Origin of the sequence: uncultured Mailhella sp. (assembly GCF_963931295.1) — a bacterium.
In the GTDB taxonomy this organism is placed as follows: domain Bacteria; phylum Desulfobacterota; class Desulfovibrionia; order Desulfovibrionales; family Desulfovibrionaceae; genus Mailhella.
On sequence record NZ_OZ007001.1, the window covers coordinates 746,225 to 976,910 of the forward strand.

The following is a 230,686-nucleotide window of genomic DNA, read 5'->3' on the forward strand; positions in this document are numbered from 1 at the left end:
ACAAGGCCGTGCCCTATGGTCTGGTGGTGGACGTCATGGGCCGCATCAAGGCCGCGGGCATCGAGAAGCTGGGCGTGGTCGCCATGCCCTCCACGGAAAGCGCTGCCCCTGCGCAGTCCGGCAGCGCCCAGCAGCGCCGCCGCTAGACGGCAATACATACTCCCATGCGAATAAGCAGTCTTTTTATATCCATACTGCTCCATCTGACAGTGCTGGCCTTCATACTGTACGTGCCGCTGCGTCCCCCGCTGGACATCTCGCGGCCCGTGTATCAGGTCAGCCTCGTGATGGGCGCTCCGGGCGGCGAAAAACTGCCCTCTCCCGTGCTGGGGGCGCGTCCCCCCGTTACCGGCAAACAGGTGGCTTCCACGGAAGCGGCCGCCCAGCCCAAGGCCGAGCCCGCCCCCGCGCCGAAGCCTGAAGAAGCTCCCATAGCCAAGCCCGAACCAAAACCCGAGCCGAAACCGGAACCCAAGCCCGAACCGCAGAAAGATCCGGTACAGATTCCGCAGCAGCAGAAAAAACCCGAACCCAAGCCTGAGCCCAAGCCGGAACCCAAACCCGAGCCGAAGATCGAGAAAAAACCTGATCCCAAGGCGGAAAAGAAACCCGCGCCCAAGCCCGAAAAGAAAACCGAATCCAAGCCGCAGAGCTCCAAGACGCAGAGCAAATCGCAAAGCAAGTCGCAGAACAAGAGCGACAGCGGCAAGGACGCCCTGGCCGACGCTCTGGCCGACGCCCGCAAGCAGGCCCGTTCCAACACCAGCGGCAAGGGCGGCGGAACCTCCGCGTCGCGCGCGCTGGCCGATCTGGAAAAGCAGGTCGGCAGAACCGGCGTGGGCGGTGGCGGCGGCGAAGGCGACGGCCCCGGTGGCGGCGGCATTTACGACGTGTACGTGGCCCAGGTCATTCTGGCCGTGCAGCCCAACTGGAGCATGCCCACCTACTCGCGCAACAACATGGTAGTGCAGGTGCGCATCAAGCTCGACAAGCAGGGCAACGTTCTCGACTGCCACATCGAACGTTCCTCCGGCAGACCCGAGTTCGACGCCTCCGCCGTCAACGCCATCATACGCACCAAAACCCTGCCCCCGCCGCCCACTCCGGCGCAGCAGGATCTCGTCATCAGCTTCAACTCTCTGCAGATGATGGGCCGCTGAGGCCCGAACACTCTTTTTTGCAACAGCCGGCTCCGATGTCCTTCATCGGGGCCGGCTCTGGAGTTTTTATGAACATTCGTCACGCTCTGCCCCGTCTCGCGTTCCGCCGCGCGGCGTCCGTCCCTTCCCGCGAGGCCCGCGTCCCGGCCGGGAAAACGGCCCTTCTTGCGGCCTCTGCGCTCATCCTTCTTGCCGCGCCCTCCACGGCTCCGGCCTTCAGCGCCGCAGCCGACAGCATCGGCGGCTACAGCACCCAGGTGCTCAGTCAGATTCTGCGCGTCTGGCGTCAGCCCGAGGGCGCCCGCGGCACGGCCGTGATGGAACTTCGCATCGATCCCTCGGGTCACGTGACCGACTGCGCGATCCTCCAGGCTTCCGCGAGCCCTGGCGCCGACGCCTCCGTATGCACGGCCGCGCACAACGCCGCGCCCTACCCCTTCCCGCCCTTCAACGCGGAAGCCCGCGTGTCGCTGGCCATGGCCTACGGCCCCGGCGACGGCTCCGCAAGCAACGCTCCCGCGCCGAGCTACGCCGAAATGCTGCGTCAGGCCATAGCTCCGCACATTATTATGCCTCACGGCCTTTCCGGCTCCTGGACAACTGTGGTACAACTGGACGTCTGGGCCGACGGAACCGTGCGCGACTGCCGGATAAGCCGTCCGTCCGGCAACGCCGAGGTCGACGCCGCCGTCATGGCCGCCGTGCGCACTCCCGGCGTCATTCCCGTGCCTCCGGAGCACGCGGAACAGAGAGTCACCCTTTCGTTCACCCTCAGCGCCAGCCGATAGCCGGCCGCCTTTTCGAGGAAGTCCATGCGCAGTTCACGTCTGATCATTACTCTTGCCGTCGCGCTTGCGCTCGGCCTGTCGCTCATGAACGTCGGTTCCGCCGTTCCGCAGGCGACGGCCGCCCAGGCGGACAACGCCAAGCAGGCCGCCAAGAACGCCGACGACAAACAGCCCGACGCCAAGGAGGAGGCCGAGGCCGCAGCCAAGGCCAAGGCCGAAAGCGAGGCCAAGGCCGCGGAAGAAGCCAAGAAGGCGGAAGCGGAACGGGCCGCCGAAGCGGCCAAGAGCGTGCAGGAAGCCTGGGACGCGCTGCTTGCCACGCACAACGCCCAGCTTGCGGGCATCATCGAGCATACGCAGACCCTCAAGGACGGTCTTTCCGCCCTCTCCTCCGATACGAGTCAGAGCATCTCCCTGCTGGAACAGGAATTCCAGAAGCTCGACGCGCTCTCCCAGGCCACGGGAAGCATGCCTTCCGATCTCACCGTGCTCGTGGAACGCTTCCACCGCATCAAGGAGCGCACGCAGGCGCTCATACTGCCGCTCCAGAACACGCAGGCCGAACTCGAAAAGGAAAAGCAGGCGCTCGCGCTCCTCGACAAGTCGCTTTCCGGACAGGGAACCGAGGTGAGCGGCAAGCTCTCGAGCCGCCTCAAGGAAGCCAACAAGAACATTTCCAATCTTCAGACGCGCTACGACCGCATCATCGCTCCGGCGCTCGACCTCATTCAGGAAGTGCAGACGCGCATCGACGAGGTCATGAAGAACATGCCCACGCTCTGGAACAATTACTATTTCCAGTCGTCCGGGCATTTCTACGACGTGGTGGCCTGGGGCAGAGACATCCGCAACCTCGGCTCCCTCGAGGATCTCTTCTCCCTGCGCCTGACCACGGAACTGCCGAGCAGCATGGACGCCTTCTTCTCCATGCTCACGCGCATCGCGACCTCCCTGCTCTTCTGCCTGCTCTTCGGCCTCGCCCTGCGCCATACCGCGCGCAGAAGACTGCCGGAACAGATGCAGGCCGGCGTGGACAGGGTCATGCGCAACAGCGCCATCTGGATAGCCGTCGGTCTGTCCATCCACATCTCGGCCTGGGACGACGGCAAGCTTTACCAGATCGTGGCCACGCTCGGCACCATGTGCCTGTGCTGGGGCCAGATGCTCCTGGCCTGGGACCTCTACGAGTTCGAAAACCCGAACCGCCCGCGTCTCTCCCCGCTGTGGCCCATGTTCCCGCCCCTGCTCATAGGCATGGTGCTGCTCAACTTCGATCCCTTCCCGCTGTTCATCTGCGTGGCGTGGGTCATCGTGCAGGCCGTCGACCTCTGGAAGACCCGCTCCCTGCCTCTGCCGCCGCAGCCCCTGCCGCGCACCATCATGCGGCTCTACACCGTCCAGCTGTGGATCACGCTCATCATAAGCCTGGTCGGCTTCTCCCGCCTGTCCATCCTCATAAGCATGTGCTTCACCTCCATCACGGTGACCATCATGCTCTGCGTGTCCCTCTTCAAGGTGGAACATCTCATAGAGTCGCACCTGCCCAAGGAAGGCACCATAGCCGTCATGGCCAGTCTTGCCATGGCCCTCATCATGCCCGTGGTGCTGCTCATCTCCGTCATGGCCGCCGTGCTCTGGATCATGGCCTATCCCGGCGGCTGGTTCCTTCTGCAGCACATGGCCACCCTCGGCTTCAACATCGGCGACGTGTCGCTGAACGCCATGCAGATCCTCAGCATCTTCATCGCGTTCTACCTCACCCGCGCCATGCTCGCCGTGGGCAACACCTTCATGGCCGGCATGCAGGCGCAGATATCCCGCATATCCGTCTCGCTGCTCGCCCCCATGCAGGTCATCTACAAGTGCCTGCTCTGGGCGCTCTTCGGCCTCTACGCGCTCAAGGCTCTGGGATTCAACCTCTCCAGCCTCTCCATGATCGCCGGCGGTCTCTCCGTGGGCATCGGTATCGGTCTCCAGAACATGGTCCAGAACTTCACGAGCGGTCTTTCCGTCATCTTCGGTCAGACCATCCGCGAAGGCGACGTGGTGCAGGTCGGCACCATCACCGGCGTAGTCAAAAAAATCAACATCCGCTCCACCATGGTGGAAACCTACGACAACGCCATCATCTTCATTCCCAACTCCAGCTTCCTGAACAGCTCCTTCACCAACTGGACACACAACAACCGCCGCGTGCGCAAGGAAATCGCCGTGGGCGTAGCCTACGGCTCCGACGTAAAGCACTGCCTCGACATGATGCTCAAAATCGCCCGCGAGCATCCCAAGGTGCTGTTCTATCCCGAACCCACGTCCTACTTCGTCAACTTCGGCGCGAGTTCCCTGGACCTCATTCTTCGATTCTGGGTGCGCGAGTACAACGACGCCATGGCCATTACGTCCGACATCCGCCTGAAGATCAACGAAGTCTTCGCCGCGGAAGGCATCGAAATCTCCTTCCCGCAGCTGGACGTCCACATGCGCAGCGACGATGCTTCCCAGGCTCCCGCCCCTGCCGCAGCTGCGACCGAAGCCGAAGCCAAAGCCGACAAGGACAAGGCGGACGAGGAAAAGAAGGAAACCGTTTAAACGCCTGGCGGGAAAAACGCCTGAACAAGACTGCCTTTCCCCGAACCACCGCAAAGGCTTTTAACCTGCATCGCCCGGAAGAACCCCATCGGCTCTTCCGGGCGATGCATTTAAACGACGTTTTTCCCCGCAGGACACGGCGCAGAACCACGCCCCGCGCCGTCAGCGTCAACGATTTCTCATCAGGCCAGATCGTGACGCATCATGCGGAACTCGGCCATCTTTTCGTATTTCGTGCCCGGACGGCCGTAGTTGCAGTACGGATAAATGGATATGCCGCCGCGCGGGGTGAATATGCCCGTCACCTCAATGTAGCGCGGATCCATGAGCTTCACGAGGTCCTTCATGATGACGTTCACGCAGTCCTCATGAAAGTCCCCGTGATTGCGGAAGCTGAACAGATACAGCTTCAGGCTCTTGCTCTCCACCATCTTCACGTCGGGAATGTACTCGATGCGTATTTCCGCGAAATCCGGCTGACCGGTGATGGGGCAGAGACTGGTGAACTCCGGACAGTTGAAGCGCACCCAGTAATCGTGTTCGGGATGTCTGTTTTCAAAGGTTTCCAGCACTTCGGGCGCGTAGTCCTGCCGGTAGCGCGTGGGAGAGCCCAGAAGCGTAAGATGATCTTCGCTGCGGTCATGCATGGCGCTGTTCTCCTGCGGAGAGCGACTCCGCCTTTCTTTTCTTTTCCAGATAGCGCTCCAGCCCCTGCCTGCGCAGAATGCAGGAAGGGCACTGTCCGCAGCCGTCGCCCGCTATGCCGTTGTAGCAGGTCACGGTGCGCGTGCGCACAAGCTCGAAAACGCCGAGCCTGTCGGCCAGTTCCCAGGTCTGCGCCTTGTCGAGCCACATGAGCGGCGTGTGAATCACGAACTCTTCGGCCATGGCCAGATTCAGCGTGACGTTCATGGAGCGGATGAACGTGTCGCGGCAGTCGGGATAGCCGGAAAAATCCGTCTGGGACACGCCGGTGACGATATCTCTTATGCCCTGTTCCCGCGCGCACACGGCGGCCACGCCGAGAAAGAACATGTTGCGCCCCGGAACAAACGTGTTGGGCCAGCCGTCCTGCGGCTTTTCCCTGTCCATGGTCATGGAGGCGTCCGTCAGGGAACTGCGCCCTATGCGGGAAATGAAGCTCACATCCTGCACGTCCAGAGGAATCTTCGCCTCCTCCGCAATGGCGCGGGCAGCGTCCAGTTCATGCCGGTGCTTCTGCCCGTAAAAGAAGCTCAGGGCGCGCACGTTTTCAAAACGTTCGCGGGCCCAGAAGAGGCAGGTGGTGGAGTCCTGCCCGCCGCTGAAAACAACCAGTGCTCCGGACACGACTATACCTCCCGGATCTTCAGAATGTTGTAGGAAATGTTTTCGTCGAACACGTCGGTTTCCTCCACGCGCTTGACGTAGTTCACCACGCGTATGGTCACGGGCAGCACGACGATTTCATACAGAGTTTTGAGAGCGGTCTGGGCGAGCATCATGGGAATCATGGCCGAGAGAGGCAGCACGCCCGCAAAGGCGCAGGGGAAGAAAATGAGGGAATCCACGCCTTCGCCAACCAGCGTGGAAAGAATGGCGCGGGCCGAAAAATGACGTCCGCCGGAAGCCACCTTCATGCGGCTCATGACGTAGGCGTTGAGGAAGGAGCCCGCCAGAAAGGCGAGGAAGCTCGCCGCGGCGATGCGCGGAGCCAGGCCGAACAGATAATTGAAGTGCGCCTCTCCGTCCCAGAACGGCGCGGACGGCAGAAAGACGGCGATCTGACCGAGGGCGGCCACAAGAAAATTCATGGCGAAGCCCGTCCAGATGATGAAGCGGGCCCTGCGGAAGCCCCACACTTCGGCGATGCAGTCGTTGATGATGTAGGAAACGGGAAAGATGATGACGGCCGCAGGCAGGGCAAGCGAGCCCAGCATGAAGATTTTGGCGGCCAGCAGATTGGAAATGATGAGGCAGGTGCAGAAGACGATGCCGAGCAACATGAACGTTGCCGAAAAGGAATGTTGTTTCATAGCTTGTTTTTTACGTGGTTTTCAAGCACACGGCGCTTGTTTTTTACGTGGTTCTCAAGCACACGGCTCAGGGTGGACATTCAGGACCGGAAACGAAAAACGGACGCAGACCTCCTTTGTCAATGGAATTGATTGCCTGCGAGACTATGCCTCAAAGCCCGCCGCAAGGCAAATGCTTTCCCCCGGGGAGCGCGGCGGCCTTTCCCAGGAACAAACGCCTTGCAACAGAAAAATTCATTGTAAATACGGCGCGCTGCTTCTTTCCGGCAAGACGCATCGACAAAACATCTCTTCTTTTTTCTACAAAAGAGTCATATCAGAGCGACGCCGTTTCCTCGCGGCCCCGGCTTGACAGATGAATTCTTTCATGGAAAAGATGTCTGGCATTATGATTTTTTCCGATTTTGTAAAAGAACGGATCCCCGGCGTGCCGGACATTGCACGGAGCAGCGCGAGCCGGACGCCCATCTTCCGCTCATTCCGCCGTTGTCTCACAACGGCCCTCGTATCTGGGAGGAGATTTCATGAAAAAACGCATCAGTCTGCCCGTGCAGATGGCCATAGGCATGGTCCTCGGCGTGGCCGCCGGCCTCGCCGCCCCCTCCATGGGCTTTGATCCCGCCTGGTTCAAGCCCATAGGTCAGCTCTTCATCAACCTCATCCGCATGGTCGTCGTGCCGCTGGTGCTCGCCACCATCGTCGCCGGCGCCGCCAGCGTGGGCGACATCAGCAAGCTCGGCCGTCTGGCGTCCAAGACGCTCATCTATTATTTCTGCACCACCGCCGTGGCCGTGTTCATCGGCCTTGTGTTCGCCAATCTTCTGAATCCCGGCGAAGGGCTCAATCTTTCCACCGAAGGCCTCAAGGCCCAGGCCGTGCAGGCCCCCAGAATGGTGGACGTCTTCCTCGACATCGTGCCGCTCAACCCCATCGACTCCATGAGCAAGGGCAACATGCTGCAGGTCATTTTCTTCGCCATGATCTTCGGCTTCGGTCTGAGCGCCGTGGGCGAACGCGGCAAAACCGTGCTTTCCTTCTTTGAAGGCTGCGCCGAAGTCATGATCAAGGTGACCAACATGGTCATGGTCTATGCTCCCTTCGGCGTGTTCGGCCTCATCGCCTTCACCGTGGCCAGTCACGGCGTGGCCGTGCTGCTGCCGCTCATAAAGGTTATCGGCGTCATGTACGTGGCGTGCGTGTGCCACGTCTTCGTGTGCTATCTGCCCCTCGTGAAGGCCTGCGGACTCAGCATTCCGCTCTTCTTCAAAATGCTGGCCGCGCCCATGATCATTTCCTTCACCACCTGCTCCAGCGCCGCCGCCCTCTCCACCAACCTCATTCAGGTGCAGAAGCTCGGCGCGTCCAAGCCCGTGGCATCCTTCTCCATCCCGCTCGGCAACACCATCAACATGGACGGCACCGCCGTGTACATGGGCGTGGTGGCCATCTTCGTGGCCGAGCTCTACGGCATTCCCATGCCCTTCGACAAGCAGTTTGAAGTCATTCTCGTGGGCGTGCTGGCCTCCATCGGCACCGTGGGCGTGCCCGGCGCAGGCCTGCTCATGAGCTCCATCGTGTTCACCCAGGTGGGCATTCCGCTGGAAGGCATCGCCATCATCGCCGGCATCGACCGCGTGATGGACATGGCCCGCACCTCCGTCAACGTGCTCGGCGACGCCACCGGCGCCATCGTGGTCTCCCGCTGGGAAGGCGAATTCAGCCCCGAAGCCGGAGCCCGCTTCGCCGAAGAAGAAGGCGACTGATCCAGCAATTTTCCGCATCCGTACAGCATCCGGCAGAGACGCCCTGACCAAAAGCCGTTCTCTGCCGGATGCTTTATTTTTCCGCCAAAAGCCTTCCCAAAACCGGTCGGAGCCGATCGTCGCGAACATCGCTCCGCGAAAAACAGGACACTGCCGCCTCTCAACATTCGAGACGGCACGCCGGACAAAGACAGAGAATAAAAACAAGGCGGTCCGCCATGACGCTTCCGGAGCATATCCTTTATGTCGCCATTCTGCTTGTGGGACTCGCCGTCGTCTATCGTCTTTTCACCATTCCCATCAGACTCGGAACAACCAGAGGACTTTCCCCCAGGGCCATGCGGCGCATACGAATCTTCACATGGGGAGGACTGCTGACGGGCGTCCTGTGGCTTATCGCTCTTGTTCTCGCGCTGACCGGAGAATCCGACGCCGGAGAAGACACACGCCCGTAGCGCCGCCTTCCCCGAGTGCTCATGCAGCAGACATGTTTTTCCTCTGATCCATGCACAGCCAAACGAGCCCCGACCGCTCAGTTTTTCCCCGACAGCCTCCTTCCGCGCCTCTTTCCAGGCGGGCGGACGCCTCCTTCCGCCGATTGCGGGCGCTTGCGTCTTGCCATCCTTTTTTCTTGCCGGTACAACCGGAACCGGAGGAAACCATCATGATAGCCAAGGCCCGCGCCGACCAGCTCGTTTTTGAACAGGGACTCGCCGAAAGCAAGGAACAGGCCCGCCGCCTCATCATGGCGGGCAAGGTGGCCCTTGCGCCGGACGAAGCGCATCCCGAACGAAACCCGGAACTCGTGCAGAAACCGGGGCATCCCTACAAGATAACGACCCGCTTCCAGCTCGTGGGCGTGGAACGTTTCGTCAGCCGCGGCGCGTACAAGCTGCTCACCGCGCTGGAGCATTATCACATCGACGTCACGGGCTTTGTCTGTCTCGACGCGGGAGCCTCCACCGGCGGCTTTACCGACTGCCTGCTGCAGTACGGCGCAAGCCGCGTCTATGCCGTGGACGTGGGACACGCCCAGCTTCACGAACGCCTGCGGGCCGATCCGCGCGTGATTTCCCGCGAAGGGGTCAACCTGCGCACGGCTCCGGCGGAAACCGTGCCCGAGCCCGTGGACATGATCGTGGCCGACGTGTCGTTCATTTCGCTCACCATGGTGCTGCCGCACTGCCTGCGCTGGCTGAAGAGCGGCGGCATTGCCGTGGGACTCATCAAGCCGCAGTTTGAGGTGGGGCCTGGGCAGACCGTGAAGGGCGTGGTGCGCGATGAGGCCGTACGCCAGGACGCCGTGGACAAAGTGCTCGCCTTCATGCAGAATGAAGGATTGGAATGTCTCGGCGTCACGCCTGCAGCCATCAAGGGCCCCAAGGGAAATCAGGAATTTCTTGCCTACTGGCGCAAGACGGACGCCCCGGCACAGTAGCGACAGCTCAAGAGAGGAAATCATGATCGACCTTTCCACGCTGAATCCGAAGCGCATTCTGGTCTGTCAGCAGCGGCAGATCGGCGATGTTCTGCTGGCCTCGCCCGTGTTCGAGGTGCTGAAAAAACGCTTTCCGCAGGCCGAGCTGCACCTTTTCACCGAAAAGAAATGCGAACCGCTGCTGCGGCACAATCCTTTCATCGACGCCTTTCATCTCATCGACAAGAGCGGCGGATTTTTCCGTCAGCTGGCCTTCTACCGCCGCGTGGCAGCCTGCCGCTTCGATGTGGTCATTGATCTGCAGCAGCTTCCGCGCTGCCGCATGATGACGCTTCTGAGCGGCGCGCCCGTGCGTCTGTCCTTTCCGGCGTCGTTTCTTTCCCGGCTGCGCTACAACTGTCTGGTGAGACCGCAGGAAGGCTACGCCTCCCAGACCAAGGTTTCGCTGCTTGCGCCGTTCGGCATACGCTGGAGCGGCGAAGGGCCGCGCATCTATCTGACGAGCGAAGAGCGCGAGCAGGCAAAGAATCTGCTTGCCGCATGCGGTCTGCGGCCGGAACACACGCTCATTGCCGTGGACTCCACCCACCGCCGCGCCTCCAAGCGCTGGCCTGCGGAACGCTTTGCCGCCCTCATGCGCCTTCTGGCCGGAGAAAACGACGCCTTCCGCTTTCTGTTTCTGCGCGGCCCCGGCGAAGAAGAGGACATCGAACATCTGCGCGCCCTGGCGCTGGAATTCGGTCTGACCCCGGAAAAAATGCTGACTCCCGAACCGATTCCCGACATCCGCGTTTCGGCCGCCTGTCTTGCGCAGGCCCGTCTGCTCATAGGCAACTGTTCCTCGCCGCGTCACATGGCCGTGGCGCTCGGCGTGCCCAGCCTCGTCATTCCCGGGGCCTCGGGCACGGCGTGGAAATATCCCTCGCCCCTGCACCGGGAACTGCGGCCCGACCTGCCCTGTCAGCCCTGTTCCAAAACCGAATGCGACGACCCGCAATGTCTGCTGCGCGTCACGCCGGAGGAAGCGCTTTCCTCCGCGCTCGCGCTTCTTGATGATGCCGCGCATCAGCGCTGAAGACAGACGACATTGGACGCGCGTCGGCTCCTGAAATCGGCATGAACGCCGCCCGGTCCTTGCCTCGCGCTGATGCGCCGATCATACGTCAAAAAAGATGGATGCTCCCCAAAAGGAACATCCGTCTTATCGTACTTGCTGGTCAATTACCGTGCGGCGTTCTGCCCGGAGCCGGCCGAAGCCCCGGTTTCGGCTGTGGTTGCCGGGCTCTGCGCAGCCGCCGGAGCGGCAGTCGGAGCTTCCGCCGGATTCGCAGTCTTTTTTGTCGCAGCCGGAGACGTTGACGCCGAGGGAGCGGCAGAGGCTGCGGCAGGCGCCGTGTCGGACACGGCCGCAGAGGTGGCGGCAGACGCAGCGGACGGAGCGGCAGCGGGAGATGTTTCCGACGAAACAGGTGCTGCGGACGGAGCGGGAGTTTTCCCGGCGGCGGGCTTTTCCTGATGCGCGGCAGGTGCAGCGGTCGGCTCTGTCGCCGCAGGCTGCGCGGAATCCGCAGAACTTTGCGGCGAAGCGGTCGACGATTCAGCCCTTCCGGACGCCGACAACGGTTCGGCGGGAGCCTTCTGCGCGGCGGACGCGTTGCCGCTTCCCGACGTGGAATCGTTCTGCCCGGAGCCGGCCGGAGCCCCGGTTTCGGCTGTGGTTGCCGGGCTCTGCGCAGCCGCCGGAGCGGCAGTCGGAGCTTCCGCCGGATTCGCAGTCTTTTTTGTCGCAGCCGGAGACGTTGACGCCGAGGGAGCGGCAGAGGCTGCGGCAGACGCCGTGTCGGACACGGCCGCAGAGGTGGCGGCAGGCGCAGCAGACGGAGCGGGAGTTTTCCCGGCGGCGGGCTTTTTCTGCTGCGCGGCAGGGGCAGCGGTCGGCTCTGTCGCCGCAGGCTGCGCGGAATCCGCAGAACTTTGCGGCGAAGCGGTCGACGATTCAGCCCTTCCGGACGCCGACAACGGTTCGGCGGGAGCCTTCTGCGCGGCGGACGCAGGCGCGTTCCGGTTCAAACGGCCGGACACTTCGGGAAACGACGGCTTTCCGGCAGGCGACGAGGATTTCCCTGTGGCGGAAGAGGCAGAAGAAGGCGCATCGCTGCTCTTCCCGGCTTCGGCGGCCGCCTTGCGGGCGGAAGCAGATCCGACGGCGATCGCAGGGTTCGCCGCTTCCGGCGCGGCCGAAGGCGTGGTCGACGCGGGCGAGGCTGCATTTTCCGTTCCTGGTCCGGCGCTCTTCCCGGCTTCGGACGAAGCCGGGGCGCTCATGTCGCTTTCGCGATGATGAAGAATGTCGTCCGCGCGGCGGCTCATCTGTTCGGCCATGCGGCGGCACACGTCCGCGGCGGCCTGCATGGACTCCACGGAGCATCGACGGCGGCTCAGCCATTCCCCAAGAAACAGCAGCTCGGCCGAAGACAGCGCCTGCCCCTCGGCCTTGCGGCGGATGGCGTACACCATGTCGTTTCTGGCGCGCTCCTGCCTGTCGGCGTACATGCCCGCCACACGGGTGCTTTCGGCCATGCGGCGGCTCTGTATGGCGATTTCATCCCTGTCGCCGTGCTCGCGGGCCAGGGAAAGCGCCATGTAGGCCCGGGCAAAGCTCTCGTTGGCCTCGCTTTCATGTCCGGCTTCGCGGAGAATGGCCGCGGAAAGCGCAGGCAGATCGACCGCGGACGAAGCCTCCAGAGAAACGGCAAGACGACAGAACTTTTCGGCGTACACCTCGAACATGTCCGCCACCTGCGCGTCGGTCAGCGGAGTTCTCCGCGATGCACGGGCGGAGCGTTCCATTTCCTCAATAAAGGCAGGAGAATACATGCGATAAAGCGCTTCCAGCATGCCGGGCGTGAACACGTAGTTCAGAATACTGGAACGGCTTTTCAGCGGATCGCGCTCCACGCTGCGCAGCGTGCCGGAATTGCTGTACCTCGCATTCGCCTGCACCAGCGTGACCGCACTGCGGCCCCCGCGTCCCTCATGATGCGAAGGAATGTACTTCGACGCCAGCCATCCCGCCATGTCGCTCACGAAGCGGGGCGTCACCACGGAATCCCGATGTTCGGCCGCAGGCGCGGGAGCCTGATCCGTCACCTTGCCGGACGCGCTGTCGCCGTCGGGCGCGGCTGCGCCGTTCAAGGTCATGGCGCGGTCCACTCTGGCCAGAAGTTCGGCCTGCGGATCCACAGGCGCGGGGCGTCCCTCGGTCGTCAGCGCGGCTCCCACCTGCCGGGGCGAGTTTTCTTCTCCGGCGGCAGAAGAGACTTCGGCGGGCGTTCCGGCATCGCCGGTCTTTTCCGTCGTTTCTCCGGTCAGATGCCGAACCGCATTTCTGGCGGATTCCACCGTCGATTCCACCTTCTCCGGCAGAAAATACCATGCGGCGCCGCCAAGACAGCACAGAACCAGAACACACGCAGCCAGCTTGCGGAACGAACGGGATGATGAAGCCATGGGAGAGGCACTCCGTCTTGTCCGGAAGGCGCCCGGACAGCTGAGGATATTGCAAATTTACACACGACTCATTTTAGCGTATTCCTCTGTTCCTGTGAAGTGCGCCCCGCGCCTCCCCGACATCAGAAACATCGCCATCCTTCACGAGGTTTTTCCATGAAATGCCGCCGCTGCCATGCACGCGCCGTAGTCTCTCTTCCCAGCCACAACACCGCCTTCTGCCCCGACTGCTTTCTGGACTTCTTTTCCAAACAGGTGGACAGAGGCATTCGGGAACAGGGACTCATGACCAAAGACGACCGCGTGCTCGTGGCGCTTTCCGGCGGCAAGGACTCGCTCGCCCTCATGCTTGAACTCGGCCGTCAGGGCTACAACGTCACTGCTATGCACATCGATCTCGGCATTCCGGGCTCCTCGCCCGCGGCGCGCGGCGTGGTGGAGCGCTTCTGCAAAACATACGACTTTCCGCTCATCATCCGCGAAATGGCCGCCGAGGGCCTCGCCATTCCCGACGTGAAGGCCGCGCTGCGCCGTCCCGTGTGTTCCGCCTGCGGCAAGATCAAGCGCTACTACTTCAATCAGACCGCGCGCGAAGGCGGCTTCAACGTGCTGGCCACCGGCCACAATCTCGACGACGAAGTGGCAAGACTCACCAGCAACACCCTGCGCTGGGACCGCGCCTATCTCAGCGATCAGGGGCCGCTGCTCAGGGATTCCGACGGATTCACCCGGAAGGTCAAGCCGTTCTGGCGTCTCACCGAATTTGAAACGGCCAACTACGCCTTTCTCATGGGCATAGAAAACCATTACGCGCCCTGCCCCTACAGCGAAGGCGCGAGCTTCTCCACGCTGAAGAGCCTGTGGATAGACCTGGAAGAAAAAATGCCCGGCCGGAAAATGGATTTCTATCACGGCTTTCTGGAACGCGGGAAGCCTGCATTCCAGAGTCAGGAAGAGGAACACGGGCAGACGCTCGCGCCCTGCGCCCGCTGCGGCTATCCCACCTCCACCGAAGTGTGCGGCGTGTGCCGCATCCGCGAGGCGCTGGCCGCCAGGGATTAGCACGTCAGCACGCCTCGTCGGCACGCTTTTTGCCGAGGTCTGCGCCGCCGATATCTCCGGCCCGGGCCTCGGCGTTTATCCCGCGCCGCGCCCTTCCCCGAACGTCGCCTTCCTCTGCTCGCCGCCCCGGCTCCCCTGCGCTCCGCCCGCCGCATCGCCAAAATTCTTCTCTCTCCGCCCCGCCGGGCCTGCAAGAATACGACAGTCCGCGCAAGAAAAGGAAACTTGTCTTTTCCTGCAAAACGTCTATTATTTCTTACTAAGAAGAAAGGAAAATCCTGTCGCGCGCCGTGGCCCGCAAAAGACCGGCCTCCCGCCTTTCGCGCCCGCGCGCAGACGGACGAAACATCGAGGCGTCCGCCGTCTTCAAACGCATCTCAGGCATCCGTCCTTTCTTCCCTGAGGGCGCCGCGTCCGGCGTCTCCGACGCCACGCCCTCCCCGCCGGATCGGATGCTCCCGATTCAGGCGCGCCGCGCCTTGCTCACGGCGCATCCTGCCGACGGAACGTTCAAGCGAAAACCGCTCTAAGGAGACTTTCCATGAAGCGCAGGCTTCTTGTCGCCCTGATGGTCCTCAGTCTTTCCGGATGCGCCTACGACCCCTACGGGCCGGACGTGGCCGGCAGCGTGGCCGTAGGATCCGGCGGCGTGTATGGCGGCAGCGTCAGCGTCGGCACTGGCGGATACGCCGCGCCGGGCTACTACGGCACGTCGCTGATCTTCCCCGTGCTGCCTCCGCCCGTCATCGTTTCCCCGCCTCCGCCGAGACCCCACGGCGTGCTTCCTCCGCCCCCGCCGCACAGACCTCCGGCTCCGGGCATCGTTTCTCCCGGGCACAGGCCTCCGCCTCCCGGAATAAGACCCCCGGGTACAAGACCGCCAGGACTGCACCCCGGCGCGCCCGGTCCCAGACCACCCGTCGTCGGTCCGGGAAGACCGGGCCCCAGACCGCCCATGGTGCGCCCCGGAACTCCGGGAACACGCCCGCCCGTCATGCGGCCGGGCGCAGGCAGACCTCCCAGGCCCCAGATGACGCGCCCCGGCGCGCCCGGCGTGCGCCCGCCCATGGCCAGACCCGGCGCAGGGCGTCGTCCGCCCGCCATCCGTCCGGCAGGCGGCGGGGCGCGTCCCCCGATCATGCGTCCTTCCGGCGGCGTCTCCCGGCCCATGCCGGCAAGACCGACCGGCGCTCGTCCGGGCATGGGCTTTCCGAGAGGGCCTCGCCGCTGATTTCCCGGCCTTTCCGCGGCGCGCCGGCAACGCCGCCCGATAAAAAAATGTCCGTGGTCCCATTCCGGGATCACGGACATTTTTTGCGCCCTTCGCGCAGCAAATTCATGAACATCTCAACCCCGCCGATTCCGCGGCGTGTCGCACGGCATGTTGCCCGGGCAGCGCGGATTTCTTTCTCGCGGCGACCGCCATTCCGTGCCGCCTTCGCGGGCACGCAAGACTTTTCAGAAGTACGACGGACGTTTCCGCCCCGCGCGCCTTGCCGCAGGCAAGAGCCTCGCTACTTGTGGAAAAAGAACTTCATGCACCAGCAGAACACCGGCACCAGCAGAATGACCACGTACAGACGCGTCATCTGAAACGCCATGATCTTGGGCAGGTTTTCATTGGCGTCGGCCAGACCGATGACCGCGTTGAGGCCGCCCGGCGACGTGGCCAGAATGGAGCCGATGACGTCGATATCCGTCATATGACGCACCACAAAGGCCGCGCCGAGTCCGGCCGCGAGCAGAATGCAGGTGCTGAGTATCATGACGGGAATCTGATCCTTCATGCTGGCCAGCATGTCCAGCGAGAGCATGGAGCCCACGCATATGCCTATGCCGAGCTGCGCCGCGTTGTAGAACAGGGACGGCATCTGAATGTCGGCCAGCCCCAGCAGCTTCACGGCCATGCTTCCTACGACGGCGCCGAGCATGCAGCCGCCGGGAATGTGGAAGAACTTGAAAATGCAGCCTACCGTCGCTCCGGAAACAACCAGCATAATGATCTGATGATTCATGACATCCCTCGCCGTTTTTCTCTGCCCGGTATAGCTTGAACCTCCGCGCTTTGTAAACGTTGTTCCCTCCATCGCCGAAGCAGAAGAATCAGACGATTTTTTTCTGCAATATTCTGTTTTTTCCCGGATATCGACTCCTTATTTCAACGCTCGACGGCCGATACCGGCCTTGCTCCTGCACTTGTGAAAAACGTAATGAATCGTATAAAAAAATATTCAACAGTTCTCTTCCAAAGCAAAAGCCGTTCTACAGACGAAAAACGCCGCACGAAGAAAACGCCTTCCGCGCCTTCTCAAAAACATGCAGGAAATTTTTCTCCGGGCGAGGCGTTTTCACAAAATCATGGCCGCCCTGCAGAAAGGCGCAGGGTCCGACTGCCGCGTTGTCCCCCTGTTGCGCAGAAAAGCTCCGTCTCTGCGGAACATACGGACTTTTGCCAATGCTCGCTTCTGCAAAAATGCGGCCGCCCCCGCGCTTTCCCTTCGCCGTGTTCTGCCGCCTCCTCCCCGAGCCGGAAGCCGGCTTCGCCACCCGTCACTCACCCCCCCGCTCAGCGCCCCGCCTTTTTCCGAAGCGGGCAAGCTTCTCCGGAGCCTGCGCCGCGCCATTTCCGGAGCGCACAGGGGCTTCCGAGCCCGACGGCGCAAAAAAACAGCGTCTGCCCGCCTCCGCGCTCCCTTTTCAGGGCCGTTTGCGCCCGCAACATTTCGGCTCTTTACGAAGATTGCTTTTTTACCTACATATACCCGATAGTCTGAATATAAGGTTGACGACAGCCTGAAGATAGACCGTTTCCGGCGACCATTTACACCGCACCACCAAGGAGGCTTTGCCCTATGCCGCAGCTGATTTACGGAGTCTGGGACAATGTCGTGTACGACAACCGCGGAACCGCGGCTCCCACCGCTCCCGAAGACCTGCCGCTGGAACTTTTCGATCAGTTCAACGAGGGAAATCCCACGGAAATTTTCCTCAGCAACCGGGGGTTCCTGGTGTTTTCCCGCACGGCCAGCCTTGTCTGGGCGCTGTGGAAACACCATCAGCGCCTTGCCGCCGAATCCTGCGGCAAGTGCTCCCCCTGCCGTGCAGGCTCGCCCATTCTCGCTCAGGAGCTGGCAAAAGCCTGCCGCGGCGAACTCGTGCAGTGGGAGGAAGTGCGCGACATCACCGAACAGATGCACGAAACCGCGCTGTGCGGCGTGGGCCGCACCGGAACCACGCCCCTGCTCGACGCCCTCACCCATTTTCCCGACGAACTCCGTCCCTTCCCCCTTCACAGCGACGCGGGCTTCTATTCCGTGACCACGAGTCCGTGCATCGAAGCCTGTCCGAGTCACGTGAACGTGCCCCGCTACATCGACTACCTGCAGGACGGACACAACGATCTTGCCGCCGGCGTGGTGCTCAATCACTATCCGCTTGCCGGAAGCTGCGGCCGCGTGTGCGTGCGCTACTGCGAAAAGGCCTGCCGCCGCGGTCAGGTGGACGCCCCCGTGGACATCAAGAATCTCAAGCGCTTCGCCGCCGATGAAACCATCGTGCCCGGCATTCTGAAGCCCGAACCCTGCCCCACCACCAAGAACAAGCGCGTGGCGGTCATCGGCGCGGGGCCCGTGGGCGTGACGTGCGCCTATCAGCTTCTGGAAACGGGCTACCCCGTGGACATCTACGAAGCCCACGACAAGGCCGGCGGCATGGTGCGCTACGGCATTCCCTTCTACCGCCTGCCCAAGAACGTGCTCATGCAGGAAAACGAACTCGTCAAGGACATGGGCGGCATGTTCTTCTTCAATCAGAAGCTCGGCCGCGACTTCCACATCGACGATCTGTTCCGCCGCGGCTACAAGGCCGTGTTCATCGCCACGGGCTGCCCGCTCGGCGGCTACCTCGGCATGGAAGGCGAAGACACCAGCCTGCCCGCCTATGAAAACGGCATCGACTTTCTGGAAAAGGTGCACGACGCCCTCGAAAGCGGCGAAACCCCGACCCTCGACGGCGACGTGGTGGTCGTGGGCGGCGGCAACGTGGCCATGGACTGCTGCCGCTCCGCCGTGCGCATGACCCGCGGCAAGGTGCATCTCGTGTACCGCCGCACCGAATCCGACGCTCCGGCCGATCGCGAGGAAATCGTGGAAGCCGGCCGCGAAGGCGTGGAATTCCATTTTCTTTCCGGTCAGCAGTCGCTGGTGGTGGAAAACGGCAAAATCACGGGCCTGCGCTGCGTGAAGATGCAGCAGACCGAACCCGACGAAAGCGGCCGCCGCGGCGTCAAGCCCATTCCCGGTTCGGAATTCGTCATTCCCTGCGACTACGTCATTGCGGCCATCGGTCAGAAAAGCGATCCGGCCATGCTCACCGAGGCCGACGGCATCGCCCTCGACCGCAAGAACTGCATCATCGTGGACGCCTATCAGGCCACCTCGCGCCCCGGCGTGTTCGCGGGCGGCGACGGCACCACCGGTCCCCGCACCAAGGGCCCGAGCGTGCTCATCCACGGCATGGCGCAGGGGTCCATCGGCGCGCAGGCCATCGCCAGCTATCTGGAATACGACCGTCCGCCATTCCTCGCCCGCGAGCGCATCAGTCACATCATCCAGCAGGCGGGTCTGCTCGGCGACGATCCCGTCTGCGGTCAGGAAAAGAAGCCCCGCGTGAAGCTCAACGAGCTCCCCCCGGCCGAACGCGCACACAACTTCAAGGAAGTGGAACTCGGCATGTCGCAGGAGGAAGCCTGGCAGGAAGCCAGACGCTGCATGCGCTGCTATCGCATTCTGTCCGTGGTTACCCGCTCCCCCATCCCCGGCTTCAAGGCCTAACCGTTTATGAGAGAATCCGCCATGAACGCATCCATCAACGGACGTGACTACACTTTCGAGTCGGGAGAAACCATCCTTGAGGTGGCCCGGCGCAACAACATATTCATTCCCACCCTCTGCCATTTCCAGCCGCTCGATCACAAGCCCGGCACCTGCCGCGTGTGCCTTGTGGAGGCAACCGACAAAAACGGCCGCACCGAAATGGTCACCTCCTGCAACACTCCCATGGAAGAGGGCATGCGCGTGAACACCAGATCCGCCCGCGTGCGCAACATGCAGCGCCTGCAGGTGGAACTCGTGTTTGCCGATCACGATCAGGACTGCGCGGCCTGCGCCCGTCACGGCGACTGCGAGCTTCAGAATCTCGCCGAATACGTGGGTCTTTCCACCAACCGCTTCGCCCCGCGCCTTGCGCACGACCGCCCCTTCGACAACACCATGCACGGCATGGTGCGCGACATGACCAAGTGCATACGCTGCCTGCGCTGCGTGGAAGTGTGCCGCAAGGTGCAGGGCGTGGCCGCCCTCACCGTGGACGGCACCGGCATAGGCGCGCACATAGGCGTGGGCATGGCGCCCAGTCAGAACACCTCCGCCTGCATCCAGTGCGGCCAGTGCACCCTCGTGTGCCCCACGGGCGCGCTCGCCGAACGCGATGAAAACGACGAAGTGCTCGACTACCTCGCCAATCCCGAACTCACCACGGTGTTCGCCTTCGCGCCTTCGGTGCGCGTGGTGGTCGGCGAGGAATTCGGCCTCGCCCCCGGCGAAAACGTGGAAGGACGCCTCGTGGCCGCCCTGCGCCGCCTCGGCGCGGACATCGTCATCGACACCGACTTCGCCGCCGACGTCGTCATCATGGAAGAAGGCACGGAACTGCTCGGCCGCATCAGAAACGGAGGCAGGCTCCCCATGTTCACCTCCTGCTGCCCCGGCTGGGTGAACTATGCCGAAAAGCACTGTCCGGACATTCTGCCCTACGTGTCCACCACGCGTTCCCCGCAGGCCGTGTCGAGTTCGCTGGTCAAGAGCTACCTTTCCGAAAAGATGGGCGTTCCCGCGCGCAGAATACGCAACGTGTCCATCATGCCCTGCACGGCCAAAAAGGACGAGGCCGCCCGCGCCCAGCTCTACACCAGCAATCAGCCCGACACCGACGTGGTCATCACCGTGCGTGAACTCATCCAGCTGCTGCGCCGCAACGGCATCGATCTTGCCAAACTTGACCCCGAACCCTTCGACAACCCCTACATGAGCGATTCCACCGGCGCGGCCGTCATTTTCGGCACCACCGGCGGCGTGATGGAAGCCGCCGTGCGCACCGTGTACGCCGTGCTCAATCACAAGGAACTGCCCGGCGTGGACGTGGCTCCCGTGCGCGGCATGAAGGGCCTGCGCGAGGCCGACGTGGACCTCGGCAAGGAACACGGCGTCATCAAGGTGGCCGTGGCACACGGCCTTGCCAACGCGCGCATGCTCGTCGATCAGGCTCTTGCCGGCGAGTCGCCCTACACCTTCATTGAAGTCATGGCCTGCCCCGGCGGCTGCGTGGCCGGCGGCGGCACCTGCCGCGTGAAGAAGAACTATCATCCGCACTCCCGCGAACGTCAGCAGGGCCTGTACGCCATCGACAGCCACAAGCCCCGCCGGCAGTCGCACAACAATCCGCAGGTCGTCAAGCTCTATGAGGAATATCTCGGCGAGCCCAATTCCCACAAGGCGCACGAACTGCTGCACACACACTACACCGACCGCAGCAAGGTGCAGACGGAAAGCATTTCCGCCACCAAGAAAAAGCTGACGCTCACCGATCAGTCGGCCTAGCGGTCGCCGCATCCCGAACTCCCGGGAAAGCGAAAAGGCTCTTTCCCTGACAGAAAAAAGGGCGTCGGAGAAACATTTCTCCGCGCCCTTTTTCCTTTCACAAGGTTCAGGCTCATTCCGCCAGGCCGGATACGCCGTGCGGAACGCCTTCCATGCGGCCCTAGAGAGAATTGCCGGTATCGTAGCCCTGTGTCGTCGCGTCGAGCACGCGCCCCACCTTCAGCGCATCGCCGACGATTCTGACCTGAAAACCTGCGCCCGCAAGCTCTTCCGCAAGACCGTTGCAGGGCCTGGACCCCGTGGCTATGACCACGGTATCGGCCGCGTATTCATGCATCAGACTGTTCTTGTCCAGAGCCCTTACGCCTTCAGACGTGATTTCAAGCACCCGCATCTGCGTAAGGAGTTCGACCCTGCGGAATTCCAGCATGCGCAAAAGCTTGGTGCGCGGCCCGATGGCCTCTTCCGGCGCAATTTCGTCCCTCATTTCCAGAACCGTGACATGCCGCATCATCTGAGCCAGAAAATGCGCCGTTTCCACGCCCACCTGACCGCCGCCTATGACGACGCAGTTTCTGCCGGGAAACACCCGTCCCAAAAGCACGTCCAGCGCCGTCACCACAGCCGGTCCGTCCACGCCGGGAATGGGCGGAACCGCAGGAACCGCCCCCGTGGCCAGCACCACGACATCCGGAGCTTCCTGCTTCATGAGATCCACACTGGCCTCGGTGCGATACCGTATGTCGATGCCGAGCTTCGCGCACTGCGTCTTCTGCCAGGCAATGAAATCCGCAAGCTCGCCCTTGTAGGGAGGAATGGCCGCGGCATAAAACTGGCCGCCTGCCCGGTCGCTTTTTTCATAAACGGTCACGTCGTGTCCGGCCTCCTTTGCGGTCATGGCCGCGTAGAGACCCGCAGGACCCGCGCCGACTACGGCCACCTTGCGGGGAAGCTCCGCCTTCTTTACGCCGCCCTCGTATTCCCGACCGAGCGTGGGATTGAGAGCGCAGCGTATGGGCCTGTCGCCGAAGAGCGTGCCTATGCAGCCGTCGTTGCAGGCGATGCAGCGGCGTATGTCCTCGAACCGTCCTTCCATGGCCTTGCGGGGAAGATGCGGATCGGCAAGAGAAGCCCGTCCCATGGCCACGAAATCCGCCTTGCCCTGACGAAGCAGACTGTCTGCAAGAAACGGATCGTTGATGCGCGAAACCGTGGTCACGGGAATACGGGCGACGGACTTCACTTCCTTCGCCCAGTCCGAAGTCCACGCATGCGGCACCGAGGCCGGCGCGATGTTGTCGTCCACGGACAGATAGTTGCCCACGGAAACATGAATCATGTCCAGTCCCGCCGCTTCCAGCAGGGGAACCAGCGCCTTGATGTCCTCCAGTTCCAGTCCGCCTTCCACGCACTCCCGCCCGGAAACGCGCATGTCGATGATGAAGTCCTCTCCGCAGGCCTTCCTTACGGCGCGAATGATCTCCAGAGCAAAACGCGCCCGGTTCAGAAAGCTTCCGCCGTATTCGTCCGTGCGCTTGTTGGTGTACGGAGAAAGAAATTCACATACCAGGTAGCCGTGAGCCCCGTGAATCTGCACGCCGTCGAAACCGCACTTCTTTGCCCGCAGCGCCGTTTCGGCATAACGGTTCACCAGATCATGAATCTCGTCCACGGTCAGTTCCCTGGGCACATCCGTGCCGAAGGGACAGGCTATGGGAGAAGGGGCCACCGGCGCCTGACCGATGACTGCCCTGTTCGTCTGCCTGCCGCAGTGATAGATCTGCGCCAGAATCACGGCGCCGTAGGCATGCACGCGGGCGGGCAGCTCGGCATGACTTTCCATCTGTTCGTCGTTCCACAGACCGGCCACATGGCTGAATCCGCGCCCCTTCGGATCTATGCCGTAATCCTCGGTTATGATGAGTCCCCAGCCACCCTTCGCCTTTTCCTCATGATAGGCTATGTAACGCTCCGTGGCCTTTCCGTCGCCGGTGCAGAAGTCCGTCACCATGGGCGGCACGACAAGTCTGTTCCTGATGGTCTTGCCCCTGATGGTCATGGGCCTGAAAATTGCGTCGAGCATCTTTGTTTCCTTGTGTCGATCGTTGAACGTTGCAGGCGTGCGGCTCCATGCGCCGCCGAAACATCTCAGCGGCGCGCTCGTCCTCTATTCCTTGATGGCAGCCCTGATTTCTTCGGCAAGCTTCTTCATGTTGTCGGGAAGAGTGTCATACATGGCCCTGCTCTTATCCATCCAGCGCTGCTTTTCCTCAGCGGAGAGGCGATACACCTTGCCGCCGTAGTCTTCGACAATGCTTCTCAGCGTTTCCGCATTCTGCTTTTCATATTCGGCAGTCAGTATGGAATGATAGGCCTGCACGCTTTCCTCCACTATGGCTCTGTCTTCTTCGGGCAGCTTGTCGAGCCACTTCTGATTGGTCAGCATGACCCAGCAGCAGGGAACATGATCGGAAAGCGTCACGTTCTTGGCCACGTCGATGAAATGCCAGGCAATGATGCTGGGATATTCGGTGTCCGTTCCGGCAATGACGCCCTGCTGAAGACCGGTGATGATTTCCGTCGGCGCCATGGGAGTGGGACTCAGACCAAGGGACTGCACGGCCGCCATGTGCCATCTGGAAGCCGTCGTGCGGATCTTGAGCCCCTTTGCATCTTCAAGCGTGGCGATGGGCACGGTGGAGCATATGGCACGGTAGGAGCTCAGCCAGAAATCCAGCACCTTGAGCCCGCGACTTTCTATCTTGCCGAACAGGCGCTGCCCCACGGGACTTTTGAAGACCTTGTCGATATCCTTGCTTTCAGGCAGAAGATACGGCAGATCGAACACGCCGAGTTCGGGATTGAACTGGGAGAAGTTGGCCAGACTTTCCGTGGCAAAATGAAGCGTGCCGAACTGTATGCCCTGAATGACCGTGTCGGCATTCCCCAGAGAGCCGCCGGTAAAGACATCCACGCGGTATTTTCCGTGACTCTTTTCCTCAAGCGTCTTTTTGAAGCCTTCGCGGAACGCCACCACGGACGGATCGCCTTCCGGCTGAAGAATGGAGGCCTTGAGAACGACGGGACCGGCTTCTGCCGAAACGGCCCCCGCCAGAGGAAGCATGGCTGCCAGACATACGACGGAGAAAATTTTCTTCATGGTTTCCATAACGTACCTCCTTGTAACGATCAGATGAGGGCCAAAGCCAGCCAGGGCACATACGCCACCACGAAGGCGGATATGATCATGGCGAACACAAAGGGCAGAATTTCCCGCGCCAGGGTGATCACGGGCACGTCGCTTATGCTGCTGCCCACGAAAAGGTTGGTTCCCATTGGCGGCGTGAGCAGTCCTATGCAGGTGCAGATGATCATGACCACGCCGAAATGGACGGGATTCAGACCATAGCTCGTCACCACGGGCACAAGCAGAGGCGTAAGAATAAGAATGATGGCCGTCGCTTCGAGAAAGGTTCCTATGAACAGGAAAAACACGATCATGATGGCCAGAAAGACCTGCGGATTCGTGGTCAGTCCCCTCATGCCGGCAATGAGGCTTTCCTGAATGTTGAGGTAGAGCATGAGAATGCCGAGAGCATTGGCCGTGATGAGGATGAGAAAGAACATGCCCAGCGTGTTGAGAGTCCTGCACAGGATGGCCCTGCATTTTCCCAGCGTCAGGGAACGGGAGAAAAGCTCGACGATGAACGCATAGAACACGGCCAGCACGCCGGCTTCCGTAGGAGTGACGAAGCCGCCGTAAATGCCGCCGAGAACGATGATCGGCACGCCGAGGGGAGCTGCGGCTCGCTTGAGCGCCTGAAGCCGTTCCGCCCAGCTTGCGCGGGGCAGAATCTCGCCGTAGTGCTTGCGGCGGATGATGATATCGGCGGCAACCATCAGACTGCCCGCCACGACAAAGCCCGGAAGAATGCCCGCAAGGAACATGTCCGACACGGACACTCCCCCAAAAGAGCCGTACAGAATGAAGGCGATGGACGGCGGAATGATGTTGGCCAGACAGCCGCTCGCGCAGTTGATGGCCGTGGAGAACTTGCGGGGATAATGGTCCTTTTCCATGGCGGGAATCATCATTCCGCCCACGGCCGCCACGGCCGCGGCCGCGGAGCCGCAAAGCGCGCCGTAGAAAAGAGACGTGATGATGGAAATATGCGCCATGCCTCCGCGAAGATGTCCGCATGTGGCGCGGCAGAGCCCGAGCAGCTTGTCGGCCAGAGTGCCCTGGGCCATGATTTCCGCCGACAGCAGAAAGAAGGGCACGGCCATGATGGGAAACGAATCGAAATTGTTGAAAAGCCTCTGCGTAAAGAGGATGAAGGGCATGTCTCCCGCCCAAAGTCCGGCAAGCACGCCGAATCCTATGGCCACGCCCAGAGGCACGCTCAGAAACACGAGTCCAAGAGAAACCACTGCCGTAATGACGACCGGATCCATGACTATCCCCTTTGCTGTCCGGCGGCACCGGCATGATGATTGAAGAGAAGATTCCAGAGATTCCTCACCGCCTGTATGAGGGTGAGCGCGCAGCCCAGGGGAATGCCTGTCCACACTATCCATACGGGCAGGGGAATGGAAACGGCCATCTGCTCCATGTCGCGCACCTTGACGGCAAGATCGCAGCTGAGAAAGATGCAGACGGCGAAAAAGACGATGTTCAGCAGCATGCACATCACATCGACATACCGGCCTGCGGATTTGCTTATGAATGTCTGGAGCAGCGTAATTCTGAGGTGCTGGTCGCCTTTCATGCACATGCTTATGGCAAAATAGGTCGCCCAGATGAAGGAAAAGCGGGCAACTTCCTCGGGCCAGGCCAGAGCGTTGTGAAAGGCATACCGGAAAACTATCTGGACAAGGATGACCACACACATGACGCACAGGAAAAACATTCCCACATAGTCCGTCACGTCATCCACAAGGTTCAGTAACGATTTTTTCATTCTGTCTTCTCCGATGAGATGGGCTTGTTGCGGAAACCGTCTTCACGGGGACTCGGGCGGGGCCGGATGACCGGCCCCGCCGGACAGAACTACTTGAAGTCGTTGAAGTCCAGACGAAGCGCCCGGGCTATGTTGTCGCACATGATCTGGGAGAGAAGTTCCTGCTTCACGCCCATCTTGTACCAGAGTTCAAGGGCGTCCTTCATGGGAATGAAGGGATAGGAGGTGCCGAACACGAACTGACGGGAAATCAGACAGTTCGCCGCTTCAATGTAGCGGGAACAGAACGGAGTGTTGCAAAGATACATGTCCGCGCTGAGATACAGATTCGGACGACGATACGCACAGAATATGGTGGCGTCGACATAGGGAGCTCCGGCATGAATGTCGATGACCGTCAGCCTGGGAAAATCGGCAAGCATCTTGTCCAGCCGTTCCGGACTGTTGTAGGAGATGTCCGGTCCGATGACGCCCCCCTGCTGCAGAAAGACGGGAATTTCCTTTTCCTGCAGAAAATCATACAGAGGATACACGCGCTTGTCGTCGTAATACATGGGAATGGCGCCGTTGGTCGGCTCCAGATTGACCGCACGGATGGGACCGTTGACCACGTACTTGTCGATCATGGCCATGGACTTTTCCATTTCGCAGGGATTCACGGCGATGGCGCCGTAAATGCGCTTGGGATTCTCCGTCTGAACGCGAACCACCTCTTCAGGGGATACGATGGGATCAGGACCGCTGCCCCAGCGGGCGGGCGCGCAGGCGATGTCGATGCCGGCTTCATCCATTTCCTGCCAGTACAGCTCCATGGATTCCTGCTTGACGGATTCCGCCTTCGGCACGCCGAAGCCCTTGTGCATCTCCCGCGTGAAGTCGGCAAGATTGATGGTGGAGGCAAGGTATTCCTTGGTGGCAGGACGATTTCGAGCGTCAATGATCATGAAAACTCTCCTGAGGATAAAGGTTGGAATACTTCCGTCCCGAAAGGGAGACGGGCCATGAGAAATAAATAATTAAAGCCTGTGGGCGCGTCTAATTTTTCTTTTTTTTCGTTTGATAAATTTTTTTTATTTCAGCGCGGCAATCGTTATAAAAAAATTAATGCAGTCAATATGTTGCATATAACAATGACGTCTGTGCGACGTTTGATGCACGTCCGAAAAACTTTTCAGGCCGTCCACAGAAAACACCTCTTCTTTCCTCTTCTGAAAAAAACGAGTATGAAGAATAAAAAAAACATGTTGCAGACATTATTCCGACAAATGGAAAAATGCTGCACAGATTTGTGATTTAATTGACAATAAACACGCTTCCGAACGCATATTGCAGAGAAGGCTCATGGACATTCGACTGATCAATTCGTTTCTGGTGCTGTCGGAAATGCTGCACTTCGGACGAGCGGCGAAATTTCTTAATATGACGCAGCCGGCTCTCAGCAATCAGATAGCCCTTCTTGAACGGGATCTCGGCGGCCCCCTCTTCGACAGAAGCGGCAGACAGATAGAACTGACCGAAGCGGGCAGAATATTTCAGAAGGAAGCTCGAAAGCTTCTCTCCGACGCCGAAGATCTGCGCTTTCGCCTGCAAAGTCTTCTCAACGGCAAGGAAGGCGTGCTTTCCGTAGGATACGGCGACGTTACGGAAATAAAACGTCTGGCACGCGCCTTCCTGAGAATGCAGACGGACTTCCCCAACATCCGCCTGAGGGTGCAGGAACTCATTCCCGGAGAAACCGTGGAAGGCGTGCAGAGCGGAAAGCTGGACATAGCCATCATCACCGGCACTGCGGACTCCCTTTTTCCGCCGGATCTGACGGGCGTTCCCATCATGACCGGGCCCGTCAAGCTGGCCATCCCCTCCCACCATCCGCTGGCCTCGGCAAAACGCATAACGCCGAACGCACTGCGCCGCTGCAACTTCATCATGCGCAGCAAGGACGAAACCGATGAAACCGCCGACATGAAACTGGCGCTGGACCAGTGGTGGGACAATTATTTCGGCGATAAAAAGCCCAACATCATCTTCTGGGTACGCCGCCGTTCCACGGCCTTCTGGCTGGTGGGCGCGGGTCTTGGCATATCTCTGCTGCCTCATCCGTGCGAACTCATCCCTGCCATCGCTCCAGACCTGTACACGGCCGTGACCAATGTCACGTTCCGTACGCTGCCGGAGCTCGACATTCAGTCCTGCACCTATATCGTCATGCGCAAAAACCGCTGCAACGCGGCGTTGAACAATTTCATGCAGTGCGTGCAGAAAACGTTCAATACCCGCGAAAACTGAGGAAGCGCCGCCGCCCATGTCGGGCAGCCCCGGCTCTGCCCGCCGTCTGCGCATGAACATGAAAAGGGCCGCCCTTTCCGGGGCGGCCCTTCCTCTTTACCGCGCTGCGTTTCCGCAGCTGGCCGAAAACGCAAGCTTTTCCTGCCCAAAAGCGCCGCAGCTAGCGGGCAAGATTCTGCAACGCGTCTCCGGCTATTCTGTACACCGTCCAGTCCTTCATAGGCTCCGCGCCAAGGGAAAGATAAAAGTCGATGCTCGGCCTGTTCCAGTCGAGGCACCACCATTCCAGACGGCCGCAGCCGCGTTCCACGGCCAGGGCGGCGAGCTTCTCCAAAAGCGCCTTTCCGCAGCCTCTGCCGCGGCATTCCGGCCGGACGTACAGATCTTCCAGATAGATGCCCGCCCTGCCGAGAAACGTGGAAAAATTATGGAAGAACAGGGCAAAGCCGACTTCCCTGCCGTTTTCAAGGGCAAAGAGGACTTCCGCCTTCTTCCGGTCAAAAATCCATTCTTCCAAAGTCGCCTCATCCGCGACAACTTCGTGCCGCAGATGTTCATACTCTGCCAGTTCCCTGATGAACTGCAAAATAAGAGCGATATCCTTTCGTTCCGCAAATCTGAAACCAAATTCCGTCATGCATCTCCTCCCTGCCCGTGCGGGGCAGATTCTGTTCTAACGCAATTTTTCCGCCGGGGACACCTCTCAGCCCGATGCCTCCGTGCGCCGCGCCTGCATATCTCCGCCGCGCCGTGACAGTTCAGATTCCCCAAGGCCGCCGTCGCCTTCCTCCGGTTCCGTCCGCCTTCCTTTCTTCTCGCCGTGCTCCGACCGGCCGCATCCTTTCGTTCCTCGCCGCCGTGCTCAAGCTCTCCTTCGGCAAGAGCTCTCCCCCGCGGCTCCCCTTTCCCCGCCTCCCGTCTCTTCGCCCTGCCTTTTCCTTCCCCGCCTCTCTCGCGCATTCCCTTGGCTCCGCCCGCCTTCTGCTCCCTGCGCCTCTTCCTTTTTCCCTCTCCCTTATCCCCTCGCCCCTGCCTCGCACGCTCCTGATTCGTGCCCCGGCCGACGGACGCGCTCCGTCTTTGCCCAGCTTCCGGAACGCTTCCGTTCCAGGCCTGCATTCCAGGCTCACATTCCTGTTCCACTCGTGAAAAAATACGCTTTTCCGGCGAAATCATAAACTTTTTTTCCGGCATTCGCCCGCCTCCCCTTGACCTCGTTCCGCCGCCGTGCTACCTTTTTTCTGAATTAAAAAACAGCGAAGGCTGTTTTCCCAAAGCGCATAGAGATCCGGCATGACTTGGTTGAAGAAACCGGGAGAGATCACCCTCACTGGGTGGAGCCGAAGGGGCCGCAAGAACTCTCAGGCAAAAGGACCGGTTTTGGACAAACTCTGGAAAGCAGGCATGCACCCATGAGGCAATCCGCGCGGCGGAGAATCTTTCAGGTTGGTAACAGAGGCACAGAGGACGAAGCAATTCGTCTGCTGTGCCTCTTTTTTTATTTTCTTTTTTCGCAGGAGAAGGTTCCATGGAACTCAAAACCCCACTTTACGACGTACACGTCGCGGAAGGCGGAAAGATCGTCCCCTTTGCGGGCTATCTTCTGCCCGTGCAGTACCCGACAGGCGTCATCAAGGAACACATGGCCGTGCGTCAGGCGGCCGGCCTGTTCGACGTCTCCCACATGGGAGAAGTGCTCTTCACCGGCCCCACGGCCCTGAAAACCCTGAACCACCTGCTCACCAACGACTTCACCAGCATGCCCGTGGGCAAGGTGCGCTACAGCGTCATGTGCAATGACAAGGGCGGCGTCATCGACGACCTCGTCGTGTACAAGTTCTCCGACGAAGAATATCTCGTCGTGGTCAACGCCGCCAACCGGCACAAGGACTACGCCCACATGGCCGCCAATCTTCTGCCCGGCACCAGGGCCGAAGACATTTCCGACTCCGTGGCCCAGCTCGCCCTTCAGGGCCCTGCCGCGCCCGCCATCCTCAAGAAGCTGGTTCCCGAGGACAAACTGCCGCAGAAGTACTACACCGCCGTGCGCGACGTGGACATCGCCGGCATGAAGTGCATGGTGTCCCGCACGGGCTACACCGGCGAGCTCGGCTACGAAATCTACACCGCGCCCGAAAACGCCGTGAAGCTCTGGAAGACCCTGCGCGAGGCCGGCGGGGAATTCGGCCTCATTCCCTGCGGACTCGGCGCGCGCGACACCCTGCGCCTTGAAGCCGCCATGCCCCTGTACGGCCACGAAATGGACGAAACCATTTCGCCCCTCGAAGCCGGTCTCGACTTCGGCGTGAAGCTGAACAAGGAAGAATTCATCGGCAAGGACGCCCTCGTGGCCGCAGGCGCGCCCGCCCGCGTGCGCGTGGGCCTCGAAGTCACCGGCCGCGGCATTGCCCGCGAGCATCAGCCCGTGTTCATCGGCGACACGCAGATCGGCATGACCACCTCCGGCACCCACTGCCCCGCCGTGGGCAAGGCTCTCGCCATGGCCCTCGTGGACGTCGCCCACAGCGCCCCCGGCACCGAAGTCGAGGTGGACGTGCGCGGCCGCAGGGTCAGTGCGGTCATCGTGCCCCTGCCCTTCTATCACCGCTAGCCGGCAGGCCTTTCTCTCCCCGCAGAGCCGCCGAAAAAGCGCGGCCTGCGCAACCTTCTTCGTTGAACCTTCTATCGTCTCTTTGGAGGATGCCATGTCTCACATTCCCGCCGAACTCAGATACTCCGCGTCTCATGAATGGATCAAGAACGAAGACGGTCTTTCCGTCATCGGCCTCACCGACTTCGCCCAGAGCTCCCTCGGCGACATCGTGTTCATCGATCTGCCCCAGGAAGGCGACGCCGTCACCGTGGGCGACTCCTTTGCCGACGTGGAATCCGTGAAGGCCGTGTCCGGCGTGTTCAGCCCTGTGACCGGCACCGTGGCCGCCGTGAACAGCGAACTCATCGACAACCCCGCCCTGCTCAACGAAAAGCCCTACGAAGCCTGGCTCATCAAGGTTTCCGACGTGACCGCCGTCGGCGATCTGCTGGACGCCGCCGCCTACGAGGCCGTGTGCAAGAACGAGGAGGCCTAGGCATGGGCAGCTACATTCCCGCCACGTCGGAAGAACGCCAGGCCATGCTCGCAAGCCTCGGCCTGCATTCCACCGACGAACTTTTCGCCTCCGTCCCGCCGGAAGTGCGCCTGCACTCGCTGAACCTGCCCGACGGCCTGAGCGAGATGGAAGTCTCGCGCAAGGTGCGCGACATGGCGGATAAAAATGTCCGCTTCCGCAGCATCTTCCGGGGCGCGGGCGCGTATCGCCACTACATTCCCGCCGTCGTGAAAACCGTGACCTCCCGCGAGGAATTCGTCACGGCCTACACGCCCTATCAGGCGGAAATCAGTCAGGGCGTGCTCCAGTCCATCTTTGAATACCAGACCCAGATCTGCGAACTCACCGGCATGGACGTGTCCAACGCCTCGGTCTACGACGGCGCCGTCGCCGCGGCCGAAGCCGTGCTCATGTGCCTGGATCGCCGCAGACACGGCGTCGTGCTCGCCGGCGCCGTCGATCCGCAGACCATCGCCGCCGTGCAGACCTACTGCGAAAGCCGCAGCGTGCCCGTCACCGTGCTGCCCGTGAAGAACGGCGCCACCGATCCCGCCGATCTCGCCGCCGCCCTTTCCGAAAGCACGGCCTGCGCCCTCGTGCAGAGCCCCAACTACTTCGGCGTGCTCGAAGACATGGACGCCCTTGTCGCCGCCACCCACAACGCCGGCGCAAAAATGGTCATGAGCGCGAATCCCATTTCCCTCGGCATCCTGAAAACGCCCGGCGAATACGGCGCGGACATCACCGTGGGCGAAGGACAGCCCCTCGGCATGCCCCTCGGATTCGGCGGCCCGTACCTCGGATTCATGGCCTGCCGCAAGGAACTCATGCGGCACCTTCCCGGCCGCATCGTGGGCGAAACCGTGGATCACGAAGGCCGCCGCTGCTTCGTGCTCACCCTCCAGGCCCGCGAACAGCACATCCGCCGCGAAAAGGCCTCATCCAACATCTGCTCCAACGAAGCGCTCTGCGCCATGACCGCCTCGGTGTACCTCGCGGCCATGGGTCCGAAGGGCCTCGCCCGCGTGGCCGAAAACTGCGCCGCCCATGCGCACTATCTGGCTGCAAAGCTGGCCGAAATTCCCGGCTTCTCCCTGCGCTGCGAAGGCAGGGAATTCTTCCACGAATTTCTCACGAACTGCCCCGTGGATCCGGAAGTGCTCTGCGCCAGGCTCGCCGAAAAGGGCATTCTCGGCGGCCTGCCCGTGGACGGCGGCCTGCTCTGGTGCTGCACCGAACTTTGCAGCAAAAACGACATGGATGAACTCGTCACCGCCATCCGGGAGGTGTGCGCATAATGAAACTCCTCTTTGAAAGAAGCCGTCCCGGCCGCTGCGAAACCCTCATTCCCGCCTGCGACGTGCCCGCAGTCGAATTTTCTTCGTCCGCGCTGCGCGCCTCGGCTCCCCGTCTGCCCGAAATCTCGGAAATCGACCTCGGCAGACACTACACCGAGCTCGCTTCCCAGACCCACGGCGTGAACAAGGGCTTCTATCCCCTGGGCTCCTGCACCATGAAGTACAATCCCCGGGTGAACGAGGAAATGGCCTCGCTCCCCGGCTTTACGGACATCCATCCGCTCCAGCCCGCCGACACCGCCCAGGGCTGCCTTGAGGTGCTCTATAAGACCGAACGCCTGCTCTGCGAAATCACCGGCATGGACGGCATGACCTTCCAGCCCGCCGCGGGCGCGCACGGCGAATACACCGGTCTGCTGCTCATCCGCCGCTATCATCAGTCGAGAAACGACGCGGCCCGCACCAAGATCATCGTGCCCGACTCCGCTCACGGAACCAATCCCGCCTCGGCCACCATGGCGGGCTTCACCGTGGTTTCCGTACCCTCCAACGCCGAGGGCGGCGTGGACCTCGAAGCCCTCAGAAAGGCCGTCGGCCCCGATACCGCAGGCCTCATGCTCACCAATCCCAACACGGTGGGCCTCTTCGATCCCAACATTCTCGAAATCACGCGCATCGTGCATGAGGCGGGCGGCCTCTGCTACTACGACGGCGCCAACCTCAACGCCGTCATGGGTCACGCCCGTCCCGGCGACATGGGCTTCGACTGCGTTCACCTCAACCTGCACAAAACCTTCTCCACCCCGCACGGCGGCGGCGGTCCCGGCAGCGGCCCCGTGGGCTGCAAGGCCTTCCTCGAGGCCTTCCTGCCCACCCCCCGCGTGCGCGAAGAAAACGGCCGCTACAGCTTCTTCACCCCCGAACACAGCATGGGCCGCGTGCGCAGCTTCTACGGCAACTTCCTTGTCGTGGTGCGCGCCCTGACCTACATCCTCACGCTGGGCAGGGAAGGCATTCCCGAAGCCTCGGCCATGGCCGTGCTCAACGCCAACTACCTCATGAAGAAGCTCGCCGGCCACTACGACATGGCCTACGACACCCTCTGCATGCACGAATTCGTCATGACGCTCGAAAAGCTGAAGAACGAAACCGGCATCTCCGCCATGGACGTCGCCAAATCGCTGCTCGATTACGGCATCCATCCGCCGACCATGTACTTCCCCCTCATCGTCCACGAGGCCCTCATGGTCGAACCTACCGAAACCGAAAGTCCCGAAACCCTCGACAACGCGGCCGACGCCCTCCTCGCCATCCTTGAGAAGGCCAAAACCGACCCCGACTACCTCCACGCCGCGCCTCACCACTGCCCCATCGGCCGCCCCGACGAAGTCCGCGCCGCACGCACCCCCGTGCTCCGCTACAACTTTGAATAAAAGGCAGGAAAGACAGAAAAAGACAGGAAAGGCATGCGGGGGGAATAATTCCCCCCGCGCCCCCTTGTTTCCGCCTCCCGGCTTCGCCGGTTCGGCGGGACAAGTGACGGGATGTCATAATGATGAAAATCACTGATTTTCGTCCGCCTCTCCCGGTCCGTCCAAGCATGTTACCGTCAACTATCCAATAAAAAAAGCTGCTTATTACTGTAAAGCGCCATCTGTACCAAAACAGACGGCGCTTTTTTTTGTGATCTTGCAGAATGCCGCTTTCCCTCCGCGCTGCTTCATATCATAATGATATTCTTCTTTATAAAAAAAACTGACATTTCCTAATGAAATAATTTATTCTTTTCTTTTGTATAAAAATTAAAAAATATTCTTTAATTAAAATTCTTATCATCTGTATTTTTAATCAACTTATGTGAAAGATCTATTTCAAAATTAAATCATAACTTATTAAAAAATAACAATTTTTATCATAAATGAAACTGAAATCAGCAAATTTAAGAAATAAAAAATTTTTCTGGAATTAATGATATTTACAAAAATGTAAAATAGATACGTTAAAAAAATATTTTTTTGACGATTTATTCTTACATTATGTTATTGCTATATAGTATGCATCTTCCAAATGCCTCTGACGTTCATCTCCGTGCATAAAGGCGCATACTATAAAAAGGTACAGTCAATTCTGGAGGTTATTGACATGTTGACCAAAGGGGCAATCGGCAATCTCATCAATCGGTACAAAGCGGTCCTCAAGAAGTGTCACCTTATGAACACCTTCGGCTCTCTGGCCGTGGCGTCCATGCTCGTCATGGGCGGTGCCGGAATGGCAGGAGCTGAGCAGATTCCCAATAAGGATTTGAAAGGGGAGTCCATATCGGGAGATACACTTGTCGTCAGCAAGCCAGCCACCCCTTATTCTAATACAAACAGGGAGTACGCCAACGTTGCCATTCGTGTTTCCGAAGGGAAAAATAGTATTAGTGCAACGGAATCGCTGACATTCGAGAGTGCCAATAAAACCACCAATGATCCTAACCAGACCACGGGCACAAACTATAATGCCGTGGTGGTAACCAACGGATCATCGTTGAATATTACGACTCCGAAACTTTTTATCGGTACGGAAGCACAGGGTGGAGACCGAGGAATTCGGCTGACCGGCACAGGAAACAAGCTTAATATATTGGCAGATCGCATCATTTCCTATACCGGCGACGAGTTTGTTCATGTTCGTGGCGGTGACGGGACTTCTGTTGCCAATATCGGAACGGCAGAGAATCCGATTAAATATTTTGAAGCCCATACCGGCTGGGGCAAGGGAGATTACGGCGTTGCCATTCTCCAAGCCAACGAGGGGAACACCATCAATTTCTTTGCCGATGAAGCGCATTTCGACGGGCCGAACAGTCCTTCGGGAGGCGTTTTTGGTTCCGGTTCAAAGGGCACCATTAATATCAACACGAAAAAGCTTGATATAGATGGAAATATATGCGGAACATATGGCATGCAGAAAGATGATGCATATGCTAACGATGTGTTTACATTGAATGTAAACACTGACGATCTTAACATGAAAGGTGATATTAATGTTGGCACTTCTGGTGAAGGTTATAATACCGGAGCAAGAAGCACAGACGTCAACATCTATGCCAAAAATGCGGATATAGAAGGTAATATTTCCGGCTGGAAGCGGGGTGACATATCTCTTCAGGTTTCCGAAAATCTTAATGTTCAGGGCACCATTCAGGCTCTGCCCATCAATCCGGATGCCAGCACCGCCGATAAGGGTAAGGAAGCGTCCATAAACATCAATGCCGGAAACCTTGTCGTTGAATCCGAGACGAACGCTGTCAGTGCAGAAAAGGGACAAATTTCTCTGATTGCTGACAATATGTCTTTGAGCGCCGTTGACACGGGCATCCTTTCTCAGGAAGGCGCGACTGTTTCCCTCTCTGGCAATGCCTCCATCAGTGCCGCGAACGCCATGAGCGGCAACGGTTCCATTGTCAACAACGGCAATCTTTCTGTTGCAGAAGGAACGGTGTCCGGCTTTACCGGTACTTATACCCAGACTGCAGGAGCAACGTCTCTGGGGGCAGACAGTGGATTTTTTGGAGGTGACGTCGTTATTGAAAAGGGTGCTCTTTCCGTTGACATGGCGGATCGAGGCGGCATCTCCATGCAGGAAAACGAAGCCATGCTGGCGCTCGGTAAAAGCGTGACCGTCGCCGACGGCAAAAAGCTTGTTGTGGGTGATGCAGGCAATTCTTCCTCGGCTGTGGCCTTCGGAAATAATTCGCTGCTGGTCGTGGACGGCAAGGCTGCCGGCACCGGCGCCATGATTACCGGCACCGGCGCCATTTCCGTGGCGGACGGTTCCCAGCTGTACATTGCCGACGCTCAGGCCGGTAAAGCCTACACCATCACCGACGGACTCTCCTCGGCCGAGGGCGAATACTGGGATTCCGCCAACCTGCTGGCCGGACGTCTCATCAAGGCCGACATATCGACGAACAATGACGGCGACATCGTTGTTGAAACGAAAGCTCAGGACGCCGCCAAGGTGCTGCCCGGCATCATTCCCGTGGCCGCCCTCGACACCATGGTCAGCAACAACCGGAACAACACCGACTCCTCTTCCATGGGCATCCGCTTCCTGAGCCGCGCCATGGACAACGTGCAGTACATGCCGAATGACGCCACCGCCACCGCCATGGTGAACGAAGTCTCCCGCGCGGCCGTGACCGCGGGCGTGCAGAACACCGCTCTGCGCCTTGCCGACGCCGGGGTGGATCAGCTCATTCATCACCTGTCGCTGAGCTTCTTCGGCAAGGAAAACAACATTCATAAGGACGGCGTGGACATCTGGGCCACTCCCATGTACGGCAACACCTACACCCACGGCATGGTGGCTTCCGGCGCGGCCGTGCGCGGCAACTACGGCGGCGTCACCCTCGGCGCGGATGCCAAGGTCGGCGAAATTCTCGGCGGCAAGGTGCGCGTGGGCGCGGCCGTCAACGGCGGCGGAGGCAAATCCGAAACCCGCGGCACGGCCACCTCTACCGACAACGAATACAACTTCGGCGGCGTGAACCTTTACGCCGGGTGGAACCTCGACAGCCTGAACGTGATGGCCAGCGTGGGCTACGCCATGGCCAACCACGACGTGAAGATGAACCTGCCCGCCTCCATGGGCATGGGTCAGGCCAAGGCCGACGTGGACACCAACGCCTTCATCGCCGACCTGCGCGCCGAATACCAGATCAACACCAGCGTTGCGGACATCCTGCCTCATGCGGGCGTTCGCTACACCGCCCTCAACACCGAAAGCCACGATCTGAAGGTAAACGGCTCCACGCTGAATTCCGTGGCGTCCGACACGCAGCACATCGTGCAGTTCCCCATCGGCGTGACCGTGTCCAAGGATATCGACGTCTCCGGCTGGAACGTGAAGCCGCTGGCCGACGTGTCCGTCATTCCCGCCGCCGGTGAAAAGAAAAATACTACCAAGGTGTCCTATGCAGGCATAGGCGCGCTCGACAGCGTGAATACCCGCATCATGGATTCCACGAGCTGGGCCGGAACCGTCGGCGTGCAGGCCGAAAAGGGCAACTTCGCCCTCGGCCTCAACTACGGCGTGCAGGCTTCCACCCACGAAACCGACCAGAGCGTCAGCGTCGGCATAAGCTGGAAGTTCTAAAGGCAGGAAAGACAGAAAAAGACAGAAAAGGCATGCGGGGGAGACAATCTCCCCCGCACCCCCATGTTTCCGCCTCCCGGCTTCGCCTGTTCGGCGGGACAAAGGGGACGGCATGATGTCATGAAACCGGGCTCCGCGCTTTTGCGCAAAGCCTCGTTTCCCGCGCACTCACAATAATGGAGCGACTTCCGTCCCATCAACATCCGCGCAGTCTCATGCTCTGGAACGAACGCTCCAGAAAAAATGCCTTCCCGCGCTTTTCCTTCTCAACAACCATTCAGAAAACGGACCGGAGTTCTCCGGTCCGTTTCATTTATGCGTCCGAAGCGCTTCAAACATCTTGTATCCCTTCCTTACTCACCGTGATTCCGGCAAAGACCGGAATCACGGTCGGCCGCCGCAGGCGCGTCCTTTCGGACGCGCCTGCACTGCGTTTGCAGCCAAAACCGCACCAGCCAAAGCCTCCTGACTGCGAACCGCCCCGCATCTCCCCCCAGTGAGCCCACCATACCCACGGCTCCCGCGCGCCCGCCGCAGCGGCAACGCCGCAAGGCGGAATCAGGGGGGACCGGGGGAAATTATTTCCCCCGGCGGTGTCCGGGGCGGAGCCCCGCTGCTCTGATCCCGTCCACTCCATCCCGGGGCAGCGCCCCGATGCTCCGGCCTGATCCCCTTCCTCTCCTCTCTTCTCCCGCCTTTCGAGGCGGAGGCGAAGACTTGCGAAAAGGGGCGAAAACGGCTAGGCTAATCCTTTATTTCTCCTTCCACCCCAACGAAGCGAACGCGATGAGCAGCAGTCAGCCGGTCGAAACCGGAAGCCCTTGCACGAAGAAGTCCGCCCAGAATCGTCGCCGGATCACGACGTCCTGCGTCGAGGCCGGACGCTTTTCGGCGCGCTGCGGACAGGAAGCAGACATCGACGCGTCCGTCGTTCTTTTCTGTGCGCCTGAAGAGGCGACCGTACACCGTCCGGCCAGGGCAAAGCACGCCCGCATCCGCCTTCGGCAGGGGAGAACCATACCCCGCATACCGACGAAGGGCAGCCTTTCCGCAGAGGACAGAGCTGCCCTTTTCCATTCTTTTTGCAGAGATGCGTTTCTTGCGCATGGCTGCTCCGCCGTTTTCCCCTTCAAGGATGCAGGGGAGGAAGGCAGACTTCTTTCCGGCACGGCAGGCGCGCAGAAGCGTCCGCCGTGCGCCGCCGGGGTCGCCTTCTGCATCCGGACAAGGACGGAAACGGCATTTTTTCCGACCCCATGACCCTTTCCACACTGTTTTTCGCATAAGGAGCCGAAAAAATATGGGAGGATTCTTCGGAGCCATCTCCAAGCAGGACTGCGTGCTGGACATCTTCTTCGGCGTGGACTACCACTCGCACCTCGGCACACGCCGCGGCGGCATGGCCATCTACGACCGGAAGCTGGGTTTTCAGCGGCAGATACACGACATTGAAAACACCCCCTTCCGAACCAAGTTTGAAAACAATCTCGCCGAATTCCACGGCTGCGCAGGCATAGGCTGCATCAGCGACATTGATCCGCAGCCGCTTCTCGTGCGCTCGCATCTCGGTTTGTACGCCATATCCACGGTCGGCATCATCAACAACACCGAGCGTCTGGTGCGCGACTACTTTTCCAGCCGGGGCCATCAGTTCATGGTCACGGACGCCGGCAAGGTGAATCCCACGGAACTCGTGGCCGCGCTCATCAACATGGAAGGCGATCTCGTGTCGGGCATCCGGCACGCGCAGGACGTTATTGAAGGCTCCATGACCATTCTGCTGCTCACGGAAGACTCCATCATCACCGCCAGAGACAGAATGGGACGCCTGCCCGTGCACATCGGCAAAAGCGATCTGGGCCACAGCGTGTCGTTTGAATCCTTCGCCTACCACAAGCTCGGCTACGAAGACGCCTACGAACTCGGTCCGAGCGAAATCGTGCGCATCACGGCCGACGGCTACGAAACGCTTTCCCCGGCCGCCAAAACCATGAAGATCTGCGCCTTCCTCTGGACCTACTACGGCTATCCGAACTCCAACTACGAAGGCGTCAACGTGGAGCTCATGCGCTACCGCAACGGCGAAATCATGGCCCGCGACGAAATGGCCCGCGGCACGCTGCCGCTGGTCGATCACGTGGCCGGCGTGCCCGATTCCGGCACGCCCCACGCCATAGGCTACGCCAACCGCTGCAAGCTGCCCTTTGCCCGGCCCTTCGTCAAATACACCCCCACCTGGCCGCGCTCCTTCATGCCCGCCAATCAGGCCGTGCGCAATCAGGTGGCCAAGATGAAGCAGATTCCCGTGCCGGAACTCATTCAGGGCAAGAAGCTCCTCTTTGTGGACGACTCCATCGTGCGCGGCACGCAGCTGCGCGAAACCGTCGACTTTCTTTTTGAATCCGGCGCAGGCGAAGTACACATGCGCTCCGCCTGCCCGCCCATCATGTACAGCTGCAAGTACCTCAACTTCTCCCGCGGCAATTCCGACATGGATCTGCTCGCAAGGCGCATCGTGCAGGAACTCGAAGGCGACGAAGGTCATCGTCATCTCGACGAGTACGCCGACGCCTCCACCGCGAGGGGCAAGAGTCTGCTTGCCGCCATCTGCCGCAAGATGGGCTTCGATTCTCTGGGCTATCAATCGCTGAACGGCCTGCTTGAGGCCATAGGCATCGACAAGGACAAAATCTGCACCTACTGCTGGAACGGCAAAGGATAACCACCATGAACAATTCCCATTCCGCATCCTACGCCGCCGCGGGCGTCAACATTGAGGCCGGCTACGAAGGCGTTCGCCTCATGAAGCGCCATGTCGAGCGCACCCTGATTCCCGGCGTGGTCTCCGACCTCGGAGGCTTCGGCGGCCTGTTTGAACCTGACACCAAAGGCATGTCCCGTCCGGTGCTCGTGTCCGGCACCGACGGCGTGGGCACCAAGCAGCGCATCGCCCAGCTCATGGACAAGCACGACACCGTGGGCATCGACTGCGTGGCCATGTGCGTGAACGACATCGTCTGCTGCGGCGCCAAGCCTCTGTTCTTCCTCGACTACATCGCCATCGGCAAAAACGATCCGGAAAAGGTGGCCACCCTCGTTTCCGGCGTGGCCGAAGGCTGCGTGCAGGCCGGCTGCGCCCTCATCGGCGGCGAAACCGCCGAGCACCCCGGCACCATGGCCCCCAACGACTACGATCTCGCGGGCTTCTCCGTGGGCATGGTGGACAGAGACAAGGTCATCAGTCAGGCTTCCATGCGCGAGGGCGACGTCATTCTCGCGCTGCCTTCCTCCGGCCTGCATTCCAACGGCTATTCTCTCGTGCGCAAGGTGTTCGACGTGGAGCACGCAGACCTCGGCAAGTACTGCGAAGAACTCGGTTCCACGCTCGGCGAAGCCCTGCTCACGCCCACGGTCATCTACGTGAAGCCCGTGCTCGCGGCCATTGCCGCGGCCGAAGTTCACGGCATAAGCCACATCACGGGCGGCGGCTTCTACGAAAACATTCCCCGCTGCGTACCCGACGGCCTCACCGCCCGCGTGGAAAAAGCCGCCGTGAAGACTCCGGCCATTTTCTCCCTGCTGCAGCGCACGGGCAATATTCCCGAACGCGACATGTTCAACACCTACAACATGGGCGTGGGCATGACTATGATCGTGTCCCGCGACACGGCCGACAAGGCCCTCGAAGCCCTCAGGAGCCACGGCTGCAACGCCTACGTTCTCGGCGACGTCGTTTCCGGCGAAGACAAGGTCGCTCTCGCCTGATTCTGCCGCGCCGCCCCGCGCGGCGCACGCTTCATGCACAATGCGGCGGAAATTCCGCTGCAAAGGATATTACGAATGGTAAGACGCATTTATGTAGAGAAAAAGCCCGCCCTCCGACACGAGGCCGGAGCGATTCTCGGAGAACTCCGCACCCTGCTCGGCATCTCTTCCCTGACCGGTCTGCGGCTCGTCAACCGCTACGACGTGGAAGGTCTGGACGAAGACGTGTTTCAGCGCGCGGTGAAAACCGTGTTTTCCGAACCGCAGGTGGACGACGCCGGCGAAACCCTGCCCGAAGGCGACTACACCGCCTTTGCCGTGGAATACCTGCCCGGTCAGTTCGATCAGCGGGCCGATTCCGCGAGTCAGTGCATCCAGCTCATGACCCGGGGCGAACGCCCCGCCGTGCGCACGGCGCGCGTGTTCCTGCTCTCCGGCGATCTCTCCGAAGCCGACGTGGAAAAGATCAAGCGCTACCTCATCAACCCCGTGGAAGCGCGCGAAGCCGGCCTTGATCCCGTGGAAACCCTGCGCGTGGAATACGAAGTGCCCACCAGCGTGAGCACCGTGGAAGGCTTCACCACGCTCGACGAAGCCGGTCTTTCCGCCCTGCTCGATCAGCTCGGCCTCGCCATGGACCTCGATGACCTCAAGTTCCTGCAGGCCCATTTCCGCGACGAGGAAAAGCGCGATCCCACCATCACCGAAGTGCGCGTGGTGGACACCTACTGGTCCGATCACTGCCGCCACACCACCTTCTCCACCCACATCGACGGCGTGGAAATTCTGGACGAAAAAACGCTGGCCGCCTATGAGCGCTACCTTGCCGCCCGCAGGGAAGTGTACGGCGAAGAAAAGGCGGCCCTGCGTCCGCAGACCCTCATGGACATGGCCACCATCGCCGCCAAGACCCTGAAAAAGCGCGGCCTGCTCGGCAACATGGATCAGAGCGAGGAAATCAACGCCTGCTCCATCCACGTGACCGCCACCGTGGACGGCGAAGAGCAGGACTGGCTGCTCATGTTCAAGAACGAAACCCACAACCATCCCACCGAAATCGAACCCTTCGGCGGCGCGGCCACCTGCATAGGCGGCTGCATCCGCGATCCGCTCTCCGGCCGCGCCTACGTCTATCAGGCCATGCGCGTCACCGGCTGCGGCGATCCGCGCACGCCCGTTTCCGAAACCATTCCCGGCAAGCTCCCCCAGCGCAAGCTCGCCCAGACGGCCGCCTCGGGCTATTCCTCCTACGGCAACCAGATAGGTCTTGCCACGGGCATGGTTTCCGAAGTCTACCATCAGGGCTACGTGGCCAAGCATCTGGAAGTGGGCGCCGTGGTGGCCGCGGCTCCGGCCGTCAACGTGGTGCGCAAGCGTCCCGAACCCGGCGACGTGGTCATTCTGCTCGGCGGACGCACCGGCCGCGACGGCATCGGCGGGGCCACCGGCTCCTCCAAGAGCCACAACCGCAAGTCCCTCGTCACCATGGCCTCGGAAGTGCAGAAGGGCAACGCGCCCGAAGAACGCAAAATCCAGCGCCTGTTCAGAAACGGCGACGTCACCCGCCTCGTCAAGCGCTGCAACGACTTCGGCGCGGGCGGCGTTTCCGTGGCCATAGGCGAACTCGCCCCCGGCCTTGAAATCCGTCTCGACGCCGTGCGCAAGAAGTACGAAGGCCTCGACGGCACCGAACTCGCCATTTCCGAATCGCAGGAACGCATGGCCTGCGTGGTGGCCGCCAAGGACGCCCCCGCCTTCATCGAAGCCGCGGAAAAGGAAAATCTCGAAGCCTATCAGGTGGCCGTGGTCACGGAATCTCCGCGCATGGTCATGAACTGGCAGGGCAAAACCATCGTCGATCTTTCCCGCGCCTTCCTCGACACCAACGGCGCATCCAAGCACACCCGCGTGCGCGTGGAATCCAAGGACCGCTCCGCCCTCGACGCCCCCGCAGCCTCCAGCCTGCGGGAAACGGCCTCCAGCCTCAAATGCGCCTCGCGCCGCGGCCTTGCCGAACGCTTCGACTCCACCATCGGCGCAGGTTCCGTGCTCATGCCCTTCGGCGGCGTGCGTCAGCGCACGCCCGCGCAGGTCATGGCCGCGCTGCTGCCCGTGCTGCCCGGACACGAAACCAGAGATTGCTCCGTCATGGCCTGGGGCTTCGACGCCGATCAGATGAGCGTCGATCCCTACGAAGGCGCGTACCGTTCCGTGGTCACGTCCGTCGCCCGCCTCGTCGCCGCAGGCTGCGACTACCGCAAGGCCTATCTCACCCTGCAGGAATACTTTGAAAAGCTCCGCGACGAGCCGGAACGCTGGGGCAAGCCCTTTGCCGCGCTCCTCGGCGCGCTCGACGCGCAGCTCGATCTCAACGTGGCGGCCATAGGCGGCAAGGACTCCATGTCCGGCTCCTTCCTCGACATGGACGTGCCCCCCACCCTCATTTCCTTTGCCGTAGCTCCGGCCAAAACCGACGACGTGCTCTCGCCCGAATTCAAGGAGGCCGGACACCCCGTCTGCCTGCTCGCGCCCGCCTCGGCAGACGCCGAAGGCTTCAAGGCCTGCTGGGACGCCTTTGCCGCCCTGCACGCCGCAGGCAGGGTGAAGGCCGCCTGGGCCGTGGAAAACAGCGTGGCCGAAGCGATCATGAACATGTCGTTCGGCAACGGCATCGGCTTTGAGTCCTGCGCCGACATCGACTGGCATCGTCCCATGCCCGGAGCCATCGTGGCCGAACTGACCGAAGAGAGCGGCCTGCGCCTCGGCGTCACCACGGAAAAGGCCGTGATCAGCCTCGGCTCGGACAGCGCCTCCATCGAGGAACTGCTCGCCCTGAACGAAGGCGTGCTGGAAGACATCTACCCGAACCGCACCGCGAAGGACGAAGCCTCCGTGCCGCTCATCACCTCGGACAGGCAGCCCGCGGCCAGACCCCGCACGGGCTCGGCCAGACCGCGCGTGGTCATTCCCGTGTTCCCCGGCACCAACTGCGAATACGACAGCGCCCGCGCCGTCATGCGCGCCGGTCTCGAACCGGAAATCATCGTGCTGCGCAACCAGTCCGCGGCCGAGGTTTCGGAATCGGCCGCGCGCTTTGCCCGCGCCGTGCGCGAAAGCCAGATCATCTTCGTGCCCGGCGGCTTCTCCGGCGGCGACGAACCCGAAGGTTCCGGCAAGTTCATCACGGCCTTCTTCCGCAATCCCGAAGTGACCGACGCCACCATGGATCTGCTCAAGCAGCGCGACGGCCTCATGCTCGGCATCTGCAACGGCTTCCAGGCGCTCATCAAGCTCGGCCTCGTGCCCTTCGGCGAAATCATCGACACCGACGCTTCCTGCCCCACCCTCACCTTCAACGTCATCGGACGCCATCAGTCGAAAATCGTGCGCACGCGCGTCTCTTCGCGGCTCTCCCCCTGGCTGAAGAACGTGAACACGGGCGACATCGTCTCGGTGCCCGTGTCACACGGCGAAGGCCGCTTCCTGTGCGAACCTGCGCTGCTTGAAAAGCTCAGGGCAAACGGACAGATCGCCACCCAGTACGTGGATCTCGACGGCCATCCCACCATGGACGTGGACTTCAACCCCAACGGCTCCGTCTGGGCCGTGGAAGGCATCACTTCCCCGGACGGACGCGTGCTCGGCAAGATGGGACACTCCGAACGCACGGGCGCTACCCTTTACAAGAACGTGCCCGGCAACTACGATCTCCATCTCTTCGAGTCTGCCAGGGACTACTTCAGCCTCTAGAAACAGCGCCGGGGCGGAAAGGCTTCCGCTCCGGCTCTCCGACCGACCGGCGGCAGGACAGGTGCCGCCCGTTCTCTGATTTTCGGAACCTGTCCGCCGAACGCACGGCGTCTGCCCACTCCGACTGTCCGACACGCCGCCTGCCTCGTCCGCCCGCCCGGCGGCCCCGACAGAACGGCAGCCCCGCCTCCCCCGACGAATTCCACGCCGCAGAGGAAGCGAAGCAGGGCAAAAGCAAGGCGCAAGGGAAACGGCAAAACGATGCGACGAGCGATGATGCGCGACGCTGAACGCTTCCCCTCGCCCCGCAAAAGGACGAGACTGCGCATTACAGGCCGCGAAACACGCGCCGCAAGCCCTCCGGCAGCCGCCGCGCCCGAGCCGCAGCCGTCGGACAAACCGTCATCAGACAAAGAAAAGCCCCGTCATCCAAAGATGCCGGGGCTTTTTCCTGACGTTTTGCAAAGCGCGGTCAATTGCCGAGCATAAACCGCGCACGCCTACTTGCCGAGCAGACTCCGCGCATAGGCGTGAATGCCGTTGGCAAGCCCCTGCGCCAGTCGCTGCCTGTGCTTGCTGCTCTTCAGGCGCGAGGCTTCCTTCGTGTTGGTGGAATATCCCAGTTCCACCAGCACGCTGGGCATGGAGGAACCCACCAGCACGAAAAACGGCGCGCCCTTCACTCCGCCGTCGCGGGTGGAGACTCCGTTTCTTTTCAGGTAGCTCAGCGTGTTTTTCTGTATGCGGTCCGCCAGACGACGCGATTCCGTGGTGCGCGCGCCGGTCAGAATTTCCGTGAGTATCTTGTCCATGTCGCCGAGACGCCCGCTGTCGGCGTTTTCCACCGTGGCCAGACGACTCACCGAACTGCTGCGGGCAAAATCCAGAATGTAGGTCTCAAGGCCGCTGATGCCGGTATTTTCCGACGCGTTCACGTGAATGGAAATGAAAAGATCGCCCTTGTTTCTGCGGCTGAAATCCACGCGTTCCGACAGCGACACCCACTTGTTGCCCGTGCGGGTGAGATGCACCTTGTAGCCGAGCTTCTCCAGAATGGTCTTCAGGCGCCTCGCCACGTCGAGATTGACGTCCTGCTCCACCACGCCGTTGTGCATTGCGCCGGGATCGCGCCCGCCGTGCCCCGGATCAATGATGATGGTGCGCACGGAAAGACCGAGCTGGGCGGCAAGCCTGTGCGCGCCTGCGCCGCTGGGCGGTCGGCTGACCGTGGTCGTTTCCCTGGCGCTTTCCTTTTGACCTGCGGGCGCTCGGGCGTTCTTGCCGCTCTTGTCCATCTCCTCGCGGTACACGGCGGCTATCTTGGCGTGATCGGCGCGAAAATAGCGCCGCGCAATGTGTTCCAGATGCACCCGGGCCTTTTTCTGATCGTTCAAAAGCTCGTTGTACACCACGGCCGCACGAAAAAGCGCGTCGTCGGCGAGCGCGCTTGACGGAAACTTCTTTGCCGACTGCTCGTACACGGAAGCCGCCTTGCGGGCGTCCACCGCGGACTTCGTTACTCTGGCCTTTTCCTCAAGGGCCACGCCGCTGCGAAAAAGCGCGGCAACGCGCAGATTCCATTGAGGATTATTGTCATAGACCTTGCGGAATTCATCGGCGCAGGCCTGCCAGGAATTCGCTCCGGGACTGCCCTTCTGAAGACGGGCAAGCTGAGCCTTGGCCCTTTCATAATCGGGCGGATTGGCGGCCAGAGCCCCGGCGGACAGGCAGAAAAACAGACAGCAGGCCAGGCAGACGAGAAAAAAGAGGCGGCGTTTCTGGGACATGAAGTAAATACCGAAATTTTTTTCCATTGTTCAGCACACCTGTTCCTCTGTCAATGGAAAAACGTCATTTGTAACAAAAAGCCCGGCGCACAGGCGATTTCAGGAATGAAAAGCCGAAAGAGACCGCGACGCGTCAAAGCAAACGCCCTCCGCCTGATGAACAAAACGCCCCCGTTCGAAAGATCAGACCGTCCGACGGGCCTTGTCGTGCCGGCACGCCGACATCCCGAGATCCGCACGACATAACAATGTCCCCCTCGCCTAACGCCCCGCATTCCCCGTCCGACAGCGTTCCACGAAGGCTTTTGCCGTGCTTTGCCCGCGCTCCCTTGTTTCGGGTCTGTCCCGCAGCGGCTGCCACGCCGCTCTCCGCTTGGTCCTCCACGGCGACAGGCAGAGCGCCGAACGCAACGCGCCGCCCGAAGGCCTGTGCCGCAAACGCAGCTCCTTGCCCGGCAGAGCGCGAACGAAGCACACAACATCTTCCCGGAAGGAATCCCTTTACCTCTCACATGAAAATCTTCTGAAAATTTTCCACATGCAGTTTTTTGACTTGACAGAGTCCGGCTTCTTTTATAAAAGACGTCTGTTCGCAACACGCGGGAGTAACTCAGTGGTAGAGTGCAACCTTGCCAAGGTTGAAGTCGCGGGTTCAAATCCCGTCTCCCGCTCCAGCAAGTCATCATGAAGGCCCGTTTTCTACGGGCCTTTTCTTTTTGCATTCCTCTTTTCTATTCTGCTCCGTCTTCACAACAGCCGACGCCTTTCCCTGTTGCAGAACAAGATTCGCCGTTTTTGCGCTTCCGTTGCCCGAATCCGACCCTTCGCACCAGAAAACCTGCTTCGGGCCTGCCGTTTCCGTGACGGCTGCTCTCAGCCCGCCTGTAAATCCTTCACCGCGCCCGTGCGCCCCGCGACGCTGCGTCGATGCCGACGCTCCCGCGCGCCTGAATACGGCTCTTCCGCATCATTTTCCGGGGAGACATGTACACGACGAAGCCTGACTGTCCAAAAGGCGCTCCGCAGCTGCCGTCATCCCAAACGCGACCCAAACCGACAACGCCTCCTCCGCGCCGCCGTTCCCCCGTCCGAAAGCAATAAAAAACGCGGGAAAAGGCTTCAGGACTCCTTTCCCCGCGATTAAAAAACATACGGCGGATGCAGGATCCGCCGTATGGAAGTTTCAGCCTGTGTCAGGCGATTATTTGTTGTCCAGCGACACGGTGATGAAGAAAGTATCGCCGCGACGGTTGATCTGGAGCATGACGGCGCCGCGTTCCTTGCCTTCCTTGCGCACGATGGACACCAGTTCCTTGGCGCTGGTCACGGGCTGGAGGTTGGCGGAAAGGATGACGTCGCCGGTGCGCACGCCGGCTTCAGCCGCGGGGCCGTCGCCCTTCACGCCCACCACGAGCAGGCCCTTCACGTCGCCGGAGAGCTGGAGCGCCCGGGCGTCTTCAGGGGTAAGCGGCTTGATGCTCACGCCGAGATCGCCGCCCTCGCTCTGCTGACCGGAGCTCTGCGTGGTCGTGCTGTGAGACGAACGTTCGCCGAGCTTCACGGTGGTCTTCACTTCCTTGCCGTTGCGCATCACCACGATGTCCACCTTGGTGTCGGGCTTGAGTCCGGCCACGCTGCGGGTCAGGGCGGAGGCGCTGTCGATGCTGGTGTCGCCCACCTTGACGATCACGTCGCCCGCACGCAGACCGGCCTTGTCGGCGGGTTCGTTGTCGAGCACGGAGCCGATGAGCGCGCCGCCCGCGCTCTTGAGGCCAAGAGCCTTGGCGGTGTTTTCATCCACGTCCTGAATGGTCACGCCGAGCCAGCCGCGGCTCACCTTCTTGCCTTCGCGCAGATCGTTGATGACCTTGGAGGCCAGACTGCTGGGAATGGCGAAGCCTATGCCCTGACCGTTGGCGGAAATGGCGGTGTTGATGCCGATGACTTCACCGGCCATGTTGATGAGCGGGCCGCCGCTGTTGCCGGGGTTGATGGAGGCGTCGGTCTGGAGGAAGTTGTCGAAGGGACCGGCGTGGATGTCGCGGCCCTTGGCGCTCAGAATGCCGGCCGTCACGGTGTTGCTCAGGCCGAAGGGGTTGCCGATGGCCACCACCCAGTCGCCCACTTCCATGGCGTCGGAATCGCCGAAGCGGAGCACGGGCAGGGGCGTCTTGCTTTCCACCTTGAGCAGGGCAAGGTCGGTTTCGGAGTCGGTGCCCACGATCTTCGCGGGCAGGCCGTCGGACTTGTCGCCGTTGAGCTTGACGGTAATCTTGTCGGCGTCTTCCACCACATGGTTGTTGGTGACGATGTAGCCGTCGGCGGAAATGATGAAGCCGGAGCCGAGCGCGGAGCTCTTCTGCTTGGGCGCGGGCTGGCCGGGACGCATGCCGAAGGGGCCGCCGAACTGTTCAAAGAACTGATCCATGCCGGGGAAATTGAACATGCCCATGACGGGGCTTTCCACTTCCCTCTCGGTGCTGATGTTCACCACTGCCGGACCGGCGTTTTTCGCCAGCGGCACGAAATTGGGCAGCATGGGAGCCGCCGTGGCCGAAGAGGCCAGAAACATGAAACCCGTTACGGCGAGAGCCGTTTTTTTAAGGATGCCGTTCATGGGAACTCCTTGTAAATTCTTCGTTCAGGCGAAAGAAGGACTCTTGAATTCCTTGTATCCCGCAAGAGCCGTTCATGCCATTGTAATTACGGGAGCAAAGGCTTACTGCGCGCCCCCCGTTCCGCCCGCTCCTCCGCCGCACGAGGAACAGTTGCCGTGGCAGGGGCTGTTGCGATTGAGTCTTTTGTCGTTCATCCAGGCCGGTCTCGGCCCTATCTTGAAGGGGAAGGCTCCCGTTTTCAGAGGGCTGGGGGCCGAAACAAGACGGGCCGTGTTCTGCGACCCGCACTTCGGGCAGCTGATGACGTCATCGTCGTCAAAAGCCAGCTCTTCAAACGTGTGCCGGCAATCTTTGCATTCAAAATCATACAGCGGCATGGCAATACTCCTCGCGAGAAAAAATGGAAGGCTTATCCTTCTCTCTGCTGCTAAATAAGCACCCTACACCAGCTGGCAAGGGTAAGGCAAAAGGTCAAAAGCGCGTCTCAGCGGGGGTCGGAAACATTCAGTAAGAAATTTCCATGAATAAAAACAGCGTATTGCGCGGTTTCTTATCAGTTTTTCCGCGCTCTCGACGTGGTTTTGTTCAATTCTTGCATAGTGTTACAGCAAAAGAACAAACGACGTATCCGCGCCCTCAACGACCCGGAGCGAGATGAAACCAGACGCCCGAGCCGGAAAGTTCCGCCTTCACGCCGCCGCCGAAGGAAAATCGACGCGGAAAATGTCTCCGCTCCCACGCAGCTTCCAGCGATTCCAGCGTGTCGGCCCGCGCTTCTCCCCCAAGTTTGCGCAGGGCCTCGGCCATGGCGCGCAGTCTGCCCGATTCGCCGAGCGCGGCAAGCGAAGCGTCGGAGAGAAACAGGCCGTCGTCCCGCTCTTCCAGCGCCAGAGCCCCGGTGACCGCCCAGTCGCGCTCGTCCCGGCGGGCGGCTCTCCAGAGGCGACGCACGCTTTCGTAAAACGAAGGATTCTCCGACAGCAGCAGCGGAACCACGTCATGACGCATGCGGTTGCGCTTCCATGCGCGGCTTCGATTGGAGACGTCTTCCTGCCACGTCAGTCCGACCCGCCGCAGCAGTCCTTCAAGCTGCGCCTTCTCCAGCATGAGCAGCGGGCGCAGCACATGCCGCCCCGGCTCGTCCACAAGGCCCTTCATGCCCCCCAGCCCGGGCCACAGCGCCCCGCGGGACAAACGCATGAGCACGTCTTCCGCCAGATCTCCCACATGATGCGCCGTGAGCACCCAGCGAGAGCCCGTCGCCGCGCGGCAGGCTTCCAGAAATTCGTAGCGGGCCCGGCGTCCGGCCTCCTCCACGCCGCAGTGCTGCGCCAGAGCCAGAGCGCCCACATTCTCGCGCTTCACAAAAAACGGCACGCCGAACCGACGGCAAAGCTCCCCCGCCGCCTGCGCCTCCGCCGCGCTCTCCGCCCGGAGACCGTGATCAAGATGCGCCGCAAACAGCGATACGCCGAGCATGCCGCGCAGCGCGCAGAACACCGTGAGCAGCGCCGTGGAGTCCGCCCCGCCGGACAGCGCCACCACCAGCCTCCTGCCCCGGATGTCCGCGCCGAGTTCCTTCTCCACAAAACGCGCCGCCCCGAGCGCCAGACGCGCATCGCACGCCTCCAGATCCTTCAGAGAAAACAATGCACGCGCCGTCATGAAAGAACTCCTTGGGAGATAAAAGAGGCGGGGGAAAACCTTTTGAGAAAGGGCCCTTCCCCCGAGCCTCGTCCTCCTTCCTAAAACTTTTAATGGAGGGGGTAAATTCTTTAAATGGGGAGGGAACGGTTGGGGAAACCCGGTTTCGCCGCAGGCTCGTTTCGTCGGCAGGAAGAACGACAGGAGGAAAACCCCGTGCGCAAAACGCGGAGAACGGCGGTTCAGGCTCCAGTCGGCCGGCTGAAAAACGCCGCGCGCAAAACTTGGATAACAGGGTTCCCGAATCCAGCCTGCGGGCTTGCTCCCCCCCGTGCGCGAAACGCCGGACAGCAGCGTTCAGCGCAAACGCGTCAGGCGTCCGACCCGAGGCTCCGGCAGCGGGTTGTGCGTCTTGAGATAGTTCTCCACCACGTCCGCCACCAGCGGATCGGGCGCGGAAACCGCTCTGCCCTGCTTCAGCATGGCGTAGCCGTCGCCGCCGTCCGCAAGAAAATCAGCAAGCGCCGTCACGTAGCGGCCTTCGGGTTCAAGAGGCGTTGCGCGGCCCTGAGCATCCAGCACTTCCGCCTTCCGCACGCGCCGCCCCGCAGGAAGACTGCCGTCCACTTCATAACGCAGTCCGGCCGTCTGCAGAAGCTGCGGCCCCCGCGCGTTCTCGCCGGACACCCCGTGCTCCAGCGCCGCCAGAAGCTGCGCGCCCGAATATTCGCGCAGCAGCACCGCATTGCCGAACGGATGCACCGAAAGCACGTCGCCCCGCGTAATCATTCCCGCAGGAAGCGCCGCCCGCAGCGCTCCGCCGTTGCACAGCGCCGCCACCGCCCCGTGCGGACGCCCGTATTCCAGCATGGCGTCCGCCGTGACCATGCCGCTGAGGCAGTCTCCTTCTCGGCAGAGATCCATGCCGTCGGGCAGAGACAGGCGCTGACTGCCCACGACCTCGGAACGCAGCGCGGTCAGCGTGGCGGAGTAGCGGTCAATGAGCCGTTGCACCGCCGGATCCACCGGCATGTCGGAAGAAAGCTCCACGGCGGAACCGCTCCAGGAGCAGGGAACGCCGCTCCTGTCGAAGCGCACGGTCAGCTCGCCGAGATACTTCGCGCCGCGTCCGGCCGTCACCACCAGCACGGGCGCGCCGTTCGGCGCGCGCTCCACCACGGGATACGGCCCGTCGGACGGCGACGGACCGAGATAGCTGTGCGTGTGCCCGCCCACGATCACGTCCACGCCGTTCACCGAACGGGCGAGTCGCCGGTCTTCGGGCAGGCCGAGATGCGTGATGGCCACAATGTGCTTCACGCCCTGCGCCTCCAGCGCCTTCACTTCGCGCTCCAGCGTGTCCCGGGCCTGCGAAAACGCGGTGTGCCCGCAGGCCGCGGACAACGTTTTCACCTCGTCGTTGGCAAGCCCAACAATGCCCACCTTCTCGCCGCGCACCATTTTCACCAGATGCGCCAAGGTTCCGCTTCCCTGAAGAGGACACCCCTTCTCCGGCGTCAGATTGGCGGCCAGCACCGGCACGGGCGTCTGCTTCAGGAAGCGGGAAAGTTCTGCACAGCCCTCGTCGAACTCATGATTGCCAAGCGTCATGGCGTCCCACGGCACGACGCAGTCCATCTCCGCAATCATGGGCCACTTGTTCACGCTGTAAAAAAGCGTGCCCTGAAACTGATCGCCGGCGTCGAGCGCAATCACGTTGTCCCGGTTCCGGCGCGCCGCCTTCATGGCCGCAGCCGCGCGCCCGAGTCCGCCCGTGCTGTTCCGGCCGTCCAGACTGGCGTTGCCGCGGCTGTCCATGCCAGCAAGAAACGAATGCGTGTCGTTGGTATGCAGAACAACAAGCTCCAGTCCGTCACCTTGCCCATCCGGCGTTTCGCCCCGCGGCGCGCACGCCGTGAACAACCATGCCGCAAACAGCGCAGCCGCCACCGACAGCGTTCTTTTCTCCATCATGATTCTCACTAATTATTTCTTCTGAAACCGTGTTGCCGCCCTGCGGAACGCTTCTTCCTGCAACCGGCGCGCAACCGCGTGTCCGCGGCCGGAAATATCCCTTGTCCGGGACACGGCAGCCGCGCACGGCACAGCCGTCAAGCAAAGCCCTGACGCCCAAAAACGCGCCGGAACAGCGTTCCGACGCGTTTTTTTCATGTCTCGAAGTCCGAGCGGGTCAGGCGTCGACTATTTGGCGCGCGCCTTGCGCACGGGCGTGCCGTCGAGCCTCCAGATGCCGAAGCCCGTGAGGGCGCACAGCAGGGAGAAGATGGGCACAAACCAGTTGAGGAAGGCGTAGGGCACGAAGTCGTAGGCGCTCACGCCGAGCACGCCGGCGATGTAGAAGGCGTGGACGCTCCACGGAACCAGCGGGCAACCGATGGTGCCGGCGTCTTCGCAGGTGCGGGAGAGCACGAGCGGACTGATGTCGGCCTTTTTGAAGGAATCGAGGAACGCACGGCCGGGCACGATGACGGCCAGCATCTGGCTGCCGGTGCCGAAGTTGATGAGGTAGGCCGCCGCGAGAGCGGAAGCCACGAGACGCACGGCGGACTTGGCGCCCTTGAGAATGGCTTCGAGCAGCACTTCGAGCACGCGGGAGCGCTCCAGAACGCCGCCGAAGGCCATGCCGGAGCAGAGCAGCAGCACCGTGGGCATGATGCTCATGAGGCCGCCGCGGGAGAGCAGCGGATCGAGCTGTGTGATGCCGGTCTTGGACACGTAGCCGGACGTGAGCATGGTGGCGAGCTTGTTGAAGGGCACGCCCTCAAACACGGCAATGACCATGGCGACAAGCAGGCAGATCAGCATGACCGGCAGCACCGGATAGCGGCGATAGGCCAGCACGATCATGAGCACGGGAGGCAGGAAGGCCACGGGGCCGAGGCTGAAGTTGGCCTCAAGGCCGGTAAGGATGGCGTTCAGACTCTCCAGGGACGCGCCCTGCTGTGCGGCCACGGAACTGCCCAGAAAGGTATAGGCGACGCCCGCCACGATGAAGGCGGGAACGGTGGTCCAGAGCATGGACATGACGTGCGAGAACAGCGGCACTTCACACACCGACGCCGTGATGTTAGTGGAGTCGGACACGGGAGACATCTTGTCGCCGAGGTACGCGCCGGAAACGATGGCGCCCACGGTCATGTAGGCGGGATAGCCGAGAGCCTGTCCCACGCCGAGCAGCGCGACGCCGATGGTGCCCATGGTGCCGAAGGACGTGCCCGTGGCCACGGACGCCACGGAGCACAGCACCATGGCGGAAAGCAGGAAGTGCTCGGGAGCGATGAGTTTAAGACCCCAGTAAATGATGGCGGGAATGGTGCCCGAAGCCAGCCACGCGGCGATGATCATGCCCACCATGGCCAGAATGGCGATGGCGATCTGAATGCGGCCGAGAGCCTCGAACATGCCGTCCTGAAGATCCTCCCAGGTGTAGCCCGTTTTCAGAGCCATGACCGCGGCAAGGGCCACCGCGCCGAGCAGCGGCAGCACGGGAGGTCTCACGCCGACCACCAGCGTGCCGTACAGAATCATGGCCACGGGCAGCACGAGCGAAAGCGTGGCCCACAAAATCGACGGTTTCTTTCCTTGCGTCTCCATAGAGACTCCTTGTTGAGGATAAACGTTCCAACCCGCCCCGGGCGGGCTTATTCCGCAACCGCCCGAACGTCCGCTCCAAAAGCATGCGGCCGTCGCGCGGCATTTTGCCGCTACAGTTCCAGTCTGGTCTGTCTGCCTTCCTTCATGTCCAGCAGCGTCTGTATGCCGCAGTCCACCATGCTCGTGATGGACTCCTCGGTATAGAAGGCCATGTGCTGAGTCAGCACCACGTTGGGGAACTGACGCAGATACACCATGTCCTTGTTCTTCAAGATGTCGGTCTTGCGGTCGGCATGATAGATGCCCTGCTCGTGCTCGAACACGTCCATGGCCAGCGAGCCGATTTTTTCCGTTTCAATGCCCTCGGTGATGGCGTCGATGTCCATGAGTTCGCCGCGCGCCGTGTTGATGAGCACAACGCCGTCCTTCATGCGGGAGAGGCTCTCCCGGTTCACCATGTGACGGGTCGCGGGCGTGAAGGGAACGTGAAACGTGATGATGTCGCTTTCCCGATAGAGCGTGTCCAGATCGACGAATTCGGCCAGGGACTTCAAATCCTCGCACGGCGTGAGATTGTAGGCCAGAATGCGGCATCCGAACCCGGCAAGATCGCGTATCACGGCGGCTCCGATGTGGCCCGTGCCCACCACGCCCACGGTCTGCCTGCGCATGCTGCGTCCCATGAGACCGAACAAGGAATAGTCGTTCACGTTCTGCCGCCACATGGCGGGCTTGTAGCAGCGCAGCACGAGAAGCATGAGCATGATGGTGAAATCCGCCACGGCGTCGGGCGGATACGAGGCGTGCGCCACCCGTATGCCGAGCTCGCGGGCAGCGTCCAGATCAATGTGATCCACGCCGATGGTGCGGGTGGACACATACCGCACGCCCCTATTCTTCAGCGCTTCCAGCAGGGGGCGGTCCAGACGGCTGCGCCCGAGCACGGACACGCCTTCGGCTCCTTCAGCCTCGGCGACGGTCGCCAGGGACAGATTGGCCTCCACAAGACGCAGGGAAACAGGCAGCGTGCGGGAAAGAAGTTCCAGTTCCTGTCTTTCGTCATGACTGACTTCAAAGACAACAATGTTCATGAGCAGATCTCCAAAGAGAAACGTGTACGGAAAAACGGCCTACAGGAAGGCGGCCGCCAGACCATAGAGAATAACGCTGACAAACAGCGAAGGCAGCATGTTCAGAGTTTTGCAGTCCTTGATGCGGAGCATGGACACGCCGGACACAAGAATAAGTATGCCGCCCACCACCGAGACTTCCGTGAGAAGATCGCGGGGCACGAAGGAGCCGAGCCAGAGTCCGAGCAGATAGAGCCCGCCCTGCCAGCAGAAGAGCACGGGCGCGGCAAAGGCTATGCCGAGTCCGTAGGTGGACGCCAGCACCATGGACGTGACGAAGTCCAGCGTGGCGTTGGTGAAGAGGAAGGTGTGATTGCCGTGAACGGCGCTTTCGATGGGGCCGAGTATGGAAAGCGTGCCGATGCAGAAAAGCAGAATGGCGGTGGCCAGCCCGCGTCCGAGATCGGAACTGCCCATGCGGCGGGCCAGATTCTGGAACTTGCCGTCCCAGTCCCACACGGCGCCGAGAAAACTGCCGAGCGCCATGCTCAGAATGAACAGCACCGGATACCGGCTGTTGGGCATGTTGGACACCACGGCGTTGATCCCTATGGCCACGGCGGAAAAGCCCATGGCGTCGAAGAGGGCCTGCTGATATTTTTCCTTGATCCCCTTGCGCAGCACGCTGCCTATCACGCTGCCGCAAAGGATGGCCGCAGTATTGACTATGGTGCCTAACATATTACCTCCATCAACATGTCAGTCATCCATACCATAAATCACGCCGTCAGGTAAGCCCTTTTCAGCCCCCTCCCCTGCCCGGTCCGACGTTGCCAAGATCCGCCACTTCCTATACAAGAACAGTCGACGCATACTTCCAATGCATCATGGAGAAACAACATGCGCAAACTTCTATTGTCCTGCCTGCTGATCGCCGCTGCGCTCGTGCTCGGCCCCGTCTGCCAGGCTCAAGCCGGAGGAAAAAACATGGTCACCCTCAAGACCAACAAAGGCGACATCGTCCTTGAACTCGACGCCGAAAAGGCCCCCAACACCACCAAGAACTTTCTTGAATATGTGAAGTCCGGCTTCTATGACGGCACCATCTTCCACCGCGTCATTCCCGGATTCATGATCCAGGGCGGCGGCTTCGACAAGAACATGGTTCAGAAGCCCACCCGCGAACCCATTGAAAACGAAGCCAACAACGGCCTGAAGAACGACACCTACACCATCGCCATGGCCCGCACGCAGGCTCCCCATTCCGCCACGGCCCAGTTCTTCATCAACGTGGCCGACAACAAGTTCCTCAACTTCACCGCTCCCACCATGCAGGGCTGGGGCTACGCCGTGTTCGGCAAGGTGGTGAAGGGGCAGGACGTGGTCGACGCCATCGCCAAGGTTCCCACCACCTCGCACTATCCCCATCAGGACGTGCCGGTGGAACCCGTGATCATTGAAAAGGCCGTCATCGACTAAGATCTTTTCCTGCTCATCTTCCGGGCAGACATAAAAAACGCCTCTTCCGAACGCATCGGAGGAGGCGTTTTTGCGCTCCGCGCCTGCCCGAACACGCCGAGCCCCGGCGAGGACTCAACGTCGAACACTGCTTCCGGAAGGCCCTCCCGGAAGTCACGCAGACGAAAAACAGGCAACGAACATCCCCGCGGAAACGAGGCGGGAAAGAGCCCTTCCCGCGCAGAAGCGAAACCGGCGGAAGTCGCTCCGGCGCAGCCCCAGCCCAAACACGTTCCGCACAGTCCTGACGCAGGAAACTCGCAGTCCCGCCCAAAGCCGCAGGCCCGTCCCAAACAAGCCCGCCGCCCCCAAACGGCAGACGCCGACCTTCTCCGGGCTCCGCCGCAAAAAAACGCCCGCGCAGACCTGGGGAAAGGGTTGTTGCCGATTCACCCCGTCCCTCTTCCCTTCGTCCGGCCGAAAAAAAGGAGCCGAAGCCTCGCTCCGACTCCCGACGCGCGTCCTGCACGCCTGTTCAATGTTGATCAGCGTCGCTGCTGCGAGTCCCGGCACGCTCGTCGACGTCAGGCGACGTTTCCAGCCCGGCCGAGCGCAGCAGCGAACGGAAGAACACTCCCGCCGCTTCGCCGCCCCGTTCGGCATACCACGCGGGCGGATGCGGCAGAAGCAGCATGGCCGCCATCAGCGCCAGGGCCAGCACCGCAAGCGCCTGCACGAGCACGGCAAGCGCCATGAACAGGATGCCCAGCGCCAGAGCTCCGCACCATGCGGCGGCAAGCATCCGCCCCACCCGACGCACACCTTCGCGCCACATCACGGCCGCTGCCACAGCGCCCTGCGATGCGCGGCCAGATGCTGAAGACTCGCCGCGGCAAATATCGTTCCGGCCACGCGGTGCATGCCGCCCATGCCCGCAACCGCGCCCACGAGCGAAGCCAGAAGCGAGACGAAAAGCACCTTGTCCACCATGCGCGTGGCCCGGCGACTCAGCAGCCTGTCCACGCAGCGGGCCGACGATGCGCTCTTCTCCTCCGCATCCGGCAGCAGGGCCGCCGCCTGTTCGGCCAGCTCCATCAGCTTGTCCCGGGACAGCGTCTCCGGGTCGTAGAAAATCAGCAGCGATCCGGTCACCGGATTCACGCTTGCCTTCGTCACGCCTTCCACACCCGCCACGACGGCGGCCGCCATGTCGGCCGTGGCGGCATGCTTCAGCGCAGGATGACGCAGACGCACGCGCCCTTCAACGGCGCTCACAACGCAATCGGAAACGGAAATCATGTCATTCCCCCTTGGGCAGCGCCGGACGCATGGCGTTCAGCGACACGCCCAGCGTGGTCAGATTATGAAGCACCGCCGACGCTCCCGGCTGAAGCAGTCCGGACAGTCCTCCGAACAGAAACGCGGTATTCAGCACCATGGTGGTCAGGAAGTTGAAGTGAATGCGTTTCATCGCGCCCCGGCCGAGCTCAAGCGCCGTGACGAGTTCTCTGAGCGATCCGCCCATGAGCACCACGTCGGCCACCTCGCGGGCCAGATCCGAGCCGTCGCGCAAAGTCACGCCCACGTCGGCCGAAGACAGCGCCGGAGAATCGTTGATGCCGTCGCCGATCATGAGCACCACGCGTCCCCCGCTTCTGAGCTCCTGCACGACGCGGGCCTTGTCTTCCGGCAGCACCTGCGCTCGAAATTCCGTGATGCCGAGCCTGCCGGCCACGGCGGAAGCCGTGCGGACGTCGTCGCCCGTGAGCATGAGCACGTGCTTCACGCCCATGCAGCGAAGCTTTTCCACCAGCGCCGCGCTCTCCGGACGGAGCGGATCCTCCATGGCGATGAGTCCCGCAAGACGCCCGTCCAGGGCAAGGTAGAGCAGCGAATATCCCTCGCGGGAAAGTTCCTCCACCACGGCGTCCATGGAAGAGACGTCCACGCCTTCGTCCTGCGAAAGGTAGTGACGGCTGCCGAGCAGCACGCGCTTGCCCCGCCACTGCGAAGCAATGCCGTGCGCCACCACGTATTCCACCTCGGTGTGCTCCTCCTCGTGGCGCAGATTCCTCCGCTCGGCGCCGTGCACCACCGCTCGCGCCACCGGATGCGGAAAATGTTCCTCAAGACAGGCCGAAAGCCGGAGCACGAAGTCCTCGTCATAGCCTTCCGCCGGAATGACCCGGGCCACCTCCGGCCGCGACTGCGTGAGCGTGCCCGTCTTGTCGAACACCACGGTGTCCACAGAAGAGAGCGCTTCAAGAAAACGTCCGCCCTTGACCATGACCCTGTGCTTCACGCCTTCGTCCATGGCCGCCAGAATGGCGAGCGGCGTAGCCAGACGCAGCGCGCAGGAATAATCCACGAGCAGCACGGACGAGGCGCGCGTGAGGCTTCGCGTACACAGCCACACCAGCGCGGCCAGACCGAACGTGAAGGGCACGGCCTTGTCCGCCAGCTTCTCAAAGCGCCCCTGAATGCCCGCCTTCATCTGCTCGGACTGCTCGATGAAACGCACGATCTGCTGCATGCGGGTGTCCTTGCCCAGGCTCGTGGGCCGGACGTGAATTTCGCCCGCCTCCACCACGGTTCCCGCATAGACCGACGCTCCGCGGGACCGCAGAACGCCCATCGGCTCGCCCGTCATGGAGGACTCGTTCACCGACGCACTTCCGCCTTCCACCACGCCGTCCACAGGCACGGCAGAACCCGCGCGCACCACCACAAGATCGCTTTCCCGAAGCTCCCCGAAGGGAATGAGCTCTTCCGCGCCGTTTCTCTTCACCCATACCCTGTCCGCCTGAAGCGCCAGGTGCGAGGCCAGATTTTCCAGCGACTTCTTCTGCGTGTAGCGCTCCAGAGCGTCGCCGAAGCCGAGCAGCAGCGTGAGAAGCCCCACGGTGCTGAAGTCGCGGCGAAGCAGGGAAACGGCTATGGCCGCGCCGTCGAGGGCGTCCACGTCGAGCCTTCCGTGCGCCAGCGAGGACAGGCAGCGGCGAAGAAACGGCAGCGCCCGGGAAAAGGCCGAAACCATGTTCACGGCCACGGGCAGCAGCGGCCGCAGGCAAAGATAATGGAAAAAAGGAAACAGACTGGGCTTCTCTCCGCGCGCAGGCGCAGGCGCGGGGACGCGCCTCTCCTGCTCTCTGCCCGCGCCGAAGAGCAGTGCGGAAGCCCGGTCGAACACGCTTTCATCGCTGTAGAGCAGAAGCACGCTTCCGGTGCGCGGATTGACGCGCACGCCCTCCACGCCTTCAAGAGCATCCAGCCTGTCGGCCAGCGTCTCGGCCGTGCGCATGCCGAACGGCGCGTCGCTGCGAAGACGCGCCCTCCCCGGAATGCGATGGATCAGCATAAAATTCATGGCATCTCCCGAATACGCCGGCAAGGCGCATGCCGCCGGTCAAAAAAGAACCCGGCCCGCAAAAGAGCGTCCGGGTCGAAAAGCCGCCAGCGCGGCCCGCCGAAACTATGCTTCTTCGCTGCGGGCCTTGCGCTGCTCGGAAACCGCCTGCGCTTCGGCCACCACGTCCTCCACGTTTTCGCGCACGGTCTCGGCGCGGGCCATCACGGCGTCGCGCAGATCAAGTCCGCGACTCACAAGCTCGGCGGCAAAGGGCTTGAGATCCAGCTTGCCGCGGCTCACCGCCACCGCGCCGATGGCTCCAAGAGCCGCGCCGCCCAGAAAGAACAGACCATACTTGAGATTCTCGTTCATACCGAATCCTCCTCGAATGCAGGACAACCCTGCGCTTTTTCCTGAATGCGCCCCGACGCCGTCGGCCATCCCTCGCAACCGTTCCACCGGCAAAGGGCGATGACGGAACTATATTGAAATGGATTTTCACTGTCAATATTATAGAAAAAGAATTTCATTATCATTCACAGAAAAACTTCCTTCGAGAGCAGGAAAAAAGAACCTTTCTGCGCAGTTCCCTGCCCGAAACCTCCTTCTCTGCGCGCCGCAGAACGACGCTGCCGAGCCTCTGCGCCCACAACAGCGCCCCCTGAAAAGCTGCCCGCACTGCAGCCGGAGCGCCGCAAAAAATCAGACGACGCATGTCCGGACGAACCGCTCCGCAAAGCTGCACAGGCTTCTACATCCCTCCCGCGCTTGCGGAGCGCAACCTGCCGTTGTCCAGAACAAGCGTGGAATCTCCGTGCCCTCCCGCGCTTGCGGAGCGCAACCTGCCGGTCGTGCCTTGCCGCCCCATCCCTTCGCCTGCCTACGGCTTCGCTGACGCAAAACGCCCTCGTCCGGCTTCATCTATCCGGCCAGCTCAAGCAGCTGTGTCTGCCCCGCCGTCCGCAACGATTCGCCCGCGCCTGCCGCCGGACGTTGCTCATGCTCCCGTCCGCCGCTCCACACGCGCCGCGCCGCCAGTGCTCGACGGACGCGCCTCGCTTTAGTAGTCCCCCTGAGCTCTCTCCCCGACTTTTCCCGCGCTGCGCTTCCACGGCCGGCTTCTGCCCGCCGCCCCACCTGAACGCCGCCCCTCATCGCCAGCTCCGCCGCTTTTTTCCATGCGCCTTTCGACACACATCGATTGCCCAAGTCCTCTTTGCCAGGCGACACACGTACCTGCACGGCTCCTTCGCCCGATTGCTTCCCTTCACCTGCCCGTCCAGCACGATCTTTCCCTCTTCTCACGAGAGCTTTTCGGACGGTTCCGCCGCTCGCCTCCGGCGAAAAATTTTTCCGCATCCCCCTCGCTCCGCTCTCCTGCGCCCCAGGGCTTTTCGCACCCTTTGCGGCACGGCAGGCATGTGCAACGCCATCAAACATTCCGAAAACGCTTTCGACTTTACAGCACAGCGTTTTCATGCGATGGATAATAGAAAAACCTTTTTCTGGAGAACATATGACGAGAAAATATCCGCATCTGAGTTCCCCCATCACCCTCGGCAGAGTCACCTTCCGCAACCGCATGTTTGCCGCGCCCACCGGCGCCACCGACATCACCTGGGACTGCTGCGCCGGACCGGGGAGCCGCGCCTTCTACGAAAACAGGGCAAAAGGCGGCAGCGCCAACGTCACCGTGAGCGAGCTTGTCGTACATCCGGCTACGGACGCCTCCCACATGCTGCATCTTGAACTGCAGACTCCGGGCTCTCTGGCGAGCTTCACCATGATGGCCGACGCCATACGTCGTCACGGCGCGATTCCCAGCGTGGAACTCTCCCATTCCGGCCAGTACGCGGGCACCTATCTCGTGGACAAGGAAAAAAAGGCGTCGCTCTCTCAGTACGGTCCCTGCGACGGCGTGCGCCCCGACGGCCGCCCGGTCAAGGCCCTCGCCAAAGAACAGATTGCCGACATCGTGGCCTCCTACGGAGAAAAAGCCGCCCTTGCCAAGCGCGCCGGCTTTGAAATGGTCATGATCCACGCCGGGCACGGATGGCTCATCAATCAGTTTCTCTCCCCCTATTTCAACAAGCGCGACGACGAATACGGCGGCAGTCTGGAAGGTCGCGCCCGCCTTCTGCTCGAAGTGGTGGCCAGCGTGCGCGCCGCCGTCGGTCCCGGCTTCCCCATTGAAGTGCGCATGAGCGGCTCCGAACTCTTCGAGGGCGGCTACACGCTGGAAGACGGCGTGGAAATCGCCAAACTGCTCGACGGCAAGGTCGATCTCATTCACGTGTCGGCGGGCTCCTATCAGTTCGGCTTCTTCGACACGCATCCGCCCATGTTCTCCGAACACGGCTGCAACGTGTATCTCGCCGCCGAAATCAAGAAACACGTGTCCACGCCCGTGGCCACCATCGGCGCGCTGAACGATCCCGCCCAGATGGAGGACATCATTGCCTCCGGCAAGGCCGACGTGGTGGAAATGGCCCGCGCCCTCATCGCCGACCCCGAACTGCCTTCCAAGGTCATGGAAGGCCGCGACGACGAAATAGTACGCTGCCTGCGCTGTTTCGTGTGCATGGCCGAACGTCCCACCACGGGCACGCGCCGCTGCACGGTGAATCCGCAGATAGGCCGCGAGCAGGATCCGCCCGCGCTGCCCGCCCGCCGCGCGAAGAAGGTGCTGGTGGCCGGCGGCGGCTGCGGCGGCATGAAGGCCGCCATTGCCGCGGCTCAGCGCGGCCATCACGTCATTCTGTGTGAAAAGGAAGCCGAGCTCGGCGGCATTCTCAAGAGCGAACAGGCCATTCCCTTCAAGCACGAAATGTATCAGCTCGGCCTCACGCTCGCCCGTCAGATGGAAATCGAAGGCGTGGAAGTGCGCCTGAACACCACGGTCACGGCCGACTACGTGGAAAAGGAAGGCGCGGACGCGCTCATCATCGCCATCGGCTCCGAACCCATCATTCCTCCGCTGCCCGGCATGGACGGCAAGAACGTCATCGTGGTGAACGACTACTACCTGCGCAAACATGAATGCGCAAACTCCGTGGTCGTGCTCGGCGGCGGTCTTGCGGGCTGCGAATGCGCCATTCATCTGGCGCAGGAAGGCAAGAAGGTCACGCTGGTGGAAATGCGGCCCGAAGTGGCGCCCGACGCCAACATCCGGCATCGCCCCATCCTGCTGCGCAAACTGAAGGAACTTGTGGACGTGCGCACCGGATGCACCGGCCTTGCCGTGAAGGAAAACGGCCTGCTCGTGCGCGACGCCGAAGGCAGGGAAACGCTGCTTCCCGCCGAAACGGTCATCTGCGCCGTGGGTCAGCGCTCCCGCAAGTACGCCGATCTCGTTGACGCCGCGCCCGTCGTGCGCGTCATCGGCGACGCCGTGCGCCCCTCCACCATCACCACCGCCGTGTATCAGGGCTATCACGCCGGACTTGACGTATAAGAAACGCCGCCGGACTCCGGCGCGCGTCCCGGCCGGGCCGGAAAAATTCTCACCCGGCCTTGGCATGCCGGGCGCACGTGAACACGCCAAAGACCAAAGGCCGTCGGATGAACTCCGACGGCCTTTTTTGGCGCGCTTTGCCCGCAGTCAGAGCCGCGCTCCGGGCGCGCTCCCCGCTGCGGTCGATGAAAGGGCAGGCTTCGCTCGCCCCGAGTCTTTCGGCGGCTACGAAATCTGCATGCTCCCCGCCGAAGCGCTCGGAGCCGTACGCACAAAACGCCCGAGCAGCATGGCCGCCACGGCAAGCGCCATGCCCGCGTAGCCGAACATTTCCTGTCCGCTCACGGCGCAGGCCAGACCGCCCGCTCCGCCCATCATCATGGACGCCAGCGCCGCCCGCGGATGCACGGCTCCCCGCTTCATGAGCATGGCCGCAAACACGGGAACCGCCACGCCGCACACATACATGTCGTTGGCCATGAGCAGAAGATCGAGAATGCCGTGCCCCTGCGCGGAAAGCAGCAGCCCTCCCGCGCCGAAAAGCAACGTGACCAGACGACAGAGCTTCACGTCGCGGCGGCCGAGAAGATCGTTGCACAGCACCGTGGAAGCCGTCACGAGGCAGGAGTCCGCCGACGAGAGCACGGCGGAAAGCAGCGCCACCATGAGACACATGCCCGCCCACGACGGCAGAAGACGCATGGCCGCGGCAAGCACGTTGTCGGGAGCCGTTCCCGCAGGCACAACGTTCCGGCAGAGCACGCCGAGCGCCACAATCGCCGCCGAGGCGGCCAGCAGCATGAACACGGCAAGCCAGCATCCGCGCAGGGCGCTCGCGCCGCTTCGCGCGCTCAGAATGCGCCCGAACAGCATGGGGCACACAAGATAGCTGCCGCCCATGATGATCATGAAATACGAGAATCTTTCCAACGTGAAGTCATCATTGACGATTTCCAGCCGCAGCGATTCCAGCGGCGCGGGATTGTGCCCCCAGAGCCAGAACAGCGCCGCCAGAATGCCCGCGAGCAGCAGCACGCACTGCGGACCGTCGCTGCGGATGACGGAGGCCTGCCCGCCGAGGCAGGAATAGGCCACGATCACCGCCGCGCCGACCACGAGGGCCCATTCCGGCGGCATGCCCGTGAGCGCTGCGGCGAGCTTGCCCATGGCCGTGAACTGCGCCGCCAGAATGGCCAGCCACGCCGGCATGATGATGAGGGAAGAGAGCGTGCGCGCCTGCGGACTGATCCAGGCGGCCACGATTTCCGGCATGGTGTACGCTTCCGACTCGCGCACCTTGCGGGCAATGAAAAGCGTGAGCAGCGCCAGGCCGCAGGCCCCGGAACCCAGCCACCAGAAGGCGGGCGCGCCCACCTGCCAGGCGAGCCCCGCCATGCCTATGGTGGCGGAACCGCCGATGCAGGACGCCGCCAGAGAAAAGCCCGTGCGCCACGCGCCCGAGGAGCGGCTGTTGACGAAAAACGCGGACGAGCCGCGCGAATGACGGGCGTCCAGCACGCCGAGCGCGAGCAGCAGCGCGGAGTAAAGGCAGAATATCAGCACGAATACGGTCTCCCGTTGTTGTCCAAAGCGGGCGAGCCCCCGTGAGATGCGGCGGACAAGACCGCGTCGCAGACGGCTCCGGAGAGCAGATGAAGTTCCTCGTCGGAAACGACGAACGGAGGCATGACGTACACGGTGCGCCCGAACGGACGTATCCACACACCCCGCGACACGAAATACTTCTGCCAGGCCTCCACATCCACGGCCTGTTCCATTTCCACCACGCCGACGGCTCCGAGCACGCGCACGTCGCACACGCCGGGCGCGTTGCGGCACGGGGCAAGTCCCTGTTCCAGCGCCTGCTGAATGTGCAGAACCCGCTCCCGCCAGGGAGAAGCACACAGCTCGTCGAGGCTGGCGCAGGCCGCAGCGCAGGCCAGCGGATTGCCCATGAACGTGGGCCCGTGCATGAACACTCCGCCCCCGTGCGCCGCGTCGGCGCCGGAAATGCCCCCGGCCACGCGCCTTGTGGCCGCCACGGCGGAAAGCGTCATCATGCCGCCGGTCAGCGCCTTGCCCACGCACATGACGTCGGGCGACACGCCCGCATGATCGCAGGCGAACATGCGCCCCGTGCGGCCGAAGCCCGTGGCTATTTCGTCGGCAATCAGCAGCACGTCGAGCTCGTCGCAGAGCGCGCGCAGATCCCGCAGGTACGATGGATGATAGAACCACATGCCCCCGGCTCCCTGCACCACGGGCTCGACCACCACGGCGGCCGTTTCCCCGGCATGCTCCCGCAGCATGCGCTCCATGGGCGCAAAGCTCGCAGGATCATAGGGAGCGTCGAAACGGCACGTCGGCCGCTCCACGAAAAGCTGCTGCGCAAGTACGCCGGAAAAGAGCGAATGCATGCCCGTTACCGGATCGCACAGCGACATGGCCCCCAGCGTATCGCCGTGATACGCGCCCCGCAGAGCCACGAAACGGCTCTTTTTCTCTCGTCCGACCGAACACCAGTACTGCACGGCCATCTTCATGGCCACTTCCACGGCCACGGAGCCGGAATCGGCAAAAAAGATGTGCTCCAGCCCTGTCGGAAGCAGCGACAGCAAGCGTCTGCCGAGCTCCACCGCCGGTTCGTGCGTGAGTCCCCCGAACATGACGTGCGAAAGTCCGGCCGCCTGTCTCTGCACGGCGCGCACCAGACGCCTGTTGCCGTAGCCGTGCACCCGGCACCACCACGACGACATGCCGTCCACCAGACTCGCGCCGCCTTGCAGAAAAAGCCTCGCGCCCGACGCGCCCGTCACTTCGAGCACCGGCAGAGGATGCATGGCCGACGTGTACGGATGCCACAAATGCGCCCGATCAAAGGCGAGCAGCTCCTCATGACGGCGCACGTCGTCCGGCTCTTCAGCGAGACTCCGGGCGGCCCCGGCAAGCCTGTCGGCCAGCGCGTCCCAGAACCGCTCATCCTGCGGGGAAACGTCCGCCAGATAGGGAACGTCCGCGAGAAGCGGAACGCCGCGTCTTTTTCCTTCCCGAGCGAGGCTCTCCACGTTGTCGCTTAGAATGAGCGCCTCGGCCTCCGCGCCCGTGCCCGCGTCCGCCTGATCGGGCGGCGCGGTGCGGCAGAGCACCATGCCCGCCGCCGTGAGACCGGCCTGTTCCAGCGCGTCCAGCGTGAGCACGGCGTGATTGAGACATCCCAGCCGGTTGGCCACCACCAAAAGCACCGGAAAGCGCAGTTCCAGCATGAGATCGAGCATGCTTTCCTCTTCGTTCAGAGGAACGTGCAGTCCTCCCGCCCCCTCGAACAGCGTCACGCCTTCCGCGCCGACAAGCTTCCGGCACTCGGCGGCCAATGACGCCGCGCTCAGCGTTTCCCCCTCCAGTCGCGCGGCAAGGTGCGGAGAACAGGGAACCCGGAACAGAGAAATGGCCCTGCCCTCCCCTCCGGCCCGTTTCCAGACCGCAACATCCGGAGCTTCCAGGCCGTCCGGACCCTCGACGCAGCCGGTCTGCACGGGCTTCACGGCCCGCGCCGGAACGCCCGCCCGGGCAAAGGCCCGAAGCAGTCCCGCCGTGATCGTGGTCTTGCCCGCGTCGGTATCCGTGCCCGTGACGAAAAACGCGCTCACGACTTCACTCCCAGCGTGCGCATCATGGAAAGATCGGCCTCAAAGGCCGCGCCCGACGTGGTGAGATAATCGCCGATCATCATGCCGTTCGCGCCGGCCGCGTACAGCCAGCTCTGCCACGCGCCGAGCACGTGACCGCGGCCCCCGGCAATGAGCAGATCCTTGTCGGGATTCATGACGCGGAAAAGCGCAATGGCGCGCAGCGCCTCCTCAGGCGCAAGACGCGGCATGTGTTCGAGCCTCGTGCCCGCAATGGCGTTCAGAAAGTTCAGCGGAATGGAATTCACGTCCAGTTCCGCGAGCGTGCAGGCGAGCTCCACCCGCTGTTCCAGGCTCTCGCCGAGCCCGATGATGCCCCCGGAACACACTTCCAGCCCCGCCTCCCGGGCGACGCGCAGACTCTGCACGTCTTCCGCGTAGGCGTGCGTGGTACAGATGTTCGGAAAATAGCTCTCCGCCGTTTCCAGATTGTGATGATAGCGCGTGACGCCCGCCTCGCGATAGCACGCGGCGCGCTCCTTCGTGAGCATGCCGAGCGAGCCGCACACGCTCATGCCCGTTTCCCGGACAATGCGCTCCACCGCGCGGCACAGGGGCTCCACGTCGGCCTCGCCGAGCATGGTGCCGCTCACCACGATGCCGAAACGCATGCTTCCGTGCGCGGCGGCCTCCGCCGCCTTGCGCAAAAGCGTCTCCTCGTCCATAAAAGGATAGACAGGAGCGCCCGTTTCATGATGTGCTGACTGTGCGCAGAATGCGCAGTTTTCCGGGCAACGGCCGGATTTGGCGTTGATGATGCCGCAGTTGAAGAACGACGGAGCGCGCGCGGCGCGCACCACCCCGGCCACGGACAGCATGTCCGTGGTGCAGGAGGCGGGAAGATGAATGAATTCCTCCGCTTCGCGGCGGGACAGCAGGGGACCTTTCCCGTCCCCGGCAAGACGATGAAGGATGGCGGAAAGAAGAGTATGCATAATTTTTTCCTGATAACGATAAGGGAAGTCCTCTTCTTTTATCCGCATGCCGTTTAATGTCAACTTAAATAAAATATTTTTTAGTTGACAATCGATGTTTCACCACGGGAGAAAGCCATGACGCGAGATGAAATTCCCATGCGTGACCGCATTCTGGACAGTCTTGTGCAGAACGGACAGGAACACTGGATTTCCGGAGAGGCGCTTTCACGATCTCTCGGCATCAGCCGGGCCGCGGTGAGCAAGCATGTGATGGGGTTGCGCGAGGAAGGGCACATCATAGAATCGGTGCCGCGACGGGGCTACCGGCTCATTTCCCGGGCGGATCCGTGGGCGGGCCACGACGCGCGCGAAGAGCTCAATACCAGCGTGCTGGGAAGAAAAGACTGGCTGTGGCTCAAGGAAACGGACTCCACCAATCAGGTGGCCGCGCTGGAAGCCATGAACGGCGCGGAAGAAGGCGTGGTCGTGGTGGCGCGACGCCAGAACGAGGGAAGAGGCAGCAACGGTCACCGCTGGCTGAACCTGCCGGGCAGCCTGACGTTTTCCGTCATCACCAAGCCGCACATTTCCCCGGAAAAGCTGGGTCTGCTGCCCCGGCTGGTCATGGAGGCCGTGGCGCGGGCGGTGAAAAAAAGCTGCGGGCTCGACCTGGAGCAGCGTCCGCCCAACGATCTTTTCTTCAACAATCGCAAGGTGGTGGGCATACTGGTGGAAAGCATGTTTCACAACACCGATCTGCAGTGGGCCGTGGTGGGCATAGGCGTGAACGTCAACGTACCGGCGGAAGCCATTCCGAAGGAACTTGCAGGCATCGCCTCATCTCTGTACGCGGAAACCGGCACGGCCTTCAGCGTGGCGAATCTGCTCAGGCATCTTCTGGAAGAGCTGGAAAATCTGCTCAGGCCGTGAACGCGGGCGGCGGAGAAACGCCTTGCTCCGCGGTGTTGCCGCGTCTCGCTCCGACGCCAGCACATTTTCCGCCCTGCGCGTTCTCTGTTTCGCTCGGTCTCAGCTCCGTGCAGCGTCAGCCAGCGGGCCCCAGCTCCATGCAATCACGGCCCTGCGCATTTGCCGACCTGACAAGTTTCATTTTCGCACAGGCCCAGATCTGCGCATTGGCCAAGCTGTGCATGGTCCGCGCCGCGCAAGGCTCAGCTTCGAGCCTTCGCCGTGCCGAATGCTCTCCGTCCCGCCCTCTCCTGCCGCATCGCCGCTCCTTCCAGCACAAAAGGCCGTCTTCCTTTCGGAAAACGGCCTTTTTCTATGCGTCGCGAAGAGCATTTCTCCCCGCGAATTGTTGCAGGATGCGCCTACTTCTTCGAGGCGGCGTCGGCAAGGGCGGCCACGGCGGGCAGGGTCTTGCCTTCGAGCACTTCGAGGAACGCGCCGCCGCCGGTGGACAGATAGCCCATCTTGGAGGCCACGCCGAAGGATTCCACAGCGGCCACGGTATCGCCGCCGCACACCAGGGTGTAGGCCTTGGAGTCGGCAAGGATGTCGGCAAGAGCGCGACTGCCCTTGTCGAAGGGCACGGTTTCAAACGCGCCCACGGGGCCGTTCCACACGATGGTGCGGGCGTCGGCAAGAATCTTGGCGTAGGCCTTCACGGTCTCTTCGCCGATGTCGAAGGCGCAGTCTTCGGCGGAAAGTTCGGAAACCTTCTTGGTCACGGCTTCGGAAGCGCGTTCAAAGCTCGGAGCCACCACCACGTCGGTGGGCAGGGGCAGCAGCACGTTGCGTTCCTTCGCCATGTCGATGAGGCGCTTGGCTTCGGGAATGAGATCCTTTTCCACGAGGGAGGAGCCCATATTGTACCCAGCGGCCTCCAGGAAGGTGTTGGCGATGCCGCCGCCCACGATGAGGCCGTCCACATGCTTGAGCAGGTTTTCGAGCACGGTGAGCTTGGTGGACACCTTGGAACCGCCAATGATGGCGAAGAGCGGACGTTCAGGGGTGTCGAGCAGCTTGGTGGCGGCTTCCATTTCGGCGAACATGAGCGGTCCTGCCACGGCCACGGCGGCCTTGCGCAGCGCGCCTTCGGTGGAGGCCTGCGCACGATGGGCCGCGCCGAACGCGTCCATCACGTAGATGTCGCCCATGGCGGCGTACTTGGCGGCCAGCTCTTCGCTGTTCTTCTTTTCGCCCTTGAAGAAGCGCACGTTCTCGCACAGCACCACCTGACCGGGCTTGCATTCCACGCCCTTCAGCGGTTCGGCGCAGAATTCCACGGGCATGCCGAGCAGCTTGCCCATGTGAGCGGCCACGGGACGCAGAGAGAACTGTTCTTCAAACACGCCCTCGGTGGGGCGGCCCAGATGCGCAAGCAGAATGACGCCCGCGCCCGCGTCCAGGGCCTTCTTGATGGTGGGCAGCACGGCGCGGATGCGCTTGTCGCTGGTGATGACGCCGTCATGGATGGGAACATTCACGTCCACGCGCATGACAACGCGCTTGCCCTTCATGTCCACATCGTTCATGGTCAGTGCTTTCATCGGTTTTCTCCTTTCCTTACAGCAGTTCAAGAGCCTGCTGCACAATGTTTTCTACCGTAAAGCCAAACTTCGGGAACAGCTTTCCCGCCGGAGCGGAAGCTCCGAATGTTCCCATACCGACGACGCGGCCGTCAAGTCCCACATACTTCCACCACCATGCGGCGGTCTGCGCTTCCACGGCCACGCGCACGCGCACGGAAGACGGAAGCACGGATTCACGATAGGCGGCGTCCTGACGATCGAACACCTCGCAGGAAGGCATGGAAACCACGCGCACGCGGCGGCCTTCCGCCGAAAGCTTTTCCGCGGCCTGCACGGCGAGCTGCACTTCGGAACCCGTGGCAATGTAAATGAGTTCCGGTTCGCCTTCGCAGTCTCTGAGCACGTAGCCGCCGCGACGGATGTCGGCCACCTGCGCTTCGGTGCGCTTCTGCTGAGGGAGCGCCTGACGGCTCATGACGAGGCACACGGGGCCGTCCTGATATTCCACGGCCTGCGTCCAGGCCACGGCGGCCTCGGTGCTGTCGCAGGGACGCCAGACCTGCACGCCGGGCGTCATGCGCAGAGCGGCGATCTGTTCCACGGGCTGATGGGTGGGGCCGTCTTCGCCCACGCCGATGGAATCGTGCGTGAGCACCCAGATGACGCGCTGCTTCATGATGGCCGCCGAGCGGATGATGCTCTTGGCGTAGTCGGAAAACACGAAGAAGGTGCCCGCGTAGGGAATGAAGCCGCCGTGCAGCTTGAGGCCGTTCATGACGGCGCCCATGCCGAACTCGCGCACGCCGTAGCGGATGTAGTTGCCGGAATAATCGGAAACGTCGAGCGTTTTTGCGCCCTTGAACTCCGTGCCCACGGAGCCGCTGAGGTCGGCCGAGCCGCCCACGAGTTCCGGCAGCGCGGGAGCGATGACGTTGAGCACGTTCTTGCCCGCCGCGCGGGTGGCGACGTCCTTGGTTTCGGCCATGGCGGCCTCCACGGCCTTGCGGGCCGCCTCGGGCCATGCGGCGGGAAGCTTTCCGGCCATGCGGCGGCGGAACTCGGCGGCGAGTTCGGGATAGGCGGCGGCGTAGGCGGCGAACATGTCTTCCCAGGCCTTCTGCGCGGCGGCGCCCTTTTCACGGGCGTCCCAGGCGGCGCGGATGTCGTCCGGCACGGTGAAGGGTTCGGACGTCCAGCCCATGGCGGCGCGGGCGGCGGCGGCTTCTTCCGCGCCGAGCGGCGAGCCGTGGCAGGAAGCCGTGCCGGCCTTGGTGGGCGCAAAGCGGCCGATCACCGTCTTGCAGCAGATGAGCGAAGGCTTGTCCGTCACGGCCATGGCCTGACGGATGGCCATGTCGAGAGCCTCGGAATCATGACCGTCGATGCCGCGCACCACGTGCCAGCCCATGGCTTCAAAGCGGGCGGGAGTGTCGTCGGTAAACCATCCTTCCACGTTGCCGTCGATGGAAATGCTGTTGTCGTCGTAGAGCGCGATGAGACGGCCGAGCTTCCAGGTGCCCGCAAGCGAGCACGCTTCCTGCGACAGGCCTTCCATGAGGCAGCCGTCGCCGAGGAACACCCAGGTGTAGTGATCCATGACGGGGAAGCCTTCGCGGTTGAAGGTGTGGGCCATCATGCGTTCGGCAAGAGCCATGCCCACGGCGGTGGCGATGCCCTGACCGAGCGGGCCGGTGGTCATTTCCACGCCGGGGGTCACGCCGAATTCGGGATGTCCGGGCGTTTTCGCGTCGAGCTGACGGAAGTTGCGGATGTCGTCCATGGAAAGATCGTATCCGGTGAGATGCAGCAGCGCATAGAGCAGCATGGAGGCGTGACCGTTGGAAAGCACGAAGCGGTCGCGGTTGGGCCAGGCGGGGTCGGCAGGATTATGCTTCAGAAAGCCGCGCCACAGGGCTTCGGCCATGTCGGCCATGCCCATGGGAGCGCCGGGATGACCGGATTTGGCTTTCTCGATGGCGTCGATGGAAAGGGCGCGGATGGCATTGGCAAGTTCTGCACGAGTAGGCATAAAGGCTGTCTCCTTGGAGGTATTGCAGGAAAACTCAGCGCGCGGCGTCCGTGAAGGCGGCAAGGCGTTCGCTGAAGGGAGGATGTCCGAAAAACGCGGAACCGGAAACCAGCACATCTGCGCCGGCTTCAACAAGGGCTCCGGTATTGTCGAGATTCACGCCGCCGTCCACCTGAATGAGGCAGTCGGCGCGGCCGGCGGCGTTGAGCTTCGCCCGCAGTTCCGCAACCTTGCGGAGCGTGGCGGGCAGAAATTTCTGTCCCCCGAAGCCGGGGTTCACGCTCATCACGAGCACCATGTCCACATCGTCGAGCACGTAGTCGAGCGCGCTGAGCGGCGTGGCGGGATTCAGCGCCGCCCCGGCCTTCATGCCGAGACGCCGGATTTCCGCAAGCGTGCGCTGAAGATGCGCGGTGGCCTCCACGTGCGCCACGAGCATGTCCGCGCCCGCGTCCCGGAACTCGCTCAGATAGCGTTCCGGCCGCTCGATCATGAGATGAACGTCAAAAAAAAGACCCGACGCCGGGCGCAGGCCTTTTATGACGTGTTGTCCGAATGTGATATTGGGCACGAACTGCCCGTCCATCACGTCCCAGTGTACCCACTTCACCCCGGCAGATTCCAGATTCCTGAGGGTTTCTGCCAGATTTCCGCAGTCGGCGGAAAGAAGCGAGGGCGAGAGTATCATGAATGGTTCTCCTTGGGAGGGTTGTTGGTAAGCAGAGCGCGTATTTCCACAAGCTCCTTCAGCGCCTCGGTCAGCAGCTTTCTTGCGTCGTCGTCCTTTTCGGCGGGCCGCCCGGCGAGGGCCTGCGCAAGTTCCGGCATGGCCTCGCCCGCCAGCACGCGGCGCGCGCCTTCTATGGTCATGCCCTGTTCATGGAGCAGCGAACGTATTTTGCGCAGAAGCTCCATGTCGCCTTCCGAGTACAGGCGCTGTCCTTTGGGCGTCCGCACAGGCTGGAGAGCGGGGAATTCCCCTTCCCAGAACCGAAGCACGCTGGTCTGAAGGTTCAGCGCACGGGCGGCTTCGCCTATGCGGTACACCCTGCCGGACTGCGGCTTTTTCCTGTGCATGTTGCTGTCCTTGGTCTGCGATCTGAAAAAATGGCACTGCAAGTAATTCTGATCGATCACGGGGCTCTCCACGATAAAAAGAGAAACGGCTTGCCGACCGATGTCCGTGTCCACCCCGATAGTCGCCCTTTCCCGAAAAAATTTCCAGAAAAAAATCAGCGAGGCAGCGCCACTTTCACGACTTCGCCCTTCAGCATGGCACGCAACTGAGTCAATATGATGTCAGCCGGACATTTTTTCCGCGTCTTTTGCCTTGCAGGACAACGTTTCGCCGCCCCGCCGCCGGCAGGACGCGGCGCGTCGAAACGCCGCTTTCCGCCACGAGCTCCGGCATCATCGCGCCTGAGCGCAGGGAACCTCTGCAAGAGCATGACCTTTCGTCAGCTTCGCCGTCGCAGGAGACGAAGCAAAGAAGCGGCACGCTGTCCGCAAAGCCGGGCCGGGCATCGACGCCCGAACGGCCCGCGTTCGGCGCTCCGGCAAAAGAAGCGTTCCCCGCCGCCCGCAGGAACGGCGAAGCGCGCCGCATCCGGCAAAGGCTACTCTCCCCCGTCGAGGGAAAGCGCGGCTCTTCTGGCCTCAAGCTCGGAAATCTTCGATTCCAGCTCGCCGAGCGCCTCGAGTTCCTTTTCCGAACGCTCCTGAAGGGAATGGAATTCCTTGAGAAGCTCCGACGCCTTGACGCCGTCGGCGTACACGTCCGGATCGGCGAGCAGTCCTTCCACTTCCTCCTGACGGGTCAGCAGGGCCTCCAGCGCCTTTTCCTGTTCGGCGTAGCGGGCCTGGAGCGGCTTGAGCTGCTTGTAGAGCGCGTTTCGCTGTTCGGCCTGCTCGCGCTTGAGCTTTTTGAGATCCTCGCGGGAAAGGTTGGTGCCGGGAACCGGCCTCACCGCCGCGCCGGACGACGCGGAACGCGCGGCAGGCGCGGATTCCTGCTTTGCGGCGGCGGTGCGCGCCGCGCGACGGGCCGCGTCGTACTGCGCAAAGCCTTCCTTGTACACGGTGATGCCCTTCTCATCCACGGCCCATATTTCGTCCACGGCTTCGGAGAGCAGATGCCTGTCGTGCGCAACCACAAGCAGCGTTCCGTCAAAGGCTTCCAGAGCTTCCACCAGGGCGTCGCGGCTTTCGAGGTCCAGATGGTTGGTCGGTTCGTCGAGCACGAGGAAATTGCAGCGGCGCAGGAACAGGAGCGCCAGCACGAGCCTGCTGCGCTCGCCGCCGGAAAGCGAATCTATGGAGCGGTCGAAGTAGCCCTGTCCAAGCATGAACAGGCCGAGCACGCTCATGAGTTCCTCTTCCGAGGTGTGCGGGTCGGACAGACGACGCATTTCGCCGAGCACCGTGCCGCCGAGATCCAGCGTTTCGGCCTGCTGCTGGCTGTAGTAGCCCATGCGCGTGGAAGAGCCCATGGTGAACGTGCCGCCCGTGCGGGCCAGCCGGCCCGCAATGATCTTGAGCAGCGTGGACTTGCCGCAGCCGTTGTGTCCCACAAGGCCCACGCGCTGACCGCGGAACAGCGAAAAGGTGAGCGGCGGCCACAGCGTGGTGCCGTCGGGAAAATGGAAGGCCAGATCCGCCACGGAGAGCACCACCTTTTCGGAAGGCGCGGCCTCCGGCCACTTGAACGACAGTTCCCGCCGCTTGGGTTCGGGCTTGTACTGTTCAAGTTCCTTTTCCAGCTTCCTGGCCTGCTTCTGACGGGAGCCCGCCTGACGCGCCTTGGTGGCCTTGGCCTTGAAGCGGCGGATAAAGTCCATCTTGTGCTCAAGCTCGTCGGCTATCTGCTTGGCCTCGCGTTCGCGCTGCTCCTCAATTTCCGCCTGAAGCTCCAGAAACTTGGTGTAGTTGCACTTGCGGAACACGGGCTTGGAAAGCCCGAGGTACAACACGTGCGTGCCCACATGGTCCATGAACACGCGGTCGTGCGCCACGAACACCAGAATTCCCTTGAAGTCCATGAGAAATTCTTCCAGCCATTCCACGGCCTCAAGGTCGAGATGGTTGGTCGGTTCGTCGAGAAAGAGCACGTCCGCGCCCGCAGTGAGCACGCGCGCAAGCTTGGCGCGCTCGCGCCAGCCGCCCGAAAGCTGCCGGATGGGAAGGATCCATTTTTCCTTGGAAAAGCCGAGGCCCGAAAGCACGGTCTGCGCGCGCTGCTCGGGATTGTAGCCGTAGCGCGTTTCAAGGTCGTGCTGACGCGCCATGAGACGGTTCATGGCCGCCTCGTCGCCGGAGCTCTGCGCCTTTTCCCATTCCTGCCAGAAGTCGCCCCAGTCGGGCAGCGCGGCCTGCACCCATTCCAGGAGCGGCACGTCCAGCGTTTTTTCGTCCAGTATCTGCTCCACGTATCCCACGCGGCATCCGTGCGGAATGATCACCCGGCCGCCGTCCGGCGCGTCCACGCCCGCCAGCATGCGCAGAAGCGTGGATTTGCCCGTTCCGTTGGGGCCGCATACGCAAAGACGCATGCCGTCCACGATATCCAGGGAAAAATCATGGAAAATGTCGCGGCCGCCGTATGACTTGGAAAGATTCTGAATGGTAATGTTCATGACAATGCGTTCGGGGACGTTCCCCGTGTTGTGGTGACAAGTTGACGCGACGCCGTGCTCTCCTGGCGGACGGCACAGGCGAAACGACGCCCGAACTTCCGAAAGCTCCGCCCCCTTCCGGCTCCGGACAAGGATGAGCACCCGGCTCCGACACGGCGTCGGCGCGCGGCAGAGACGCAGGCCGGGCGAAGCGGCGCGTCCGCCGTTTCAGCGTTCGCGGCTAGATTTCGTAGTCCACGCTGTCCGGATCCTCGCCGCGGGCCTCGGCAAGCCGGGCCTGACGGGCGGCTTCCTGCTTGCGTTCGCGGGTCCCCAGCGGAATGCGGGCGTCCCAGTCGGCGCTGCGTTCCTGCATGCGCGTGAACACAAGAAACGCGGTGTGCGCGCTCATGCGGTCGGCGGGGCGCAGACGTCCGGGCACGACCTTCCACGGACGCACCAGAATTTCACACACTTCGGTTTCTTCAAAGGGTTCGATTTCCAGCGCCTTGATGAGTTCCGCCACCTGCTCAATGGTGGGCAGCAAAAAGGCGATGGGCGCGCCGGGCACAAGAGCCTCGCGCGCGGCGTCGAGGTATTCCCACGGGGTGCGCACGTCGAGAAAGAGCGCGTCGCCCTTCTGACCGTTCAGCACGTCGGGATCGTTCACGCCGAAGCCGTCGGCAATGTCGCGCAGGTGGAAGGTGACGTTGTCGCCCACGCCCGCCCATACCAGATTGCGCTTGGCGAGCTTGTGGAATTCCTCGCGCGCCTCGAAGCTGTGAACGTGGCCGTTGGGGCCGGAAAACCACGACAGCGCCAGCGTGAAGCCTCCCGAACCGGAACCGGCCTCGAGAATGGTGCGGCCGTTGCCTACGCCGAGCTTGAAGCAGATGAGTCCCATGTCCTTGGGATACATGATCTGCGTCTGCCGCTTGATGCCCATGACCAGGTCGTAGAGCTGCGGCTTTTCAAGGCGGAAGGGAACGCCCATGGCCGTGCGCACTTCCATGCCGAATTCGGAGGCCGCCAGGTCGGCCGCGCGCATGACGCCGTCCTGCGTGTGCAGGTCGTGCCCTTCCTCGATGCGGTAGATGTGACGCTTGCCGCGGGGAGAAGCCAGAATGACGAGATCGCCGTACTGAGGCATAATGTTTCCTGTTACATGAGGTTGTTTAAAAAATAATCGTACATGCGCCGCAGAAAGAGCGCCATGCCCACGAGCCCCGCCTGATCGGGCTCCCGGCCCGCGCGGCGGAACATGTCCCGCGCGGTGGGGGTGAAGTCCTCCCTGCCCTGCCCGGGCAGAAAGCGGGCAACGTCGCGCACGAGCACCATGAAGGCGTCGGCGTCCTTCACCCGGGGCCAGAACTCGGCGAGACCGCGTTCATAGGCCTCATCGCAGCTGTCGGGCGCGGCTCTTTTCAGGGCCAGACGCCAAATGCCCAGGCACAGCGCCGTGAACACGGGCCGCATGGCCTTCCTTGCGGAAAAGGCGAAGCGGCCCGTGCCGAGAATGTTGAGAAAGGCGGCAAAATCCGCATCGGCAAGCAGCGCCTCAAAGGTGTTCACCAGCGCTTCGGGCGTGGCCCTGCCCGCCTGCGGATCTACCACCGTGCCAGGTATGCGCACGGCTCTCTACTCCGTATCGCCCGCCTGCGAAGAAGGTTCGGCACTCTGTTCGCCCTGCTGCGCGCCCTCTTCCGAGCCGCGGCGGCGGGAACGGCGGCGGGGGCGACGTCTGCGGCCTTCGCCTTCCGGCGCGGAAGCGGTTTCGACGCCTTCTGCCGGAGCCTTGTCCTCAGAAACGGCAGTCTGCTCCGCAGAAGCGGAAGTCTGTTCCGCGGCGGGAGCGTCGGCAGCATTCGAGTCGCCGGACTTTCTGCGTCTGCGACGGCGCGAACGGGACTTTTCCCCCTCTTCAGACGCCTCTTCGGCCTTGTCCCTGCCGCGGTTTCTGCGGGAGGAACGGCGATCGTTCTCGCGCTCGGCGCGGGGTCTCGGCAGAGTCTGTTCCATGCCGAGGCTGCGCTGATAATCGGCGTCCATGAGCAGGGCCAGAAGCAGCAGCTGATCTTCGTCGTCGCTCTGCGCCATTTCCTTCACCAGGGAAAGATAACGGCGGGCGCGTTCCAGCTGGAGTCCGGTGCAGGCTCTGCGGCGCGCGTCGAGCAGCGCGGTTTCCCGGCGTCCGGCGGCGACGGCCACTTCTTCGTCCGTGGGATTGGCCAGAGGCTCCATGTCGATGCGGTAGAACGACGCGATGCGCTGAAGCTCCATCTTTTCCATGATGTCCACAAGGGAGATCACCGTGCCGGCGGCTCCGGCGCGGCCCGTGCGGCCCGCGCGGTGAATGTAGGACTCGCGGTCTTCCGGCGGCTCGTAGAGGAACACGTGGGAGAGCGCGGGAATGTCGATGCCGCGGGCGGCCACGTCGGTGGCCACGAGCAGACGCACCTTGCCCTCGCGCAGGCGTTCGAGCACTTCCTCGCGCCTGTTCTGGGAAAGATCGGCGGAGAGCTCGTCGGCGTTGTAGCCGAAGCCCTTGAGCACGGCGGTCACATAATGCACGTTGGACTTCGTGTTGCAGAAAATGATGGCCGAGGTGGGATTCTCGGTTTCCATGAGGCGCACCAGGGTGCGGTCCTTGTCCATGCGGCCGCACTCCACGTAGCGATGCTGAATGGCGGCCACATGCACCTGTCCCTGCGAGAGGCTGAGCATCTGCGGATCGCGCAGGAATTCTCCGGCGAGATTCAAGACGTGCTGGGGATAGGTGGCGGAAAAAAGCGTGGACAAAATGGCGTGCGAAGGCAGATAGCGCTGAATCTCCTTCATGTCGGGGTAGAACCCGATGGAGAGCATGCGATCCGCTTCGTCGAAGATGAGAGCGCGCAGAGCGTCCAGCGAAAGGGTGCGGCGCAGAAGATGATCGAGCACGCGGCCGGGCGTGCCCACAATGACCTGAACGCCGGTGCGCAGGGCCTCGAGCTGACGGACGTAGCCCACGCCGCCGTAGAGCGCGGCGACGGAAAGACCCGCGTCTTCAAAAAGGGTGCGGGCCTCGTGTTCCACCTGACTGGCCAGTTCGCGCGTGGGCGCGAGAATGAGGGCCTGCGGCTTTTTCTCTTCGGGATCAAGCAGGGAAATGAGCGGCAGAAGATAGGCGCCCGTTTTGCCGCTGCCCGTGCGGGACTGCACCATGAGGTCGCGTCCGGCCATGAGATAGGGCAGCGCATGCGCCTGCACGGGCATGAGGCGCGTCCAGCCTGCGCGGGCGCAGGCGCGCTGCATGGCTTCGGGCAGCTCTTCCAGCGCGCAGGGCGGCAGGGAATGTTCGGGAGCGGTTATGTGAAGCTCCTCGTCGTTGGCTATGGTATCCGACATTTGCGAATCCTGATAAAAGAATAAAATGATATGACTGTCTTGAGAAAACGGAACATCATAGCCGATTCTGCTCCGGTTGCCAAGAGCGGCCACGCTCCCCCGGATGCGGCGCTGTTCCCGGGCGTTGCGGCGCAAAAGCCCCCGTGGATTTACCGAAACGACCTGCCCCCAGACGGCATTCATGGTGCGGAAGGCACCTGCGAAGCGCATGGCTTGCGGGCGAAAGTCATCCAACCCGCGGCGCGGGAGCCTCGACGGCGCGTCCCGCAGCGTTCACCGTGCAGAGTTTCGTGCAGCGACGCCCCGAAGCAGCGGACGATTGCCGGGCTGACAGCGCGAAATTCCTCCGTGACGCTTCGCCGTGACCGGGCGACTGCCGGAATACCCATGGCCATTCCGCCCGGACGCTTCGGGAGCGCTTCAATGATGACCAGCAAATATGGTTCCCGCGCGCAGGGGCAGCCGGACACGGCACGAGAGGCGACGGCTTCTGTCCGATCCGGAAAAGGCAGGCTCGACGACGCCCCGCATCCCGCAGGGCGCAGAAAAGCCCGGTCGCCAGCGACGCCGGGCCTTTCAAACATGCCTCCGCCTTGCGGACGGCAAAAATGCGCGCTGCCGCGCCCGCGGCAGCAAAGCGACGGCAGGCCTTCGCCTGCGCCGCGCTACAGCTTGTTCTGCGAGATGACCTGCTTGGCGCGGGTGGCCTCGGGAGCCTTGGGGAACTTGCGCACGAGTTCGTTCAGGCGCTGCTTGGCCGCGGCCTTCTTGTTGAGCTGCAGGAAGGACATGCCCTGCTTCAGATAGGAAGCCGGAGCCTTCACGCTGTTGGGATAGCCGGAAATCACGTTTTCATAGGCCAGGGCGGCCTCGGCGTAGTTCTTCAGCTGATACTGACTTTCGCCCTGCCAGAACCAGGCGTTGGAAACCAGCTTGTTCTTGGGGTAGGTTTTGGTGAAGTCGCTGAAGGAACGCAGCGCCGCCTGATAATTGCGGGAGTTGAACGACTTCATGCCGTTGTCGTACAGTGCCTGCGCCATGTCCACATTCTGCTGCTGCGGAGCGGCGGGAGCGGCCTGCGCCACGGGGGCAGCCGGGGCGGCGGCAGGAGCCGCCTGCATGCCGGGAACCATGCCGGGCGTCGCGCCGTCGGCTCCGGGAACACCGGGCTGCGCGTTGGGATCGCCGCCGAGCTGCAGATCCAGCGCCATCTGGCTTTCCAGAAGGTGCAGGGCGCGATCATGCGCGGCGAGGGTGTCGGCCATCTTCTGCGCGCCGCCGGCGCGCTGCAGGGCGTAGTTGAGCGTATCGATCTGACCGCGCAGTTCCGAGACTTCCTGACGCAGTTCCATGAGCTGCGACCAGCTGTCGGCCTGATTGGTCTGACTGCTGCTCACCTGACGGTTGATCTGATTGACCTGGGCCTGAAGGGCGTTATGCTCGCTGCTCGTCACGCACGCCGTCAGCATCAGAGGCAGGGACAACAGGGCAAGATTGCGGCCCCATTTCATAAGTTCCATGACCTTTTCTCCTGATTCATGAGGACGCGGGCCAGGCCCGCCCCCGTTGCATACGAACTCCGCCGGCAAATGACGCTCCTGCACGCCGCGTCCTGACGACGCCGCCGGTCGGGGCCCTGTCTTACTATTGTCAAATATTCACGGCTTCCGAACGTCGTCGGGGCAGCCGAAGGACCAGTCGTCGCCCGCTCTCACGGCTCCCGAAGGACGCGGACGCGCATCCGCTTTCTCTGCCGCCTTCGCCGCAGCGTCCGCCACAGGCGCTTCGGCAGAAGCTTCGGCAGTGTTTGCGGCGTCCGCGGTCAACGCTTCGCTCTTTGCCGTCGCTTCGCCCCCTGCGGCCTCAGCGCGCTCAATGGCGGCTTCTCCGGCAGGCGCAAGAGCTCCGGAGCCCGCAGCACCCGCAAGGGCCGCGCTTTCTCCCGCCGCCCCGGCAGATTCCGCCAATGTCCCGCTCAGCGCCGCCGAGTCTTCGGCCTTCGCCTTTTCCCCGGCCGCCCGGGCCCGCTCCGCCTCCATTCTGGCGCGGATGTCCACCTTTTCCTTGCTGGCGCGCTTTCTGCCCACAAAATAGTAGGCCACGCCCGCAAGGCAGGGCACGAATACGCAGGCCATCATCCAGCGGTACTTTTCCTTCGTGGTGGGAAAGTCGTGGTACATGGCGTGCTTGAGCGCCCACATGTTCGGCAGCGCAGGAACGATGAGCATGAGCAGCTGCTCGCTGCTGAGGTCTGAAATGAGCACGGCTATTTTCCCCCGTCGTCTTCGCGCCCCTGCCGGAACAGCACCACGCCGGCAAGCAGCACGCCGAGGCAGATGGCGATGTCCGCCACGTTGAAGGCGGGCCAGTGCCATTCTCCCCAGTACACGTCCAGAAAGTCGGTCACGGCTCGGCATCTCACCCTGTCGATGAGATTGCCCGCAGCGCCGCCGAGAATGCTCCCCAGCCCGAAGAACAGCGTGCGGCTGTAGGCGGACGTGCGCGCAATATGCACGATGACGACCGTCACGAGCAACGCCGCTCCCAGAAAGAGCCAGAACTGCCAGCTCGTTTCCTCGCTGTTCAGAAAGCCGAAGGCCGCGCCGCGGTTGAGCACGTGGACGATGTTGAAGCATCCGTCAATGACGGAAAAACCCTGTCCCACGGCAAGGCCTGCCGTTATGGCCGCCTTGGTGAGCTGGTCCAGCACAAGCCAGACCAGCGCCACCGAAAAGACGACGATATGGCGGTTCACCGCCCCTTTCACTCTTTGGCTCCGGCTTCTCTGGCCTCAAGTTCCTTCATGACCGCAGCGCAGCGCGGGCACAGCGTGGGATGTTCAGGATCGGAACCGAGTTCCTCGGAGTACATCCAGCAGCGTTCGCACTTCTCGCCGCCGGCCTTCTTCACGCGCACGGCAAGACCGGGGCACTCGTCGAGCTGCGCGGCGGCCAGGGCGTCCACGGGAGCGTCCTTGAAGGGAGCCACGTCCAGCTGCGACACGATGCACACCGAACGCATGTCGGCGCCGCTGTCGGCAATGGCGGCACGCAGCTTGTCGTCCACGTACAGGGTGACGTGAGTGTCGAGCGCATGGCCGATCACGCCTTCCTTGCGCAGAGGCTCGATGGCGCGGGTGACGCCGGCGCGGATGTCCATGACCATTTCCCACGCGCCGCGCTCGTCGTCGGACAGACGGAACTTCGCCGCGTCCACGGGAGGCATGGCGAACACGGTGACCACGGCTTTGCCTTCGGCGTCCACGGGCTTCAGGGCCTCGGGAATGTAGCGGAACGCCTCTTCCGCCGTGAAGCTCATGATGGGCGCCATGTCGCGCAGCATGATGAGCAGCATCTGATACAGCGCGCTCTGGGCGGAACGACGCTCGGCGCTGTCGGGCAGCGAGGAGTAGAGGCGATCCTTGAGCACGTCGAGGTAGAAGGCCGAAAGCTCGGTGGCGCACAGGCCGTGCAGGCCCTGGAACACCTTGTGGAATTCGTATTCCTGATACGCGGTTTCGGCGCTTTCGTGGAAGGCGGCCACCAGGCTCAGGGCGTAGCGGTCGAGGGGCTTCATGTCCGCGAAGGGCACGAGCGTTTCGGGGGTGAGGTCGTGAATGCTGCCGAGAATGTAGCGGCAGGTGTTGCGGATGCGGCGATAGGCGTCCACAAGGCGTTTCATGATCTCTTCGGAATAGCGGATGTCTTCGCGGTAGTCCACGGAAGCGACCCACAGACGCAGCAGTTCCGCGCCGTACTTGTCGATGACTTCCTGCGGGGCCACCACGTTGCCTATGGACTTGGACATCTTGCGGCCGTTGCCGTCCACCACGTAGCCGTGAGTGAGCACGGCCTTGTAGGGCGGAATGTCGCGCGTGCCTTCGGCCACCAGCAGGGAGCTGTGGAACCAGCCGCGGTGCTGATCGGAGCCTTCCAGATACAGATCGGCGGGCACGCGGCCTTCCGGACGCTTTTCCATGACCGCGGCGAAGCTGGTGCCGGAATCGAACCACACGTCGAGGATGTCGTCTTCCTTTTCCCAGTGACGGCCGCCGCAGTGCGGGCAGACCAGATCCTTGGGCGCGATTTCATCCACGTCGTGCTCGTACCAGTAGTCGCAGCCCGTAGGATGCGTGGCGAAGCGCGAAGCGATGTCGCGCATCCAGGCAGGATCGTTCCACACCTCGCCGCAGTCCTTGCAGATGAGGGCGAGAATGGGCACGCCCCACATGCGCTGACGCGAAATGCACCAGTCGGGACGCGATTCCACCATGTTGTAGATGCGGCCCTGGCCCCAGGAAGGAATCCACTTCACCTTGTTCTTGATGGCGTCGAGGGCCTTGCCGCGCAGATTGTTGGGCTCCATGCCGATGAACCACTGCGTGGTGGCGCGGAAAATGACGGGATTCTTGCAGCGCCAGCAGCAGGGATAGGAATGGGTGATGTCCTGACGGGCCAGCAGATGACCGAGTTCCTCGACCTTGGCGATGACCGCGGGGTTGGCGTCGAAGACCTGCATGCCGGCGAAGAATTCCACGGAAGGCAGGAAGCGGCCTTCGTCGTCGAGGGGGGAGTACACGTCGAGGCCGTATTTCATGCCTACTTCGTAGTCCTCGCGGCCGTGACCGGGAGCGGTGTGAACGCAGCCCGTGCCGGCGTCGAGGGTGACGTGCTCGCCGTTGATGACGAGCGAAGGACGGTCGATGAAGGGATGACGGGCCTCAAGACGATCCAGCTTGTCGCCGGTGGTCTCGCCGATCACGGTGTAGTCGGTCCAGCCGAAGGTCTTCGCGCAGCCTTCCAGAAGTTCGGACGCGAGAATGTACTGGCTTCCGCCGGTTTCCACCAGGGAATAGCGGAATTCAGGATGCACGCACACGGCAAGGTTGCTCGGCAGCGTCCAGGGGGTGGTGGTCCAGATCACGATGTAGGCGCGGGACACGTCGGCGTTCGGGAAGACGTCCTTCAGCCTGGGATCGGGCAGCGGGAAGCGCACGTAGATGGAGGGCGAAGAAAGGTCGCGGTATTCCACTTCGGCTTCGGCGAGGGCGGTCTTGCAGTGGCAGCACCAGTAGATGGGCTTCTTGCTGCGCACCACGCCGCCGCGTTCCACGAAGGTGGCCAGTTCCGCGGCGGTCACGGCCTCGTAGGCCGGATCCATGGACATATAGGGATGTTCCCAGTCGCCCAGCACGCCGAGGCGCTTGAATTCCTTGCGCTGAATATCGAGGAACTTCTGTGCGTACTGGCGGCAGCGCTTGCGGATGACGTGCGCGGGCAGATCCTTCTTCTTGTCGCCGAGTTCAAGTTCCACGTTGTGTTCGATGGGCAGACCGTGGCAGTCCCAGCCGGGAATGTAGCCGGTCTTCCAGCCCATGAGGTTGCGGGACTTGATGATCATGTCCTTGAGGATCTTGTTCAGCGCCGTGCCGAGATGAATGTGGCCGTTGGCGTAGGGCGGGCCGTCGTGCAGCACGAATTCGCCGCGCGAGCCGGAAGCGTCCTGCATGCGCTGGAACACATTGTTTTCTTCCCAGAACTTCAGCATCTCCGGTTCCTTCTGAACCAGATTCGCCTTCATGGGGAAACCGGTGACGGGCAGATTCAGCGTTTTCTTATATTCAGCCATGAGGCTTTTCCTCCGGGCGCGGAACGCGCCATGGTATTCCTTGCGGGGCACAAGTACAGAGACCGCCCCGAAAGCAGTCAGAAAAAGGTATGTTTTCCCGCGTCGGGCCCAAATGTCAAGCCCAATTTCCCCGCGCGCCGACCTCCGGCCTGAGAAGGGCGGAAAGCGTCATTTTCACGAAGCCCAGGTTTCCCGCCCGCCGCGTCCGCGCCCCGGAAAATATTATTCCGATTTTTTGCCGCGCATGGTAACTGCCCTCCGTATCTCAAGAAAAAACGCGCAAGGAGCGACGCCATGCATCTCGGGAAAAAAGGACAGCTTGTTCTGCGTATTCTGCATCTTGCGGCCGTCTCGTGCTGGTTCGGCAGCGTATTGTGCGTGCTGCTGCTCATGCACGAAGCCCCGCTCTCCGGTTCGGACGACGATCTGTTCGGCATGCTCCGTGCCTCGGCCGTCATCAATCAGTACGTTCTCGTGCCCGCGGGCGCGTTCGGCACATTCTTCACGGGGCTGACCTTCTCGCTCTGCACCAGCCGGGGTTTCGTGAAATATCCCTGGGTGGCCTGCAAGTGGTTCATCGCCGCGAGCCTGCTTGTTGTCGGCACGCTGTTTCTCATTCCGTGGGCCGGGCAGGAACTCGACGACGTCTGCCGAAACGGTCTTGCGGCCTACATAAGGCCCGACGTCATGGCCCGGCACGTCCGGCGCGAGCTGTACTGCGCGCTCTACGCCGCCCTGCTCGGCCTCGCTCTCGCGCTCGCCGTGCTGAAACCGGGAGAACGTCAGGGGTAGGCGCGGCGCAGCACGGCCCGCAGCAGCCAGGAGAGCGAGCACAGCGTGAACTCCCGCTGCGGAACGTCGTTCTCCCTGCCGGCAATCCAGGCGTCGTTTCCCTTCACGTTCAGAAGAAAGGGCACGCGCCTGCCGTTCGGCGTCATATCAGAAGGATAGGACACGTCGCTGCCGTGATCCCCCCAGAGCGCCAGCAGCGCGCCTTCGGGCAGTCTGGCGTAGAAGTCGGCCAGACACTCGTCCACGTAGCGAAGCGACGATATGTAGCGGAAAAACAGGCCACGTCCCGGCCCGAACAGCGGCTGCGGCTCCATGAAGGGAATGTGGCTGCTCATGGTCACCACGAACACCGCCCTGCCCCCTCCTTCCTCCAGATACCGCGCCGCCGCGTCCAGCACATGCTCGTCCGCCACCTGCTCCATGGCCAGACGGCTTGTCGGGTATCCTTTATCCGTCAGCTCTTCCTTGAAAAACGTCCTGTCGAATCCCATGAGCCGGTACGCCTCGCGAAGATTGAACAGATTGCCTTCCAGACCGTGGAACACCGCCGGACGCATGGCCGCCGCCTCGCGGATCACGCTGTCGGGATACTCGCGGATGTAGGAGTAATACATGACGTTCTGATCCGCCACGCGGCCGTTCAGAAGTTCATAGTCGGAATTGGCCGACCCCACCTTGTGCGGCGCAAAGGCCCTGAGCAGCAGCGACGACGACAGAAGCGAATGCAGAAAAGGCATGACCCGCTCGCCGTTGACGATCAGAAACGGCGCGGCGTAGTCGAGGCTTTCCACCTGAATGAGCGCCGCGCGGTCGAACGGAGGCGGCAGCGGACAGCCGCACCAGGCATCGACGCTCTCCGGATGCCGCTCCAGAAAGCGGACGTTGGGATCCGGGCACCTTTTTTCGGCGTAGATGAGACTGGTATCCTTGTAAACGCCGCCCATCCACTCTCCCGCCCAGGTGGCCAGATAGCCGAGGCTGCGCACGGACTCCTTCGCGCCTTCCTGACTGCGGCGGTCGACGGCCGTCCGATGCGGCCCCTCTCCGGTCCAGAGCGAAAGGATGCCCGACCGGCCGTGCTCCCAGAACACCGTGACCGACACCAGCATGAGACAGATCACGGCCGCCACGCCCCGCAGGTTCCACAAGCGCGGCATGACGGGCGCGGCGGAAAGACGGACGAGAAGGAGCTTGACGGCCAGAACGAGGGCGAGAAGCAGAAGAAGGTCTGGCTTGACGAACACGAACGCGGAGCCCCCGAGATAGGACAGCCCCTGCATGGAATGATAGATGGTGGAAAGCGTGAGCGTATTGTAGAAGAAGCTGCCGTAGTGCAGCACCACGGCGCTGATCGCCGTCTGTCCCACGAGAAAGAGCGCAAAGGCCCTGCGGGAAAGAAGGGCCAGCGCAAGCGGCGAAAGAACGTCGATGCAAAGCAGCGGAACATTGATCATGCTCCGCACGCTCTCCCACGTCAGCGCGTGATGAATGGAGTACGTCTGCACGAAAAAGGACTCCGCGGCGCTCGCCGCAACGGCAAGAAGCAGCAGACAGAGCGCCGGGCCTCCATGATTCACGGGCGATACAAGATTGCGCATGACTCCTCCCACGGAGCCTTCATCATCGGCCCGCGGGAAGATCAGGTCAACCACTTAGAATAAAAAAGAAAGATTACTCATCGCGACGAATTCCGACGCTGTGCGCGGGCTTTTTGCCTTGTCATGCGGACATTCCGCCCGACTTTCTCAACAAAAGCCCGCTCCCCCGCGTCCTTCGCTTCTTGACGCTGCGCCCGGCGCTTCGTATCGTGCATAAGAAGACAAGGAGGTTCTCCATGGAGAGGCTCATCGTTCTCGGCACGGGAGCGGCCAACGCGCTGCGCTACTACAACACCTGTTTCATGCTTCAGGGGCCGCAGGGCGGTCTGCTGGTGGACGGCGGGGGCGGCAACGGCATTCTCGTTCAGCTGGAGAAAGCCGGAATCTCCCTTCTCGACATCAAGGATATCTTCGTCACGCACGAACACATCGATCACACTCTCGGGGTCATCTGGCTCGTGCGCATGACTGCCTCCCTCTTTCTTCGGGAAAAGCGCAGCGACATTCTGCGCATCCACTGTCACAGCCGCCTTTCGGAAAAGCTGCGCGCCATCTGTCAGTTCACGCTCAGCGAAAAGCAGTTTTCCACGGTGGGAACCAGCATCCGCTTCGTGCCCGTGAAGGACGGCGAACAGCGCTCCATCGCCGGGCACACCGTCACGTTTTTCAACACGCACTCGCGCAAGGCCGAGCAGTTCGGCTTCCACATGGAAGGACCGGACGGACAGCGCATCGTCTGCACCGGCGACGAACCCTGTCAGCCCGCGTGCGGCCACTATCTGGAAAGCGCGGACTGGCTCCTTCACGAAGCCTTCTGCCTCGACGCCGATTCGCGCGTTTTCCGGCCGCACATCATCGGTCACGGCACCGTGCGCGAAGCCGCCCTGCTCGCGGGCAAACACCATGTGCGCAATCTTGTGCTGTGGCACACCGAAGACCGCACGCCGCCTTCACTGCGCAAGGAACGCTATACGGAGGAAGCGCGTCAGGCCTTCCGGGGCGGCGTGTACGTGCCCGACGATCTGGACGTCATCGCTCTGAAAAAGTAGCTCGGCCGTGAATCGAAGCACCGACGCCTCGCAGACGCAGAGTCCCCGCACAGGAGAGGATACGAACCGCAAAAGCGCTCCGGCCGAGCGCGGAGCGAAGCGCAAAACGCCGGGCACGGTCATGCGCAGGTCGCCGTCCGGCCATGGACGCAGCTCCCTGCAACGCTGCTCAGGGCGACGTCGCTCAAAACGCCCCTGAGCGAGACGCAAAAACGCTCCGGCAAAAGGCCACCGTCCCCGGCGAAAATGCTCTTGCACCGCGTCAATCCCTGCGCCACACAATCAAGCACAAAAGGAAAAGGGGGCCCGAAAGCCCCCTTTTTTTGCGGCCGCACAAGGCCGGTCGTCGGCCGAACGCCGACGCGGCCATGCCCCATCCCTCGGCGGCTGCGGCCGCAGGAGCGGAACGGCGCACTCGTCCGACGCGGACGGTATCCCTCGCGCCTTTCCGCGCCCCATGAAGCGATGATCGGCGCTTTTCCCTTTCCCGGACGCCGCGCTCAGGCGGGCGAAGCCGAAACGCGGCTTTCCGCGGGCCGGGCTCCGCATGCCCCGCGCCATTTTCCCCCGCAGAGTCTTCCGGAAAAGCGCCGGATCCTGATTTTCGCGCCCGGTGATCGGCTAAGCCGAGCGCAGCAGTTCTCCGGCCGTTCTGCGGCAGGCGAACCAGGCGGGCAGAAACGCCGCCAGGCAGCCGCATCCGGCCGCGGCCAGCGCCGCAAGAGCATCCCCCGCCGTCAGCGTCACGGTCAGCGCCACGCCGGTTTCCGCCTGAATCCACGAACTCGCCGCCGAAGCCATCAGGCAGCCGAGCCCCAGACCGAGCGCGCTTCCTGCAAGGAGCACGCCCGACACCATGAGCCAGACGCTCACCGCAAGAAAGCCGTGCGACGCGCCGAGCGCCCGCAGAAGCGCCAGCGCCCGCACGCGCATGGCCACGGCGAAAAATCCCGAAACCAGCGCCGCCGCCAGCGCCGCGGCCTGAGCGCCCGAGGCAAGCAGCATCATGACGTCGTGCATCTGCTCCATCGTGCCGAAAAGACGCGTCAGCACTTCGCCGGTGAACACGGACTGCGATTCCGGACCGTTCAGCGCTCCCCGCAGACGGTAGGCGTCGGCCACGGTGACGGGCTTCACCACCACCACGGAACAGCGCCCCGACCCCGTTCCGGCGTCGTGCATGTTCCAGAGCGCTTCGATGGGAACCACCACGGCCCTGTCCCACGGCGTGCCCGTGGCGGGCATGCGCCCCACCACGCGGAAGGAATGATCGTGAGCGCTCCTGCCGCCTTCGTCCAGCGCGGCTTCGGCCACGCTGCCGTGACTCGGCGAAAAAACGTCGCCTTCCTTGAGCGGAACGCCCGCGCCCACCACGGCTTCGTCGCCCGTGAGAAACATGCGGCCGGAAGCCAGCGGACGCTTGCCGCCCAGCGTGACGAGCTCCGACGACGTGCCCGCCAGCGGATAATCGCGCCAGCGGTCGCCGAAAGCCAGCGGCGCGGCCCAGCGGACTCCGCCGTGCGCCTTCACGGCCTCAAGAGTGCCGAGGGGCAGCAGCGGAAGCGGCTCGGGCCGGAGATACACCGCTCCCAGCACCAGATCCACGGCGCTGCCCTTCGCGCCCACGAGCAGATCAAAGGCGTCGGCCGCCTGCGCCATGCCGGAACGGATGGAGCGCTCCATCATGGAAACCGCGGGACTCAGGCTTCCCGCAAAGGCCAGCACCAGAGCCAGCGCCAGCGCGCCGCCCCAGGAACGGCGAAACTCGCCGCGCAGAAAAAGAAAAGGATTCATACGTCACCTTGCAAGCGTTTGTCACTCCGCCCGCCCGAAACGCGGACAATGCGGACGGCCTTCCGGCAAAAGCCCGGAACCCCGACTCGCAGAAATCAGACTCCGCCGGGAACACCGGCTCATTTCGATTTCAGATCGTCTTCCAGACCAAAGAGCAGACGCCCCCGTTCCAGACGGTAGCGCCTGTCCATTCTGCCGTGGAGCACCTGTTCGTGGGTCACGACAAGCAGCGTGCAGCCTTCCGAGCGGGCGAGATCCACAAGTTCGTCGGTGACGAGCTGCGCGTTGCTGCGGTCGAGGCTGGCCGTAGGTTCGTCGGCAAGCAGCACCGACGGGCGGAACAGTACGGCCCGGGCCATGGCCACGCGCTGCTGCTCGCCCCGGGAAAACACGCCCGTGGAAACGTCCGTGCGGCGGATGCCGAGCCTCCTGAGCAGATCCCGCGCTCTGTCGCGCACGTCTTCCGGAATGGAAAAATTTCGGAACGTGGCCGGCAACAGCACGTTTTCCATGGCTGAAAGCTGCGGAAAAAGTTGAAAATCCTGAAAGATCATGCCCACGTGACGGCCCCGCCAGGCATCGCGCCGCCCTTCGGGCATGGTGGTGAGGTCGTCGTCGCCCCAGCGCAGCTCGCAGCCCTGGCAGGGATCGGGCAGCACCAGACCGCACAGAAGATTGAGCAGCGACGTCTTGCCCGAGCCGGAATCGCCGTAAATGCCCGCCAGCGTGCCGCCGGGCAGAAAAAGTTCCGGAATGTCCAGCACGCGCCGCACTCCGGATCCATCCTGAACGCTGTAGCGGATGTTCCGCAGATGAAGATCGTTTTCCATGCTGCCTCACAGCTTGTGGAAGGTGGCGTTGCGCAGCCTGAGCTGACTCACAAAGCCGGTGTGCTCGTCCGTCCAGGAGCCTACTTCCAGATCGCCTTCCACCTCGATGACGGTGTTGTTCTGCACGAAGCGCTGCTTTTCGGAGAGGTACACCACCAGAATGTTGTCCGGCCAGTCGGAGTCGGACTGGCAGAACGGACACAGCGCCACAGGCTCGCGGGTAAGCACGAAAAAGTCGGCGTCCGCCTTCAGCGGCGGAGCCATGAATCCGCGGATGACGACGTGCTTGCCTTCAAACGCCAGCACCTTGTCGGAAAAACGCAGTCCCAGCGCGCCGCCTCCGCTGTACAGCTCGTCGAAGCTCAGGCGGTTTTCCTCTTCCGCCCGCGCCGTCTGCACGCAAAGCACAAGACAAAGCAGCACGGTCAGCCAAATTTTCATATCCATGTCCGTTGTGCAAAAGGTTCGGATTCGTTCGGAAGCTTCCGAGTTCCGCAGAGGCTTCCGAATCCTCTATGTCTGCGCGCCGGGAACATCGTGGTTCCCCTCCCGGGGCGCTCGGCATTCTTTGCGTCCGGGGCCGCCCCGCCCGCTTCGGCCGCGCGTCGAAAACCGAAGCGAATTCCAGGAAAGGCGCCCCGAACATTCGGAGCGCCCTGTTGTCGCGGAAGGAAGACACATGCCTTCCCTCCCCATCCGTCATCAGCGGCCGAGGGCCATGGCTTCGGCCATGATGCGGAAGATTTCCGTGCTGTTCATGAAGCCGTGAATCTGATCGGCGTTCGGGCCTCTCGCGCCCACCACGAGGTCGTCGATGGCGTGGACGCCCGTGGATTCGGTGCGGGGCAGATTGCCGGGCACGAACTGTGCTCCGGGAATGTCCTTGTAGGCGGCGTTCGCGATGTAGTGACCGTTTTCATCCTTCACCGCGGGAACGAAGGGGCCGTCCAGCTTGGGACGATAGGTTTCGTAATGATCGGGGTAGTTGCCGATGAAGGCGGCAAGGCGCTTGGACACGTTCACGTCGTCGGGATAGCCGTCGCCGTTTTCGTCCTTGTAGTTCGGGTAGCCGGCCGCGCCGTAAATGCCCACCTTGTCGCGCATGAGCTCGCCGGGCAGATTGTCGTCCACGGTGCCGATGATGCTGAGCGCGTGGGTGTGGTCGCCGGTGACGATGAGCAGAGTGTCGGGATTGGCGTCGCAGAAGGCCTGCGCCTGCGCCACCACCTTGTCGAACATGATGGTGTCGTAAATGGCGCGTTCCCAGTCGAGAGGATGCGTGTACTTGTCCACGAGACCGGCTTCGAGCATGAGGAAGAAGCCGTTGGGATTCTTGGAAAGCACCTTGAGCGCGGCGTTCATGGAATCGGTGAGGTCGGGCTGATCCGGGAACTTGGACACCGTGCCCTTCTTCAGCTGCTTGCGGTCGAGCGCGCCGTCGAGGTTGCCGGTGTGGAACAGACCGAGCAGACGATCGGGGTTCTTGTCCATGACGCTCATAAGTTCCGTGCGCGTGGTGGCCAGCGTGTAGCCTGCCTTGCGGAAGTCTTCCACGTAGTCCTTTTCGTCCTTGCGCTTGGAACCGGGCACCGTGCGCGGCAGGAAATAGGCGGAACCGCCCCCGATGAGCACCTCAGGACGAATGCCCGCAAACATGCCTACAATGGCGGCCTTTTCCGAACGCTTGCGCGTGTGGGAAACCACGGCGGCAGGCGTGGCGTCTTCGATTTCGGCGTCGGAAACAATGCCTATGGATTTGTTCGTCTTGCGGCGGAGCAGCTCGGCAATGGTTTCCTGACGGGGATCGTCAAAAGGATCCTTGGTGCGGTCGGCGTACACGCCGATGGCGTTCACGCTGGACTTGTGACCGGTCATGTAGGCGGAAGCGGTGTTGGCGGAGTCGGCGGCAATGGAGTCAACGCTGCAGGTGCCGAGCATGCCGGTGTAGGGCAGCGTGTCCATGGAAAGATAGCCGTTGTACATGCCGTTGGTCACGCCCTTGGAAAGCAGACGAGCGCCGGTGCGATGCCCCATGCTGAGGCCGTCCGCAATGAGAAGAATGACGTTCTTGGCCTTGGCCTTTTCCGGCGTGCCGTACACGTCCCACCTGGCGCTCGCTTCTTCCTTGCCGTCCTTCGCGGAAACGGCATACTTGCCGGGAGCCAGAGAAACGTTGCGAAGAATGATGGCAGAGCCCTTGCCTTCCTCGTTCTTGATGAATTCCGGCTTGGCACCGAAGACGTCGGCAACGCTCTTGCCGTTGATGCGCACGTCGATGTCGGACTGGCTGAGTTCACGGTCGAATTCCACCTTGAAGTCAAACTTCGAGGTCCCCAGGAAACGCGCCGTGTCCACAGGATAAATGGACGGCGCAGCCTGAGCAGTTGCGGTCAGAAGCGCCATGCCGAGACACAGCGGCATCATCACGGTAGCTTTCATAACTTCCTCCAGTGTTGTTTTCAGCTGCCGCCACTATGAGCAACAACCGTAACTCCCCTGTGAAGTCATGATAAATTGTTCGTGAAGAAACACTACGCGAACATGAAGAAAGGAAAGAGAAAGAGAGAATTGTACCGGGGGAAGGAGGGACACCTTTTGAAAAAGGTTGTCCCTCCTTCCCCCGGGGGCCCCCATCCTCCCTTCCAAAACTTTTTATTTCGGTGAATGCGGAAACGGGCTGTCCCGCAGCGTGGTGCCCAGCCGGGAAAATCCCCCTTGCCGGGTGCCGCTCTGCTCATCCTGCGGGAGAGCTTTTCGAGAGGGGTCACTGCGGGGAGGCAAGGCACTTTTTCAAAACATTTTTCTGAAAGTCTTTCCTGAAAACGCTCTCAAAACGGTTCTTCCGATACCCTTCCCCGAGAATCTTCCCCGAAAGGCGTCCCCCAAACACTTTTCCGATGCACTTTTTCTGAGAAGATGTCTCGAAATACGTTCCAAGACGCTTTCCCGATGCGCTTCCTGAAGCGCGGCCCCCGAGAGAATTTCCCAGCACGGTTTTGCGAATGTCTCTCCCGATGCCCTGCCCTAAACACTTTTTCTGAAAGCCTTTCCGGGGGAATATTCTCGCTCCCCTTTCGAAGCGCGGCGAGTCCGCGCCGCCTCAGACACTTTTCTCAAGAGGCTTTCCGGGAGCACATTTCACGGGACACTGTTCCGCGACGCCCCTTCCCAAAGACGCGTTTCGGAAAGCCTTTCCCGGGGCGCTTTCCCAAAACTTTCCCCGAGCGGCTTCCCTCCCGCTTTTCTCAAAACACGTTTCCGCGCCCCTCCCAAGGACGCGAAAAGGGGATGCCCCTTTCGGGACATCCCCTTTTGTTATTCTGTATCAGCATGGCGACCGGACGCCCCGGCCTTCCTCGGCGTTGCCGCCTTCCGGAACAGCCTGCGGAGCCTCTCGCGTTTCCCGAAAGAAACGCTCGGCGCGATGCCCGGCGTCAGCGCCTTGCGACGCGAATGCGGGCGATGGCGCGGGTGAGCGCAAGCTCGGCCCGGTGCACGTCCGTATCGGGCTTGGGATCGGACAGACGCTGTTCGGCGCGGGCCTTGGCCTGTTCCGCCCTGTCCACGTCGATGTCGGAGGCCAGTTCGGCGGCTTCCGCCAGAATGGTCACCTTGTTGTCGGCGATCTGGGCGAATCCTCCGGATACGAAGACCCATTTCGTCGTGCCGCCCTGACGATAGTACAGGTCGCCGATCTTCAGCGCGGAAAGCATGGCCGCATGGGAAGGCAGGAGGCCGAACTGACCGTCCACGCCGCTCGCGCCCACATATTCCACGTCCGCCTGAAGCACAACCTTGTCGGGCGTGACGATATCGAGACGAAGACCTTCCATGGCGGTCTCCTCTTATGCCTGCTGACGCTTGTTGTACTTTTCAATGGCCATGTCGATGCTGCCCACGTTGAACACGTCGGTCTCGGAGAGATAGTCGTATTCGCCTTCAAGCAGACCCTTGAAGCCCTTGATGGTGTCTTCCAGTTTCACATACACGCCGGGAATGCCGGAGAACACTTCTGCCACATGGAAAGGCTGCGACAGGAAGCGCTGAATGCGGCGGGCGCGGGCCACGGTCATCTTGTCCTCGTCGGAAAGTTCGTCCATGCCGAGGATGGCGATGATGTCCTGAAGGTCCTTGTACTTCTGCAGCACCTGCTGAACGCGGCGGGCCACGGAATAGTGTTCTTCGCCGACCACGTTCGGATCAAGGATGCGCGAGGTGGAGTCAAGCGGGTCCACGGCCGGGTAAATGCCCAGTTCGGCGATGGAACGGTTGAGCACCAGCGTGCCGTCGAGGTGAGCGAAGGTAGTGGCGGGAGCCGGGTCGGTAAGGTCGTCGGCGGGAACGTACACGGCCTGCACGGAGGTGATGGAGCCTGCGGAGGTGGAGGTGATGCGTTCCTGGAGACCGCCGAGGTCGGTGCCGAGGGTGGGCTGATAGCCCACGGCCGAAGGCATGCGGCCGAGCAGTGCGGACACTTCGGAGCCGGCCTGCGTGAAGCGGAAGATGTTGTCGATGAAGAGCAGCACGTCCTGATGTTCTTCGTCGCGGAAGTACTCGGCGCAGGCAAGGGCGGTGAGGGCCACGCGGGCACGGGCTCCCGGGGGTTCGTTCATCTGGCCGTAAACAAGCACGGCGCGTTCCAGAACTCCGGCTTCCTTGAGTTCGCCGTAGAGGTCGTTGCCCTCACGGGTACGTTCGCCAACACCCGCAAACACGGAGTTGCCGCCGTGCTGCTTGGCGATGTTGTTGATCATTTCCATGAGGATAACGGTCTTGCCCACGCCGGCGCCGCCGAACAGACCGATCTTGCCGCCCTTGGGGAACGGAATGAGCAGGTCCACGACCTTGATGCCGGTTTCCAGCAGTTCCACCTTGGTGTTCAGTTCGGTGAACGCCGGGGCGGGACGATGGATGGGGAAGTACTTGTCCGTTTCGATCGGGCCGAGACCGTCCACGGGACGACCGACCACGTTCAGGATGCGGCCGATGGCAGCCTTGCCCACAGGGGTCATGATGGGCTTGCCGGTATCGACCACTTCCATGCCGCGAACCAGACCGTCGGTGCTGTCCATGGCGATGGTGCGCACCACGTTGTTGCCCAGGTGCTGGGCGACTTCGCAGACGAGGTCCGTGGCGTTGGGGTTGTTGATATTATTGATCTCAAGCGCGTTGAGGATGTTCGGCAGCTGTCCCTCGGGGAAAGCTACGTCCACAACAGCGCCGATGACCTGCACAATATGGCCTTTGTTTGCTGTCATGCCCTAATGCTCCTACTGGCTTTGCTGCGCATTTGCGCCGCCAACGATGTCGATAAGTTCGTTGGTGATGGCAGCCTGACGGGTCTTGTTGTAAAGAAGCGTCAGAGAATTGGTCAGTTCGTCGCAGTTGCGCGTGGCGTTGTCCATGGCGGCCATGCGCGCTGCGTTCTCGCTGGCGGAGTTGTCGAGAAGTCCGCGGTAGATCTGAACGTTCACATAGCGGGGCAGCAGTTCCGCCAGCAGAACCCCGACTTCGGGTTCGTACAGGCATTCGGCCGCCGGCTTGTTGCCGTCCTCTTCCCTGGCGGCTGCGGTCACGGGCAGAAGCTCCATCTTCGTGGGAATCTGGCGCGTCATGCCCGCAAACTCGCTGTACACGAGGTACACTTCATCGGCCTCGCCGCTTTCATAAAGCTGCGACACCTTTCCGCCCAGACGGGCCGCCAGGCGGAAATCGAAGGAACCCATGACGTCTCCGTACGATTCGATGATCTCGTAGGAGGTCTTGCGCACCGCGTCGCGGCCCTTCCGGCCCACGCAGATGAACCGGACGCTCAGCCCCTCCTCGGTCTTGGCGCGGGCCAGATCGAGAGCGGTAGATATCAGATTGACGTTGAAGCCCCCGCACAGGCCGCGATCGGAGGAAAGAAGCACGACCACCGCCGACTTCACCTCCTTGTGGACCTGAAGCAGCGGATGAGCCGCTTCTTCCGTTCTGGCGGCAAGATCGCCCAGCATCTCGCCGAACTTTTCCGCGTAGGGGCGGAACCGTTCGATGCGGTTCTGAGCGCCGCGCAGCTTCGCCGAGGCGACCATGCCCATGGCCCTCGTGATCTGCTTGGTCTTGCCGACGCCAGCTATCTGGAGTTTTACATCTTTCAACGAAGGCATGAGTTACCCCCGCGCCTTGAAGGATACCTTGAACTCTTTGATGGCCGCGGAAAGACGGGCTTCCAGATCGTCGTCCAGCTTCTTGCGATCGCGGATATCGGCGAGGATATCGGGCTTTTCGGTGCGAAGCATTTCCAGCATGCCGCCTTCAAACGGCAGCACGTCTTTCACCTCGATGTCGTCCAGGAAGCCGCGGGAAGCAGCAAAGATGGAGGCCACCTGCTCTTCCGTGGGCATGGGATGATACTGAGGCTGCTTGAGCAGCTCCGTCATGCGGGCGCCGCGATCGAGAATGGCCTTGGTGTCCTTGTCCAGATCGGAACCGAACTGGGCGAAGGCGGCCATTTCGCGGTAGTGGGCGAGGTCCAGACGCAGCGAGCCTGCCACCTGCTTCATGGCCTTGATCTGGGCGGCGCCGCCCACGCGGGACACGGAGATGCCCACGTTGATGGCGGGACGGATGCCGGCGTTGAACAGGTTCGTTTCCAGGAACACCTGACCGTCGGTGATGGAGATCACGTTGGTGGGGATGTAGGCGGAAACGTCGCCGGCCTGCGTTTCGATGACGGGCAGAGCCGTCAGAGAACCGGCGCCCAGCTCGTCGCTGAGCTTGGCCGCGCGTTCGAGCAGGCGGGAGTGCAGGTAGAACACGTCGCCGGGGAAGGCTTCACGTCCCGGAGGACGACGGAGCAGCAGGGACATCTGGCGATAGGCCACGGCCTGCTTGGAAAGGTCGTCGTAAATAATGAGCGCGTGTTCGCCGTTGTCGCGGTAGAATTCGGCCATGGTGCAGCCGGAATACGGCGCGATGTACTGCAGAGGCGCGGATTCCGAAGCCGAGGCGGACACGATGGTGGTGTATTCCATGGCGCCGTGCTGGCGGAGGGTTTCCGCCACCAGAGCCACGGTGGACTTCTTCTGACCGATGGCCACGTAGAAGCAGTGAACGCCGGTGCCCTTCTGGGCAAGGATGGCGTCCACGCAGATGGCGGTCTTGCCCACCTGACGGTCGCCGATGATGAGTTCGCGCTGACCGCGGCCGATGGGCGTGATGGCGTCGATGGCCTTGATGCCCGTCACCATGGGTTCATGAACGCTCTTGCGCTGCATGATGCCGGGAGCTTTAAGTTCCACGGGACGGATTTCCGTGCTTTCCACGGGTCCCAGACCGTCGATGGGCTGACCCAGCGGGTTCAGCACGCGTCCGGCGACGGCGGGTCCCACCGGCACAGAGAAGATGCGGCCGGTACGCTTGACCGGATCGCCTTCCTTGATGCCGGTGTCGTCGCCGAGCAGGGCGACGCCGACGTTGTCTTCTTCGAGGTTGAGCACCATGCCCATGAGTCCGCCGGGAAACTCCAGCAGCTCCATCGACATGGCATTCCGCACGCCGTACACGCGGGCGATGCCGTCGCCCACGTACATGACGGTGCCGGTCTCGCTCATTTCCACATGCTGGTCGTAGTTGCGGATCTGCTCCTCGATGATCTTTCCGATCTCTTCAGCCTTGATGTGCATGGCCTACTCACCCCTCTTGATGGATTCCCTGAGGTTGTCGAGCTGCGCGCGCAGGCTTGCGTCGTACACCTTGTCTCCCACGCGGAAGACGATGCCTCCGATGATGGAGGGATCGATGACGTATTCAAGCTCAAGCTTGCGCTCTGTCTGCGATTCCAACTTGTTCTTGATGCTGTCCTTGCGCGCGTCGTCCAGCTCCACGGCCGTGGTCACGACCCCGCGGGAGATGCCGCGGGCCTCGTCGAGCATGGCCGAAAAATCCGCCGCGATGGCGGGAATGAGCGGCAGCCGGTCCTTGTCGGCCAGCAGCGCGCAAAAACGTTGTTCCACGGCGCCGCCGCCCGCCACATCCAGCAGGGACAGCACCACTTTCTTCTTCTCCTCCGTGGAGAGGACGGGATTGCGAAAAGCCTCGGCCAGTTGAGGAGTCTTTTCCACAGCCTCGCCCAGAGCACTCAGAGACGCTCCATAGCGTTCCAATTCCGCCATGCCCGCCTCTTTTCCGATGGAAAAGAGCGCCGAGGCATAACGCCGGGACACGACATTGCCAATCACTGCAGCACCACCTTGGTCAACGATTTGTCGATCAGTTTCTGATGCGTCGTGGCATCCAGCCTGTCGCGAAGGCTCTTTTCCACCTCCGCAACGATGGTGTCGGCCATACGTTCGCGAATGGCTTCAAGCTCGGCCTTGCCTTCCTGCTCCGCGCCCTTCTTCGCCTGCTCCACAATGTGGGCGGCCTGGGCCTCGGCCTCGGACACGATGGCGGCCTTGATGCGTTCCGCCTGCGCGCGGCCTTCTTCCAGAAGCTTTGCGCATTCCGCTTCCACGTCGGCTATCTGACGCTCGACCTCGGCAAGCCGGGCCTCGGCCTCCTGCTTGCGTTTGGCCAGATCGTCCATTTCCTGAACGATTTCCTCACGGCGACCCGTGAAAAACTTTTTGATGAGCTTGCCTGCCGCGTACCAGATGATGCCGACAAAGATGGCGGCATTGATCACGCGCAGCAGAAAGTCTCCCCACGGCAGGGAATGCCCGTCGCTCGCGGACGCAACCTGGCAGGAAATCAGGACCAGAGCGCAGGCCGTCACTATACCATAGATTCTTTGCACGCCGTTCTCCTTGCTGCGATGATGCTATCCGAGCATGGCCTTGAGAGCCACCTGAACAAAATCGCCCACCCTGCCGTCGAGCTCGCGCCTGGCTTCCGCGCTCTCCGTGCGGACGCGCTCGGCGGCGGCTCTGTGGATGGCGCGGGCCTCGTCGCCCGCCTCGTTCAAACGGGCCTGAGCGGTTTGTTCCGCGGCAGCCTTCATGCTCTTGCGCACAGCCGCCACTTCCGCGCGGGCCTTTTCGATGCGGGCGTTGTAACCTTCCATCTTGAGCCCGGCCTCGCCTTCCAGGGAGGCGGCGGCTCCTCTCAGTTCATCGTTCTGCGAGTTGCGGCGGGCAATGACACCGCGCACCGGGCGCACGATAAGGTAATTGATGATCGCCAGGGCGATCAAAAAGTTCACCAACTGAATCAGGAGGGTTATGTCGATGTTGATCATTCCGAGAACCTCCAACCGAAGCTGTAAAAAGGGGCCACTCTACCATTGCATTCTAAGCCCCCAAAGTTCTGCGCTCCTGAATTATTGGGAGTAGAATCATTTTTTTTAGCTACCCCGTTTTCCGCACTTTGTCAAAGCCGATACACTTTTTTTTCAAGAAATAAACAGGTTCCGCCACGTCTTTTGCACAAAAAGTTACAAAATATGCGAACAGGTCATATCATACCGGAAAGCCTCTTTCTTTTGTCTTTGAAGGAGACGCGCGTCTTCCGAAACACGAACAAAAGCCGTTTGCATTTCAGAATCCTCCCGTATTTCGCCCCGGGAAAAAATAAATAAAATTCTGATCGATCTTTTTTTCACGATACTGAAATACCCTCTGTTTTTCGTTGATATACCTTGTTATTGCAGGAAAAGTCGTCGAAAACGCCTGTATTTTTTCCTCAGTCGGGAAAAAACTCGCGCAGCCGGGCAATTGTCACAAAACTGACACAATTCTCTCCGGGGTCACGCCTCATTCCGGCAAAGATCCTTGCCGAAAAGGCCGATGCACGGTGCTGTGGGCACGAAGCGAAGCGGCGGCAAAGCCCGCGGCGGGGCCGCAGACCTGTGGCTTTTGCGTGGAGCCACTGACCTGCCCCACTCGATTGCACGAAGTTATGCGGAAAAATTCGGAAGCCGCGGTTGCGCCTCCGCCGGCAGCAGGCCCTGCCATGCACGCATCCCGACGCACGTCTGCACCGCTGCTTTCCGCCCCCTCCCCCAAAACAGAAACAGCACCGAGCTCCCGGCCAAGCGCGGAGCGCAAAAAAATACCCGTATCAGAGATGAAGACGGACAACCGCCCAGCCCCTGATCCGCCGCTGCCATTTCCCCAAAGAGCAATGATGCACCGATGGACCTCACGACGGAATCGTCGGGAATTCCCTGAAGAACAACGATGCAGGAAGCGATCTCCTGATGAAAAAGCCCTGCACGGCGGCCCTCTTCGTCGGGCAACCGGCGGCGCAGTGTCAAGATTGTTTTTTTCTCACACGTGAGGGGAGATGGAACAGAGTTTTGAAGAGGCCGTGAGCTTTTCGTTTTTCCCCGTGCGGCGGAGCGGCCCTTCCCTCTTCCCCCGGCCCACGCTTGCGCATGTTCCCTGCCCTGCTTGACGGAACGAGTCGATGAAGGAAGCCCCGGAAGCCTTGATTGCGCTTTTCGGCGGTGTACAGCCCCGAACAGGCGCGCATCCCGAACCACTTCTGTTCTTTGATTTTTGCAGAAACCTCTACGCAAGGCAGGAGCAGCAGAATACCGAGCTTTTCCGGGCACACCTTCGAACAGGCAAGGTGCAGCCGTTCTGAACGCGCGACTCATCGCCGCCTGAAAGCCCCGCTCCTGCAACTAGCTCTTGAACACGAAACGGCGCATGGAAATGCTGAGCACGATGCCCACAAGGGCGCAGTTCACCACCAGCGCCGTGCCGCCGTAGCTGATGAACGGCAGCGGCATGCCCACCACGGGCATGAGCCCCACCACCATGCCGATGTTCACGATGATCTGCCAGAAGAAGTAGAAGAATATGCCCGCGGCCAGCGTGCTGCCGAAGCGGTCCTTGGCGTCGCGCACCGTGCTGTACATGGCCATGAGGAACAGGCAGAACAGCGTGACCAGCGTCATGCAGCCCGCGAACCCCCATTCCTCGCCGAACACGGCAATGGCGAAGTCGGTGTGCTTTTCCGGCAGGAAGCGCAGCTGACTCTGCGTGCCCGCCAGAAACCCCTTGCCGAACATCTCGCCCGAACCGATGGCTATCTGCGACTGAATGATGTGATATCCCGCACCGCGGGGATCGCGCGTGGGGTCGAGGAACGTCAGAATGCGCTCCTGCTGATAGTCGTGCAGCACGAACCAGCCGAGCGGCATGAGCAGCGGAATGACCACGAGACACACGCGCAGCACCTTCCACTTCACGCCGTGAAAGAGCACCATGCCGCCGAGCAGCACCAGCACGGTGAGCCCGGAGCCGAGGTCGGGCTGCTTGGCGATGAACAGAAAGGGAACCACGCCGATGGCGAGCACCTGCCCGAGTCTTTTCCAGCCCAGCGACTCCCCGTCGCGGCAGAGGGCCTTGGCGCCCATCATGAGCACGGCGAACTTGGCCAGCTCGCTCGGCTGCAGGTTCATGACGCCGAGATCTATCCAGCGCTTGGCGCCGTACACGGTTTTGCCCACGATGGGCACCAGCATGAGCAGAATGAGTACAATGACGTAGCACGGCACCGCCAGTCGTTCGATGCGCCGGTAGTCGATGAGCATGCACGTCACCATGACGCAAAGTCCGATCAGCCCCCACACGAGCTGACGCTGATAAAAGGGCGAAAGCACGAAACCGCCTTCGATGCGGGAGCCGCTCGCGGAATACAGGTTCACCATGCCCACGGCGAACAGCAGGATGGTGATGAAGACAAGCCCCCAGTTTATCTGGAAGAACATTCTTCTGTCGGGCATCTGCATGGAGAACCTCGGCGAAAAACGCCGGGAACATTCCCGGCGCTGAGAAAAAAGATGAGGGCGCATGAGGCGGCACTGACGCGTTTTCGCGTCGGCCGCGTTTCTCCGGTCCGCGCCCGGCAGACCGGAGAAATCGCAAGAACGTTATTTGCCCGCGGCCATTTCCTGATCGCGTTTCAGGGCTTCGAGCACGGCGTCGGTCACGTGACCGGGCACGGCGCAGCGTTCCATGTGGTTCACGCCGCGGATCGTGGTGCCGGAGGGCGAGCACACCTTCACGCGCAGATCGGCAAAGCTTTCGCCGCTCTCCAGGGCAAGGCGGGCCGTGCCTTCCACCATGGCGGCGATGAGCTCGCGGGAGACGCCGGCCTTGAGGCCCATGGTGATGCCCGCATTGAGCAGTCCTTCCATGAACAGCAGCACGAAGGCCGGACCGCAGCCCACCAGCGAGGAGAACGCCGGAAACTGCGCTTCGGGCAGCACCACGGCAATGCCCATGAGCCGGAACATGGTCAGCAGCTCGTCGGCCGCGGCCTTGTCCAGCTTGGGATCGTCGAAACAGAGGGCGAACACGCCCTTCCCCACGACCACGGGCAGATTGGGCATGCAGCGCACTACGGGGCAGCGGTTTTCCACGCCCAGGCGCAGCTTTTCCTGCGAGAAGGCGGCCGCAAGCGACACCACCACCTTGGATTCGTCCAGCGCGGGGCGGATTTCTTCCAGCATGGCTTCCATCTGATAGGGCTTCACCGCAAGAATGACGATGTCGGAACGCTGCGCAAGTTCCAGCGGCGTTTCCACGAAGGTCACGCGGCCTTCGGGGCCTATGCCTTCCACCTTGGCGCGGGTGTGATCGTGGCCGAGCAGTTCAAAGTCGTGCGGGACAAGTCCCTTGAGCACGCCTCCGCCCATGTTGCCGCAGCCTATGCAACCGATTCTCTTCATGGCTCAGCCCACGATTTCCGTCCGGCTGAAGAAGAAGGCGATTTCCCGAGCGGCGGTTTCGGGAGCGTCGGAGCCGTGAACGGCGTTGGCCTGAACGCTCTGGGCGTAGAGCTTGCGGATGGTGCCTTCCGCCGCGGCGGCGGGATTGGTGGCTCCCATGAGCGCGCGATAGGAGGCGATGGCGTCTTCCCCTTCCAGCACCGAGCAGACCACGGGGCCGGAAATCATGTATTCCACGAGATCCGCGTAGAAGGGACGTTCCTTGTGTACTTCGTAAAAGGCTTCCGCCTGAGCGCGGGTGAGCCGGATCATCTTCATGGCCACGATGCGCAGGCCGCTCTTCTGGATCATGGCCAGAATCTCGCCCTGCAGATTGCGGGACACGGCGTCGGGCTTGATGATGGAAAGGGTTTGCTGAAGCATGAATTCCTCCGTCCTGACGTTGCGGGGCGGATGCACGACCGCCCCCGGGGAAAAAACGGGCACGCGGCCCTTTCGGAGCGCCGCGCCGGGCGGTCGCGCCGATACGTCCGCGGGCCGGAGCGCAGACCCGTCGAACGAAACATGTCATGCGCGCCCGACATGGCGGCAGGCGCGCATTGCTTCCCCGGGAACGCGGTCAAAAGCCCTTCCCCTGTTCCGGCCGAAGCGGCCCGGGGCAGAAAAAGCCTCCGCCTTCCCGCGCGGAAAGACGGAGGCGAAACGCTAATTTTTGAGAGTCTTCAGCACCGGCAGCGTCTTCACGAACTGAAGAGCCAGACGAAGCTGATTGTCTCTTGCGAGCATGGCGCTCATGTCTTCGGCGTCGCCCGTCTTTTCCTCATCCTTGCGGGGTCCCGCCTTTTCGTCCTTCTGTTCCAGATGGCCGCGCAGATCCTTTTCGCGCAGGAGCAGCGCGGGTTCTGCGGCGTCCTCGCGGGGAGCCTCCCAGGCCACCTCGAAGTCGGGCGTAATGCCCTCGGCCTGAATGGACTTGCCCGAAGGCGTGTAATAGCGGGCCACGGTGAGCTTGAGACCCGCGCCGTCGGCCAGCGGAATGAGATTCTGCACCGAGCCCTTGCCGAACGTGCGCTCGCCGAGAATAAGGGCCCGCTTCTGATCGCGCAGCGCGCCGGCCACGATTTCGGAAGCCGAGGCGGAACCGGAATTCACCAGCACCACGAGCGGACAATCCACGTCGTCGGGCTGGGCGTGCGCCTTGAAGGTGCGCTCGGAAGACGGATCGCGGCCGCGCATGGACACGATGACGCCGTCCTTGAGAAACTGATCGGCCACCTCGACGCTCTGATCGAGAAGTCCGCCGGGGTTGTTGCGCAGATCGAGCACCACGCCCTTGAGCGCGCCCCTGGCTCTGGCCTTGGACACGGCTTCGGCAAGTTCCTGCGCGGTGTGTCCGCTGAAGCGCGTGAGACGAATCCACCAGTAGCCGGGCTCAAGCTCGCGCGACTTCACGCTGATGAGCGGAATGGCGTCGCGCTTGATCTTCATGGTCACGGGGCGGGAGCTGTTCTTGTGCAGCACCTGCAGTTCCACCGTAGTGCCGCGCTTGCCGCGCATTTTGGAAACTACTTCGGTGAGCGACATTTCCATGGTGTACTGACCGTCCACGGCAATGATGGCATCGCCCGCGCGCAGACCGGCCTTGTAGCCGGGCGTGTCCTCGATGGGGCTCACCACCATGACCTGACCGTTCTCCATGGTGATTTCCACGCCCACGCCGAAGAATTCGCCGCTGGTGTTCTCCTGCATTTCCTGAAATTCCTTTTCCGACATGAGCGTGGAATGAGGATCCAGGTTCTGCAGCATGCCCTTGAGCGCGCCGTCGAGCAGTTCCTTCTGAGAAACATCATTAACATAGTACTGCTCCACCATGTCCAGAATCTGGCTGAAGCGGCGCAGGGAATCGTAGTCGTTTTCCGCGCTGACGGCCTTCATCACGCCGCCGCCGGACAAAAATGTGACAAGGGCGAGCGCCGCCGTGGTCAGCACGCGAATCTTTTGCATGGGAGCCTCCGATTGGGATGGAACATGCGGAACACGATAGAGCCGATCCCACCAAAACGCAACGTATTTCCTTTCCGTCAGACCGGGCGGCGGACAAAGCTGCTCCAGTTTTCCTTTATTTTTCCGCAAAGGCGCGCGCCCGCGCTCCGCCCCAACATTTCATTTGACGAGCGGGAGAGAGAAACGTACCCCTTAAAGGAAAGGGAGATTGCACATGAGCCCCATTACCGACCTTCCCGCCTGGCTGGAGAGCTTCCGGCCGGACGACGACCTGTACGCCGACGCCTACGAAGGCACGCCCGCCCATCTTCGGGCCCTGCTCAAGACGGCCATCGCCTTTGCCTTCCACCGCTGGAAGCCGGATCAGGGCGAACGTTCCGTGACCGTGGAAAGTCCGCGCGCGGGCTTTGCCCGTACCGAGCGCTCGCGTCCGGCCTCGTGGGTTCTGGCCGTGGCGGCGGAAGGCTTCGCCTCGCCGGCGCGTCTTCTTGCCGCGCTCGTTCCGGCAATCATCGCGGGCGTTGACCGCATCATCGTCGTTTCGCCCGCGCCCTTTGCTCCGGCCGTGGCCACGGCGCTGGAACTTTCCGGCATCGAGGACTCCTTCGTGCTCGACGACGACTGCGCCGCCGATCTCTACGAAGATCTGCGCGCAGCTTCGCCCGACGGCCGCGTGGCGATGTTTCCGGGAAGCGGCCCGCTCACCTCGGGACAGAAGGATCTGCTGCACCGCGCCGCGGCCGACGGACTGCGCGTGTTCCGCGACGCTCCCGCGCCGCGCATTCTCGCCCTCGGCGCCGAGGAAGGCCCGCTGCCGGAAGAGATCAGAAAACGGCTTCTCTGGCTGCATCCCGACGCCGAACTCATCGACGCTCCAGCGCCGGAACTTCGCGCCGTGTTCACGCAGGGCGACGTTCCTTCAGGCTGCGCCGCGCCCCTCGTCGCGGGGCCGGGCATGGAAGCCTGCTGGCCCGGGCCCTCTCCCGAATTTTTCCGAACCCGCACCCTTTCCGCCTTTCTTGTCCAGGAGAACCAGTCATGAGGCAGGACACCATGAAAAACCTGCGCAACATCGGCATCATCGCCCACATCGACGCAGGCAAGACCACGCTCAGCGAACGCATTCTGTTTTACACGCGCAAGATTCACCGCATGGGCGAAGTGCATGACGGCACGGCCACCATGGACTTCATGCCCGAAGAGCAGGAACGCGGCATCACCATTGCGGCGGCCGCCTCCACCTGTCACTGGAAGGACTGGACCCTGAACCTCATCGACACTCCAGGACACGTGGACTTCACCATTGAAGTGGAACGTTCGCTGCGCGTGCTCGACGGCGCGGTGGGCGTATTCTGCGCGGTGGGCGGCGTGGAGCCGCAGTCGGAAACGGTGTGGCGGCAGTCGGAGTCGTTCGGCGTGCCCAAGATCGCCTTCGTGAACAAGATGGACCGCGTGGGCGCAAACTTTGCCGCCGTGCTCGACGCGCTGCACGCGAGGCTCGGGGCGAATCCCGCGCCCGTGACCGTGCCGCTCGGCGAAGGCCCGGACTTCTACGCCGTGGCCGACGTGATCGCCATGAAGAAGCTCGTGTTCGACGAAGACTCGCAGGGGCAGAACATGGAAGTGCTGCCGCTTGAGGAAAGCGAAAAGGAAGAGGCGCTTCTGTGGCGGGACAAGCTGCTGGAAACGCTGGGCGAGAACGACGACGCGTTCATGGAGCTCTACCTTGAGGAGCGCTTTTCCGAAGACGACATTCATGCGGCGCTCAAGCGGTCGACGCTTGCGCGCAAGGTGACGCCCGTGCTGGCGGGCTCGGCGCTGAAGAACGCGGGCGTGCAGCCTCTGCTCGACGCCGTGGGCCGCTACCTGCCCTCGCCGCTGGACGTGCCCGCCCCGCACGGCACCACCGTTGACGGCAAGGAGGAAAAGGTGCTCGACGTGAGCCCCGACGCGCCCTTCTGCGGACTGGTGTTCAAGGTGCTCATGGAAGGCGGCCGCAAGACTGCGCTCGTGCGCGTGTATTCGGGCCGCCTGAAGGACGGCGACGTGGTGCGCAACACGGCCCTGAACAAGGAAGAGCGCGTGTCGCGCATGTTCCGCATGGACGCCGATCAGCAGGAACAGCTTGCCGAGGCCTCGTCGGGCGACATCATTGCCGTGCTCGGCCTGCGCTCCGCCCGCACGGGCGACACCATGGCCGCTCCGGGTCTCGACATTCTGCTGGAGAATCTGGAAGAGGTGAAGCCCGTCATTTCCATGGCGCTCGAACCGCGCAACGCCGACGAAGGCAAAACGCTGGACGAAGCGCTCGCCCGCTACTGCGCGGAAGATCCCACGCTCGGCGTGACGCAGGACGAAGGCTCGGGCGACCGCATCATTTCGGGCATGGGCGAACTGCATCTCGACGTGGTGATGGAGCGCATGCGCCGCGAATACGGCATCAGCCCGCGCGCCGGACAGCCGCAGGTGGTGGCGCGCGAAACCGTGCGCGCCGAAGGCGAGGGCCGCGGCCTGTTCGATCGCGAACTCGGCACGGTGCATCACATAGGCGAAGTCGTGCTCACCATGTCCCCGGCCGGACGCGACAAGGGCAATTCTCTCTCACTTGCCGAGAACGTCGCGCATCCCGCCGACCCGAAGGACGCCATTCCCAAGATTCTCGTCGATGAAGTGCTTCAGGGCATTTCCGACAGCCTGCTCTCCGGCCCCCAGACCGGCTATCCGGTGCAGGACGTCAACATCGTCGTGACCTTCATCCGCAAGGAAGGAGCCACCGCGGCGGGCTGCCGCATGGCCGCCGCCATGGCCGTGCGCGACGCCATGGAAAAAGCCCGTCCCACGGTGCTCGAACCCATCATGAGCGTGGAAATCGTGGCGCCGGAAGAGGCGCTCGGCGCGTCCATCAGCCTGTTCCAGAACTGCGGCGGCAAGGTCGAGGAACTCGGCGAGCGGGGCGGCATGCGCTATCTCTCGGGCATGGCTCCCATGCGCAAGCTCTTCGGCTTCTCCACCGCGCTGCGCTCCGCAACCCAGGGCCGCGCCGGATTCACGCTGCGCTTCAAGCATTACGACTCCATGTAGGAGCAAGTCCCGGGCCGCCGCGAAAACCGCGCTTCTTCCGGCGGCCCGAGGCGGCGCGGAGCCCGGGGCGTCGGCCGCTCCGCAAAAACGCTTCTTCCGAAGGTCCGCCGCAAGCGTCGGCGAGCCCTTTTGAGAAGCAGCCATGATGCTTCGTCCGGAAAACAGCCGCGGAATGAAAACAATCCTCAAAGACGCGCAGCAAACGACAGCGCACCCCGGCCGGAACGACGTTCCTCCGAAGCGTTGAGACGGAACATCGGCATTCCGCCCGCACGCGAGGTCGCAGCGTCCGCGTTCTGTTCACGGGCCCGTTCCGCAAAGAGCGGCCCCGCCCGGAAAGTCTTTGAAAAACCTCAGCGGCGCTTCGCCCGGGAAACGGCCCCGGAACGGGAACGCTCATGGGGTGTCCGCACCAAGGCTGCGACGCCGCCCGCTCTTCTACGGCAAAGGGGCAGACAGGCGTCCGAATCGTCCGCTTCCGGCAAGGCGTCCTTCCCCGGCTGCGTTCCGGGGCTTGACCGTCCGCTCTTTTGCAGCATACTCTCGGCCCCGCGTCCGGTTCGGACGCCTTTTGTCAACCTTTCACGCAGGACAACATGAGCGACATCAATCTCTTCACCGCAGCCAGAGCCAAAAAAAGCCTCGGGCAGCACTTTCTGCGCGACGAACGCGTGGTTCAGCGCATCGTGGATCTGCTGCGCCCGGAAGAGGGCGATCAGATCATGGAAATCGGTCCCGGCCCCGGCGCGCTCACCGCGCTGCTGCGTCCCCTGCCGTGGAGCAGGCTTCTGCTGCTGGAAAAGGACGATCACTACGCCGCCGAACACGCGGCAAGGCCTCTGCCCGGTCTTGAGGTCGTGGCGGGCGACGCCCTGACCTATCCGTGGGAATCGCTGGAAGGCCCGTGGAAAATCGCGGGAAATCTCCCCTACAACGTGGCTTCGCCGCTCATGTGGGACATCGTCAGCCGCGCGCCCCGCCTCGCCCGCGCCGTGTTCATGGTGCAGAAGGAAGTCGGCGACCGGCTCACCGCCAAGCCCGGTTCCAGGGACTACGGCGCGCTCAGCGTGTGGATTCAGAGCTTTGTCGCCGCGCGCAAAGGCTTCGTCATCGGCCCTGCGGCCTTTTCCCCGCCGCCCAAGGTCGATTCCGCCGTGGTCGTCTTCGAGCCCCTGCCGGAAGAACGCAGGCCCCGCCATCCCGAAGCGCTTTCCCGTCTCATCAAGCTGTGCTTCCAGCAGCGGAGAAAACAGCTTCAGGGCATACTGCGCCGCGCCCTGCCGCAGTCCTTCGTGCTCGAAGCGCTCGCAGGTCTCGGCATCGATCCCGCCCAGCGGCCGGAAACGCTCTCCGTCCCGCAGTTCCAGGCGTTGGCGGACGCGCTTTTTTCAGGAAAAAATCACGCCTGAGCGCCCCGTCTCTCTTGACGATGGGCAGGAAACGTGTACCAAAAAGAAAACCGCATCCCTCATTTTCCTCTCACCTCTGCCGCACGGCAGAAAGGAGCAATCATGACCAAGGCCGAACTCATCGCCAAGATCGCCGAACAGGCCTCCATCAGCAAGAGCAGCGCGGAACAGTCCCTGAACGCCCTGCTCGAAGCCATTCAGGAAGCGCTCGCTTCCGACGGCAAGCTCTCCCTTCCGGGCTTCGGCTCGCTTGTTGTGGAAGAACGCAAGGAACGCAAGGGCCACAATCCCCGCACCGGCGAAACCATCACCATTCCCGCCGGCAAGGTCGTGAAATTCAGGGCTGGCATTAATCTGAAAAAGCAGATACAGTAGTAGGACGGTCCGTATCCCGGCCCTCGGGATATCCGGCCGCCAGCCGCTCAAGGAGTCTTCATGCTTATTCATGGTGAAAATGGACATGGCCCCTTCCCCTGGGATCTGCCTCTGTGGCAGCCCGACTACGCCATCTTTTTCGGCGTGCTCTACTCGGTAATCCTCATTCTCGCCATCGGCATCACGCTGGCCTTCGCCCGCGCAATCAGAGATGCCAGAAACGGCGAGCACAAGGGGCACTAAACCGGCTCTTCATCGAAGAGCGCGCCCGTGCGGCAGCCTTCCCCTCAGGGATGATATTCCGCAATCTGCGGCGCTCTCTTCGGTCTGCCCTTTGCGGAACATCCCGCCCTGCGGCAGAAAAAACCGGCATCTCTGGAAAGAGCCGCGGCGCCTTGCCCTCCTCTTCCGGAAAGAGTACGCGTCAAAAAAGCTCTCCGCGGGGAGGTTCCGAGGCAGGTGCAGCGTTAATTTTTTACTTTTTTTGCAGGTTTCCCCGGAGTGAGGCACCCCGGGGGCTTGCTTTTTGTCGCAAACTGTTTTAGTTTACATCTCTCCCTGCGCTGAGGAGACCTGTCTGCGGCATGCCCCGCAGACCTGTTTCCCGCAAGGGACACATTTCCGTTTTTCCTTTCGGTTCACTCCCTGAGCTGGCGGATCGGACGGAACAAGAGATTCGCTGAAAAGGGGGTGATTTCTGTGCCCGGAGTTTTTCTCAACGAAGACGATTACAATTTCGACATTGCCCTGCGTCGCTTCAAGAAGCAGGTGGAAAAGGCCGGCGTTCTTTCTGAAATGAAGAAGCGTCAGCATTACGAAAAGCCCAGCGTCATGCGCAAGAAGAAGAAGGCCGCTGCCCGCAAGCGCCTCATGAAGAAGATGCGCAAGGTGAACATGGGTTAATCTTCGACGACAACGGTTCGCATGGGTTCTGAACCGTATGCAAGCCGGTACGGAGCCGGAAATTGGACCTTTCAGCAGGCTGATTTCCGGCTCTTTTGCCATTTCATGACGGTGCGGCCGCAAGGCTTCGCCGTCGTCCTTCTTTCCGCGAAGTTCCCTTCGCGACGGATGAAGATGACTGCTATGAGTATCGCTGAACAGATAGACAAGGACTATATCCAGGCCTACAAGGCCAAGGATCAGGTTAAGCTCGGCACGCTGCGCCTGCTGAAAACCGCGGCCAAGAACCGTCAGGTCGAGCTCATGCGTCCCCTTGAGGACGACGACTACATGGACGTGCTTCTGCGCGAGGTCAAGCAGCGTCAGGATTCCATCGAGCAGTACAACGCCGCCGGTCGCGCCGATCTGGCCGACAAGGAAGCCGCCGAAGCCGCCGTGCTTCAGTCCTACCTGCCCGCGCAGCTCTCCGACGAGGAGCTCGCCGAAGTGGTGGAAAAAACCGTGGCTCCGCTGCTTGAAGGCGGCATGAAGAACATGGGCCGCGCCATCAGCGCCATCATGGCCGAATACAAGGGCCGTGTGGACGGCAAGGCCGTGAGCGCCGCCGTGAAGGCCCGTCTCCAGCAGGCCCGCTGATCGTATGGACGACAGGACTCTTCACGCTCTCGAATTTCCCCGCGTGCTTGAACGACTTTCCGACTTCTGCCTCTCCGAGGCGGGAAAGGAAGCCGCTCTTCTCCTGCGCCCCATGAACGACGCGCAGGCCGTGCGCGACGCCCAGCTTCGCTACGACGAGACGCGCTCCTGGCTGGCCGAAGGGGATTTTTCTCCGGTGTCGTTTCCCGACATTTCCGGCCTTCTCGCGCACGTGCGCACGCATGCCGATCCCATGCTCGACATGGACGGCCTGTGGGCCCTCAAGGAAACCCTCGGGCTCGCGCGCCGCGCCGCCGAAAGCATTCACGCGGGAGCGTCCAGACGCCCCCTGCTCGACGCCCTCGCCTGCGAGCTCCCCATGCCAGAACTTTCCCTTTCCGCGCTGATGCGCTGCGTGAGCGACGACGGCTACCTTAAAGATGAAAGCTCTCCCGGACTTCTGCTCGTGCGCGGAGAGCTGCGCGGCATCCATCAGAACTGCCTGCGCCGCGTCAAGGAGTTCGCCGAAAAGTACAACATCGGCCGCTACCTTCAGGACGACTACATGACCCTCTCGTCCGACCGCTACGTGCTGCCGCTCAAGGCCAACTTCAAGGGACGCATTCAGGGCATCATTCACGACTATTCCAACACAGGCGAAACGCTCTATTTCGAGCCCATGTTCCTGGTGGAGCAGAACAACCGCCTTCAGGAACTCAAACAGCAGGAACGCGAGGAAGAGCGCAAGGTCATGCGCATGATCGCCGACCTGCTTGTTCAGGAAATGCCGCAGGTCGAAGCCGCGTGGAAGCTGCTCGTGGAAATCGATCTCGGTCAGGCCAAGTGCGCCCTCGGCGCGGCCCTCAGCGGCCGCTGCGTGCCGCTGGAGGAAAACGCCCTGCTCAGTCTCCCGGGCGCAAGGCATCCGCTGCTCGTGCTTGAGGCCGTCCGTCACGCCGCAGACAAGAATTATGCCGGTCCGCGCCGCATCGAGCCCGCCGACCTCATGCTTCGCGAAGGCGACCGCGTGCTCGTCATCAGCGGCGGCAACGCCGGCGGCAAGACCGTGGCGCTCAAGACCCTCGGACTCATCACGCTCATGACCCTCGCAGGTCTGCCGGTTCCCGTGGACGGCGGAGCCACCCTCCCCTACTGGAACCGCGTCCATGCCTTCATCGGCGACGAGCAGAGTCTCGACGATCACGTGTCCACCTTCACCGGTCAGATTCATCATCTCGCCTCCATCTGGGAAAGCCTCGACGGCCATTCCCTGGTGCTGCTCGACGAATTCGGTTCCGGCACCGACCCCTCGCAGGGCGCGGCCCTTGCGCAGGCCGTGCTCGACGGCATGCTCGAAAAGGGCGCCTACACCGTGACGGCCACGCACTTTCCCGCGCTCAAGAGCTACGCGCTCACCCACGACGGCGTGCGCGCGGCCTCCGTGCTGTTCGATCCGTCCACCAAGAAGCCGCTCTTCCACCTGGCCTACGATCAGGTGGGCGCCAGCCAGGCCCTCGACGTGGCCCGCGAACACGGTCTGCCCGAATCCGTGCTCAAGCGCGCGGAGCACTATCTGCTCATGGACGGCGACGACGCAAGCGCCGTCATGGACAGGCTCAACGAGCTCGCCCGGCAGCGGGAAGAGGAACTCGCCCGCCTCAGGGACGAGGAGCGCCGCATGCGCGACAAGCGCGAGTCTCTCCAGCAGAAGCTGGAAAAGGAACGTCAGAGACTCGACGAGGAAGTGCGCAAGATGTCGCAGGAGCTCATGCGCGACTACAAGAGCGGCAAGGCCACGGCCAAGCAGGCCCAGAAGGAGATGTCGAAGCTCCGGGCCGATCTCGCCCGTTCCGCGCGCGACATGGAGGAGGAAAAGCCTGCGGCCGATCCTTCCGCCTTCACCGTGGGCGGCGAAGTGCTGCACCGCATGTGGAACCGCAAGGCCGTGCTGCGCGAACTCGACGAGAAGAACGGCAAGGGCAAGATAGACCTGAACGGCGTGACCATGTGGGCCCCGCTTTCCGATCTTCAGCCCGCCTCCGGCGCGCCTTCCGCGCCCAGGGGAACCGTGACCGCCAGAGTTTCGAGACCAGTTTCCTTTCTGCGTCTTGACTTGAGGGGGAAACGTGCTGATTTAGCTTTAGCGGAACTCGAACAGTTTCTCGACCGCTCCCTGCTTTCCGGCGTGGAAGGCGTGGAAATCGTTCACGGACGCGGAACCGGCGCGCTGCGCAAGGCCGTGCATGAACTTCTGCGCACCTTCCCCGGCGTGGCTTCCTACCACACCGCGCCCGAAGATCAGGGCGGCGACGGCATGACTCAGGTTCTGTTCCGCTAAGACACGGGCTTATCGTCATGAAAAACAATGATGTGATACAGGCAATCAAGTCGCGCCTCAGCCTCGCCGACATGGCAAGGCGATACGTGGAGCTGCATCCCGCAGGCTCCCGTCTTGTCGCGCCCTGCCCGTTCCATCAGGAGACCAAGCCCTCCTTCTCCATCAACGAGGAACAGGGAACCTTCTACTGCTTCGGCTGCCAGGCCTCCGGCGACATCTTCGACTTCTACGGACGCCTCAACGGCCTCGACTTCAAGGAAACCCTCGCCGCCCTCGCCGAAGAGGCGGGCGTGCGCCTCGACTCCTATCGCGCCGATCCCAAAGCCCGGGAACAGCGCTCCCAGAAGCGCGACATGCTCAAGATGCACGAACTCGCCGCCTCGCATTTTCACAGCAATCTGTCCTCGCCGACCGCCGCGGCCTGCCGCGACTACATCGGCGAGCGGGGCATCTCGCCCGAGCTCGTGGAAAAGTTCGGCCTCGGCTGGAGCATGGATTCGTGGCAGGATCTCGGCGACACGCTGCGCCGCGCGGGATTCAATCTGAGCACCGCCGCGGAATGCGGCCTGCAGTCCAAGAGTCAGGGCGGACGCACCTTCGACCGCTTCCGCAACCGGCTCATGTTCCCCATCCGCAACCTTTCCGGACAGGCCATAGCCTTCGGCGGGCGCATTCTTCCCGCGCTCGCCAGAGACGACGACGCCAAGTACATCAACAGCAGCGATTCGCCCATCTACAAGAAGGGCGAGCATCTGTTCGGCCTCTTTCAGGCCCGGCCCTCCATTGCCGTGAAGAAGAGCGTCATTCTCACCGAGGGCTACATGGACGTCATCACCCTGCACCAGTACGGCTACACGCAGGCCGTGGGCGTGCTCGGCACGGCGCTCACCCCGGATCAGATCAAGCGGCTTTCCGGCTTCAGCTCAAGCCTCGAACTCATGTTCGACGGCGACAACGCCGGACGCAAGGCGGCCTTCCGCTCCTGCGAAATGCTGCTCTCGCGCGGACTTTCGTGCAAAGTAGTTCTGTTCCCCGACGACAACGACATCGACAGCATGCTTCACAGCTTCGGCGCGGACGCCGTGGAGGATCTGCGCGCCCACGCCCAGGACGGGCTTGAATTCTGCATTTCCGTGCTGCGCGGCATGGCCCCGCGCGACGCCGTGGAATGGGCGAGGCACTTTCTCTCGCAGGTGGACATGCCGGAACTTTTTCACCGCTTTGCGGCAGACCTTGCCGCCGGACTCGGCCTCTCCGAAGCCGATCTTCGCGGAGGCGTTCTGGAACGACGCAGCGCCGCCGCGCCCCGCGCGCAGGAGCGGCGCAGCACGGCGCCCCGCTCCATCAGCCGCGACAGGGAAATCATGACGTTCGCGGTGCGCTATCCGCACAGGCTGCCCGATCTTCAGGCCGCCGGCGCCGATCTTGCCCTGCGGGAACCCTGGGCGCTCAAGCTCTGGGACAAGCTGGCCGCCGCCTGCTCCGAGCAGGCCTTTGACGACCTGGATCCGAAGGAAAAAACCTTCTGGATCCGATGCCGGGGCCAGGAAGCCCCCCCGCTCAACGACGAGGAAGGCGAACTGAACGCCATTCGACAAATGCTTATCAACTTGCAGAAGACATCACACATGGCTTCCGTGGTGGCGGCCCTTCGCCAGGGAACGGCCAGCCAGGAAACACAACGGGAATACATGCGCGCGCTTCTTGAAGCGCGAGGGAGGCGTAGTGACCAATAATCTTAAAGAAATCCAGCAGGTCAAGGCTCTTATCGCCAAGGGCAAGTCTGCGGGCTACCTCACGTTCGAGGAAGTCAGCAAATCTGTCCCCGCGGAGATGAGCACGCCCGAAAACTTCGAGGAAATCATTGCGATGTTCGATCAGATGGACATCGCCATTGTCGATTCCGAAAAGGAAGGCAAGTCCATAGTCGTCAACCACGCCGACGCGGAAAACGATCCCGTGGACATCGTGTTCGACGAGACCGACGACGGCGCGCTGGAATTTCCCCTCGATCTTTCCGCCGACGATTCCGGCGACTTCGCCGCCCGCAACACCGATCCCGTGCGCATGTACCTGCGCGAAATGGGCGCGGTGCCGCTGCTCGACCGCGACGGAGAAGTCGTCATCGCCAAGAAGATCGAAACCGGCGAAGAAGACGTGCTCTACGCCCTGGTGGAAGTGCCCGTGGCCGTGGAAGAACTCATCAACGTGGGCGAAGACCTCAAGCAGAACCGCATCAAGCTCAAGGACGTGGTCAAGACCATCGAGGAAGACGATCCCACCGAAGACGAAATGAATCAGCGTCAGCGCGTCATCCTGCTTCTCGACGAGATCAAGGCCATCTACAAGAAGAAGCACAAGATCTATCAGAAGCTCGACGCCTGCTGCACGCTGGAGCGCCGCGTGGCCTCCACGCAGAAGGAAATTCTCCAGTACAAGGAGGAAGTGGTTTCCCGTCTGCGCGAAATCAAGCTGGAAAAAACCCTCATCGACCGCATCGTGGAAACCGTGGAGGACTACGTGCGCCAGATGAAGAACTATCAGCGCGAACTCGACGCCTACGCGGCCACCACCGGCAAGACGCAGGAAGAACTGCAGGCCCTCTTTGAAGCTCTCGACAACCGCACCCGCTCCATGCAGGACGTGGCCGCGGAACTCGACATGAGCGTGGACAAGATGTTTTCCTACAAGGAACTCATCATGGGCAAGATCGAAAGCCTTCAGCGCCTGCGCGAAAAGTGCTGCCACAACGTGGAAGACCTCGAAGAAGTGCTGTGGCGCATCCGTCGCGGCATGTCCGCCTCCATGCGCGCCAAGCAGGAACTCATCCGTTCCAACCTGCGCCTCGTGGTGAGCATCGCCAAGAAGTACACCAACCGCGGACTCCAGTTCCTCGATCTCATTCAGGAAGGCAACATCGGCCTCATGAAGGCCGTGGACAAGTTCGAGTATCAGCGCGGCTACAAGTTCTCCACCTACGCCACCTGGTGGATCCGGCAGGCCATCACCCGCGCCATCGCCGATCAGGCCCGCACCATCCGCATTCCCGTCCACATGATAGAAACCATCAACAAGCTCATCCGCACCTCGCGCTATCTGGTGCAGGAGCTCGGCCGCGATCCCACTCCCGAGGAAATCGCCGAACGCATGGACTATCCCGTGGACAAGGTCAAGAAGGTGCTCAAAATCGCCAAGGAACCCATCTCCCTCGAAACCCCCATCGGCGACGAAGAGGATTCCAGCCTCGGCGATTTCATCGAGGACAAGAAGGCCGTGGCCCCCGCCGAGGAAGTGGTGAACACCAAGCTCTCCGAACAGATCGCCTCCGTGCTCGCCGACCTCACTCCCCGCGAGGAACAGGTGCTGCGCAAGCGTTTCGGCATCGGCGAAAAGTCCGACCACACCCTTGAGGAAGTGGGCAAGCTCTTCAACGTCACCCGCGAACGCATACGTCAGATCGAAGCCAAGGCCCTGCGCAAGCTCCGCCATCCGGTGAGAAGCCAGACCCTGCGCTCCTTCTACGAAAACTGATCCGTCAGCGGAAGTCGCTTCGCTTTGCCCCTTTCCGGCGGCGCGAGGCGGCTTCCGCTTTTTCGTCATGAGGCCGCCTCCGGTGATCCGGCAGCGCGGCCTCACGCGTACCGGAGCGGCAAACGCGCTTCGCAGCGCCCTGCCCGCAGAGGAATCGGCCTCGCCTTCCGAACACGGCGGACCCGTGCGCCGCAAACGTTCCTCCCTCGGCAACGTTCCCCCGCGGTGCCGCAGCCTCCGCAGCCGACTGTCCGGCAAGGCCGATTCCGACTCTGCCGGATCATGGAGCGGCGCCAGCGCTCAGGACTGATCGCCCGAACGCCAAAAATCGCCCCGGACGCGTTTTTCTCCATCCGCCGCAGCAAAGGCGGGCCCTGTTCAACCTCCAGATTTCTTATCACCATGACACATTATTCCTGCATCGTCGTCGGGGCCGGACACGCCGGCTGTGAAGCGGCCATGGCGCTCGCCCGTCTGGGCCACAACGTGCTCGTCGTCACCAGCAACGTGGACCGCATCGGTCATCTTTCCTGCAATCCCGCCATCGGCGGCCTGGCCAAGGGGCATCTGGTGCGCGAAATCGACGCCCTCGGCGGCTGCATGGGCAAATGGGCCGACGAAGCCGGCATTCAGTTCCGCATTCTGAACGCCAGCAAGGGCCCGGCCGTGCGCGCCCGCCGCGCCCAGATAGACCGCGAATCCTATCTTGCCGCGGTCAAGCGCGACATGTTCGCGCAGGAAGGCCTCACCATCTGGCAGGACATGGTTACCGACATTCTTGCGGAAAACGGCAAAGTCGTCGGCGTGCGCACCCGGCTCGGCAAGGAATTTCTCGCCGATCACGTGCTGCTCACCACGGGCACCTTCCTGTGCGGCCTCGTCCACGTGGGCCTCGTGCATTACAGCGCCGGCCGCTTCGGCGACTCCGCCGCCATGAGCCTTTCCGATTCCCTGCGCTCGCTCGGCCTCACCCTCGGCCGTCTCAAGACCGGCACCACACCGCGCCTTCTGGCAAGCTCCATCGACTTCGACGCCATGGAAGCCCAGTACGGCGACAATCCGCCGCAGGGCTTCAGCTTCAGCGGCCCCGGCCCGGTGCTGCCGCAGGTGCCCTGCTTCATCACCTGGACCAACGAACACACCCACGACATCATCCGCTCCGGCATGGACCGCTCGCCTCTCTTCACCGGCGTCATCACCGGCGTGGGCGCGCGCTACTGCCCTTCCGTGGAGGACAAGGTGGCCCGCTTCCCCGAACGCGAACGCCATCACGTCTTCATCGAACCCGAAGGTCTGAACCGCGAAGAATATTACGCCAACGGCATTTCCACCAGCCTGCCACTGGACATTCAGGAAAAGATGGTCAACTCCATCCGCGGTCTGGAACACGCCAAAATCGTGCGTCCGGGCTACGCCATCGAGTACGACTACGTGAATCCCGTGCAGCTGCGTCCCACCTTTGAAACCCGCAAGGTGGACGGCCTGTGGCTCGCCGGTCAGATCAACGGCACCTCCGGCTACGAGGAAGCCGCCGCGCAGGGCCTGTGGGCCGCGCTCAACATGGACGCCAAAATCAGAGGCCGCGAACCTTTCCTGCCCGCCAGAAGCGAAGCCTACATGGCCGTGCTGGCCGACGAACTGGTCACCAAGGGCACCAACGAGCCGTTCCGCATGTTCACCTCGCGCGCGGAATACCGCCTTCTGCTGCGCGAAGACAACGCCGACGCCCGCCTCACCCCGCGCGGCCGCGACATCGGCCTTGTGGGCGACGAGCAGTGGCGCGTCTTCCGCGACAGGCAGCAGAGCCTGCACGCGCTCATGGACAAGCTGACCTCCGTGCGCCTCACCCCCGACGCCGCCACGCAGGCCGCCTTTGCCGAACTCGGCGAGCCCTGCCCCACGCAGGCCGTCACGCTGGCCGATCTCGGCCGCCGTCCGCAGCTTCCGCTGCGCCGCCTTTCCGTGTTCCTGCCGGAACTGGACAGCGCCCCCGACGACGTGCTTCAGGAAACGGAAATCATTCTGCGCTACTCCGGCTATCTGGAACTTCAGGACGAACTCGTGCGCCGAGCGGCGCGTCAGGAAGCCATACGCCTGCCCGAAGACATGGACTACACAGGCATTTCCGGACTGTCGCGGGAAATTCAGGAAAAGCTGAACGCCATTCGTCCCCTCACGCTGGGGCAGGCCGGACGCATTTCCGGCGTCACGCCCGCAGCGCTCGCCTGTCTGGAAATCGAGCTGAAAAAGCGCGGTCTTCTCCGGACGGACAACCAGCGCTGACGCGCCCTGCGCAGCGCAGGCTTTTGGGGCGGGAGAATCCGCCTTTTCAGAGCTGTTCACGGTCTTCGTGGACAGCTCTTTGTTTCTTCCCTCACGGCGCGCCTCTGAGGCGCAGACAGGCTTCTTCGGCGGGCCGCCCGCGTCTTCCTTCAGAAGCGTCGTAAAAGGAGCTTGAAGCATTCAGTTCCGGAGGATGCGCCACGCTGCCGCGCAGTTCCGGCAGAATCCCGTGAACGGCAAAAACACCTTTCCTGAAAGACGCTCTTCCCTCCGCTTCCGCAAAGAGGCCATAGCTCAGCGCTGTTGTTCATCGGCTGCACCAGACCTGCCCGGCGCGCCCGCTTCTATCGGGTCAGAGGCCGCGGCACCCGACGCTCAAAAGCCCGCTGCCGAAAGGTCTGCCGTGCAACGCCGCGGCAAGTTTTGCATAAAAACAATAAAAATAAGTAATATCAGTATATTAAATATTACACTCGCACTTTTTTCAAAAAAAATCGCGAAGAGGGCAAATTTTCTGTTGACAGAAGGGGGCATTTTCCATAAACACATACCTGCGCATGGGCAGTTAGCTCAGTTGGTAGAGCATCGCCTTCACACGGCGGGGGTCACAGGTTCAAGTCCTGTACTGCCCACCATGCGAAAAGTGGAGCGGTAGTTCAGTTGGTTAGAACGCCGGCCTGTCACGCCGGAGGTCGTGGGTTCAAGTCCCATCCGCTTCGCCACTTTTGTTTAAAAGGGTTTTTGCCCACTCCATATTTGGAGCGGTAGTTCAGTTGGTTAGAACGCCGGCCTGTCACGCCGGAGGTCGTGGGTTCAAGTCCCATCCGCTTCGCCATTCAAGGTCCTGCAAACATGTGTTGCGGGGCTTTTTTTTTACCCTGCGGGGAACGGCTCCGTGCGTGGACGGCGACTGCCGTTGCGGACGGCCTGATTGCAAGGCTGCGCCCGCCAGGGGCCGCCCCACGTTTGGGGAGAAAGGCCGACGACAAGCGCGGAGTGCCGCTTCGAGGCGGTCAAGAACGTCCTTAGCGAAGCACGACGCTCAAGCCCCGAAGCGCTCGCGACGCCCTCCCCGGGAGAGCACGACGCACGCTCCTGCACTGAGCGCAGTCCGTTGTTTCAGCCAACGCGGCGTATCGGTTTCGGAAGCACTGTGCGCACGCGTGCGCCTGCGCGGAGCGCGGCCCCTGTTTCTGCCGGGCCTCGTCCTTATTTCCGAGCCGGACTCGGCGCAGCGATTTCGGACGCTCAACACGCGCACGTCTCACGAAATGAATCGCACGCCCTGTTTTTCCGTGCCGTCCGCCTCCCTTGATGAAACACAGAGCAAAAGCATCTGCGCCGCGTGCAGCGCACGTCTTCTGCGCCGGGCATTCTTCTCGGCCTTCCCCGGTCACCGTTCCAGAGACAACGACGGTCCGAACTTTCGGACCGTCGTTTTTGCCCGCATCTTCATCCCCGTTCCGCGGCAATCCGGGGCGACGACTCAGCGCTTCTCGAACGGTCCGGAAAAACCGCAGACGGCCACCTTCCTGTACAGCGTCTGCGCGAATGCGAAGTTCGCGCGCCGTGCGGGTCATGTTGCCCAGCTTCGGCAACGCGCCTCGCGGATGCTCTCCGGCATGCGTCGGGGGAGAGGCGTCAACGACTCTGCCCGCCCGCGCCAATTTTCCCCTCCGGCATCGGGAAAAGCCGCCCGCAGTCTGCGGCGCTCTCCGCGGGATCGAGCCCGACACGCAGAAGAGGAACCCCGCCCCTCACTCCCCCCCTTCCTCCGCGCCTTCTTTGCCCGTCGTCTTGAAGCCTCATCGCCACATTCTTCGCGCTGCGCGTCTTGACATTTATTTAGTAATCACTAAAAATTTATACAGACAAAAGCTTCAACCTTCACGGAGTCTTCTCATGACGTTCACGGAACCAGCCATGCGCCCGCCGCAGGAAGCCCGTTCCCTGCTCCTGCGCGCCACCCAGGGCTGCACCTACAATAAATGTCACTTCTGCTACGTGTCGCGCGGCTATCCTTTCATGGCGGTCACGGAGAATGATCTCGAACACGAGATTTTTTCCCTGCGGCCCATGTTCTCCGACCACACGCCCGTGTACATGACCGGCTCCAATCCTTTCGCCCTGCCCACGGAAAAGCTGCGGGCGTACCTGCGCGTGCTGCGCAGGCTCGTGCCTCACTTCCAGCGCGTGAGCATGCAGAGCCGCATTGCCGACATCGGACACAAGAGCGACGAAGAGCTGCGCGAACTGCGCGACATGGGCCTCACGCATCTCTACATCGGCACGGAAAACGGCGACGACAGCGTGCTTGCGCTCATGAACAAGGGGCAGACCGCCGCCGAAATCGTGGAGCAGCTGCTGCGCCTCGACGAGGCCGGTCTTACCTACACCACTTTCTACATTCTCGGCATGGGCGGCAAGGGAAAGGGCCGCTCCAGCGGCAGCGCCACGGCCGCCATGTTCAATCAGGTGCATCCGCAGCTCATCACCACCACGGGCATGACGGTTTTTCCCCACACGCCCCTCGCGGACATGGCCGCGCGCGGGGAATTCATCGAGGCTTCGGAGCGCGAAAAACTCGAGGAGCTGCAGACCTTTCTTTCCGAACTGACCATAGACGTCTTTTACGACGGCGTGCATTACCTGAACCCGCTCAACTACCGCTTTTCCAACAAGGACGCCGAAGCCAGGCGGCGCGTGCTGGAAGACATCGACGACGTGCTGCGCTCCTGCTCGGATGAAGAGCTGGAAGCCATGGTCAGCCGCCGCTTCAAAACCTCCCTGTAAACGGAACCTGCCATGAGCGACACGAATTCTTCCCCCAACGGCAAAAAGATCCTTTCGCGGCGCAACCTCTTCTTCGGCGCGGGAGCCGCCCTGCTTGCGGCGGCGGGTCATGCGCTGTACCGGCACGTGTCCTCCACCTCGTCCGTGAAGGTGGAATCCTTCTCCACGCCCGCCTCGGGCAAGAAAAAGAACATTCTGGTCATTACCGGAAGCGCAAGGCAGGGCGGCAACAGCGACGTGCTGGCGGAAGCCTTCGTCAAGGGCGCGCGCGAAGCCGGGCACGACGTGAACGTGTTTGCCGCGGGGCGGGAACGCATGAGCGCGTGCCTGCACTGCGAAGGCTGCTGGAGCACCGGACGCCCCTGCGTTTTGGAAGACAACTTTGAAAAGCTCTGGCCGCTGCTGGAAAAGGCGGACATGCTGGTGTTCTGCAGTCCGCTCTACTGGTACAACTTCAGCGGTCACATCAAGTGCGTCATGGACAGGCTCTATCCCTATTCCAAAAAACAGAAGCTGCGCGACATGCCGGTTCGGGAGGCCATGCTGCTCATGTGCGGCGAAAGCCTGTTTCTGCGGTCCTTTGCCGGACCGGCGGAAGCCTATCGGCAGATGCTCGGCTTCAAAGGCTGGAAAGACAGAGGCCGTCTGTTCGTCACCGGCGTGAACGACGCGGGCGACATGGCGGGGCACAAGGCGCTCGCCACGGCCGAAGCCATGGGGAAAAACGCCTGATTCCCGCCTCGTTCACCCCGACTTTCAACAGAAAACCCATGCAAGGAGCAGACATGAAACCCATTCCTCTTCTCGATGTGGCAAAGGTGACCTCGCCCAATCCGGTAACGCTCATCTGTTCCCGCAACGCAGAGGGCGTGACCAATCTCGCGGCGGTGTCCTGGTGGACTTATCTCAGCATTGAACCGGCCGTCATCGGCTTCGCCATGATGAAGCCCTCCTACACCGGAGAAACCGTGAGAGCCAACAAAAACGTGGTGCTGACCATTCCGGGCGAAGCGCTGGCCAAACAGGTCATGCAGTGCGGCTGCTCCACCGGCAGAACGAAAAGCAAGGCCCGGGACTTCGGCATCGAACTCAAGAGCCTGCCCGACTGCGACATTCAGATTCCCGTTCACAGCGCGGCGGCCATTCAGTGCCGTCTGCGGGAATTCGTCGATGTGGGCGATCACTACTTCTACATCTGCAACGTGGAAAACGTGTACGCCGACGATCAGGAACGTCCGCTCTTCGCCTGGAACGGCTACTCGAAAATCGCCCCGCTCCAGAAGTAGCCGCGCGCCCTTGCGCCGCATCTTCCGCAACGGCGTTCAAGCTGCAAAGCGCTCCTCGCCGCGGCCGGTCGGCGCACAGGAGAACAACAAGGCGGACTCCCCATCCACAAAACGAAGGGAGTCCGCCTTGTTCGTTTTCCGGCGCGGCGCAGCTTTCCGCCTTCTCAGGCTCTCTCGCGCAGCTCGGCAAGAAGCAGATCCGCGGCTCTCGAAAAGAGCTGATTCTTTTTCCACACGACGTCCACATAAGATTTCAGCGTCGGCGTCAGCGGACGAAAGCACAGCGCCGAATCTCCCGCCGTGTTCACAATTCCGTCGAGGCAAATAACGTATCCCGTGCCAGCCTCCGCCATCATCGCGGCGTTGAACAGCAGATTGTACGTGCCGACGATGGAAAGCTTGTCCGCAGGAACGCGCAGCCAGCTCAAGAGCTGTCCTCCGGCCAGCGCCTGACGGGAACAGATGAGCGGCAGATTCCACAAATCCTCCGCGCGCACGGCGTCGTGCGAGGCCAGAGGGCTGTCCCGGCGCATGAGCACTCCCCACCGGTCGGCAAGCGGCAGCCGCAGATAATGATATTTCGTCACGTCGTGCGGCTCGATGAACACGCCGAAATCCAGCAGGCCCTTGTCCAGACGTTCCGCCACGTCGGCCGCATTGCCGCTGTAAAGATGATACCGTACTCCGGGATGCCGCGCCATAAGTTCGCGCACGGCCGCAGCCAGCGTCCGAAAGGCCTGCGTTTCCCCCGCGCCGATGTGCAGCACGCCCGACACTTCCTCTTCGGCGGCGGTCACTTCCTCCCGCGTCTGCTGCACGAGATCCATGATCTGCCCGGCGCGCTTGCAGAGCAGCATGCCCTGACGCGTCAGCGTCACCTTCCGGCTGCCGCGCTCCAAAAGCTTCACGCCCATTTCCTCTTCGAGTTCCATGATCTGCCGGGAAAGGCTCGGCTGCGTGATGTTCAACGATCTGGCCGCGCCGGAAATGCTCTGCTCCCGCGCCACGGCGAGAAAGGAGCGCAACGTACGGAATTCCATGCTGTTACCCTCGTTTTCAGCCGAACATAATCCATGCATAAAAAACTATGTCAACGTATTCGCTATAACTATTTGCTATTGCTTCTCCAGCGTTTTATCATGAAAGCAAACGCCGGACGACCGTTCGGAAAACGCGCGCCGCCGTCCGAGGCGTTGCCGGACAACACAGGCAGTTTCTCCTCCGACGCGGACTATGCGCAGGCGTCCGCCGCCGGACGGGAAAAAACGACGCGCCGCCCGGCAGGCAAGGCCGACGCGTTGCGGCGTCGCTTTCAGGGAGAAAACCATGGCCATGACACGAAGAGATTTTTTGAAAGGCGGCATCATGACGGCGGGCGTCTGCACCGGCTCATCCCTTCTGCCCGGACGTGCCGCGTCCGGGCGGGAAATATCGCCCTTTCCCGCGCACGCCCCCTGCGGCACGGGCGTCGGCGTGTTTCCCGGGCGCGTGGTCTGGACGCGCGATCCTTCCGCCGTCCGCTGGGACGGGCAGGGCTACTGGTGGCAGCCGGAACATTTTTCCGAATCCGCCGTGCTCGCCATGGTGCGTTCGGGCATCGCCGCGCTGGCCGGAACGTCCGACGCCGTTGCCGGATGGCAGACCCTGTTCCGGCATCACAACGAATCGCGGGGAAGAAGCGGCGGCTGCGCTCCGGGGCAGCGGCTTGCCGTCAAGGCCAACATGAACGGAGCCGGAGCCTATTCGGACGACCCGCACGGCAGAACCCACGAAAGCTACACAAGCCCCGTGCTGCTCAGGGCGCTGCTGCTGTCCCTGATCGAAGACGCCGGCGTTGCGCCGCAGGACATAACGGTGTACGACGCAGGGCGCGTCATTCCCGAGTACATGCGACGGATGTGTTCCTCCGGCCCTCTGACGGGCGTGCTCTTCCGGCATCGCGATCCGAACGGCCCGCTGGACGCCCTGCCGGACAGGCACTGTCCCGTGCGCTGGTCCCGGGATATTGCCGGAGCGGTCAACTATCTGCCCGCGTGCGTCACGGAAACGACATACCTCATCAATCTGGCCAGCCTGAAAGGGCACTGCTACGGCATGACGCTGTGCGGAAAAAATCATTTCGGCAGCATCCTCAACGCCGACCGCATGCGCGCGCCGCAGGCCGCGGGACTCCATGCTCTGGTGTCGTCGAGCCGCATGGGCGACTACGCCGTGCTTGCGGATCTGACGGCGAATCGTCATCTCGGCGGCAAAACCGTGCTCTGCATGCTCGACGGTCTGATCACCGCCCCGGGAGAAAGCGTGAACATCACGCGGGAAAAGGCGCTCTGGCGGCAGCCGCCGTTCAACGGAAACTTCTGTTCCAGCCTGTTTTTCTCTCAGGATCCCGTAGCGATAGATTCCGTGGGCGCGGATTTTCTGGTCAACGAACCCGTCATGCGCGAGCACAACGCCCTTCTTCGGCACTATCGCGGCATGGAAAACTATCTGCACGAAGCCGCGCTCATCGCTTCGCCGCCTTCCGGCACGATCTACCGCGACGGCTTCGGCGGCGTCGTGAGCAATCTCGGCGTTCACGAACACTGGAACAATCCGGAAGAAAAACTGTACAGCCGCAATCTGGGCGGCAAGGAAGGCATCGAGCTCGTCCGCGCATGACAGAGCGACGGAGCGGCCTTCCCAACGACAACGGAGAACATCATGAAGATACTGGGCATCAACGGAAGCTCAAGAAAAGACGGCAACACGGCCCTGCTCATGCGGGAAGTGTTCAAAGGACTGGAAGACGCAGGCATGGAAACGAGCCTGATTCAGCTGGCCGATCACACCATCGAACCCTGCCGCGCCTGCTTTTCCTGCGCGAAGACGGGCTCCTGCGTGTTCGGTCAGGACGACTTCAACGAACTTTTCGACCTCATGACGAAGGCCGACGGCATTCTTCTCGGCTCGCCGGTCTATTCGGCCGATGTTTCCGCCAGAATGAAGGCCTTTCTTGAGCGCGCGGCCGTGGTGGCCGACATGCGCCCCGGCCTGCTCAGGCACAAGGCGGGCGCGGCCGTGGCCGCAGTGCGGCGCGGCGGAGCACTTGCGGCGGTGGACGCCATGAATCACTTTTTTCTCAATCATGAAATGTTCGTGGTCGGCTCCACCTACTGGAACATGGCCTACGGGCAAATGCCCGGCGACGTGCTGAGCGATGCGGAAGGCCTCGACAACATGAGAAATCTCGGCCGAAACATGGCCTTTCTTCTGCAGCGTCTGGCCTGACGGCACACTCCCTTGTGCGGACTTGCCGGAAGGCCTCCGCACAAGCGCCGGGCGCGGCGAGAGCGGCGGCGGCTTTCCCAGCCTCTCCCGCGACGGGAAGAGGACGGACCGGCAGCCGCGCGTCCGGCCTGCTCGACGACATGCGGCGTCCGTGCCCCCTTCCTTTCCCCGACTGACAATATCAGGCAAGTTTTTGCCACAAATGCATCTTCATCCTCCTGCGGGCGTCGTCTATTCTGATCATCAGAATAGAATATTTCCCGAATCCGGCTTCCGGGAAGGACAGCTTTCCCGTCGGCCGTCGCGCCCCGGAGTCAACGATGAACATGCCCGCAACCGTTCTCACGGATCTTGTGCTCCTTCTGCTGTTTCTTCTGCTCATGGCCGCTCCCCATACCGGCGGCGCGGTTCATGAGTGGCTGGGCGTGCTGCTGACCTTCACGCTTCTTCTGCATGCATGGCTCAACCGCGTCTGGTACAAATCGCTGCTCAAGGGCCGGTACAACGTCACGAGGGCCGTTCGGCTCGCGCTGAACGCCCTGCTTCTTCTGACGCTGCTCGGCACGCTGGCAAGCGCCGTGCCCATTTCCCGAGCGGTGTTCGCCTTTCTCGGACTCAAGGGCGGGCTCTCCGCAAGAACCATCCACGTCTTCTGCGCCCACTGGTGCTTCCTTCTCGCAGCCGTCCATCTCGGCGTTTACGGCAGGCGATTCTGCGCCCCGTTTGCGCGCTTTTCTGCCGCGCCTCGTCCGCTCGGCTATCGGCTGACCTCCTCCGGCCTAAGCGTCGCCCTTGCCTTGTACGGCCTGCACGCCTTTTTTCAGAGAGAACTGACCTTTCCGCTGACCATGCAGAGTTCCTTCATGCTGTGGAGCGAAAACGCCGCTCTCTTTCTTCTGGACTACGGCGCGGTCTTTTTCCTGTTCGCCTGGACAAGCTTCCGCCTGGCCACGCTGTCGCGCACATGGCGTTCCCACGCCTCGCTCTTTCTCCGCGCCGGGGAAAGACGCCCCTCGCCTTTCGATCAGCCCCCAAAGCGCTCATAGCTTCCTGCCGAATCGCCGCTCTCTGCCCGCCAGTGCTGCAAGGGGCCCCGCATCATCTCGCCGCCGCGTGATCCCCCCCCAAGGCGTCTGCCTTCCATCATGATGCCAGAGCCTCACAGCCATGCCTCCCCCCTCGCAAACTCGCGAAGCGGCGAACTTGCCCTTTGCTGACGATGCATGGCATCTATTGCCTTGAAAAAATATTAACGTATGACGCATGGAAAATATCGCCCATTTCTTCACCAAACTCATGCACAACATCGAAAAAATCTTCCCTTTTCCCCCTGTTGTTGTCCATAAAGACAGAAAAACATCTCTGCCATCAGAGAAAATACATATGTTCATGCGCCACAAGAGGAATGCATTGACAGGCACATGAAAAATTATCATGGATTAAGGAAACACCGCCGAGGATGCCATGCTTACTTTTCTTTTTCCTCCTGATGCGCCGGATGCGTCGTTTCGGCCTCTTTTCAACGAGATGGCGCAGTTCTTCCAGAAGGACATGCCTCTGTCCGAGGGCATGGCGGAACTTCACCGGATATTGAAGAAATACTTTCCCGTTGAATACATTCTGGTCACGGCAGCCACGGAGCGACAGGGGGAAGAGCGCATGTTCCTGTTTCCCGAAATCACGGGCATGCGCAAAGTGGCTCTGAACAGCACGCCCGAACAGCTGCTGGCCCTGAGTCACGGGCCCGAGCGGGTGGTGCGTCTCGGCGATCAGGACGATCACGGCATCACCCTCGGCGTGATTCACAGACTCTTTCCCGAACGCAGGTTTTCCGCGCTCATCATCCGGGCGGTGATGGCGCAACGCCTGATTGTTTCTCTCTCGCTCATCGTTCTTGAGCACCGCGGAGAGAACGTGTTTCACGCAGGGCACGTGAACGCCGCCTTTGCGCTTCTCGACGATCTCATGCGGTATTTCGGACGTCATGTTTCTTTGAAAGCCGCGGGGAAAAAGCGGGAGGAGCCGGGGCGGTATCTTCCGCTGGTGCAGCTTCCGGGCATGCATCAGGTGTGCGAAATGATATGGCAGGTCTCCCGTCAGGACTGCCCCGTGCTGCTTCTCGGAGAAACCGGCACCGGCAAGGAAGCCGTGGCGGAAACCCTGTACCGCTCTTCCGGACGCCTGGATGCGCCCTTCATCAAGATGAACTGCGGCAGCCTGCCGGAATCGCTCATGGAAAGCGAACTTTTCGGCCATGAAAAGGGAGCGTTTACCGGCGCGGTCGCTTCCCGCAAGGGCTTTTTCGAGCGCGCGCACAGGGGCATGCTGCTGCTTGACGAAGTGGGCGAACTTTCGCTTCCGGCGCAGACCAGGCTTCTGCGCGTGCTTCAGGAAGGCGTGCTGGAGCGCGTGGGCGGCGACGAGGAGCGGCGCATCGACGTGCGCATCATTGCCGCCACGCACAGAAATCTCGACAAGATGGTGCAAAGCGGCAGCTTCCGCTCCGATCTGTACTTCCGCCTCAGCGTGTTTCCCATTGCCATTCCTCCGCTGCGTCGTCGTCCGGAAGACATTCCCGTGCTGATACGGTTTTTCATCGCCCGAAAATGTTCCGAATACTGCGTGCAGAACCTGCCCGAGCCCTCCCCGGAAAACATGAGGGACCTGCTGGCCTACCCGTGGCCCGGCAATCTGCGGGAGCTCAGCAACGCCGTGGAACGTGCCGTCATTCTCTGGATGGGCGACATGCGCCGTCCGCTGGTGATTTCTCCGACGGCCCGGTTCATGCCGCAGGAGCAGGCCTCGGCTCCTGTTGCCGTTTCCTGGGGCGCACCCTCCGTTTCCGAACGATTTGAAACACTCAACGAAGCCGTGACGCGACACATCCTCCGGGCGCTGGAGCGCTCCGGCGGAAAGATCAGCGGCAGGGGCGGAGCCGCCGAGCTGCTCGACGTGCATCCCAACACCCTGCGCGCCCGCATGCAGAAACTGGGCATCCGTTACGATTCACAAAATATGGTGAAACATTGACACGGCATTTAGTGAAAAATACACGAAATATCGTTAAATAATCTTTTATCTCATTGATATTCCTAAATATTTAAAAATGGCATGCTTTTTGCTTTTATTCCGGTAAAAGCAAATTCCCGGCCATACCGCCGGCTATACAGGAGTATGCCATGATCCGTGCCTATCCCCATCTTTTTGAACCTCTTCAGGTTGGAAAGATCCGCTTCAGAAACCGCATCTGGACCGCGCCCACGGCGCAGGCCATGCACTTCATCACGCCCGAAGGCTACATCCGTCCCGAGTCCATCGCGCATTTCCGCAACAGAGCTCTCGGCGGCGCGGCCTGCGTGACGCTCGGCGAAGCGGCCGTTGATCAGGATCGCGGGCGTTCTCACTTCCACAACGTGAACCTGCAGGACATCAACAACCTGCCCTATCTCACCCAGATGACCGACGCCATTCATCAGGCCGGCGCCATCGCCTCCATTGAAATCGAGCACGGCGGCAAATATGCCTTCCCCACGGTCAACGGAGGCAGAAACCCCATTGCTCCTTCCGGCTGCGTGCTCCCCAACGGTCAGGTCGTGGATGAAATCACCGAAGAGCAGATGGACGAGGTGGCCGATCACTTTGCCGAAACCTGCCACTACCTGCAAAACGCCGGCTTCAAGATGTGCCTCGTGCACGGCGCGCATCAGTGGCTGCTCGGCGAATTCCTCTCCCCCGCGGAAAACCACCGCAAGGACAAGTGGGGCGGCAGCCTGGAAAACCGCGCCCGCTTCCCCATCATGGTGCTGGACAGAATCCGCAAGCGCGTGGGCCCCGACTTCCTGCTGGAATACCGCATTTCCGGCACCGAAGGTCAGCCCGGCGGACTGGAAATCGATGAAGCGTGCGAGTTCATCAAGATGATCGAAGACAAGATCGATCTCGTCCACTTCTCCCGCGGCAACCGCGGCGTGCTGCGCAGCCGTCCCGAAATGTTCCCCTCCGAATTCATGCCCAAGTGCCCCAACGAATACATGGGCGTGGCGGCGAAAAAGCACGGCATCAAGATCCCCGTCATCATCGTGGGCAGCATCACCGATCCTGAAGACGCCGAACGCATGATCGCCGAAGGTCACTGCGACGCCGTGGCCATGGCCCGCACCGTCATTGCCGATCCCGAATGGGCCAACAAGGCCCGCCTCGGCAAGCGCGAAGAAATCCGTCCCTGCATCAAGTGCTTCAACTGCCTCGATGAAAAGAACGCCCGCGTCTTCGGCGGCGGCATCACCGGCTTCACCAGAGACGTGGTGAAGCGCTACGCCTGCTCCGTGAACCCCCGCATCGGCATTGAAACCGACATCATTCCTCCGGCCACCGAAAAGAAGGTCGTGTCCATCATCGGCGGCGGCCCCGCCGGCATGCAGGCCGCCATCACCGCGGCCGAACGCGGTCACGAAGTGCGCCTCTATGAAAAGAGCGATCACCTCGGCGGTCAGATTTCCTTTGCCGACTACGTGTCCTTCAAGTATCCGCTCATGGAATTCAAGAACTGGCTCATCCATCGCGTGGGTCAGCTCGGCATCAAGGTGTTCCTGAACACGGAAGCCACCCCCGAACTCATCGAAGCCGCCTACCCCGACGTGGTCATCGCCTGCACGGGTTCCGTGCCCGCCCTGCCCAAAATTCCGGGCATCGACGGCAAGAACGTGATGCTGGCCACGCAGGCCTTCGTGAATCGCGACGCCGTGGGGCAGAAGGTGGTCATCGTGGGCGCGGGCGACACCGGCTGCGAATGCGCTCTGCACCTTGCCGAAGCCGGCCGCGACGTCACCATGGTGGAAATGGATGAATTCATCGCCCGCCGCACGGGCTACACGCAGCGCATCGTGCTGGTGGAAAAAATCGACACCAACGAGCACGTCTCCTATCTGACCAAGGCCTGCTGCAAGAAAATCACCGACAAGGGCGTGGAAGTGGAAACGCCCGACGGCGTCCGCTTCCTGGAAGCCGACACCGTGGTCATCGCCCTCGGCACCCGCGCGCTTCAGGATCAGGCCGAAGCCTTCCGCGACTGCGCTCCCACCTTCTGGCTTGCCGGCGACTGCGCCGAAGGCCCGAAGAACGTCCGTCACGCCATCCGCAACGGCTACGACGCCGCCTGCCGTCTGTAATTCCCGGAACGTCTGATAAAAAAGCCTGTTCCGCTGGCCGCTCCCACCGGCGGAACAGGCTTCCTTGCAGGCAGACACAACATTGTGGCCTTCTCCTCCATATCCTTATGACGAAGGAGTGAATTATGTCGTCAGGCGCTCAGGCAGGCACAGGATCCGAAGAAAAAAAACGGCTTCTGAAACTTCTTTTCTGCCTCATCTTTCCGCTGATATGCTTTGCCATTCCGGACAGCACGGGCATCACTTCCACCATAAAACTCTTCCTGTACATCACCTTTGCTGCAATTCTCATGTTTGCAGTGGATGTTACAAGTAATTTCATTGTATCCATATTCCTTATCTTTGCTTATGCCGCAAGCGGTCTTGTTCCTTTAAGTACAATTTTGGGTTCGTGGAAAAGCGACATTCCCTGGATCACGCTGGCGGCGCTTCTCATCGTCACCATCGTACAGAGAACAACGCTCCTGCAGCGCATGACGTATCACACCGTCATTCGTGTCGGCGGCAGCTACATGGGAATCATTTTCGCCGTCACCATCATTTCCGTTCTGGCGCGCATTTTCCTCACCGGCACCATGGCTTCCGTCAGCGTCATGATGGTGGCCTTCGGCCTCTGCACCGCGCTTCATCTCGGCAAGAGCCGGGCGTCGGCGGGCATCATGCTCATGGCGGTCACCGCCTACCGCGATGCCAACTTCTTCGTCTATTCTCCCGACTTCATCGCGCTTTTGTACAGCGAATCCGCAAAAGTCGCGCCCATTTCCACGAGTTATCCCGAATTTTTCATGAACAACTGGGTCTTTGTTTTCGAGATCCTGCTCTTTGCCCTGGTCATAGGAAAGTTCATGGCTCCTAAGGAGCCCATCGAGGGAAAGGCGGCCATGAGAAAAAATCTTGAAGCCCTTCCCCCCATGACCAGAGACGAAAAGTATATCTGCATCATACTTTCGGCGCTCGTCATCTTTCTGCTCACCTATCAGATCCATCACATTCCCATGGTGTACGGGTTTATTTTCACCGCCATCATATTCTATCTTCCCTATGTCAACATAGGAACAAACAACGACATCAAAAACATCAATTATTCCTCCATATTCTTCATCGTCGCGTGTCTCGGCATCGGAACCGTGGCGCAGTCCATCAACGTTGCCTCTTCCCTGTCCGTCATCATTTCTCCGTGGCTGAACGGCGTTTCTGAAAAAATATTCATGAGCATCGTGTATGCCATCGCCGTGTTCGCCAACTTCTTCATGACGCCGCTTGCGGAAATTGCAACCTTCGGCGCTCCCATCGCCCAGATTTGTCAGTCGCTCGGATTCAACCTCAACACCATGATATCCTCCTTCTTCCATGGAACGCAGCAGCTGCTGTTCCCCTACGAAACCGCGGTGTACCTTGTGGCGTTTTCCATGGGAGTCATGAAGCTGAACGACTTCACGCTCATTATGGGAATCAAACTGATTCTCAACACTCTGTTCCTCGTTACTGTTGGTTTTGCCTACTGGACTTTCATCGGAATTCTTTAAATGCACCAAATAGGAGGCAGTATGATCTTTCCCACCGTCAAAGTTGCCGCCGTGCAGGCCGCGCCCGTCTTTCTCAATCTGAAGGCGTCCGTGGAAAAAGCCTGCGCGCTCATCGACGAGGCCGGTCGCAACGGAGCCGAGCTCATCGACTTTCCCGAAGCGTTTCTGCCCGGCTACCCCTGGTGGATCTGGATGGGCGCCCCGTCGTTCGGCCACAAGTTCCTCATGAAGCTGCATCAGAATGCGCTCACCTACGGCAGCCCGGAAATGCGTCAGATAAGCGAAGCGGCCAGACGCAACAACATTTTCGTGTGCATTTCCGCCACGGAAGGCGACGGAACCACCCTGTACCTCACGCAGTTCTGGTTCGACAACAAGGGCAATCTCATGGGCAAGCACCGCAAGATGTCGCCTCCCGGATGCGAAAAGATCATCTGGGCCTGCGGCAACGGCAGCACCATGCAGGTTTTCGACACCAAGATCGGCAAGATCGGCGGACTGCAGTGCGGCGAGCATCTGAATCCCATGAATCTTTCCTGCCTGCTCGGTCAGGGCGAACAGATTCACTGCGCAGGCTGGCCGCCCATGCACACGCCCCGCGAAGGCCAGATGCCGCTGTTCTCTCCCTACGACATGTCGCGCACGGCCACCCGCTATGCGGCCATGGGCCTGAGAGCCTTTGCCCTGTACTCCACGCAGATGATGGCGCAGGACGTCATCGACATGCTCTGCGACGGCACGGGACATCCTGAATATATCGAATGCCTGCCCAACGGCGTGGATGGAACGCTCGGCGGCGGACGGGCGGCCGTGTTCAACGTGGCGGGCGACTGCATCAGCAATTCGCTCCCGCACGACGTGGAAGGCTGCGTCTATGCCGAATGCGACCTCATGGAAACGCTGGGACGCAGACTCGTCATGGATCCGCTGGACAAGGACGCAAGACCCTTTGCCCTGCGCATGACCCTGGACAGAACGGACTACAAGGCCATGAACTTTGAGGGCATGCAGCCTGACAACTCCGTTTCTTACGAAAATATTCAGAACTTATAATCCATCAGAGCCGGAGAATGAGAGGGAGGGGAACTCTTTTCCGGCTCGTTTTGTATCCGGGAGACGACGAAATGAAAGAAAATCTCCATGAACTTCTCAAAAACTGGGGACTCGAAGGCAGAACGATTCAGGAAGCCAAAGACACCGGAGCGGCCATTGCCACGGGAGTCTGGCATCTCGGACCGGACTACAGCCTGAAGACCGGGGGAAATTTTGAAGGTCTCCGGCATCACATTCATATTTCCCGCGTGCTGGCCGATCAGGGAATCACGGCCTCCTGCCCTCTTCCCACGCTGGACGGCAAGGACTTTCTTAGCTGCGGCGATCATTATTTTGTGATTACGGAACGCGTTACGGACAACTTCCTCAGCACGAAGCAGACGCCGCAGGGCAAGGAACCCTTTTATCTGGAACGCTATGCGCGCGAGGTACGCAGCTTCGACGCCGCGCTGCACGGCGGAAACAGGGATTTTGCCGAAGTCATGGCCTGGGCCGACAAGGAAAGCGCCCGCACGGCAAAGGCGTTCGGCATGCCGTGGAACGGCATTCCCAAAGACTGCGCGGAACGTTTTTCCGCCCTTTCCACGGAGCCTTCGGAATTTTTCGTCTGCGCGACCAAGGTGGAGGCGTCGCCCAGCGCTGTGGCGGACGCTCTCGACGCCCTGTCGCGTCCCCGCGGCCTCATGGCCATGCTTGCGGTGTTCGTGGCCTGGACGGCGGGCCAGACTTCCCTTTCTGCGCTCATTCGCGGCAATCTCAGCCTTGCAGCGGCTCTTTCGCACGGACTCTGCGCCCGTGCCGACGCCTGATGCCGACCGTGGAGTGTTCTTATGTCTGAATCTTCCGGTCGCGTGACCAACATCAAATGGGCTGTTAATTTTCTTCTTCCTCTTTCTCTGCTTCTGCTTCCCGAAAGCGAGGCGTTCACCTGGAACATCAAGGTGTTTCTGGCCATCACGCTGTGGGGCGTCATGGGCTACGCCATGGAGCTGACCGACAATCTGGTCGTTTCGCTCATCATGATGTTCATGTACGGCCTGTCGGGCATAGTGCCGCTGAAGGCCGTGCTCGGGCCGTGGACGGCCGATCCCGCATGGATGACGCTCGGCGCGCTCATCATCGTTTCCATCGTGCAGAAGACCACCATTCTCAAGCGCATGGCCTACTACGCGGCCATTCACACCAACGGCAGCTATATGAAGCTGGTGCTTGCCATGGCCACGCTGGCTCTTGTCGCCAGAGTGTTCCTCCAAGGAACCATGGCGTGCATTGCCGTCATCGTGGTGGCCTACGGCATCTGCGAGGCCCTCAACCTCGGCAGAAGCCGCGCTTCGGCGGGCCTCATGGTGGCCACGGTCATCTTCTACATGGATGCCAACTACTTCATCTACTCTCCCGATTTCATTTCCATTCTCTACAGCGCCGCCGCACCCGTGGCGAACATTGTTCCCTCCTATCCCCGGTTCTTCGCGGACAACGCGGTGTTTCTTGTGGGCAACTATCTGGTAGTCGCGGCCATCGGCCGCTACTGCCGCCCGTCGTCTCCGCTGAGCGGCAGGGAAAAGTTTGAAGAAGCCCTCGCCTCCCTCGGACGCCTCAGCGTGAAGGAATGGAAAATCATCGTCGTTCTGGTCGCGCTGGTCGTCTTTCTCTTCACGCATCAGTATCACCACATCAACATGGTGTACGGCTTCATCTTTGCGCCCATGATTCTCTACCTGCCCGGCGTCAACGTGGGAACGCAGCAGGATCTGAAGGACGTGCAGTTCTCGGTGCTGTTCTTCATCATCGCCTGCATGGGCATAGGTTCGGCGGGCAGCGCGGTGGGCTTCGGCCAGTACGTGTCGGTGAGCATCGTGCCCATGCTGCAGAACGTGAGTCAGACCACGTTCCTCTGCGCCACCTATCTTTCCGGCGTGCTTCTGAACTTCCTCATGACGCCGCTTGCCGTGCTGGCCTCCTTCGGCCTGCCGTTCGCCCAGATTTGTCAGGACCTGAACTTCAATCTGGAGCCCATGTTCTACATTTTCTATCAGGGCACGGCGCAGCTATGGTTCCCGTATGAAACGGCCGTGTATCTTGTGGCCTTTTCTCTCGGGCTCATCCGCGTGAAGGATTTTGTGTCCATCATGACCATCAAGTTCGTCATCAACGTGGCGTTCCTCGCCACCGCGGGCATGGCCTGGTGGGCCGTGATGGGCATTTTGTAGGAGAATGCGTTATGGCTGTTGTATCGTTTTTCGGACTCGGCAGCATGGGTCTGCCCATGGCGATCAATCTTCTGAACGCCGGTCATGAGGTGCGCGTCATGGTGCATCGCAGCGCCGCCGGACCGGAAGAGGCCGCGAGGCACGGAGCCGTCATGAAGTCTTCCGTGAAAGACATGGTTTCGGGGGCGGATTTCGTCGTCAGCGTGGTTCCCGACGACAGGGCCGTGCTCGATATTTATGAAAGCGAGGAATTCCGGCAGTCCGTGAAGCGCGGATGCCTCGTGCTGGAGATGAGTTCCTGCACGCCCGGAGCCGTGCGCAGGGTTGAAGAACTGTGCCGCCCTCTGGGCGTGCGCGTGCTGGATGCGCCCATTACCGGAGCCAGGCCGAAGGCCGTGGCAGGAACGCTGGTGGTTCTCGGCGCGGGAAAGGATGAGGATTTCGACGACGCATCTCCCGTGCTTTCCGCCATGACGGAAAAGGTGTTCCGGCTGGGAGCCGTGGGCACGGGCAAGACCATCAAGGCCATGACCAATCTGCTGGGGGCCGTGAATCTGGCGGCCGTCGGGGAATTCTATCGTTTTGCACGGGCGCTCGGGCTGGACATGCAGACCCTTGCGGAAGTGACGAAGGAAAGCGCCGGAGGCTCCACGCAGTTTTCCCGCAATTTCGGACGCATGGTGCAGGGAGACTACGCGCCGCTCTTTACCCTCGGCCTCATGCTCAAGGACATGGAAATAGCCATGAAATGCGCTTCGGAACATCCCGAACTGCACATGCCGCTAGCCGAATGCGCCACGGCGCTGTTCCGCAGCGCCTCGAACTATGCCGACGAGGACTGCAGCAGCATTGCCCGCGTCGATGCCCTGAAGGAATAACAACGCCGAGGCGCTTTGCGCCGCCTGCCGCCCGTCTCCGTCTTATTCAGAGACGACGCAAGGAATAGCGAATACCAAAGATCTCCTGCCGCAAGCACACTGGATGCTGCGACAGGAGATCTTTTTTCGTCTTCGGAAGCGCACGACGGACGCCGGGCGCGGGGCTGAACGTGACGAGCCGGAGTGAAGTTTCTTAGACGCCGTGACTCCGCGGCCTGCCACACCACACAGAAAAGTGTTTTCTTCAGCGGCATCTCATGCTCCATCAGCGGGGGATGTCGGACAATACTGCCATCCCCCTTAGGAGATTAACAAAAAAAACGCCTTGCGATTACTCACAAGGCGTTGATTTCATTTGGCGTCCCCAGGCGGATATTTTTATAAGTAGTAGTCAATTGGAATTATTGAAGATAGATGTTTTCAGTTAGAAAAATACCCACAAATCTACCCACTTTCCAAAAATATTTGGCGAACGAGGTTGGACTGCCTTAGCAGAATCGCCGGTCTTGTTTTTTACCAAAACATCTTCGTTGGTTACTCACAAGTCAGACGCTTCTTAATGGCTTCTCTGCTAGCAAGCTGTTTATCTCGGCTTCGATATTAGCCATAGCTTCCATAAGTTCCTCAAAGGCTGGATACTTTCCATAAATCATGGCGCGCATAACTTGGTAGTCTTTCCAAAGCCGTTCCAGATTATGCGCAGAAGGGGGCAGTTTTAATGTTCTAGGCTAAGCTTCAGAGTATCCTGCCCACGAATTATAATAAAACTTGTTTTTAAATTCGCTTACCTGCTTGAGAAGGTCTAGCGATGAAAAAATAGTATCTCGGTATGGAGAATTATAAAGACAGTACAAATCGTAGTAATGTCGAGCATATCGCATAGGCATGGGAGAGTTTTCTGGCCTGTTTGCCAATGATAGGTGTTATCGTTTTTCCTCTAGTGGTGTCCATACTGCCAGCGCGACGAATTCAAGTCGTATTTCCGGCAGAATACTATCAACAGTAAACGCTTTTGGGTAGCGAAATATGACGGTTTGCTCACAGTCTTTATTATCGATATCCTCAGCAATAGATAGGCAATTTTGGCAACCGATAAGTTTGCCCAGATCCCCATTCATCCGAGTTAAAAAGTCCATCTTAAGAAGTTTCGCCGTGAGCTGATTTACTTCCTTATTAAATAGGCTCTGCTTGGTACGACTACGTTCGTTCCAAGGCTCAGTAAGCTCATAACCTAGCAGCGCCAGTCAAGGATAAGATCTATATCTTCGGAGAAACGCTTAATGGCATGGTAAGCTTTGGACAGACTCGTACCACCTTTGAAAGCGAAATGTTCTCCCCATGGGCTTTTATGAAAGAGGTAGTCCAGCATAAAACAAACCCAAAAGTCTTTTTCAATGATAGCCTCGTGTAGGCCCACATTTGCCGCTGTATTGGATATGATAATACTCCGTTCTTTTTGTGACAAAAATCAAGCCAACCTATCAATTTAAAATAATCTTTAGAAATTATTAAAATTTTCCCAAAACATAGTCTACGCTTGTCGAACTTTATTTTGTCAGACCACGGAGAGCTATTAATTCAATGTCTTTTCTTTTATATGAAACTCAATTTTTCTACTTTTGCAAAACTCTATAACTTTATTGGCTTCAATATTATAAAAATCCTTATTTTTTTTGAATGAAGTTACTGTCTTGCTATAATTTGTTTTTCCAAAAATAATTTTATCGACAAATGAAATTTTCTCCAAAATATCATACAGGTTTTGCTGTATAATATTTGGTGTTGGATATGGTTCAATACTTACCCATGTTTTGTATCCTTTATCATGCAATTTCTTTAGCGCTGAAAGACGATCTTCATATGTAGCAGTCCACGGTTCCATTTCTTTTCTATAATCTTCATCAAGTGATACTAAAGTTATTCCATACTCATTTCTTGACGAAAAAGACGCTAGATCTATTGGTAATATCCCTTTTGTGAGTACTGTACATTTTACATTATAGCTATTTAATAGATTTATTGACTCAAGACTCATGGATACTATCTCGTCATAGCCGACCATAAACGGATCGGTGGTAAAACATAGATGTACAGACTTTATAGATTTTTTTAATCGAGGGATTTCGTTCTCAAGAATTTCAAGAGTGTTTGAAACAAGATAAGGCTTGAGCCATTCTTCATAGCTTTTAACCTGGCCAAAGCGTTTTTTAAGCATGAAAGCATAGCAGGGATATTTGCATCCATGAGCACAACCAAGAACATGATTCATTGTATAATCTCCATACTCAACACCTGTCATGTAAAGCATGGATTTTCTTTGTATGTACCCTTTCACCTTTTTCATTGAATCACTCTCTTCAGGATAGCTTCTTGTCCTTTCTTTTCTTCCCAAAATTTAGACGGCTTTCCAGTTTTCGTTATAGAAGGTGTGCGCCTAATTTCAAGATATTCTTGTGTCTGCAGTTCTGTCAAAATGGAATAAATATTCTTAAGATTGCACAATATACCTGTTTTACTAATAAATCCTGCTATAAATTTTGTTATATTAATTTCGATTTCGATACACTCCAAATAAGATTTAATTGCTTTTATGAGGTCCTCTTTAGAAATCCACGCACCATCACTTTTGGGAACAATACCAGAATTTCCTTCAAGAAGAGAACCTTGGCTCTCTTTCTGAATATGCGTATAAATTTCATCCGTTCTTTTGAGCATATTTTGAGCCATGAGAAAACAAGCATCTTCATGATTGCTAACATGAACCATGCGGTATTTGGGCTGTTGACCGGCCTTCATGCGAATAGGCAAGTCCAGCACATACTCAAAGTTTGTGCTCAACCTTTTCTTATACTCAGAGGACAGCCTCTTTTCCGCCTGATAACCCGTAATCTTTCTATCTCTATAGTCCTTTGCAATAGCTTTCCAATAATCGCCGCCAGCGATTCTCGTCAGCAACGCTTCTGATTCTTTTGTGGCGTCTATTTTTGTCGGATCATATTCCACGATAAGATCGTCGATATCACGGAAAGCTTCGTCCCCACTCCAATCAACATTCAAAACTCTACAGGCTGCTCTAAAAAAACCAAAGGAATTGAAGTTAACAAGCATCTCGAAACTGGCAAAATTATAAGAGGAAAATTGACTGAATAAGCCAGCATCCAATGCTTTAATGCCATAAGGATCAATATAAAGAAAAATATTATACCCTGCTTTATCACGAAGCAGGTCTAAAATCTTCTCTTCATATTTTCCAGAAACAATTTGAATATATCCATCCTTTCTATAAAAATTAGTATTCTTTTGTAATTCTTCTCCATATCTCAAATCAATAAAACACATATCGATTTTTTTAAAATTATTACTAACTAACGAAGTTTGTAGGCTCGCTTCTCTAGTCTTCAAAGCAATAAGTGGGCTTCCATCATTCCCATCGTTGAATTTACCTTTACCTGCGAAGCAATCGATATAGAAAACTGGCTTTCTGGTCATCAATATTTTCTGAAAATAAGGTCTAAGATAGCACGCCAAGAGGCTATCTTTCACTTCCGACCAAATTTTCTTTTTGTCAAAGAAATCGTTATTGTTCTTTGCCATACGACATCCAATTTTGAGAGTCTTTTATATCAAAGAAGCTTGCTTCATACGAGTCCGTCTTCGACCGAACTGCGGAGCTTCCCGCATCTCTTCCGGTACATCGGGGAGTTCAGACGCTATGAAGAGAGGACCTTCAAGAATCTCTTCGAGAAGAGCTTTCTGTTCTGGATAGCTTGCCAATGTAGCTTCCAAAATCCATAGCAGATTCAGTAACTCCTTGGTATATTCCAAGGTCCAGCTTTCCGGTCGAATATCGTCCAGCGGCGAAGATTTTTTATTTGTACCCTTAGTACGATACTTGAGCCAAGATGAGACAACTTTGAGTCCCGACACCTCGAAATTAAAAACTTCAGGCCTTACAGGGGCAAACTTTCCTTCGCCAACGCATAGAGTATTCATGCTTTCATCATAACTAAAATCATCAGGAAACTTATCGAGTGAAACAGATGCAACACATTTTGCCAAACCTACAGCAATCTTTCCGCGAGATTGACCTTGGGGTATCATGCGTTCTCCATAACTATGCAGCCATATTAATTTTCGACCAATCTCAACAGCACGAGAAAAAAGAATTGCATCCTTTGTAAGAGGAACACGGATCTCCTTGCTTTCAAGTTCATCATGAAAAGTTTCGGTAAAACCGTTATGTGCTAAAACGGCATACACATATGCTGAAAAATCTTCTGCTGTCACATTTATATTATATTGCTCTATAAGAATATCTATCAACCCTCCGACAATATTGGCCTGTGTAGCAGATGCATCACGATACATAGGAATAATATCTTTGGATCCTCGATTACAAAAATAATTAAGATCAGGAATAAATGCAGAAAATGTAAGTGCAGGACCAAAACTAATTGCTCGTGGAAACTGTGTAGCAAAATAAAATTGATTTGGTCCAAAAGTCTTCCATAATGCTGGACTATGTCTATCAAGACAACGTGCATCTGCAATGATATACTCTCTGTCAAACGAACGATATCCGTATGGAACAATCTTTTCGTATGTAAGAGCTCCAGGTTTTGCTATCGGATCGAGCGTTTCAGAGGTAAAAAGTCCTTTGGGACTGGCATCAATATTACATCCTCCTGTAGAAGGGGGCGAATCTTTGAATTGTCTTCTGCGCTCTTCAATGTCTTCCGTTTGGAAAATGGTATTCCAACGCTTTTCCAGCAAATTTTTATCAGAGCCTATAACCCATGTCCGGCCAGCTTTGACTCCCGACTGCTGCCATGGAAAAAGATCTTGGAGAAGAGGATAAGTAAAATATTCCCCCTGTCCATCAGGAACCATTTTAGACTGCCAGTCTGTAGGACAGTCATCCCATGCCAGAGAATCAAAAGCTGTAATACGTTCCAAGGTATTCAGCTTTTCATTTTTCGTACCTGTGATTCGGGCATAGTGAACGGAGGCTGGTGAGTTGGCATCTGTACGGCCATAGCGAACAGCCAACGTAATGCACACCGGAGTCTGAATGTTGAACACATTTTCTTCAGTTCTTGCTCCGCGTCCTTCTCCCCCCAAGTCGATGATCCATATTTCATCGCATTGCCGGCGCATCTGCTCTCTCATCCCTAAGAAAGCCGCTCCTTCTAGAAACGACGAGGCAGTTATGAAGGAGACAATGCCGGGAGCATCCTGATCTCCCTGTTCAAAGACTTTCCACATAGCCCAACGCCAGAAATACACATACAGGTTGTACAAGTTCTTAAGCTGTCCTCCCTGTCCGGCATCTCTCACAGGCTTGGCAAAATCTTCCAGAAGGGCATTTTCAGGATCATATAGGCCATCTTCGTCTTCATTTCCCCAACGTATCCATCCCCCTGTTTCCTTTCGATTCGCCCCATTGAACGCAGCATGTCGATCGTAGGGAGGATTTCCGAGACAAATCAGGATTGGCTTGGCCTTTTTTATTTCCAAGGCCTTTTGATGCTGTTCAGAAAGCTCTCGGGAAAGCAGAGAGGGGAACTGAGGAGTCACATCTGGCGACTCCAGCGTGTCAGTCAGAAAAATATTAGGCCCTCTATTGGCCATGGAGGCACCATAGTTTTCCAATGCACGACTGAGTCTCAACTGGGCAACTGAATATGGGCCAACTTGAAGCTCAAATCCATGGAGCAGATCTTTCAGCATATTAGCACCCGTTGAGGTTGCTCCTGCTCCCATGGTTGAAGCTATTTCTTCAAGAGTCTGAGATACTATGCCCAACAGAAAAGTTCCGGTGCCTACGGCTGGATCAAGCGTTCTGACTCTAGAATCTGCGAACCCCTCTAGCATATTCATTCGTTCTTTCAAAACGCTTTCTGTCAGGCGAATCATCGCCCGCACAACTTCCACCGGAGTATAGTAGGAGCCAGAATCTTTTCGCAGCTGAGGATCATATTCCGCAAGAAAATCTTCGTAGAAATAAAGCCACGGGTCTCTACCGGAATTTCTCCATCCCGTACGAGGAATAGCATCTATAGTACGCTGTAGCAGCCCAAGAGAAAAAGGAAGCTCGTCTTCATTAAGGTTGTCGGTAAAAACTTTGAGAGCTTTGGAAAGAAGTGCGTGCCCACTATTTAAACTCGTCACCGCCGAGCGCAGATCAAGAACATTTCCGTCTTCTGCATTGGCAAGCAGAAGCGCAAAGGTGACAGTCTGCGCATAAGCATCGGCGAAGCGCTCCTGGCTTTGACCAGGGAACAACGTGGTCTGCCATTCTCGGTAGAGATAGTGGAAGGCAGAGTTTTCATCTTCAAGAGATTCCGCGACCTCTAAACGAAGAAGACGGCAAATCGGAGCCAGCAGTTTGGCAAGCTCTTGCGCGTCGTTAGGAACTATAGGATTCCATGTAAGAAAACTACGGAGTATAGGCTCCAAGGCTACGGCGTTATTAAGTGTTACAGCACGAGCACCTTCGGCCTTAATGTTACCGCTCATGCGAACAATAGAAGATGTTCTTTCGCCTCTCTGAAAAAGACCCCATTCATTACCATCAGTGTAAAGTATGCACGGAAGAGTTTTAAATCGCTCCCACTGGGATTTGTCGTGTCCCTGATAGGTGGTGGGGTCAGCGCCTTTGCCAACTCGTTTAACTTCTACATAACCACAGAGAGAGCCATTGGAGTGAATCGCATAGTCGGGTTTGCCTATATTCTTTACGCGCACCTCTCCCATAGGGACAACCTTCATCCCAAAAACATTTCCAGCCGTCTGGATAAACTTTTCAAACGGAGCGCGAAGCTGCTCCTCAGGCTCTCCTGACGTTCCAACTAAGTTCAGCTTGGTAGAAACTTCATCTGCAAAAGTAGAAAGCGCAACGAAAAGTTCATTCGGCATGGAGGATACCTCTTTGTTTACCGTTTGAGCTTAGAAAGAAAACGATAAAAAGTCGAGGATGCAACCCCAGACTAGCGACCAAAAAATGAGCACTGTTTTGAACTTATAATCTATATTTTGGAAAATGGAGGACAATGGATTTTAGCCCAAATAACAGTGTAACGAAGCTGTACGGAAGCACGGAAAGAATCTGTCTTTTAAATAACACGAGGCAATAACACTCCACCGTTTTAACTAAGGGAAACTAATTTCGACTCGACCTGACAGTAGCCTCTTGCAAAGAAAACTCCGTTTTGATGGACGTACAAAAAAACATCAACCGGGCACCATGACCAACGAAGTTCGGATGGAAAGTTTCAACCAAAACGTCATCAAACACAAGACCGGGCTTCTCAATCTTGCCGCCGAGTTGGGCAACATCTCCAAAGCCTGTTGTATCATGGAGGATAGGGATACTTTTTACAGGTAGCAGGCTGCCCGTGATGCAGGCGGGGAGGAAGCGCTCTTTGAGGTCAGCCACAGAAAGCCACACCTGAAAAACCGGGTGGAAGAAGCGGCAGACCAGGCCGTTGTGGAATTTGCCACAGTCTTTTCGCCTCATGAACAACTTAGAGCCAGAACGAGTTGCGTAAAAGTGACATCTTTGCTTCGCCGTCCGTGGTACGGTCCATCTGGCTGCGACATAATCTTGCATCATGAAGCAAGGCCTGACGTCGCTGGAAAAGATGTCCACTAAGTAGGGGCTGGTGCAGCCTGAAGCGCAGGTACAGATCTAGAGCGTAAAGAGCGGGATGACGAGGCATCGGGAGAGCTTGAAAGCCATCATCCCGGCTATCTCGACAGCTAGGACACGTTTTATGTCGGTACGACTAAAGGCGTGGGACGCATTTATCAGTAAACCTTCGTGGACAACTACTCGAAGTGGGCGACAACCAAACTCTATACCACAAAAAAAACCTTACCGAAGCCGACCTCCTGAACGACCGGCTATTGCCCTTCTTTGCCTCTCAACAAATAAGGGTTATCCGTATCCTGTCAGGCATGTCCAGCTGAACAAATTCACCGTTGCATCTATCTGATTCGTGGATGATGGCGCAGAAGAAGCGGACGTCACCGTTTTTTCAAGATGGGACGGGGGGTCTCTCTTCTTTTCCTTCCGCTGTCTGAACTCACTTAGGTATTTGGTCAGAGTTTGGGGCTTTACCATAATGCCTTTTTCGTACAGCCGTTCGACGAGCTCCTGTACCCCAAAACCGCGCTTTCTTATACGCTCCAGCGTCGAGACCAGAACGAAGACGTCTTCTTTTACGAACATAGTTCTACTCCCCTCCAGAGTGACGGAAGCAAGGTTGAGAGTGGCGAAATCCTGTCTGATCTCCTTCACTGAGTGGAGGTGATAGCCATGATGGTCTTCCTGTGTTTGCCGGGGCTATGCCCCGGATTGGCGGTTTGCCTTTCCGGTCGAGCGGGAGATCGCCCACGCTTCACGAAGTGAAGCATAGTGGGCTATATCTTCGGCCTGTGCGAAGATTTTCCGATTGCGCCTTAGCGCCTCCCGCGAGCTGTCATTGCCTGCCGACGCTCTTCGTCACGCGCTTTCTGTTCCCATCGCTGCTGCCGTTTCTCTTCTTTGGGCTGGTGCTGTTCGGCACGTCTGCGCTCCACACACTGCAAAATGCAGCGGCCTTATTTCCCCCTGAAGCAAAAATTTCCGAACTCCATGATTCTCTTCATTTTCTTCAACTGAGATTCCTGTGCCTCTTTTTCCTCATGACTTTGTTTTCTGTGAGGCTTGTATTCCGAAGCGTGTCTGTTTCTTGCGCAGCTAGTTCACTTTCCGTTGCAGGCCTGCTTTCTCTGTCTGGACATGATGCTTGACGACAAACGCCTTTTCAGCTCTTCAAGAATAAAGGAGAATTTCGTCCAGTGCGGACGGACAATTAAAGAGTGAGCTTTCGGCAAGGAAGTCCCGCCCGCAGAACTTTTCCACCTCCCCCGCCTGCTGCAACTATGGTTTGTGATCTGACGGGTTGATGCCTCTGGACACCATGCGATTCGCGTCTTCTCGGCGCTCTTCGGCATCCTTAAGTACTACGGCAGGATATTCCCCGAAACTGGGCAATTTGCTCTGTCCGTCAAAGCGGTAGGCCATTCCCCAGAGGTTGATTTCTGTGGTGGGAATAAAGAGAGACAGGTCGTCGCCAAAATACCCGCGGGGCCTGATGTCGGATTTCAGACTAGGGACAGGGTATCGGCAAGAGGCCTGGCACGCCCTCGTTGGACGAGAATATGTCATAGGAAAAAATATTTTTTTCCGTGCGATGTCATGCCACATTTCTACCTGCGGACATATCCATAACATGTTTGGATGCAAGCGGACGACTCTGGACTTCGAGAACCCGTACAGCAAAGTCAGGACCGCCCTTCAAAGGTTGGTTTAATTTGGTTTTAAAAAAAAACGCCTTGCGATCACTCACAAGGCGTTGATTTCATTTGGCGTCCCCAGGCGGATTTGAACCGCCGTTGACGGCGTGAAAGGCCGCTGTCCTGGGCCGGCTAGACGATGGGGACACGGTGTTTACCGTGGCTGGGCTACAAGGACTCGAACCTTGATTATCGGAGCCAGAATCCGACGTCCTGCCAATTGAACGATAGCCCATCGGTGAGAAAGAGAACTACCAGAATCGCCGGAGAAGTCAAGCGATTCTTTCCGGAAATTTTAATTTTTTTTGTTTTTGTTGCTAACCGAGCCGTCTATGCGAGGAAAAACGTATGATAATCAAATGACATATCCACCATACGGCAATAACGGACACCAGCCCGATGAGCCATCCGACCACCACATCGAACGGATAGTTCTTGCCCACGTACACCTGCGAGAAGCCCACGCAGAACGGCAGAAGGTACACCCAGGGGTTGGAACGGTAGAACAGCAGGGAAAGCACCACGGCCACAGCCATGCAGGCCGCAGACGGCGAGGAAGGCATGGAGCCGCCGAGACCGGCGGTTTCAGTGGTGTTTTCGTCTATGACCAGCCACTGATCGGTTGCCGCGTCATAATAATTGGTGTCCATGAGCACCTGACAGGGACGCTCCCTGTCGATGGAAGACTTCAGCGCGCTGGTGGTAAGGTCGGTCACGCCCACGGAGAGGCCCATGAGCAGCACCAGCATGAGCACGCGCCCCACCGGCTCCAGAGAGCTGCGCCAGCAGTGCACGGCGTAGGCGATCACGCACACGAGCGCGCCCACCCACATGAGCCACACCTGAGAAAACAGGGGCATGAAGAAATTGAACACCGCATTATGAGCCGACACGTTGATGAGTTCAAACAGCGACTGATCGATAATCTGAAACATGGGAGCCTCTTGTATTCAGCAATAGTTCCTCAAAGTCACGGAAAGCCTGCCGGCAGCCGATACGCCGCAGGCGTTGGCGGGACGGTCCCGCAAAGTTCTGCCTACTCTATGCCGCCCCCGGCGTTTCCGTCAATCGTGTCGGCAGAGAGACGGTTCTGTTCCCACTGCCAGCGGGCGAGACCGTTGAATATGTTCTTGCGCCGCACCTTGCTGCCCGTGCACATGGCGTCGAGCACGTCCATCATGTCGGCGCGGCGCGTCTTGCCCGCCGACGGGCAGGGGTTAGAAAACACCGGCAGTTCCCACTGCCTCGCCGCGCGCACGATTTCCGCCTTGGAGAGCAGCATGAGCGGGCGGATGACCTGAAGCGCGCCGCCGAAAAACGGCTCGTTCATGCTCATGCCCGCCACCTTGCCGGTCTGCACCAGATTCATGAGGAAATTGGTCACCAGATCGTCGTTGTTGTGCCCGAAGGCCAGATGAGTGAGGTGATACTCGCGGCACAGGGCGAAGAGGCGCTTTCTGCGCAGCCTTGCGCAGTAGAAGCATGCGGAATTGCGCAGATTCTCGTCGGAGTGGCCGCGGGGGCCGTAATCCGTGACTTCGAGATGCCCGGCAATGCCCTCCCTGGCCAGCCATTCGGCAAGCGGCGCGTGATTGGTCGGATCAAAGCCGGGATTGAGATGCAGCGCCATAATTTCAAAAGGAAAAGGCACGATGCGCTGCCTGATCTGCAGCACCTTGAGCAGCACGAAACTGTCCACGCCGCCCGATACGGCCACGCCCACGCGCGCGCCCGGATGCAGCATGCCCGTGGACTGCATGGCCTTGCCTGCGGCCTTCACGCACACCTGCTGCGCGTAACTGAGCTTGCTTATACGGCTCACCCCTGATCTCCTGTGCCGGGCTTCCTGCCCGCCTGTCTTGTGTTGCCGCGCGAACAACGCCGCGCAAACCTCGCCCGCAAAGATGCGACAGACATCGCCTGCGGCCGCCCTCATGACGCGCGGGCGGCCCTTCCCTGCGGAAAGAGCCGCCTCGACGCTCATAAACGCGACGCCTTTGCGCGTCGCCCTATATTTTTACTGAAGCATGTCCTTGTCGTCGTCCCACACGGCGCTCAGCAGCGTGCGCACGCCGAATCCCGTTTCGCCCTTGGCGTTGATCGGACTCTCTCCGTTGTCCGCGGCGGCCATGTCGATGTGCGCCCAGCACACTCCTTCACGCACGAACTGCTGAAGAAACACGGCGGCGTTTATGACTCCGCCTTCGCGACGGCCGGAATTCGCCATGTCGGCGCAGGAACTCTTGAGGCCCTCAAGTCCCATGGCCGTCCAGAGGGGCAGACGCCAGTTGCGTTCGCCAAGCGCCATGCCGGCCTTGTGCAGCAGATCGGCCAGATCGTCGTCCGAAGCGAAGAGTCCGGCCGAGTCGGGGCCGAGCGCCACGGCGCAGGCTCCGGTGAGCGTGGCGATATCCACCAGACGGAAGGGCTCGTATTTTTCCTGCGCCCAGGCCAGGGCGTCGGCGAGCACCAGTCGGCCTTCGGCGTCGGTGTTCACGATTTCCACGGACTTGCCGTTTTTGGCGATCACGATGTCGCCGGGGCGGGTGGCGTGGCCGCCGGGCATGTTCTCCGCGCAGGCCATGATGCCCACCACGGGACGCTTCGGCTCCAGCGAAGGCGCAAGCTGACCGAGCGCCTCCATGACGCCGAGCACCGCCGCCGCGCCGGACATGTCGCCCTTCATTTCCTCCATGCCCTTGGCGGGCTTGAGGCTGATGCCGCCGGAATCAAAGCAGAGGCCCTTGCCCACGAGCACCACGGGCTTCTGCCCTTCCGAACCGCGGGGCGCATATTCCACCACCACCATGCGGGGCTCCTCGGACGAACCGCGGGCCACGGCCAGATAGGCGTTCATGCCTTCGGCGGCAAGTGCGTCGGGACCGAGCACGAGCGCCTTCATGCCGTACTTCGACGCCACGGCTTCGGCCTTCTGCGCAAAGGCCGAGGGCGTCATGACATTGGCCGGATCGTTGGCCGCGTCGCGCGCAAGCATGATGCCCCGCGCTTCCGCCTCGGCCATTCTCGCCTGAGCGCGCACGTCGTTCTCCACGTATTCGCCTTCCAGCATCAGGGCCAGCCAGCGGGGATCGGCGTGCGGGCTCTTCTCGCTCTTCCAGCGATCGTAGCGGTACAGCGCAAGATACGCGGCAATCACGGCCTCGCGCACCAGCGCATCGAAGCTCACGCCCAGCTTTTCGGCCACGCGGGCCAGCGACGCGCCGTCAAGCCCCACGGTGGCGAGATCATAGTCGCGGCAGCGGCGAACAGCCTTGCCCACCGCATAGCGGAACGCGGTCATGTCCGCCTTGCCGGCCTTGCCGAGTCCCACGCCCAGCACGCGGGAAATCTCCATGGCCTGCGGTCCGTAGAACATGACGGACTCATCCCTGCCGCCGTGAAAATCGCGCCACGCGGGCGCAATGCTGAGCCAGACAGCACTCTGAGCAAGCGCAGAGCAGGCTTCTTCCACGCCTTCGCCTTCAAAAACAAACGTGACGACCACATCCGCCTTCCACTGGGAAGGACCGCCGGTCTGAAAACGAATATCCATAAGTCACCTCAAACATCACTGTCGTTTCTTTTACGGGCGCGCCGCAACGCGGCTGCCACTGCACGCGCGGCCCGGGCCGCCTTTTCACCGAGGCATCGCACCCCGCCGACGGAAGCCGACGCACGCTGCATCCGAACTTCCGAAACATCACGAAACATCGTCAAAACGCCCCGCGCTCCGGGCCTGCGAGGCAAAACATGCCTTCCGCAGGGGCCGCCGCCGGGGCGCGAAACATCATCTGCGTTTTGCGCCCGTCTCCAGTCCCACGGCGCGGCGCAGCGCCGACACCTCGGCCTCAGAGAGCGGACGCACTCTTCCCGGAGCCAGACTTCCCAGCTGCAGCGGCCCTTCCTGCACTCTTTTCAGGCGCAGCACGGTAAAATCCACATCGCGGCACATGCGGCGAATCTGCCGGTTCAGGCCCTGATGCAGCACCATTTCCAAAAGCACGCCCCGCAGCGACGAAGGCAGCACCCGCACCTCCACGGGCGCGAGCCTGTCGCCTTCGGCAAGCGTCATGCCGCGGCGCATGAGAGAAAGCGCCGCCGACACCGAAGCCTCGCCCCGTTCCGGACGCACAAGCACATGGTACACCTTGGAAAGATGCCAGCGCGGATGGGTCAGACGGTGCGCCAGTTCTCCGTCGTCGGTAAGCAGAAGCAGCCCTTCCGAAAAAAAGTCGAGACGCCCCACGGGAAACAGCCGCCGACGCCGCCACGGCTCGGGCACGAGATCGAGCACGGTTTCGCGTCCTTCCGGATCGCTCGCCGTGGACACGATGCGCACGGGCTTGTTGAGCATGAGCCAGCAGGGCTGCCGACTCTCCTCCTTCAGCCTCACGGGACGCCCGTCCACCGACACCTCGTCGCCGGGCTGCACCCGCACGCCGGGGCTTTCCGCCACAATGCCGTTCACGCGAACTCTTCCGGCAAACACAAGCTCGTCGGCACTGCGGCGCGAGCACACTCCCGCATCCGCGAGCGCCTTGTTCAGTCTGATGCCTTCCGCCACTCTCTCCTCCTGCGGGGCTCCGCCCCGAAAAAAGTCGTCTTTCTCCACTGGCACATCGGGATAATGTGGGCTATCATACCATCCGTCAAGACCATTCGCCGCAGCGGATACCTTTTTCCTTTTAATAAAGAAACAAGGCCAGAACCGAACTCATGCATCTGCCCCCAGCCCTTACTTCCGCGCTGTTCTCCCATCTGTACACCGCCATCTGCGCCACCCTCCGCATTCGTGAGGAAAACCGCGCGGAAGTGGACGCCGTTCACGCCAGAGGAGAACGACTCATCTTCTGCCTCTGGCACGACGAGCTGTTTTCCCTCATTCCCATGGCGCGCCAGCTTCGCGTGGTGTCCATCGTCAGCCCCAGCAGCGACGGCGACATGCTTGCCCGCATTCTTGCCTCCAACAACGTGGGCGCCGTGCGCGGCTCCAGCACCCGCGGCGGCGTGCGCGCGCTGCTCAGCCTCGCCCGCATGATGAAGCACGAACAGGTTCACGCCTGCATTACCGTGGACGGCCCTGCCGGTCCGCGCCACAAGAGCAAGGAAGGCCCGCTTTTTCTGGCCAACCGCACCAATGCGCGCATCATGCCGGTGCGCATTTACGTCAAACACGCCCTGCGCTGCCCCACCTGGGACAAATTTCAGATTCCGCTGCCCTTTTCCCGCGTGATCATACGTTTCGGCCGCGCATGGGGAGAAGGCACAAAGGAAGTGCCGGACCTCGAACACACCACGCTGGCGCGCGCCAGAGAACGTCTGGACAAGGAGCTGCAACAGCTGGCCGTGGGGCTCATTCCGGGAGTCACGGCATGACGGGCGGCGAGCGTCTGCGTTTTCACCTGCTCTGCGGAGCGGGACATGTGCTGCGTCTTTTCGGCTTTCCCGGCACGGCCGTGCTCGGCAATCTCACGGGCCGCCTCATCTGGCGCTTTCTGCCTTCGCGCCGCAATCTTGCCGTAAACAACATCATGAAGCATCTCGGCATGTCCCGGGAGAAGGCGGAAGAAACGGCCAAAGCCAGCTTCTGCCACACCGGCCGCGCCTTTCTGGAAATTCTTCTCACCGGCAAGTTCGGCATGAATTCGCCGAGACTGCGCATAGCCTCGCCCGAGCTCATGCAGAAACTGCGCGAATGCGACCGCCCCATTGTGGCGGCCACTGCGCATTTCGGCTCCTGGGAACTGCTCGCCTCCATGCTCGGACAGCTCTATGCGCCGCCGAGACCGCGCATGGTGGTGGTGCGCCGATATCACGACGAAGCCGTGCAGGCCTTCATCGCCTCCTGCCGCGAGGCCACCGGGGCCGACATGATAGGTCACCGCAACGCGGCCATGAGCGTCATCCGCGCGCTGCACAAGAAGGGCATCGTTGCCTTTCTCGTGGATCACAACACCTCGTCTTCAGAAGCGGAATTTCTGCCCTTTCTCAACGAAACCGCGGCGGTGAACATGGGCCCTGCGCTGCTGGCCGTGCGGGCCAAGGCGCTGGTATGGCCCGTGGTGCTCGTGAGGGAAAAGGATCATTACGTCTTTCATCTCAAGGAGCCGCTCGACACCGCCACACTGGAAGGCAGCCGCGACGAACAGGTGAAGGCCGCCGCACTGTTCTACACTCAGGCCATCGAAAGCTTCATACGCGAACGACCGGAGCAGTGGTTCTGGATGCACGACCGCTGGAAGACCAAGGAAAAACCATCCGCCGCTTCTCACGACTCCGCGGCCGGACAGGGATAATCGAACGGCGTTCCGAAAACGGAACGCCGTTTTTCATGCCCTGCGCCGCCGGAAACAAACAGCGCCCTCGTTCTCGCCCTGCTCACATCAAAAACCGACCCCCCTCGACGCTGCCTGCTTTGCTGCAAAACTCAATCACGCTCCGCCCGCATTCTGCTGCGCAGAAAAAGCTCAAGCACCATGCCTGTCCTGCGGGCAGCCTTTCGCGCCCGCAAGTCGTTCCGGTTGTCGCGGCCCGGGGCCTCACCAGCCGCCGCCGAGCGCCACGCAGACCTGCGCCACGGCGGAAAGCTGCGCCGCGCGGCCTGCGGCAAGCTGCATCTGCGACGCGTACAGCGTGCGTTCCGCTTCCAGCACGTCGAGGTAGGGAGAATACCCGGACTCGTAGCGCACTCTGGCCAGCTCTGCGGCCTTTTCCATGCGCGCGGCGGCGTCGGCAAGGCTTTTCACGCTGTCCGCCGAGCCCTTCTGCGCGGCAAGCGCGGAACGAATGTCGCTGAACGCCTGCTGCACGGAAAGCTCGTAGGCCGCGGCCGCGGCCCGAACGGCGGCCTCCGCCTGACGCACGCCGCTCACGGTGCGGCCGAACGTGAATATCGGCAGCGACACGCCGCCGCCGAAATTCCATGTGCCCGCCGTGCCGGAAAACAGCCTGTCCAGCTCCGTGCTCGACGTGCCAAGACTGCCCGTCAGGCTGATGGACGGAAAAAACGCGGCCCGCGCCTCGCCCACCTGAAAATGCGCGGCGCGAAGCGAGGCTTCGGCGGAACGGATGTCCGGCCTGCGGGTCAGAAGTTCCGAAGGCAGCCCCACGGGAAGCTGTGGCGCGGCGGGAAGCGCAGCGAGCGGCGTTCCCCTCTTCGCCCTGCCGGAAAAAATTTCCTCCGGCGTTGCGCCGGTGAGCAGCAGAAGCGCGCCCTCGGCCTGTTCCAGACGGGTTTTCGCCTGCGCCAGACTGTCCTTCAAAGAATCCACCTGCGTACGCACGTTGAGGATGTCGAGCTCGCTGATGGCTCCTGCGGCGTACTGCTTTTCGTAAAGCGCGGCGGAACTCTCCCGAACCTTCAGCGTGCGCTCGGTCAGATCCCGCTGCTCGCGGTAGTTCAGCATGTCGAAATAGGCCGAACACACCTGCCCCGCCAGCGAAAGTTCCATGGCCTGCGCCGCGTCTTCCGCCGAGAGCAGATTCTCCCGCGCCGCGTCCGCCGCGTTGCGGTACCGGCCCCAGATGTCGAGCTCCCACGCGGCCTGCACCGCGCCGCTCCACAGAGAATCCACGCGCGAGGGCGCAGAAACGCTCCTTGCGCCCTGCCCGTCCAGAGCGTCTACGCGGTTCTCCAAGGCGCCGAGCTCGCGCACAAGACCGTAGGAAGCCGACGTGTCCAGACTCGCCCTGGCCCGCTCTCCGCTCCCCTGCGCCGAAATCTGCGGAAAAAGCCCGGCCCGGGCCAGTCCGAGCGCGGCACGGGCGCTGTCCACCCGGGCCAGACTCTGTTCCAGATTCCTGTTCTGCGCGAGCGCCCGCGACACAAGATCATTCAGCGCCTCGTCGTTGAAGCGCCGCCACCACTCCCGGGAAAGCTCGCCCGGCCGGGGTTTCGACTCGTCCCGCTCCCAGGAGGACGGCAGATCCTGCTCCGGCCGATGATAGTCCGGCGCAAAGGAACATCCTGAAAAGAACAACGCCGCCATCAGCAGCGAAAGCATGATCCGCATGACGTTTCCTCCCTGGCGGGCGGGGTTCGCCCGTGAATCGTTCCTCAACATGGGGGACGCAACCTGCGCCGCCATCCCCGCTCTTAGACCGAATCGGCCGCCGAAGCCGACGTTTTCGGCGCGCCTCACCGGGCCTCCGATTTGAACATGCCGGAAATCTTTTCCGAAATGCGCATGACCAGCACGAAGAAATAGGGCACGAGCAGCGGAGCCAGCACCGTGGCCGCCAGCATGCCGCACACCACGCTCACGCCGATGGACACGCGGCTTGCCGCGCCCGCGCCGGAACTGAAAGCCAGAGGCAGACAGCCCAGGATGAAGGCGATGGACGTCATGATGATGGGCCGGAACCGGAGCCTTGCGGCCTCCACGGCGGCCTCTTCCAGGTCGCGCCCCTGATCGTGCAGCTCCACCGCGAACTCGATAATGAGAATGGCGTTCTTGCAGGCCAGGCCGAGCAGCGTGATGATGGCCACCTGCGTGTAGATGTCGTTGCTGAGTCCCACGAGCCAGTTGCCAAGAATGGCGCCGAAGACCGCAAAGGGCACGGCCGAAATCACGGCGAGCGGCAGCGTCCAGCGTTCATACTGCGCGGCAAGAATGAGAAAGATCATGAGCAGGCTCAGGCCGAGCACGCCGAAATCCGTGCCGCCGGTTTCCACTTCCTGATACGTCACGCCCGACCAGGCGTAGGAATAGCCCTGCGGGAGCGAGGCCGCCGCCTTTTCCAGCGCCGCGATGGCCTGCCCGGAGCTTGCGCCCGCCGCGGGATTGCCCGTGATCTTGGCGGACAGAAGTCCGTTGAAGTGCGAAACCGTGGACGGCCCGCTGCTGGTCTGCACCGTCACAAGCGAGGTGAGCGGAATCTGACTGCCGTCCGACGCGGTCACGTAGAGCGAACGCATGCTGTCCGGCAGGCTGCGGTACGGGGCGTCGGCCTGCATCATGACCTTGAAGGTGCGGCCCGACAGGTTGAAGTCGTTGATGTAGGTGGAGCCGAGGGTTGCGCCGAGCATGTTGTACACCTGCCCGCAGTCCGCGCCGGACATGACGGCCTTTTCCCTGTCCAGATGCACGAAAAGACGCGGCGAATCCACGCTGAAGGCGCTGTTCACGCCCGCAAGTTCCGGCATCTTCGAGGCTTCCGCGGCAAAGCGGTCGGCCACGGCGGCAAGCTGCGCCGGCGTGCCCGAGGTGGTTTGAATTTCCATGTCGAAACCGCCGGTATTGCTCATGCCCATGATGGGAGGCGGATTGAAGGGCAGCACCAGGCCGCGGCTCTCGCGCAGACCGAGCGCGTAGATTTCGCGCAGCGTGTCGGCCACGCCGAGGCCCGGCTTTTCTCGCTCGTCCCAGGGCTTCAGCTGAATGAACAGCGTGCCTGCGCTCGCATCCAGCGTGCTGTTCACCAGATCGTAGCCGGACAGACTCAAAACGTGCGCCACGGCAGGCAGCTTCCGCACGGCCTCGCTCACGCTGGTAACGAGCTCGCGCGTTTTGGGCAGCGCCGACCCTTCGGGCAGGGAAATGGTACACATGAGCGAGCCCTGATCCTCTTCCGGCACCAGCGTGGTGGGCACCCGCGTGAACAGCCACGCCGTGCCGAGGCAGAGCGCCACAAGAATGCCGCAGGAAATCAGCCCGTGCCGCAGAAAGAACAGCACAAGATGCGAGAATCCCTCGGTGACGGCGTCAAAGAAGCGGTTGAACCAGCGAAACGGAGCCCACGGCTCCCGACGTTCCTTTTTCAGAAGCTGGAGGCACAGCGCGGGCGTGAGCGTGAGGGCCACCACGCCGGAAATCACCACGGCAATGGCGATGGTCACGGCAAACTGCCGGTACATGACGCCCGCCAGACCGCCGAGAAAGCCCACGGGAATGAACACCGAACAGAGCACGAACACGATGGCGACCACGGCCGATGTCACTTCGTTCATGGCCACGGCCGTGGCTCCCGCCACGTCGAGCCCCTCGGTACGCAGCACGCGCTCCACGTTTTCCAGCACCACGATGGCGTCGTCCACCACCATGCCGATGGCCAGAACCAGCGCAAAGAGCGTGAGCGTGTTGATGGAAAAATCCAGAAGATACACGCCCGCAAACGTGCCCACCAGCGCGATGGGCACGGCCAAACAGGGAATGAGCGTGGCCCGCCAGTCCTGCAGAAAAAGATACACCACGGCAAACACGAGCAGCATGGCTTCCAGCAGCGTGCGCACCACCTCTTCCACGGAGAGGCGCACGAAAATGGTGGTGTCGTAGGGAACCACGTAGCCGAGCCCCTCGGGAAAATACCGGGACTGCTCCTCCATGTAGGCGGCCACGCGTTCGGCGGTGTTCAACGCGTTGCTGCCCGGCGCCAGGAATATGGCCAGCGGAATGGCGGTGGCTCCGTCGATGGCGCAGGCAAAGTTGTAGCTTTCCGCGCCGAGCTCCACGCGGCCCACGTCGCGCAGGCGCAGCACGCCGCCTTCCGGCGAGGCGCGGAGTATGATGTCGCCGAACTGCTCCGCCGTCACAAGACGCCCCTCGCCCTGAATCTGCCACGTCATGGTCAGCGCGTCGGAGCCGGGCTGACTGCCCACGCTGCCCAGCGAATACTGCGCGTTCTGATCGCTCACGGCCTGCGAAATGTCGCTCGTGCTCACGCCGAGCTCCGCCATGCGCGGCGGATCTAGCCAGATGCGCATGGCGTGATCGCGGCTGCCTATGATCTGCGCCTGTCCCACGCCGGGCACGCGCTTGAGCCCGTCGAGCAGGTTCACGAGCGCGTAGTTGCTGAGATAGGTGGCGTCGTACATGCCGCCCTTGGAATACAGCGCCACGATTTCCAGAATGGCGGGAGAAAAGGTGTCCACGGTGACGCCGTACTGCCTCACGATTTCCGGCAGCATGGGCGTGGCCGCCTGCACGCGGTTGTTCACGTTCACCTGCGCCACGTCGGGATCCGTGCCCACGGCGAAGGTGACGGAAATCTGCATCGAGCCGCTGGAAGAGCTCACCGAGCTCATGTAGATCATGTCGGACACGCCGTTGATCTGCTCCTCGATGGGCGTGGCCACGGTCTGGGCGATGACCTCGGGACTTGCGCCGGGATACTGCGCGTTCACCGTGATGGTGGGCGGAATGAGATCGGGATACTGCGCCACGGGCAGCGCCCGTATGGACAGAAGTCCGGCCAGCACGATGAACACGGAAAGCACCATGGAAAGCACGGGCCTGCGCAGGAAAAAGCCCGCGCGGGAAGAAACCGGCGCGGCTCCGGACACGGGCGAAGAAGCGGAAACCTTGCTTTTGTTCTGCGAATCGTCACTCATGGCCTGCCTCCCTAACGGGAGCGGGAGCGTCTTCCACGCCGCCTCCCGTGACGGCGGGCTGCGAGGAATCCGGCGTGTCGAGCGGATCGGGTTCCGGGCGCTGGATCATGAGCTCGGCATGCACGGCGCTGCCCGGCGTCACCTTGTTCTGTCCCTGCACCACAATGCGCTGCCCGGGTTTGAGCCCCTCTTCCAGAAGAAAGAAACTGCCGAAGGCCGGGCCCAGCGTCACGGGAGCAAGCGAGGCTCTGTCGGCCTCGTCCAGCACATAGACGGCCGTGCCCTTTTCCGTCTGCATGAGCGCCTCCTGCGGAATCATGAGCGCGCCGACAAGTCGTGCCCCGCCCACGCGCACAAGCACGAACTGCCCGGGCAGAAGCTTGCCTTCGGGATTGGGAAAACGGGCCTTCGCGCGCACCGCGCTCGTGGAGGAGTCCACCTGCGTGTCGAGAAAGATCACCGAACCCTGCCGGTCGTAGGATACGCCTTCCAGAAGACGCAGATCCGCGCTCGACCCCTCGCCGTAGCTCACCGCCCTGCCCTGCGATTCCATGTCGCGCATGGAAAAAAGTTCCACGCTCGGCACGGAGAATTCCACATCCATGGGATCGCTCTGATTGAGGTAGGTCAGCGTGCTGTCCGTGCCCACCAGATTGCCCGTGCGGGTGACTTCGCGGCTCGTGTAGCCGGAAAAGGGCGCCGTCACGCGGCAGTAGCCGAGGCGGATGCGCGCGTCGTTCACCGCGGCCTGCGCCGATTCGCGCCGGCCCTGCGCGCCGCGCCAGGCGGCGTAGGCGCTGTCGCGCTCCTGACGGCTCACGGCGTTGGAGGCGTAGAGCTTCTGCACGCGGTCGTATTCCTTGCGGGCGTTGTCGAGCGTGCTTGCGGCGTCGGCGAGCTGTCCTTCCGCCTGAAGCAGCGCGGCCCGGTAGGGAGCTTCGTCTATCTCGAAAAGCACGGTTCCCTGCTTCACGAACGCGCCTTCCTGAAACAGCCGCTTCTCAAGAATGCCCGACACCTGCGGCTTCACCGCGGCGGAACGGCTGCCCGTGGTCTGTCCCATGAATGTGGCGTAGAGTGGCACGTCCATGCGTTCGAGTTTCACCGCCTTCACGAGCGGCGGCGGAAGGCTCGCCCCGGCGGACGACTTTTTTCCGTCCTCATCGCAGGCGACAAGAGAAAGACACAGCAGCGCAGCGCCGCAGGCTCGCAGGATATTCATGAGCTCTCCTCCTGACTGTGAACGTTCCGCCCGGCGCTTCCGCAGGAATCGACCTTTTCGGCGCGATCGGAAGGGGAAATCTGAACGCGCATTGACAAAAGTCCGGACGAACGTAGATTATGGCAATCTCCTTTCTCTTAATACGGCGATGAAAAGCACGCCATGAGGTTCTGTATGAGTCCTTTTATTCTTCGCGGTTTCCTTATCGGCAGTTCCGTCGGCATCTTTGCCGTGCTCCTCGGATTCGTGAACACGGCGGAAGGCATCGTGTTCGGCTCCACCATGGGACTGCTTGCCGGACTCACCTCCGGAAAGCTTTATGAAAAAAGAATGCATGACAAACGGAATCAGAAGAAATAACGCGCGCAGCCCTCAGCCGGACGCCGGACTTTTGCGGCGTCCGCGCAAAAGGCACGCCGCATGCACAGCACTCCCCGCATTTTCTGCAACGAAGCGGGGGCGCTTTGCATCCTGCGCCCCTGTTCAGACACGACAAAAGGGCGACGGAGTGAAACTCCGTCGCCCTTTCCTGTTTTTTCATGACTTGCCGCCCATCGCCGCGGCTCAAATATTTCCCCTCAGCACAAGCGAGGGAACGAAAGACTCTTTTCGGAACCTCAGCGCACGGGAGAAGCCTTGAGCGAATGCTTCAGGGCCTTGTCTATCTTCACGTCCACGAACTGCCCGGGACGCCCTTCGCCCTGCGGCATGCTCACGTTCACCATGTCGCCCCAGGGATCGCGGCCCTGCCATTCGTTGCCGCCCTCTTCCTGCCGATGGCTCGGTCCTTCGAGCAGCACGTCGGTCTCAAGTCCCACGCGGGTGCGCAGCCACGCTTCGGCGCGCTCGTTCTGAAGGCTCTGGAGCCGGTCAAGTCTCTCAAGCTGCACTTCGTGCGGAATCTTGAACGGCATGGCCGATGCGCGCGTGCCCGGCCTGTCGGAATAGCAGAAGGAAAAGCTCGACATGAAGCCGCAGCTGTCTATGGCCTTCAGCGTGTCTTCAAATTCCTCCTCCGTTTCGGAAGGGAAGCCCACGATGAGATCCGTGGAAAGCGCAATGTCGGGTCTTGCCTTTCGCAGCGCCTCCACCACGGAAAGATAGCGCTCCATGTCGTAGCCGCGGCCCATCTTTTTCAGCATGGAGTCGGAACCGGACTGAAGCGGCAGATGCAGCCTCGGGCAAAGCTGCGGAAGTTCGGCGAACATGTCGATGGTTTCCTGAGAAAAATCGCGAGGATGCGCCGACACGAAACGAATGCGCCGCAGTCCCGGAATGGCCGCCACCTGACGCAGCAGCTCGGGGAAGCTGGTGCCGTCGCCGCTCTTGTCGTTGCCGAACACGTTGACGTTCTGACCGAGCAGCGTGATGTCGCCTGCGCCGCGCGCCACCCAGGCGCGGCATTCGTCGATCACGGCCTTCGTGGAGCGCGACTTGCGGGGGCCGCGCGTGTAAGGCACGATGCAGTAGGCGCAGAAGTTGTCGCAGCCCTGCATGATGTTCACGTAGGCCACGGGCGTGACGCCGTCCTGTTCAGGGCGGCCCGCCGCGTCCACCAGGCAGGGATCACGATCGGGAAACACGTCGGTGAAGTCAAGGAAGGAAAGTTTCAGCCTGGGCTCGTTCAGCAGACGCACGAAGGCTCCGGGCACGGAGGCCACGCCGTCGCTGCCCGCCACCAGACGCACCTGCGGGTGACGACGCATGAGCTCTTCGCCGAGCTGCTGGGCCACGCATCCGGCCACGCCCACCACGGCGCGCGGATTGGCCCGCTGCACGCGGCCGAGCGCGCTGTACACCTTCTGTTCCGGCTTCTCGCGCACGGAGCAGGTGTTGAGAAACACCACGTCGGCCTCTTCCAGCGGCTTTTCCTCAAAGCCGAGCCGCATGAGCGCGCGCTCCACCCACTGGGAATCGTTGACGTTCATCTGACAGCCGAACGTAATGCAGTGAAATCCGGGCTTGCCCATCCTTGTCTCCTGAAAAACCGCTCCGGAAGGAACGTTCGCTTTTCGGACGGCGCTCCTTCCGACTCAGCCGTCCTCATTGATTCCAAACTCAGATCCCGGCCCGACATTTCGGCCGCCCGCGTTGCCGCGCCCTGAGAGAGCGCCTCTTTACGCCCGGCCGCAGGCCGCCGCGCCGACGTTAGAATCCGCACGCGCCCGAGCAGCATGCGGTGCTTAGCCCGGCCCGGGCCAAGGCGGAACATCCGCCCTTCGCCGCCCACAAGGCAGGCAAAACGCACGCGCCTTCGCTACATGCCGAAGAAACGCCGGGCATTGTCGCCCGCAAGCGTCCAGAGTTCCGCCGCGCTCATGCCGAGCTCTCCGGCCAGACGTTCCGCCGTAAACACGCAAAGCGCCGGTTCATTGGTCTTGCCGCGCCACGGCACGGGCGCCAGATAGGGACAGTCCGTTTCCAGCATGAGCCGCTCCGGCAGCACGGCGTGCAGCGCCTCGCGCACCTCGCCGTTGGCCTTGAATGTGGACGCCCCGCCGAAGGCGATGTGCCATCCGCGATCCATGATCTGCTTCGCCCTCGCCGCGTCGCCGCCGAAACAGTGCCAGAGCAGCGGCCTGCCCGGCATGTCCTCTTCGTCGAGAATGGCGAACATCTTGTCCCACGCGTCGCGGGCATGAATGACCACGGGCTTGTCCAGTTCCTTCGCCAGCCGAAGCTGTCTGCGGAACCACGGCTCCTGAAGCGCGGACGGAGAATAGCCTTCCTCGTAATGATAATCCAGCCCTATTTCCCCGATGGCCCGCACCAGCGGATCGTTTTTCACCGCATCGACAAGGTGTTCCCATTCCTCCTCGTCGGCGGTGAGCACGTCTTCGGGATGCAGGCCGCGCACAAAGCAGATGTCCGGGGCCTTCGTCAGCGCGGCCGCGGCATCGAGAATCGCGCTGCGGTTCGCCGCGTAGCGCTCGTGCTGAAGAAACATGTGAACAATGAGCGACACGCCGGAAGAGGCGGCGCGTTCCAGCATGCCGGAAAGATCGGGCAGCAGTCGCTCGTCGTCGAGATGCGCGTGACTGTCCGCGCCGGTGAAGGGCAGGCCGAGACTCTGCGGCAGCGGCCTGTTCTTGGGTGAAGACATGGCTTATTCCTGTGTCCGGGCCGCGAGTTTGCGCTCCACGTCGCGCCACACGGCTTCGGGGTCGATGTTCTTCATGCAGGCAAAGTGCCCCTTCGGACACGTCTTGTGTCCGTGCAGTCCGCAGGGACGGCAGGAAAGCTCCGTCTCAATGACGGTGCTCTCCCCTCCGCGCGGCGCAAAGCCGAGCGCCTGCACCGTGGGGCCGAACAGCGCCGTCACCGGCGTGTGCTGCGCCCAGGCAAGATGCATGGGGCCGGAATCGTTGGTCACGTAGTCGTCCAGACGGCCCAGCACGGCGGCCAGAGAAAGCAGCGACGTTCTGCCCGAAAGGTCGAGAAACCGGGGCTCGTCCCCGCGAACGCCCGCAAGACTCCGCACCTTCGCGGCGGTTTCCTCTTCGCCGGGGCCCGCCAGAAGCACGACGTTCACGTTCTGCTCCAGCGCCCGGCGCAGGATAAAGGCAAAGCCTTCCGGAGTCCAGCGCTTGGTAGGCCACACCGAACCGGGATGCAGACCTATGGTTTTGCCCTCGGGCAGCGGCGAAAGCAGCGCCCCTGCCTCTTCCACGGCGCGGGGCGGCAGCGAAAGCTCGGGCCAGCGCAACGTTTCGTCGTTCAGCACTGCGCGGGGCACGTCCAGAGCTTCCGCGAGAAGCAGCAGACGTTCTATTTCCTGAAGTTCATGGAAACGGCGGCCGATGCGGCGCGTAAAGACGAAGCGCGAAAGCGCGGCCTCGGCATAGCCCACGCGCACCGGCGCGCGGCTGGCCCACGCCATGTACGAACTGCGAAGGCTGAGATGCGCGTCCACCCAGATGTCGTAGGCGCGCCCCGCAATGCCGCGTCCCTCGCGAAACATTGCGGCCAGGCCCTTGTCCTTTCCGCGCTTGTCGCAGGAGAACACGCGGGAAATCTCGGGCTGAGCCTCGTACAGGGAGGCCAGTCCGCCGCGCACGTAGAAATCCAGCTCCGCGTCGGGCCAGGCGGCCTTGAGCACGCGGATGAGCGGCAACGTAAGAACGGAATCTCCGAGAAACGCGGTGTTCCAGACGGCGATGCGCATGACGACCTCAGCAGATGCGGGGCAGCTGCGCCCCTTCCAGCATGGAAAGAAGTCTTGAGCCGCCCATAAAGGTGCGCAGTTCCACGCGGGGCTTTTCCGCAGCCGTAATGCTGCCGATGATCGCGGCCTCGGCGCCGAATTCGCACGACTTCATCACCTCGAGCGCCGCCTGCGCCTTTTCCCCGGGCAGAATGCAGATGAGCTTGCCCTCATTGGCAAGATAGAGCGGGTCCAGACCAAGCACGTCGCAGCCTGCGCGCACGCTGTCATGCACGGGCACGGCGCTCTCCTCCACCACGCAGCCCACGCCGGACTGCTCGGCTATTTCGTTGAGCGTGGTGGCAAGGCCGCCGCGCGTGGGATCGCGCAGCACGTGAATGTCGCCCACTTCCGTGATGAGCCGCTCCACCATGCGGTTCAGTGGCGCGCTGTCGCTCGCTGCGTCCCCGGCAAAGGAAAGGCCGTCGCGTCTTGCCATGACGGTCAGCCCATGATCGCCCATGGAACCGCTCACGAGCACGGCGTCGCCGGGGCGGGCCGCATGTCCGGAAGGCGCAGGCGAGGCGATCACTTCCCCCACGCCCGCCGTAGTGATGAACATCTTGTCGCACGCGCCCCTGGGAACCACCTTGGTGTCGCCGGTCACGATGTCCACGCCAGCCTTTTTCGCGGCGCGGGCCATGTCTTCCACCACGCGCTCAAGCACGTCGAGCTCCAGCCCTTCCTCTATGATGAAGGCGCAGGAAAGATACCGGGGACGCGCGCCCAGCATGGACACGTCGTTCACCGTACCGTGTACCGCCAGAGAGCCGATGCTGCCGCCCGGGAAAAACAGCGGCGTCACGGTGTAGCCGTCGGTGCTCATGGCCACGGGCCCCTTCAGATCAAGCAGGGCCGCATCGTCCATGCGGCGCAGAATGCCGTTGTCAAAATGCCGGAGAAAAACATCGGCGATAAGCCGCTGCGACGCTCTGCCGCCGCTTCCGCTGTCGAGAAGAATCTTCATGGCTGGCCCTTGGAAAAACAAAGAAAATTCAGGCCCGAAAGGCCCGGACCTTCCGCCCCGAACGCGCGGCGGAAAGTCACATGCAGGGCGCAACCCTAGCACAAATCCGGGCAAAGGGAAACGCCCGGGCCCCCGCCCTTCTCGGGAGGGAGTCCGGGCGTCGCACGAACCTGGAGCAATGTCGAACAAACGGAGCGGCCTTTCCGCGGCGCTCCGAATGGGGCGGGATGTCGAAGAGCGACGTTCCTTACAGACGCGAAGCGTACACGGCCGCGATCTGCTCTTCCGAGAGCGGCACGTAGTTGTTGCGCAGAAGTCTCTGCTGCGTGGCAAGCACGCTGGAGGCAAATGCGGGAACGTCGGTTTCCGTCATGCCGTATTCACGCAGACGCTTCAGCGGAAGAATGGCCGACAGCAGATCGCCGAGCCTGTCGAACGCTTCGTCCTTTCCGCAGTCGAGCAGCGACGCCAGAAACGCTTCCAGCTCCGCAAGACGACCATCGTTCCTGACGGCTCGGTAGGCCTTCAGCACCGCCACGAACACCGAATAGTTGGACTCGCCGTGCGGCACGTGATAGGTGCCGCCGAGCGGATAGCTCAGCGCATGCACGGCGGCGCATCCTGCCGTGCCGAAGGCCAGTCCCGCAAAGTTGCTGGCAATGAGAAAGTCCTTCATGAGCGACTCGCGGGCCTGCGGGCCGTCGCGGCGGATGACCTGATAGCCGCGCAGAATCATTTCCATGGCCTTCACGCTGAAAATGTGGGTGTAGGGCGTGGCGCGGGGTGAAAGCGCCGACTCCACGGCATGCACCAGCGCGTCGATGGAACTTGTGGCAAATACGCCGTAAGGCAGACTGGAAAGCAGCTCGGGCACAAGCACGGCCTTCGAGGCGAACATGGCGGGAGACACCAGGCCCATCTTGGTTCCCAGCGTCGTTCTGTTGAGAATGGAAATATTGGTCACTTCGCTGCCCGTTCCGCAGGTCGTGGGCAGAATGATCAGCTCGCGCCGCGCGGAAAGATTGGCCATGTCGCGGTACAGATCGTCCACACGGGCGCCTTCCGGAGCCACGGCCAGCACCTTGGCGATGTCGATGATGGTGCCCCCGCCCACGGCAATGACGCGGCGGCAGCTCTTGCCTTCTATGCTCTCAAGAATGGCGTTCACCATGACGTCGGAAGGTTCGCCCGCTCCGAACGCCTCCTGATACACGACCGACGCCGGCAGATTCATGGAGCCGAAAAAGGGCTCGTAGATGTACTTGTTGGTCAGGATGATATCGTCGGCCGAAATGCGGAACTGTTCCGCGAATTCACGGCAGGTGTCGAAGTAATGAAGTTCCGGTTTGAACTGTAGCTGCAGCATGATTTCCTCCTGCGTTGATATGCAAACCATGCCCCGTGTTCTGCACGTTCCGTGCCATATAAAAATTTATTTTATTTTTCAGCGTATTAGTATAAGCAAGCCCCGATTTCTTCTCCCTCATTTGCATATTCGCAAAACAGAACCGCCGACGCCCGGGCAGCCGGAAGGGCGAGCTTGCAAAAGGATCAGTGAATTTCCACGGACAGCCCCTCTTCCTGAAAGATGTCCACAATGGCTTCCAGTCTTTCCTGCGGCAAAGCCAGCTGTCCGTAGCTGAAAGGCAGCCCCATCTGGGCGTACTTGTCCTGACAGATCGGGGAAAAAACCTCAAGAATGTGAAAGAACGAGCCGGTGCGCTTCACGATGCGGGCGATGTTGCGCATGGTGGTGTCGTCGTCGTTGAAGTCGGGAACAATCAGGGTGCGGCTGTTGATTTCCAGCTGCGGAAATTCCGCCACGATGCGCTCGAAGTTGCAGAGAATGCGGGAATTGTCCACGCCTGTTCCCCGGCGGTGGGCCAGAGGATCGCTGTGCTGAATGCTGAAAAACAGCAGGTCCGTTTCCCGCAGGGCGGCGATGGTGTGCGGGGCATCGAGATCGAAAAATCCGCAGGTTTCCATGGCGGTGTGCAGTCCCTCGGCATGCGCAAGGCGCATGAGCGCGGCCGCTTCCTGCGGATGCATCATGGGCTCGCCCCCGGAAAGCGTAATGCCGCCCCCGTTCATGACGTAGTCCTTGTCCTTGAGCACGTCCTCCATGATTTCCTCCGGGCTCATGAGGCGGCTGCTCATGAACAGCGCTCCGGACGGGCAGCGGGAAACGCATTCTCCGCAGTTGACGCAGCGGTCGCGGGCCACGCGTATGGCGTTCTTGCTGCTGTAGATGGCGGAACTCGAACAGGAATCCAGGCAGTGACCACACAGGGACTGACCTATGCACTTTTCCGTATTGCAAACGAGCACGGGGCGGTTCAGGCGGCATTCCGGGTTGCAGCACCAGAAGCAGCGCAGCGGGCATCCGGCAAAGAAAATCGTGGTGCGCAGTCCGTGTCCCGGACAGGGGGAAAAATGCTGGATTCCGCTGACGAGGCAGCGCAAGGATTCATGGGACATATTTTTTCTCCTGCGCAGCATGTTTCTGCACCAGATGATATTTGACGAGCTTGCGCCAGAGCGTGGAAAAATGAACGTCGAGCGCTTCCGAAACCGCCTGGATGGACCCGTAACGCTCCATGGCCCGCTCAAGATAGCTCTTTTCAAAGGCGGCCAGGGCATCCTTGAGCGAGAGCCTGCCATCCTCCAGCTCCGGCAGCTCCGTAAGCCGGGCCGACGAGCCGGCGGGCTGCGTGATGTCCGGCAGAGACACATGTTCCACCCGCGCCTGCTCCGTCAGCTGGTATTCCTGCTGCAGCCTGGCGGGCAGATCGTGCAGCCCCAGCGTATCGCCTTCGCTCATCACGAGCAGCCATTCCATGATGTTGATGAGCTCCCGCATGTTGCCCCGGAACGGATACCGCAAAAGCCAGTGCAAAAGCTCGGGAGACATTTTCTTGGAGGCGCTGTTCTGCGTATTGTACTGCTCGATGAGCTGATCGATCATGGCCCGCACGTCTTCCGGCCGTTCGCGCAGGGGCGGAATGACGAGAGGAATGACGTTGAGCCGGTAAAACAGATCCCGCCGGAAATTCCCCTTTTCCACCTCCTCGGCCAGATTCTTGTTGGTGGCGGCAAGAATGCGGATGTCCACCGACGTCCTCTTTGTGCCGCCCACACGGATGAAAGATTTTTTTTCAAATACTTCCAGGAGCTTTGACTGAAGACTGTATTGCAACTCGCCGATTTCGTCCAGAAAAAGCATGCCCTTGTCCGCTGTTTCGATAAGGCCCATCTTGCCGTGGGCGCTTGCGCCGGTGAACGCGCCTTTCTCGTAGCCGAAGAGTTCGCTTTCCAGAAGCTGTTCGGGAATGGCTCCGCAGTTGATGACCACGAAGGGGCGGGAACTGCGGCTGCTGTTGTTGTGGATGAGCGAGGCAAGCATGGTCTTGCCCACGCCGGATTCTCCGGTGATAAGCACGCACGAGCTGGTCTTGCTCACCTTGAGCGCCTGCTGCACCACCTGATTCATGACGGAGCTGTGGATGGTAAAGCCCGAGGCGTTGCACAGTCTCTGCAGTTCGGCCGAAGGCAGGCTGGGCTTGGGCGCGGCGGAAACCGACGTCTTCGTTTCCGGCTCCGCGGGGGAGGGAGCCGGATGCTTGAGCTGGAGCATCACGCGGAACAGATTGCCCGAATCGTCGAACGAAGGCGTGGCGCAGCCCTGAAAGACCTGTCCCGTGGGAAGCGCGACCGGCATGGTCACGCGCTTTCTGGACTCGCTCGCCTGCTTGAAGAGCGAAACCAGATTGCGGGGAGAGCGCTGAATATCCTCGATGTGCCGGCCCACCAGCCCCTGACGGCCCAGCAGGATGAGTTTTTCATAGGCGGAGTTGACGTGACGCACCTCGCCGCGGCGGTTCAGCGAGAGAAAGACGTCCTCGAACTGATCGACCACGGTTTCAAATTCGCGCACGATGTTCTGATACTCGGGAAACTCATGCACCACGGCGTTGAAATTGTTGATGTCCTGCATCATGGTGATGACGCCAGCCGTTCCGCCGTTGTGCCTGACGGGCATGCGGCTCACCAGCACGGTGGCCATGGGCAGGCGCAGCAGGGAGCAGACCTGCGGAATGCCCGTGGCCAGCACTTTTTTCACTTCCACCCAGTCGTGCGGACTGAAATCCGCGAGAGGAAATCCCGCTCTGGGAATGCTGCTGCCCTGATGCAGCAGCTGCGCCGCCTGATTGACGTGATAAAGAACGCCTTCGGCGTCAACAAGCAGCACGCCCACGGAAAGAGCCTCGGTAAAGGTCCGTATTTCCTCAAGGGGAAGGAAGGACAGCGAGGATACGGGGAGCTTTTCTTCTCTGATGGATTTCGTCATGGCAACGCCGCCTGCTATCGGGCGCTCTGGAGCGGACATTTGTAGGTGAACGCCGCTGAGGGGAAGGAGTATCCCTGAGCGTTGAAGCTCGGAATATTGAGAAACAAACTATTGTACTCATAAGGGGAGTTGCGCAACAACGTCAATTCTGCAGGGCTTAGAACCTGAAAGCGCAAAAACCAGTGCGACTGCCTGCACCATGTCTGAATCACGGAAGCGAGCGTGTCGAGCCCGGTGGAACCGCACACCTGGCCGGGCAGCAGCGTGGCAAACATGACCCGCGCGCCCAGAGACGGAATGTCTGGATTCTGCGCCGCCACCTCCGAACTCAGCGCCACGGTCGGCCCCATGCTGCTCACAATGTGGGACGGCGTCACGCCGAAGGAGAAATTAGTGCCCGCGAAACGGCCGTCGGCCGTGGCCCCGGAAACCCGTCCCATGGCAATGTGCGCCTTCACTGGCACATAGAATATTTCTCCGCGGCCGCCGTAGCTGTTCACCTCGCTGCGGGCGCGGACAAGAAGAAAGCGGTCAATCTTCCGTCCAATTTCGTCCACCCAGTCAATGCCGTTGCCGTATTTCGGACAGTTCAGGCAAAGCTGGCGCACGTCTTCGTATCCTTCGAAATTGGCGGCCAGCATTTCCAGCATGCGCGGGAGGGAAAAAAGCCTTTTCTCAAACACCAGCGTGCGGAGAGCGGCCAGCGAGTCCACCACCGTGGCAAAACCTATCACGCCGAGAAATCCGCCGATGCTGCGGCCTTCCGGCACCACGCCCACGGACATGTCCACCCCGTGCTTCATGCACAGGTCGTGCAGGCTGGAAAGCAGCGGCGAGGCCATGTGCAGCGGACGCAGCCGCTCAAGAATGGCCTGCTGCTGAAAGGCCAGATCGAGAATGTGCAGAAGCTGCGCGCGGAACCGCTTCATGAGCTCGTCGAAGCTGCGTATGTCGGCGGCGGAGCCCGTGGCAAGTCCCGTGCGACGATTCGGACTCGGCGAACAGAATCCGTCGTTCAGGGCCATTTCGAGCACGGCGGGCAGATTCAGCCAGGCGGCCCCGACGAAATAGGTGTCCCGATTGATGAGTCTCGCCTCGGAGTAGCCGCTGCCGCAGTAGTCGCGCGCCTCTTCCGCCGTGGCTCCGTTGGCCTGCTGTCTGGCGATGATGGTTTCGTCGTTGAACAGCACCGGACTGCTGCCCTTCTTCTGCGTGGCCCGGCACACTTCGCGGATGAAGTCCGGCGGCGTGTTCTTGTGAATGCGCACCCCGAGATACGGATAGTCGAGGGGAAATTCCGACGCCGAGCGCAGAATGAGAAACGAAAGTTCGTTGGTGGCGTCTCCGCCGCCGGCGAGCTGTCCGCCCAGCGTGGTCAGCTCCCAGTGCGCGAGATCCTCGTAGAGCTTGGCGCCCGTGGGCGACGGCTTGAGGCGCACGAACTGAGCGATGTGACACCACAGATCGTCGAGATACTCCCGCGCCTTCTGTTCCGTAAGCATGCCGGAACCGACGTCCTGCCGGTACAGAGGCCAGAGATACTGATCCATGCGGCCGTTGCTCACGTTACCGCCGAACTCCGCCTCCATGCGGGAAACCATCTGCGTAAACCACTGAGACTGAAGCGCGTCGATGAAGGTTTCGGCCGGCTCCCACGGCACGCGGCGGCAGCGTTCGGCCAGCTCCAGACGGTTCTTCTGCTGATCTTCCGTATTCGCGGCCAGGGCCTGTTCCTCGGCCAGCACGGCAAAGCGTTCGGCAAACAGCCGTATGCCCCGGCAGATTTCCATGACCGCCGTGTAGAAATCGCGCTGCGAATCCGAGGCACACTGCGCCCTCAGGCGTTCGGCGTCCTCGGCAATGCCCCGGAATCCGCGACGGATGACCTTGCCGTAATCCAGAGCCCACTGCAGGGAATGGCGCACCGTGGCCGTTTCCTGAACGATGAAGGCCGGATGCGCGGGGTCGTCGTCAACGTACAGCAGATTTCTGAGCTCTTCGGGCAGCTCGGCGTAGAAATGCTCCTGATAGGTGCGGCCGTGCCAGTACGGCATCACCTTGTCGCGCACGAGATCCATGTCGCCTTCGGAAAGGAAGAAGTCTTCCGGCGCAAAGTTTTTGCCTTCCACAAAGGCGTTGTCGAGCTCGGGATAAAAAATGCCGTAGCGGCCGGGACCGAAGGAACCGGCCAGCAGCTCGTCGGAGGACAGATCCACCGGAACATGCTCGAGCACGTGGGTGAGCGCGCGGGCCCAGCGCAGCGGCAGGGGCTGTCCTTCCGTGCTCTGCATGGATTCGGTGAAGTACAGCGCCCTGTCCATGAGCAGACGGGGCCGGAAAGAGGAGATGCGGCTGATGCGCCTGCGCAGATGAGAAGGCCGCCTGTACGACGCGGTATTCTGTCCCTGATCCATAACTCCCCCGAGGTAGAAAATTATAGCGAAGACACGCAGTTTTGCAAAGCGGCAAACGCTTCCTTGGAAAGCTGAACGTCACCCATGGGATAGGGGCGTCCGAGCGAGGCGTACTTGGAGCGCCCCATGCTGTGATAGGGCAACAGCTCGTATTCCGCGCCCAGAGAGCGGGCCAGCTCGGCCGTAGCCTTCAGATTGTCTTCGGAATCGTTGACGCCGGGAATGACGGGCGTGCGTATTCTCAGCGAAAGATGAGGAAATTCCCGTCGAAGCGCCTGGAGATTGGAAAGAATGAGCCGGTTGGAAACGCCGGTGACGCGCCGATGCACGTCATCGTCCAGATGCTTGACGTCCATGAGCAGGTGACCGATGAGCGGCATGGCCGAAAGGAACACGTCCTCGGGCGCGTAGCCGCTGGTTTCCATGGCCACGTCGATTCTTCTCCGCCTGGCTTCCGCGCACAGGTCGTGCAGAAACTCGGGCTGCATGAGCGGCTCACCGCCGCTGACGGTCAGGCCGCCGCCGGACCGGGTGTAGAACAGCGCGTCCTGCTCCACGACCTTCATTACTTCGGCCACGGTGTAGGGCCTGCCGTAGAACACCAGCGCCTTGTCCGGACAGACTTTGGCGCAGTCCGGACACTCGCCGTGGCACAGATCGCGCCGTATTTCCAGCCTGCGTTCCTCGTTCAGACTGAGCACTCCGCGGGAACAGCGTGCCACGCAGCGGCCGCAGCCGAAGCATTTTTCGGGATTGTATCCGTGTTCCGGCAAAGGCGACTGAGATTCCGGATTGCAGCACCACCGGCAGCGCAAAGGACAGCCCTTGAAAAACACCAGGGTGCGGATGCCCGGGCCGTCATGGATGGAAAACTTCTGAATGTTGAAAACCGTTCCAAGCGTGGGGCTCATGACGTCTCCTGAAAAAAATACGGCCCGGAACTTCCGCTCCGGGCCGGTCGGAAAGGAAGGCTACATCTTGTCGTGTTCCGTTCTGGCGATCAGATCGTTCTGCAGATCGCGGGACAGTTCGGTGAAGTAGGCGCTGTAGCCGGCAATGCGGACGATGAGCCCCTTGTACAGCTCGGGATGCTGCTGCGCCTGAATGAGCGTCTCACGATTGATGACGTTGAACTGCACGTGCCACAGACGAAGGTCGCAGAACACGCGGATGAAATCCACGAGCTTGCGGGTGCCGCTTTCGCCTTCAAGGCACTTGGGCGAGAACTTCACGTTGAGAAGACGCGCGGCGCGCTGGCTCATGTTGTAGTTCTTGGTGTTGAAGTTGGAACGCAGAACGGCGGTGGGACCGTTGATGTCCGCGCCGTGCGAGGCGGAAGAGCCGTCGGAGAGCGGCGTCCAGGCCTTGCGTCCGTTGGGAGTGGCGGAAACCACGCGTCCGAACGGCACGTGCGAAGTGAAGGGAACCATGCGGAAATCGCAGCGGATGCCCAGTCTGGACGCATACTTGGCGCTGAATTCCTGAGCAAGGCGATCTATTTCCAGACCAATGCTGTCGGCGTACTCGTCGTCGTTGCCGTACTTGGGCGCGTTGGCCAGAATGGCCTGCACGTCTTCCTTGCCCACGAAGTCGCAGGCGAGCGCGTCCAGCACTTCCTGCATGGAAAGCGTACCGTCCTCGTACACTACCTTCTTGATGGCGGCGAGGGAGTCGATGGCCGTGCTGTAGCCGAGGCATTCAAAGTAGCCGAGGTTCAGGCCGCCCTCGTACTGATGATCCTGATGCAGATCCACGCAGTCGCGCATGGCGAGCACGTGCAGGGAGTCGGAAATGGGCGTGGCAAAATGTTCCGCGCGGGTCTTGATGATGTGGTACTGCTGCAGGAACGCGTGACGGATGATGAACATCTGCTGCTTCACATACGCGTTCCAGAACTTTTCCCAGGTGTCGAAGGTGAGCACGTCGCCGGTTTCCAGGGTGAGCAGCTCGTCGCCGTACTTCTTCATGCGGCCGTTGTACAGGGTGAGCTCCACCGCCGCGCCGAGGCTGAACTGCGCGTGTCCGCTGGTGTAGGTGTCCACGCGGGGCATGCGGATTTCCGCGCAGCCCGACGCGGCGTAGTCGAAGATGTCCGCCAGGGGCGCGCCCTTGGCCAGATGCAGAGGAATGATTTCCTCGTCGTTCAGCAGCTTGGGGAAGCCGCAGCCCTGCTTGATGGTTTCGGCCACCTCGTAGAGATAGCGTTCGGGGCAGCGGGCGTGGATGCGGGCCGCAAGGTCGGGATAGTGCAGAGGGCATTCCCGCTTGGAACGGAGCACCACGTAGGTGAGCTCGTTGGTGGCGTCGCGGCCGTCTCTGGTCTGTCCTCCGATGGTCACGGCCTCCCAGTGCGAATAGCCTTCATGCGTGGCCTTGTTGTAGGGCGTGATGGCCAGATCGAGGCACTGGGCCATGTTCACCCACATGCACTGCAGAAGTTCCACGGCTCTGTCTTCGTCGAGGCGGCCTTCGCGCACGTCCTTTTCGTAGTACGGCCAGAAAAGCTGATCCATGCGGCCGTTGGTGGGGTTCGAGCTGATCTTCTGCTCAAGGCGGGCAAATGCCTGCACGAACCAGTGGGACTGGAGCGCCTCATAGAAGGTGCGGGGCGGATTTTCGGGAACCCAGTCGCAGTTTGCGGCGATCTGCAGGAGCTCTTCGCGGCGCTTGGGATCCTTTTCCGCGGCCGCAAGCTCGCGGGCCTTGGCCGCGTAACGGTGCGCCCAGGCGATGATGCCGTCGCTCACGAGCACCATGGCTTCCAGATAGGGCCGCTTTTCGCACTGATCCAGCGGATCGTCGGGATCAAGCGCGGCCAGTTTGGCGAGCGCCTCTTCCTTGATGCCCTTGTAGCCGAGCTTGAACAGGCGCTCGTAGTCGAGGCACCACTGGAGGCTGGAACGGTTAGATGCCGTTTCGCAGCAGATGTAGCGGGACTGATAGCCGCCTTCGTCGGCATAGGCCAGGCGATGAGAGTCCTTGGGCAGACGCTTGTTCAGATCCTGATGGAAAGTCTTGTCCTTCCAATAGGGAGTGATGAGGTCTTCCACCACCTTGGCGTCTTCGGCGGTCACCTCGAAGGGCGAAGCCGGGTCTTCAGGCAGTTCCTTCAGCGCGGAAGCCTGATAGTCGCCGTCGAGTTCGGGATAGAGAATGCCGTAGCGGGAACCCTGATGGCCCATGCGGCCCACGATGAGCTGATCGTCGTCGATATAGACGGTCATGTTCTCGCCCATGTGCTTGAGCGCCTTGGCCCAGCGCAGCACCAGCATTTCCCCTTCGGTTTCCTTCATGGATTCCGTGAACAGACGGGCGCGTTCCACATCGATGAACGGCTTTTTCCCGTCGAACACGCTTATCAGCTTGTAGAGTCGGGGGTGCTTGAGTTCGTTGGGATCCTTCTTGCCCGCGATGCGGTCGAGAATGGTCTGTTCCTGGCCGGAATACGCCAGATTTTCACAGCAGGACATGGCTATGCTCCTCAAAAGTTGGCTCGTTCTTCGTTGAAATTTTCCATGATGACGGGACACGGCAAAAGCGATTCTTCGTTGTCCGGAGCCTCGGCGCGCTTTCTGCGCAACGCCGGAAGCTCCGTCAAAGGCCGAGGAATTCCCGGCCGTTGGCGACGGAAATCCGTTCCATGACCTCGGGGCTGAAGGGCAGCGCACGGAACGCCTCGACGGCGCGGGTCACGTTGACGAAAGGATTGGCGCTGGCAAACAGCACCTTGCGGGAAATGACCGACGCTGCGGCGTCGATGAGCGTCTGCGACTGCGGCTTGCCCACGCAGGTGGAGAAATCCAGATACACGTTGGCGTTGCGCTGCGTCACGGCCACGGCTTCGAGCATCCACGGATATCCGCCATGGCTGATGAGTATGCGCAGGTCGGGAAAGTCGCGGGCCACGTTGTCGATGTACACGGGATGCATGGGATCCATGGACACGCCGGGCATGTACGGAGACAGCCCAGCTGTGATGATGACGGGAACGTTCAGCTCGCAGCACACCGTGTAGAGAGGATAGTAAAGGGCGTCGTCGGAACGCAGATGCGCCATGCAGGGCTCAATGGACGCCCCGCGCATGCCGTCCTTTTCCACGGCGCGGCGGAACTCGCGCACGGCGTCCATCTTCTTGTGCGGATCGAATCCGTAAAAGCCGATGAACAGGTCAGGATAAGCCTTCATGCACTCCAGCACCAGATCGTTGGACGGCGGGTAGTTGTACGTGCTCTCGCAGTCGCGACCGGTGTACACGGCCTTTTCCACGCCAAGGCTCCGCAGTTCCTCCACGCAGGCCTCAAGGCTCTTGTCCGGCGTGGAGGCAAAGGGAGTACGCTTGATGTAGTCTCTGTACACGGGATGCTTGATGAAACTGTCCAGAGACTCCCTAGTCGATGGTCTGTAACGAAAATCTATGATGGACATGACGTTGCCTCACTTTTTCCTCCTCACCTATCAAGAATCATGCCAACATGATTTTCTTTAGAAAAAACAGCTCGTTGTAAAATCACAGCACGACTGCCTCCACGCGGAACTCTCATGTCTCAAAGAACCGGGCGACAAAGAGACTCGCCGACTATTCAAGATAACTATTTGATATTTATTTCTTTAAAAAGCTGTTTTCTCTTCCTTTCACTAGCGCTGTCGCTCCCGCTCGCAAACTTGCACGATTGCAAATCGTACGCCGGAGAACCAAAGTCCGATCGTCTTCCCCTGCCGCACAACGGAAAACGGCCTCTTTTGCGCAAATGAAAACAGGGCTTTTATCGGCGCGCCTCTTTTCCTGCCTCCCCGGAAGGCCGACTGGCAGAATCCACGTGCGCCCACTCTCGCACTTGTCGCAACCCTCAAAAATCACACGCCGAGTCTGAAAAAAACGCACGGCTTCGTTCACCGTTCATTTCTGCAAACCACCGTCGGGCTTCTGCCTTCCTTCCAAAAACGGAACGCCGTCTCCCGGCCTCGACTCACCGCATCATCCGAAAAATTTCCCGACATCCGGTTTTATTTTTGCAAATGCGCAAGCCAGGACGCCCTTCGCGCCCGTCTCAACCTTTCGTTTTGCGAGCTTTTTCATTTGCACTTTGGAAAGTACGAAGAAAATCACGCGGCGCATACTGAGAAAAGATCATCTATCCATTGAAAAGCAATGCATATTTTTTATTTGGCATGATATTTGCTTGAGAATTCACAAATACCATGTTCAACCTCTTCAGGGTCGCGGATATGAATGCAGTCCTCAAAGAAAAGCTCGCCGTCTCCGGCAACGGGGAATACGCCGCACTGCTCCTGGTCACCGTGCTGACGTTCATGGGATTCTATTGCCCGCAGCCTCTTCTGGCCACCGTGGCAACGGAAGCTCATGTGTCCCAGCCGGTCGCCAGTCTCATGATGACGGTGACCATTCTCCCCTTTGCCGTTGCTCCCTTCCTTTATGGAAAGCTGCTTCACTTCCTCACCCTGACCCGCCTGCTGATGCTGGCCCTCATCGGAGCCGGCGCATCGCTCTGCCTTGCCGGAATCTCCGGCAGCTTTGCCCCTGCGCTGTTCTTCCGCACCATTCAGGGCATTCTGCTGCCCGCCATTCTTCTCTGCCTGACCACCCGGCTCGGGGTCATGTACTCCGGCCGGACGCTCCAGACCAGAATGGCCACCTACGCCGCCATGACCATGGTCGGAGCCTACGGCGGACGCATTCTTGCAGGCGTTCTGTGTTCCGCGTTCTCCACCGGCGTCACGCTTGTGTCGTTCGGCGTCATGCAGCTTCTGGCCGTATTTCCCGCCCTGCTCATCGCCGATGCGGAAAAAATCGGAAGTCACGAATTTACGCCTTCCGCCGTGCTCGACTTTCTCTGCGACAAAAAGCTGCTGCCCGTGCTGCTTATAGGCCCCGTGTGCATTTTCGGTTATTCCGCGGTGCTCAACTTTCTCCCCTTCCACCTCCGCCATCTCGACAGCGCCATTTCCGAAAGCACCGTGGGACTCGTGTACATCTGCGGCATCGTCAGCGCCTGCGTGACCATGGGAAGCCGCCGTCTGCTCAAGATGCTGCGGGGCGAATGGAATCTTCTTCTCGCCGCCACGGTCGTGTTCTTTCTCTTCCTGCCCCTGTTCGCCGCTCCGAGCATGGTCGCCTCCTGCGCGGCCATGCTGGGCGCGAGCGTAGGCTTTGCCATCATCTACGGAAACTCCCCCGGCATGGTGAACAGAGCCTCCGCCTATGACAAGGGCATGACCAACAGCATGTATCTCTGCATCTACTACCTGTGCAGCGCCCTCGGCTCCGTCATTCCCGTCATGGTGTACGACTCCTTCGGCTCCATTGCCTTCATTGTTCTCGAAATCGGCATCATGGCTGCAGACGCCGCCCTCATTCTCTTTGCAAGAAACAGGACCACCCTGAAATAATTCCCCGGCATAAAAAGGAGAGGACCATGTCCAGATACATTTTCACCAACGGAAACATCCTCACCATGGATGACGCCGTTCCCTTTGCGGAAGCCGTTGCCGTCGACGGCGGACTGATCGCGGGCGCGGGCTCGCTGGCCGACATGAAATCCGCCATGCCCGACGCGCAGATACGCGATCTTCAGGGGCACACCCTGCTTCCCGGCTTCATCGACGGCCACAGTCACTTTCCCTCCGGCGGCATGAACCGTCTGTTCGGCGCGGATCTGGCCGTGACCACCATGACGGAACTGCTGAACAGGCTGCGGAAAAAAGCTGCGGAAGATCGCCCCAACGAATGGATCATCGGGCACAGCTTCGACGAGCAGTTCATGGAAGGCAAACGCTTTCCCACCGCCCGGGAACTGGACGAAGTATCCACGCAGTATCCCATTTTCATGCGCCATGTGAGCGGACACACCGGCTACGTGAACTCCCGCGCGCTGGCCCTGGCCGGCATCACCCGCGACACGCCCGATCCCGCCGGCGGCATCATCGGCCGCTATCCCGACGGCACGCCCAACGGCGTTCTGGAAGGCATTCCGGCACAGACGCTTGTGCGTCGTCTCATTCCGCCCTACTCGCGCGAAGAGATGAAGCAGGCGCTGCTTGCCGAAAGCCGCGTGTACGCGGCCGCCGGCATCACCACGGCACAGGGCGGCCCGGCCTTCTCGCCCATGGACGCGGAAATGGGCTATGAAGTGACCAAACTTTTCCTCGACTGCGCCCGCGACGGCTCCCTGCCCCTGCGCGCCGTGCTCTTCGTGCGCGCCAACTGTCTGGAAAAGCTGGATCCCTACCCCGTATGCCGGGCAGGAACCGATCTTTCAGGCTGCGGCATGGTCACGCTCGGCGCGGCCAAGCTGTGGGCCGACGGCGATCCGCGCGCCCACACCGGCTACTTCAGCCGCCCCTACACCCTGAAGCGCGAAGGCGAAGGCGACTTCTACGGCGAATACCTCTACACGCCCGAAGCCCTCACGCGACTCATTCTGCCCATGCATCTCAGAGGCTGGCAGATAGCCATCCACGCCAACGGCGACGCGGGCATAGAAACCGTGCTCACCGCCTACGAAAACCTTCAGCGCCTGGCCCCCCGCCCCGACGCCCGGCATCTCATCATCCATTCCCAGTACGCCACGCAGAAGCAGCTCATGCGCATGGTCATGGCGGGCGTGTATCCCTGCTTCTTCACCGCGCCCCTCTACTACTGGGATCACATTCACGAACAGGAAGTCGGCAGGGAACGCGTAGAAAACTTCTGTCCGCTGGGCGACGCCGCCCGCCTGGGACTTCGCTTCAACCTTCACACCGACAGCCCCATCCTGCCCGTTGATCCGCTGGTGCAGGTAGGTCTTGCCGTCACGCGCACCTCCCGCGCCGGAACCGTGCGCGGACGCCATCAGGCGCTCAGTGCGTGGCGCGCTCTCAAGGCCGTCACCATAGACGCCGCCTTCCTCAACTTTGAAGAACACTGCAAAGGCTCCATCAGACCCGGCAAGTATGCCGACTTTGTCGTTCTTGACCGCAATCCTCTGAGCGTGCCCGGCGAAGAGATCAAGGACATCAAGGTGCTGACAACCATCGTCGGCGGTCGTGACGCATATCAGGGCTGACAGCCCTCAACCCCACCCATCCAAGGAGTTACCATGAACCGGAACAAGGACGTCGAATCTCAGGACATCAGACAGCGCATGCAGGTTTCCCGCAGAGACTTCATGAAAATTTCCAGCATGTTCGGTGTCACCTCCACCGTTCTGGCCGCCGCGGCCATGGCCGGCGTCATCACGGCTCCCCGCCTGGCGAAGGCCGCCAACAGCGTCTATGAAAAGCGCTTCAAGACGCCCGCCAAGTACAATCTGAAGTTCGGCGGCGCCGACAAGGACGCCAGAATGCTGCTCATGAACCGCATCGGCTTCCTCGACTTCTGCCGCGATCTGGAAGAACGTTCCGACGGCGCCATCCGCATCGAATACATCGGCGCGAACCAGATCTCCACGGAAGCCAACGGCGTGTCCAAGTGCCAGCAGGGCATCATCGACATCTTCGGCGGCGCCACGCAGAACGCTTCCGGCTCCGCCCCCTACTACAACGTGCTCGACTTCGCCTACATGTTCCCGAGCCGCGCCTCCATCTATCATTTCCTCTACTCTCCCGCCAGCAACCGTCTGCTGCGCGAGCCTCTCCGCAAGCGTCACGGCATTCACTTCCTGTTCTCCGGCGTGGAAATGCGCAACCTGTTCATGGGCCTCAAGTTCAAGGACGCTCCCCTCATCACCTCCATTGATCAGCTGCAGGGCACCAAGAACCGCTCCACCGGCACGCAGCTCGGCATCATCACCATGAAGCTGCTCGGTCTCAACCCCGTGCCCGTGGCCTGGGAAGAAACCTACGACGCCCTGCGTCAGGGCCTCATCGACGGTCAGGAGAGCATCGCCAACGCCATTCCCATGGCCAACATGGTGGGCGTCACCTCCCAGATGGTGGGTCTGGAATTCTTCCCCGGAACCATGCACACCGCCATGTCCGCCAAGGTCTTCGACAAGCTGGACGCACAGTCTCAGGAAATGGTCATGGAATCGGCCTACTATACGCAGTCCTACATCCAGGGCCTCAACGAAGCCACCATGGTGAACTTCACGGGCGCCACCATGCCCCCTGTGGAAGGCACGGAATTCGCCAAGGGCGGCGTGCGCGTTTCCCTCTTCAGCGCCGAAGAAAAGAAGAAGTGCGAAGAGATGGCCTCGCCCAAGACCAACCCCAAGCCCTGGGAAACCTGGCGCGAACGCCTCAACAAGATGGCCGGCGACATCGACGTCTATACGGAAATCTACAACGTTGCGCGCGAAATTCCCGTCGATATGCGCGCCGATACGGTGGAACCCCGCCGCTGGTGGAAGAACTAGTCCCTAAGACGCGGCCTTCCCGCCCGCCGGGAAGGCCGTCACGGAGAACAAAGAGCGTATGAACATCAAACGCGTGCTCAAATATCTGGATGACAACATCGAACGGATCATCATCATTATTTCCTACTTCATGATGGCCGCCATCATCTTCGAGGAAGTCACCAAACGTTTTCTTTTCAATTCCCAGGCCGCCTGGAGCGTGCAGATTCCCATTTATCTCTTCCTCATTCTCGCGTGGATAGGCGCCTCCTACAATGCCAAGGTGCGTTCCCATCTGCGTTTTGAGGCCCTGCGCGCCTCCATGGGGCCGAGAATGAAATATCTGTGTGAAGTCATAGACTATCTCGCATGGGTTGTTCTTTCCGTCGTGGTCATCTGGGTGACTATTGAACAGGTGCAGATCAACCGCGACAACTTTTCCATGGTGCTGGGCACGGAAATCATGACCTGGTACTTCATCGCCGTCACGCCGCTCGGCTGGGCGCTGATTCTCTACCGCGTCACCCAGAATCTCGTTCAGGACACGCGGAACTTCCTTTCCACAATACGCTCGCAAAAAAGCCGCAAGGCCACTGTTTAGGGGGACATCATGATTGCGCTCATCAGCCTTGCCTGTGTGCTTCTCTTTCTCATCGGCTCCCCCGTGCTGCTGGTCATCGGCCTCTGGTCCGTCGGCGTGAGCCTCGTCATCGACATGCCGCTTTCCAACTTCGGCGTCACGCTGTTTGAGGGACTCAACGCCTTCGCACTGCTCGCCATGCCTCTGTTCATCCTCACCGGCGACCTCATCAACGCCGCAGGCATCGCCCGCAAGCTCACCGCCTTCGCCCACGCCTGCCTCGGCTGGATGCGCGGCGGCTTCGGCATGGCCACCCTCGGCGCGTGCGGCGCCTTTGCCGCCATTTCCGGCTCCAACGCCGCCACCGCCGCCACCATCGGCGCCATCATGTATCCCCAGATGAAGGACGACGGCTACAACAAGGAATTCTCCGCCGTCACCATCGCCGCCGGCGGCACCGTGGGCATCATCATTCCGCCCTCCATCCTGTTCATCACCTACGGATTTCTGACCAACCTTTCCATCAACGATCTGTTCACCGCGGGCGTCGTGCCCGGTCTGCTCATGATCTTCGGCATGATGGCCGTGTGCTTCTTCATGGCATGGAAAAACAAATGGGGCACCCTTATCTCCTTCAGTCCCACCCGCGTGATCAAAACCGGATGCCAGGCCTATCTCGGCTTCATCGCCATCTTCGTCATCATGTACGGCATTTCCAGCGGCGCTTTCTCGCCCACCGAATCGGCCGCCATGTGCGTGGGCTTCTGCTTCTTCGCCGGCCTGCTCATCACCCGCGAACTCAGTCTGCGTCAGCTGCCGGAAGTGCTGTTCAACTCCGGCAAGATGGTGGGCATGGTCGCTCCCCTCGTGGCCGTTTCCATGGCCATGCAGCAGGTGCTCTCCGCTCTCGGCATCGCCAGGGTCATGAACGAGGTATTCGGCGGCATGGGCTATATGGGCGTTCTGCTCTGCTCCATGGGCATCATCTTCATCGCGGGCATGGTGCTCGAATCGGTGCCCGTGGTAACCATCTTCGCTCCCATTCTGGCCCCCGTGGCCGCGGCCGCGGGCATCAATCCCATCCAGTTCGCCATGGTCGTTCTTGTGGGCACGGCCATCGGCTTCATCACGCCTCCCTTCGGTCTGAACCTCTTCGTCGTCAGCACCGTCACGGACATTCCCTACAACCGATTGCTGAAATACGTGCCGCACTACCTGTTTGCCCTGCTCGCGGTATGGTTCAGCATTGCCTTCATCCCCTCGCTCTCCCTGTTCATGCTGTAGCCTTTCCTCAAATCTGAACGCAAAAGGCGGAACGACCAGCTCGCTCCGCCTTTTTTGCGCATGTCAGGGCGCGACGGCTCAACGATCCAGACTTCCGGCCTCGCTGGACATTGCCCACCCATTCGTGCCTTCCTATACGACAAAGGGGCGACGCCCTGCGGCATCGCCCCCTGTTTTCTATTCAAACAAAATTTCTACATTTTGCCCTTCAGAAGTTCGGCAATCTGGGTCACGTCCTTGTCGCCGCGGCCGGAGAGGCAGACCATGATGATCTTGTCCTTGTCCAGGGTGGGAGCCAGGCGCATGGCATGGGCCAAGGCGTGAGAGGATTCCAGCGCGGGAATGATGCCTTCCTTGCGCGACAGCGTGAGGAACGCGTTCACGGCCTCTTCGTCGGTTACGGTCACGTATTCGGCGCGGCCGGAGTCCTTGAGCTGGCAGTGTTCCGGGCCCACGCCGGGATAGTCGAGACCTGCGGAAATGGAATACACCGGAGCCACTCCGCCGTTCTCGTCCTGAAGCAGGTAGCCGTTGAAGCCGTGCAGAATGCCGGGCGTGCCCTTGCAGAGGCTCGCGGCGTGCTGGCCGTAGCCCATGCCCTTGCCGCCGGGTTCCACGCCCACGAGCTTGACTTCCGCGTCGTCGAGGAAGCCCGCGAACATGCCGATGGAGTTGGAGCCGCCGCCCACGCACGCCACGGCGTAGTCGGGAAGCCGCCCAATCTGCTCAATGCTCTGGGCGCGGGCCTCGCGGCCGATGATGGACTGGAAATGACGCACCATGACGGGGTAGGGATGCGGGCCCACGGCGGAACCGAGCACATAGAACATGCTCGGATCGTTGACGAAGCAGTCGAGCGCCTCGTCCACGGCCTCCTTGAGGGTGCGCTGACCGCTCATGGCCGGACGCACTTCGGCGCCCATCATGCGCATGCGGAACACGTTGAGGGCCTGCCGATGCATGTCCTCCTCGCCCATGTACACGACGCACTCCATGCCGAAGAGCGCGGCCGTGGCGGCCGTGGCCACGCCGTGCTGGCCGGCGCCGGTTTCCGCCACCAGGCGTTTTTTGCCCATGCGCTTGGCAAGCAGCACCTGACCGAGGGTATTGTTGATCTTGTGCGCGCCGAGATGGTTCAGGTCTTCGCGCTTCAGATAGATCTGCGCGCCGCCGAGTTCGCGGCTCAGATTGCGGCAGTGGAAGATGGGCGAAGGACGCCCGCAGTAGTGGGTGAACAGATCGGCGAGCTCAGCCTTGAATTCGGGATCGTCGCGATATTTAATGAAGGCGTCGTTGACTTCGTCCAGCACCTTCTTGAGGGACTCGGGAACGAACTGACCGCCGTAGGGGCCGAAGAAACCGGTTTCAAAAGCCTGGGCACAAGTCTTGCTGGATTCGGAAACGCTCATGACTTACTCCTTCTGTCGCGGAGTACGGCCTTTCCTCTTCCGGCTATAAAAAACCGCGGCCGTTACTCCGACCGCGGTTCTCATATTTTACTTCTGATAATACTCCAGAACCCGGCCCCTTTAGCAGGGCCACCACCACATGCCGGTAAAAGTTCTGGAAGCGTTCGTGTTCATGGGTTCATCCTTAGCGAAAAAACGCGCCCGCGTCAAGGGGTCGCCGACCTTCTTCGCGCAAACGTGTTCTCTACGCGCCGCGGTAGCGATACCAGGCCGCGCAGCTTCCCTCGGTGGAAACCATGCACGGGCCGGTGGGATTCTGCGGCGTACACACCTTGCCGAACAGCGGACACTGATCCGGCGAGAGCGCCCCGCGAAGGATGTCGCCGCAGCGGCAGCCGGGAATGTGCCCCGTTTCGCCGAGTTCGATGCCGAGTCGTTCCAGGGCGTTAAATTCGCTCCACTCGTCGCGCAGGGCGAGACCGCTTTTCGGAATGTCGCCGAGGCCGCGCCAGCGGGCGTCCGCCACGCGGAACACCGTGTCCATGACGCGCCTTGCCTGCGGACTGCCTTCGGGGCTCACGGCGCGCACGTAGGTGTTGCCCACTTCCGGGCGGCCGCGGCGCAGCATGTCGAGCATGAGGCAGAGCGCGGAAAGAATGTCGGCAGGCTCGAATCCGCCCACCACGGAAGGTCTGCCGAACTCCTTCGCCAGAAATTCAAAAGGCGCAAGTCCCAGCACCACGGCCACGTGACCGGGCAGAAGAAAGGCGTCGATGCGGTGCGCGTCGTCTTTTTCCAGCAGGGCACGCATGGCCGGAGGCACCAGCTTGTTGCACGGAATGATGCAGAAATTGGAAAGCCCCATGCTGCGGGCGCTCATCAGCGCTCCGGCAATGACGGGGGCCGTGGTTTCAAAGCCCACGGCCGGAAACACCACCGTGTCGCCGGGATGATCAGCCGCAAGCTTCACGGCGTCGAGCGGCGAATAGACCACCTGCACGCGCGCGCCCTCGGCCATGGCGTGCTTGAGGGAGCGGCCGTCGGGCCCGGGCACGCGCAGAAGATCGCCGAACGTGGCCACGATGACGTTCGGCTTTTCCGCGGCGCGGATGAAAGCCGCCACCTCGGAGTCGTGCGTGACGCAGACCGGACAGCCCGGGCCGGAAAGATGCTCCAGCCCCGCGGGCAGCAGGGAACGGAGACCGCTGCGGAAAATGGACACCGTATGCGTGCCGCACACTTCCATGAAGCGCACGCCTCTGCCCAGGGCGTCGAGCTCTTCCGAGAGCCGGTCAAGCAGGGCGCGGCACAGCGCCGGATCGTGAAACGAGGAAGAAATATCCATGCGGCCTCCTGAAAACTTCATTTCTCTCTGGGGTAAACGCGAGCGTCCGCCCTGTCAACGGGACAGGGAGCCTCGCCGTCGCTCCCCCGCTGCACCGCAGAAACGCATTGCGCCGAAAAAGGTTGCACGCCTGCGGGGGCCCTCCGAAAAGCCCGCGCGCAGCGGGCAGATCGCTCCGCCCTCCTCCCAGAGCGCCGCCTGCATGCCGCACACTTCGCCGACGCTGCCGCCCCGCGCGATGCAGCCACCAAGGACGTCGCCGAACGGCACGACGCGGGAGATGGCCGCCCTTCCCCGTCGGCAACGGAAAAGTCCGAACTTCTGCCTCTCCGTTCTGCCGGGCCGAAAAACGAAGGAGACACCGCCCCTCCTCCGCCCCGACGAAACGGTAAACGAAGTCGCCTCCGCCTACGGTCATGCAAGACACGCGAAAGCCCGCATCCTTTCCCGAGACCGCAAAAAATCATGAATGCGCGCCGCATCCTTCTTCCCCGGCAAAGGCGATTCGTCGCTTTTTCGGACTCCGTCGGCGGGAGAGACGAGATCGCCCGCCCCGTGAAAACAATCCGCCCGCCGAAAACGCGCGGCGCAGAAAAGCCCGGAGAAAATTTCTTGACAAATTAATCATTCAAAGATATTTGATATCGTTCTTTGGCCTAACTTTGTGTTTTTATTTTGGAGGAACACATGCCTACTATTCAGCAGCTTATCCGTATCGAACGGAAGAAGGTGGTGAAGAGAAAGAAGACCCCGGCCCTGCAGGAATGCCCCCAGCGCCGCGGCGTGTGCACCCGCGTGTACACCACCACCCCCAAGAAGCCTAACTCCGCTCTTCGTAAGGTCGCCCGTGTGCGCCTGACCAACGGCATCGAAGTTTCGGCTTACATCCCCGGCGAAGGCCACAACCTTCAGGAACACTCCGTCGTGATGATCCGCGGCGGCCGTGTGAAGGACCTTCCCGGTGTCCGTTACCACATCGTTCGTGGTACCCTGGACACCTCCGGCGTGCAGGATCGCCGTCAGCGTCGTTCCAAGTACGGCGCCAAGCGTCCCAAGAACTGATCCTAGAGCGAACGCTCCATTTTTATGGTCTCTCAGTGGTTCTGAAGGCCATTCCAACTTGTTTACGGAGGAATCACCATGCCCCGCAAAGGTCCCATTGCAAAAAGGGAAATCTTGCCCGATCCTATTTACAACAGCCGCCTCGTGGCCCGCTTCGTGAACCGTCTCATGTACGACGGCAAGAAGGGCCCCGCGGAAACCATCTTCTACCGTTCGCTTGAAATCCTCGGCGAAAAGACCGGTGAAGACGCTCTGCACGCTTTCGAGAAGGCTGTGGAAAACGTGAAGCCCCACGTTGAAGTCAAGTCCCGTCGCGTCGGCGGCGCCAACTATCAGGTGCCCGTCGAAGTGCGTCCCGAACGCCAGATCTCCCTGGCTCTGCGCTGGCTCATCACCTATTCCCGCGCCCGCGGCGAAAAGGGCATGATCGCCAAGCTCTCCGCCGAACTCATCGACGCCTTCAACAACCGTGGTGGTTCCGTGAAGAAGAAGGAAGACACCCACCGCATGGCCGAAGCCAACAAGGCTTTCGCTCATTTCCGCTGGTAGGCCGCCATGTCGAACCGTACCTTTGAAATCAAGGATCTGCGCAATATCGGCATCATGGCCCATATTGACGCCGGCAAGACGACGACCACCGAACGCATCCTTTTCTACACCGGCGTGAACCACAAGATTGGTGAAACGCACGAAGGCGAGTCCACCATGGACTGGATGGAACAGGAAAAGGAACGCGGCATCACCATCACTTCCGCCGCCACCCACTGCCAGTGGAAGGGCCGCACCATCAACATCATCGACACCCCCGGACACGTGGACTTCACCATTGAAGTGGAACGTTCCCTGCGCGTGCTCGACGGTGCCGTGGCCGTGTTCGACGGCGTGAACGGCGTGGAACCCCAGTCTGAAACGGTGTGGCGTCAGGCCAACCGCTACAACGTGCCCCGCATCTGCTTCATCAACAAGATGGACAGAATCGGCGCCGACTTCTTCCATTCCGTGCAGACCATCCATGATCGTCTGAAGGCCAACCCCGTCATGCTGCAGCTGCCCATCGGCCACGAAGACGAATTCCGCGGCGTGGTGGACCTCATCAAGGGCAAGGCCATCATGTTCGACAAGGACAGCAAGGGCTCCAAGTTCTGGGAAGAGGAAATTCCCGCCGACCTCATGGATCTCTATGAGGAAAAGCGCCTGGAAATGATGGAAGCCGTGGCCGAAGAAGACGAAGCCATGATGGAAAAGTACCTCGAAGAAGGTACGCTTTCCGAAGAGGATCTGCGTTACTGCATCCGCAAGGCCACCATCGCCCAGACCATCGTGCCCGTGCTGTGCGGCACCGCCTTCCGCAACGTGGGCGTGCAGCCCCTGCTCGACGCCATCGTGGACTACCTGCCTTCTCCGCTCGACATCGAGCAGATGAAGGGCACGAATCCCAACACCGGCGAAGAAGTGGCCTGCCCCGCCGACGACAAGGCTCCTCTGGCCGGCCTCGTGTTCAAGCTGGCCGCCGACCCCTACATCGGCCACCTCTCCTTCTTCCGCGTGTACTCCGGCTATGTGGAACCCGGCATGTCCGTGCTGAACTCCACCTCCGGCAAGACCGAACGCATCGGCCGTATCGTGCGCATGCACGCCAACAAGCGTGAAGAAATCAAGTGGGCCGGCGCCGGCGACATCGTCGCTCTCGTGGGCCTCAAGAACGTCTCCACCGGCGACACCCTCTGCCACGACGACGCTCCCGTGGTTCTGGAATCCCTGGACATCCCGGATCCCGTCATCCAGGTCGCCATCGAACCCAAGACCAAGGCCGACCGCGACGCTCTGTCCGCCGCCCTCAACAAGCTCTCCAAGGAAGATCCTTCCTTCCGCGTGACGGGCGACGAGGAAACCGGTCAGACCCTCATCGCCGGCATGGGCGAGCTGCACCTCGACATCATCGTCGACCGCCTCACCCGTGAATTCAACGTGAACGCCAACGTGGGCAAGCCTCAGGTGGCGTATCGCGAAACCATCACCAAACCCTCCAAGTCCGACACCAAGTACGCCAAGCAGTCCGGCGGTCGCGGTCAGTACGGTCACGCCGTCATCGAGATCGAGCCGAATCCTGGCAAGGGCTACGAGTTCATCAACTCCATCACCGGCGGCGTCATTCCCAAGGAATACATCCCCGCCATCGACAAGGGTATTCAGGACGCCCTGAAGAGCGGCGTGCTTGCCGGCTATCCCGCCGTCGACGTGAAGGTCAACCTCGTGTTCGGTTCCTACCACGAAGTGGACTCCTCCGAACAGGCCTTCTACGTGACCGGCTCCATGGCCATCAAGGACGCCATGCGCAAGGCCAGCCCCGTGCTGCTGGAACCCATCATGAGCGTGGAAGTGGTGACTCCCGAAGACTACCTCGGCGACGTCATGGGCGACCTCAACGGTCGTCGCGGCAAGGTGCAGGCCATGGAAGCCCGCGCCGGCGCCCAGGTTATCAGCTGCTTCGTGCCGCTGTCCGAAATGTTCGGCTACGCTACCGACCTGCGCTCCCGCACTCAGGGCCGCGCCACCTTCAGCATGCAGTTCGACCACTACGAAAAAGTGCCGGCCAGCATTTCTGAAGAACTGGTAGCCAAGAAGAAATAAGCAGGGATTTCCCTGACAGGCCAAAGAACTCGAAGGCCGGGGCGCAAGCTCCGGCCTTCTCTTTTGCGGAGAACGACATGACAGAACGGGAAAAAATGATCGCCGGCCTCCCCTACAGCGTGCTGGATGAAGAGCTCATACATCTGCACCGCGCCTGCGTGGACGCCTGCGTTCTGTGCGACTCCATTCTTCCTTCAAAGCTGGAAGAGCGCAGGGAAAAACTCAGACGCATTCTCGGCCGCACGGGAGAAAACTTCCTCATAGAGCCCGGCTTTCGCTGTGATTACGGCTTCAACATCGAGCTTGGCGAAAACTTCTTTGCCAACTACGGACTCGTGGTGCTCGACTGCGCCCCCGTCACCTTCGGGAAAAACTGCTTCATCGGGCCGCAGTGCGGCATCTACACCGCCGTGCATCCGCTGGACGCCCGGGAGCGCGCCGCAGGCGTGGAATGGGCAAAACCCGTCACCGTGGGCGACGACGTATGGTTCGGCGGACACGTCACCGTTCTGCCGGGCGTCAACATCGGCGACGGAGCCGTCATCGGCGCAGGCAGCGTGGTCACGCACAGCATTCCCGCGCGAGTGGTGGCGGCGGGCAATCCCTGCCGCGTGCTGCGCCCCATTGAAAAGAGTCCCGTTTCAGGCCGCAGCGTTGACTAAACGCGCGTATGCCGCTATTGCTTGCTCCAAATCAACCGCAGCTGTCGGACGCTCCGGCGTCCCGCACCAAGCAAAGGAGTTCGCTCATGGCCAACATGAAAGCCAAATATCTCGGCGACCTGCGCGTCGAATGCACGCATCTTGCCAGCGGAACCACCATCGTCACCGACGCCCCCGTGGACAATCAGGGCAAGGGCGAGGCCTTTTCCCCCACCGATCTGTGCTCCACGGCTCTGGCCGCCTGCGCCATGACCATCATCGGCATTTACGCCAAACAGCACGACGTGGACGTGACCGGCACGGAAATTTCCATCACCAAGGTCATGAGCGCCAATCCCCGCCGCATCGGCAAAATAGAAGTCGTGTTCGACATGCCCGACCGTGAATACACCGATCGCCAGAAGGCCGCCATCGAGCACTGCGCGCACAGCTGCCCCGTGCATCTGAGCCTGCATCCTGACGTGGAACAGGAATTCGTTTTCCGCTGGAAGCACTGATTATGCGCCGCCTCTGCGGCGATACTGCGGCCTGCGTCAACATGCGCAGGCCGTTTTTTATCCTTCGCCCGGCAGACGCCGGACTTTTCGCGACGTGAGTCTCCCCCGCGTCATCATGCTGCTCTGCCTGTCGTGCACGACTTTTCCGCCTCTTTTCCAGCGGGCATTCGCCGTTCTCACCGAGTCCCGTCGTCCTTTATCCGTCGTCCGCACTTCGTCCCCGCCTTGCCGTCTTCCTTCCCGCACTGCGACTCGAATGATGCCCCTGCAAACACTGCCGAGGATCACGACTCGGCGCTTGCAGGCGAGTTCAGATGCAAAGGCTCCGCCTCAATGCAGAAGATCCGCGCGGCCCGACTCTGAACAACTTCGGTTCTCTGTGCAGTTCCGGAGCTCTGCGCGCCTTTTCAGAAAAATGCATTTGCCGGTTCACTGCCGCCAAAATATTTTTGCGCCTCCATCGCATGAAAAGACAAAATCTCTCCGAGATTGCGCAGCCTTGTCCTGCGCACGACGGAAACATCGCTTCTGACTGCGCGAGCTGTTGGCTCCGCTATGAAGGGATGCTATCCCTTGCGCCGAAAGCGTGACTTCGCAGACGTTTCTCCCCGCACGTCTGCCGCTCTCCTGTCGTCGCTCCCGTACTTTTCTGGCTGATGCCGCGCCATGGATGTGCCTCCTGCTCTGACAAGGCCGCTTTTGTCCGCACCAACGTTTCTCCTCCGCGCTCGTGCCGCTTTTTTATCGCCCCTTTCTCTCACGATCTCGATTCGTCCCCGCAGAGCGGACGCGCCACACGCCCTCTCTTCCTCATCCCAGCTTTCGAGGCCTCGGCACTCCTCCCCCTTCTTTCTTCCACGCTCATTTTCTCCTGCCGCCCCTTCTGCCGTCGCGCGATCTTTCCGGCCGCGCTCTCTGGACGCGACGACGCAAAGGTCAATCCGCTCCCCGGTATCATCCTTCTCCCGGCACGGCCTGCGCATGCCGCCTTTTTCCCCTGGTTCCTCATGCCCCCTCATCCCCGTAAAGAGCAGGCTCCCAAATATTCCGCCCGACGACGCCGAGCTCCCGCAGGCTTCGTGCGCCTTCCCGCCTTTGCCTTGCGCCCTCACTCCGCGTCCGCCTTCCGACTGCATCCCTTCCCCTTTGCCCCCGGGCATTCGTTCCGACTGCAACCGACATGCTTTCGTCCCGCTGCATCTCCATACGCAAAAGGCCCGCCTGCTGATGCAGACGGGCCTTTGCACTGCAATAAAACGCCGATTAGAATTCAGGCGTGCATTCCAGGCTGAGATCGTTGGGGATCACCATGACGGGAATGCGGGTCTTGCCGATGATGCTTTCGGAAGGCTTGTTGAACAGAGAACCGAACAGGCCCTTGGTGGACATGCTGCCGATGACAATGAGATCGGCGCAGTACTTGTCGATGACCTTGAGCAGTTCCTCTTCCACCTTGCCTTCGGTCAGCACGATGGTGGTGTCGAGACCGGCGAAGTGCTTGCTCACATACTCGGTGAACGCCTCTTCGTTGGCCTTGCGGCTTTCTTCGATGAGCTTTTCCACCATGTTCTTGCTTCCGGTGCGACGCAGAATGGCTTCGTTGTCGGCGGTCACGTGAACGAGAATCAGCTTGGCTTCGTTCTGACGGGTGATGTCGTTGACGTACTGCGCCACGTCGTCAGGGTTTTCGGAAAGGCTGATGCAGCAGACAATATTAGAAAAAACAGACATGATATCCTCCTGTTTTTGATGAGCGGAATAATGCTTCGTCACGCTCTACTTTTCCGTAATAGGGAATCCGTTGTCAAGCAGATGTAAAAAAAAACATGCCGGAACGACAGACCTCATTTTCGCGCCCGTCGTTCTGCCGCAATTCGCGTCGGGAGAGAACAAGCCTGAAAAAAATTTTTCTTTCCTGGCCGCGAAGAGCTGCGCAGCCTTCGTTTTTCAGCCCCGCCGCCGCAGGACGCCGCAGCAGTACTTGCTGACTTCAGGCCGGCCGTCGCACGTCAAGCTCGGATTTTTCGACAAGTCCGACCTGCCATTCTCTGCACGGAGCAGAAAATTTCCTGTAAAACAGGCGAGAGCCTTCTGTTGTCGAACATTTCCCAGGCCTGCATCCGAGACAATGCCGCTGCTTGCCCTCTCGCTTCCGGCAAAACGGCACCGCGGCTTCCAGACTCATGACTACCGTATGCCCTCTCGCTCCAAAACGCACAGAAGAGGGCGACAGACGCTCCCCTTCCGCAGGATTCGACACGACGCCATCGCGTCTGCCGACAAATAAAAAAAGAGTCGCGACACACGGTCACAACTCCGAAATGGTCGGGGCGACTGGATTTGAACCAGCGACTTTCTGCTCCCAAAGCAGACGCGCTACCCCTGCGCCACGCCCCGAAAATAAAAAACGGCTGCCCTGTAGAGGACACAGGGCAGCCGAAAATCAGCTGAAACTAGCGGGCGATGACGTTGAATTCGTCACGACGGTTCTTGGCCCACACAGCTTCACCGGTACCTTCAACGGCGGGACGTTCCTTGCCGTAGGAGATGATGTCGAGCTGGTCGGCAGGCACGCCGAGGCGGATCATGTATTCATAGGCAGCGCGGGCACGACGTTCGCCGAGGGCGAGGTTGTATTCCTGGGTGCCGCGTTCGTCGCAGTTGCCTTCAATGCGCACGCGGATGGAAGGATACTGCTTCATGAGTTCAGCCTTCTGCTGCAGCATGTCGCGATATTCAGCCTTGATGTCATACTTGTCGAAATCGAAGTACACGACACCGTCGGTGATCTGCTGAGCAGCAGCGTCAAGGGCGGAAGAAGAGGAAGCCACGGGAGCGGGTTCCACGTTTTCCACTTCAGCGTTCTTCTTAGCGCAGCCGGCGCCCATGCCGAGAGCCAGAGCGAGAACCATAACCAGGCCAAAAGACTTCAGAGACTTCATGATAACTCCTCCTGAGAGTTAAGTCATAATATTTCTCTCTCCCCGCTCGTTCCCTCTTATCATCGAGCGAAGAAAGAAAACTGCACTTATCGGGCAGAACGGCATATTACCCTCGCCCTTGGGGATGTCAAGCTCGCAAGGGGGGGATTTCGCCCATAAATTTAAAATATTTTACTTTCCCCAGCTCGGGAACGAGGCATTGCCCGGTCCCGTAGGCACATGCTTGGCCTCGCCGCCGTGGCGGGTGGTCAGATAAATCTGGGAAGTGCCGCTTCTGGTGGAAGTAAACGCCACAAAATAGCTGTCGGGGGCGAAGGCGGGCTGTTCGTCTCTGCCGGGCCCGAAGGAAATCTGCTGATCCGAACCTGTCATCATGTCATGAACAAAGATGCGGAAGCCCGAAGGCGTGGCCTTGGTGTAGGCGATGAGCGTGCCGTCGGGGCTGATGCAGGGCTCGGAGTTGTAGGAGCCGTCCATGCTCACGCGGGTCACGGATCCGGTGGAGAAGTCCTTCAGGAAGACCTGCGGGCTGCCGAGACGGCTGGAGGTGAACGCCATCTTGGTGCCGGAGGCGTCGAAGGAAGGCGACACGTTGATGGCCGCGCTCTGTTCCAGCGGACGCTCGCGCTTGAACTGACGGTTCAGCAGGAAGATGTCGGGATAATGACCGGTGGAAAGGCTCACGGCCACGCGGTTGTCCGGCAAAAAGCAGGGACCGATGACGGTATTGCCAGGGAAGCGCACGCGCTTGACCGTGTTGTTCAGGCGATCCCACACGCCGAGGGCGTGGGTGCTGTCGTCGAGATGACTGAAGACCACGTAGCGGCCATCGGGCGACCACGAAGGAGACATGGCGGAGCCGGGAATGTTGGTGACCTGACGCAGATCGCGGCCGGTGGCGCGCACCACCCACACGTCGCGCTTTTTGCCGTTGCCCTTCACGAAGGCGAGGGAGCTGCTGAAGAAGCCGCGCGCGCCGGTGAGGGCGGCCATGAGGTCGTCGCAGAAGCGGTCGGCCACGTTGGGCACTTCGGCGTGGGTCACGCCGGAATAGGCGTTGCCGAACACGAATTTGCCCGAATAGGTTTCAAATACGCGCAGTTCCACAGTGGAATTTTCCCTGTCGCCGGAAGGCCAGTGCGCCGTGACCAGAAGATCGGCGCCAGCAATCTGAAAGCGGCGGAAATCCACGTCGGCTCCCTGCCAGGCGGTGAGCACCGTGCCGCCGAGCACGGCCGAGGAAGGAATGAGCTGCATGAACGGCAGAAAATTGAGGTCGGCCACAATGGCGTCGTTCAGTTCCGAGCCCAGCGCCGTGGCGCGCTGACCGGGAGCGGTAAGCGGAGACGCCATGGACAGCTTGATCTGATTCTGACCGGGGCCGTAGATGTCCACCATGGTTGCGGCCTGGCACTGCACGGCGAACGCCAGAGCAAGCACCAGAAGCGCCGCCACGCGGACGCTATGGAAAAGATGAAGGATTTTACGCATATGACACCCTTGAATAAATTTCTGAAGCAGCCTTTGCGCTGCTTTTGAGGGAGGCTAGAGCATATTCCCGCGCGTCTTTGCGGTCAAGTGCGCGGAGGCGCTCTCTGCGCCTTTTCCGCAGACAAAACAGGCGGCTGCGAAAACGGCATGAAAAAGGCCTCTTCCGAAAAAGAGGCCTCACGTCCTGTTCTCCGAAGAACAGGCTCCAAGCAGCGCGTCCTGCTTCCGCGCCCGGGGCAGCCGTTTCACCGTTCGCTCAAGGCAAAGCGCCTCCTGCCGCGTCATGCCGCCTGTGCAGGCCAGCAGCGTCACCGGCCGACGCCCCCGGGTGTACTTCGCCCCTCCGGCAAGGAGACCGTTGTGCATGGCCACGCGGCGCGCCACGTCCACGCTCGCGCCGCAGTACAGCGTGCCGTCGGCGCAGCGCAGAAGGTACACGCTCCAGGTTCTCACGCCTTGTTCTCCCTCCGGGGCGCGGCAATCGTCCAGCCGAGGCCCGCAAGCACGATGCAGAGCGCGGCGTTCAGACCCACGTTGAGCACGGCAAACGCGGCGTGCCCCGCTCCCCAGAGCGTGACCGTATCAAGGGCAAACGAAGAAAACGTGGTGAACCCGCCGAAAAATCCGGTGGCCAGAAAGGCCGTTGCCGTGGGATAGCCGTGCTTCGTCCGCGAGGCCGCGCCCATGAGCAGCCCCAACAGAAACGAACCCAGCATGTTGACGCAAAGTATGCCCAGAGGAAAAACTCCGCCCACAACGCTCATGACGGCTCTGCCCGCCTCCACGCGGCACACTGCGCCGAGCGCGCCGCCGAACAGCACCGCCGTCACCTGTCTTGCAAACTGCGACATGTTTCTTTTCCTGCGTTCATCGGATTGTTGTTGATGTTCCGCGTGTCTCCGACCGCCCGTTTCCTTCTCTCCTCCGCGGGAAAGACGCCGCGAGCCGGATTTCCGTCCGCTTCCGCGGCTACGCCACGCTGAAGAGCGACAGACCGAGCGCCGCGGCTCCGAGCCCGAGCACCATGTTCAAAAGCACGTTGGCGGCAGCTCTGAGCGCACAGCCCTGCTGAAAAAGCCGGAAACTGTCCAGAGAAAAGGTGGAAAACGTGGTGAGCGCGCCGCAGAAGCCCTGAAGAATGAATTCCCCGAGCAGCCCGGAAGGCTGGGAAGCGTACACGCTGCCGATGACGAAGCAGCCGACGATATTGACGATGAGCGTGCCCACGGGAAAGAAGGGCCCGAACACGGCCGCTGCCGCCATGCCCGTGAAATAGCGGCACAACGCGCCGAGCGCGCCGCCCGCCGCAACAAAGAGAACTGCATCCATTGATTCACTCCAGAGGGCAGAGCATCCGAACTTTATGCCGAATTGTCAACCCGATTCCATGCCCAATAACTCCGACCGAAGCCTGCGCCGACCGGAAGGCGACGCGCCGCAGGGACGCGCCGCGCCTTCGATCAAAGCCGGTAGGCCGATTCGCCGTGCAGGGCCTCGTCGAGACCTTCAAGTTCCTGCTCGTAGCTCACGCGGATGGGGCCGAAATGGCTGATGACCTTGAGGATGACCCAGGTCGCGCCGAACGACCATGCGGCCACAACCACGATGCCCAGAAGCTGGAGGAAGAACTGTTCCACGCCTGCATGCACGGTGTTGATGGCCGTGGACGCAAACACGCCGACAAGGAGCGATCCGGTGAGACCGCCCATGCCGTGGGCGCGCCAGACTTCCAGCGCGTCGTCGAAATGCAGTCTGGCCTGCACGCACTTGGCGTAGTAGCACACCACGGCTCCGGCCGCGCCGATGATGATGGCCGCCCACGGGGACACGTAGCCCGCGCAGGGGGTGATGGTGGCAAGGCCGGCCACCGCGCCCACCAGCACGCCGGAGAAGGAAGGACGCTTCGCGCCGTGCCAGTCGAGGAACATCCACACCAGCATGGCGATGGAACCGGCTATGGTGGTGTTGGTGAAGGCGTAGGCGGCGAGTCCGTCGCCGGCGTAGGCTCCGCCCGCATTGAAGCCGAACCAGCCGAACCACAGCAGACCCGCGCCCACGGCCACGAGCGGCAGATTGTTGGGCTCGGGATGCGACCCCGGAGCCACGTCGTCGCGGCGACCGAGAAAGAACACGGTGGCGAGCGCCGCAAAACCGGCGTTCACATGCACCACTATGCCGCCGGCAAAGTCCACCACGCCGAGTCCGGCCAGGAATCCGCCGCCCCAGATCCAGTGACAGGCCGGAATATAGACGAAGATCATCCACAGCACGAGAAACTGCAGGTAGCCGCGAAAATTGAATCGTCCGGCAAAGGCGCCCGTGATGAGCGCGGGCGTGATGATGGCGAACATGAGCTGATAGGCGAAGAACAGCAGGAAGGGAACCGTGGTGGCGTAGTCGGAGCTCGGCGCGGCTCCCACCTTGTCCAGAGCAAAGTGATAGGTGATGTCGCCGATGACGCCGCCGACGTCCGGTCCGAAGGCCAGACTGAAGCCGCCGAAGATCCAGATGACGGCGATGACGCCCATGGAAATGAAACTCTGCATCATGATGGTGAGCACGTTCTTGCGCCGCACGAGTCCGCCGTAGAAGAAGGCGAGACCCGGAGTCATGAGGCAGACCAGCGCCGTACAGAGCAGAATGAACGCGGTATCTCCCGAATCGACTGTGTACATGAAAGACTCCCGTCAGGCTGAAGGTGAGTCGTCGCCGCCTCTCGTTCCGGCAAGAACGACGTGCGGCAGCAGAAAGAGCCACGCGGCGACGACGAAGGGAAAGGTGAGCGTGGGAATGCCGAGAGGCGCGAGCGCCGCGTTGAGCGCGCCCTGCGCCACCACGGTGAACACCGTGGCCAGAAGAGTGTAGAGAATCACCCTTCCGCCGGGCCGATAGAAGGTCGTGCCCATGCCTATGGCCGTGAGCACGGCGCTGAACTGATAGAGGCCCGCGCCCACGGACGCGCCGTCCGCCCCGAGCAGCAGCGCCGCGGTCATGGCTGCGAGCGAGCCGCCCCAGCCGAACAGCGCGGCGGAAGGCGAAGAGAGGGCCAGACCGATCAGAAACAGCGCTCCCGTCACGGGGTCGTTGATGAGAAAGACCTGGGAGACGCCGACAAGACTGGAAATGAAGAAGGCTTCCGCGCTGAAGAGCGACACGGCGTCGTGCGGAAGCGCGGGCAGCGCCGGATGCGGCAGCGCGACGGCGTCGAAGCCCGCAAAGCTGTAGGACGCCAGAAGAATGAACCAGGTGGCGAACACGAACGGCCCCGTCATGGCCGAGACCTTCCACGAGGCGAACACCCGCGACACCGCCAGCATGATGACGGTGGAAAACATGGCTCCGAGCGCAATGAGCAGCCAGCACACGGCTCCGCCTTCCAGAAACACGGGCAGCGCGCAGCCCACGAGAATGCCGTTGTAGCCGTGCAGGCCCGCACGCACGTCACTGCGGGGAGCGCCGAGCAGGCAGCCCGTCGCCGTGCCCGCGGCAAGGCCCAGAAGCGCGCCGAAGAATATTTCCGGTCTGCCCGCATTCCACGCGCCCCAGGCAATGCCGCAGAGAAAGAGCAGTCCCGTCCACGGGGAGTTCTGAAACATCACCTGCCCGGCTCCGCGCAACAGCGTTCCGAGCACCGAAACCGCCGGACAGCTTCCCTGCCCGGCGACGCATCCGTTGGCCGTCATTGTCCGCCACCTCCTTGTTTCCGCGTATTCCGTCAGCGCCAGAGAAAGTCGGGCGGCAGCGGCCTGCCGAGCGCCCTTTCCCGCACCAGCGAATGGAATTCCCTCATTTTCCTGCGCACGCTCTCCACGCCGTGCCCGAGCACCCTGAACGCCGCTCCGGCGTGTTCCGGCAGACGAAGCGCGCCCCAGGCAAGATCGTCGGTCACGGCCGCGCCGGCGTCGCGCACAAGAGCGTCCGCAAGCGTTTCGGGAACCAGCGCAAACATGCTTCCGAACACCTCGAAACCGTCCATGACCGCGGCGCTGCAGAAGTTCGTTCCGTCCGGCTCCAGCACGAGACGCTCCTCGAAAAGCGGAGCCTCGTCGTCGCTGCGGCAGACGTGAAAGCCCGCCGAGTAGAGATCAAAGCCGAAAAGCTCCTCCCGGTGATGCCAGCGCCTGCCCGGAACCAGCATTTCCCCGTAGAGAAAGCAGGCCGATTCCGGCAGCGTGACCCAGGTATCCTGCACATAGCGCGAATGGCGGTGAAGAATGAGCGGATCGGGCACGTATTCCAGCCAGCTCCCTTCCTCCAGATGGAAACGCTGAAGCTGGCAGGCGTGATTGTGATCCATGACGTGAACCTTCGTGGCGCTCTGCGTGGTCACGAGCGCGCGTGAGTTTCGGCGCGCGTGAACATCCAGCGCCATGCGGTCGCCCTGCACCACGCAGCCCGTGGACGTGATGGTGATCACGCAGGCCATGTCCGGCTGCGACTCCTCCCAGTACAGCGCCTTCTGTGCGATCATGGGCGCGCGGCGGTCCAGATCGGCCAGCACGGTGCGGCCGAGATTCTCGTCGCGGCGAAAGTCCAGACGCAGATAGCCCAGCTTGCCCACGGAGCCGCTCTTCATCTGCGGCGGCTCGTCGCGGTACGGATCAAGCTCCGCCGCGCTGCGATCCATGTCCGCAAGCGCCTGCCGCGCCGCCTGAAAGCTCGAACAGTCGGGCGCAGGCGCGCCGGTATCGACGCAGCTTATCTCACGCATGGGCCGCCTCGTTCGCCGCGCCGGACGTCTCCTGCGCCGGACGGTCCGGCAGATCGAAGAGAGCGTCGCGCATGATCCAGTCGGCCAGCACGTCGATGTTGTGACCGGTCATGCAGTTCGTGAAGATGAAGGGACGATCGCCGCGCATGAGGCGGGAATCGCGGTCCATGACTTCCAGACTCGCGCCCACGTACGGCGCAAGGTCTTCCTTGTTGATGACCAGAATGTCGGAATGGCACACGCCCGGGCCGCTCTTGCGCGGAATCTTGTCCCCGGCGGCCACGTCGATGACGTAGATGAAGAAGTCGGCCAGCGCCGGACTGAACGTCAGCGTAAGATTGTCGCCGCCGCTTTCGATGAACACCACATCGCTGTCGGGAAAGCGTCTCTCCAGCTCCTCCACGGCGGCGAGGTTCATGCTGGGATCCTCGCGGATGGCGGTGTGCGGGCAGGCGCCCGTTTCCACGCCCACGATGCGTTCGGCGTCGAGCACTCCGGCAAGTTCGCGCTGCACGTGCTTGGCGTCTTCGGTGGTCACCACGTCGTTGGTGATGATGAGCGGGCGCACGCCGCGCTTCATGAGCACGGGCACCACGGCCTCGATGACGGCCGTCTTGCCCGAGCCCACCGGGCCGCCGACGCCGATACGGGTAATTTTTTTCATGGAGTCTCTCCTCTTCAGCTCATAAAAAGACGAACCCGCGCCCCGGCATGGACGGCGGAAAGAATTTCCGTCATGGGGGCATAGCCCGTCATGCGGTCAAGCGGGGTGGCCAGCGCCCGCGCGCACAGCGGTTCGAACAGCTCCGAACTGCGGTACAGCACGGCCTGCGTTTCCAGATGCGTCACGCGCATGAGGCGCAGCGCCGCGTTCAGCAGTCCCATGGCCACGCCGTAGAAATAAACGGTGAGCCCTTCCTCAAGCACGGCCTGCGTTTCCGCGCCGTCCGCACCGCGCAGGGGCGCGTCGGCAAAGGCCGTGGCGGCAAAGAGCGCCGCCAGCGACACGGGGTAGGAACCGGGCGTGCAGCCCGTGGTTATCCGGGAAAGCCAGCGCGAAAGCAGCGGCGACTTCGTGGTTTCCGCGCCGAGCTGGGCCAGCTTGAGCCCTGTTTTCGTCATCATGTCCCTGAATTCCTCGGGCAGCTTGCGGCGGTACAGGGCAAGGTCGATCACGCCGAGCCTCGCCAGAGCGGCGTCGCTTACCGGCGCTCCCGCGCTTGCCGCGTCGTCGCACAGCGCGCGCAGGGCAAAGGCGAGGCCCACCGCGTCGCCCGTGGACGCCTGTCTGAGCGCCGACACCACGTACTGCTGAAGCGTGCGCGCGTCGCGCACCACGCCCGTCTGCGCCGCCGCCTCCAGAGCCCCGGAAAAGGCAAACGCGCCCGTGGGCAGCATGGAGTCGCCGAACTGCATGAGATGCACAAGAGAAAGAATGTCCACCGCGCTCACCCCGTTTCCTCAGGAATGATGATGTCCGTGATGATGCTCGTGCCCGGAAAGCGGACTCTCCGCGCCGCCGAACAACAGCCGCGCCTCCTCGCCGGAAAGCGCTTCGTACACGCTCTCTCCGGAAAGAAAGGCGTAGGTCACGCCGGCAATGGCGTGCGTGTCCATGACGGCGCTCATGACCTTTTCATCCGCCGTCATGGGAACATAGACCACGCCCTTCTTCACCACGGCGGGCCAGTGCTGATTCCCGAGCGCGTGGCCGAGCTTCACCGCGCAGGAAACGGCATCCTCCTCGCCGAACGCGGCAAGACCGGAGAGATCCACGGCCATCACCGGGCAGAGGCGTATGCGGCACACCACGGCGCAGCGCTGCTTTTCATCCCAGTCCAGCACGTCGCCGTCGCGCAGGGACTCTCCGCGCTCCAGCGCCACGGCCATGACGCGCCCACCGAGCGTTTCCTTGCGCAGCCGATTCTTCTGCGCGTCCCACTGGGAGAGTTCCAGATAGTCGATGTTCGCGTCGCGAAGCCGTCCGGCCCAGTCCGCGTCGGCCCTGTTGCCCAGTACCTTTTCAATGATTTCCACAAATGCCCCCATAGCGTTTTCCGTAACCGGGCCGTTGCCGACCCTCTGTTCTCCGGGCGCGTCCGGCCGGACGCTGGAATTTCTCCGCCGTCCGGCCGGATGTTGCCGGGCCTTTTTACGAAAGGCCGCTCTGCCGTGAATCAACAGGTCCCGGCCGCGCCCGGATGCGCTTTTTGCCGAGGCCTGCCGTTTGCAGATGCGTCAGCTGAAGAAGTACAGCTGCGCGAGGCTCGCGTTCTGGACGGGCGGCACGGTGACGTGCTTTCCATCCACCATGACGGCGAAGGTTTCGGGATTGACCTCGATGTGAGGCGTAAGATTGTTTCGCACCATGCACTGTTTGGTGAGGCTGCGAATGCCGTGGACGGCGGCAAGATGACTCTTCAGCCCGAGCTGCTCGCCGATGCCGCGATCCATGGCGGCCTGCGAGGTGAAGGTGTAGCGCGTGGACTGGAGGCAGCGCCCGAGCGAGCCGAACATGGGCCGGTAGATGACCGGCTGCGGCGTAGGCAGCGAGGCGTTGGGATCGCCCATGGCGGACCAGGCAATGGCCCCGCCCTTGATGACCATGTAGGGCTTGGCGCCGAAGAAGGCCGGCTGCCAGAGCACGAGATCGGCCACCTTGCCGGTTTCCACGGAGCCGATGAGGTGGGAGACGCCCTGAATGATGGCCGGATTGATGGTCACCTTGGCCACGTAGCGCAGCACGCGGAAGTTGTCGTTGTCCGCGGAGTCTTCGGGGAGCTTGCCGCGGGCGGCCTTCATGGCGCTGGCCGTCTGGATGGCGCGTATCCAGTTTTCGCCCACGCGGCCCATGGCCTGGGAGTCGCTCGCGATGCAGGAAATCGCGCCCATGTCGTGCAGCACGTTTTCGGCGGCGATGGTTTCCGGACGCACGCGGCTCTCCGCGAAGGAAACGTCGGAGGGCACGTTGTGATTGAGGTTGTGGCAGACCATGATCATGTCGAAGAGCTCGGCCTGCGAGTTGACGCCGAAAGGCAGCGTGGGGTTGGTGGAGCTCGGCAGCACGTTGGGCTGCCCGGCCACGCGGATGATGTCCGGCGCGTGACCGCCGCCCGCGCCTTCGGTGTGGAAGGTGTGGATTACCCGGCCTTCCATGGCGGCGATGGTGTCTTCCACGTAACCGGCTTCGTTCAGGGTGTCGGTGTGGATGGAGACCTGCACATCCATCTTGTCGGCCACGGAAAGCGCCGCGCGGATGATGGCGGGCATGGCGCCCCAGTCCTCGTGGATCTTGAAGCCGCAGGCGCCGGCTTCGATCTGCTCGCGCAGGGGCTCTTCGTTGTAGGCGTGGCCCTTGCCGAGAATGCCGAGGTTCACGGGCAGGGCTTCGGCGGCTTCCATGATGCGGTGAATGTTCCACGCGCCGGGCGTGATGGTGGTGCCGTTGGTGCCGTCGGAGGGGCCGATGCCGCCGCCGAAGAAGGTGGTGATGCCGTTGGAAATGGCGGTCTGTGCCTGCTGCGGGCACACGAGATGCACATGGGCGTCGATGCCGCCGGCGGTGAGGATGAGATGCTCTCCGGAAATGGCGTCGGTGGCGTTGCCCACCACGAGATGCGGATCCACGTTGTCCATGACGGCGGGATTGCCTGCCTTGCCTATGCCCACGATGCGGCCGTCGCGGATGCCCACGTCGGCCTTGATGACGCCCTGCACGGCATCGATGATGGTTGCGTTGGTGATGACGAGGTCAAGCACGCCGTTGTCGCGCACGGAGCGGGAGTCGCCGCCCTCGCCTGCGCGCAGCGTCTTGCCGCCGCCGTAAATGACCTCGTCGCCGTAGCCGCGCAGGTCTTTTTCAATTTCCACATAGAGATCCGTGTCTCCGAGCCTGATCTTGTCGCCCACGGTGGGGCCGTACAGGCTGGAATATTCCTGTCTTGAAATCTGGGGCATGTCGCAGTCCTTGGGTTAGAGCATGGTCATGCGGAAAAGATGACGTCGCCGGGAGCCGGACGCGTTTTCGCACCGCAATGCGTGAAGCGACGCGTTCCCGGGAGGGAGCCCGGCGGGGCGGACGCCCGGATATTTCTGCATCTCAGAGCTTCGCGCTTTTGAAGCCGAGGGCTATGGCCCTGTCGATCTTGACGGCTCTTGCGTGCGCGTCTCCGGTCCAGGCGTCCACGAGGTTGTTGAATCCGTACACGCTGGAAAGTCCGTCGTAGGGCACGAGGGACACCGTTTTTTCGTCGCCGGGTTCAAAGCGGATGGCCGTGGTGGAAGGAATGTTCAGGCGCATGCCGTAGGCGGCGGCGCGATCGAATTCCAGCGCGCGGTTGACCTCGAAGAAGTGAAAATGGGAACCAACCTGAATGGGACGGTCGCCGGTATTGCGCACCTTGAGGGTGATGGAAGGCCGGGACTCGTTGAACGTGATGGGGTCGGCGGCGAAAATGCATCCGCCGACGGGAGCCTTGGGCGAATCTGCCATATGCTGCCTGCCTGTGTTGTGCCGGGACCTGCGGCCTCGGCGTGAGATGGGAGAAACGCTGACGTGGAAACGACGGCTCAGCTTATGGGATCGTGTACCGTGACCAGACGACTGCCGTCCGTGAACACGGCTTCCAGCTGAACGAAGGGAATCATTTCGGGCACGCCTTCCATGACCTCGTCGCGGGTGAGCGCCTTGCGGGCGTCGTTCATCACTTCTTCCACGGTCTTTCCGGCTCTTGCGCCCTCAAGCGCCGTGGCGGTGATGACGGCCACGGCTTCGGGATGATTGAGCTTCAGCCCTTTTTCCCTGCGGCGCTGCGCCACTTCAGCCATGGACAGCACCATGAGTTTCTCGATTTCTCGCGGGGTAAGGTGCATGGGACCTCCTTGTGATAGAGATGGAAAACGACGTCATATCGTTTTCAGATCCAACCTACCGTCGGGCCCGTGAGAGGGATATTGTAATAATCTGTCGCACCATGAGAAAAAGCGGAGACGACTTGAAGAGGCCGGACGAAGCGAGGACGCGCACGCCCTCCCCTGCCGGAAAAACGGCCGTGCCGACCGATTAAACAACAAAAGCCCCGGCGAGACCGGGGCGCATCTGTTTCGACGGAGAGCGTTTAAATGAAAAAGGAACGGCATCGGCCGTTCCCTGACATGGTTCCTGCAGGCCTGCCGCGTTCGGCGCGGAGGCGCTTGCGCCGACGCTGCGGATGTTCGCCGGCCCTGCTCCGGGAACAGGATTCGCTGACGGAGCAGCCGACCGGAAATCTGCGTTCTTCGAAAGTCAGTGCATCGGAAAAACACGTCTTCGGTCGAGCGCCCGGGACAGCTTCCTCGGAGAGGACTCGGAGGAATGCTCCGTTCCCGCAGCCCCGCCGGAAACTCCGCCGTCGGCAACGCCCGTTGTCGGCGAGCCGCGCAAAGCGTTCCTTCCCTGCGCTCCATCGGAACAACGTCATGCAACCCGTGTTCAACCAGGAAAAAACGACGCGGAGGCTACCGGAGCCGCAGCCCCGCGCGCCCCCGCGCCGTCTTCAAAGCATCTTTCAGACGCCGTCACTTCTTCGAGGAACTTCTGCTCGAAGAGCTCGACTTCGTCGTCGTTTTGGAACTCGTCTTCTTTGCCGCGACCTTCTTGGAGGAACTTGTCTTCTTGACCGCCGTCTTCCGGCTCGACGTCTTTTTCGACGACTTCACCGACTTCTTGGAAGAGCTTTTCTTGGTCGAGGTCACCTTTTTGGAACTTCTGGACGAGGCCTTCTTCAGCTTGGACTTGGAATGGCCGGATTTGGCCAGCGCCTTTCTGGCGGCGGCGGCATCGGCCTCCGTGCCCTTGACGACCACCTGCTTGGGCGTGGGCAGATACGTCATGGGATTCATCTGCCTGTTGTCGTGAATGAGTTCAAAGTGCAGGTGCGGCCCGGTGGAACGCCCGGTGGAGCCCACGCGGCCTATCATGAGGCCGGGCTCCACTCTGTCTCCCTTGCGGACGAGCATCTGACTCATGTGCGCGTAGCGCGCGACGATGCCGTCGTCCTGCTGAATTTCCACCATGTAGCCGTAGCTGCTGTGATATTCGGCGCAGCGCACCATGCCGCTGCGGAACGCCATGATGGGCGAGCCCAGAGGCGCGCGGATGTCGATGCCCTTGTGCGAGCGGCGGGAAGAGCGGCGCACTCCGTAGGGAGAGGTAATGCACACCGTTTCTCCGGCGGAACAGAGCGCTTCTCTGGTGTTTCTTTCGGCCAGCCGACGGGCCTCGGCGCTTCCCGGCGCGGGACCGCGGCTCACGGGGCCGGATACGTTTCCGCCCCTTTCAAGCTGAAGCATGCCTCCGGGAAGCTGAAGCGACGACAAATCGGAGCTCAGCTCCAGGGAATCGCCGTACATGGCGCGATGTTCCGCCAGCTCCGAAACGCTGAGCGAATCACTTTCCACCAGCGTTCCCGGCGAGGTGGCGGCCAGAAAAAGTTCATGATCTATGGCAAGCTGAGAATCGAGATCCCCGGCGCCTGCGTCATTCTGCGCGGCCTGAGGGGCCGGCAGCGTCGTGTTCTGTCTGGGCGCGCAGGCCGTCTGCGAAAAGCCGACAAAGGCCAGAAGCGCGCAGCATGAGACAAGGGAAGCAACCGTTCGGGCTGACGACATGCCTTCTCCTTGGAAGATCCGGAAAGAGAGTCTCTGTTTTTTTATCATACCTCAGAGTATTGCGGGGCGCAACCGGCTCAATATTCGCGCACGTCGAGAATGACGGCCTCATTGCGCAGCGGATTCACCTTGCCAAGGCGCACATGAAGCTGCTGACCGGGAAACACCTTCTCGCCGAACAGCGAACGCTTGCCGCGCAGACCGAGCTGAATTTCCGGCAGGCTCACGCTGACCCACATGTCGTTTTCCTCGGCGACTTCCGCCTTCCAGCAGCATTCGTCGCCGTGCAGGCGGGCCTGCTGCTGAATGTAGAGATACTTCCAGTAGCGCGGACGGAAGCGCTGCACCTGTCCCGCCGCCTCAAGCCGGATGGAAAGATGCATGAGCATGTCGGAAAGCTCCTCGCGGGACCAGCGCGCCTCGCCGCGGGTCACCACGCTCAGAAGCTGCGCTTCGTTCACGAGATCGGTGAAGCGGCGCAGAGGCGACGTCACGGGACTGTAGGCCGAAAGCCCCATGCCCGCGTGCGGACGCGGCGAAACATCGAGAGAGGCCGCCACCAGAATGCGCACCACGCGGGCGATGTCGGGAGCGCTCTTCCACACTCCGGCGTATTCTCTGGGCACGGCCACGTCCTGCGTGCGGAAAAGAAGCGGCACGTCGTTCTTCACGGCCCACTCGGCAAGCGCGGCGTTGGCCACCACCATGAGTTCCGCCACCAGAAGCTGCGCCCTCGGCGCGGCGGGCGTCTGCTTGAGCTTCACCTGCACGTCGGCGCCCTCGCCCTCCAGCGTGAAGTCGATTTCCGGGCGCTCGATGATGACCGCTCCGTGGTCCACGCGGTACGCCAGTCTCACGTCGCTCATGGCCGAGGCGAGACGAAGCTGCTCCGCAAAGGGCGCGGCGGCGTTGTCTTCGCCGTCAAGCACGGCCTCGCAGTCGGGATAATTGAGATTTTTTGCAATTTTTATCGTGGAGAAGCGAAACGAACCTTCGCCGAGCGCGCCGCCCGGCGACACGTGAGCGCCCACCACGAGCGCGGGACGCGCCTCCCCTTCAAACAGGCTGAACGCGCCCTCGCCGAGAGCTTCGGGCATCATGTGGCAGTTGCCTTCCGGCAGATAAATGCTTGTCGCACGATGAAAGACGGCCTTGCCGAGCGGGCTGTCGAAATCCCAGAACCAGGCGGGACAGGCCAGCGCCACTTCCACGTCCCAGCCGCCGTCCTCTGCCGCAAAGATGCGGAAGGCGTCGTCGATGTCGCGGGTGGTGGCGCTGTCGATGCTTATGAAGACCGAATCTTCGGCCGGGGGCATGTCGTCGCCCCTGGTCACGGCGTCGATGAGCGCCTGCGTCTCTCCGGCAAAGGGCTCTTCCCAGGCCGTGCCCGCCGCATAGTCCGCGCGGTCGAGCCAGAAGTTGTAGTGTTCCGGCACAAGGCCCCAGGTCATGGCCAGCAGCAGCGCCAGGTGCGGATCGTCGGGCAGGCCCTTGGACACCTGCTTCCACAGCGCTTCGTCCTCCACGGTTTCGGGATCGATCATGCGGGCGCGGAGCATGCGCTCCAGACGGTGGCGCACAGCCTCGTCCGGCGCGGTGGAAAGATCGGGCGCGGGATGACGGCCGATGCGAGCCTCCCACAGACGGCGGAACCAGTCCGCGCCGCCGCACACCATGGCTTCGCGCACGCGCGCGGCCTCTTCGGCCTGACGGCGGGATTCCACCGTGGCCGCATCGTAAATTTCAAATTCCGGCGGCTGGAAGCGAAAATGCGTCTTGCACTGCAGAAGCGCCCGTCCGCAGGCCGCCACGGCGTCGGCGTCGGGATTCGTGTAGCCGAGCTCCGCAAACCATTCGGCAGGCGCCTTGTCCATTTCGCCCTGCGCCATTTCCCACAGTTCCACGGGCGCGACTTCGGAAGCGAGACGCTCCCGGCGCTCCCTGTGCCTGTTCAGAATGTCCACCACGTCGTCCTTGCTCTGCTGGGAAGGATACGACGGGCCGGCCCAGGGCAGAATGCGCGACGGAGAAAGCGTGGTCTCACGCCTGTTGGGCAGGAAAAGACGGAGTTTGCCCTTCTGTTCCTCCATCACCCACGCTATCTGGGGTTCGTTTCCCTGCATGAATTCCACAATACAGCCCGCAGAGGGATTCTGCACAATATGCGATGCCATGTCTCCAGTCCTGAAAGGCAAAAATGGTCAGACCGCCCCGGCGGACAAATCTTGCGCGCTGCGCGCGTCCTGCACGGAGAAAGTCGAAAACGGAGGTCTTCCCGCTCTCGACGGGGCTCCGAAAAATTCCTGCTGCGGCCCGCCACGGATGAAAACAGAGGTCACGCTTCCCCGGTCGCAGAAGGGCGCGTGAAGAGAGGCATCCATGACAATGCCGGGAAAGCTCGCGCCTCCCCGGCATTATGATTCATCAGTGCTTGAAGGAGCGCTGGCCGGTGAACACCATGGCCACCTGCGGTTCGTGCTCGTTGCAGGCCTGCACCACTTCCCAGTCGCGTATGGAGCCGCCGGGCTGGGCAATGGCCGTCACGCCCTGCGCCATGACGACGTCCACGCCGTCACGGAAGGGGAAGAAACCGTCGGACACCACCACGGAACCGATGAGGCCGCCCTTGCTTTCCCGGGTCTCGCGGTTGATCTCTTCAAGCGTGGCCGCGGCTTCGGCGTCGGAAAGGGCCTTCTGCTGAAGCTCGTACAGGGAAAGACCGGTGCGCTTGAAGGAAAGCACGTCGGCATGCTTGGTGTAGGCCTTGTGAATGGCGAGTTCCGCACAGCCCACGCGATCCTGTTCGCCGGTGCCGATGGCCACCGTGGCGCCGTTGCGCGCAAAGATCACGGAGTTGGAGGTCACGCCCGATTCCACGGCCCAGGCAAAGAGCAGGTCTTCTGCTTCCTGTTCCGTGGGCTTGCGGGCCGTGAACACGGTGCCGTCCTTCTTCGTGCCGGTGGCGGGCATGAAGTCGTCCACGCTGCTGATGCGGTTGACGAAGGACTTCTGCATCACGATGCCGCCGTCGGTGAGGCTCTTGAAGTCGAGCATGGGAATGCCGCGCAGCTCGTCGAGATGCGCAAGGCCGGGCAGCTCGAAGATGCGCAGATTCTTGCGGCCCTTGAGCACGTCCACCACGCCTTCTTCAAAGGCGGGCGCGGCCACCACTTCAAAATACTGGGAGGCGATGAGTTCGGCGCACTTCATGTCGAGCGGACGGTTCACCACCACCGCGCCGCCGAAAGCGGCAATGCGGTCGCACCAGAAGGCGTTGTTCAGCGCGTCGAAGAGGGTGTCGGCCCAGGCCGCGCCGCAGGGATTGTTGTGCTTCAAAATGGCGGCTGCGGGCTTCTTCGTGAGATACTGAAGAATGTTGCAGGCGTTGTCCACGTCGGTGAGATTGGTCTTGCCCGGATGCTTGCCGGACTGCACCATCTGCTCTTCGGTGAGCGCGGAAACAATGCCCTGATGGGGAGCGCGCCACTTGAGATCGGCCACTTTGTTTTCGCCTTCCACGAATTCATAGAGCGCAGCGGGCTGATCGGGGTTTTCGCCATAACGCAGTCCGCGCACTTCGCCGCCCATTTCCCAGGTGCGCTTGCGATAGGTGAGCACGCTGTCTCCCAGCGTGATGGTCATGGTGTCGGGGAACCCGTCCGCCACAATGGTGCGGTACATATCTTTCAGATCGCTCATGTCAACTCCGCCTCGGCGATAAAGATGTTGGAAGAACGCGCCTTGCGGTTCTCATCCGCGCAGCGCGGAAACGCGCCTTGCGGCGTCGTTCCTTGGGGAGTTTACGTTTTTATCATAAAAATCGAGTGCGGGCAAATTGCCCCTCCGGCAGGGGGGCGGCGCGCGGGCCGTCAGAATTCATTTGCCCGCGCCGCGCTTGCAGGGTATAAGCAAGACCAGTTCAACCGCGAGGACAACAATGGAAAAAATGCTGCTCAAAATGGCCCGCCAGCTCAACGCCATGGATGAGGCTTCCCTCATGGCGCTGTGGAACAAGTACATGCAGCGCGTTCAGGACTTCGACGCTTCCCGCGAATGGGAAGAAGCCGTCATCGTGCTTTCCCTCATTCAGGCCGTGCGCGGCAAGAATCAGCTGTTCAACGTGAAATGGGAAGAGCGGGAGGCTCTCAAGAAGGCCGAAGTCGAGAAGCCCCGCATCGAGGACATGCGCCCCTGGCGGCGCAGGACTCCCAAGAAAAAGCCGGAGGAAAAGCCCGTGCAGAAGGCCACGGTGCATCAGTTCCATCCGCTTTCCTGATCTTTCGGCAGCCTGGCGGCCGAGCCTGCGCCCGCGTCCGCCGTCGCTTTTCCCGCCCTGCGCCCGAAATCGCAGCTCTCTGACCTGCGTGGCCGGCGCTGCGCCGCACATTCTGCGCCAGGCCCTGAGTCCTGCCTCTGAGCCTGGCCGCCGGTCTCTTTTGCCGAGCGCCGCTCAGCGCTTCTGACACCTTGGGCACCACACGGACATTCTTCCCGCCACGCGCCCCGACGCCAGAGCCCGTCCGCAGGAAACGCACTTCTCCCCCGCTCTGCCGTACACGCGAAAACGGTTCTGAAACGCGCCCACGTCGCCGCGGGCCGTGCGGTAGTCCCGAATGGAGCTGCCGCAGTCGCGGATGGATTCGAGCAGCACCTCCACAAGCGCCCGGTGCAGACGCGCCAGCCGTTCCGGCGAAAGCGACTTTCCCGGCGCGTCCGGCCGAATGCCTGCGCGAAAGAGACTCTCGTCGGCATAGATGTTGCCCACGCCCGCCACCACGGACTGATCGAGCAGGAGCGCCTTCACCGCCCGCCCGGAAGAAAAGCGTTCGGCAAAGGCTTCGTCCGACATTTCCAGAGGCTCCGGCCCGAGCTCCCGCCAGAAGGACCAGCGTTCCATCTCGCGGGGCGAGAGCGCCCGCACCTGACCGAACTTGCGCGTGTCGTCAAAAAAGAGAAGCCTGCCGTCGTCCAGCGTGAATATCACCCTTGTGTGCTTTTCCGGCGGCGTTCCGGCAGGATAGACGAAGAGCCTGCCCGTCATGCGCAGATGAAAGGCCAGCGCCGTTATGTCGCCCGGCTCCCTTCCGTCCAGCGAAGGACGGCCGCGCTCCGCTCCGCGGGCCGTGTAGCAGAGCGGCCAGCACGACGCGCTCTCCGGCGCGGGAATCTCCGTCTCCGGGCACGAGGCAGGCAGCACGTCCGCCTCGCGGGAAAGATAAAGCAGCAACAGCTTGCCGCGCCTTCCCGTTCCCGTCGCCACAAATCGCCCGGCCGCCACGCGCTCCGCGTCCGCCTCTCCCTGCCACGTTCCGGCGTTCAGCACGTCCACGGCCGCAATGCGCCGTCCGCACACCTGCGGCGCAAGCGTGCGCGCCACGGTTTCCACTTCGGGCAGTTCCGGCATGTTCCTCTCCTGACCATGATTCATCCGCGCTCCGCCCGGCAGGCCCCGACGCCGAACAGACGATGTGAGTCGCGAACCCAGCGCGACATGCGCAAACGCCCGCGTCCGCCGAAGCTCCGACCATGTTGCCGGAACCTGCCGCAGAGCGAAAAAAGAAGGGAAGGAGCATCCCCCTTCCCTTCCGTCAACACAAACTAACCGGCGATCTTCTGCTTCAGAATCCTGAAGGCTTCGTCGATGCCTTCAGGATTGCTGCCGCCCGCCTGCGCCTGGTCGGGACGGCCGCCGCCGGAACCGCCGATGGCCGCGGCCACGTCGCGGATGAGCGCGGGCGCGGTGAAGCGGTCGTGCAGGTCCTTGGACACGTAGAGAATCATCTGCGCCTTGCCGTTGTCTTCCGACACGAGGCAGGCCACGCCGGAAGGCATCTTGGAGCGCACGTCGTCCATCATTTCGCGCAGCGCCTTCACGTTCACGGCACCGGCCTTCACGGCCAGCACCTTCACGCCGGCAAGCTCTTCCACGGCGGACATCACGTCGCCGCGGCTCGCGGCCTGCGCCTTGTCGAGTTCCTTGCGCAGGGTCTTGATTTCCTTCTGCATGGCTTCCACGCGGGAGGCGAGATCGGAAGAGCGCACCTTGAGCAGCGCGCCGAGGGCGTTGAGTTCGCTGCGGCGCTCGTTCATGATGTTGTAGGCGTTCCAGCCGGTGGCCGCTTCGATGCGACGCACGCCGGCGGCCACGCCGCCTTCGGAAAGAATGACGAAGCAGCCCGCCTGACCGGTGCGGGAAAGATGCGTGCCGCCGCAAAGTTCCATGGAGCAGGGCTCGGCGCCTTCGGCTCCCATGCTGACCACGCGCACCTTGTCGCCGTACTTTTCATTGAACAGCGCCATGGCGCCGGACTTCACGGCTTCGTCGTGATCCATCTCGCGGGTGGTCACGGGGTAGTCGGCCATGATCATGGCGTTCACTTCGCGTTCCACGGCGGCGATTTCCTCGTCGGTCATGGCGGCGATGTGCGTGAAGTCGAAACGCAGATGGTCGGGGCCCACGGAAGAGCCCGCCTGATGCACATGGCTGCCCAGCACCTTGCGCAGGGCCGCCTGAAGCAGATGCGTGCAGGAATGGTTGCGCGCCGCGGCGATGCGGTCGCCTTCGGTCACTTCCATATCCACTTCCTGCTCGGAGCGAATGACGCCTTCGGTCACTTCAATCTGTTCCACGGTCAGGGTGGGCATGGGCTTGAGCGTATCGGTCACGCGGGCCTTGCCCTCTTCCGTGGTCAGGGCGCCGGTGTCGCCGCTCTGGCCGCCGGACGCGCCGTAGAACGGCGTATGACCGGTCACCACGTAGCCCTTGGCGCCGGTTTCCAGCTTTTCCACGGGCAGGGCGTCTTCGTCGAGAAGCGCCACGATGCGGCTCTTCGTCTTCAGCGTGTCGTAGCCCACGAATTCCGACTGCATGCCTTCCTCAAGCAGACCGCGGAAACGGGCCGCCAGGTCCTTTTCGCCGGAACCCTTCCACGCCGCGCGGGCGCGGGCGCGCTGTTCCTGCATCTTTTCGGCAAAGCCTTCCTCGTCCACGGTGAAGCCGCGCTTGTAGGCCACGTCGGACACAATGTCGAGCGGGAAACCGTAGGTGTCGTTCAGGCGGAAGGCCACGTCGCCGGGAATCACGGTCTTGCCGGCCGCGGAGAGCGCTTCAAGTTCGCTGTCGAGCAGGGCGAGGCCCTTGTCGAGGGTCACGCGGAAGCGGTTTTCTTCCTCGAACACCACGCGGGAAATGAAGTCGGCGTGCTCGCGAAGTTCGGGATAGTCGTCGCCCATGACTTCCACCACCTTGCCCACGGTCTTGTAGAGGAATGCCTCGTGCAGACCCATGAGCGTGCCGAAGCGCAGCGCGCGGCGGATGAGACGGCGCAGCACGTAGCCGCGGCCTTCGTTGGAAGGCAGAATGCCGTCGGCGATCATGAAGGCGGCGGCGCGGCTGTGGTCGGCGATGACGCGCAGCGCGGTGTCCACGTCGTTGGTGTCGGGCGCGGAGAAGCTGTACTTCACGCCGGCGATGGAAGCCGCGTACTGAATGATGTCCTGGAAGAGGTCGCAGTCGAAGTTGGAGCGCTTGCCCTGGCACACGGCGGCGATGCGTTCGAGGCCCATGCCGGTATCGATGTTGGGATGTTCCAGCGGCACGCGCACGCCGGGTTCCTTCTGATCGTACTGCGTGAACACGAGGTTCCAGATTTCAAGGAAGCGGTCGCAGTCGCACTTGCCGATGCCGCAGTTGGGACCGCAGGACATGTCCTCGCCCTGATCGATGTAGATTTCCGAGCAGGGGCCGCAGGGACCGGTGTCGCCCATGGTCCAGAAGTTGTCCTTCTCGCCCATGCGGGTGATGTGATCGGCGGGCATGCCCGCAATTTCCTGCCACAGGTTGTAGGCTTCGTCGTCGTTTTCGTACACGGTGACGTAGAGCTTTTCGGCGGGCAGATGCAGTTCCTCGGTCACGAACTTCCACGCGAAGGTGATGGCTTCGCGCTTGAAGTAGTAGGCGAAGGAGAAGTTGCCCAGCATCTCGAAGAAGGTGTGATGGCGGGCGGTGCGGCCCACGTTTTCAAGGTCGTTGTGCTTGCCGGAAACGCGCAGGCACTTCTGCGAGGTGGCGGCGCAGCGGTAGGAACGGCGTTCCTGACCGAGATAGAGCTTCTTGAACTGCACCATGCCGGCGTTGGTGAAGAGCAGCGTGGGGTCGTCCTTGGGCACAAGGGACGAAGAAGGCACTATGGCATGTCCGTTCTTTGCAAAAAAGTCCAAAAACTTTCGACGTATTTCCTTGGCAGTGAGCATATGTTCTTCCGATTGAGCCATACCGTGACCTCTCATTCTCATAAAGACGGGGGAAGAGCGCTCTTCCCCCGCAAGTTTTCGTGATGAACGGGCCGGAAAACATTCCCCGGGAAAATTTTCCCCGCCCCGTCTTCCGCGCAGGAGCGGCTTTTCAGGCTCATCGCGCTGAAAGGCTCTGCCGGAAAACAACGCCGGAGCGCCCCGCTTTCGGCGGAGCGTCCGGCGAAACATGGCTAGTAGCTTTCGTCGTAGCTGTCCTCGTCGCCGGGAAGGCCTTCGCTCTCCACGGGCGCGGCTGCGGGAACGCCGTCGGCGTTCATGCCGAGATGCTCCTTGACCTTGGCCTCGATTTCATCGCGCAGGGCGATGTTCTCGTTGAGCATGTCGCGCACGCGTTCGCGGCCCTGGCCAAGCTTTTCGTCGCCGTAGGCGTACCACGCGCCGCTCTTGTCCACAATGCCCGCGTCCACGGCCATGTCGAGAATTTCGCCCGCGCGGGAAATGCCCGTGCCCCAGATGATGTCGAACTTGGCTTCGCGGAAGGGCGGAGCCATCTTGTTCTTCACCACCTTCACGCGGGTGAGGGAACCGTAGGCCTCGTCGCGATCCTTCAGGGTCTGCACGCGGCGGATGTCCATGCGCACGGAGCTGTAGAACTTGAGCGCGTTGCCGCCGGTGGTGGTTTCGGGGCTGCCGTAGCCCATCTGACCGATCTTCATGCGTATCTGGTTGATGAAGATCACGCAGGTGCGCGACTTGTGAATGGTGCCGGTGAGCTTTCTCATGGCGTGCGACATGAGGCGCGCCTGACTGCCCACTTGGGTTTCGCCCATGGCGCCGTCGAGTTCGGCCTGCGGAATGAGGGCGGCCACGGAGTCGATGACCACGATGTCCACCGCGCCGGAGCGCACCAGCATGTCGGCGATGTCGAGGGCCTGCTCGCCGTGATCGGGCTGGGAAATGAGCAGCTCGTCGGTCTTGACGCCGAGTCTCGCGGCATAGGAAACATCCAGGGCGTGTTCCGCGTCGATGAAGGCGGCCACGCCGCCCAGCTTCTGGCATTCCGCAATGATGTGCAGCGTGAGCGTCGTCTTGCCCGAAGATTCGGGGCCGTAGATTTCGGTCACGCGGCCGCGCGGCACGCCGCCGATGCCCAGCGCCAGATCGAGGCCGAGGGAACCGGTGGGAATGACCGGCACATGCACGTGCGCCCCGTCGGACAGCTTCATGACCGCGCCCTGACCATACTTTCTTTCGATGGTGCTGAGGGCTGTCTTGAGCGCTTCGCGGCGGGCATCTTCCGCGGAAACAAGAGGCTTTTTCGCCATGGATGACATCTCCTGAAGTAAGAGCGTATTGCCGCACGAAACGAAGCCCTGCCCTTTCGAGCAGAAGCGCCGTCGTGCGGAAGCGGCCTTTCCCCTGGGGGAAACGCCTCAAGACAGGAACATTAGCAAAAGGGCGGGCGGGGGGCAAGAGAAACACTTGCCAGCGCGCCGCATACCATCTATCTAAAGAGTCATGAAAAATTATGACGGCATAGCTCTTTTTTCCGGGGGACTGGACAGTATTCTCGCCGCCCGGCTGCTCATGGAACAAGGCAGGACCATCAAGTGCCTGCACTTCTATTCGCCCTTTTTCGGCCATCCCGGCCGCGTGGAACACTGGCAGGAGATCTACGGACTCGACATCGACGCCATCGACGCTTCCGCGCCGTTTGTGGACATGCTCCGCCGCGGCCCGGAACACGGCTTCGGCAGCGCCATGAATCCCTGCGTGGACTGCAAGATTCTCATGATGCGCCTCGCCAGGGAACGCATGGCCGAATACGGCGCAACGTTCATCGTTTCCGGCGAAGTGCTGGGACAGCGCCCCATGTCGCAGCGACGCGACACGCTCAACGTCATCCGCCGCGACGCAGACGTGCGCGACATTCTCGTGCGTCCGCTCTCTGCCAGGCTGCTTGACCCCACGGCTCCCGAGGAATCGGGCCTCATCGACCGCTCCCGCCTGCTCGGCATGAACGGGCGCGGCCGCAAGGAACAGCTCGCCCTTGCCGAACAGTTCCACATCACCGAAATTCCCACGCCCGGAGGCGGCTGCAAGCTCACGGAAAAGGAAAACACCCGCCGCTTCTGGCCCGTGCTCTCCCGCCTCGCCAGCCCCGACGTGAACGACTTTCGGCTTGCCGACGTGGGCCGCCAGTTCTGGCACGACGACTGCTGGCTCACCATAGGCCGCCACAAGTTCGACAACGAAGCCTATGCCGGACTCCTCCGCGAAGGCGACGTTCACTTCAAGGTGGCGGGCTTCCCCGGCCCCATCGCCCTCGGCCGCCGCAGCCGCCCCTGGGACGAAGACTCCCTGCGCGAAGCCGCCGCGCTCGTGGCCTCCTATTCGCCGCGGGCCTGCCGCGCGAGCGAGGAAGGGCAGCGCATCAGCGTGCGCGTGACAGTGAACGGTCAGACGCATATGGTGGAAGTCACGCCCCGCCGGGAAACCGTGTTCCATGAACCCACCTGGGAAGACGCACGCGACGAGTTGCACGCCCTGCGCAAGCCCGGAAAATCCTGCGAACAGAACGCCGGAAAATAAACGGCACGCCGCAAGACGTGCACAGGAGAACGCCCCGATGTCCACAGAACATCCCACCCCTGCAGAATACCTGCGCAAAATACTTCTTTCCCCCGTGTACGACGTGGCCCGCGTGACCCCGCTCGAATACATGGAAAAGCTTTCGGAGCGCGTGGGCTGCCGCGTGAGCCTCAAGCGCGAAGATCTTCAGCCCGTGCATTCGTTCAAGCTGCGCGGGGCCTACAATAAAATAGCCAGACTCCCCGAAGAAGCCAAAAAGCGCGGCATCATTGCCGCGTCCGCGGGCAACCACGCGCAGGGCTGCGCCCTCTCCGGCGCCAGACTCGGCGTGAAGGCCACCATCGTCATGCCCAAGACCACGCCCGACATCAAGGTGGACGCCGTGCGCCGCTTCGGCGGCAACGTAGTGCTCTTCGGCAACAGCTTCGACGAGGCCTACGCCGAATCCATGCGCCTCGCCAAAGAAGAGGGCCTCACCCTCATTCCCCCCTACGACGATTCCGACGTCATTGCCGGTCAGGGCACCATCGCCCGCGAACTGCTGGAACAGGACAGCCGTCTCACGCACGTGTTCGTTCAGGTGGGCGGCGGCGGACTCGCCGCGGGCATCGCCGTGTACATCAAGCAGATTCTGCCGCAGGTGAAGGTCATCGGCGTGGAAGCCAAGGGCTCCGCCTGCCTCAAGGCCGCGTGGGAGGCGGGCGAGCCCGTCACCCTCGACCGTGTTTCCCTGTTTGCCGACGGCGTGGCCGTGAAGCGCATCGGCGACGAAACCTTCCGCGTGCTGCGCGAGAACCTCGACGAAATCATCACCTGCTCCAACGACGAAATCTGCGCCGCGCTCAAGGACATCTTCGACGACACCCGCGCCATTGCCGAACCTTCCGGCGCTCTCTCGCTGGCCGGTCTCAAGAAGTACGCCGCAAGCCACGACATCAGGGACGCGCGCATGGCCGCCGTTCTCTCGGGCGCGAACATGAACTTCCACACCCTGCGCTTCGTTTCCGAACGCTGCGAAGTGGGCGAACAGCGCGAAGGCATCATTTCCGTCACCATTCCCGAAAGAAAGGGCGCATTCCTCGATCTGTGCCGCAAGCTCGGCAACCGCATGGTCACGGAATTCAACTACCGCTTCTCCGATCCCTCGCAGGCCGAAATATTCACCTCGCTGCGCCTCACCGAAGGCATGGACGAGCTTGAACGCATCATCACCGGTCTGCGCGAGGCCGGCTACAACGTGACCAACATGACCAGAAACACCTTCGCCAAGAGCCACGTGCGCTACATGATCGGCGGCCGCGCTCCCAGCATCGTGAAGAACGAGCACATCCTGAGCTTCCAGTTCCCGGAACGCACGGGCGCGCTCCTGCAGTTCCTGGAAACGCTCGGCACGAACTTCAACGTGACCATGTTCCACTACCGCAACCACGGCGCGGAATACGGCCGCGTGGCCTGCGGCTTCGAGGTCGCGCCCGAACAGTGCGACGAGTTCTACGCCAATCTCGACAAGCTCGGCTTCGCCTGGTGGGACGAAACCGACAACGAAGCGTGCAAGAAGTTCCTCTCGCCGCTTGACTAACCCCTTCCGGCGGCCCGCGCTCCCCGGACGATCTCCGCGTCCGTCGCCTGCGCGGGCCGCCTTTTTTACCCGGCATGACGAGCGGCACGAGGAAGGCTTCCCCGCGGCGTGGCGGCCTCCCGCCCGCGCGGCGCGCTTCACGTTTCTTCCACCGCCTTCAAGCTTCCTCTTCCCGTCTCCGCTCTCTTCTCTCCCCCGCCTATTTTCCCCCGCCTCTCCTTCCCGCTTCACGACTGAGCCCCCATCTTCCGAGCATCCTCGTCTTCCAAGGCTGCCCTGCAACGCCTTTTCTCATCCGCCGCGCCGGACGCTCCGCGGCGTTCCCGCCCGCCGGACGCCATCGAAAATTCAAAATTCCCTGCGCCGCGGTTCACGGTTCCGCCTTGTTTTTTTCCTTTTTGACATCTTCCGCGATATGGGTATAAGCTGGAACATAATTGGTCTAAAAGACCGGTCGCCTATTTCTCAAGGAGGGAATGAAAGGTGAAACGTTTTCTCGCAGCCATGTGTCTGGGACTGATGGCCTTCGCCACACAGGCTTCCGCCGCGGAGCCTGCCAAAATTCACATCGGCATCTGCACGGGCACGGTTTCCCAGTCGGAAGACGACCTGCGCGGAGCCGAAGCACTCATTAAAAAGTATGGAGACGTCGCCAACGGCGGCATGATCAAGCACATCACCTACCCCGACAACTTCATGACTGAAATGGAAACCACCATTTCGCAGATCGTTTCCTTTGCCGACGATCCCGACATGAAGGCCGTCATCGTCAATCAGGGCATTCCCGGCACCACCGCCGCCTTCCAGCGCATCCGCGAAAAGCGTCCCGACATCATGCTCCTCGTGGGCGAGGCCCATGAAGATCCGAACGTCATCGAAAGCGCCGCCGACCTCGCCATCAACGCCGACAACATTTCCCGCGGCTATCTCATCATCGCCGCCGCCAAGAAGCTCGGCGTAACCGATTTCGTCCACATTTCCTTCCCCCGTCACATGAGCTACGAGCTGCTCTCCCGCCGCCGCAACATCATGGAAGTCGCCTGCAAGGACCTCGGCGTGAACTTCCACTTCATGAGCGCTCCCGATCCCACCTCCGACGTCGGCGTGGCCGGCGCCCAGCAGTACATTCTCGAACAGGTTCCCCAGTGGCTCGACAAGCTCGGCCCCAAGACCGCCTTCTTCTGCACCAACGACGCCCACACCGAGCCTCTGCTCAAGCGCCTCACCGAAGACAAGGGCGGCTACTTCATCGAAGCCGACCTGCCCTCTCCCCTCATGGGCTATCCCGGCGCGCTCGGCATTGATCTTGCCGACGTGTCCGGCAACTTCCCCGCCATCCTGAAGCGCGTGGAAGACACCGTCATCGCCAAGGGCGCCGCCGGCCGCATGGGCACCTGGACCTACTCCTACGGCTTCACCAACTCCCTCGGTCTCGGCGAACTCGCCATCAAGTACGCCAAGGAAGGCGTGACCGGCGGCCGCAGCTTCCGCCGTCACTTCAAGAAGGAAGACGTGTTTGAAGCCTACAACGCCGCCACCCCCGGCTCCACCTGGAGCGGCGGCTACTACATGGACGTGGCCACCGGCAAGGAAAAGAAGAACCATGTGCTGGTCTTTGAAGACCTGTACATCTTCGGCAAGGGCTACATGCACATGACCGAAGTGCCCGTGCCCGACAAGTACAAGAAGATCAAGTAACGCTTCGCAGGGGAAGGCTTCGGCCTTCCCTTTTTGTATCGTTCGTTCCACTGCTTTTGCGCTCGAATTGCGCTCGTGTAAAACGTAACTCATTCAATGCGTTACAAGATTTCATCATGCCTTCCGCCCGGGCAGGGGAAAGGCTTTTGCCGTTTTTATTTTTTTGTGCTAAGCTCTTCTCTGCGTTTTTTCTGAAACGCGCCATCCATCACGTCTCCCCCATCTTTCTCCTTTTTCCCGATCCACAACGTCGGCGGGAGACACATCCTTAGCAAAAGAGGTCCTATGGGCGCAGAAGAACCATTGCTCCGCGTAGAAGGCGTCGGCAAGGCGTACTTTTCCAACCGGGTGCTCAAAAACGTCAACTTCACCCTCGGCAAAGGACGCATCCTCGGCCTTGTCGGAGAAAACGGGGCGGGCAAGTCCACCCTGATGAACATCCTTTTCGGCATGCGCGTCATTCAGGAAACCGGCGGCTATGAAGGAAAAATTCTGATAGACGGAAAGGAAGTGAACTTCCGCAGTCCCATGGACGCGCTCAATGCCGGCATCGGCATGGTGCATCAGGAATTCTCCCTCATTCCCGGGTTCACCGTGGCGGAAAACATCGTGCTCAACCGCGAAACGCTGGTGTACAATCCGCTGGTGGAAGCCTTCGGCGACCGTCTCACCACCCTCGACCGCGCGTCCATGACGCGCCGCGCTGACGACGCCATCGCCAGACTCAACATCGAGCTCGACAGCTCCACCCCCATTTCCGAACTGCCCGTGGGCTACAAACAGTTCACGGAAATCGCCCGCGAGATCGACAAAAAGGGCACCCGCCTGCTCGTGCTCGACGAACCCACCGCCGTGCTCACCGAAAGCGAAGCCGACATTCTGCTCGACTCCATGCGCCGTCTGGCCGCGCAGGGCATTTCCATCATCTTCATCTCACACCGCCTCCAGGAAGTCATGAGCGTGTGCGACGACATCGTCATTCTGCGCGACGGCGAGGTGGTGCTCCAGACCACGCCCGCCGAAACCAGCGTGCGTCAGATAGCAAGCGCCATGGTGGGACGCAAAATCGACCGCTCCGAAGGCGTCGAGGAAGCGCGGGAGCTCTCCGGCAAGGTCGTCATGGACATTGAACACCTCTGGGTGGACATGCCCGGCGAAACCGTGCGCGACGTGAACCTCACCGTGTTTGAGGGCGAAATTCTCGGCATCGGCGGCATGGCCGGTCAGGGCAAGCTCGGCATCGCCAACGGCATCATGGGCCTGCATCCCGCAGGAGGAAAGGTCACCTTTCACGGCAAAAACGTGGAGCTCAACAATCCCGTCTCGCCGCTTTCCATGGGCATTTCCGCCGTGTCCGAAGATCGGCGCGGCGTCGGCCTTCTGCTTGAGGAATCCATTGCCTGGAACATCATCTTCACCTCGCTCCAGACGCAGAAACGCTTTCTCAAGAACTTCGGCCCGCTGAAGATTCGCGACGAACAGGCCATTGCCGAATGCGCCCGCAAATACATCCGCGATCTGGAAATCAAATGCACCGGCGAAAAGCAGCTCGTGCAGGAACTTTCCGGCGGCAATCAGCAGAAGGTGTGCCTCGCCAAGGCCTTTGAAATCAGACCAAAGCTGCTCTTCGTGGCCGAGCCCACCCGCGGCATCGACGTGGGCGCGAAAAAAGTGGTGCTCGACACCCTGAAACGCTACAACCGCGAACACGGCATGACCGTGGTGGTCGTTTCCTCCGAACTTGAGGAACTGCGTTCCGTCTGCGACCGCATCGCCATCATCGACAAGGGAGCCGTGGCGGGCATTCTGCCTGCGAGCACGCCTTCCGAAGCCTTCGGCTATCTGCTCATGGGCGCAGGCTCCGCCGAGGCCGAAAAGGCCGCCACAGACAATTCCAACGGTACGGAGGCGGCAAGCGCATGAACCGCATCAAGAAATTCATCGAAGAAGCCGGATGGCCCCGCATTCTCATTGCGGTGTTTCTGGCAATCCTGTTTCTGGTGGCTCCCTTCGTGGGCGTGCCCGTGGACGCCGCCCTCAGCGACACGCTCGTGCGCTTCGGCATGAACGGCGTGCTCGTGCTCGCCATGGTGCCCATGGTGCAGTCCGGCTGCGGACTCAACTTCGGCCTGCCGCTCGGCATCATCGCCGGGCTGCTCGGCGCGGTCACCAGCGTGGAACTCGAAGCCAGAGGCATTCCCGGCGTGTTCGCGGCCATGGCCATCGCCACGCCCATCGCCGTGATTCTCGGCTGGGGATACGGACTGCTGCTCAACAAGGTCAAGGGCGAAGAAATGATGATCGCCACCTACGTGGGCTTCTCCTCCGTGGCGTTCATGTGCATCATGTGGCTCGTGCTGCCCTATTCCAGCTCGAACATGGTGTGGGGCTACGCGGGCGTGGGCCTGCGCACCACCGTGTCGGTGGAAGAGTTCTGGCAGCGCGCCATCAGCGACATCGCCGCCTTCAACATCGGCGAATCCTTCTACTTCCCCACCGGCATGTTCCTGTTCTTCCTGCTGCTGTGCGGCCTCATGTGGATCTTCATGCGCACCCGCACCGGCACGGCCATGACCACCGTGGGCTCCAACCCCGACTACGCCCGCGCAAGCGGCGTGAACATCAACCGCATGCGCACCCTTTCGGTCATTCTCTCCACCTGGCTCGGCGCGCTCGGCATCATCGTCTATGAGCAGAGCTTCGGCTTCATTCAGCTCTACATGGGCCCGTTCATGATGGCCTTCCCGGCCGTGGCCGCCCTGCTCATCGGAGGCGCTTCCGTGAAAAAGGCCTCCATCATCAACGTTATCGTGGGCACGTTCCTCTTCCAGGGCATACTGACCATGACTCCTTCGGTCATCAACAGCATGCTGCAGACCGACATGTCCGAAGTCATCCGCATCATCGTGTCCAACGGCATGATTCTCTACGCCCTGACCCGTGTGACAAAGGTAAGATCATGAAAAGCTCGTCCGGCGGCAATGCCGTCACACTCTTCTGCATGCGCAACGCCGTGCCCATCGTCTTTCTGCTGGTGAGCGCCATCGGCATCTACTATTCCCAGTTCACGGCCGAGTACCTGATTCAGGAAATGCTCACCAGACTCGCCAGAAACTCCTTCCTCGTGCTCTCGCTGCTCATTCCCATCATGGCGGGCATGGGCCTCAACTTCGGCATGGTGCTCGGCGCCATGGCCGGTCAGATAGGACTCATCTTCATCAGCGACTGGAACGTCTCCGGCCTGTACGGCATGACCCTCGCCGCCCTCATCGCCACCCCGCTCGCCATCCTCTTCGGCTGGATGTGCGGCGTGGTGCTCAACAAGGCCCGCGGCCGCGAAATGGTCACCTCGTACATTCTCGGCTTCTTCATGAACGGCGTGTATCAGCTCGCGGTGCTCTACGGATTCGGCAGCCTCGTGCCCATCCTGAACCCCGAACTCGTGCTCTCCCGCGGCTACGGCATCCGCAACGTGACCAATCTCGACAACATCCGCGGCTCGCTCGACAACGCCATCGAGCTCGACATCATGGGCATACACGTGCCGCTCGCCACGTTCCTGCTCATCGCCGTGTTCTGCCTGTTCATCGTGTGGTTCCGCCGCACCAAGCTCGGACAGGACATGCGCGCCACAGGTCAGGATCTTTCCGTGGCCCACGCCGCAGGCATTCCGGTCATGCGCACCCGCATCATTTCCATCGTCATCTCCACCGTGCTCGCCGCCTACGGTCAGATCATCTTCCTGCAGAACGTGGGAACTCTGAACACCTACAACAGTCACGAACAGGCCGGCGTGTTCGCCATCGCCTCCCTGCTCGTGGGCGGAGCCACCGTGGCGCGCGCGTCCATCGTCAACGTGTTCACGGGCGTGCTGCTCTTCCACCTCATGTTCGTGGTGTCGCCCATGGCGGGCAAGTATCTGGTGGGCGACGCGCAGATCGGCGAATACTTCCGCGTGTTCGTGTGCTACGCCATCATTTCCCTCGCCCTGGTGCTGCACGCCTGGCGTCGCCATGCCGACAAGGAACGCGCCCGCGCCGCCCTGCGCGGCGAATCCGGAGGTGCCGCATGAGAGAGCTCCCCAACCGCAGACGCGTCATTCTCAAGCATGTTCTCGTCAACTGCGTGCTTGTTCTGCTGCTCATCGGTCTCGGCGCGTGGTGCTACGTGCAGGGCAAGACCTACAAGCTTTCGCTCGGCAACTACGCCTTCACCGGTCAGGACGGCCAGGAACATCCGGCGCTGGAAGCCGTGGAAGTGTTCATCGACGACAAGGAGCCCGTGTTCCTGCTGGAAGACGACAGCGGCACCGGCGAAGCCACGGGACGACAGCACACCATGGTCATCAAGCTCCTGGACGAAAACGACAAGCCCATCGAAAGCCGCACCCTCAAGTTCAGCGTGGCGGATCTCGACGACGATCTGGACGTGAACGTGGCCGAATTCTGGCTGCGGGCCAAATAACGCTTCGCCGACGGCAAAGCAGAAACGCGGCGCTTCCCCAAAAGGAACGCCGCGTTTTTTTTGCGCCCCGCGCACGGCGATGCCAGAGCTGCCGCACTGCGCCGAGAATCAGGGAGCACAGCCCGCGCACCGGGCGACTTTTCCTGCCCGCTCTTGCCGCTGAGGGGCTTCGCGGCACCGCCTTTCCTGCGCCCTCTTCGTTGTGTCGCCTTTCTGATCTTCTTCCTGACCGCCTTCGTTGCGCCGTCGGCCTTCGTGCGACACCTTGCGCCGACGCTTTTCGCCGCCCGCGCATTACAGACGTCCTCACGACTGCGCCCTTGCCGCCGTTTTTGCAGAAATCGCGGTTTCCCCGCCGCTCATGCTGCTCCTGCCCGGCAGAACGCCCGTCTCTCCCTTCTCCGCAGGCCGGAGACGCTCTGCGGCACTTCCAACCATGAGCGAGTCGCCCACAAAGCAACCCGCCTGCCGCAGTCCCTCCGCTCGCAACGCCCGGTATCTTGCGCCGTCGCCTCCGTCGATACATCGTCGCGTCGCCCCGCACCTCCCGCAAACGCGCTTCCCAAAGCCTTGCCCGAACACGTTCCCGTCGCGCCATCCGAAAGCCGCCACCAACGCGTCTGCCGCGTCCAACGGCGCGCCACGCGCGAAATCTGCCGCCAAAAGTCTGCGAACGAATCATGCCCGCCCGGAGCTACCCCCATCAACGACTCGCCCCGCCGCAGGGCAAAAAAAAGGGGGGGGAATCATCCCCCCCCCTCCCGTCATCGCTTTCAGCGCGTTGAAGTCGGCAATTGCCCAGGCAGGACTATTCGTCTCTGCCGAGCAGCGCACGCGCAAAGTCGTGCGGATCGAACGGACGCAGATCCTCCATTTTTTCGCCGAGGCCCACAAAGGTGATGGGCAGCTCGAACTGACTGGCCACGGCCAGCGCCACGCCGCCCTTGGCCGTGCCGTCGAGCTTGGTGAGGATGATTTCGTTCACGCCGCTCGTGTCCTTGAACATTTTGGTCTGCTGAAGCGCGTTCTGGCCCGTGGTGGCGTCGATGACGAGAATGGTGCGGTGCGGCGCTCCGGGGAGCTTGCGTTCCACCACCATGCGAATCTTGTGCAGTTCGTCCATGAGGTTGGACTTGGTGTGCAGACGTCCGGCCGTGTCGATGAACAGCACGTCGTAGCCGCCCTGCATGGCCTTGTCCATGGCCTCAAAGGCCACGGCCGCAGGATCGGCCCCCATGCCCTTGGCGTGGAAGTCCGCGCCGATGCGCCGGGCCCACACTTCGAGCTGTTCCACAGCCGCCGCACGGAAGGTGTCGGCCGCGGCAATGAGCACCTTCTTGCCCTGCATCTTGGCCCGATAGGCCAGCTTGGCGATGGTGGTGGTCTTGCCCACGCCGTTCACGCCCACCATGAGAATGACTTCCGGCGGATGCACCGCGGAGATGCGCCGGGGCGTTTTGAAAATGGCCTCCACTTCCTGTTCCAGCAGCGGCATGAGCCCGTCGGGCGTGGTCACGCCCTCCGCGCGGGCACGATCCTTCAGGCGACGCACCAGGGCCAGCGAGGGCTCCGCGCCCATGTCGGCCATGATGAACAGCTCTTCCATTTCATCCCAGAATTCCGCGGTGAGCTCGGTATGCCCGGCCATAAGCGCGGAAAGCCCCTGTCCGAAGCGGGCGCGGGTGCGCGCAAGACCGTTCTGCAGCTTGGCAAACAGCCGGTCGCGTTCATCTTCCTCGTCCTCCATGTCGAGGGCAAGGGCCAGACGATACTGAAGTTCCGACCTGAAGTCCTCCAGCCAATGATATTCCATGCGGTCGAGCCAGCCGCGGAAGTCGTCCAGAAACTCGCGGGCTTCGTTTTCCGGAGTTTCCAGCGCGCGGAGCAGAAAGGCAAGGCGCTTCCACAGAAGCTCGTCCGCCTCCTCCACGCCGTCCAGCACCACGGCCAGCCACGCGGAGAGCTTGGGCTCCGCCTGACGCAAAGCCAGCGTGAGGGCTTCTTCCTCTTCGGAACGCGCCGCCGGCGCAGCGGCAGAGGCATCCTCATCCTGCGCCCGGGCCGCATCCTCAGCCTTCGGCTCTTCAACCGTCTTTTCCGGCGCGGCATCGGGCGTCGGATCTTTTGAAACTTCCGCAGCTTCGGCAGGCTCCGTCATCTCTTCGACTTCGGTGCCAGCCTTCTCCCTGGAAGGCTCTTCTTCTGCCGTCGCCGCAGATTCGTCCTCCTGCGCTTCCGGCGCTTTTTCCGAGGCCGGAGCTCCTACAGACGGTTCCTGCGCCGTCGGCTCCTGCGCTGCTGAAGACGTCGCGTCTTCCTGCGCAGATTCGGCCGACTTTTCCGCGGCAGCCTGCGCCGCCTCGTCTCTGGGAGCCTCGGTTCTGGCGGCGTCGGCCTCTCCGGCATGACCGCCTCCGGAGAAAAACTTTTTAACGGCGGAGAAAAATCCCATGCTTCACCTCTGCTCCTACTTATTGCGAATGACCTTGACGGTATCGCCCACCTTGACGCGGGTGGACTGATCCATGCCGTTGAGAGCCAGGAGCTCCATGGGCTTCATATTGAACTTGCGGGAAATGCTCCACAGAGTTTCCCCGTTCTGCACGCTGTATTCGGCAATGCTGCTCGCGCTCTTTCGCGCGGGAGCCTGCGTCTGAACACGCCGCGCGGGAGAGGCCTGACGCGTGTTGTTCTGCGCCACGGCGGTGGTCTTTCCGGCGGGAATCTTCAGCACCTGGCCGGGAGAGAGACTGCCGAGGGCCTCCGCGCCGCCGTTGACGGCGGCAAGTTCGGCAAAGGTGATGTTGTACTTGCGCGAAATGGCGTAGGCGGTTTCGCCGGACTGCACCGTGTGCGAGGCGAGGCTCGGCGCGGAGCGCCTTGCGGGCGCGGACTTGGACGCCACGGCGACGGGCGCCGAAAGACGAATGACCTGTCCGACTCTCAGGGTGTCCAGCTTGTCGGCTCCGCCGTTGGCCGCGTACAGATCGTCGAGATCCATGTCGTACTTGCGGGCGATGGCCGTGAGCGTGTCGCCGCTCTGCACCTTGTAGGTGGCGGGCACGCTGCGCACGGAGGCACGACGTCCCTTGAGCTCGGCCAGCGCGCTGGAGGCGTGATCGCCGCCCTTGGACGCGCTCACGGACGTGCGACGGCCGGAATTGGAAGCGATGGCCGTGTCGCGCGAAGGCGCGGCGGGCACGACGGCGGGCAGGTTCCTGCCGTTGGCGGGCAACCGCAGCTGACTGCCGCGCTTCAGCGATCCGGGATTGAGCTGCCTGATGACGGAAGCGGGCACGCCGGTGCGGGAGCTCACCTTGGCGTAGGTGTCGCCGCGGCGCACGGTGTAGTAGCGCCAGCCGGCTCCGGAAACCGTGCCGCTCAGCACGCGTCTGGCAAGAGCTTCCTTGTTGCGCGGCACGTACGCGGTGGACGTGCGTCCCGCAGGAGAGATGGAGCGCAGAAAATGCGGATTATAGGCCTGAAATTCCTTCCAGTTCATGCCGAGGCGACGGCTCAGCTCCACAAGGTCGGTGGCGGATCTGACCGATACCGGAGACACGGGAAGCAGCACGGGATGCTCGTCGTCGGGCGAGGAAGGCTGAAGTCCCAGCGTTTCGGCGTTGCGCATGATCTTGGAAATGGCAAGGAAGCGGGGCACGTAGAGCGCCGTTTCCTCGCGAAGCTGGAGCTTGTAGTCGAGGGTGTCGTTTTTCTGAATGATCTCGTGGAGCTTATTGGCACCCGTCGCTTCCTTGGCGCGGCCTATCTTGCCTTCGCCGCCGTTGTAGGAAGCCACGGCGAGATGCCAGTCGTGGAAAATGTCGTAGAGGCGGGCGAGGTAGCTTGCCGCCGCTTCGGTGGAGCGGTACGGATCGCGACGTTCGTCCATCCACCAGTCCTGACGCAGGCCGTAGGAACGGCCCGTGGAGGAAATGAACTGCCACATGCCCACGGCGTTGGAGCGGGACACGGCCATGGGATTGTATCCGCTTTCCAGATAGGCGAGATAGGCGAGATCTTCGGGGAGTCCGCGGGAACGGAACACGCTCTTGGTGTAGTTCAGATAGGGAATGCTGTTTCGCAGGAAGTTTTCCATGGTTCCCCGGCGTTCGCGCGAGTACTTCACGAAGTGATAACGCACCTGCCGTTCCATGCCCGGGCTCAG

The 230,686-nt window shown here is 61.3% G+C and carries 184 protein-coding genes, 7 tRNA genes and 1 riboswitch (2 of these 192 cut by a window edge); of the genes, 78 read left to right on the forward strand and 113 right to left on the reverse strand.

What is annotated here, in order from left to right; translation table 11 throughout:
- The 4 genes from ABGT79_RS02925 to ABGT79_RS02940 all read left to right on the forward strand — a co-directional run.
- A protein-coding gene (locus ABGT79_RS02925) for an ExbD/TolR family protein (RefSeq protein ID WP_294484806.1) crosses the window boundary here: on the forward strand, positions 1–146 show its 3' end. The gene continues 298 nt to the left of window position 1, outside the view; the window shows 146 of its 444 coding nt (coding positions 299–444); the start codon falls outside the window, past its left edge; it ends in the stop codon at positions 144–146.
- Positions 147–164: 18 nt separating this feature from the next.
- Positions 165–1,160, forward strand: a complete 996-nt coding sequence (tolA, locus tag ABGT79_RS02930) for a cell envelope integrity protein TolA (protein ID WP_346664940.1) — start codon at positions 165–167, stop codon at positions 1,158–1,160.
- 68 nt (positions 1,161–1,228) lie between these two features.
- Positions 1,229–1,948, forward strand: a complete 720-nt coding sequence (locus tag ABGT79_RS02935; protein WP_346664941.1) for a TonB family protein — start codon at positions 1,229–1,231, stop codon at positions 1,946–1,948.
- Positions 1,949–1,972: 24 nt separating this feature from the next.
- Positions 1,973–4,534, forward strand: coding sequence for a mechanosensitive ion channel domain-containing protein (locus ABGT79_RS02940; RefSeq protein ID WP_346664942.1), 2,562 nt, complete (start codon positions 1,973–1,975; stop codon positions 4,532–4,534).
- 182 nt (positions 4,535–4,716) lie between these two features.
- Here the strand turns inward: ABGT79_RS02940 and queF are convergent, their stop codons facing one another.
- Genes queF through ABGT79_RS02955 form a run of 3 tightly spaced genes read right to left on the reverse strand, consistent with a single transcriptional unit; the run spans position 4,717 to position 6,519 of the window.
- Positions 4,717–5,181, reverse strand: coding sequence for a preQ(1) synthase (queF, locus tag ABGT79_RS02945; protein ID WP_294484815.1), 465 nt, complete (start codon positions 5,179–5,181; stop codon positions 4,717–4,719).
- Positions 5,174–5,869, reverse strand: coding sequence for a 7-cyano-7-deazaguanine synthase QueC (gene queC / locus ABGT79_RS02950; protein ID WP_346666644.1), 696 nt, complete (start codon positions 5,867–5,869; stop codon positions 5,174–5,176). Before queC ends, queF begins: the two co-directional genes overlap by 8 nt.
- Positions 5,866–6,519 (reverse strand): queuosine precursor transporter, encoded by a 654-nt coding sequence (locus ABGT79_RS02955; RefSeq protein ID WP_294484819.1) that lies wholly within the window; start codon positions 6,517–6,519, stop codon positions 5,866–5,868. Before ABGT79_RS02955 ends, queC begins: the two co-directional genes overlap by 4 nt.
- Between ABGT79_RS02955 and ABGT79_RS02960 the strand changes: the two genes are divergently transcribed.
- The 5 genes from ABGT79_RS02960 to ABGT79_RS02980 all read left to right on the forward strand — a co-directional run bounded on the left by ABGT79_RS02960 (position 6,518) and on the right by ABGT79_RS02980 (position 10,825).
- Positions 6,518–6,901 (forward strand): hypothetical protein, encoded by a 384-nt coding sequence (locus ABGT79_RS02960; protein ID WP_346664943.1) that lies wholly within the window; start codon positions 6,518–6,520, stop codon positions 6,899–6,901. The two genes, ABGT79_RS02955 and ABGT79_RS02960, sit on opposite strands and share 2 nt — an antisense overlap.
- A 172-nt stretch (positions 6,902–7,073) precedes the next feature.
- Positions 7,074–8,312, forward strand: a complete 1,239-nt coding sequence (locus tag ABGT79_RS02965; protein ID WP_346664944.1) for a dicarboxylate/amino acid:cation symporter — start codon at positions 7,074–7,076, stop codon at positions 8,310–8,312.
- Between the two features lie 218 nt (positions 8,313–8,530).
- Positions 8,531–8,767, forward strand: coding sequence for a hypothetical protein (locus ABGT79_RS02970; protein WP_346664945.1), 237 nt, complete (start codon positions 8,531–8,533; stop codon positions 8,765–8,767).
- A 209-nt stretch (positions 8,768–8,976) separates the two neighbouring features.
- Positions 8,977–9,750 (forward strand): TlyA family RNA methyltransferase, encoded by a 774-nt coding sequence (locus tag ABGT79_RS02975; RefSeq protein ID WP_346664946.1) that lies wholly within the window; start codon positions 8,977–8,979, stop codon positions 9,748–9,750.
- Between the two features lie 22 nt (positions 9,751–9,772).
- Entirely contained in the window at positions 9,773–10,825 is a 1,053-nt protein-coding gene (locus ABGT79_RS02980; protein WP_346664947.1) for a glycosyltransferase family 9 protein, read from the forward strand.
- A gap of 146 nt (positions 10,826–10,971) precedes the next feature.
- Here ABGT79_RS02980 and ABGT79_RS02985 read toward each other — a convergent pair whose 3' ends face one another.
- On the reverse strand, positions 10,972–13,260 hold the full coding sequence (locus ABGT79_RS02985) for a hypothetical protein (protein WP_346664948.1): 2,289 nt from the start codon (positions 13,258–13,260) through the stop codon (positions 10,972–10,974).
- A gap of 156 nt (positions 13,261–13,416) precedes the next feature.
- Between ABGT79_RS02985 and ABGT79_RS02990 the strand changes: the two genes are divergently transcribed.
- On the forward strand, positions 13,417–14,322 hold the full coding sequence (locus ABGT79_RS02990) for a TIGR00269 family protein (protein WP_346664949.1): 906 nt from the start codon (positions 13,417–13,419) through the stop codon (positions 14,320–14,322).
- A gap of 541 nt (positions 14,323–14,863) precedes the next feature.
- Positions 14,864–15,553, forward strand: a complete 690-nt coding sequence (locus ABGT79_RS02995; RefSeq protein WP_346664950.1) for a hypothetical protein — start codon at positions 14,864–14,866, stop codon at positions 15,551–15,553.
- A gap of 283 nt (positions 15,554–15,836) precedes the next feature.
- On the opposite strand, the gene ABGT79_RS03000 is transcribed toward ABGT79_RS02995, so the two are convergent.
- The gene (locus tag ABGT79_RS03000; protein ID WP_346664951.1) at positions 15,837–16,409 is read right to left on the reverse strand and encodes an AbrB family transcriptional regulator; all 573 of its coding nucleotides are present in this window, start codon (positions 16,407–16,409) and stop codon (positions 15,837–15,839) included.
- Positions 16,410–17,174: 765 nt separating this feature from the next.
- Between ABGT79_RS03000 and ABGT79_RS03005 the strand changes: the two genes are divergently transcribed.
- The gene (locus tag ABGT79_RS03005) at positions 17,175–19,154 is read left to right on the forward strand and encodes an FAD-dependent oxidoreductase (RefSeq protein WP_346664952.1); all 1,980 of its coding nucleotides are present in this window, start codon (positions 17,175–17,177) and stop codon (positions 19,152–19,154) included.
- Positions 19,155–19,175: 21 nt separating this feature from the next.
- Positions 19,176–20,978, forward strand: coding sequence for a [FeFe] hydrogenase, group A (locus ABGT79_RS03010; RefSeq protein ID WP_346664953.1), 1,803 nt, complete (start codon positions 19,176–19,178; stop codon positions 20,976–20,978).
- A 160-nt stretch (positions 20,979–21,138) separates the two neighbouring features.
- Here ABGT79_RS03010 and ABGT79_RS03015 read toward each other — a convergent pair whose 3' ends face one another.
- From ABGT79_RS03015 to ABGT79_RS03035, 5 genes are all read right to left on the reverse strand, one after another.
- Positions 21,139–23,061 carry an FAD-dependent oxidoreductase gene (locus ABGT79_RS03015; RefSeq protein ID WP_346664954.1) on the reverse strand — a complete coding sequence of 641 codons (1,923 nt, stop codon included), beginning with the start codon at positions 23,059–23,061 and terminating at the stop codon, positions 21,139–21,141.
- 84 nt (positions 23,062–23,145) lie between these two features.
- Complete coding sequence (locus ABGT79_RS03020) at positions 23,146–24,147, reverse strand: TRAP transporter substrate-binding protein (RefSeq protein ID WP_346664955.1); 1,002 nt, start codon at positions 24,145–24,147, stop codon at positions 23,146–23,148.
- A gap of 20 nt (positions 24,148–24,167) precedes the next feature.
- Positions 24,168–25,433: a TRAP transporter large permease gene (locus tag ABGT79_RS03025; RefSeq protein WP_346664956.1), complete on the reverse strand. Its 1,266-nt coding sequence runs from the start codon at positions 25,431–25,433 to the stop codon at positions 24,168–24,170.
- A gap of 2 nt (positions 25,434–25,435) precedes the next feature.
- Positions 25,436–25,939: a TRAP transporter small permease gene (locus ABGT79_RS03030; protein ID WP_346664957.1), complete on the reverse strand. Its 504-nt coding sequence runs from the start codon at positions 25,937–25,939 to the stop codon at positions 25,436–25,438.
- An 89-nt stretch (positions 25,940–26,028) separates the two neighbouring features.
- Positions 26,029–26,883 carry an amidohydrolase family protein gene (locus ABGT79_RS03035; RefSeq protein ID WP_346664958.1) on the reverse strand — a complete coding sequence of 285 codons (855 nt, stop codon included), beginning with the start codon at positions 26,881–26,883 and terminating at the stop codon, positions 26,029–26,031.
- Between the two features lie 397 nt (positions 26,884–27,280).
- On the opposite strand from ABGT79_RS03035, the gene ABGT79_RS03040 reads away from it, so the two are divergent.
- Positions 27,281–28,225, forward strand: a complete 945-nt coding sequence (locus ABGT79_RS03040) for a LysR substrate-binding domain-containing protein (protein ID WP_346664959.1) — start codon at positions 27,281–27,283, stop codon at positions 28,223–28,225.
- A 160-nt stretch (positions 28,226–28,385) separates the two neighbouring features.
- Here ABGT79_RS03040 and ABGT79_RS03045 read toward each other — a convergent pair whose 3' ends face one another.
- Positions 28,386–28,862, reverse strand: a complete 477-nt coding sequence (locus ABGT79_RS03045; RefSeq protein ID WP_346664960.1) for a GNAT family N-acetyltransferase — start codon at positions 28,860–28,862, stop codon at positions 28,386–28,388.
- Between the two features lie 665 nt (positions 28,863–29,527).
- Positions 29,528–29,612: riboswitch (glycine riboswitch) on the forward strand.
- A gap of 141 nt (positions 29,613–29,753) precedes the next feature.
- Here ABGT79_RS03045 and gcvT point away from each other — a divergent pair.
- The 4 genes from gcvT (at position 29,754) to gcvPB (ending at position 34,066) form a co-directional block, all read left to right on the forward strand.
- Complete coding sequence (gene gcvT / locus ABGT79_RS03050) at positions 29,754–30,836, forward strand: glycine cleavage system aminomethyltransferase GcvT (protein ID WP_346664961.1); 1,083 nt, start codon at positions 29,754–29,756, stop codon at positions 30,834–30,836.
- A 94-nt stretch (positions 30,837–30,930) separates the two neighbouring features.
- Positions 30,931–31,314 (forward strand): glycine cleavage system protein GcvH, encoded by a 384-nt coding sequence (gcvH, locus tag ABGT79_RS03055; protein WP_294489140.1) that lies wholly within the window; start codon positions 30,931–30,933, stop codon positions 31,312–31,314.
- 2 nt (positions 31,315–31,316) lie between these two features.
- Complete coding sequence (gene gcvPA, locus ABGT79_RS03060) at positions 31,317–32,633, forward strand: aminomethyl-transferring glycine dehydrogenase subunit GcvPA (protein WP_346664962.1); 1,317 nt, start codon at positions 31,317–31,319, stop codon at positions 32,631–32,633.
- Complete coding sequence (gene gcvPB / locus ABGT79_RS03065) at positions 32,633–34,066, forward strand: aminomethyl-transferring glycine dehydrogenase subunit GcvPB (protein ID WP_346664963.1); 1,434 nt, start codon at positions 32,633–32,635, stop codon at positions 34,064–34,066. Before gcvPA ends, gcvPB begins: the two co-directional genes overlap by 1 nt.
- 1,093 nt (positions 34,067–35,159) lie before the next feature.
- Here gcvPB and ABGT79_RS03070 read toward each other — a convergent pair.
- Both ABGT79_RS03070 and ABGT79_RS03075 read right to left on the reverse strand, forming a co-directional pair.
- The gene (locus ABGT79_RS03070) at positions 35,160–35,468 is read right to left on the reverse strand and encodes a hypothetical protein (RefSeq protein WP_346664964.1); all 309 of its coding nucleotides are present in this window, start codon (positions 35,466–35,468) and stop codon (positions 35,160–35,162) included.
- 45 nt (positions 35,469–35,513) lie between these two features.
- On the reverse strand, positions 35,514–35,948 hold the full coding sequence (locus ABGT79_RS03075) for a hypothetical protein (protein WP_346664965.1): 435 nt from the start codon (positions 35,946–35,948) through the stop codon (positions 35,514–35,516).
- A gap of 27 nt (positions 35,949–35,975) precedes the next feature.
- Here ABGT79_RS03075 and ABGT79_RS03080 point away from each other — a divergent pair, with 27 nt between their 5' ends.
- The gene (locus ABGT79_RS03080) at positions 35,976–37,778 is read left to right on the forward strand and encodes an autotransporter domain-containing protein (RefSeq protein ID WP_346664966.1); all 1,803 of its coding nucleotides are present in this window, start codon (positions 35,976–35,978) and stop codon (positions 37,776–37,778) included.
- A 744-nt stretch (positions 37,779–38,522) separates the two neighbouring features.
- Here the strand turns inward: ABGT79_RS03080 and ABGT79_RS03085 are convergent.
- Entirely contained in the window at positions 38,523–38,885 is a 363-nt protein-coding gene (locus ABGT79_RS03085; RefSeq protein WP_346664967.1) for a hypothetical protein, read from the reverse strand.
- 193 nt (positions 38,886–39,078) lie between these two features.
- On the opposite strand from ABGT79_RS03085, the gene ABGT79_RS03090 reads away from it, so the two are divergent.
- The 3 genes from ABGT79_RS03090 to ABGT79_RS03100 all read left to right on the forward strand — a co-directional run bounded on the left by ABGT79_RS03090 (position 39,079) and on the right by ABGT79_RS03100 (position 45,293).
- Positions 39,079–40,500: an amidophosphoribosyltransferase gene (locus ABGT79_RS03090; protein ID WP_346664968.1), complete on the forward strand. Its 1,422-nt coding sequence runs from the start codon at positions 39,079–39,081 to the stop codon at positions 40,498–40,500.
- 5 nt (positions 40,501–40,505) lie between these two features.
- Complete coding sequence (gene purM, locus ABGT79_RS03095; protein WP_346664969.1) at positions 40,506–41,543, forward strand: phosphoribosylformylglycinamidine cyclo-ligase; 1,038 nt, start codon at positions 40,506–40,508, stop codon at positions 41,541–41,543.
- Positions 41,544–41,618: 75 nt separating this feature from the next.
- Positions 41,619–45,293, forward strand: coding sequence for a phosphoribosylformylglycinamidine synthase (locus tag ABGT79_RS03100; RefSeq protein WP_346664970.1), 3,675 nt, complete (start codon positions 41,619–41,621; stop codon positions 45,291–45,293).
- Positions 45,294–45,793: 500 nt separating this feature from the next.
- On the opposite strand, the gene ABGT79_RS03105 is transcribed toward ABGT79_RS03100, so the two are convergent.
- Entirely contained in the window at positions 45,794–47,080 is a 1,287-nt protein-coding gene (locus tag ABGT79_RS03105) for an N-acetylmuramoyl-L-alanine amidase (protein WP_346664971.1), read from the reverse strand.
- 599 nt (positions 47,081–47,679) lie between these two features.
- Between ABGT79_RS03105 and ABGT79_RS03110 the strand changes: the two genes are divergently transcribed.
- Positions 47,680–47,754, forward strand: a tRNA-Gly gene (locus tag ABGT79_RS03110).
- 527 nt (positions 47,755–48,281) lie between these two features.
- Here ABGT79_RS03110 and ABGT79_RS03115 read toward each other — a convergent pair.
- The 7 genes from ABGT79_RS03115 to ABGT79_RS03145 all read right to left on the reverse strand — a co-directional run bounded on the left by ABGT79_RS03115 (position 48,282) and on the right by ABGT79_RS03145 (position 56,768).
- A complete protein-coding gene (locus tag ABGT79_RS03115) occupies positions 48,282–49,697 on the reverse strand; it encodes a DegQ family serine endoprotease (RefSeq protein WP_346664972.1) in 1,416 nt (471 codons plus the stop codon).
- Positions 49,698–49,799: 102 nt separating this feature from the next.
- The gene (locus tag ABGT79_RS03120; protein WP_294486927.1) at positions 49,800–50,075 is read right to left on the reverse strand and encodes a zinc ribbon domain-containing protein; all 276 of its coding nucleotides are present in this window, start codon (positions 50,073–50,075) and stop codon (positions 49,800–49,802) included.
- 259 nt (positions 50,076–50,334) lie between these two features.
- Positions 50,335–51,363: a tRNA lysidine(34) synthetase TilS gene (gene tilS, locus ABGT79_RS03125; protein WP_346664973.1), complete on the reverse strand. Its 1,029-nt coding sequence runs from the start codon at positions 51,361–51,363 to the stop codon at positions 50,335–50,337.
- 336 nt (positions 51,364–51,699) lie between these two features.
- Positions 51,700–53,316 carry a 5'-nucleotidase C-terminal domain-containing protein gene (locus ABGT79_RS03130; protein ID WP_346664974.1) on the reverse strand — a complete coding sequence of 539 codons (1,617 nt, stop codon included), beginning with the start codon at positions 53,314–53,316 and terminating at the stop codon, positions 51,700–51,702.
- 228 nt (positions 53,317–53,544) lie between these two features.
- Positions 53,545–54,957, reverse strand: a complete 1,413-nt coding sequence (nhaC, locus tag ABGT79_RS03135) for a Na+/H+ antiporter NhaC (RefSeq protein WP_346664975.1) — start codon at positions 54,955–54,957, stop codon at positions 53,545–53,547.
- A gap of 110 nt (positions 54,958–55,067) precedes the next feature.
- On the reverse strand, positions 55,068–56,048 hold the full coding sequence (locus tag ABGT79_RS03140; RefSeq protein WP_346664976.1) for a D-isomer specific 2-hydroxyacid dehydrogenase family protein: 981 nt from the start codon (positions 56,046–56,048) through the stop codon (positions 55,068–55,070).
- Between the two features lie 39 nt (positions 56,049–56,087).
- Positions 56,088–56,768, reverse strand: coding sequence for a DUF554 domain-containing protein (locus ABGT79_RS03145; RefSeq protein WP_294486892.1), 681 nt, complete (start codon positions 56,766–56,768; stop codon positions 56,088–56,090).
- Positions 56,769–57,014: 246 nt separating this feature from the next.
- On the opposite strand from ABGT79_RS03145, the gene ABGT79_RS03150 reads away from it, so the two are divergent.
- Positions 57,015–57,506 (forward strand): peptidylprolyl isomerase, encoded by a 492-nt coding sequence (locus ABGT79_RS03150; RefSeq protein WP_346666645.1) that lies wholly within the window; start codon positions 57,015–57,017, stop codon positions 57,504–57,506.
- Between the two features lie 514 nt (positions 57,507–58,020).
- On the opposite strand, the gene ABGT79_RS03155 is transcribed toward ABGT79_RS03150, so the two are convergent.
- From ABGT79_RS03155 to ABGT79_RS03170, 4 genes are all read right to left on the reverse strand, one after another.
- Positions 58,021–58,287, reverse strand: a complete 267-nt coding sequence (locus ABGT79_RS03155; protein WP_346664977.1) for a hypothetical protein — start codon at positions 58,285–58,287, stop codon at positions 58,021–58,023.
- Between the two features lie 32 nt (positions 58,288–58,319).
- Entirely contained in the window at positions 58,320–58,784 is a 465-nt protein-coding gene (locus ABGT79_RS03160; protein ID WP_346664978.1) for an HMA2 domain-containing protein, read from the reverse strand.
- Position 58,785: 1 nt separating this feature from the next.
- Complete coding sequence (locus tag ABGT79_RS03165) at positions 58,786–60,852, reverse strand: heavy metal translocating P-type ATPase (protein ID WP_346664979.1); 2,067 nt, start codon at positions 60,850–60,852, stop codon at positions 58,786–58,788.
- Positions 60,853–60,957: 105 nt separating this feature from the next.
- Positions 60,958–61,206: a DUF6110 family protein gene (locus tag ABGT79_RS03170; protein WP_294486880.1), complete on the reverse strand. Its 249-nt coding sequence runs from the start codon at positions 61,204–61,206 to the stop codon at positions 60,958–60,960.
- A gap of 1,144 nt (positions 61,207–62,350) precedes the next feature.
- Here ABGT79_RS03170 and ABGT79_RS03175 point away from each other — a divergent pair.
- Positions 62,351–64,288 (forward strand): NAD(P)/FAD-dependent oxidoreductase, encoded by a 1,938-nt coding sequence (locus tag ABGT79_RS03175; protein WP_346664980.1) that lies wholly within the window; start codon positions 62,351–62,353, stop codon positions 64,286–64,288.
- A 225-nt stretch (positions 64,289–64,513) separates the two neighbouring features.
- On the opposite strand, the gene ABGT79_RS03180 is transcribed toward ABGT79_RS03175, so the two are convergent.
- Genes ABGT79_RS03180 through bioB form a run of 3 tightly spaced genes read right to left on the reverse strand, consistent with a single transcriptional unit; the run spans position 64,514 to position 68,909 of the window.
- Positions 64,514–65,851, reverse strand: coding sequence for a sodium:solute symporter family protein (locus ABGT79_RS03180; RefSeq protein ID WP_346664981.1), 1,338 nt, complete (start codon positions 65,849–65,851; stop codon positions 64,514–64,516).
- Positions 65,845–67,935, reverse strand: a complete 2,091-nt coding sequence (gene bioA, locus ABGT79_RS03185) for an adenosylmethionine--8-amino-7-oxononanoate transaminase (protein ID WP_346664982.1) — start codon at positions 67,933–67,935, stop codon at positions 65,845–65,847. The genes ABGT79_RS03180 and bioA overlap by 7 nt, the downstream gene beginning before the upstream one ends.
- The gene (gene bioB / locus ABGT79_RS03190; protein WP_346664983.1) at positions 67,932–68,909 is read right to left on the reverse strand and encodes a biotin synthase BioB; all 978 of its coding nucleotides are present in this window, start codon (positions 68,907–68,909) and stop codon (positions 67,932–67,934) included. Before bioB ends, bioA begins: the two co-directional genes overlap by 4 nt.
- Positions 68,910–69,026: 117 nt before the next feature.
- Between bioB and ABGT79_RS03195 the strand changes: the two genes are divergently transcribed.
- Positions 69,027–69,821, forward strand: a complete 795-nt coding sequence (locus ABGT79_RS03195) for a biotin--[acetyl-CoA-carboxylase] ligase (protein ID WP_346664984.1) — start codon at positions 69,027–69,029, stop codon at positions 69,819–69,821.
- 401 nt (positions 69,822–70,222) lie between these two features.
- Here the strand turns inward: ABGT79_RS03195 and ABGT79_RS03200 are convergent, their stop codons facing one another.
- From ABGT79_RS03200 to ileS, 12 genes are all read right to left on the reverse strand, one after another.
- Positions 70,223–71,404 carry a phosphoglycerate kinase gene (locus tag ABGT79_RS03200; protein ID WP_346664985.1) on the reverse strand — a complete coding sequence of 394 codons (1,182 nt, stop codon included), beginning with the start codon at positions 71,402–71,404 and terminating at the stop codon, positions 70,223–70,225.
- A gap of 16 nt (positions 71,405–71,420) precedes the next feature.
- On the reverse strand, positions 71,421–73,415 hold the full coding sequence (gene tkt, locus ABGT79_RS03205; RefSeq protein ID WP_346664986.1) for a transketolase: 1,995 nt from the start codon (positions 73,413–73,415) through the stop codon (positions 71,421–71,423).
- 34 nt (positions 73,416–73,449) lie between these two features.
- Positions 73,450–74,103 (reverse strand): ribulose-phosphate 3-epimerase, encoded by a 654-nt coding sequence (rpe, locus tag ABGT79_RS03210; RefSeq protein ID WP_346664987.1) that lies wholly within the window; start codon positions 74,101–74,103, stop codon positions 73,450–73,452.
- The gene (locus ABGT79_RS03215) at positions 74,100–74,492 is read right to left on the reverse strand and encodes a MerR family transcriptional regulator (RefSeq protein ID WP_294486962.1); all 393 of its coding nucleotides are present in this window, start codon (positions 74,490–74,492) and stop codon (positions 74,100–74,102) included. The genes rpe and ABGT79_RS03215 overlap by 4 nt, the downstream gene beginning before the upstream one ends.
- Positions 74,493–75,031: 539 nt before the next feature.
- On the reverse strand, positions 75,032–77,047 hold the full coding sequence (locus tag ABGT79_RS03220) for an ATP-binding cassette domain-containing protein (protein WP_346664988.1): 2,016 nt from the start codon (positions 77,045–77,047) through the stop codon (positions 75,032–75,034).
- Between the two features lie 220 nt (positions 77,048–77,267).
- Positions 77,268–78,176, reverse strand: coding sequence for a tRNA (adenine-N1)-methyltransferase (locus tag ABGT79_RS03225; protein ID WP_346664989.1), 909 nt, complete (start codon positions 78,174–78,176; stop codon positions 77,268–77,270).
- Positions 78,177–78,187: 11 nt separating this feature from the next.
- Positions 78,188–78,658 (reverse strand): hypothetical protein, encoded by a 471-nt coding sequence (locus ABGT79_RS03230; RefSeq protein ID WP_346664990.1) that lies wholly within the window; start codon positions 78,656–78,658, stop codon positions 78,188–78,190.
- 6 nt (positions 78,659–78,664) lie between these two features.
- Complete coding sequence (locus tag ABGT79_RS03235; RefSeq protein WP_346664991.1) at positions 78,665–80,413, reverse strand: DEAD/DEAH box helicase; 1,749 nt, start codon at positions 80,411–80,413, stop codon at positions 78,665–78,667.
- A 665-nt stretch (positions 80,414–81,078) separates the two neighbouring features.
- The gene (gene ybgF, locus ABGT79_RS03240; RefSeq protein ID WP_346664992.1) at positions 81,079–81,933 is read right to left on the reverse strand and encodes a tol-pal system protein YbgF; all 855 of its coding nucleotides are present in this window, start codon (positions 81,931–81,933) and stop codon (positions 81,079–81,081) included.
- Positions 81,934–82,071: 138 nt separating this feature from the next.
- The gene (locus ABGT79_RS03245; protein ID WP_346664993.1) at positions 82,072–82,677 is read right to left on the reverse strand and encodes a hypothetical protein; all 606 of its coding nucleotides are present in this window, start codon (positions 82,675–82,677) and stop codon (positions 82,072–82,074) included.
- Positions 82,678–82,679: 2 nt separating this feature from the next.
- Positions 82,680–83,180 (reverse strand): signal peptidase II, encoded by a 501-nt coding sequence (gene lspA, locus ABGT79_RS03250; RefSeq protein ID WP_346664994.1) that lies wholly within the window; start codon positions 83,178–83,180, stop codon positions 82,680–82,682.
- Entirely contained in the window at positions 83,177–86,041 is a 2,865-nt protein-coding gene (ileS, locus tag ABGT79_RS03255) for an isoleucine--tRNA ligase (RefSeq protein ID WP_346664995.1), read from the reverse strand. Before ileS ends, lspA begins: the two co-directional genes overlap by 4 nt.
- A 294-nt stretch (positions 86,042–86,335) precedes the next feature.
- Here ileS and ABGT79_RS03260 point away from each other — a divergent pair, with 294 nt between their 5' ends.
- The gene (locus ABGT79_RS03260; RefSeq protein WP_346664996.1) at positions 86,336–86,833 is read left to right on the forward strand and encodes a hypothetical protein; all 498 of its coding nucleotides are present in this window, start codon (positions 86,336–86,338) and stop codon (positions 86,831–86,833) included.
- Here the strand turns inward: ABGT79_RS03260 and ABGT79_RS03265 are convergent.
- Positions 86,824–88,431, reverse strand: coding sequence for a sulfatase-like hydrolase/transferase (locus tag ABGT79_RS03265; RefSeq protein WP_346664997.1), 1,608 nt, complete (start codon positions 88,429–88,431; stop codon positions 86,824–86,826). The two genes, ABGT79_RS03260 and ABGT79_RS03265, sit on opposite strands and share 10 nt — an antisense overlap.
- 236 nt (positions 88,432–88,667) lie before the next feature.
- On the opposite strand from ABGT79_RS03265, the gene ABGT79_RS03270 reads away from it, so the two are divergent.
- The gene (locus tag ABGT79_RS03270) at positions 88,668–89,480 is read left to right on the forward strand and encodes an MBL fold metallo-hydrolase (RefSeq protein ID WP_346664998.1); all 813 of its coding nucleotides are present in this window, start codon (positions 88,668–88,670) and stop codon (positions 89,478–89,480) included.
- A gap of 621 nt (positions 89,481–90,101) precedes the next feature.
- Here ABGT79_RS03270 and ABGT79_RS03275 read toward each other — a convergent pair.
- The 11 genes from ABGT79_RS03275 to ABGT79_RS03325 all read right to left on the reverse strand — a co-directional run bounded on the left by ABGT79_RS03275 (position 90,102) and on the right by ABGT79_RS03325 (position 101,324).
- Complete coding sequence (locus tag ABGT79_RS03275) at positions 90,102–91,274, reverse strand: ABC transporter permease (protein WP_346664999.1); 1,173 nt, start codon at positions 91,272–91,274, stop codon at positions 90,102–90,104.
- A 119-nt stretch (positions 91,275–91,393) separates the two neighbouring features.
- The gene (locus ABGT79_RS03280; RefSeq protein WP_346665000.1) at positions 91,394–92,104 is read right to left on the reverse strand and encodes an ATP-binding cassette domain-containing protein; all 711 of its coding nucleotides are present in this window, start codon (positions 92,102–92,104) and stop codon (positions 91,394–91,396) included.
- A gap of 6 nt (positions 92,105–92,110) precedes the next feature.
- Complete coding sequence (locus ABGT79_RS03285) at positions 92,111–92,551, reverse strand: hypothetical protein (RefSeq protein WP_346665001.1); 441 nt, start codon at positions 92,549–92,551, stop codon at positions 92,111–92,113.
- A 255-nt stretch (positions 92,552–92,806) separates the two neighbouring features.
- Positions 92,807–94,543, reverse strand: a complete 1,737-nt coding sequence (locus ABGT79_RS03290; protein WP_294486816.1) for an alkaline phosphatase — start codon at positions 94,541–94,543, stop codon at positions 92,807–92,809.
- Positions 94,544–95,538: 995 nt separating this feature from the next.
- Complete coding sequence (locus ABGT79_RS03295; RefSeq protein ID WP_294486815.1) at positions 95,539–95,937, reverse strand: F0F1 ATP synthase subunit epsilon; 399 nt, start codon at positions 95,935–95,937, stop codon at positions 95,539–95,541.
- A 12-nt stretch (positions 95,938–95,949) separates the two neighbouring features.
- Positions 95,950–97,362, reverse strand: coding sequence for a F0F1 ATP synthase subunit beta (gene atpD / locus ABGT79_RS03300; RefSeq protein ID WP_294485448.1), 1,413 nt, complete (start codon positions 97,360–97,362; stop codon positions 95,950–95,952).
- A gap of 12 nt (positions 97,363–97,374) precedes the next feature.
- On the reverse strand, positions 97,375–98,253 hold the full coding sequence (locus ABGT79_RS03305) for a F0F1 ATP synthase subunit gamma (RefSeq protein WP_346665002.1): 879 nt from the start codon (positions 98,251–98,253) through the stop codon (positions 97,375–97,377).
- A 3-nt stretch (positions 98,254–98,256) separates the two neighbouring features.
- A complete protein-coding gene (gene atpA / locus ABGT79_RS03310) occupies positions 98,257–99,771 on the reverse strand; it encodes a F0F1 ATP synthase subunit alpha (protein ID WP_294485450.1) in 1,515 nt (504 codons plus the stop codon).
- A gap of 3 nt (positions 99,772–99,774) precedes the next feature.
- Positions 99,775–100,326 (reverse strand): ATP synthase F1 subunit delta, encoded by a 552-nt coding sequence (gene atpH, locus ABGT79_RS03315; protein WP_294485452.1) that lies wholly within the window; start codon positions 100,324–100,326, stop codon positions 99,775–99,777.
- Positions 100,323–100,883: an ATP synthase F0 subunit B gene (locus tag ABGT79_RS03320; RefSeq protein ID WP_294485454.1), complete on the reverse strand. Its 561-nt coding sequence runs from the start codon at positions 100,881–100,883 to the stop codon at positions 100,323–100,325. Before ABGT79_RS03320 ends, atpH begins: the two co-directional genes overlap by 4 nt.
- Before the next feature lie 24 nt (positions 100,884–100,907).
- Positions 100,908–101,324, reverse strand: a complete 417-nt coding sequence (locus ABGT79_RS03325) for an ATP synthase F0 subunit B (RefSeq protein WP_346665003.1) — start codon at positions 101,322–101,324, stop codon at positions 100,908–100,910.
- A 1,169-nt stretch (positions 101,325–102,493) separates the two neighbouring features.
- On the opposite strand from ABGT79_RS03325, the gene ABGT79_RS03330 reads away from it, so the two are divergent.
- Complete coding sequence (locus ABGT79_RS03330) at positions 102,494–102,673, forward strand: hypothetical protein (RefSeq protein ID WP_346665004.1); 180 nt, start codon at positions 102,494–102,496, stop codon at positions 102,671–102,673.
- 40 nt (positions 102,674–102,713) lie between these two features.
- On the opposite strand, the gene rodA is transcribed toward ABGT79_RS03330, so the two are convergent.
- From rodA to ABGT79_RS03350, 4 genes are all read right to left on the reverse strand, one after another.
- Positions 102,714–103,826: a rod shape-determining protein RodA gene (rodA, locus tag ABGT79_RS03335; protein ID WP_346665005.1), complete on the reverse strand. Its 1,113-nt coding sequence runs from the start codon at positions 103,824–103,826 to the stop codon at positions 102,714–102,716.
- A gap of 141 nt (positions 103,827–103,967) precedes the next feature.
- Entirely contained in the window at positions 103,968–104,768 is an 801-nt protein-coding gene (proC, locus tag ABGT79_RS03340) for a pyrroline-5-carboxylate reductase (protein ID WP_346665006.1), read from the reverse strand.
- Positions 104,769–104,771: 3 nt separating this feature from the next.
- Positions 104,772–105,191: a nucleoside-diphosphate kinase gene (ndk, locus tag ABGT79_RS03345; RefSeq protein ID WP_294485461.1), complete on the reverse strand. Its 420-nt coding sequence runs from the start codon at positions 105,189–105,191 to the stop codon at positions 104,772–104,774.
- Positions 105,192–105,473: 282 nt separating this feature from the next.
- Positions 105,474–106,703 carry a S41 family peptidase gene (locus tag ABGT79_RS03350; RefSeq protein ID WP_346666646.1) on the reverse strand — a complete coding sequence of 410 codons (1,230 nt, stop codon included), beginning with the start codon at positions 106,701–106,703 and terminating at the stop codon, positions 105,474–105,476.
- Positions 106,704–106,986: 283 nt separating this feature from the next.
- On the opposite strand from ABGT79_RS03350, the gene ABGT79_RS03355 reads away from it, so the two are divergent.
- From ABGT79_RS03355 to ABGT79_RS03435, 17 genes are all read left to right on the forward strand, one after another.
- Positions 106,987–107,814 (forward strand): histidinol dehydrogenase, encoded by an 828-nt coding sequence (locus ABGT79_RS03355; protein WP_346665007.1) that lies wholly within the window; start codon positions 106,987–106,989, stop codon positions 107,812–107,814.
- The gene (gene fusA, locus ABGT79_RS03360) at positions 107,811–109,853 is read left to right on the forward strand and encodes an elongation factor G (protein ID WP_346665008.1); all 2,043 of its coding nucleotides are present in this window, start codon (positions 107,811–107,813) and stop codon (positions 109,851–109,853) included. Before ABGT79_RS03355 ends, fusA (ABGT79_RS03360) begins: the two co-directional genes overlap by 4 nt.
- A 596-nt stretch (positions 109,854–110,449) precedes the next feature.
- Positions 110,450–111,262 (forward strand): 16S rRNA (adenine(1518)-N(6)/adenine(1519)-N(6))-dimethyltransferase RsmA, encoded by an 813-nt coding sequence (rsmA, locus tag ABGT79_RS03365; protein ID WP_346665009.1) that lies wholly within the window; start codon positions 110,450–110,452, stop codon positions 111,260–111,262.
- A gap of 102 nt (positions 111,263–111,364) precedes the next feature.
- Positions 111,365–111,637, forward strand: a complete 273-nt coding sequence (locus ABGT79_RS03370) for an HU family DNA-binding protein (protein WP_294485469.1) — start codon at positions 111,365–111,367, stop codon at positions 111,635–111,637.
- Positions 111,638–111,697: 60 nt separating this feature from the next.
- Positions 111,698–111,880: a hypothetical protein gene (locus tag ABGT79_RS03375; RefSeq protein ID WP_294447463.1), complete on the forward strand. Its 183-nt coding sequence runs from the start codon at positions 111,698–111,700 to the stop codon at positions 111,878–111,880.
- 456 nt (positions 111,881–112,336) lie between these two features.
- Positions 112,337–112,540: a 30S ribosomal protein S21 gene (gene rpsU, locus ABGT79_RS03380; protein WP_077074093.1), complete on the forward strand. Its 204-nt coding sequence runs from the start codon at positions 112,337–112,339 to the stop codon at positions 112,538–112,540.
- 183 nt (positions 112,541–112,723) lie between these two features.
- A complete protein-coding gene (locus ABGT79_RS03385; protein ID WP_294485471.1) occupies positions 112,724–113,176 on the forward strand; it encodes a GatB/YqeY domain-containing protein in 453 nt (150 codons plus the stop codon).
- Positions 113,177–113,180: 4 nt separating this feature from the next.
- On the forward strand, positions 113,181–115,514 hold the full coding sequence (locus ABGT79_RS03390) for an endonuclease MutS2 (protein WP_346665010.1): 2,334 nt from the start codon (positions 113,181–113,183) through the stop codon (positions 115,512–115,514).
- Positions 115,515–115,531: 17 nt separating this feature from the next.
- Entirely contained in the window at positions 115,532–117,250 is a 1,719-nt protein-coding gene (gene dnaG, locus ABGT79_RS03395) for a DNA primase (RefSeq protein WP_346665011.1), read from the forward strand.
- The gene (rpoD, locus tag ABGT79_RS03400; protein ID WP_294485477.1) at positions 117,240–119,045 is read left to right on the forward strand and encodes an RNA polymerase sigma factor RpoD; all 1,806 of its coding nucleotides are present in this window, start codon (positions 117,240–117,242) and stop codon (positions 119,043–119,045) included. The genes dnaG and rpoD overlap by 11 nt, the downstream gene beginning before the upstream one ends.
- Positions 119,046–119,447: 402 nt before the next feature.
- Positions 119,448–121,328 carry a tRNA uridine-5-carboxymethylaminomethyl(34) synthesis enzyme MnmG gene (gene mnmG, locus ABGT79_RS03405; protein WP_346665012.1) on the forward strand — a complete coding sequence of 627 codons (1,881 nt, stop codon included), beginning with the start codon at positions 119,448–119,450 and terminating at the stop codon, positions 121,326–121,328.
- A gap of 559 nt (positions 121,329–121,887) precedes the next feature.
- A tRNA-Val gene (locus ABGT79_RS03410) sits at positions 121,888–121,963 on the forward strand.
- A 10-nt stretch (positions 121,964–121,973) separates the two neighbouring features.
- Positions 121,974–122,050, forward strand: a tRNA-Asp gene (locus tag ABGT79_RS03415).
- 36 nt (positions 122,051–122,086) lie between these two features.
- Positions 122,087–122,163, forward strand: a tRNA-Asp gene (locus ABGT79_RS03420).
- A 1,067-nt stretch (positions 122,164–123,230) separates the two neighbouring features.
- Positions 123,231–124,121, forward strand: a complete 891-nt coding sequence (locus ABGT79_RS03425; protein WP_346665013.1) for a radical SAM protein — start codon at positions 123,231–123,233, stop codon at positions 124,119–124,121.
- Between the two features lie 12 nt (positions 124,122–124,133).
- A complete protein-coding gene (locus ABGT79_RS03430) occupies positions 124,134–124,853 on the forward strand; it encodes a flavodoxin family protein (RefSeq protein WP_346665014.1) in 720 nt (239 codons plus the stop codon).
- A gap of 53 nt (positions 124,854–124,906) precedes the next feature.
- Positions 124,907–125,407, forward strand: coding sequence for a flavin reductase family protein (locus ABGT79_RS03435; protein WP_346665015.1), 501 nt, complete (start codon positions 124,907–124,909; stop codon positions 125,405–125,407).
- A 164-nt stretch (positions 125,408–125,571) separates the two neighbouring features.
- On the opposite strand, the gene ABGT79_RS03440 is transcribed toward ABGT79_RS03435, so the two are convergent.
- Together ABGT79_RS03440 and ABGT79_RS03445 are read right to left on the reverse strand one after the other, a co-directional pair.
- Positions 125,572–126,447 (reverse strand): LysR family transcriptional regulator, encoded by an 876-nt coding sequence (locus ABGT79_RS03440; RefSeq protein ID WP_346665016.1) that lies wholly within the window; start codon positions 126,445–126,447, stop codon positions 125,572–125,574.
- Positions 126,448–126,522: 75 nt separating this feature from the next.
- The gene (locus ABGT79_RS03445) at positions 126,523–126,741 is read right to left on the reverse strand and encodes a hypothetical protein (protein ID WP_346665017.1); all 219 of its coding nucleotides are present in this window, start codon (positions 126,739–126,741) and stop codon (positions 126,523–126,525) included.
- Between ABGT79_RS03445 and ABGT79_RS03450 the strand changes: the two genes are divergently transcribed.
- The 11 genes from ABGT79_RS03450 (at position 126,734) to ABGT79_RS03500 (ending at position 139,509) form a co-directional block, all read left to right on the forward strand.
- Positions 126,734–128,065, forward strand: a complete 1,332-nt coding sequence (locus ABGT79_RS03450) for a DUF362 domain-containing protein (protein WP_346665018.1) — start codon at positions 126,734–126,736, stop codon at positions 128,063–128,065. The genes ABGT79_RS03445 and ABGT79_RS03450 overlap by 8 nt on opposite strands.
- A gap of 42 nt (positions 128,066–128,107) precedes the next feature.
- A complete protein-coding gene (locus ABGT79_RS03455; protein ID WP_346665019.1) occupies positions 128,108–128,674 on the forward strand; it encodes a flavodoxin family protein in 567 nt (188 codons plus the stop codon).
- Positions 128,675–128,994: 320 nt separating this feature from the next.
- Positions 128,995–129,720: a DUF4405 domain-containing protein gene (locus tag ABGT79_RS03460; RefSeq protein WP_346665020.1), complete on the forward strand. Its 726-nt coding sequence runs from the start codon at positions 128,995–128,997 to the stop codon at positions 129,718–129,720.
- Positions 129,721–129,937: 217 nt separating this feature from the next.
- On the forward strand, positions 129,938–130,099 hold the full coding sequence (locus ABGT79_RS03465; protein WP_346665021.1) for a hypothetical protein: 162 nt from the start codon (positions 129,938–129,940) through the stop codon (positions 130,097–130,099).
- Positions 130,100–130,138: 39 nt separating this feature from the next.
- On the forward strand, positions 130,139–131,704 hold the full coding sequence (locus tag ABGT79_RS03470) for a sigma-54 dependent transcriptional regulator (RefSeq protein ID WP_346665022.1): 1,566 nt from the start codon (positions 130,139–130,141) through the stop codon (positions 131,702–131,704).
- A gap of 149 nt (positions 131,705–131,853) precedes the next feature.
- A complete protein-coding gene (locus ABGT79_RS03475) occupies positions 131,854–133,842 on the forward strand; it encodes an FAD-dependent oxidoreductase (protein WP_346665023.1) in 1,989 nt (662 codons plus the stop codon).
- A gap of 125 nt (positions 133,843–133,967) precedes the next feature.
- Positions 133,968–135,368, forward strand: coding sequence for an anion permease (locus tag ABGT79_RS03480; RefSeq protein WP_346665024.1), 1,401 nt, complete (start codon positions 133,968–133,970; stop codon positions 135,366–135,368).
- A 21-nt stretch (positions 135,369–135,389) separates the two neighbouring features.
- On the forward strand, positions 135,390–136,421 hold the full coding sequence (locus ABGT79_RS03485) for a carbon-nitrogen hydrolase family protein (RefSeq protein WP_346665025.1): 1,032 nt from the start codon (positions 135,390–135,392) through the stop codon (positions 136,419–136,421).
- A gap of 71 nt (positions 136,422–136,492) precedes the next feature.
- Entirely contained in the window at positions 136,493–137,230 is a 738-nt protein-coding gene (locus tag ABGT79_RS03490; protein ID WP_346665026.1) for a hypothetical protein, read from the forward strand.
- 21 nt (positions 137,231–137,251) lie between these two features.
- On the forward strand, positions 137,252–138,631 hold the full coding sequence (locus ABGT79_RS03495) for an SLC13 family permease (RefSeq protein WP_346665027.1): 1,380 nt from the start codon (positions 137,252–137,254) through the stop codon (positions 138,629–138,631).
- 11 nt (positions 138,632–138,642) lie between these two features.
- Positions 138,643–139,509 (forward strand): NAD(P)-dependent oxidoreductase, encoded by an 867-nt coding sequence (locus ABGT79_RS03500; protein ID WP_346665028.1) that lies wholly within the window; start codon positions 138,643–138,645, stop codon positions 139,507–139,509.
- Between the two features lie 1,231 nt (positions 139,510–140,740).
- Here ABGT79_RS03500 and ABGT79_RS03505 read toward each other — a convergent pair.
- The 13 genes from ABGT79_RS03505 to ABGT79_RS03565 all read right to left on the reverse strand — a co-directional run bounded on the left by ABGT79_RS03505 (position 140,741) and on the right by ABGT79_RS03565 (position 153,415).
- Positions 140,741–140,878, reverse strand: coding sequence for a nucleotidyl transferase AbiEii/AbiGii toxin family protein (locus ABGT79_RS03505; protein WP_346665029.1), 138 nt, complete (start codon positions 140,876–140,878; stop codon positions 140,741–140,743).
- Between the two features lie 204 nt (positions 140,879–141,082).
- Positions 141,083–141,853: a radical SAM protein gene (locus ABGT79_RS03510; protein ID WP_346665030.1), complete on the reverse strand. Its 771-nt coding sequence runs from the start codon at positions 141,851–141,853 to the stop codon at positions 141,083–141,085.
- Positions 141,850–143,103 carry a three-Cys-motif partner protein TcmP gene (gene tcmP, locus ABGT79_RS03515; RefSeq protein WP_346665031.1) on the reverse strand — a complete coding sequence of 418 codons (1,254 nt, stop codon included), beginning with the start codon at positions 143,101–143,103 and terminating at the stop codon, positions 141,850–141,852. Before tcmP ends, ABGT79_RS03510 begins: the two co-directional genes overlap by 4 nt.
- 24 nt (positions 143,104–143,127) lie before the next feature.
- The gene (locus tag ABGT79_RS03520) at positions 143,128–146,427 is read right to left on the reverse strand and encodes a type ISP restriction/modification enzyme (protein WP_346665032.1); all 3,300 of its coding nucleotides are present in this window, start codon (positions 146,425–146,427) and stop codon (positions 143,128–143,130) included.
- A gap of 244 nt (positions 146,428–146,671) precedes the next feature.
- Positions 146,672–147,028, reverse strand: coding sequence for a hypothetical protein (locus ABGT79_RS03525; protein ID WP_346665033.1), 357 nt, complete (start codon positions 147,026–147,028; stop codon positions 146,672–146,674).
- A gap of 420 nt (positions 147,029–147,448) precedes the next feature.
- Positions 147,449–147,742: a hypothetical protein gene (locus ABGT79_RS03530; protein WP_346665034.1), complete on the reverse strand. Its 294-nt coding sequence runs from the start codon at positions 147,740–147,742 to the stop codon at positions 147,449–147,451.
- Between the two features lie 693 nt (positions 147,743–148,435).
- Positions 148,436–148,789, reverse strand: coding sequence for an Arm DNA-binding domain-containing protein (locus tag ABGT79_RS03535; protein ID WP_346665035.1), 354 nt, complete (start codon positions 148,787–148,789; stop codon positions 148,436–148,438).
- Between the two features lie 132 nt (positions 148,790–148,921).
- A tRNA-Glu gene (locus ABGT79_RS03540) sits at positions 148,922–148,998 on the reverse strand.
- Positions 148,999–149,011: 13 nt separating this feature from the next.
- A tRNA-Gln gene (locus tag ABGT79_RS03545) sits at positions 149,012–149,086 on the reverse strand.
- Positions 149,087–149,168: 82 nt separating this feature from the next.
- The gene (locus ABGT79_RS03550) at positions 149,169–149,786 is read right to left on the reverse strand and encodes a phosphatase PAP2 family protein (protein ID WP_294485532.1); all 618 of its coding nucleotides are present in this window, start codon (positions 149,784–149,786) and stop codon (positions 149,169–149,171) included.
- Between the two features lie 101 nt (positions 149,787–149,887).
- Complete coding sequence (locus tag ABGT79_RS03555; protein ID WP_346665036.1) at positions 149,888–150,673, reverse strand: tRNA 2-thiocytidine biosynthesis TtcA family protein; 786 nt, start codon at positions 150,671–150,673, stop codon at positions 149,888–149,890.
- A gap of 195 nt (positions 150,674–150,868) precedes the next feature.
- The gene (locus ABGT79_RS03560; RefSeq protein ID WP_346665037.1) at positions 150,869–152,404 is read right to left on the reverse strand and encodes a leucyl aminopeptidase; all 1,536 of its coding nucleotides are present in this window, start codon (positions 152,402–152,404) and stop codon (positions 150,869–150,871) included.
- Positions 152,405–152,638: 234 nt separating this feature from the next.
- Positions 152,639–153,415: a pseudouridine synthase gene (locus tag ABGT79_RS03565; protein WP_346665038.1), complete on the reverse strand. Its 777-nt coding sequence runs from the start codon at positions 153,413–153,415 to the stop codon at positions 152,639–152,641.
- A gap of 152 nt (positions 153,416–153,567) precedes the next feature.
- Here ABGT79_RS03565 and ABGT79_RS03570 point away from each other — a divergent pair, with 152 nt between their 5' ends.
- The gene (locus ABGT79_RS03570) at positions 153,568–154,227 is read left to right on the forward strand and encodes a lysophospholipid acyltransferase family protein (protein ID WP_346665039.1); all 660 of its coding nucleotides are present in this window, start codon (positions 153,568–153,570) and stop codon (positions 154,225–154,227) included.
- The gene (locus ABGT79_RS03575) at positions 154,224–155,147 is read left to right on the forward strand and encodes a lysophospholipid acyltransferase family protein (protein ID WP_346665040.1); all 924 of its coding nucleotides are present in this window, start codon (positions 154,224–154,226) and stop codon (positions 155,145–155,147) included. The genes ABGT79_RS03570 and ABGT79_RS03575 overlap by 4 nt, the downstream gene beginning before the upstream one ends.
- A 243-nt stretch (positions 155,148–155,390) precedes the next feature.
- Here ABGT79_RS03575 and ABGT79_RS03580 read toward each other — a convergent pair whose 3' ends face one another.
- The 3 genes from ABGT79_RS03580 to ABGT79_RS03590 form a co-directional block, all read right to left on the reverse strand.
- Entirely contained in the window at positions 155,391–156,863 is a 1,473-nt protein-coding gene (locus tag ABGT79_RS03580) for an efflux transporter outer membrane subunit (RefSeq protein ID WP_346665041.1), read from the reverse strand.
- 125 nt (positions 156,864–156,988) lie between these two features.
- Positions 156,989–160,180, reverse strand: a complete 3,192-nt coding sequence (locus tag ABGT79_RS03585; protein ID WP_346665042.1) for a multidrug efflux RND transporter permease subunit — start codon at positions 160,178–160,180, stop codon at positions 156,989–156,991.
- Positions 160,173–161,402, reverse strand: a complete 1,230-nt coding sequence (locus ABGT79_RS03590; RefSeq protein WP_346665043.1) for an efflux RND transporter periplasmic adaptor subunit — start codon at positions 161,400–161,402, stop codon at positions 160,173–160,175. Before ABGT79_RS03590 ends, ABGT79_RS03585 begins: the two co-directional genes overlap by 8 nt.
- Positions 161,403–161,576: 174 nt before the next feature.
- Between ABGT79_RS03590 and ABGT79_RS03595 the strand changes: the two genes are divergently transcribed.
- On the forward strand, positions 161,577–161,762 hold the full coding sequence (locus tag ABGT79_RS03595; protein ID WP_346665044.1) for a hypothetical protein: 186 nt from the start codon (positions 161,577–161,579) through the stop codon (positions 161,760–161,762).
- A 257-nt stretch (positions 161,763–162,019) separates the two neighbouring features.
- Here the strand turns inward: ABGT79_RS03595 and miaB are convergent, their stop codons facing one another.
- The 11 genes from miaB to ABGT79_RS03650 form a co-directional block, all read right to left on the reverse strand.
- Entirely contained in the window at positions 162,020–163,372 is a 1,353-nt protein-coding gene (gene miaB, locus ABGT79_RS03600; RefSeq protein WP_346665045.1) for a tRNA (N6-isopentenyl adenosine(37)-C2)-methylthiotransferase MiaB, read from the reverse strand.
- 287 nt (positions 163,373–163,659) lie between these two features.
- Positions 163,660–164,505 (reverse strand): TatD family hydrolase, encoded by an 846-nt coding sequence (locus ABGT79_RS03605; protein WP_346665046.1) that lies wholly within the window; start codon positions 164,503–164,505, stop codon positions 163,660–163,662.
- A 3-nt stretch (positions 164,506–164,508) separates the two neighbouring features.
- Positions 164,509–165,567, reverse strand: a complete 1,059-nt coding sequence (locus ABGT79_RS03610; RefSeq protein ID WP_346665047.1) for a glycosyltransferase family 9 protein — start codon at positions 165,565–165,567, stop codon at positions 164,509–164,511.
- A 7-nt stretch (positions 165,568–165,574) separates the two neighbouring features.
- Complete coding sequence (gene hypE / locus ABGT79_RS03615) at positions 165,575–166,573, reverse strand: hydrogenase expression/formation protein HypE (protein WP_346665048.1); 999 nt, start codon at positions 166,571–166,573, stop codon at positions 165,575–165,577.
- A gap of 247 nt (positions 166,574–166,820) precedes the next feature.
- On the reverse strand, positions 166,821–167,939 hold the full coding sequence (locus ABGT79_RS03620; protein WP_346665049.1) for a 4-hydroxybutyrate dehydrogenase: 1,119 nt from the start codon (positions 167,937–167,939) through the stop codon (positions 166,821–166,823).
- 185 nt (positions 167,940–168,124) lie between these two features.
- The gene (locus ABGT79_RS03625) at positions 168,125–169,051 is read right to left on the reverse strand and encodes a glycyl-radical enzyme activating protein (protein WP_346665050.1); all 927 of its coding nucleotides are present in this window, start codon (positions 169,049–169,051) and stop codon (positions 168,125–168,127) included.
- The gene (locus tag ABGT79_RS03630; protein WP_346665051.1) at positions 169,041–170,921 is read right to left on the reverse strand and encodes a sigma 54-interacting transcriptional regulator; all 1,881 of its coding nucleotides are present in this window, start codon (positions 170,919–170,921) and stop codon (positions 169,041–169,043) included. The genes ABGT79_RS03625 and ABGT79_RS03630 overlap by 11 nt, the downstream gene beginning before the upstream one ends.
- 14 nt (positions 170,922–170,935) lie before the next feature.
- Positions 170,936–173,335: a pyruvate formate lyase family protein gene (locus tag ABGT79_RS03635; RefSeq protein WP_346665052.1), complete on the reverse strand. Its 2,400-nt coding sequence runs from the start codon at positions 173,333–173,335 to the stop codon at positions 170,936–170,938.
- Positions 173,336–173,355: 20 nt separating this feature from the next.
- On the reverse strand, positions 173,356–174,246 hold the full coding sequence (locus ABGT79_RS03640) for a glycyl-radical enzyme activating protein (protein ID WP_346665053.1): 891 nt from the start codon (positions 174,244–174,246) through the stop codon (positions 173,356–173,358).
- A 60-nt stretch (positions 174,247–174,306) separates the two neighbouring features.
- On the reverse strand, positions 174,307–176,805 hold the full coding sequence (locus ABGT79_RS03645; RefSeq protein WP_346665054.1) for a pyruvate formate lyase family protein: 2,499 nt from the start codon (positions 176,803–176,805) through the stop codon (positions 174,307–174,309).
- Positions 176,806–176,929: 124 nt separating this feature from the next.
- Entirely contained in the window at positions 176,930–177,760 is an 831-nt protein-coding gene (locus ABGT79_RS03650; protein ID WP_346665055.1) for an amidohydrolase family protein, read from the reverse strand.
- 801 nt (positions 177,761–178,561) lie between these two features.
- On the opposite strand from ABGT79_RS03650, the gene ABGT79_RS03655 reads away from it, so the two are divergent.
- Genes ABGT79_RS03655 through ABGT79_RS03675 form a run of 5 tightly spaced genes read left to right on the forward strand, consistent with a single transcriptional unit; the run spans position 178,562 to position 184,531 of the window.
- A complete protein-coding gene (locus tag ABGT79_RS03655; RefSeq protein ID WP_346665056.1) occupies positions 178,562–179,743 on the forward strand; it encodes an MFS transporter in 1,182 nt (393 codons plus the stop codon).
- Between the two features lie 26 nt (positions 179,744–179,769).
- On the forward strand, positions 179,770–181,398 hold the full coding sequence (locus ABGT79_RS03660) for an amidohydrolase (RefSeq protein ID WP_346665057.1): 1,629 nt from the start codon (positions 179,770–179,772) through the stop codon (positions 181,396–181,398).
- Positions 181,399–181,431: 33 nt separating this feature from the next.
- Positions 181,432–182,688 carry a TRAP transporter substrate-binding protein gene (locus ABGT79_RS03665; protein WP_346665058.1) on the forward strand — a complete coding sequence of 419 codons (1,257 nt, stop codon included), beginning with the start codon at positions 181,432–181,434 and terminating at the stop codon, positions 182,686–182,688.
- Between the two features lie 58 nt (positions 182,689–182,746).
- Entirely contained in the window at positions 182,747–183,268 is a 522-nt protein-coding gene (locus ABGT79_RS03670) for a TRAP transporter small permease subunit (protein WP_346665059.1), read from the forward strand.
- 9 nt (positions 183,269–183,277) lie between these two features.
- On the forward strand, positions 183,278–184,531 hold the full coding sequence (locus tag ABGT79_RS03675; protein WP_346665060.1) for a TRAP transporter large permease: 1,254 nt from the start codon (positions 183,278–183,280) through the stop codon (positions 184,529–184,531).
- A 194-nt stretch (positions 184,532–184,725) separates the two neighbouring features.
- On the opposite strand, the gene trpB is transcribed toward ABGT79_RS03675, so the two are convergent.
- Entirely contained in the window at positions 184,726–185,940 is a 1,215-nt protein-coding gene (trpB, locus tag ABGT79_RS03680; protein ID WP_346665061.1) for a tryptophan synthase subunit beta, read from the reverse strand.
- A 244-nt stretch (positions 185,941–186,184) separates the two neighbouring features.
- On the reverse strand, positions 186,185–187,285 hold the full coding sequence (hypD, locus tag ABGT79_RS03685) for a hydrogenase formation protein HypD (protein WP_346665062.1): 1,101 nt from the start codon (positions 187,283–187,285) through the stop codon (positions 186,185–186,187).
- A 687-nt stretch (positions 187,286–187,972) separates the two neighbouring features.
- Here hypD and rpsL point away from each other — a divergent pair.
- The 5 genes from rpsL (at position 187,973) to ABGT79_RS03710 (ending at position 192,137) form a co-directional block, all read left to right on the forward strand.
- Complete coding sequence (gene rpsL / locus ABGT79_RS03690; RefSeq protein WP_077073592.1) at positions 187,973–188,347, forward strand: 30S ribosomal protein S12; 375 nt, start codon at positions 187,973–187,975, stop codon at positions 188,345–188,347.
- Between the two features lie 78 nt (positions 188,348–188,425).
- Entirely contained in the window at positions 188,426–188,896 is a 471-nt protein-coding gene (gene rpsG / locus ABGT79_RS03695) for a 30S ribosomal protein S7 (RefSeq protein WP_294445329.1), read from the forward strand.
- A 6-nt stretch (positions 188,897–188,902) separates the two neighbouring features.
- A complete protein-coding gene (gene fusA, locus ABGT79_RS03700; RefSeq protein WP_346665063.1) occupies positions 188,903–190,978 on the forward strand; it encodes an elongation factor G in 2,076 nt (691 codons plus the stop codon).
- A gap of 77 nt (positions 190,979–191,055) precedes the next feature.
- Positions 191,056–191,640 (forward strand): sugar O-acetyltransferase, encoded by a 585-nt coding sequence (locus ABGT79_RS03705; RefSeq protein WP_346665064.1) that lies wholly within the window; start codon positions 191,056–191,058, stop codon positions 191,638–191,640.
- An 86-nt stretch (positions 191,641–191,726) separates the two neighbouring features.
- Positions 191,727–192,137, forward strand: coding sequence for an OsmC family protein (locus ABGT79_RS03710; RefSeq protein ID WP_346665065.1), 411 nt, complete (start codon positions 191,727–191,729; stop codon positions 192,135–192,137).
- 1,263 nt (positions 192,138–193,400) lie between these two features.
- Here the strand turns inward: ABGT79_RS03710 and ABGT79_RS03715 are convergent.
- The 19 genes from ABGT79_RS03715 to ABGT79_RS03805 all read right to left on the reverse strand — a co-directional run bounded on the left by ABGT79_RS03715 (position 193,401) and on the right by ABGT79_RS03805 (position 211,628).
- Positions 193,401–193,868, reverse strand: coding sequence for a universal stress protein (locus ABGT79_RS03715; RefSeq protein WP_346665066.1), 468 nt, complete (start codon positions 193,866–193,868; stop codon positions 193,401–193,403).
- 591 nt (positions 193,869–194,459) lie between these two features.
- Positions 194,460–194,534: transfer RNA gene (locus ABGT79_RS03720), tRNA-Pro, on the reverse strand.
- Between the two features lie 56 nt (positions 194,535–194,590).
- Entirely contained in the window at positions 194,591–195,079 is a 489-nt protein-coding gene (gene pal / locus ABGT79_RS03725; RefSeq protein WP_346665067.1) for a peptidoglycan-associated lipoprotein Pal, read from the reverse strand.
- Between the two features lie 171 nt (positions 195,080–195,250).
- On the reverse strand, positions 195,251–196,477 hold the full coding sequence (locus ABGT79_RS03730; protein ID WP_346666647.1) for a translocation protein TolB: 1,227 nt from the start codon (positions 196,475–196,477) through the stop codon (positions 195,251–195,253).
- Positions 196,478–196,747: 270 nt separating this feature from the next.
- On the reverse strand, positions 196,748–197,023 hold the full coding sequence (locus ABGT79_RS03735; protein WP_346665068.1) for a GIY-YIG nuclease family protein: 276 nt from the start codon (positions 197,021–197,023) through the stop codon (positions 196,748–196,750).
- Positions 197,020–197,421, reverse strand: coding sequence for a fluoride efflux transporter CrcB (gene crcB, locus ABGT79_RS03740; RefSeq protein WP_346665069.1), 402 nt, complete (start codon positions 197,419–197,421; stop codon positions 197,020–197,022). The genes ABGT79_RS03735 and crcB (ABGT79_RS03740) overlap by 4 nt, the downstream gene beginning before the upstream one ends.
- 118 nt (positions 197,422–197,539) lie before the next feature.
- Complete coding sequence (gene crcB, locus ABGT79_RS03745) at positions 197,540–197,899, reverse strand: fluoride efflux transporter CrcB (RefSeq protein WP_346665070.1); 360 nt, start codon at positions 197,897–197,899, stop codon at positions 197,540–197,542.
- Positions 197,900–198,030: 131 nt separating this feature from the next.
- Positions 198,031–199,245 carry an ammonium transporter gene (locus tag ABGT79_RS03750; protein ID WP_346665071.1) on the reverse strand — a complete coding sequence of 405 codons (1,215 nt, stop codon included), beginning with the start codon at positions 199,243–199,245 and terminating at the stop codon, positions 198,031–198,033.
- Between the two features lie 12 nt (positions 199,246–199,257).
- Positions 199,258–200,253: an urea transporter gene (gene yut, locus ABGT79_RS03755; RefSeq protein WP_346665072.1), complete on the reverse strand. Its 996-nt coding sequence runs from the start codon at positions 200,251–200,253 to the stop codon at positions 199,258–199,260.
- Positions 200,254–200,285: 32 nt separating this feature from the next.
- On the reverse strand, positions 200,286–201,281 hold the full coding sequence (locus ABGT79_RS03760) for an urease accessory protein UreD (RefSeq protein WP_346665073.1): 996 nt from the start codon (positions 201,279–201,281) through the stop codon (positions 200,286–200,288).
- Positions 201,274–201,945, reverse strand: coding sequence for an urease accessory protein UreG (gene ureG, locus ABGT79_RS03765; protein WP_346665074.1), 672 nt, complete (start codon positions 201,943–201,945; stop codon positions 201,274–201,276). Before ureG ends, ABGT79_RS03760 begins: the two co-directional genes overlap by 8 nt.
- A gap of 14 nt (positions 201,946–201,959) precedes the next feature.
- Positions 201,960–202,733 carry an urease accessory UreF family protein gene (locus ABGT79_RS03770; RefSeq protein ID WP_346665075.1) on the reverse strand — a complete coding sequence of 258 codons (774 nt, stop codon included), beginning with the start codon at positions 202,731–202,733 and terminating at the stop codon, positions 201,960–201,962.
- A gap of 9 nt (positions 202,734–202,742) precedes the next feature.
- Complete coding sequence (locus ABGT79_RS03775; protein WP_346665076.1) at positions 202,743–203,330, reverse strand: urease accessory protein UreE; 588 nt, start codon at positions 203,328–203,330, stop codon at positions 202,743–202,745.
- 189 nt (positions 203,331–203,519) lie between these two features.
- Positions 203,520–205,238, reverse strand: a complete 1,719-nt coding sequence (locus ABGT79_RS03780) for an urease subunit alpha (RefSeq protein WP_294485324.1) — start codon at positions 205,236–205,238, stop codon at positions 203,520–203,522.
- Between the two features lie 142 nt (positions 205,239–205,380).
- Entirely contained in the window at positions 205,381–205,773 is a 393-nt protein-coding gene (locus tag ABGT79_RS03785) for an urease subunit beta (protein WP_346665077.1), read from the reverse strand.
- A gap of 77 nt (positions 205,774–205,850) precedes the next feature.
- A complete protein-coding gene (locus ABGT79_RS03790; RefSeq protein WP_346665078.1) occupies positions 205,851–206,153 on the reverse strand; it encodes an urease subunit gamma in 303 nt (100 codons plus the stop codon).
- Between the two features lie 684 nt (positions 206,154–206,837).
- Positions 206,838–207,929 (reverse strand): M23 family metallopeptidase, encoded by a 1,092-nt coding sequence (locus ABGT79_RS03795; RefSeq protein ID WP_346665079.1) that lies wholly within the window; start codon positions 207,927–207,929, stop codon positions 206,838–206,840.
- A 77-nt stretch (positions 207,930–208,006) separates the two neighbouring features.
- Complete coding sequence (locus ABGT79_RS03800) at positions 208,007–210,103, reverse strand: ribonuclease catalytic domain-containing protein (RefSeq protein ID WP_346665080.1); 2,097 nt, start codon at positions 210,101–210,103, stop codon at positions 208,007–208,009.
- Between the two features lie 250 nt (positions 210,104–210,353).
- A complete protein-coding gene (locus ABGT79_RS03805; RefSeq protein ID WP_294485334.1) occupies positions 210,354–211,628 on the reverse strand; it encodes an IMP cyclohydrolase in 1,275 nt (424 codons plus the stop codon).
- A gap of 238 nt (positions 211,629–211,866) precedes the next feature.
- Here ABGT79_RS03805 and ABGT79_RS03810 point away from each other — a divergent pair, with 238 nt between their 5' ends.
- Positions 211,867–212,205: a hypothetical protein gene (locus ABGT79_RS03810; RefSeq protein ID WP_346665081.1), complete on the forward strand. Its 339-nt coding sequence runs from the start codon at positions 211,867–211,869 to the stop codon at positions 212,203–212,205.
- 174 nt (positions 212,206–212,379) lie between these two features.
- Here the strand turns inward: ABGT79_RS03810 and mutM are convergent, their stop codons facing one another.
- The 3 genes from mutM to recA all read right to left on the reverse strand — a co-directional run bounded on the left by mutM (position 212,380) and on the right by recA (position 217,510).
- Positions 212,380–213,333: a bifunctional DNA-formamidopyrimidine glycosylase/DNA-(apurinic or apyrimidinic site) lyase gene (gene mutM / locus ABGT79_RS03815; RefSeq protein ID WP_346665082.1), complete on the reverse strand. Its 954-nt coding sequence runs from the start codon at positions 213,331–213,333 to the stop codon at positions 212,380–212,382.
- A gap of 194 nt (positions 213,334–213,527) precedes the next feature.
- The gene (gene alaS / locus ABGT79_RS03820; protein ID WP_346665083.1) at positions 213,528–216,182 is read right to left on the reverse strand and encodes an alanine--tRNA ligase; all 2,655 of its coding nucleotides are present in this window, start codon (positions 216,180–216,182) and stop codon (positions 213,528–213,530) included.
- 233 nt (positions 216,183–216,415) lie between these two features.
- The gene (gene recA / locus ABGT79_RS03825; RefSeq protein ID WP_294485343.1) at positions 216,416–217,510 is read right to left on the reverse strand and encodes a recombinase RecA; all 1,095 of its coding nucleotides are present in this window, start codon (positions 217,508–217,510) and stop codon (positions 216,416–216,418) included.
- 193 nt (positions 217,511–217,703) lie between these two features.
- Here recA and ABGT79_RS03830 point away from each other — a divergent pair, with 193 nt between their 5' ends.
- The 3 genes from ABGT79_RS03830 (at position 217,704) to ABGT79_RS03840 (ending at position 222,054) form a co-directional block, all read left to right on the forward strand.
- Complete coding sequence (locus ABGT79_RS03830; RefSeq protein ID WP_346665084.1) at positions 217,704–218,777, forward strand: tRNA(5-methylaminomethyl-2-thiouridylate) methyltransferase; 1,074 nt, start codon at positions 217,704–217,706, stop codon at positions 218,775–218,777.
- A gap of 37 nt (positions 218,778–218,814) precedes the next feature.
- Complete coding sequence (ilvA, locus tag ABGT79_RS03835) at positions 218,815–220,356, forward strand: threonine ammonia-lyase, biosynthetic (RefSeq protein ID WP_346665085.1); 1,542 nt, start codon at positions 218,815–218,817, stop codon at positions 220,354–220,356.
- A 483-nt stretch (positions 220,357–220,839) separates the two neighbouring features.
- Positions 220,840–222,054, forward strand: coding sequence for a DUF3798 domain-containing protein (locus tag ABGT79_RS03840; protein ID WP_294485348.1), 1,215 nt, complete (start codon positions 220,840–220,842; stop codon positions 222,052–222,054).
- Here the strand turns inward: ABGT79_RS03840 and ABGT79_RS03845 are convergent.
- Complete coding sequence (locus tag ABGT79_RS03845; RefSeq protein WP_346665086.1) at positions 222,047–222,259, reverse strand: hypothetical protein; 213 nt, start codon at positions 222,257–222,259, stop codon at positions 222,047–222,049. The two genes, ABGT79_RS03840 and ABGT79_RS03845, sit on opposite strands and share 8 nt — an antisense overlap.
- A gap of 80 nt (positions 222,260–222,339) precedes the next feature.
- On the opposite strand from ABGT79_RS03845, the gene ABGT79_RS03850 reads away from it, so the two are divergent.
- Genes ABGT79_RS03850 through ABGT79_RS03865 form a run of 4 tightly spaced genes read left to right on the forward strand, consistent with a single transcriptional unit; the run spans position 222,340 to position 226,518 of the window.
- Positions 222,340–223,977: a sugar ABC transporter ATP-binding protein gene (locus ABGT79_RS03850; RefSeq protein ID WP_346665087.1), complete on the forward strand. Its 1,638-nt coding sequence runs from the start codon at positions 222,340–222,342 to the stop codon at positions 223,975–223,977.
- Positions 223,974–225,017: an ABC transporter permease subunit gene (locus ABGT79_RS03855; RefSeq protein WP_346665088.1), complete on the forward strand. Its 1,044-nt coding sequence runs from the start codon at positions 223,974–223,976 to the stop codon at positions 225,015–225,017. Before ABGT79_RS03850 ends, ABGT79_RS03855 begins: the two co-directional genes overlap by 4 nt.
- Positions 225,014–226,126: an ABC transporter permease gene (locus ABGT79_RS03860; protein ID WP_294485353.1), complete on the forward strand. Its 1,113-nt coding sequence runs from the start codon at positions 225,014–225,016 to the stop codon at positions 226,124–226,126. The genes ABGT79_RS03855 and ABGT79_RS03860 overlap by 4 nt, the downstream gene beginning before the upstream one ends.
- The gene (locus tag ABGT79_RS03865) at positions 226,123–226,518 is read left to right on the forward strand and encodes a DUF6672 family protein (RefSeq protein ID WP_294485355.1); all 396 of its coding nucleotides are present in this window, start codon (positions 226,123–226,125) and stop codon (positions 226,516–226,518) included. The genes ABGT79_RS03860 and ABGT79_RS03865 overlap by 4 nt, the downstream gene beginning before the upstream one ends.
- An 808-nt stretch (positions 226,519–227,326) precedes the next feature.
- Here ABGT79_RS03865 and ftsY read toward each other — a convergent pair.
- Together ftsY and ABGT79_RS03875 are read right to left on the reverse strand one after the other, a co-directional pair.
- The gene (gene ftsY / locus ABGT79_RS03870) at positions 227,327–228,970 is read right to left on the reverse strand and encodes a signal recognition particle-docking protein FtsY (protein WP_346665089.1); all 1,644 of its coding nucleotides are present in this window, start codon (positions 228,968–228,970) and stop codon (positions 227,327–227,329) included.
- Positions 228,971–228,985: 15 nt separating this feature from the next.
- On the reverse strand, positions 228,986–230,686 hold the 3' portion of the coding sequence (locus tag ABGT79_RS03875; protein WP_346665090.1) for a LysM peptidoglycan-binding domain-containing protein. 207 nt of this gene lie beyond the right edge of the window; 1,701 of the gene's 1,908 nt are visible here — the last part of the coding sequence; its start codon lies beyond the right edge, outside the window; the stop codon is at positions 228,986–228,988.

Excerpts from the sequence above, each read along its gene's own strand:
- ABGT79_RS03480 (WP_346665024.1), top strand. The coding sequence starts at position 133,968 with ATGTCGTCAGGCGCTCAGGCAGGCACAGGATCCGAAGAAAAAAAACGG.
- ABGT79_RS03865 (WP_294485355.1), top strand. The coding sequence starts at position 226,123 with ATGAGAGAGCTCCCCAACCGCAGACGCGTCATTCTCAAGCATGTTCTC.
- ABGT79_RS03620 (WP_346665049.1), bottom strand. The coding sequence starts at position 167,939 with ATGCTGCAGCTACAGTTCAAACCGGAACTTCATTACTTCGACACCTGC.
- ABGT79_RS03775 (WP_346665076.1), bottom strand. The coding sequence starts at position 203,330 with ATGGGGGCATTTGTGGAAATCATTGAAAAGGTACTGGGCAACAGGGCC.
- gcvT (WP_346664961.1), top strand. The coding sequence starts at position 29,754 with ATGGAACTCAAAACCCCACTTTACGACGTACACGTCGCGGAAGGCGGA.
- ybgF (WP_346664992.1), bottom strand. The coding sequence starts at position 81,933 with ATGGAACTTATGAAATGGGGCCGCAATCTTGCCCTGTTGTCCCTGCCT.
- ABGT79_RS03105 (WP_346664971.1), bottom strand. The coding sequence starts at position 47,080 with ATGTCCCAGAAACGCCGCCTCTTTTTTCTCGTCTGCCTGGCCTGCTGT.
- ABGT79_RS03525 (WP_346665033.1), bottom strand. The coding sequence starts at position 147,028 with ATGAGGCGAAAAGACTGTGGCAAATTCCACAACGGCCTGGTCTGCCGC.
- purM (WP_346664969.1), top strand. The coding sequence starts at position 40,506 with ATGAACAATTCCCATTCCGCATCCTACGCCGCCGCGGGCGTCAACATT.
- ABGT79_RS03370 (WP_294485469.1), top strand. The coding sequence starts at position 111,365 with ATGACCAAGGCCGAACTCATCGCCAAGATCGCCGAACAGGCCTCCATC.
- ABGT79_RS03220 (WP_346664988.1), bottom strand. The coding sequence starts at position 77,047 with ATGAACATTACCATTCAGAATCTTTCCAAGTCATACGGCGGCCGCGAC.
- ABGT79_RS03155 (WP_346664977.1), bottom strand. The coding sequence starts at position 58,287 with ATGCTTGCCGCCGCATGGTGCGGAGCTCTGGCGCTGGGCATCCTGTTC.
- ABGT79_RS03150 (WP_346666645.1), top strand. The coding sequence starts at position 57,015 with ATGGTCACCCTCAAGACCAACAAAGGCGACATCGTCCTTGAACTCGAC.
- hypD (WP_346665062.1), bottom strand. The coding sequence starts at position 187,285 with ATGGATATTTCTTCCTCGTTTCACGATCCGGCGCTGTGCCGCGCCCTG.
- yut (WP_346665072.1), bottom strand. The coding sequence starts at position 200,253 with ATGACGGCCAACGGATGCGTCGCCGGGCAGGGAAGCTGTCCGGCGGTT.
- ABGT79_RS03860 (WP_294485353.1), top strand. The coding sequence starts at position 225,014 with ATGAAAAGCTCGTCCGGCGGCAATGCCGTCACACTCTTCTGCATGCGC.
- ABGT79_RS02980 (WP_346664947.1), top strand. The coding sequence starts at position 9,773 with ATGATCGACCTTTCCACGCTGAATCCGAAGCGCATTCTGGTCTGTCAG.
- ABGT79_RS03595 (WP_346665044.1), top strand. The coding sequence starts at position 161,577 with ATGAGTCCTTTTATTCTTCGCGGTTTCCTTATCGGCAGTTCCGTCGGC.
- ABGT79_RS03140 (WP_346664976.1), bottom strand. The coding sequence starts at position 56,048 with ATGAACATTGTTGTCTTTGAAGTCAGTCATGACGAAAGACAGGAACTG.
- atpA (WP_294485450.1), bottom strand. The coding sequence starts at position 99,771 with ATGCACATCAAGGCTGAAGAGATCGGAAAGATCATCGAGGAGCAGATC.
- ABGT79_RS03650 (WP_346665055.1), bottom strand. The coding sequence starts at position 177,760 with ATGTCCATCATAGATTTTCGTTACAGACCATCGACTAGGGAGTCTCTG.
- ABGT79_RS03070 (WP_346664964.1), bottom strand. The coding sequence starts at position 35,468 with ATGCGCTTCATCGGCAAAGAAATTGATGGTGTTCCCCTCGTTGGCTTG.
- ABGT79_RS03430 (WP_346665014.1), top strand. The coding sequence starts at position 124,134 with ATGAGCGACACGAATTCTTCCCCCAACGGCAAAAAGATCCTTTCGCGG.
- ureG (WP_346665074.1), bottom strand. The coding sequence starts at position 201,945 with ATGAAAAAAATTACCCGTATCGGCGTCGGCGGCCCGGTGGGCTCGGGC.
- ABGT79_RS03845 (WP_346665086.1), bottom strand. The coding sequence starts at position 222,259 with ATGGCGCGTTTCAGAAAAAACGCAGAGAAGAGCTTAGCACAAAAAAAT.
- proC (WP_346665006.1), bottom strand. The coding sequence starts at position 104,768 with ATGAAGAGAATCGGTTGCATAGGCTGCGGCAACATGGGCGGAGGCGTG.
- ABGT79_RS03610 (WP_346665047.1), bottom strand. The coding sequence starts at position 165,567 with ATGCGCATCGCCGTCTGGAACACCGCGTTTCTCGGAGATTCCGTTCTT.
- ABGT79_RS03705 (WP_346665064.1), top strand. The coding sequence starts at position 191,056 with ATGACAGAACGGGAAAAAATGATCGCCGGCCTCCCCTACAGCGTGCTG.
- rpe (WP_346664987.1), bottom strand. The coding sequence starts at position 74,103 with ATGATACTCTCGCCCTCGCTTCTTTCCGCCGACTGCGGAAATCTGGCA.
- ABGT79_RS03160 (WP_346664978.1), bottom strand. The coding sequence starts at position 58,784 with ATGATTTCCGTTTCCGATTGCGTTGTGAGCGCCGTTGAAGGGCGCGTG.
- ABGT79_RS02955 (WP_294484819.1), bottom strand. The coding sequence starts at position 6,519 with ATGTTGCTCGGCATCGTCTTCTGCACCTGCCTCATCATTTCCAATCTG.
- ABGT79_RS03850 (WP_346665087.1), top strand. The coding sequence starts at position 222,340 with ATGGGCGCAGAAGAACCATTGCTCCGCGTAGAAGGCGTCGGCAAGGCG.
- rpsL (WP_077073592.1), top strand. The coding sequence starts at position 187,973 with ATGCCTACTATTCAGCAGCTTATCCGTATCGAACGGAAGAAGGTGGTG.
- ABGT79_RS03605 (WP_346665046.1), bottom strand. The coding sequence starts at position 164,505 with ATGTCTTCACCCAAGAACAGGCCGCTGCCGCAGAGTCTCGGCCTGCCC.
- ABGT79_RS03665 (WP_346665058.1), top strand. The coding sequence starts at position 181,432 with ATGAACCGGAACAAGGACGTCGAATCTCAGGACATCAGACAGCGCATG.
- ABGT79_RS03795 (WP_346665079.1), bottom strand. The coding sequence starts at position 207,929 with ATGTCGTCAGCCCGAACGGTTGCTTCCCTTGTCTCATGCTGCGCGCTT.
- ABGT79_RS03085 (WP_346664967.1), bottom strand. The coding sequence starts at position 38,885 with ATGCGCAAGAAACGCATCTCTGCAAAAAGAATGGAAAAGGGCAGCTCT.
- ABGT79_RS03040 (WP_346664959.1), top strand. The coding sequence starts at position 27,281 with ATGGACATTCGACTGATCAATTCGTTTCTGGTGCTGTCGGAAATGCTG.
- ABGT79_RS03280 (WP_346665000.1), bottom strand. The coding sequence starts at position 92,104 with ATGGAAAACGATCTTCATCTGCGGAACATCCGCTACAGCGTTCAGGAT.
- ABGT79_RS03435 (WP_346665015.1), top strand. The coding sequence starts at position 124,907 with ATGAAACCCATTCCTCTTCTCGATGTGGCAAAGGTGACCTCGCCCAAT.
- ileS (WP_346664995.1), bottom strand. The coding sequence starts at position 86,041 with ATGGCTGAATATAAGAAAACGCTGAATCTGCCCGTCACCGGTTTCCCC.
- ABGT79_RS03590 (WP_346665043.1), bottom strand. The coding sequence starts at position 161,402 with ATGAATATCCTGCGAGCCTGCGGCGCTGCGCTGCTGTGTCTTTCTCTT.
- ABGT79_RS03530 (WP_346665034.1), bottom strand. The coding sequence starts at position 147,742 with ATGTTCGTAAAAGAAGACGTCTTCGTTCTGGTCTCGACGCTGGAGCGT.
- bioB (WP_346664983.1), bottom strand. The coding sequence starts at position 68,909 with ATGCATACTCTTCTTTCCGCCATCCTTCATCGTCTTGCCGGGGACGGG.
- ABGT79_RS03630 (WP_346665051.1), bottom strand. The coding sequence starts at position 170,921 with ATGACGAAATCCATCAGAGAAGAAAAGCTCCCCGTATCCTCGCTGTCC.
- ABGT79_RS03130 (WP_346664974.1), bottom strand. The coding sequence starts at position 53,316 with ATGATGGAGAAAAGAACGCTGTCGGTGGCGGCTGCGCTGTTTGCGGCA.
- ABGT79_RS03390 (WP_346665010.1), top strand. The coding sequence starts at position 113,181 with ATGGACGACAGGACTCTTCACGCTCTCGAATTTCCCCGCGTGCTTGAA.
- recA (WP_294485343.1), bottom strand. The coding sequence starts at position 217,510 with ATGGCGAAAAAGCCTCTTGTTTCCGCGGAAGATGCCCGCCGCGAAGCG.
- mnmG (WP_346665012.1), top strand. The coding sequence starts at position 119,448 with ATGACACATTATTCCTGCATCGTCGTCGGGGCCGGACACGCCGGCTGT.
- nhaC (WP_346664975.1), bottom strand. The coding sequence starts at position 54,957 with ATGGAGACGCAAGGAAAGAAACCGTCGATTTTGTGGGCCACGCTTTCG.
- fusA (WP_346665063.1), top strand. The coding sequence starts at position 188,903 with ATGTCGAACCGTACCTTTGAAATCAAGGATCTGCGCAATATCGGCATC.
- hypE (WP_346665048.1), bottom strand. The coding sequence starts at position 166,573 with ATGAAGATTCTTCTCGACAGCGGAAGCGGCGGCAGAGCGTCGCAGCGG.
- ABGT79_RS03425 (WP_346665013.1), top strand. The coding sequence starts at position 123,231 with ATGACGTTCACGGAACCAGCCATGCGCCCGCCGCAGGAAGCCCGTTCC.
- ABGT79_RS02995 (WP_346664950.1), top strand. The coding sequence starts at position 14,864 with ATGAAGCGCAGGCTTCTTGTCGCCCTGATGGTCCTCAGTCTTTCCGGA.
- ABGT79_RS03495 (WP_346665027.1), top strand. The coding sequence starts at position 137,252 with ATGTCTGAATCTTCCGGTCGCGTGACCAACATCAAATGGGCTGTTAAT.
- tilS (WP_346664973.1), bottom strand. The coding sequence starts at position 51,363 with ATGACGGCGCGTGCATTGTTTTCTCTGAAGGATCTGGAGGCGTGCGAT.
- ftsY (WP_346665089.1), bottom strand. The coding sequence starts at position 228,970 with ATGGGATTTTTCTCCGCCGTTAAAAAGTTTTTCTCCGGAGGCGGTCAT.
- ABGT79_RS03830 (WP_346665084.1), top strand. The coding sequence starts at position 217,704 with ATGAAAAATTATGACGGCATAGCTCTTTTTTCCGGGGGACTGGACAGT.
- trpB (WP_346665061.1), bottom strand. The coding sequence starts at position 185,940 with ATGAGCGTTTCCGAATCCAGCAAGACTTGTGCCCAGGCTTTTGAAACC.
- ABGT79_RS03510 (WP_346665030.1), bottom strand. The coding sequence starts at position 141,853 with ATGAAAAAGGTGAAAGGGTACATACAAAGAAAATCCATGCTTTACATG.
- ABGT79_RS03010 (WP_346664953.1), top strand. The coding sequence starts at position 19,176 with ATGAACGCATCCATCAACGGACGTGACTACACTTTCGAGTCGGGAGAA.
- ABGT79_RS03100 (WP_346664970.1), top strand. The coding sequence starts at position 41,619 with ATGGTAAGACGCATTTATGTAGAGAAAAAGCCCGCCCTCCGACACGAG.
- ABGT79_RS03855 (WP_346665088.1), top strand. The coding sequence starts at position 223,974 with ATGAACCGCATCAAGAAATTCATCGAAGAAGCCGGATGGCCCCGCATT.
- tcmP (WP_346665031.1), bottom strand. The coding sequence starts at position 143,103 with ATGGCAAAGAACAATAACGATTTCTTTGACAAAAAGAAAATTTGGTCG.
- rodA (WP_346665005.1), bottom strand. The coding sequence starts at position 103,826 with ATGCAGATGCCCGACAGAAGAATGTTCTTCCAGATAAACTGGGGGCTT.
- ABGT79_RS03670 (WP_346665059.1), top strand. The coding sequence starts at position 182,747 with ATGAACATCAAACGCGTGCTCAAATATCTGGATGACAACATCGAACGG.
- ABGT79_RS03260 (WP_346664996.1), top strand. The coding sequence starts at position 86,336 with ATGCATCTCGGGAAAAAAGGACAGCTTGTTCTGCGTATTCTGCATCTT.
- ABGT79_RS02975 (WP_346664946.1), top strand. The coding sequence starts at position 8,977 with ATGATAGCCAAGGCCCGCGCCGACCAGCTCGTTTTTGAACAGGGACTC.
- ABGT79_RS03675 (WP_346665060.1), top strand. The coding sequence starts at position 183,278 with ATGATTGCGCTCATCAGCCTTGCCTGTGTGCTTCTCTTTCTCATCGGC.
- ABGT79_RS03355 (WP_346665007.1), top strand. The coding sequence starts at position 106,987 with ATGAGCCCCATTACCGACCTTCCCGCCTGGCTGGAGAGCTTCCGGCCG.
- ABGT79_RS03000 (WP_346664951.1), bottom strand. The coding sequence starts at position 16,409 with ATGGAGGGAACAACGTTTACAAAGCGCGGAGGTTCAAGCTATACCGGG.
- ABGT79_RS03625 (WP_346665050.1), bottom strand. The coding sequence starts at position 169,051 with ATGTCCCATGAATCCTTGCGCTGCCTCGTCAGCGGAATCCAGCATTTT.
- gcvH (WP_294489140.1), top strand. The coding sequence starts at position 30,931 with ATGTCTCACATTCCCGCCGAACTCAGATACTCCGCGTCTCATGAATGG.
- ABGT79_RS03115 (WP_346664972.1), bottom strand. The coding sequence starts at position 49,697 with ATGAACGGCATCCTTAAAAAAACGGCTCTCGCCGTAACGGGTTTCATG.
- ABGT79_RS02985 (WP_346664948.1), bottom strand. The coding sequence starts at position 13,260 with ATGGCTTCATCATCCCGTTCGTTCCGCAAGCTGGCTGCGTGTGTTCTG.
- ABGT79_RS03015 (WP_346664954.1), bottom strand. The coding sequence starts at position 23,061 with ATGCTCGACGCAATTTTCAGGCCCATGACCATCAGGGGCAAGACCATC.
- ABGT79_RS03440 (WP_346665016.1), bottom strand. The coding sequence starts at position 126,447 with ATGGAATTCCGTACGTTGCGCTCCTTTCTCGCCGTGGCGCGGGAGCAG.
- ABGT79_RS03490 (WP_346665026.1), top strand. The coding sequence starts at position 136,493 with ATGAAAGAAAATCTCCATGAACTTCTCAAAAACTGGGGACTCGAAGGC.
- ABGT79_RS03200 (WP_346664985.1), bottom strand. The coding sequence starts at position 71,404 with ATGAAAGCACTGACCATGAACGATGTGGACATGAAGGGCAAGCGCGTT.
- ABGT79_RS03290 (WP_294486816.1), bottom strand. The coding sequence starts at position 94,543 with ATGAAAGCTACCGTGATGATGCCGCTGTGTCTCGGCATGGCGCTTCTG.
- ABGT79_RS02965 (WP_346664944.1), top strand. The coding sequence starts at position 7,074 with ATGAAAAAACGCATCAGTCTGCCCGTGCAGATGGCCATAGGCATGGTC.
- mutM (WP_346665082.1), bottom strand. The coding sequence starts at position 213,333 with ATGCCGGAACTGCCCGAAGTGGAAACCGTGGCGCGCACGCTTGCGCCG.
- ndk (WP_294485461.1), bottom strand. The coding sequence starts at position 105,191 with ATGCTTCAGCAAACCCTTTCCATCATCAAGCCCGACGCCGTGTCCCGC.
- ilvA (WP_346665085.1), top strand. The coding sequence starts at position 218,815 with ATGTCCACAGAACATCCCACCCCTGCAGAATACCTGCGCAAAATACTT.
- atpD (WP_294485448.1), bottom strand. The coding sequence starts at position 97,362 with ATGACAGCAAACAAAGGCCATATTGTGCAGGTCATCGGCGCTGTTGTG.
- ABGT79_RS03640 (WP_346665053.1), bottom strand. The coding sequence starts at position 174,246 with ATGAGCCCCACGCTTGGAACGGTTTTCAACATTCAGAAGTTTTCCATC.
- ABGT79_RS03785 (WP_346665077.1), bottom strand. The coding sequence starts at position 205,773 with ATGGCAGATTCGCCCAAGGCTCCCGTCGGCGGATGCATTTTCGCCGCC.
- ABGT79_RS03465 (WP_346665021.1), top strand. The coding sequence starts at position 129,938 with ATGGAAAATATCGCCCATTTCTTCACCAAACTCATGCACAACATCGAA.
- ABGT79_RS03520 (WP_346665032.1), bottom strand. The coding sequence starts at position 146,427 with ATGCCGAATGAACTTTTCGTTGCGCTTTCTACTTTTGCAGATGAAGTT.
- ABGT79_RS02990 (WP_346664949.1), top strand. The coding sequence starts at position 13,417 with ATGAAATGCCGCCGCTGCCATGCACGCGCCGTAGTCTCTCTTCCCAGC.
- ABGT79_RS03450 (WP_346665018.1), top strand. The coding sequence starts at position 126,734 with ATGGCCATGACACGAAGAGATTTTTTGAAAGGCGGCATCATGACGGCG.
- gcvPA (WP_346664962.1), top strand. The coding sequence starts at position 31,317 with ATGGGCAGCTACATTCCCGCCACGTCGGAAGAACGCCAGGCCATGCTC.
- ABGT79_RS03295 (WP_294486815.1), bottom strand. The coding sequence starts at position 95,937 with ATGGAAGGTCTTCGTCTCGATATCGTCACGCCCGACAAGGTTGTGCTT.
- ABGT79_RS03760 (WP_346665073.1), bottom strand. The coding sequence starts at position 201,281 with ATGCGTGAGATAAGCTGCGTCGATACCGGCGCGCCTGCGCCCGACTGT.
- ABGT79_RS03025 (WP_346664956.1), bottom strand. The coding sequence starts at position 25,433 with ATGGATCCGGTCGTCATTACGGCAGTGGTTTCTCTTGGACTCGTGTTT.
- ABGT79_RS03225 (WP_346664989.1), bottom strand. The coding sequence starts at position 78,176 with ATGCCTCAGTACGGCGATCTCGTCATTCTGGCTTCTCCCCGCGGCAAG.
- ABGT79_RS03580 (WP_346665041.1), bottom strand. The coding sequence starts at position 156,863 with ATGCGGATCATGCTTTCGCTGCTGATGGCGGCGTTGTTCTTTTCAGGA.
- ABGT79_RS03790 (WP_346665078.1), bottom strand. The coding sequence starts at position 206,153 with ATGCACCTTACCCCGCGAGAAATCGAGAAACTCATGGTGCTGTCCATG.
- ABGT79_RS03145 (WP_294486892.1), bottom strand. The coding sequence starts at position 56,768 with ATGTTAGGCACCATAGTCAATACTGCGGCCATCCTTTGCGGCAGCGTG.
- ABGT79_RS03500 (WP_346665028.1), top strand. The coding sequence starts at position 138,643 with ATGGCTGTTGTATCGTTTTTCGGACTCGGCAGCATGGGTCTGCCCATG.
- tolA (WP_346664940.1), top strand. The coding sequence starts at position 165 with ATGCGAATAAGCAGTCTTTTTATATCCATACTGCTCCATCTGACAGTG.
- rsmA (WP_346665009.1), top strand. The coding sequence starts at position 110,450 with ATGAGCGACATCAATCTCTTCACCGCAGCCAGAGCCAAAAAAAGCCTC.
- ABGT79_RS02940 (WP_346664942.1), top strand. The coding sequence starts at position 1,973 with ATGCGCAGTTCACGTCTGATCATTACTCTTGCCGTCGCGCTTGCGCTC.
- ABGT79_RS03175 (WP_346664980.1), top strand. The coding sequence starts at position 62,351 with ATGACGAGAAAATATCCGCATCTGAGTTCCCCCATCACCCTCGGCAGA.
- ABGT79_RS03285 (WP_346665001.1), bottom strand. The coding sequence starts at position 92,551 with ATGGATATGAAAATTTGGCTGACCGTGCTGCTTTGTCTTGTGCTTTGC.
- ABGT79_RS03800 (WP_346665080.1), bottom strand. The coding sequence starts at position 210,103 with ATGGCATCGCATATTGTGCAGAATCCCTCTGCGGGCTGTATTGTGGAA.
- ABGT79_RS03635 (WP_346665052.1), bottom strand. The coding sequence starts at position 173,335 with ATGGATCAGGGACAGAATACCGCGTCGTACAGGCGGCCTTCTCATCTG.
- ABGT79_RS03215 (WP_294486962.1), bottom strand. The coding sequence starts at position 74,492 with ATGCACAGGAAAAAGCCGCAGTCCGGCAGGGTGTACCGCATAGGCGAA.
- ABGT79_RS03560 (WP_346665037.1), bottom strand. The coding sequence starts at position 152,404 with ATGGATATTCGTTTTCAGACCGGCGGTCCTTCCCAGTGGAAGGCGGAT.
- ABGT79_RS03350 (WP_346666646.1), bottom strand. The coding sequence starts at position 106,703 with ATGAAGGCCGTCAGCGCGGAAAACGACTACGATTCCCTGCGCCGCTTC.
- ABGT79_RS03805 (WP_294485334.1), bottom strand. The coding sequence starts at position 211,628 with ATGAGCGATCTGAAAGATATGTACCGCACCATTGTGGCGGACGGGTTC.
- ABGT79_RS02935 (WP_346664941.1), top strand. The coding sequence starts at position 1,229 with ATGAACATTCGTCACGCTCTGCCCCGTCTCGCGTTCCGCCGCGCGGCG.
- ABGT79_RS03505 (WP_346665029.1), bottom strand. The coding sequence starts at position 140,878 with ATGCTGGACTACCTCTTTCATAAAAGCCCATGGGGAGAACATTTCGCT.
- ABGT79_RS03575 (WP_346665040.1), top strand. The coding sequence starts at position 154,224 with ATGACGGGCGGCGAGCGTCTGCGTTTTCACCTGCTCTGCGGAGCGGGA.
- ABGT79_RS02960 (WP_346664943.1), top strand. The coding sequence starts at position 6,518 with ATGAACGTTGCCGAAAAGGAATGTTGTTTCATAGCTTGTTTTTTACGT.
- gcvPB (WP_346664963.1), top strand. The coding sequence starts at position 32,633 with ATGAAACTCCTCTTTGAAAGAAGCCGTCCCGGCCGCTGCGAAACCCTC.
- crcB (WP_346665069.1), bottom strand. The coding sequence starts at position 197,421 with ATGTCGCAGTTTGCAAGACAGGTGACGGCGGTGCTGTTCGGCGGCGCG.
- rpsG (WP_294445329.1), top strand. The coding sequence starts at position 188,426 with ATGCCCCGCAAAGGTCCCATTGCAAAAAGGGAAATCTTGCCCGATCCT.
- ABGT79_RS03445 (WP_346665017.1), bottom strand. The coding sequence starts at position 126,741 with ATGGCCATGGTTTTCTCCCTGAAAGCGACGCCGCAACGCGTCGGCCTT.
- ABGT79_RS03485 (WP_346665025.1), top strand. The coding sequence starts at position 135,390 with ATGATCTTTCCCACCGTCAAAGTTGCCGCCGTGCAGGCCGCGCCCGTC.
- ABGT79_RS03475 (WP_346665023.1), top strand. The coding sequence starts at position 131,854 with ATGATCCGTGCCTATCCCCATCTTTTTGAACCTCTTCAGGTTGGAAAG.
- ABGT79_RS03165 (WP_346664979.1), bottom strand. The coding sequence starts at position 60,852 with ATGAATTTTATGCTGATCCATCGCATTCCGGGGAGGGCGCGTCTTCGC.
- ABGT79_RS03730 (WP_346666647.1), bottom strand. The coding sequence starts at position 196,477 with ATGGTGGACATCTACGGCCCCGGTCAGAATCAGATCAAGCTGTCCATG.
- ABGT79_RS03275 (WP_346664999.1), bottom strand. The coding sequence starts at position 91,274 with ATGAATCCTTTTCTTTTTCTGCGCGGCGAGTTTCGCCGTTCCTGGGGC.
- ABGT79_RS03750 (WP_346665071.1), bottom strand. The coding sequence starts at position 199,245 with ATGTACACAGTCGATTCGGGAGATACCGCGTTCATTCTGCTCTGTACG.
- ABGT79_RS03375 (WP_294447463.1), top strand. The coding sequence starts at position 111,698 with ATGCTTATTCATGGTGAAAATGGACATGGCCCCTTCCCCTGGGATCTG.
- ABGT79_RS03030 (WP_346664957.1), bottom strand. The coding sequence starts at position 25,939 with ATGAAAAAATCGTTACTGAACCTTGTGGATGACGTGACGGACTATGTG.
- ABGT79_RS03470 (WP_346665022.1), top strand. The coding sequence starts at position 130,139 with ATGCTTACTTTTCTTTTTCCTCCTGATGCGCCGGATGCGTCGTTTCGG.
- ABGT79_RS03235 (WP_346664991.1), bottom strand. The coding sequence starts at position 80,413 with ATGTCGGATACCATAGCCAACGACGAGGAGCTTCACATAACCGCTCCC.
- ABGT79_RS03655 (WP_346665056.1), top strand. The coding sequence starts at position 178,562 with ATGAATGCAGTCCTCAAAGAAAAGCTCGCCGTCTCCGGCAACGGGGAA.
- ABGT79_RS02970 (WP_346664945.1), top strand. The coding sequence starts at position 8,531 with ATGACGCTTCCGGAGCATATCCTTTATGTCGCCATTCTGCTTGTGGGA.
- miaB (WP_346665045.1), bottom strand. The coding sequence starts at position 163,372 with ATGGGCAAGCCCGGATTTCACTGCATTACGTTCGGCTGTCAGATGAAC.
- ABGT79_RS03710 (WP_346665065.1), top strand. The coding sequence starts at position 191,727 with ATGGCCAACATGAAAGCCAAATATCTCGGCGACCTGCGCGTCGAATGC.
- ABGT79_RS03305 (WP_346665002.1), bottom strand. The coding sequence starts at position 98,253 with ATGCCTTCGTTGAAAGATGTAAAACTCCAGATAGCTGGCGTCGGCAAG.
- ABGT79_RS03715 (WP_346665066.1), bottom strand. The coding sequence starts at position 193,868 with ATGTCTGTTTTTTCTAATATTGTCTGCTGCATCAGCCTTTCCGAAAAC.
- ABGT79_RS03265 (WP_346664997.1), bottom strand. The coding sequence starts at position 88,431 with ATGCGCAATCTTGTATCGCCCGTGAATCATGGAGGCCCGGCGCTCTGT.
- ABGT79_RS03330 (WP_346665004.1), top strand. The coding sequence starts at position 102,494 with ATGAAGGAAGCCCCGGAAGCCTTGATTGCGCTTTTCGGCGGTGTACAG.
- ABGT79_RS03455 (WP_346665019.1), top strand. The coding sequence starts at position 128,108 with ATGAAGATACTGGGCATCAACGGAAGCTCAAGAAAAGACGGCAACACG.
- ABGT79_RS03020 (WP_346664955.1), bottom strand. The coding sequence starts at position 24,147 with ATGGAAACCATGAAGAAAATTTTCTCCGTCGTATGTCTGGCAGCCATG.
- ABGT79_RS03535 (WP_346665035.1), bottom strand. The coding sequence starts at position 148,789 with ATGTTATGGATATGTCCGCAGGTAGAAATGTGGCATGACATCGCACGG.
- ABGT79_RS03045 (WP_346664960.1), bottom strand. The coding sequence starts at position 28,862 with ATGACGGAATTTGGTTTCAGATTTGCGGAACGAAAGGATATCGCTCTT.
- ABGT79_RS03780 (WP_294485324.1), bottom strand. The coding sequence starts at position 205,238 with ATGCCCCAGATTTCAAGACAGGAATATTCCAGCCTGTACGGCCCCACC.
- ABGT79_RS03090 (WP_346664968.1), top strand. The coding sequence starts at position 39,079 with ATGGGAGGATTCTTCGGAGCCATCTCCAAGCAGGACTGCGTGCTGGAC.
- ABGT79_RS03810 (WP_346665081.1), top strand. The coding sequence starts at position 211,867 with ATGGAAAAAATGCTGCTCAAAATGGCCCGCCAGCTCAACGCCATGGAT.
- dnaG (WP_346665011.1), top strand. The coding sequence starts at position 115,532 with ATGAAAAACAATGATGTGATACAGGCAATCAAGTCGCGCCTCAGCCTC.
- crcB (WP_346665070.1), bottom strand. The coding sequence starts at position 197,899 with ATGGATGCAGTTCTCTTTGTTGCGGCGGGCGGCGCGCTCGGCGCGTTG.
- ABGT79_RS03120 (WP_294486927.1), bottom strand. The coding sequence starts at position 50,075 with ATGCCGCTGTATGATTTTGAATGCAAAGATTGCCGGCACACGTTTGAA.
- ABGT79_RS03660 (WP_346665057.1), top strand. The coding sequence starts at position 179,770 with ATGTCCAGATACATTTTCACCAACGGAAACATCCTCACCATGGATGAC.
- ABGT79_RS03385 (WP_294485471.1), top strand. The coding sequence starts at position 112,724 with ATGAGTATCGCTGAACAGATAGACAAGGACTATATCCAGGCCTACAAG.
- ABGT79_RS03645 (WP_346665054.1), bottom strand. The coding sequence starts at position 176,805 with ATGTCCTGCTGTGAAAATCTGGCGTATTCCGGCCAGGAACAGACCATT.
- ABGT79_RS03270 (WP_346664998.1), top strand. The coding sequence starts at position 88,668 with ATGGAGAGGCTCATCGTTCTCGGCACGGGAGCGGCCAACGCGCTGCGC.
- ABGT79_RS03035 (WP_346664958.1), bottom strand. The coding sequence starts at position 26,883 with ATGATCATTGACGCTCGAAATCGTCCTGCCACCAAGGAATACCTTGCC.
- ABGT79_RS03550 (WP_294485532.1), bottom strand. The coding sequence starts at position 149,786 with ATGTTTCAGATTATCGATCAGTCGCTGTTTGAACTCATCAACGTGTCG.
- ABGT79_RS03460 (WP_346665020.1), top strand. The coding sequence starts at position 128,995 with ATGAACATGCCCGCAACCGTTCTCACGGATCTTGTGCTCCTTCTGCTG.
- alaS (WP_346665083.1), bottom strand. The coding sequence starts at position 216,182 with ATGCTCACTGCCAAGGAAATACGTCGAAAGTTTTTGGACTTTTTTGCA.
- queF (WP_294484815.1), bottom strand. The coding sequence starts at position 5,181 with ATGCATGACCGCAGCGAAGATCATCTTACGCTTCTGGGCTCTCCCACG.
- pal (WP_346665067.1), bottom strand. The coding sequence starts at position 195,079 with ATGAAGTCTCTGAAGTCTTTTGGCCTGGTTATGGTTCTCGCTCTGGCT.
- ABGT79_RS03585 (WP_346665042.1), bottom strand. The coding sequence starts at position 160,180 with ATGAGTGACGATTCGCAGAACAAAAGCAAGGTTTCCGCTTCTTCGCCC.
- ABGT79_RS03195 (WP_346664984.1), top strand. The coding sequence starts at position 69,027 with ATGACGCGAGATGAAATTCCCATGCGTGACCGCATTCTGGACAGTCTT.
- ABGT79_RS03005 (WP_346664952.1), top strand. The coding sequence starts at position 17,175 with ATGCCGCAGCTGATTTACGGAGTCTGGGACAATGTCGTGTACGACAAC.
- fusA (WP_346665008.1), top strand. The coding sequence starts at position 107,811 with ATGAGGCAGGACACCATGAAAAACCTGCGCAACATCGGCATCATCGCC.
- ABGT79_RS03325 (WP_346665003.1), bottom strand. The coding sequence starts at position 101,324 with ATGATCAACATCGACATAACCCTCCTGATTCAGTTGGTGAACTTTTTG.
- tkt (WP_346664986.1), bottom strand. The coding sequence starts at position 73,415 with ATGCCTACTCGTGCAGAACTTGCCAATGCCATCCGCGCCCTTTCCATC.
- ABGT79_RS03170 (WP_294486880.1), bottom strand. The coding sequence starts at position 61,206 with ATGAACGAGAATCTCAAGTATGGTCTGTTCTTTCTGGGCGGCGCGGCT.
- ABGT79_RS03570 (WP_346665039.1), top strand. The coding sequence starts at position 153,568 with ATGCATCTGCCCCCAGCCCTTACTTCCGCGCTGTTCTCCCATCTGTAC.